General features: G+C 73.3%; 222 protein-coding genes, 1 tRNA gene, 1 pseudogene and 1 riboswitch. Of the genes and pseudogenes, 100 read left to right on the top strand and 124 right to left on the bottom strand.

Annotated features, from left to right (window positions below; genetic code table 11):
* Positions 1-118: 118 nt before the first annotated feature.
* The gene (locus IF06_RS0118405; RefSeq protein ID WP_013286173.1) at positions 119-682 is read left to right on the top strand and encodes a sigma-70 family RNA polymerase sigma factor; all 564 of its coding nucleotides are present in this window, start codon (positions 119-121) and stop codon (positions 680-682) included.
* Positions 683-807: 125 nt separating this feature from the next.
* Here IF06_RS0118405 and IF06_RS0118400 read toward each other — a convergent pair whose 3' ends face one another.
* Entirely contained in the window at positions 808-1,542 is a 735-nt protein-coding gene (locus IF06_RS0118400; RefSeq protein ID WP_013286174.1) for a zf-HC2 domain-containing protein, read from the bottom strand.
* A gap of 137 nt (positions 1,543-1,679) precedes the next feature.
* Here IF06_RS0118400 and IF06_RS0118395 point away from each other — a divergent pair, with 137 nt between their 5' ends.
* From IF06_RS0118395 to IF06_RS0118385, 3 genes are read left to right on the top strand one after another with little or no spacing between them, the layout of a single operon-like run.
* The gene (locus IF06_RS0118395; RefSeq protein WP_030272456.1) at positions 1,680-2,882 is read left to right on the top strand and encodes a D-arabinono-1,4-lactone oxidase; all 1,203 of its coding nucleotides are present in this window, start codon (positions 1,680-1,682) and stop codon (positions 2,880-2,882) included.
* A complete protein-coding gene (locus IF06_RS0118390) occupies positions 2,879-3,256 on the top strand; it encodes a sensory rhodopsin transducer (RefSeq protein WP_013286176.1) in 378 nt (125 codons plus the stop codon). Before IF06_RS0118395 ends, IF06_RS0118390 begins: the two co-directional genes overlap by 4 nt.
* A 33-nt stretch (positions 3,257-3,289) precedes the next feature.
* Entirely contained in the window at positions 3,290-4,390 is a 1,101-nt protein-coding gene (locus IF06_RS0118385; protein WP_030272454.1) for an FUSC family protein, read from the top strand.
* Between the two features lie 9 nt (positions 4,391-4,399).
* Here the strand turns inward: IF06_RS0118385 and IF06_RS33150 are convergent.
* A pseudogene (locus tag IF06_RS33150) lies at positions 4,400-4,645 on the bottom strand (AMP-binding enzyme); the annotation flags it as partial.
* A gap of 52 nt (positions 4,646-4,697) precedes the next feature.
* On the opposite strand from IF06_RS33150, the gene IF06_RS0118375 reads away from it, so the two are divergent.
* Positions 4,698-5,825: a CaiB/BaiF CoA transferase family protein gene (locus IF06_RS0118375; protein ID WP_030272452.1), complete on the top strand. Its 1,128-nt coding sequence runs from the start codon at positions 4,698-4,700 to the stop codon at positions 5,823-5,825.
* Positions 5,826-5,840: 15 nt separating this feature from the next.
* Here IF06_RS0118375 and IF06_RS0118370 read toward each other — a convergent pair whose 3' ends face one another.
* Both IF06_RS0118370 and IF06_RS0118365 read right to left on the bottom strand, forming a co-directional pair.
* Entirely contained in the window at positions 5,841-6,257 is a 417-nt protein-coding gene (locus IF06_RS0118370) for an ASCH domain-containing protein (protein ID WP_030272450.1), read from the bottom strand.
* 17 nt (positions 6,258-6,274) lie between these two features.
* A complete protein-coding gene (locus IF06_RS0118365) occupies positions 6,275-7,294 on the bottom strand; it encodes an aldo/keto reductase (protein ID WP_030272448.1) in 1,020 nt (339 codons plus the stop codon).
* Positions 7,295-7,442: 148 nt separating this feature from the next.
* Here IF06_RS0118365 and IF06_RS0118360 point away from each other — a divergent pair, with 148 nt between their 5' ends.
* A complete protein-coding gene (locus IF06_RS0118360; RefSeq protein ID WP_013286181.1) occupies positions 7,443-8,018 on the top strand; it encodes a TetR/AcrR family transcriptional regulator in 576 nt (191 codons plus the stop codon).
* Between the two features lie 8 nt (positions 8,019-8,026).
* Here the strand turns inward: IF06_RS0118360 and IF06_RS0118355 are convergent, their stop codons facing one another.
* Complete coding sequence (locus IF06_RS0118355) at positions 8,027-8,905, bottom strand: alpha/beta hydrolase family protein (RefSeq protein WP_030272446.1); 879 nt, start codon at positions 8,903-8,905, stop codon at positions 8,027-8,029.
* A gap of 108 nt (positions 8,906-9,013) precedes the next feature.
* Here IF06_RS0118355 and IF06_RS0118350 point away from each other — a divergent pair, with 108 nt between their 5' ends.
* Positions 9,014-9,550 (top strand): GNAT family N-acetyltransferase, encoded by a 537-nt coding sequence (locus IF06_RS0118350; protein ID WP_013286183.1) that lies wholly within the window; start codon positions 9,014-9,016, stop codon positions 9,548-9,550.
* A 1-nt stretch (position 9,551) separates the two neighbouring features.
* On the opposite strand, the gene IF06_RS0118345 is transcribed toward IF06_RS0118350, so the two are convergent.
* Complete coding sequence (locus IF06_RS0118345; RefSeq protein WP_030272444.1) at positions 9,552-9,962, bottom strand: MmcQ/YjbR family DNA-binding protein; 411 nt, start codon at positions 9,960-9,962, stop codon at positions 9,552-9,554.
* Between the two features lie 166 nt (positions 9,963-10,128).
* Between IF06_RS0118345 and IF06_RS0118340 the strand changes: the two genes are divergently transcribed.
* The 4 genes from IF06_RS0118340 (at position 10,129) to IF06_RS0118325 (ending at position 14,085) form a co-directional block, all read left to right on the top strand.
* On the top strand, positions 10,129-11,244 hold the full coding sequence (locus tag IF06_RS0118340) for a WD40/YVTN/BNR-like repeat-containing protein (RefSeq protein ID WP_013286185.1): 1,116 nt from the start codon (positions 10,129-10,131) through the stop codon (positions 11,242-11,244).
* Positions 11,241-11,537: a MoaD/ThiS family protein gene (locus IF06_RS0118335; RefSeq protein WP_013286186.1), complete on the top strand. Its 297-nt coding sequence runs from the start codon at positions 11,241-11,243 to the stop codon at positions 11,535-11,537. Before IF06_RS0118340 ends, IF06_RS0118335 begins: the two co-directional genes overlap by 4 nt.
* Positions 11,538-11,639: 102 nt before the next feature.
* A complete protein-coding gene (locus IF06_RS0118330; protein ID WP_036311061.1) occupies positions 11,640-13,553 on the top strand; it encodes a beta-propeller domain-containing protein in 1,914 nt (637 codons plus the stop codon).
* Between the two features lie 106 nt (positions 13,554-13,659).
* On the top strand, positions 13,660-14,085 hold the full coding sequence (locus IF06_RS0118325) for a hypothetical protein (RefSeq protein WP_030272441.1): 426 nt from the start codon (positions 13,660-13,662) through the stop codon (positions 14,083-14,085).
* Positions 14,086-14,130: 45 nt separating this feature from the next.
* Here the strand turns inward: IF06_RS0118325 and IF06_RS0118320 are convergent, their stop codons facing one another.
* From IF06_RS0118320 to IF06_RS0118280, 9 genes are all read right to left on the bottom strand, one after another.
* Complete coding sequence (locus IF06_RS0118320; RefSeq protein WP_030272439.1) at positions 14,131-14,745, bottom strand: hypothetical protein; 615 nt, start codon at positions 14,743-14,745, stop codon at positions 14,131-14,133.
* Positions 14,742-16,091, bottom strand: coding sequence for a hypothetical protein (locus tag IF06_RS0118315; RefSeq protein ID WP_030272437.1), 1,350 nt, complete (start codon positions 16,089-16,091; stop codon positions 14,742-14,744). The genes IF06_RS0118320 and IF06_RS0118315 overlap by 4 nt, the downstream gene beginning before the upstream one ends.
* Positions 16,091-16,885, bottom strand: a complete 795-nt coding sequence (locus IF06_RS0118310) for an ATP-binding cassette domain-containing protein (RefSeq protein ID WP_030272435.1) — start codon at positions 16,883-16,885, stop codon at positions 16,091-16,093. The genes IF06_RS0118315 and IF06_RS0118310 overlap by 1 nt, the downstream gene beginning before the upstream one ends.
* A gap of 75 nt (positions 16,886-16,960) precedes the next feature.
* Positions 16,961-17,779, bottom strand: coding sequence for a hypothetical protein (locus IF06_RS0118305; RefSeq protein ID WP_030272434.1), 819 nt, complete (start codon positions 17,777-17,779; stop codon positions 16,961-16,963).
* Positions 17,776-18,360, bottom strand: coding sequence for an RNA polymerase sigma factor (locus IF06_RS0118300; RefSeq protein WP_157551504.1), 585 nt, complete (start codon positions 18,358-18,360; stop codon positions 17,776-17,778). Before IF06_RS0118300 ends, IF06_RS0118305 begins: the two co-directional genes overlap by 4 nt.
* A 64-nt stretch (positions 18,361-18,424) precedes the next feature.
* Entirely contained in the window at positions 18,425-19,591 is a 1,167-nt protein-coding gene (locus IF06_RS0118295) for an SGNH/GDSL hydrolase family protein (protein WP_013286194.1), read from the bottom strand.
* 74 nt (positions 19,592-19,665) lie between these two features.
* Entirely contained in the window at positions 19,666-20,505 is an 840-nt protein-coding gene (locus tag IF06_RS0118290; RefSeq protein ID WP_013286195.1) for a sugar phosphate isomerase/epimerase family protein, read from the bottom strand.
* On the bottom strand, positions 20,502-21,665 hold the full coding sequence (locus IF06_RS0118285; protein WP_013286196.1) for a dihydrodipicolinate synthase family protein: 1,164 nt from the start codon (positions 21,663-21,665) through the stop codon (positions 20,502-20,504). Before IF06_RS0118285 ends, IF06_RS0118290 begins: the two co-directional genes overlap by 4 nt.
* On the bottom strand, positions 21,662-22,813 hold the full coding sequence (locus IF06_RS0118280) for a Gfo/Idh/MocA family protein (RefSeq protein WP_013286197.1): 1,152 nt from the start codon (positions 22,811-22,813) through the stop codon (positions 21,662-21,664). The genes IF06_RS0118285 and IF06_RS0118280 overlap by 4 nt, the downstream gene beginning before the upstream one ends.
* A 102-nt stretch (positions 22,814-22,915) precedes the next feature.
* Between IF06_RS0118280 and IF06_RS0118275 the strand changes: the two genes are divergently transcribed.
* Together IF06_RS0118275 and IF06_RS0118270 are read left to right on the top strand one after the other, a co-directional pair.
* Positions 22,916-23,935 (top strand): LacI family DNA-binding transcriptional regulator, encoded by a 1,020-nt coding sequence (locus IF06_RS0118275; RefSeq protein WP_013286198.1) that lies wholly within the window; start codon positions 22,916-22,918, stop codon positions 23,933-23,935.
* A gap of 39 nt (positions 23,936-23,974) precedes the next feature.
* Positions 23,975-24,484, top strand: a complete 510-nt coding sequence (locus tag IF06_RS0118270; RefSeq protein ID WP_030272429.1) for a pyridoxamine 5'-phosphate oxidase family protein — start codon at positions 23,975-23,977, stop codon at positions 24,482-24,484.
* A 20-nt stretch (positions 24,485-24,504) separates the two neighbouring features.
* Here IF06_RS0118270 and IF06_RS0118265 read toward each other — a convergent pair whose 3' ends face one another.
* A complete protein-coding gene (locus tag IF06_RS0118265) occupies positions 24,505-25,125 on the bottom strand; it encodes a class I SAM-dependent methyltransferase (protein WP_030272428.1) in 621 nt (206 codons plus the stop codon).
* Positions 25,126-25,199: 74 nt separating this feature from the next.
* On the bottom strand, positions 25,200-25,982 hold the full coding sequence (locus IF06_RS0118260) for a sugar phosphate isomerase/epimerase family protein (RefSeq protein ID WP_420063443.1): 783 nt from the start codon (positions 25,980-25,982) through the stop codon (positions 25,200-25,202).
* 306 nt (positions 25,983-26,288) lie between these two features.
* On the opposite strand from IF06_RS0118260, the gene IF06_RS0118255 reads away from it, so the two are divergent.
* Positions 26,289-26,702 carry an NUDIX hydrolase gene (locus IF06_RS0118255; protein ID WP_030272423.1) on the top strand — a complete coding sequence of 138 codons (414 nt, stop codon included), beginning with the start codon at positions 26,289-26,291 and terminating at the stop codon, positions 26,700-26,702.
* On the opposite strand, the gene IF06_RS0118250 is transcribed toward IF06_RS0118255, so the two are convergent.
* Positions 26,699-27,589, bottom strand: a complete 891-nt coding sequence (locus tag IF06_RS0118250; protein ID WP_030272421.1) for an arginase family protein — start codon at positions 27,587-27,589, stop codon at positions 26,699-26,701. The genes IF06_RS0118255 and IF06_RS0118250 overlap by 4 nt on opposite strands.
* 37 nt (positions 27,590-27,626) lie before the next feature.
* The gene (locus IF06_RS0118245; RefSeq protein ID WP_030272419.1) at positions 27,627-28,346 is read right to left on the bottom strand and encodes a class I SAM-dependent methyltransferase; all 720 of its coding nucleotides are present in this window, start codon (positions 28,344-28,346) and stop codon (positions 27,627-27,629) included.
* A gap of 83 nt (positions 28,347-28,429) precedes the next feature.
* On the opposite strand from IF06_RS0118245, the gene IF06_RS0118240 reads away from it, so the two are divergent.
* Positions 28,430-28,897, top strand: coding sequence for a hypothetical protein (locus tag IF06_RS0118240; protein WP_084588826.1), 468 nt, complete (start codon positions 28,430-28,432; stop codon positions 28,895-28,897).
* Between the two features lie 35 nt (positions 28,898-28,932).
* Here the strand turns inward: IF06_RS0118240 and IF06_RS0118235 are convergent, their stop codons facing one another.
* Entirely contained in the window at positions 28,933-30,831 is a 1,899-nt protein-coding gene (locus tag IF06_RS0118235) for a DUF2075 domain-containing protein (protein WP_013286206.1), read from the bottom strand.
* Positions 30,832-30,959: 128 nt separating this feature from the next.
* Positions 30,960-31,295: a nucleotide pyrophosphohydrolase gene (locus tag IF06_RS0118230; protein ID WP_013286207.1), complete on the bottom strand. Its 336-nt coding sequence runs from the start codon at positions 31,293-31,295 to the stop codon at positions 30,960-30,962.
* 518 nt (positions 31,296-31,813) lie between these two features.
* On the opposite strand from IF06_RS0118230, the gene IF06_RS0118225 reads away from it, so the two are divergent.
* The 4 genes from IF06_RS0118225 (at position 31,814) to IF06_RS0118210 (ending at position 36,336) form a co-directional block, all read left to right on the top strand.
* Positions 31,814-34,351: a GmrSD restriction endonuclease domain-containing protein gene (locus IF06_RS0118225; RefSeq protein WP_030272415.1), complete on the top strand. Its 2,538-nt coding sequence runs from the start codon at positions 31,814-31,816 to the stop codon at positions 34,349-34,351.
* Positions 34,352-34,380: 29 nt separating this feature from the next.
* Positions 34,381-35,070 (top strand): DUF6308 family protein, encoded by a 690-nt coding sequence (locus IF06_RS0118220; RefSeq protein WP_174361712.1) that lies wholly within the window; start codon positions 34,381-34,383, stop codon positions 35,068-35,070.
* Between the two features lies 1 nt (position 35,071).
* A complete protein-coding gene (locus IF06_RS0118215) occupies positions 35,072-35,338 on the top strand; it encodes a hypothetical protein (RefSeq protein ID WP_013286210.1) in 267 nt (88 codons plus the stop codon).
* Positions 35,339-36,087: 749 nt separating this feature from the next.
* A complete protein-coding gene (locus IF06_RS0118210; RefSeq protein WP_013286211.1) occupies positions 36,088-36,336 on the top strand; it encodes a hypothetical protein in 249 nt (82 codons plus the stop codon).
* 69 nt (positions 36,337-36,405) lie between these two features.
* Here the strand turns inward: IF06_RS0118210 and IF06_RS0118205 are convergent, their stop codons facing one another.
* The 3 genes from IF06_RS0118205 to IF06_RS0118195 are packed head-to-tail and all read right to left on the bottom strand — an operon-like array spanning position 36,406 to position 39,052.
* Complete coding sequence (locus tag IF06_RS0118205) at positions 36,406-37,065, bottom strand: response regulator (protein ID WP_030272409.1); 660 nt, start codon at positions 37,063-37,065, stop codon at positions 36,406-36,408.
* Positions 37,062-38,216 (bottom strand): sensor histidine kinase, encoded by a 1,155-nt coding sequence (locus IF06_RS0118200; protein ID WP_030272407.1) that lies wholly within the window; start codon positions 38,214-38,216, stop codon positions 37,062-37,064. Before IF06_RS0118200 ends, IF06_RS0118205 begins: the two co-directional genes overlap by 4 nt.
* Positions 38,216-39,052 carry a CPBP family intramembrane glutamic endopeptidase gene (locus tag IF06_RS0118195; protein ID WP_030272405.1) on the bottom strand — a complete coding sequence of 279 codons (837 nt, stop codon included), beginning with the start codon at positions 39,050-39,052 and terminating at the stop codon, positions 38,216-38,218. Before IF06_RS0118195 ends, IF06_RS0118200 begins: the two co-directional genes overlap by 1 nt.
* A 189-nt stretch (positions 39,053-39,241) precedes the next feature.
* On the opposite strand from IF06_RS0118195, the gene IF06_RS0118190 reads away from it, so the two are divergent.
* Positions 39,242-40,030 (top strand): class I SAM-dependent methyltransferase, encoded by a 789-nt coding sequence (locus tag IF06_RS0118190; protein ID WP_030272403.1) that lies wholly within the window; start codon positions 39,242-39,244, stop codon positions 40,028-40,030.
* A 6-nt stretch (positions 40,031-40,036) separates the two neighbouring features.
* Here the strand turns inward: IF06_RS0118190 and IF06_RS0118185 are convergent, their stop codons facing one another.
* The 8 genes from IF06_RS0118185 to IF06_RS0118150 all read right to left on the bottom strand — a co-directional run bounded on the left by IF06_RS0118185 (position 40,037) and on the right by IF06_RS0118150 (position 46,884).
* Positions 40,037-40,267, bottom strand: coding sequence for a hypothetical protein (locus IF06_RS0118185; protein ID WP_013286216.1), 231 nt, complete (start codon positions 40,265-40,267; stop codon positions 40,037-40,039).
* A 285-nt stretch (positions 40,268-40,552) separates the two neighbouring features.
* Positions 40,553-40,873 (bottom strand): hypothetical protein, encoded by a 321-nt coding sequence (locus IF06_RS0118180; protein ID WP_013286217.1) that lies wholly within the window; start codon positions 40,871-40,873, stop codon positions 40,553-40,555.
* Complete coding sequence (locus IF06_RS0118175; RefSeq protein ID WP_030272400.1) at positions 40,873-42,069, bottom strand: WXG100 family type VII secretion target; 1,197 nt, start codon at positions 42,067-42,069, stop codon at positions 40,873-40,875. The genes IF06_RS0118180 and IF06_RS0118175 overlap by 1 nt, the downstream gene beginning before the upstream one ends.
* Positions 42,066-42,386, bottom strand: a complete 321-nt coding sequence (locus tag IF06_RS0118170) for a type VII secretion target (protein WP_030272399.1) — start codon at positions 42,384-42,386, stop codon at positions 42,066-42,068. Before IF06_RS0118170 ends, IF06_RS0118175 begins: the two co-directional genes overlap by 4 nt.
* Positions 42,373-42,774: a YbaB/EbfC family nucleoid-associated protein gene (locus tag IF06_RS0118165; protein WP_030272397.1), complete on the bottom strand. Its 402-nt coding sequence runs from the start codon at positions 42,772-42,774 to the stop codon at positions 42,373-42,375. Before IF06_RS0118165 ends, IF06_RS0118170 begins: the two co-directional genes overlap by 14 nt.
* A gap of 68 nt (positions 42,775-42,842) precedes the next feature.
* Positions 42,843-43,478 (bottom strand): hypothetical protein, encoded by a 636-nt coding sequence (locus IF06_RS0118160; RefSeq protein ID WP_232236706.1) that lies wholly within the window; start codon positions 43,476-43,478, stop codon positions 42,843-42,845.
* A gap of 5 nt (positions 43,479-43,483) precedes the next feature.
* Complete coding sequence (locus IF06_RS0118155; RefSeq protein WP_030272393.1) at positions 43,484-44,875, bottom strand: pyridoxal phosphate-dependent decarboxylase family protein; 1,392 nt, start codon at positions 44,873-44,875, stop codon at positions 43,484-43,486.
* A 41-nt stretch (positions 44,876-44,916) separates the two neighbouring features.
* Entirely contained in the window at positions 44,917-46,884 is a 1,968-nt protein-coding gene (locus tag IF06_RS0118150) for a BTAD domain-containing putative transcriptional regulator (protein WP_030272391.1), read from the bottom strand.
* 98 nt (positions 46,885-46,982) lie between these two features.
* Here IF06_RS0118150 and IF06_RS0118145 point away from each other — a divergent pair, with 98 nt between their 5' ends.
* Complete coding sequence (locus IF06_RS0118145; protein ID WP_030272390.1) at positions 46,983-47,861, top strand: alpha/beta fold hydrolase; 879 nt, start codon at positions 46,983-46,985, stop codon at positions 47,859-47,861.
* Positions 47,862-47,911: 50 nt separating this feature from the next.
* On the opposite strand, the gene IF06_RS0118140 is transcribed toward IF06_RS0118145, so the two are convergent.
* Together IF06_RS0118140 and IF06_RS0118135 are read right to left on the bottom strand one after the other, a co-directional pair.
* On the bottom strand, positions 47,912-48,883 hold the full coding sequence (locus IF06_RS0118140) for an ABC transporter permease subunit (protein ID WP_030272389.1): 972 nt from the start codon (positions 48,881-48,883) through the stop codon (positions 47,912-47,914).
* A complete protein-coding gene (locus IF06_RS0118135) occupies positions 48,880-49,713 on the bottom strand; it encodes an ABC transporter ATP-binding protein (RefSeq protein WP_030272388.1) in 834 nt (277 codons plus the stop codon). Before IF06_RS0118135 ends, IF06_RS0118140 begins: the two co-directional genes overlap by 4 nt.
* Positions 49,714-49,831: 118 nt before the next feature.
* Between IF06_RS0118135 and IF06_RS0118130 the strand changes: the two genes are divergently transcribed.
* From IF06_RS0118130 to IF06_RS0118115, 4 genes are all read left to right on the top strand, one after another.
* The gene (locus IF06_RS0118130) at positions 49,832-50,959 is read left to right on the top strand and encodes a sensor histidine kinase (RefSeq protein WP_030272386.1); all 1,128 of its coding nucleotides are present in this window, start codon (positions 49,832-49,834) and stop codon (positions 50,957-50,959) included.
* Positions 50,959-51,606 (top strand): response regulator, encoded by a 648-nt coding sequence (locus tag IF06_RS0118125; RefSeq protein WP_030272384.1) that lies wholly within the window; start codon positions 50,959-50,961, stop codon positions 51,604-51,606. Before IF06_RS0118130 ends, IF06_RS0118125 begins: the two co-directional genes overlap by 1 nt.
* A 66-nt stretch (positions 51,607-51,672) precedes the next feature.
* Positions 51,673-52,641, top strand: a complete 969-nt coding sequence (locus IF06_RS0118120; RefSeq protein ID WP_030272383.1) for a daunorubicin resistance protein DrrA family ABC transporter ATP-binding protein — start codon at positions 51,673-51,675, stop codon at positions 52,639-52,641.
* Complete coding sequence (locus tag IF06_RS0118115; protein ID WP_030272381.1) at positions 52,638-53,447, top strand: ABC transporter permease; 810 nt, start codon at positions 52,638-52,640, stop codon at positions 53,445-53,447. Before IF06_RS0118120 ends, IF06_RS0118115 begins: the two co-directional genes overlap by 4 nt.
* A gap of 41 nt (positions 53,448-53,488) precedes the next feature.
* Here the strand turns inward: IF06_RS0118115 and helR are convergent, their stop codons facing one another.
* Positions 53,489-55,660 carry an RNA polymerase recycling motor ATPase HelR gene (gene helR / locus IF06_RS0118110; RefSeq protein ID WP_084588825.1) on the bottom strand — a complete coding sequence of 724 codons (2,172 nt, stop codon included), beginning with the start codon at positions 55,658-55,660 and terminating at the stop codon, positions 53,489-53,491.
* A 224-nt stretch (positions 55,661-55,884) separates the two neighbouring features.
* Between helR and IF06_RS0118105 the strand changes: the two genes are divergently transcribed.
* The 3 genes from IF06_RS0118105 (at position 55,885) to IF06_RS32190 (ending at position 57,473) form a co-directional block, all read left to right on the top strand.
* Positions 55,885-56,676, top strand: coding sequence for a TetR/AcrR family transcriptional regulator (locus tag IF06_RS0118105; RefSeq protein ID WP_013286232.1), 792 nt, complete (start codon positions 55,885-55,887; stop codon positions 56,674-56,676).
* 68 nt (positions 56,677-56,744) lie between these two features.
* Entirely contained in the window at positions 56,745-57,278 is a 534-nt protein-coding gene (locus tag IF06_RS0118100; protein WP_013286233.1) for a flavin reductase family protein, read from the top strand.
* A gap of 21 nt (positions 57,279-57,299) precedes the next feature.
* Positions 57,300-57,473, top strand: a complete 174-nt coding sequence (locus IF06_RS32190) for an NIPSNAP family protein (RefSeq protein WP_222434143.1) — start codon at positions 57,300-57,302, stop codon at positions 57,471-57,473.
* A gap of 17 nt (positions 57,474-57,490) precedes the next feature.
* Here IF06_RS32190 and IF06_RS0118090 read toward each other — a convergent pair whose 3' ends face one another.
* Entirely contained in the window at positions 57,491-58,495 is a 1,005-nt protein-coding gene (locus IF06_RS0118090; RefSeq protein WP_030272377.1) for a helix-turn-helix transcriptional regulator, read from the bottom strand.
* 85 nt (positions 58,496-58,580) lie between these two features.
* Here IF06_RS0118090 and IF06_RS0118085 point away from each other — a divergent pair, with 85 nt between their 5' ends.
* Both IF06_RS0118085 and IF06_RS0118080 read left to right on the top strand, forming a co-directional pair.
* Positions 58,581-59,159 (top strand): DinB family protein, encoded by a 579-nt coding sequence (locus tag IF06_RS0118085; RefSeq protein ID WP_036311075.1) that lies wholly within the window; start codon positions 58,581-58,583, stop codon positions 59,157-59,159.
* 20 nt (positions 59,160-59,179) lie between these two features.
* On the top strand, positions 59,180-60,271 hold the full coding sequence (locus IF06_RS0118080; protein ID WP_030272374.1) for a winged helix DNA-binding domain-containing protein: 1,092 nt from the start codon (positions 59,180-59,182) through the stop codon (positions 60,269-60,271).
* A gap of 36 nt (positions 60,272-60,307) precedes the next feature.
* On the opposite strand, the gene IF06_RS0118075 is transcribed toward IF06_RS0118080, so the two are convergent.
* Positions 60,308-61,516, bottom strand: a complete 1,209-nt coding sequence (locus IF06_RS0118075) for a MalY/PatB family protein (protein ID WP_030272372.1) — start codon at positions 61,514-61,516, stop codon at positions 60,308-60,310.
* 34 nt (positions 61,517-61,550) lie between these two features.
* On the opposite strand from IF06_RS0118075, the gene IF06_RS0118070 reads away from it, so the two are divergent.
* Positions 61,551-62,120, top strand: coding sequence for a GNAT family N-acetyltransferase (locus IF06_RS0118070; RefSeq protein ID WP_030272370.1), 570 nt, complete (start codon positions 61,551-61,553; stop codon positions 62,118-62,120).
* A gap of 53 nt (positions 62,121-62,173) precedes the next feature.
* Here IF06_RS0118070 and IF06_RS0118065 read toward each other — a convergent pair whose 3' ends face one another.
* Positions 62,174-62,995, bottom strand: a complete 822-nt coding sequence (locus IF06_RS0118065; protein ID WP_030272368.1) for an MOSC domain-containing protein — start codon at positions 62,993-62,995, stop codon at positions 62,174-62,176.
* Between the two features lie 10 nt (positions 62,996-63,005).
* Positions 63,006-64,634 (bottom strand): acyl-CoA dehydrogenase family protein, encoded by a 1,629-nt coding sequence (locus IF06_RS0118060; RefSeq protein WP_030272367.1) that lies wholly within the window; start codon positions 64,632-64,634, stop codon positions 63,006-63,008.
* A 178-nt stretch (positions 64,635-64,812) separates the two neighbouring features.
* Between IF06_RS0118060 and IF06_RS0118055 the strand changes: the two genes are divergently transcribed.
* From IF06_RS0118055 to IF06_RS0118025, 7 genes are read left to right on the top strand one after another with little or no spacing between them, the layout of a single operon-like run.
* Positions 64,813-66,351 (top strand): ABC transporter substrate-binding protein, encoded by a 1,539-nt coding sequence (locus IF06_RS0118055; protein WP_030272365.1) that lies wholly within the window; start codon positions 64,813-64,815, stop codon positions 66,349-66,351.
* Positions 66,351-67,295 (top strand): ABC transporter permease, encoded by a 945-nt coding sequence (locus tag IF06_RS0118050; RefSeq protein ID WP_030272363.1) that lies wholly within the window; start codon positions 66,351-66,353, stop codon positions 67,293-67,295. The genes IF06_RS0118055 and IF06_RS0118050 overlap by 1 nt, the downstream gene beginning before the upstream one ends.
* Positions 67,292-68,173: an ABC transporter permease gene (locus IF06_RS0118045; RefSeq protein ID WP_013476858.1), complete on the top strand. Its 882-nt coding sequence runs from the start codon at positions 67,292-67,294 to the stop codon at positions 68,171-68,173. Before IF06_RS0118050 ends, IF06_RS0118045 begins: the two co-directional genes overlap by 4 nt.
* Positions 68,174-68,217: 44 nt before the next feature.
* The gene (locus IF06_RS0118040) at positions 68,218-69,195 is read left to right on the top strand and encodes an ABC transporter ATP-binding protein (protein WP_030272361.1); all 978 of its coding nucleotides are present in this window, start codon (positions 68,218-68,220) and stop codon (positions 69,193-69,195) included.
* Positions 69,192-70,226, top strand: a complete 1,035-nt coding sequence (locus IF06_RS0118035; RefSeq protein ID WP_030272360.1) for an ABC transporter ATP-binding protein — start codon at positions 69,192-69,194, stop codon at positions 70,224-70,226. The genes IF06_RS0118040 and IF06_RS0118035 overlap by 4 nt, the downstream gene beginning before the upstream one ends.
* 10 nt (positions 70,227-70,236) lie before the next feature.
* Positions 70,237-72,024 (top strand): gamma-glutamyltransferase family protein, encoded by a 1,788-nt coding sequence (locus tag IF06_RS0118030; protein WP_030272358.1) that lies wholly within the window; start codon positions 70,237-70,239, stop codon positions 72,022-72,024.
* A gap of 48 nt (positions 72,025-72,072) precedes the next feature.
* Positions 72,073-72,669 carry a DUF6368 family protein gene (locus IF06_RS0118025; RefSeq protein WP_030272356.1) on the top strand — a complete coding sequence of 199 codons (597 nt, stop codon included), beginning with the start codon at positions 72,073-72,075 and terminating at the stop codon, positions 72,667-72,669.
* Between the two features lie 46 nt (positions 72,670-72,715).
* Here the strand turns inward: IF06_RS0118025 and sthA are convergent, their stop codons facing one another.
* On the bottom strand, positions 72,716-74,119 hold the full coding sequence (gene sthA, locus IF06_RS0118020) for a Si-specific NAD(P)(+) transhydrogenase (RefSeq protein WP_013286248.1): 1,404 nt from the start codon (positions 74,117-74,119) through the stop codon (positions 72,716-72,718).
* Between the two features lie 82 nt (positions 74,120-74,201).
* Between sthA and IF06_RS0118015 the strand changes: the two genes are divergently transcribed.
* A complete protein-coding gene (locus IF06_RS0118015) occupies positions 74,202-75,680 on the top strand; it encodes a M1 family metallopeptidase (RefSeq protein ID WP_030272355.1) in 1,479 nt (492 codons plus the stop codon).
* 45 nt (positions 75,681-75,725) lie between these two features.
* Here the strand turns inward: IF06_RS0118015 and IF06_RS0118010 are convergent, their stop codons facing one another.
* The gene (locus IF06_RS0118010; RefSeq protein WP_030272353.1) at positions 75,726-77,105 is read right to left on the bottom strand and encodes a carbohydrate-binding protein; all 1,380 of its coding nucleotides are present in this window, start codon (positions 77,103-77,105) and stop codon (positions 75,726-75,728) included.
* 142 nt (positions 77,106-77,247) lie between these two features.
* On the opposite strand from IF06_RS0118010, the gene IF06_RS0118005 reads away from it, so the two are divergent.
* Positions 77,248-78,492, top strand: a complete 1,245-nt coding sequence (locus IF06_RS0118005) for an ROK family transcriptional regulator (protein WP_013476852.1) — start codon at positions 77,248-77,250, stop codon at positions 78,490-78,492.
* Between the two features lie 26 nt (positions 78,493-78,518).
* Here the strand turns inward: IF06_RS0118005 and IF06_RS0118000 are convergent, their stop codons facing one another.
* The 14 genes from IF06_RS0118000 to IF06_RS0117935 all read right to left on the bottom strand — a co-directional run bounded on the left by IF06_RS0118000 (position 78,519) and on the right by IF06_RS0117935 (position 96,134).
* On the bottom strand, positions 78,519-79,931 hold the full coding sequence (locus tag IF06_RS0118000; RefSeq protein ID WP_030272351.1) for a GH1 family beta-glucosidase: 1,413 nt from the start codon (positions 79,929-79,931) through the stop codon (positions 78,519-78,521).
* A 36-nt stretch (positions 79,932-79,967) separates the two neighbouring features.
* Entirely contained in the window at positions 79,968-80,975 is a 1,008-nt protein-coding gene (locus IF06_RS0117995) for an ABC transporter ATP-binding protein (RefSeq protein ID WP_030272350.1), read from the bottom strand.
* Complete coding sequence (locus IF06_RS0117990; RefSeq protein WP_030272348.1) at positions 80,972-82,054, bottom strand: ABC transporter permease; 1,083 nt, start codon at positions 82,052-82,054, stop codon at positions 80,972-80,974. The genes IF06_RS0117995 and IF06_RS0117990 overlap by 4 nt, the downstream gene beginning before the upstream one ends.
* A 3-nt stretch (positions 82,055-82,057) precedes the next feature.
* A complete protein-coding gene (locus tag IF06_RS0117985; protein ID WP_013286255.1) occupies positions 82,058-83,035 on the bottom strand; it encodes an ABC transporter permease in 978 nt (325 codons plus the stop codon).
* Entirely contained in the window at positions 83,032-84,156 is a 1,125-nt protein-coding gene (locus tag IF06_RS0117980) for an ABC transporter ATP-binding protein (RefSeq protein WP_030272347.1), read from the bottom strand. The genes IF06_RS0117985 and IF06_RS0117980 overlap by 4 nt, the downstream gene beginning before the upstream one ends.
* Before the next feature lie 87 nt (positions 84,157-84,243).
* Positions 84,244-85,920: an ABC transporter substrate-binding protein gene (locus tag IF06_RS0117975; RefSeq protein WP_030272345.1), complete on the bottom strand. Its 1,677-nt coding sequence runs from the start codon at positions 85,918-85,920 to the stop codon at positions 84,244-84,246.
* Between the two features lie 115 nt (positions 85,921-86,035).
* On the bottom strand, positions 86,036-87,094 hold the full coding sequence (locus IF06_RS0117970; RefSeq protein WP_030272344.1) for a LacI family DNA-binding transcriptional regulator: 1,059 nt from the start codon (positions 87,092-87,094) through the stop codon (positions 86,036-86,038).
* 227 nt (positions 87,095-87,321) lie between these two features.
* Positions 87,322-88,044, bottom strand: coding sequence for an FkbM family methyltransferase (locus IF06_RS0117965; RefSeq protein WP_052166191.1), 723 nt, complete (start codon positions 88,042-88,044; stop codon positions 87,322-87,324).
* Between the two features lie 539 nt (positions 88,045-88,583).
* Positions 88,584-88,964 (bottom strand): YccF domain-containing protein, encoded by a 381-nt coding sequence (locus IF06_RS0117960; RefSeq protein ID WP_030272340.1) that lies wholly within the window; start codon positions 88,962-88,964, stop codon positions 88,584-88,586.
* Positions 88,965-89,005: 41 nt separating this feature from the next.
* Positions 89,006-91,822, bottom strand: coding sequence for a DUF5682 family protein (locus IF06_RS0117955; protein WP_030272338.1), 2,817 nt, complete (start codon positions 91,820-91,822; stop codon positions 89,006-89,008).
* Complete coding sequence (locus IF06_RS0117950; RefSeq protein WP_013286262.1) at positions 91,819-92,931, bottom strand: ATP-binding protein; 1,113 nt, start codon at positions 92,929-92,931, stop codon at positions 91,819-91,821. The genes IF06_RS0117955 and IF06_RS0117950 overlap by 4 nt, the downstream gene beginning before the upstream one ends.
* A 13-nt stretch (positions 92,932-92,944) precedes the next feature.
* On the bottom strand, positions 92,945-94,270 hold the full coding sequence (locus IF06_RS0117945; protein ID WP_030272336.1) for a vWA domain-containing protein: 1,326 nt from the start codon (positions 94,268-94,270) through the stop codon (positions 92,945-92,947).
* On the bottom strand, positions 94,267-95,664 hold the full coding sequence (locus IF06_RS0117940) for a hypothetical protein (protein WP_036311052.1): 1,398 nt from the start codon (positions 95,662-95,664) through the stop codon (positions 94,267-94,269). Before IF06_RS0117940 ends, IF06_RS0117945 begins: the two co-directional genes overlap by 4 nt.
* A complete protein-coding gene (locus tag IF06_RS0117935; protein ID WP_198039669.1) occupies positions 95,664-96,134 on the bottom strand; it encodes a hypothetical protein in 471 nt (156 codons plus the stop codon). The genes IF06_RS0117940 and IF06_RS0117935 overlap by 1 nt, the downstream gene beginning before the upstream one ends.
* Before the next feature lie 258 nt (positions 96,135-96,392).
* Between IF06_RS0117935 and IF06_RS0117930 the strand changes: the two genes are divergently transcribed.
* The 5 genes from IF06_RS0117930 to IF06_RS0117910 are packed head-to-tail and all read left to right on the top strand — an operon-like array spanning position 96,393 to position 100,566.
* The gene (locus tag IF06_RS0117930) at positions 96,393-97,520 is read left to right on the top strand and encodes an FUSC family protein (protein ID WP_176921674.1); all 1,128 of its coding nucleotides are present in this window, start codon (positions 96,393-96,395) and stop codon (positions 97,518-97,520) included.
* A 9-nt stretch (positions 97,521-97,529) separates the two neighbouring features.
* Positions 97,530-98,639, top strand: coding sequence for a M24 family metallopeptidase (locus IF06_RS0117925; protein WP_030272330.1), 1,110 nt, complete (start codon positions 97,530-97,532; stop codon positions 98,637-98,639).
* Positions 98,636-99,778: an acyl-CoA dehydrogenase family protein gene (locus IF06_RS0117920; protein ID WP_013286268.1), complete on the top strand. Its 1,143-nt coding sequence runs from the start codon at positions 98,636-98,638 to the stop codon at positions 99,776-99,778. The genes IF06_RS0117925 and IF06_RS0117920 overlap by 4 nt, the downstream gene beginning before the upstream one ends.
* A 9-nt stretch (positions 99,779-99,787) precedes the next feature.
* The gene (locus IF06_RS0117915) at positions 99,788-100,003 is read left to right on the top strand and encodes a DUF433 domain-containing protein (protein ID WP_013286269.1); all 216 of its coding nucleotides are present in this window, start codon (positions 99,788-99,790) and stop codon (positions 100,001-100,003) included.
* A 59-nt stretch (positions 100,004-100,062) separates the two neighbouring features.
* Positions 100,063-100,566, top strand: coding sequence for an Lrp/AsnC family transcriptional regulator (locus IF06_RS0117910; RefSeq protein WP_013286270.1), 504 nt, complete (start codon positions 100,063-100,065; stop codon positions 100,564-100,566).
* Here the strand turns inward: IF06_RS0117910 and IF06_RS0117905 are convergent.
* Positions 100,499-101,110: a histidine phosphatase family protein gene (locus IF06_RS0117905; RefSeq protein ID WP_013286271.1), complete on the bottom strand. Its 612-nt coding sequence runs from the start codon at positions 101,108-101,110 to the stop codon at positions 100,499-100,501. The two genes, IF06_RS0117910 and IF06_RS0117905, sit on opposite strands and share 68 nt — an antisense overlap.
* A 55-nt stretch (positions 101,111-101,165) precedes the next feature.
* Positions 101,166-102,134, bottom strand: coding sequence for a DMT family transporter (locus IF06_RS0117900; RefSeq protein ID WP_084588824.1), 969 nt, complete (start codon positions 102,132-102,134; stop codon positions 101,166-101,168).
* A 73-nt stretch (positions 102,135-102,207) separates the two neighbouring features.
* Here IF06_RS0117900 and IF06_RS0117895 point away from each other — a divergent pair, with 73 nt between their 5' ends.
* On the top strand, positions 102,208-103,125 hold the full coding sequence (locus tag IF06_RS0117895) for a LysR substrate-binding domain-containing protein (RefSeq protein WP_013286273.1): 918 nt from the start codon (positions 102,208-102,210) through the stop codon (positions 103,123-103,125).
* Between the two features lie 285 nt (positions 103,126-103,410).
* Here IF06_RS0117895 and IF06_RS0117890 read toward each other — a convergent pair whose 3' ends face one another.
* Positions 103,411-104,817: a KamA family radical SAM protein gene (locus tag IF06_RS0117890; protein ID WP_013286275.1), complete on the bottom strand. Its 1,407-nt coding sequence runs from the start codon at positions 104,815-104,817 to the stop codon at positions 103,411-103,413.
* A 143-nt stretch (positions 104,818-104,960) separates the two neighbouring features.
* On the opposite strand from IF06_RS0117890, the gene IF06_RS0117885 reads away from it, so the two are divergent.
* Genes IF06_RS0117885 through IF06_RS0117860 form a run of 6 tightly spaced genes read left to right on the top strand, consistent with a single transcriptional unit; the run spans position 104,961 to position 111,697 of the window.
* Positions 104,961-106,022, top strand: a complete 1,062-nt coding sequence (locus IF06_RS0117885; protein WP_036311047.1) for a hypothetical protein — start codon at positions 104,961-104,963, stop codon at positions 106,020-106,022.
* A 4-nt stretch (positions 106,023-106,026) separates the two neighbouring features.
* On the top strand, positions 106,027-107,598 hold the full coding sequence (locus tag IF06_RS0117880; RefSeq protein ID WP_030272324.1) for an amidohydrolase: 1,572 nt from the start codon (positions 106,027-106,029) through the stop codon (positions 107,596-107,598).
* Positions 107,595-109,154 (top strand): lysine 5,6-aminomutase subunit alpha, encoded by a 1,560-nt coding sequence (locus IF06_RS0117875; protein ID WP_030272322.1) that lies wholly within the window; start codon positions 107,595-107,597, stop codon positions 109,152-109,154. Before IF06_RS0117880 ends, IF06_RS0117875 begins: the two co-directional genes overlap by 4 nt.
* The gene (locus tag IF06_RS0117870) at positions 109,151-109,903 is read left to right on the top strand and encodes an OAM dimerization domain-containing protein (RefSeq protein WP_013286279.1); all 753 of its coding nucleotides are present in this window, start codon (positions 109,151-109,153) and stop codon (positions 109,901-109,903) included. Before IF06_RS0117875 ends, IF06_RS0117870 begins: the two co-directional genes overlap by 4 nt.
* Positions 109,903-110,295, top strand: coding sequence for a hotdog domain-containing protein (locus IF06_RS0117865; protein WP_013286280.1), 393 nt, complete (start codon positions 109,903-109,905; stop codon positions 110,293-110,295). Before IF06_RS0117870 ends, IF06_RS0117865 begins: the two co-directional genes overlap by 1 nt.
* A 58-nt stretch (positions 110,296-110,353) precedes the next feature.
* The gene (locus IF06_RS0117860; RefSeq protein ID WP_030272320.1) at positions 110,354-111,697 is read left to right on the top strand and encodes a glutamate mutase L; all 1,344 of its coding nucleotides are present in this window, start codon (positions 110,354-110,356) and stop codon (positions 111,695-111,697) included.
* 444 nt (positions 111,698-112,141) lie between these two features.
* On the opposite strand, the gene IF06_RS0117855 is transcribed toward IF06_RS0117860, so the two are convergent.
* The 4 genes from IF06_RS0117855 to IF06_RS0117840 all read right to left on the bottom strand — a co-directional run bounded on the left by IF06_RS0117855 (position 112,142) and on the right by IF06_RS0117840 (position 118,430).
* Positions 112,142-112,924 carry an ABC transporter permease gene (locus tag IF06_RS0117855; protein ID WP_013286282.1) on the bottom strand — a complete coding sequence of 261 codons (783 nt, stop codon included), beginning with the start codon at positions 112,922-112,924 and terminating at the stop codon, positions 112,142-112,144.
* The gene (locus IF06_RS0117850) at positions 112,921-113,895 is read right to left on the bottom strand and encodes a daunorubicin resistance protein DrrA family ABC transporter ATP-binding protein (RefSeq protein WP_030272318.1); all 975 of its coding nucleotides are present in this window, start codon (positions 113,893-113,895) and stop codon (positions 112,921-112,923) included. The genes IF06_RS0117855 and IF06_RS0117850 overlap by 4 nt, the downstream gene beginning before the upstream one ends.
* 68 nt (positions 113,896-113,963) lie before the next feature.
* A complete protein-coding gene (locus IF06_RS0117845; protein ID WP_030272315.1) occupies positions 113,964-117,074 on the bottom strand; it encodes an ATP-binding protein in 3,111 nt (1,036 codons plus the stop codon).
* A 51-nt stretch (positions 117,075-117,125) separates the two neighbouring features.
* Complete coding sequence (locus IF06_RS0117840) at positions 117,126-118,430, bottom strand: low temperature requirement protein A (protein WP_030272313.1); 1,305 nt, start codon at positions 118,428-118,430, stop codon at positions 117,126-117,128.
* A 133-nt stretch (positions 118,431-118,563) separates the two neighbouring features.
* Here IF06_RS0117840 and lnt point away from each other — a divergent pair, with 133 nt between their 5' ends.
* Genes lnt through IF06_RS0117825 form a run of 3 tightly spaced genes read left to right on the top strand, consistent with a single transcriptional unit; the run spans position 118,564 to position 121,566 of the window.
* Complete coding sequence (gene lnt, locus IF06_RS0117835) at positions 118,564-120,159, top strand: apolipoprotein N-acyltransferase (protein WP_420063442.1); 1,596 nt, start codon at positions 118,564-118,566, stop codon at positions 120,157-120,159.
* Between the two features lie 22 nt (positions 120,160-120,181).
* Complete coding sequence (locus tag IF06_RS0117830; protein WP_013286287.1) at positions 120,182-120,973, top strand: polyprenol monophosphomannose synthase; 792 nt, start codon at positions 120,182-120,184, stop codon at positions 120,971-120,973.
* A 53-nt stretch (positions 120,974-121,026) separates the two neighbouring features.
* Complete coding sequence (locus tag IF06_RS0117825) at positions 121,027-121,566, top strand: FxsA family protein (protein WP_013286288.1); 540 nt, start codon at positions 121,027-121,029, stop codon at positions 121,564-121,566.
* Between the two features lie 316 nt (positions 121,567-121,882).
* Here the strand turns inward: IF06_RS0117825 and IF06_RS0117820 are convergent, their stop codons facing one another.
* Positions 121,883-122,224 (bottom strand): RNA polymerase-binding protein RbpA, encoded by a 342-nt coding sequence (locus IF06_RS0117820; RefSeq protein WP_007070998.1) that lies wholly within the window; start codon positions 122,222-122,224, stop codon positions 121,883-121,885.
* Positions 122,225-122,449: 225 nt separating this feature from the next.
* Between IF06_RS0117820 and IF06_RS0117815 the strand changes: the two genes are divergently transcribed.
* Positions 122,450-123,931: a peptide MFS transporter gene (locus IF06_RS0117815; RefSeq protein ID WP_013286289.1), complete on the top strand. Its 1,482-nt coding sequence runs from the start codon at positions 122,450-122,452 to the stop codon at positions 123,929-123,931.
* A 6-nt stretch (positions 123,932-123,937) separates the two neighbouring features.
* On the opposite strand, the gene IF06_RS0117810 is transcribed toward IF06_RS0117815, so the two are convergent.
* Genes IF06_RS0117810 through IF06_RS0117800 form a run of 3 tightly spaced genes read right to left on the bottom strand, consistent with a single transcriptional unit; the run spans position 123,938 to position 127,147 of the window.
* Positions 123,938-124,528 carry a pyridoxamine 5'-phosphate oxidase family protein gene (locus tag IF06_RS0117810; RefSeq protein WP_030272309.1) on the bottom strand — a complete coding sequence of 197 codons (591 nt, stop codon included), beginning with the start codon at positions 124,526-124,528 and terminating at the stop codon, positions 123,938-123,940.
* A gap of 60 nt (positions 124,529-124,588) precedes the next feature.
* Positions 124,589-125,782, bottom strand: coding sequence for a hypothetical protein (locus IF06_RS0117805; protein ID WP_030272307.1), 1,194 nt, complete (start codon positions 125,780-125,782; stop codon positions 124,589-124,591).
* Positions 125,783-125,794: 12 nt separating this feature from the next.
* Positions 125,795-127,147 (bottom strand): MFS transporter, encoded by a 1,353-nt coding sequence (locus IF06_RS0117800; RefSeq protein WP_013476824.1) that lies wholly within the window; start codon positions 127,145-127,147, stop codon positions 125,795-125,797.
* A 73-nt stretch (positions 127,148-127,220) separates the two neighbouring features.
* Between IF06_RS0117800 and IF06_RS0117795 the strand changes: the two genes are divergently transcribed.
* Genes IF06_RS0117795 through IF06_RS0117780 form a run of 4 tightly spaced genes read left to right on the top strand, consistent with a single transcriptional unit; the run spans position 127,221 to position 130,634 of the window.
* A complete protein-coding gene (locus tag IF06_RS0117795; RefSeq protein WP_232236705.1) occupies positions 127,221-127,883 on the top strand; it encodes a TetR/AcrR family transcriptional regulator in 663 nt (220 codons plus the stop codon).
* A 54-nt stretch (positions 127,884-127,937) separates the two neighbouring features.
* Positions 127,938-129,245, top strand: a complete 1,308-nt coding sequence (locus IF06_RS0117790) for a flavin-containing monooxygenase (RefSeq protein ID WP_030272304.1) — start codon at positions 127,938-127,940, stop codon at positions 129,243-129,245.
* Complete coding sequence (locus IF06_RS0117785; protein ID WP_036311039.1) at positions 129,242-130,114, top strand: SDR family NAD(P)-dependent oxidoreductase; 873 nt, start codon at positions 129,242-129,244, stop codon at positions 130,112-130,114. The genes IF06_RS0117790 and IF06_RS0117785 overlap by 4 nt, the downstream gene beginning before the upstream one ends.
* 10 nt (positions 130,115-130,124) lie before the next feature.
* Positions 130,125-130,634 (top strand): NUDIX hydrolase, encoded by a 510-nt coding sequence (locus tag IF06_RS0117780; RefSeq protein WP_030272300.1) that lies wholly within the window; start codon positions 130,125-130,127, stop codon positions 130,632-130,634.
* Here the strand turns inward: IF06_RS0117780 and IF06_RS0117775 are convergent.
* The 5 genes from IF06_RS0117775 to IF06_RS0117755 all read right to left on the bottom strand — a co-directional run bounded on the left by IF06_RS0117775 (position 130,631) and on the right by IF06_RS0117755 (position 140,082).
* A complete protein-coding gene (locus IF06_RS0117775) occupies positions 130,631-132,808 on the bottom strand; it encodes a glycosyl hydrolase family 95 catalytic domain-containing protein (protein WP_030272298.1) in 2,178 nt (725 codons plus the stop codon). The two genes, IF06_RS0117780 and IF06_RS0117775, sit on opposite strands and share 4 nt — an antisense overlap.
* The gene (locus IF06_RS0117770; protein WP_030272296.1) at positions 132,805-133,824 is read right to left on the bottom strand and encodes a LacI family DNA-binding transcriptional regulator; all 1,020 of its coding nucleotides are present in this window, start codon (positions 133,822-133,824) and stop codon (positions 132,805-132,807) included. Before IF06_RS0117770 ends, IF06_RS0117775 begins: the two co-directional genes overlap by 4 nt.
* The gene (locus tag IF06_RS0117765; protein WP_030272294.1) at positions 133,821-136,226 is read right to left on the bottom strand and encodes a beta-glucosidase family protein; all 2,406 of its coding nucleotides are present in this window, start codon (positions 136,224-136,226) and stop codon (positions 133,821-133,823) included. Before IF06_RS0117765 ends, IF06_RS0117770 begins: the two co-directional genes overlap by 4 nt.
* A 239-nt stretch (positions 136,227-136,465) precedes the next feature.
* Positions 136,466-137,662, bottom strand: coding sequence for an ROK family transcriptional regulator (locus IF06_RS0117760; protein WP_030272292.1), 1,197 nt, complete (start codon positions 137,660-137,662; stop codon positions 136,466-136,468).
* Between the two features lie 47 nt (positions 137,663-137,709).
* Positions 137,710-140,082: a TIM-barrel domain-containing protein gene (locus IF06_RS0117755; RefSeq protein WP_030272290.1), complete on the bottom strand. Its 2,373-nt coding sequence runs from the start codon at positions 140,080-140,082 to the stop codon at positions 137,710-137,712.
* A 115-nt stretch (positions 140,083-140,197) separates the two neighbouring features.
* Between IF06_RS0117755 and IF06_RS0117750 the strand changes: the two genes are divergently transcribed.
* Positions 140,198-142,198, top strand: a complete 2,001-nt coding sequence (locus IF06_RS0117750) for a beta-galactosidase (RefSeq protein WP_030272288.1) — start codon at positions 140,198-140,200, stop codon at positions 142,196-142,198.
* A gap of 49 nt (positions 142,199-142,247) precedes the next feature.
* Here the strand turns inward: IF06_RS0117750 and IF06_RS0117745 are convergent, their stop codons facing one another.
* Positions 142,248-142,898 (bottom strand): LysE family translocator, encoded by a 651-nt coding sequence (locus IF06_RS0117745; RefSeq protein WP_013286303.1) that lies wholly within the window; start codon positions 142,896-142,898, stop codon positions 142,248-142,250.
* A gap of 128 nt (positions 142,899-143,026) precedes the next feature.
* On the opposite strand from IF06_RS0117745, the gene IF06_RS0117740 reads away from it, so the two are divergent.
* On the top strand, positions 143,027-143,563 hold the full coding sequence (locus tag IF06_RS0117740) for a GNAT family N-acetyltransferase (RefSeq protein ID WP_013286304.1): 537 nt from the start codon (positions 143,027-143,029) through the stop codon (positions 143,561-143,563).
* A 19-nt stretch (positions 143,564-143,582) separates the two neighbouring features.
* Here the strand turns inward: IF06_RS0117740 and IF06_RS0117735 are convergent, their stop codons facing one another.
* Entirely contained in the window at positions 143,583-143,969 is a 387-nt protein-coding gene (locus IF06_RS0117735) for a YkvA family protein (protein WP_013286305.1), read from the bottom strand.
* Between the two features lie 129 nt (positions 143,970-144,098).
* On the opposite strand from IF06_RS0117735, the gene IF06_RS0117730 reads away from it, so the two are divergent.
* Complete coding sequence (locus IF06_RS0117730) at positions 144,099-144,569, top strand: DUF1992 domain-containing protein (RefSeq protein ID WP_013286306.1); 471 nt, start codon at positions 144,099-144,101, stop codon at positions 144,567-144,569.
* Between the two features lie 6 nt (positions 144,570-144,575).
* On the opposite strand, the gene IF06_RS0117725 is transcribed toward IF06_RS0117730, so the two are convergent.
* A complete protein-coding gene (locus IF06_RS0117725) occupies positions 144,576-145,142 on the bottom strand; it encodes a maleylpyruvate isomerase N-terminal domain-containing protein (RefSeq protein ID WP_030272285.1) in 567 nt (188 codons plus the stop codon).
* Entirely contained in the window at positions 145,139-145,915 is a 777-nt protein-coding gene (locus IF06_RS0117720) for a class I SAM-dependent methyltransferase (protein ID WP_030272283.1), read from the bottom strand. The genes IF06_RS0117725 and IF06_RS0117720 overlap by 4 nt, the downstream gene beginning before the upstream one ends.
* Positions 145,916-146,149: 234 nt before the next feature.
* On the opposite strand from IF06_RS0117720, the gene IF06_RS0117715 reads away from it, so the two are divergent.
* Both IF06_RS0117715 and IF06_RS0117710 read left to right on the top strand, forming a co-directional pair.
* Positions 146,150-147,109, top strand: a complete 960-nt coding sequence (locus IF06_RS0117715) for a TerC family protein (RefSeq protein WP_030272281.1) — start codon at positions 146,150-146,152, stop codon at positions 147,107-147,109.
* A gap of 55 nt (positions 147,110-147,164) precedes the next feature.
* Positions 147,165-148,022, top strand: a complete 858-nt coding sequence (locus tag IF06_RS0117710) for an MBL fold metallo-hydrolase (RefSeq protein WP_030272279.1) — start codon at positions 147,165-147,167, stop codon at positions 148,020-148,022.
* A gap of 32 nt (positions 148,023-148,054) precedes the next feature.
* Here IF06_RS0117710 and IF06_RS0117705 read toward each other — a convergent pair whose 3' ends face one another.
* A complete protein-coding gene (locus IF06_RS0117705) occupies positions 148,055-148,777 on the bottom strand; it encodes a hypothetical protein (RefSeq protein WP_232236704.1) in 723 nt (240 codons plus the stop codon).
* 231 nt (positions 148,778-149,008) lie between these two features.
* Here IF06_RS0117705 and IF06_RS0117700 point away from each other — a divergent pair, with 231 nt between their 5' ends.
* Positions 149,009-149,755, top strand: coding sequence for an SDR family oxidoreductase (locus IF06_RS0117700; RefSeq protein ID WP_030272276.1), 747 nt, complete (start codon positions 149,009-149,011; stop codon positions 149,753-149,755).
* Here the strand turns inward: IF06_RS0117700 and IF06_RS0117695 are convergent.
* Positions 149,735-150,328 (bottom strand): TetR/AcrR family transcriptional regulator, encoded by a 594-nt coding sequence (locus IF06_RS0117695; RefSeq protein WP_030272274.1) that lies wholly within the window; start codon positions 150,326-150,328, stop codon positions 149,735-149,737. The two genes, IF06_RS0117700 and IF06_RS0117695, sit on opposite strands and share 21 nt — an antisense overlap.
* A 128-nt stretch (positions 150,329-150,456) precedes the next feature.
* On the opposite strand from IF06_RS0117695, the gene IF06_RS0117690 reads away from it, so the two are divergent.
* A complete protein-coding gene (locus IF06_RS0117690; RefSeq protein WP_420063441.1) occupies positions 150,457-151,629 on the top strand; it encodes a macrolide family glycosyltransferase in 1,173 nt (390 codons plus the stop codon).
* Between the two features lie 43 nt (positions 151,630-151,672).
* Here IF06_RS0117690 and IF06_RS0117685 read toward each other — a convergent pair whose 3' ends face one another.
* Positions 151,673-152,230, bottom strand: a complete 558-nt coding sequence (locus IF06_RS0117685) for a DUF1062 domain-containing protein (RefSeq protein ID WP_013476803.1) — start codon at positions 152,228-152,230, stop codon at positions 151,673-151,675.
* A 312-nt stretch (positions 152,231-152,542) separates the two neighbouring features.
* Here IF06_RS0117685 and IF06_RS0117680 point away from each other — a divergent pair, with 312 nt between their 5' ends.
* Together IF06_RS0117680 and IF06_RS0117675 are read left to right on the top strand one after the other, a co-directional pair.
* Entirely contained in the window at positions 152,543-153,160 is a 618-nt protein-coding gene (locus tag IF06_RS0117680; protein WP_030272272.1) for a TetR family transcriptional regulator, read from the top strand.
* A 62-nt stretch (positions 153,161-153,222) separates the two neighbouring features.
* Positions 153,223-154,794 carry an MDR family MFS transporter gene (locus IF06_RS0117675; RefSeq protein WP_030272270.1) on the top strand — a complete coding sequence of 524 codons (1,572 nt, stop codon included), beginning with the start codon at positions 153,223-153,225 and terminating at the stop codon, positions 154,792-154,794.
* Positions 154,795-154,860: 66 nt separating this feature from the next.
* On the opposite strand, the gene IF06_RS0117670 is transcribed toward IF06_RS0117675, so the two are convergent.
* The 3 genes from IF06_RS0117670 to IF06_RS0117660 all read right to left on the bottom strand — a co-directional run bounded on the left by IF06_RS0117670 (position 154,861) and on the right by IF06_RS0117660 (position 157,686).
* A complete protein-coding gene (locus IF06_RS0117670; RefSeq protein ID WP_013286318.1) occupies positions 154,861-155,169 on the bottom strand; it encodes a hypothetical protein in 309 nt (102 codons plus the stop codon).
* 143 nt (positions 155,170-155,312) lie between these two features.
* A complete protein-coding gene (locus IF06_RS0117665) occupies positions 155,313-156,131 on the bottom strand; it encodes a TIGR04222 domain-containing membrane protein (RefSeq protein WP_030272268.1) in 819 nt (272 codons plus the stop codon).
* A gap of 13 nt (positions 156,132-156,144) precedes the next feature.
* A complete protein-coding gene (locus IF06_RS0117660; RefSeq protein ID WP_030272266.1) occupies positions 156,145-157,686 on the bottom strand; it encodes an ArnT family glycosyltransferase in 1,542 nt (513 codons plus the stop codon).
* A 108-nt stretch (positions 157,687-157,794) separates the two neighbouring features.
* Here IF06_RS0117660 and IF06_RS0117655 point away from each other — a divergent pair, with 108 nt between their 5' ends.
* From IF06_RS0117655 to IF06_RS0117630, 6 genes are all read left to right on the top strand, one after another.
* Positions 157,795-158,283 carry a GNAT family N-acetyltransferase gene (locus IF06_RS0117655; RefSeq protein ID WP_030272264.1) on the top strand — a complete coding sequence of 163 codons (489 nt, stop codon included), beginning with the start codon at positions 157,795-157,797 and terminating at the stop codon, positions 158,281-158,283.
* Positions 158,284-158,350: 67 nt separating this feature from the next.
* Positions 158,351-158,905, top strand: coding sequence for an isochorismatase family protein (locus tag IF06_RS0117650; protein ID WP_013286322.1), 555 nt, complete (start codon positions 158,351-158,353; stop codon positions 158,903-158,905).
* 132 nt (positions 158,906-159,037) lie between these two features.
* Complete coding sequence (locus tag IF06_RS0117645) at positions 159,038-159,565, top strand: DUF2087 domain-containing protein (RefSeq protein WP_013286323.1); 528 nt, start codon at positions 159,038-159,040, stop codon at positions 159,563-159,565.
* Positions 159,562-160,071 carry a GNAT family N-acetyltransferase gene (locus IF06_RS0117640; RefSeq protein WP_232236703.1) on the top strand — a complete coding sequence of 170 codons (510 nt, stop codon included), beginning with the start codon at positions 159,562-159,564 and terminating at the stop codon, positions 160,069-160,071. The genes IF06_RS0117645 and IF06_RS0117640 overlap by 4 nt, the downstream gene beginning before the upstream one ends.
* A gap of 74 nt (positions 160,072-160,145) precedes the next feature.
* Positions 160,146-160,580, top strand: a complete 435-nt coding sequence (locus tag IF06_RS0117635; RefSeq protein ID WP_013286325.1) for an Hsp20/alpha crystallin family protein — start codon at positions 160,146-160,148, stop codon at positions 160,578-160,580.
* Between the two features lie 112 nt (positions 160,581-160,692).
* On the top strand, positions 160,693-161,682 hold the full coding sequence (locus IF06_RS0117630) for a tyrosine-type recombinase/integrase (protein ID WP_013286326.1): 990 nt from the start codon (positions 160,693-160,695) through the stop codon (positions 161,680-161,682).
* A gap of 57 nt (positions 161,683-161,739) precedes the next feature.
* Here IF06_RS0117630 and IF06_RS0117625 read toward each other — a convergent pair whose 3' ends face one another.
* Positions 161,740-162,111: a VOC family protein gene (locus tag IF06_RS0117625; RefSeq protein WP_013286327.1), complete on the bottom strand. Its 372-nt coding sequence runs from the start codon at positions 162,109-162,111 to the stop codon at positions 161,740-161,742.
* Positions 162,112-162,210: 99 nt separating this feature from the next.
* Here IF06_RS0117625 and IF06_RS0117620 point away from each other — a divergent pair, with 99 nt between their 5' ends.
* The gene (locus tag IF06_RS0117620; RefSeq protein WP_013286328.1) at positions 162,211-162,669 is read left to right on the top strand and encodes a hypothetical protein; all 459 of its coding nucleotides are present in this window, start codon (positions 162,211-162,213) and stop codon (positions 162,667-162,669) included.
* Between the two features lie 3 nt (positions 162,670-162,672).
* Here IF06_RS0117620 and IF06_RS0117615 read toward each other — a convergent pair whose 3' ends face one another.
* The 3 genes from IF06_RS0117615 to IF06_RS0117605 form a co-directional block, all read right to left on the bottom strand.
* Entirely contained in the window at positions 162,673-163,359 is a 687-nt protein-coding gene (locus IF06_RS0117615; RefSeq protein ID WP_369752317.1) for a thymidine kinase, read from the bottom strand.
* Between the two features lie 94 nt (positions 163,360-163,453).
* On the bottom strand, positions 163,454-164,851 hold the full coding sequence (locus IF06_RS0117610; RefSeq protein WP_030272259.1) for an MFS transporter: 1,398 nt from the start codon (positions 164,849-164,851) through the stop codon (positions 163,454-163,456).
* A gap of 20 nt (positions 164,852-164,871) precedes the next feature.
* Positions 164,872-165,639 (bottom strand): glycerophosphodiester phosphodiesterase family protein, encoded by a 768-nt coding sequence (locus IF06_RS0117605; protein ID WP_030272257.1) that lies wholly within the window; start codon positions 165,637-165,639, stop codon positions 164,872-164,874.
* A gap of 88 nt (positions 165,640-165,727) precedes the next feature.
* Between IF06_RS0117605 and IF06_RS0117600 the strand changes: the two genes are divergently transcribed.
* Both IF06_RS0117600 and IF06_RS0117595 read left to right on the top strand, forming a co-directional pair.
* Entirely contained in the window at positions 165,728-166,177 is a 450-nt protein-coding gene (locus IF06_RS0117600; protein ID WP_013286332.1) for a helix-turn-helix domain-containing protein, read from the top strand.
* Positions 166,170-166,538 (top strand): DUF4180 domain-containing protein, encoded by a 369-nt coding sequence (locus IF06_RS0117595; protein ID WP_013286333.1) that lies wholly within the window; start codon positions 166,170-166,172, stop codon positions 166,536-166,538. The genes IF06_RS0117600 and IF06_RS0117595 overlap by 8 nt, the downstream gene beginning before the upstream one ends.
* Positions 166,539-166,692: 154 nt before the next feature.
* On the opposite strand, the gene IF06_RS0117590 is transcribed toward IF06_RS0117595, so the two are convergent.
* Complete coding sequence (locus IF06_RS0117590; protein WP_013286334.1) at positions 166,693-167,343, bottom strand: flavodoxin family protein; 651 nt, start codon at positions 167,341-167,343, stop codon at positions 166,693-166,695.
* A gap of 64 nt (positions 167,344-167,407) precedes the next feature.
* On the bottom strand, positions 167,408-168,178 hold the full coding sequence (locus IF06_RS0117585) for a lysophospholipid acyltransferase family protein (protein ID WP_013286335.1): 771 nt from the start codon (positions 168,176-168,178) through the stop codon (positions 167,408-167,410).
* Between the two features lie 175 nt (positions 168,179-168,353).
* Between IF06_RS0117585 and IF06_RS0117580 the strand changes: the two genes are divergently transcribed.
* Positions 168,354-169,766, top strand: coding sequence for a cytochrome ubiquinol oxidase subunit I (locus IF06_RS0117580; RefSeq protein ID WP_186461635.1), 1,413 nt, complete (start codon positions 168,354-168,356; stop codon positions 169,764-169,766).
* A 17-nt stretch (positions 169,767-169,783) separates the two neighbouring features.
* Entirely contained in the window at positions 169,784-170,782 is a 999-nt protein-coding gene (gene cydB / locus IF06_RS0117575; RefSeq protein ID WP_030272253.1) for a cytochrome d ubiquinol oxidase subunit II, read from the top strand.
* A 70-nt stretch (positions 170,783-170,852) separates the two neighbouring features.
* Here the strand turns inward: cydB and IF06_RS0117570 are convergent, their stop codons facing one another.
* The gene (locus tag IF06_RS0117570) at positions 170,853-171,539 is read right to left on the bottom strand and encodes a hypothetical protein (RefSeq protein ID WP_013476783.1); all 687 of its coding nucleotides are present in this window, start codon (positions 171,537-171,539) and stop codon (positions 170,853-170,855) included.
* Between the two features lie 65 nt (positions 171,540-171,604).
* Positions 171,605-172,069 (bottom strand): peroxiredoxin, encoded by a 465-nt coding sequence (locus IF06_RS0117565; protein ID WP_221488069.1) that lies wholly within the window; start codon positions 172,067-172,069, stop codon positions 171,605-171,607.
* Positions 172,070-172,159: 90 nt separating this feature from the next.
* Between IF06_RS0117565 and IF06_RS0117560 the strand changes: the two genes are divergently transcribed.
* Both IF06_RS0117560 and IF06_RS0117555 read left to right on the top strand, forming a co-directional pair.
* Complete coding sequence (locus tag IF06_RS0117560; protein WP_030272251.1) at positions 172,160-172,552, top strand: YciI family protein; 393 nt, start codon at positions 172,160-172,162, stop codon at positions 172,550-172,552.
* A gap of 19 nt (positions 172,553-172,571) precedes the next feature.
* Positions 172,572-173,792, top strand: coding sequence for an RNA polymerase sigma factor (locus tag IF06_RS0117555; RefSeq protein ID WP_084588823.1), 1,221 nt, complete (start codon positions 172,572-172,574; stop codon positions 173,790-173,792).
* A 40-nt stretch (positions 173,793-173,832) separates the two neighbouring features.
* Here IF06_RS0117555 and IF06_RS0117550 read toward each other — a convergent pair whose 3' ends face one another.
* Positions 173,833-174,666 carry a patatin-like phospholipase family protein gene (locus IF06_RS0117550; protein WP_030272247.1) on the bottom strand — a complete coding sequence of 278 codons (834 nt, stop codon included), beginning with the start codon at positions 174,664-174,666 and terminating at the stop codon, positions 173,833-173,835.
* A gap of 75 nt (positions 174,667-174,741) precedes the next feature.
* On the opposite strand from IF06_RS0117550, the gene IF06_RS0117545 reads away from it, so the two are divergent.
* Positions 174,742-175,470, top strand: coding sequence for an SDR family NAD(P)-dependent oxidoreductase (locus tag IF06_RS0117545; protein ID WP_013286344.1), 729 nt, complete (start codon positions 174,742-174,744; stop codon positions 175,468-175,470).
* A 50-nt stretch (positions 175,471-175,520) separates the two neighbouring features.
* On the opposite strand, the gene IF06_RS34755 is transcribed toward IF06_RS0117545, so the two are convergent.
* Entirely contained in the window at positions 175,521-175,646 is a 126-nt protein-coding gene (locus tag IF06_RS34755; RefSeq protein ID WP_013286345.1) for an MFS transporter small subunit, read from the bottom strand.
* Entirely contained in the window at positions 175,643-177,061 is a 1,419-nt protein-coding gene (locus tag IF06_RS0117535; RefSeq protein WP_030272246.1) for an OFA family MFS transporter, read from the bottom strand. The genes IF06_RS34755 and IF06_RS0117535 overlap by 4 nt, the downstream gene beginning before the upstream one ends.
* Positions 177,062-177,240: 179 nt before the next feature.
* On the opposite strand from IF06_RS0117535, the gene pdxY reads away from it, so the two are divergent.
* From pdxY to IF06_RS0117510, 5 genes are all read left to right on the top strand, one after another.
* Complete coding sequence (pdxY, locus tag IF06_RS0117530; RefSeq protein WP_013286347.1) at positions 177,241-178,092, top strand: pyridoxal kinase PdxY; 852 nt, start codon at positions 177,241-177,243, stop codon at positions 178,090-178,092.
* A gap of 99 nt (positions 178,093-178,191) precedes the next feature.
* Complete coding sequence (locus IF06_RS0117525; protein ID WP_013286348.1) at positions 178,192-178,656, top strand: helix-turn-helix transcriptional regulator; 465 nt, start codon at positions 178,192-178,194, stop codon at positions 178,654-178,656.
* Positions 178,657-178,661: 5 nt separating this feature from the next.
* Positions 178,662-179,072: a VOC family protein gene (locus IF06_RS0117520; RefSeq protein WP_030272243.1), complete on the top strand. Its 411-nt coding sequence runs from the start codon at positions 178,662-178,664 to the stop codon at positions 179,070-179,072.
* A gap of 8 nt (positions 179,073-179,080) precedes the next feature.
* Positions 179,081-179,530 carry a pyridoxamine 5'-phosphate oxidase family protein gene (locus tag IF06_RS0117515; RefSeq protein ID WP_030272241.1) on the top strand — a complete coding sequence of 150 codons (450 nt, stop codon included), beginning with the start codon at positions 179,081-179,083 and terminating at the stop codon, positions 179,528-179,530.
* 26 nt (positions 179,531-179,556) lie between these two features.
* On the top strand, positions 179,557-181,932 hold the full coding sequence (locus IF06_RS0117510) for an ATP-binding cassette domain-containing protein (protein ID WP_030272240.1): 2,376 nt from the start codon (positions 179,557-179,559) through the stop codon (positions 181,930-181,932).
* Positions 181,933-182,002: 70 nt separating this feature from the next.
* On the opposite strand, the gene IF06_RS0117505 is transcribed toward IF06_RS0117510, so the two are convergent.
* Positions 182,003-184,786: a hypothetical protein gene (locus tag IF06_RS0117505; protein ID WP_143025311.1), complete on the bottom strand. Its 2,784-nt coding sequence runs from the start codon at positions 184,784-184,786 to the stop codon at positions 182,003-182,005.
* A 676-nt stretch (positions 184,787-185,462) separates the two neighbouring features.
* Here IF06_RS0117505 and IF06_RS0117495 point away from each other — a divergent pair.
* On the top strand, positions 185,463-186,449 hold the full coding sequence (locus IF06_RS0117495) for a tyrosine-type recombinase/integrase (protein WP_030272238.1): 987 nt from the start codon (positions 185,463-185,465) through the stop codon (positions 186,447-186,449).
* On the opposite strand, the gene IF06_RS0117490 is transcribed toward IF06_RS0117495, so the two are convergent.
* Positions 186,439-187,467 carry a beta family protein gene (locus tag IF06_RS0117490; RefSeq protein ID WP_232236708.1) on the bottom strand — a complete coding sequence of 343 codons (1,029 nt, stop codon included), beginning with the start codon at positions 187,465-187,467 and terminating at the stop codon, positions 186,439-186,441. The genes IF06_RS0117495 and IF06_RS0117490 overlap by 11 nt on opposite strands.
* Positions 187,468-187,570: 103 nt before the next feature.
* Between IF06_RS0117490 and IF06_RS0117485 the strand changes: the two genes are divergently transcribed.
* Together IF06_RS0117485 and IF06_RS0117480 are read left to right on the top strand one after the other, a co-directional pair.
* The gene (locus IF06_RS0117485) at positions 187,571-188,590 is read left to right on the top strand and encodes a hypothetical protein (RefSeq protein WP_030272234.1); all 1,020 of its coding nucleotides are present in this window, start codon (positions 187,571-187,573) and stop codon (positions 188,588-188,590) included.
* A gap of 93 nt (positions 188,591-188,683) precedes the next feature.
* Positions 188,684-189,550 (top strand): bifunctional 5,10-methylenetetrahydrofolate dehydrogenase/5,10-methenyltetrahydrofolate cyclohydrolase, encoded by an 867-nt coding sequence (locus IF06_RS0117480; RefSeq protein WP_030272232.1) that lies wholly within the window; start codon positions 188,684-188,686, stop codon positions 189,548-189,550.
* 4 nt (positions 189,551-189,554) lie between these two features.
* On the opposite strand, the gene IF06_RS0117475 is transcribed toward IF06_RS0117480, so the two are convergent.
* A complete protein-coding gene (locus IF06_RS0117475; protein ID WP_013476774.1) occupies positions 189,555-190,334 on the bottom strand; it encodes an endonuclease/exonuclease/phosphatase family protein in 780 nt (259 codons plus the stop codon).
* 174 nt (positions 190,335-190,508) lie between these two features.
* Here IF06_RS0117475 and IF06_RS0117470 point away from each other — a divergent pair, with 174 nt between their 5' ends.
* Together IF06_RS0117470 and IF06_RS0117465 are read left to right on the top strand one after the other, a co-directional pair.
* Positions 190,509-191,282 carry a sulfite exporter TauE/SafE family protein gene (locus tag IF06_RS0117470; protein WP_176739673.1) on the top strand — a complete coding sequence of 258 codons (774 nt, stop codon included), beginning with the start codon at positions 190,509-190,511 and terminating at the stop codon, positions 191,280-191,282.
* The gene (locus IF06_RS0117465) at positions 191,267-192,070 is read left to right on the top strand and encodes a GNAT family N-acetyltransferase (protein WP_030272228.1); all 804 of its coding nucleotides are present in this window, start codon (positions 191,267-191,269) and stop codon (positions 192,068-192,070) included. The genes IF06_RS0117470 and IF06_RS0117465 overlap by 16 nt, the downstream gene beginning before the upstream one ends.
* On the opposite strand, the gene def is transcribed toward IF06_RS0117465, so the two are convergent.
* A complete protein-coding gene (gene def, locus IF06_RS0117460; RefSeq protein ID WP_030272226.1) occupies positions 192,050-192,559 on the bottom strand; it encodes a peptide deformylase in 510 nt (169 codons plus the stop codon). The two genes, IF06_RS0117465 and def, sit on opposite strands and share 21 nt — an antisense overlap.
* 99 nt (positions 192,560-192,658) lie before the next feature.
* Here def and pip point away from each other — a divergent pair, with 99 nt between their 5' ends.
* Entirely contained in the window at positions 192,659-193,609 is a 951-nt protein-coding gene (gene pip, locus IF06_RS0117455) for a prolyl aminopeptidase (protein ID WP_030272224.1), read from the top strand.
* Positions 193,610-193,644: 35 nt separating this feature from the next.
* On the opposite strand, the gene IF06_RS0117450 is transcribed toward pip, so the two are convergent.
* Positions 193,645-194,838 carry a chorismate-binding protein gene (locus IF06_RS0117450; RefSeq protein ID WP_013286362.1) on the bottom strand — a complete coding sequence of 398 codons (1,194 nt, stop codon included), beginning with the start codon at positions 194,836-194,838 and terminating at the stop codon, positions 193,645-193,647.
* A gap of 123 nt (positions 194,839-194,961) precedes the next feature.
* Here IF06_RS0117450 and IF06_RS0117445 point away from each other — a divergent pair, with 123 nt between their 5' ends.
* Positions 194,962-195,162, top strand: a complete 201-nt coding sequence (locus IF06_RS0117445; protein WP_013286363.1) for a DUF5999 family protein — start codon at positions 194,962-194,964, stop codon at positions 195,160-195,162.
* Between the two features lie 94 nt (positions 195,163-195,256).
* On the opposite strand, the gene gcvP is transcribed toward IF06_RS0117445, so the two are convergent.
* Both gcvP and IF06_RS0117435 read right to left on the bottom strand, forming a co-directional pair.
* The gene (gcvP, locus tag IF06_RS0117440) at positions 195,257-198,079 is read right to left on the bottom strand and encodes an aminomethyl-transferring glycine dehydrogenase (RefSeq protein WP_030272223.1); all 2,823 of its coding nucleotides are present in this window, start codon (positions 198,077-198,079) and stop codon (positions 195,257-195,259) included.
* A 73-nt stretch (positions 198,080-198,152) separates the two neighbouring features.
* Positions 198,153-198,243, bottom strand: a riboswitch (glycine riboswitch).
* A gap of 57 nt (positions 198,244-198,300) precedes the next feature.
* Positions 198,301-199,143, bottom strand: a complete 843-nt coding sequence (locus IF06_RS0117435) for an NAD-dependent protein deacetylase (protein WP_030272221.1) — start codon at positions 199,141-199,143, stop codon at positions 198,301-198,303.
* Between the two features lie 88 nt (positions 199,144-199,231).
* Here IF06_RS0117435 and IF06_RS0117430 point away from each other — a divergent pair, with 88 nt between their 5' ends.
* A complete protein-coding gene (locus tag IF06_RS0117430; protein ID WP_013286366.1) occupies positions 199,232-199,888 on the top strand; it encodes an NAD(P)H-binding protein in 657 nt (218 codons plus the stop codon).
* A gap of 49 nt (positions 199,889-199,937) precedes the next feature.
* Here IF06_RS0117430 and IF06_RS0117425 read toward each other — a convergent pair whose 3' ends face one another.
* From IF06_RS0117425 to IF06_RS0117355, 15 genes are all read right to left on the bottom strand, one after another.
* Positions 199,938-200,618, bottom strand: coding sequence for a DivIVA domain-containing protein (locus IF06_RS0117425; RefSeq protein ID WP_013476766.1), 681 nt, complete (start codon positions 200,616-200,618; stop codon positions 199,938-199,940).
* Complete coding sequence (locus tag IF06_RS0117420; protein ID WP_013286368.1) at positions 200,615-201,781, bottom strand: globin domain-containing protein; 1,167 nt, start codon at positions 201,779-201,781, stop codon at positions 200,615-200,617. Before IF06_RS0117420 ends, IF06_RS0117425 begins: the two co-directional genes overlap by 4 nt.
* Before the next feature lie 2 nt (positions 201,782-201,783).
* Positions 201,784-202,173: a group I truncated hemoglobin gene (locus tag IF06_RS0117415; RefSeq protein ID WP_013286369.1), complete on the bottom strand. Its 390-nt coding sequence runs from the start codon at positions 202,171-202,173 to the stop codon at positions 201,784-201,786.
* Positions 202,174-202,609: 436 nt separating this feature from the next.
* Positions 202,610-203,203, bottom strand: coding sequence for a MerR family transcriptional regulator (locus IF06_RS0117410; protein ID WP_013286370.1), 594 nt, complete (start codon positions 203,201-203,203; stop codon positions 202,610-202,612).
* Positions 203,204-203,419: 216 nt separating this feature from the next.
* Entirely contained in the window at positions 203,420-203,884 is a 465-nt protein-coding gene (locus IF06_RS0117405) for a bifunctional nuclease family protein (protein WP_036311069.1), read from the bottom strand.
* 211 nt (positions 203,885-204,095) lie between these two features.
* Positions 204,096-204,797 (bottom strand): MerR family transcriptional regulator, encoded by a 702-nt coding sequence (locus IF06_RS0117400; protein ID WP_174361714.1) that lies wholly within the window; start codon positions 204,795-204,797, stop codon positions 204,096-204,098.
* A 50-nt stretch (positions 204,798-204,847) separates the two neighbouring features.
* Entirely contained in the window at positions 204,848-205,300 is a 453-nt protein-coding gene (locus IF06_RS0117395; protein ID WP_007071101.1) for an FHA domain-containing protein, read from the bottom strand.
* Between the two features lie 216 nt (positions 205,301-205,516).
* Entirely contained in the window at positions 205,517-205,897 is a 381-nt protein-coding gene (gene gcvH / locus IF06_RS0117390; RefSeq protein WP_013286373.1) for a glycine cleavage system protein GcvH, read from the bottom strand.
* 54 nt (positions 205,898-205,951) lie between these two features.
* Positions 205,952-206,890, bottom strand: a complete 939-nt coding sequence (locus tag IF06_RS0117385; protein ID WP_013286374.1) for a DUF881 domain-containing protein — start codon at positions 206,888-206,890, stop codon at positions 205,952-205,954.
* Positions 206,891-206,900: 10 nt separating this feature from the next.
* Entirely contained in the window at positions 206,901-207,233 is a 333-nt protein-coding gene (locus IF06_RS0117380) for a small basic family protein (RefSeq protein WP_007071104.1), read from the bottom strand.
* Positions 207,230-208,195: a DUF881 domain-containing protein gene (locus IF06_RS0117375; RefSeq protein WP_030272215.1), complete on the bottom strand. Its 966-nt coding sequence runs from the start codon at positions 208,193-208,195 to the stop codon at positions 207,230-207,232. The genes IF06_RS0117380 and IF06_RS0117375 overlap by 4 nt, the downstream gene beginning before the upstream one ends.
* The gene (locus IF06_RS0117370; protein ID WP_013286376.1) at positions 208,192-208,830 is read right to left on the bottom strand and encodes a CDP-alcohol phosphatidyltransferase family protein; all 639 of its coding nucleotides are present in this window, start codon (positions 208,828-208,830) and stop codon (positions 208,192-208,194) included. The genes IF06_RS0117375 and IF06_RS0117370 overlap by 4 nt, the downstream gene beginning before the upstream one ends.
* A gap of 307 nt (positions 208,831-209,137) precedes the next feature.
* A complete protein-coding gene (locus tag IF06_RS0117365; protein WP_013286377.1) occupies positions 209,138-209,608 on the bottom strand; it encodes a MarR family transcriptional regulator in 471 nt (156 codons plus the stop codon).
* A gap of 48 nt (positions 209,609-209,656) precedes the next feature.
* Positions 209,657-210,844 carry a PP2C family protein-serine/threonine phosphatase gene (locus IF06_RS0117360; protein ID WP_030272213.1) on the bottom strand — a complete coding sequence of 396 codons (1,188 nt, stop codon included), beginning with the start codon at positions 210,842-210,844 and terminating at the stop codon, positions 209,657-209,659.
* 98 nt (positions 210,845-210,942) lie between these two features.
* Complete coding sequence (locus tag IF06_RS0117355; protein ID WP_013286379.1) at positions 210,943-211,689, bottom strand: SAM-dependent methyltransferase; 747 nt, start codon at positions 211,687-211,689, stop codon at positions 210,943-210,945.
* 128 nt (positions 211,690-211,817) lie between these two features.
* On the opposite strand from IF06_RS0117355, the gene IF06_RS0117350 reads away from it, so the two are divergent.
* The 3 genes from IF06_RS0117350 (at position 211,818) to IF06_RS0117340 (ending at position 213,491) form a co-directional block, all read left to right on the top strand.
* Positions 211,818-212,663, top strand: coding sequence for a universal stress protein (locus IF06_RS0117350; protein WP_030272211.1), 846 nt, complete (start codon positions 211,818-211,820; stop codon positions 212,661-212,663).
* A 148-nt stretch (positions 212,664-212,811) separates the two neighbouring features.
* Positions 212,812-213,021, top strand: a complete 210-nt coding sequence (locus IF06_RS0117345) for a hypothetical protein (RefSeq protein WP_013286381.1) — start codon at positions 212,812-212,814, stop codon at positions 213,019-213,021.
* Positions 213,018-213,491, top strand: coding sequence for a hypothetical protein (locus IF06_RS0117340; RefSeq protein ID WP_013286382.1), 474 nt, complete (start codon positions 213,018-213,020; stop codon positions 213,489-213,491). Before IF06_RS0117345 ends, IF06_RS0117340 begins: the two co-directional genes overlap by 4 nt.
* Here the strand turns inward: IF06_RS0117340 and IF06_RS0117335 are convergent.
* Positions 213,488-213,688, bottom strand: a complete 201-nt coding sequence (locus tag IF06_RS0117335; protein ID WP_013286383.1) for a hypothetical protein — start codon at positions 213,686-213,688, stop codon at positions 213,488-213,490. The genes IF06_RS0117340 and IF06_RS0117335 overlap by 4 nt on opposite strands.
* 127 nt (positions 213,689-213,815) lie before the next feature.
* On the opposite strand from IF06_RS0117335, the gene IF06_RS0117330 reads away from it, so the two are divergent.
* A complete protein-coding gene (locus IF06_RS0117330; protein WP_013286384.1) occupies positions 213,816-214,472 on the top strand; it encodes a hypothetical protein in 657 nt (218 codons plus the stop codon).
* A gap of 6 nt (positions 214,473-214,478) precedes the next feature.
* Here IF06_RS0117330 and IF06_RS32185 read toward each other — a convergent pair whose 3' ends face one another.
* The 9 genes from IF06_RS32185 to fdh all read right to left on the bottom strand — a co-directional run bounded on the left by IF06_RS32185 (position 214,479) and on the right by fdh (position 225,009).
* A complete protein-coding gene (locus tag IF06_RS32185; RefSeq protein ID WP_013286385.1) occupies positions 214,479-214,661 on the bottom strand; it encodes a hypothetical protein in 183 nt (60 codons plus the stop codon).
* A gap of 66 nt (positions 214,662-214,727) precedes the next feature.
* Positions 214,728-216,005 (bottom strand): hemolysin family protein, encoded by a 1,278-nt coding sequence (locus tag IF06_RS0117320; protein ID WP_030272210.1) that lies wholly within the window; start codon positions 216,003-216,005, stop codon positions 214,728-214,730.
* A complete protein-coding gene (locus IF06_RS0117315) occupies positions 216,005-216,202 on the bottom strand; it encodes a hypothetical protein (RefSeq protein WP_013286387.1) in 198 nt (65 codons plus the stop codon). Before IF06_RS0117315 ends, IF06_RS0117320 begins: the two co-directional genes overlap by 1 nt.
* Before the next feature lie 45 nt (positions 216,203-216,247).
* The gene (selB, locus tag IF06_RS0117310) at positions 216,248-218,011 is read right to left on the bottom strand and encodes a selenocysteine-specific translation elongation factor (RefSeq protein WP_030272209.1); all 1,764 of its coding nucleotides are present in this window, start codon (positions 218,009-218,011) and stop codon (positions 216,248-216,250) included.
* Between the two features lie 5 nt (positions 218,012-218,016).
* Positions 218,017-219,309 (bottom strand): L-seryl-tRNA(Sec) selenium transferase, encoded by a 1,293-nt coding sequence (gene selA / locus IF06_RS0117305; RefSeq protein ID WP_013286389.1) that lies wholly within the window; start codon positions 219,307-219,309, stop codon positions 218,017-218,019.
* 22 nt (positions 219,310-219,331) lie between these two features.
* Positions 219,332-219,427 (bottom strand) — tRNA-Sec (locus IF06_RS33635).
* A gap of 44 nt (positions 219,428-219,471) precedes the next feature.
* Positions 219,472-220,653 (bottom strand): NrfD/PsrC family molybdoenzyme membrane anchor subunit, encoded by a 1,182-nt coding sequence (gene nrfD / locus IF06_RS0117300; RefSeq protein ID WP_013286390.1) that lies wholly within the window; start codon positions 220,651-220,653, stop codon positions 219,472-219,474.
* Positions 220,650-221,693 (bottom strand): 4Fe-4S dicluster domain-containing protein, encoded by a 1,044-nt coding sequence (locus tag IF06_RS0117295; RefSeq protein ID WP_013286391.1) that lies wholly within the window; start codon positions 221,691-221,693, stop codon positions 220,650-220,652. The genes nrfD and IF06_RS0117295 overlap by 4 nt, the downstream gene beginning before the upstream one ends.
* Positions 221,686-225,009 carry a formate dehydrogenase gene (fdh, locus tag IF06_RS0117290; RefSeq protein ID WP_013286392.1) on the bottom strand — a complete coding sequence of 1,108 codons (3,324 nt, stop codon included), beginning with the start codon at positions 225,007-225,009 and terminating at the stop codon, positions 221,686-221,688. Before fdh ends, IF06_RS0117295 begins: the two co-directional genes overlap by 8 nt.
* Positions 225,010-225,481: the final 472 nt, after the last annotated feature.

Raw genomic sequence — 225,481 nt, 5'->3', positions numbered from 1 at the left:
GACCAACCGGGGGTGACCGGACTCCGGCGCCGGCAGGAGGGACGCCACTGATGAACCGAGCGGGGCGCGCATCCGTACCGTCCGGCATGAGCATGCCGGACCGGCGGGCCGGCCGCGGATGAGCCCGGACGACGACGAGCAGGTGACCGGGTGGGCACGACGCGCCGCCCGGGGTGACCAGCTGGCCGCTGCCGCGTTCGTCAGGGCCCTCCAGGCGCCGGTGTGGCGTTTCCTCGCCCACCTGGCCGGGCCCGCCGAGGCCGACGACCTGGCCCAGGAGACCTTCCTGCGCGCGCTGCGCAGCCTGCCCGGCTTCGCGGGCCGGTCGTCGGCGCGTACCTGGATCTTCACGATCGCCCGCCGGGTCGCGGTGGACCACGTGCGGGCGGCGACCGCCCGGCCCCGGGTCGCGGCGCTGCCGGACTGGCAGGCCGCCGCTGAGGCGGCCGGCGCGGTGACCGGCGGCGGGGAGGACGGGGTGGTGCTGCGCGGTCTCATCGCCACGCTGGCGCCGGACCGGCGGGAGGCGTTCGTGGCCACCCAGGTGCTCGGCCTGTCCTACGCGGAGGCGGCCGAGGTGTGCGGATGCCCGGTGGGCACCATCCGCTCCCGCGTGGCCCGCGCCCGGGAGGACCTGGTCGCCGCCTGGTCCGGCGATGCCCGCGACCGCCGGGCGCGCTGACACCACGACCGCCGAGAGCGCTGAGACACGACCGCCGAGGCCTGCGGGGACCGCGACCGGCCGGGGCCCGACCGCGACCGAGGGCCGCAGGGACGCCGCGAGCCGGAGATTCGCGCCGCGGGCCGTCAGGCGGCGCGCCGGTCGCGGGCCTGTGCGGGGTACGGGCCGGGCGGCACCAGCCGCAGCGCCGGCGCGGCCGGTTCCTCGGTCGGCAGCGCCCACCGGGATCCGTCCGGCCGGCGCTGACCGGGCGGGGTGTCGCCGGGGCGCCGGCCGAGGCGGGACAGCACCAGCATCACGGCCCAGCCGACCAGCAGGAAACCGTGGCTGACCAGCCGGGTCATCGCCACCTGCCCGGTGATCAGGTCGTTCACCGACAGCAGCACGAGCGTGGCGACGAACGCGCTGAGCATCGGCAGCAGGCCGGACGGGGCGGACCGGCGCGCGGCCACGTAGAGGAACCCGGCGCCGACCGCGACGTTCCACGCCGCCGACTCGTGCCACAGGTGCTGGCCGGAGGTGTGCGCGTGGGTGACGACCGCCTCCCGGCCGATCTGGGCCAGGCCGAGTACGAGCTGCACCGCGCCGAGCAGCCCGAGCGCCCCGCGCAGCCCGAGCGTGATCCGGTGGCGGCGGCTGGGCCGGGGCGGGGGAGCGGCGGCCAGGACCGCGTCGACCAGGTCGGGCACCCGCGGGGCGAGCTGCGTACGGGCCCGCCGGGTCACCGACGCGGCCGAGTCGAACCAGCCGCGGCAGCCGGCGCAGCCGGTCAGGTGCGCCTCGGCCGCCTCGATCTCCGACTCGGACGCCTCACCGTCCAGCTGTGCCGACAGGATCTCCCGCCACTGCTCACACACCATGTAGGGATAGTCGTCGGGAGCGCCGCGCTGGTTCCCGGCGGGGTGCGGGTCACGCCGGGCCGCCCGGCGGCGGCGGTCACGGCGCGGCGGCGACTACCCCGGGCGGGCACGGGTAAGCCGGCCGGGGAGGGGCCGCTGTGACACGCGAATTCGTGAACTGGTCCGGCAGTCTCCGCTTCACGCCGGGGGACCGGGCCGAGCCGGCCGACGAGGCCGAGGTGTGCGACCTGGTGCGCCGTGCCCGGGCCACCGGCGCCACCATCCGTCCGGTCGGTTCGGGGCACTCGTCCAGCCCGCTGGTGCGTACCGACGGGATCCTGCTCGGCCTGGACCGGCTGTCCGGCGTGATCTCCGACGACGGGCGGCTCGCGACCGCGTGGGCCGGCACCAAGCTCCGGGCGCTCGGCGAGGGGCTCTACGACGCCGGGCTGGCCATGGACAACCTGGGTGACGTCGACTACCAGTCGATCGCCGGGGCGACCGCCACCGGCACCCACGGCACCGGCATCGGCTTCGGGAACCTGAGCACCCAGGTCACCGGCGTACGCCTGGTCACCGGCACCGGCGACGTGCTGGACGTGGACGCGCGCCGCAACCCGGACCTGCTGCCCGCCGTCCGTCTCTCCCTCGGCGCGCTGGGCGTGATCACCCGGATCACGCTCGACGTGCAGCCGACCTATCAGCTGCACCGCCGTTCCTGGTGCACGCACCTCGACTGGACCCTGGACCACCTCGCCGAGCTCCAGCACACCAACCGCAACATGGACTTCTACTGGTACCCGCGCAGCGACCGGACGCAGATCCGGGTGATCAACCGCATCGACACGGACGCCGCGCCGGACCGGGCGGACGTCCGGTTGCCGGACGGCGAGCCCCGGCAGAGCCAGGTCGGGCCGACCCACCGCACCATTCCCCGGGACCGGGAGCTGCGCTTCGAGGAGATCGAGTACATGCTGCCGTCGGAGGCGTTCCCGGCGTGCTTCGCCGAGGTACGCCGCCGGGTGCGCGACCGGCACCGCCGGGTGGCCGCCTGGCGGGTGCTGGTGCGCACCATCGCCGCGGACGACATCTGGCTCAGCAACGCCTACGGCCGGCCCACCACCACGATCGCCTGCCTGCAGAACACCTCACTGCCGTACGAGGAGTACTTCCGGGACGTGGAGGCGGTGTTCCGGCACTACGGCGGGCGCCCGCACTGGGGCAAGAAGCACTGGCTCGGCGCGGGGGAACTGCGTCCCCTCTTTCCCCGCTGGGACGACTTCCAGGCGGTGCGCCGCCGGCTCGACCCGGACGGGGTGTTCCTCACGCCGGACCTGGCCCGGCTGCTGGAGGAGCAGTGAGCGCGCCCGTCGGCGCCCGGGTCTGGGTGGTGCCCGGCGGGCACGTGCCGTTCCCCGCGCACGGCCCGGAACCGGCGTTCACCGCCTTCGACCAGCTCTGCGTGCTCAACGCAGGTGACCGGGACGCCGCTGTGGAACTGGACTTCTACTACCAGGACACCGAGCCGGTGGGGCCGTACCGGCTGCTGGTCGGCGCCCGCCGCATCCGGCACGTACGGGTCAACGACCTGATCGATCCGGAGGCCGTGCGGCTGGACCGCCCGTACGGCTGCGTGCTGCGCTCCCCGGTTCCCGTGGTGGTGCAGTTCCTGCGCCAGGACACCCGGCTGCCCGGTGTGGTGGCGCTGACCGGCACGATGGCGTACCCCGGATGAGATTCGAGCGGTCGGCCGCGGGTACCCCGGTACATGCGGGCTGTCGTCGACCGGGTGCGTGATGCGGGCCGGACCGGTCACCGGAGGCTGCGGACGTACTTCCTCGTGGCGGTCCAGGCCGGCCTGGCCGCCGCGCTGGCCTGGACGGTCGCCCGGGAGGTGCTCGGTAACCCGGACCCGACGTTCGCGCCGGCCGCGGCGGTGAGCGTCATCGCCGCCTCGCTCGGCAACCGCACCCGGCGGACCGTGGAGCTGGTGGCCGGTGTCGTGCTCGGCATCGTCCTCGGTGACCTGCTGGTGGGTCTCCTGGGCACCGGGCCGTGGCAGACCGGCGTGATCGTGTTCCTGGCGGTCACCGCGGCGGTGCTCGTCCGCGGCACCGGCGCGCTCGTCACCCAGGCCGGCGGCACGGCGGTCCTGGTCGCCACGCTGACCCCGGTGTCGCCCGACCTGGAGCTGCCCCGGACCGTCAACGCGCTCGTCGGCGGTGTGGTCGGCCTGCTCGTGGTGCTGGTGATCGCGCCGTTGAACCCGCTGCGCGCGGTCCGCCGCGTCGCCGACCCGGCGCTCGACAGGTTCGCGTGCCAGATGACCGCGTCGGCGGAGGCGCTGGCGCGGGCCGACGTGCGCGCGGCCGACGAGGTGCTGGCCCGGATGCGCGCCGCCGAGGCGGAGCTGGACCAGATCGACGAGATGGTCACCGCCGCCGACGAGGTGGTGCGGTTCTCCCCGGTGCGCTGGCGGCGACGGCGGGCCCTGGCCGCGTACCGGCACGGCGCCGAGCACCTGGACCGGGCGTTCCGCAACAGCCGCGGCATGGTCCGCCGGATCGGCACCACGTTGCGGGACCGGGAGCCGGTGCCGCCGCAGCTACCAGCCGCGCTCGAGCACTTCAGCGAGGCGATCCGGCTGCTGCACCGGGAGTTCCTGGCCGCCGAGGAGCCGGTCGCCGCCCGGGAGCGGGTGCTGCGCGCGGTGCGCGACGCGGGCGAGGCGTGCCGGCAGGACATCGGCTTCTCCGGCACCATCGTGGTCTCGCAGTTGCGGACCGTCGCCAACGACCTGCTGCGCGCCACGGGCGTGCCGCCGGACGAAGCCCGCCGGCTCGTCCGCCGGGCGGCCGCGGCCCGCTGAGGCGGCCGGTCACACCTCGGTCAGCCGGGACTTCTGCACCTTGCCCATCGCGTTGCGGGGCAGCGCGCCGACCAGCCGTACCTGCCGGGGGCGTTTGTGCGCGGACAGGTGCCGCGCCACGAAGTCGATCAGCTCCGTCTCGGCCACTCCGTCGCCCACCACGTACGCGGTCACCTGCTGGCCAGGTCGGGGTGGGGCGTGCCGACCACCGCGGCCACCCGGGTGGGCCAGGAGGGCGTCCTCGGCCACCCCTGCCGGGCGTGCCGTCGGGTATGTGTCATCGTGGTCGGCGGCGAGGGAGGGTGGCATGTCGGGTCCGTTGCGCGGGGTGCTGGTCGCCGACTTCTCCCGGATCCTCGCCGGGCCGTACGCGACCATGCTCCTGGCCGACCTCGGCGCCGACGTGGTCAAGGTGGAGGCGCCCGGCGGGGACGACACCCGCGGCTGGCTGCCCCCGGTGCGCGACGACGTGGCCACCTACTACCTGGCGGTCAACCGCAACAAGCGATCGCTGGTGCTCGACCTGACCGATCCCGGCGACCTGACGCTGGCCCACCGGTTGGCCGACCGGGCCGACGTGCTGATCCAGAACTTCCGCCCGGGCGCGCTGCGCCGCTTCGGCCTCGACCACGGCACGGTCACCGCCCGCAACGCCCGCCTGGTGTACGCCTCGATCAGCGGCTTCGGCGACGCCGGGGGCGCCGACCTGCCGGGGTACGACCTCATGGTGCAGGCCGCCGCCGGGCTGATGAGCCTCACCGGGGACGCGGACGGCCCGCCCTACAAGGCCGGGGTGGCGGTGTTCGACGTGATCGCCGGACTGCACGCGGCGGTCGGGATCCTGGCCGCGCTGCGGCACCGGGAGGAGACCGGTCGTGGGCAGCACGTCACCGTGGACCTGCTCTCCTCGGCGTTGTCCGGGCTGGTCAACCACACCAGCGCGTACGTCGCGGGTGCGGCGGCGCCGCACCGGATGGGCAACGCACACCCGAGCATCGTGCCGTACGAGCCGCTGCCCACCGCCGACGGCGAGCTGGTGGTGATCGCCGGGAACGACGGCCAGTTCCGTACCCTCTGCGGGGTGCTCGGCGTGCCGGAGCTGGCCGGCGACGCGCGGTTCCGCGGCAACGCCGACCGGGTCGCGCACCGCGACGAGCTGCGGCCGCTGCTGGTGGCGGCGCTGTCCCGGCGCGGCAGCGCGGACTGGTTCGCCGAGCTGCGCGCCGCGGGCGTGCCGTGCAGCCCGATCAACTCGGTGGCCGAGGGGGTGGCGCTGGCTCAAGGGCTCGGCCTGGATCCGGTGGTGACGACCGGCGGGGTACCGGGGATCCGGAATCCGATCGGCCTGTCCGGGGCGCCACCCCGCTACGACCTGCCGCCGCCGGAGCTGGACGAGCACGGCGCCGAACTGCGCGCCTGGCTCGCCGCGGAGTGACCAGCCCGGCCGCCGTCAGAGCGTCTCGACCAGCCGGAAGCGTTCCAGCACGGCCGGGGTGTCGTCGTCCACTGTGAACCCGGGGTCGCCGAGCCAGCCACGGTAGTCGTCGCCGTGCCAGAACCGTTCGTGGCCGGCGCGCCAGGCGGCGACCGTCTCGAACCCCTCGCCCTCGTCCCGGGCGTGGTCGAGGTCGACGTCGCCGAGGCGGGCGACGCGGACCTCGACCAGCTCGATCACCACCACCGGCCGGCCGTCGGAGTCGATCACCGCCGAGCGGGTGCCGACGGCCGGTAGCGGCTCACCGTCGATCTCGTAGTCCTGGAGCAGGCCGGTGGTGGTGGTCTTGCTCCCGTCGAGCACCGTGGCGACGAGCTGGTCGCGCAGCGGGCCGGGGAAGGCGAACTCGAAGGTGGGCAGCTCGGCGTCCATGCGCGGCAGCGTAGCGGTCAGCGGCGACGCAGCGCCGGGTCGAGCAGGGCGGGCGGGGTGTCGTGCTTCTCCTGCGGGGCCAGGTCGACGCCGGGGGCGACGATCGCGTCGATCGCGTCCAGGACGTCGGCGTCCAGGACGGTGCCCGCGGCGGCGAGCTGGCTGTGCAGGTGTTCCGGCGTGCGCGGACCGATGATCGCGCTGGTCACGGCGGGGTGCGCGGTGACGAAGCCGAGTGCGAGCTGGATCAGCGTGAGTCCTGCTTCGTCGGCGACACCGGCCAGCCGTTCCACCGCGTCGAGCCGGGCCTGGTTGGCCGGGACCGTGGGGTCGAAGCGCTGCGGCATGAACGTGGACCGGTGGGTGGTGATCTCGCGGCCGGCCCGGATCGCCCCGGAGAGCCAGCCCGAGGCGAGCGGGCTCCAGACCAGGACGCCGAGCCCGTAGTGCTGTGTGACCGGCAGGACGTGTGCCTCGATGCCGCGTTGCAGGATCGAGTAGCTGGGCTGCTCGGTGACGTACCGGCCGAGGTGGTGCTCGCGGGCCGCCCACTGCGCCTCGACCAGGCGGTGGGCCGGGTAGGTGGAGGTGCCGAAGTACCGGATCTTGCCGGCCTGCCGCAGGTCGGTCAGCGCCGACAGCGTCTCCTCGTCGCTGGTGGCCGGATCCCAGCGGTGGATCTGGTAGAGGTCCACGTGGTCGACGCCGAGCCGGCGCAGGCTGTCCTCCAGGGCGGTGACCAGCCAGCGCCGGGAGCCGCCCGGGCGGTTGCGCTCCTCGCCCATGGGCAGGGCGGCCTTCGTCGCCAGCACCACGTCGTCGCGGCGGCCGGCGATCGCCCGGCCGACCATCTCCTCGGAGATCCCGTTGCCGTAGGCGTCGGCGGTGTCGATCAGGTTGATCCCGGCGTCGAGTGCGGCCCCGACGAGCGCGGTGGCCTCGTCCTGGGTGGTGCGCCCGATCGGGCCGAGGTTCATGGCGCCCAGCGCGAGCGTGCTGACCTGTACGCCGGTGCGGCCCAGGGTGCGGTACTGCATGGGTGTCCCTCCGGTGGCCGCGACGGGCGCGGCCTGACTCGGTGATCTCTCGTCCCGCCTGGCATGATGGCCATGCGGAACATTGCTCCGGTAACGATACGGAACGCTGTTCCGTTTGACAACCGCAGTCCAGGAGAGGACGCCGAACGTGACCGACACCACCGGGCCGGGCCGACGCCGGGCCGACGCGCGGCGCAACCAGCGCTCGCTGCTCGACGCCGCCGCCGCGGTGTTCGTCGCCTCCGGCGTCGAGGCCCCGGTACGCGACATCGCCGCCGCCGCAGGCGTCGGCGTGGGTACGGTCTACCGGCACTTCCCGACCCGCGCCGACCTCGTGGTCGCGGTGTACCGGCACCAGGTCGAGGCGTGCGCCGAAGCCGGCCCGGTCTGCCTGGCGCAGGCACCCACCCCGTACGCCGCGCTGACCCGATGGATCGACCAGTTCGTCGACCTGCTGGTCACCAAGCACGGGCTCGCCGCGGCGCTGCGCGCGGACAGCGGGCAGTTCGACGCGCTGCACGGCTACTTCGTCGACCGGCTGGTGCCGGTCTGCGCCGCTCTGCTGGACGCCGCGGCCGAGGCCGGCGAGATCCGCCGGGACGTCGACGCGTACCAACTGCTTCGCGGCGTCGGGAACCTCTGCATCGGCGCGGACAGCGATCCCCGCTACGACGCGCGCCGGCTGGTCGGCCTGCTGCTCGCCGGGCTGCGGTACCGGGACTGACCGCCTGCTCAGCCGGCGGGCGGCAGCCGCCGGTCGAGCCAGTCCAGCAGGACCCGTTCGTACTGCGGGCTGACGCTGTCCAGATCCTCGCCCTCGCCGAGCGTGGGGGCATGGTCGCAGCCGGCCAGCCGCGCCACCGTCAGCTCGGCGTCGCGCGCCGCCCGCCGCCACACCGCGAGGCTGTCCTCGATCGGGATCCACGCGTCGGTCTCGCCGTAGCAGAGCAGCACCGGGCAGGTCAGCCGCGCCAGCACCGGCGCCGGGTCGTAGTCCATGTCGGTCCAGGTGCCGGGCGTCGCGGGCAGTTCGTTCGGCAGGAACGCCAGCGGGAACCACCGGCGGCGGGCCGCCGCGTCGATCGCCGCCTGTGCCTCCGCGCGCGGCACGTCGCCGCGCTGGAATCCCTCGGCGACGCGGCGCAGCTCGGCCAGCTCGGCGAGGTCGGCCGGGCCGTAGCCGTTGCGGCGGAGCTGCTCGGCGGTGCCGTGGCGCATCTGGACCGCGGGGCTCACCGCGCTGCACCCCACCAGCACCAGGAAGTCGACCGGGTGCCGGACGGCGGTCAGGGCCGCCGCCCACGCGCCCTGGCTGAAACCCCACAGCCCGACCGGCGCCGACCCGACGTGCCGGCGCAGCTCCGCCACGGCCGCCGACGCGTCCTCGGCCTGGTCGGCCAGCGGCACGTCGTGCCCGTCGATCCGAGGGCGGCGGTCGTAGCGCAGCACCGCGATCCCGGCCGGAGGCAGCAGCCGGGCCAGATGGGCGTAGAGGAAGTAGGAGTGCTGCTCGGCATGCGAGCCGTGCAGCACCACCAGGCCGCCGCGTACCAGCCCGGCCGGCAGGTCGAGGACCGCCGGCAGGCCCGCCGTGCCGACTGTCGTCTCCATGCCGGGCAGTGAACCACGAACCGTCCCGCCCGGTGGTCCCGGCCGCCGTCCGGGACACCCGCGTGCGTACGCTGACCAGGTACGCCGCCGCGACCGTGGAGAACCGCCATGACCAGCCCCGCACCCCGTACCGTCCGGGTCGCCCGCCCCGAGGACGTCGCAGCCCTCGTCGACCTGATCGAGTCGGCGTACCGGGGTGAGCGCAGCCGGCAGGGCTGGACCCACGAGGCGGACCTGCTGGCCGGGCAGCGCACCGACCCGGCGATGGTGACCGCCGCGGTCACCGGCCCGGACGGCGTGGTGCTGGTCGCCGAGCAGGACGGCGACCTGGTGGCCTGCTGCCAGCTGGAGCGCCGCGACGACCACGTCTACTTCGGGATGTTCGCTGTCGCGCCCGGCCGGCAGGGCGGCGGCGTGGGCCGGGATCTGCTGGCCGAGGCCGAGCGCTACGCGGCCGAGCAGTGGCACGCCGGTGAGATGCGGATGACCGTGATCGTCCAGCGCGACGACCTGATCGGCTGGTACGAGCGGCGCGGTTACGTCCGCACCGGCGAGCTGAGCCCGTTCCCGTACGGCGACGAGCGGTTCGGCGTGCCGCTGCGGGCGGACCTGGCGTTCGAGACGCTGCGCAAGAAGCTCGGCTGACTCAGCCCGGCCGGTCGACGAGCGCGACCAGTTTCTTCGGGGCCAGCACGCAGTAGCTCTCGGTGAGCAGTTCGGCGACCTCGGTCCAGTCCGTGTCCGCGTCCAGCCGCAGGCCGACCACGTCGGCGGCCCAGTCCGGCTTGAAGAAGTGCGGCCCGGCCGCGAGCAGCCCGGCGATCTCGTCGCCGGGGGAGCGGAACGTCATCACGCAGACCGGCTCGTCGGTCGCCGCGGCCCGTGCGTACGCCGCCTGGTGGCCCGGGTCGACGGTGAGCACGTGGGCGAACGTGCGGCCGCGGACGCGCCACCGGACGCCCACCCAGGCCGCCTCCTCGTAGGTCTCCGGCAGGCCGAGGCAGACCGGCCGCAGGCGGTCGAGGTGCTCGGGCGGGACGTCTCCGGGGCCGGTCATGCGCGCAGGCTAGCCGCACCCCCCGACATTCCGGCCGCACCGGCGTGGCGGCGCCGACGCTGCCCGCCCGACCGGGAAATGTCGTAGCCGGGGAGTACGACAGCGATGAGTTTCGGTGAGCCGCACGGTCATTGCGGGGAGAACCCCTCGGACGAGAGGACGAGACATGAGCGGCGTACGAGTACTGGTCGGCACGCGCAAGGGCGCGTTCATCCTGACCTCGGACGGCAAGCGCGACGACTGGACCGTCGACGGGCCGCACTTCGGCGGCTGGGAGATCTACCACCTGACAGGTTCGCCTGTCGAACCGGACCGGCTGTACGCGTCCCAGTCCGGCGGCTGGTTCGGGCAGCTGATCCAGCGCTCGGACGACGGCGGCCGGACCTGGACGACGGTCGGCAACGACTTCGCCTACAGCGGCGAGGTGGGGCAGCACCTCTGGTACGACGGCACTCCGCGGCCGTGGGAGTTCAAGCGGATCTGGCACCTGGAGCCCTCCCGCCACGACCCCGACACCGTGTACGCGGGCGGCGAGGACGCCGCCCTCTACCTGTCCACCGACGGCGGCCAGAAGTGGTCCGAGCTGACCGCCCTGCGACAGCACCCGACCGGCCCGTCCTGGCAGCCCGGCGCGGGCGGGATGTGCCTGCACACGATCCTGCTCGACCCGGCCGACCGGGACCGGATCTACGTCGCGATCTCGGCGGCGGGCGCGTTCCGCAGCGACGACGCCGGCGCGAGCTGGCTGCCGATCAACAAGGGGTTGCGCTCGGGCGAGATCCCGGACACCGACTCCGAGGTGGGGCACTGCGTGCACCGGCTCGCCCAGCATCCGTCCCGGCCGGACACGCTGTTCATGCAGAAGCACTGGGACGTCATGCGCACCGACGACGCCGGCGCGAACTGGCGGGAGGTCAGCGGCGACCTGCCGACGGACTTCGGCTTCCCGATCGCGGTGCACGCGCACGAGCCGGAGACGGTCTACGTGGTGCCGATCACCAGCGACTCGCTGCACTACCCGCCGGAGGGCAAACTGCGCGTCTACCGCAGCCGTACCGGCGGTGAGCACTGGGAACCGCTGACCGAAGGGCTGCCGCAGTCGCACTGCTACGTCAACGTGCTGCGCGACGCGATGGCCGTCGACACGCTCGACCCGTGCGGCGTCTACTTCGGCACCACGGGCGGTCAGGTCTACCACTCGGCCGACGGCGGCGACACGTGGGCGCCGATCGTGCGGGACCTGCCGGGCGTGCTCTCGGTCGAGGTCCAGGTGCTGCCGTGATCCGGGTGGTGCTGCCGGCGCACCTGAAGAACCTGGCGCACGTCACCGGCGAGGTCCGCGTCGAGGTGGCCGGGCCGCCCACCCAGCGGGAGGTGCTCGACGCGCTGGAGACCGCGTACCCGATGCTGCTCGGCACGATCCGCGACCGGCACAGCGGGAAACGCCGGCCGTTCGTCCGCTTCTACGCCTGCGAGCTGGACCTCTCCAACGAGTCCCCGGACGACCCGTTGCCGGAGGAGGTGGTCGCCGGCAAGGAGCCGTTCATCGTGCTCGGCGCGATGGCGGGCGGTTGAGCGGCACGGCCGGTGGTCGAACGGCACGGCCGGGAACCGTGCTCGTCACCGCCACGTCTGACCGGCATGACCCGTCACGGATCCCGGACGTTTGGATGGACGATGGCCGCCGCGCTGGCTCTCGCCGGCTGCACCGCGTCACCGCCGGCCGCCGACCCGCCGCCCACCGGGCGGGTCGTACCGGCCGGCGGGCTGCGGCTGGTGGCTTTCGACGGCTGCGACGAGGCGCTGCGGCAGCTCCGCACGGCCGCGAAGGCGGCGGTCGGCCCGTGGGGTTTCGGCCCGGACGTACGCATGCAGTTCAGCGCGGAACGGGCGGCGGTCGGCGGCGCCGCCAAGGACGCGGCGTCGGCGTCCACGCCCGACTTCTCCGGCACCAACGTGCACGAGGCCGGCGTGGACGAACCGGACCTGGTCAAGACCGACGGGCGGCGGATCGTCACGGTCAGCCGGGGCGTGCTGTCGGTGGTCGATCCGGCGAGCCGCCGCGTGACCGGCCGGCTGGCGCTCGACCGCGATGCCGAGCGGTTCTCCGGCGACGAGGGGAGCCTGCTGCTGCACGGTGACCGGGCCCTCGTGCTGCTGCACGCCGGACGGACCGTCAAGGGCCCCGTACCGGACGGGCAGACGCGCCCGGGCGCGACCCCGCAGGCCCGGCTCGTCCTGGTGGACCTCGCCGGACCGCCCCGGGTGGTGGGGGAGTACCGGATGGACGGTCTCCTGGTCGACGCCCGGCAGTCCGGCGGGACCGCCCGTGTGGTGATCCGGTCCGCGCCCCGGCTCGACTTCCCGTACCCGTCCGGTCGCCGGACCGACGCCCAGCGGATCGCCGCCAACCGGGCGGTCATCGACAAGGCCACGCTCGACGACTGGCTGCCCCGCTACGAGATCCGCGACAGCGTCCGGACCGTCGGCACGGGGCGGGTCGGCTGCGACCGGGTCAACCGTCCGGCCGGATTCTCCGGCGCGTCGATGGTGACGGTGCTCAGCTTCGACCTGGGCGCGGCTGCGCTCGGTGCCGGTGACCCGGTCACCGTGGTCGCCGACGGCGACACCGTCTACAGCAACGGCGCACGCCTCTACGTCGCCAACGACCACCGCTGGCGGATGTGGCGTGGCGGACCGTCCGGGGCACGTGACACCAGCACCGAGATCTACCAGTTCGACACCGCGGCGGGCACGCCACGCTTCGTCGCCGCCGGGTCCGTGCCCGGCTGGCTGATCAACCAGTACGCGCTGTCCGAGTGGGACGGTCACCTCCGGGTGGCGACCACGACGGGTGACACCTGGGGGCGCGGCACGTCATCGCAGTCCGGCGTCTACGTGCTGCGCGCCGACGGTGCCACGCTGAAGCGGGTCGGCGCGGTGACCGGCCTGGGCAAGGGCGAGCGGATCTTCGCGGTGCGGTTCGTCGGCGGCACCGGCTACGTGGTCACGTTCCGGCAGACCGACCCGCTGTACGGCGTGGACCTGCGCGACCCGGCCGCGCCCCGGGTCACCGGCGAGTTGAAGATCAACGGGTACTCGGCGTACCTGCACCCGGCCGGCGACGGCCGCCTGATCGGGGTCGGGCAGGACGCGACGGACCGGGGACGGGTGACGGGCACCCAGGTGTCGCTGTTCGACGTGGCCGACCCGGCCCGTCCGGCGCGCATCGCCCAGCACCACGTCCCGGGCGGCTGGTCCGAGGCGGAGCACGACCCGCACGCGTTCCTGTACTGGGAGCCCGAGCGCCTGGTGGTGCTCCCGGTGCGGCAGCCGGGCGTGGTCACCGACCGCGCCGACGGCACCAGGCGCCCGCCGTCCGGCGGTGTGCTGGCGCTGCGCATCGGCGACAAGGGCTTCACAGTGGCCGGTGCCGTCGACCACCCGGGCGTCCTGGCCGACGGCGGCGAGTGGGCACCGATCCGCCGCTCGCTGATGATCGACGGTGTGCTCTGGACGGTCTCCGACGCCGGTCTCAAGGCGACCACCCTGTCCGGCATGACCACCCTGGACTGGGTGCCGCTGACCTGACAACGACGGAGGAGGAAACCCGCCGCCGGCGGACGGAACCGCCGGCCTGACGTCGACCCGGGGAAAACCCGTCGCGACGGCGGGCGCCGTCCCGGATGATCGGGCCGTGCGCATCCGGCTGCGGCGACTGTGGATCGACGGGCGCGCCTTCACCTGGCGGGCGGAGATCCGCGAGGTACGGGGCGACACGGACTGCCACCGCTGCATCCGGCTCCGGATCTGGGGCGGCGGGAAGACGGGCCAGGCGCTCCAGGCAGATCTGCTGTCGACCACCTGGGGGACGCGCTGGTCGCCCTGTGCCGTCGACGACGCCTACCCGACCTCGGCCGACGTACGCGCCGTCATCGAGTACGCCCTGCGGCACGGATGGCAGCCCGATCGGCGCGGCGGCACGTACCGGCTCGTCGAGCGGGAGCACGCGGCCCGGTTCCGGTTGCCCGGATTCCTGCTCACCGACCGGCTGCGTGGACCGGAGGGCGGTGACCCGACGCGGCGCGTCGTGTCGGCGTGGGCCGCCGCGGACGGCGACTGACCGGACCTCGCCGCGCGCTGTGGGCGCGCGACGAGGTCCGGCACGTCACTGTTCCAGCGCCGCCTCGGCGGCCGCGACCTGCGGTCCCACCCGCAGCGCGTACGCGACGACGCCGCCGAGGAGGAACGTCGTGGCGGTGACCGCGGCGATCCGGTTGCCCGGCTCCTGCGCCATCCACAGCGCGACCTGCCGCCACTCCGGTCCGCCCGGTGCGGCCAGGAAAGCCCCCAGCGCAGCCCAGGCGGTCGGCACCTGCCAGGCGGCCCGCGCGCCGGCGAGCGCGGCCCCGAGTCCGACCAGCCCGGTCAGCCCGGCCGTGTTGCGGGCCAGCACGGACAGCGGCCCGAAGTCGGCGCCGAGCATGCGGGCGGCGGCCAGCAGCCCGACCACCGCCGCCCCGTACGCGAGCAGGTGCCCGGCCCGGCGCGGCGCCCACTGCCACGCGGCGGTCTTCTCCAGCGCCGGGTCGGTGCCGGCGAGCGTCGGCCCGAGCGGTGCCACCGCCATCGCGGTGGTGAGCACGGCGAGGCCGGCGGGCACCTCGGGACGGTCGCTGAAGGCGGACCAGGAGGCGGTCATCACCGCGACGGCGACTGCCGATCCGGCCAGGGCGGCGGGTAGCCGGCGGGACCGCACGTACAGCGGCAGCCAGCGGGTCACGGCGCGGCCCGGCCGGTGAGCGCCGGCATCAGGTCCGGCTCGCACCGCGCGGCCGCGTCCCGCAGCGCGGTGACCCGCCGCAACTGCTCCGGCTCGGGCAGCGCGCGCAGTTGCCGCACCCCGGCCCGGATCTCCTCCTGCTGCTCGTCGGCGTACCGGTATCCGGTCCAGGAGTCCCACAGCCGCACGGTGTCGGTGTCCAGCAGCCAGGCCGCGACGATCGCCGGGGCGATGTCGTCGCCGCTGCGCCCGCAGCCGGACCACCGGGTGCCGCCGCCCATGGCGATGCGCTCGGCCACGTCCGCGGCCCGGCCGGTGTCCGGATCGACCTCCAGGTGGAACTGCACGGTGCCGGGTGTGGGCTTGGGCCGGTGCCACTGCTCGCTGTCGTTGCTGCCGATGGTGTCCAGCCGAAGCTCCACCGCGCGGGTCGGCGCGTTCGGCAGCTTCGCCAGCGCGTGCAGCCCTCGCCGGGCCTCGGTGGTGACCTCGGGCAGCAGGTGCGCGTTGACGGCGGTGACGCACACCTGCGGCGTGCCGTCGGCGCAGACGTAGCGGCGCGCTTCCGCATCGAGCTGCCAGATGCCGGCGGGGCCCGGTACGCCGATCAGCAGGAGACCCACCACACCACCGGCGAGGCTCGCCGCCGCGCCGGCCCTGGTCAGCCAGGATCTGCCTGCCGCCAGCAGCAGGCCGGCCAGGACCAGCCCGGCGCCCAGCACGAGGCGGCTCAGCAGCAGCCGGTCGGACAGCGTCTCCCACGGGGTGTCCGGCGGCCAGGAGATCATGAGGGACGCGTTCGTCAGCCGGCTGCCCGTACCGCCGAGCATGGCCGTGCCCTCCTGCGCGACCAGACCGGCGGCGGCCAGCAGCGGCGGCAGCAGCGGTGAGGACCACAGCCGGCCGACCGCCACGCCGACCCAGGCCGCGCCCACCAGCACCAGCACGTCGATCAGGGGCCCGGCGAGTCCGCGTACGCCGAGGTGGGCGCCGCCGGAGGCGACCACCGCCGCGCTGGCGGCGAGCACGAGCAGGTGCGCGGCCGCGACGGCGACGCCGAGCGCTGCCATCGCTGGTAGCGCGCGCTGCCAGCGGGGCCGGCCGGTGCTGTTCATCAGTTCCTCGGCGCGGGTACGCCGGTCCCGGCGGCCCAGCACCGCGCCACCGGCGAGCGCGAGCGGCATCAGGAAGAACACGTCGGAGGCGTGCACGTAGCCCAGCCGCAGCCACTGGCCCTGCCAGAAGCTGTACATGCTGGCGGTGCCGAGGGCGCCGACGGCCAGCAGCAGCACCGCCACGGCCGGCGCGTTGGAGCGGCGCAGTTCGATGCGTACCTGTCTGATCATCAGGCGCTCCGGTGCTGCTTGAGGAGGTGCGAGTAGCCGCGCTCGGCGGCGCTGTCGCCGACGCCGCCGGTCTCGCCGTGGCGGATCAGGTCGGCGGGCAGGCCCTGGAACACGCGGGTGCCGTGGTCCATCAGGATGACGTCGGAGCAGGCCGCCACCACGTCCTCCACCAGGTGGGTGGAGACCAGCACGCAGGCGTCCGTGCCGAGTTCCCGGATCAGCTCGCGGAACTCGACCCGCTGTTCCGGGTCCAGGCCGACTGTCGGTTCGTCGAGCAGCAGCAGGTCCGGTTCGTTCACGATGGCCTGGGCGATGCCGGCCCGGCGCAGCATGCCGCCGGACAGCGACTTGAGCTTGGCGTCGGCCCGGTCGGTGAGGCGTACCCGGTCGATGGCCTGCTGGGCCGCGCCCGGCACCGCCGAGGCGGGCATCTCCCGCAGCCAGGCCACGTACTCGACGTACTCCCGGACGGTGAACCGGGGGTAGTAGCCGAACTGCTGCGGCAGGTAGCCGAGCCGGCGGCGCACCGGCCGCAGCTCACGGGACGCGGTGGCGTCCGCGCCGAGCAGCCGCAGCACGCCGGCGTGCGGCTTGACCACTGTGGCGAGCGCACGCATCAGGGTGCTCTTGCCGGCGCCGTTCGGGCCGAGCAGCCCGTGCACGCCGGCGCCGAGCGTCAGGCCCAGGTTGTCGACTGCGAGGTGCCGCCCGGCCTTCACCGACAGCCCCACCGCCTCGATCCGCCAGGCGTGCCGGGTCGGCGCCACCTCGTCGGCGCTCACTGCGCGTACCAATGTCGTCTCCTTCTTCGGGCAGGGTCGGTCGCGGCGCCGGACGGGCGCCGTGTCGTGGTGGTGCGGTTTTCGGGGTCAGCGCCAGGCGGCGGGCCGCCGCAGGTGTTCGGCGCGCAGCGTGGTCAGGAGGGTGAGCACGGCGGCGGCCGCCGCCCAGGCGGGCATGGTGGCGGGCCGGAGCAGGGCCTCGGTCGCGGCGGCGGCGCGGGCCGCGTCGGCGTCGCCGGTGAACGACACGGCCGCGACCACGGTGAGCCAGCCACCGCCGAGGACGGCGGCGGCCAGCGGCACGCCGACGCGGCTGCCGAGCAGCAGCGTCGCGGCGGTGAACGTCAGGCAGGGCAGCAGCCACAGCGCGGGGTTGCGGCCGACCGCCAGCCCGGCCACCGCGAGCACCGGCGCGACCAGGAGCAGAACCGCGAGGGTACGGCGAAGCAGCAGTTCCAGCCCCGCGCGGGCGGTGCCGGCGACCACCTCCCAGTTCGGGTTGGCGCGGCGGGACCAGGCCACCGCGAGCCCGGCCAGCGGCGCCACAGGTGCCAGCAGCAGCACCGCCGAGGGCTGCTCCGGGTAGTTGCGGTCCAGCAGCACCGCGGCGAGGATCGCCGTGCACGTCATGGCCGCCCACGCCAGCAGCGACCAGTCGGTCCAGCGCAGCCACCACCGTCGCAGCGGGCGCCGGCGCACCGGTCGTGGCCCGGTGCGGGCCTGCTCCAGGATCGTCTCCCGGGCGTCGCCGAGCAGGGCGCGAAGCGGCGGGGCGGCCAGCTCGCCGAGCCGGTCGCGGCACTCGGCGCAACCCTCCAGGTGCACCTCGATCGTCCAGGTGGCGGCGTCGTCGGGGCTGCCCGCGGCGTACGCGGCCAATGCCGGCGGGGGAACGTGAGCGGTCATGTCAGTGCCTCCCGTAGCGCGTTGCGGGCACGCCGCGCCCGGCTCTTCACGGTGCCCTCGGGCACCCCCAGCAGGACGGAGGTCTCCCGGACGGTCAGCCCGTCCAGGACCATCGCGGCGAGCACCGCCCGCAGTTCCGGCGCCAGCGCGTCCAGCGCGGCGCCCACCTCCGAGCCGAACGACCCGGCGAGCGCCTCGTCCTCGGCGGCCGGCGCGCTGCGGACCGGCAGCACGTCGGTCGGCACCTCCTGCACCCGGGCGCGCCGGCGCAGCGCGTCGACCAGGCGCCGGGCCGCGATCGTCCAGATCCATCCGGCGGCCGAGCCACCCGGCGCGTCCGCGCCGCCGGAGGGCCGGATCCCGCTGAACGAGCCGGCGGCCCGCCACACAGTCAGGTACGTGTCCTGGAGGACCTCGGCGACGATGCCGTCGTCCGCGCACCGCCGCCGCAGCCGGATCGCGAGCCACGGCGACGTACGCCGGTACAGCTCGTCGAACGCGTCCAGGTCGGCGCGCGCGACCCGCCGCAGCAGCCGCTCCTCGTCCTGTCGACTTCCTCCCACGCTCAGTTGGTCGTTCACGGCAACTCCGACGGATCACGGCGCGGCGTGACCTGGGTCACACCGCGCCGTGAGGGGCCGTCAGTCATTCCGCTGCGGCGAACGGTCCCTTCGGGCCGAACGCCAGCGCGGCGAACCGCTCGCCGATGCGGCGGTCGGCGGCCGGGTCGGGGTGCAGCTCGTCGGGCAGCGGCAGGGCGGCGTAGTCGGCCTCGCCGTACAGCTCCAACCCGTCGAGGTAGTGCAGGTTCGGGTCGGCGCCGGACCGGGACGCCACGATCCGGGCCAGCTCGGCGCGGATGACGCGCAGCGTGAGCCGGCCGGTGGCCACCTCGGCCGGGTCGCCGGTGGCCCGGAACCGGACCTTCCCGTCGACGAACTCGACCGCGCCCGGGCCGGGCGTGTCCTCCTGGATCGGGCACAGGACCGACGACACGACCAGCAGCGGCGTGTGCGGATGTCCCTCCCGGATCGTGTCCAGGAAGCCGTGCACGGCGGGGCCGAACGCGCGCAGCCGCATCAGGTCGCTGTTCACCACGTTGATGCCGATCTTGACGCTGATCACGTCGGCCGGGGTGTCGCGCATCGCGCGGGCGGTGAACGGGTCGAGCAGCGCGCTGCCGCTGAACCCCAGGTTGACCAGCTCCACGCCGGCGAGCGTGGCGGCCACGGCCGGCCAGGTGCCGGTGGGGCTCTCCGCGTCCGAGCCGTGGCTGATCGAGCTGCCGTGGTGCAGCCACACCCGGCGGCCACCCGTGTCGGCCGGCTCGACCGGCGCGTCCGTGCGCAGCGCCACCAGCTCGGTGATCTCCCGGTGCGGCAGCCAGATCACCACCTCCTTGTCGGCGGCGGGCAGGTCGGTGAAGCGCACCGTGCCGACCGGACCCGGCTCGACGCCGGACGTGCCGGCGGCCAGGTCGATGGTGAGCACCTTGCCGCCGTCGGCGGTGGCCTGACCGGCGAGACGGCCGTCGACGACCAGGTCGTAGCGGCCGTCTGGACGCGGGCCGGTGCCCCGGTAGACCATCCTCGTGGGCAGCACGTCCAGCTCCACGACTGTGGCGCGGGTACGGAACACCAGCCGTACGCCCGACGGCATCGCTTCGGCCATCGTCAGCTGCGGGTCGGTGTTCTGTGCCCGGGCCCACGCGGGCAGCCGGTGCGGCAGCACCCCGTCCGCTGTCTGTTCCAGGTCGAGCGCGCCGCGCAGCAGGTCGGTGGTGATCGGGGTGGTGATGTGCGGGGATGGCATGATCCCGATCCTGCCCCCGGATCCCGGGGGGTGGCCACCTGATTAGTCCGACAGACCGGACTCGTCACGCTGGGTCAGTCGGTGAGCACCCGCTCCACGTAGCGGGCGATCATGGTGGCGAGGACCCGGTCCGGGTCGGTGGCCCACACCTCGGCGTTGAAGATCTCCACCTCGACGTCACCGGTGTACCCGGCGGCCTCCACCGCGTGGCGCAGCGGCGGGAAGTCGATGTGCCCGTCGCCCATCATGCCGCGGCCCAGCAGCACGTCGGCCGGCAGCGGGGTGAGGAAGTCGCAGACCTGGAAGCTCGCGATCCGTGCCCCGGCGCGGGCGATCTGCCGCCACACGTCCGGATCCCACCAGACGTGGAACGTGTCCACCACGACGCCGACCTGCTCGGCCGGGAACGCCTCGGCCAGGTCGAGCGCCTGCCCGAGCGTGGACAGCACCGCCCGGTCGGCGCAGTACATCGGGTGCAGCGGCTCCAGCGCGAGGCGTACCCCCCGCTCGCGGGCGTACGGCGCAAGCTCGGCCAGCGCGTCGGCGACCCGCTGCCGGGCACCCGCCAGGTCGCGGGAGCCGGGTGGCAGGCCGCCGACGACCAGCACCAGGCAGGCGGCGTCCAGCGCGGCGGCCTCGTCGATCGCGCGCCGGTTGTCGGCGAGCGCCTCGACCCGGCCGGCGTCGTCGGCGGCGGTGAGGAACCCGCCCCGGCACAGCGACGACACCCGGAGCCCGGCATTCGCGACGAGCCGCGCGGCGGCCGGTACGCCGATCTCGGCCACCGGCTCGCGCCACAGCCCGATCGCCGGGATGCCGGCGCGTACGCAGCCGTCGACCGCCTCGGCCACCGACCAGCGCTGCGTGGTGCGCTGGTTGAGCGACAGCCGCGCCAGCCGGGCATCGGCGGTCATCCGGGCACGCCCGCGACGTCCAGGTACGCGCGCATCCGCCGCGCCGCCAGGTCCGGGTCGCGCAGCAGCCCGGCGGCGTCGGCCAGCCGGAACGCCTCGACCAGGTGCGGGACGCCGCGCCCGCCGTGCAGGCCGCCGACCATGGTGAAGCCCGGTTGCCGTCCGTTCAGCCAGGACAGGAACGCGATGCCCGTCTTGTAGTACGGCGTGGGCGGGGCGAACAGGTGCCGGGACAGCGGCACCGTCGGGTCGAGAATCGCCCGGAACCCGGCCGGATCGTCCGCGTCGAGCCGTCCCAGCGCGGCCGACGCGGCCGGGGCGATGGCCGCGAACGCTCCGAGCAGCGCGTGGCTGAACCGCTTACCGTCGCCCTCGATCAGCTCCGGGTAGTGGTAGTCGTCGCCGGTGTAGACCTTCACCGCGGGCGGTAGCAGCTCCCGCAGCCGTACCTCCCGGCCGGCGTCCAGCAGCGACACCTTCACCCCGTCGACCAGGTCGGCGTGGGCGTGCACCAGCGCGGCGAACGTGGCGGTGGCCTCGTCCAGGTCGGTCGAGCCCCAGTAGCCGGACAGTGCCGGGTCGAACATGTCGCCGAGCCAGTGCAGCACCACCGGCGTGCCGGCCTCCCGCAGCACCCGTTCGTAGACGCGCAGGTAGTCCTCCGGGCCGGTGGCGAGCGCGGCGAGGTGCCGGCTGGCCATCAGCACCGGCGTGGCGCCGTACTCCTGGACGACGGCGACCTGCTCGGCGTACGCGGCGACGACCTCGTCGAGCGTGCCGGGCACGCCGATGAGCTGGTCGGTGCCCGCCCCGGCGACGATCCGCCCGCCGCACGCGGCGGCCTCGGCGGCGCTGCGCCGGATCAACTCGCGGGTGGCCGCCCAGTCCAGCCCCATCCCGCGCTGCGCGGTGTCCATCGCCTCGGCCACCCCGAGGCCCCACGACCACAGGTCACGCCGCACCGCGAGCGTCGCGTCCCAGTCCAGCCCCGCCGGGCGGCCGGGGGAGTTGTCGGCGTACGGGTCGGCGACGACGTGCGCGGCCGCGTACGCGATCCGGGTTGCCGGTGGCCCGGACGGCCGTCGCCACGCGGGGGGTTCCCGCAACGTCAGCCGCTCGGTGCCGCCGCCCGGTGCGGGAAGCGTGATGTGCGTGCTCACCGGGGGATCTCCTCGATCGTCACCCGCCGCCCCTCGCGGGCCGAGCGCAGCCCGGCCTCGGCCAGTTGCACGCCCCGGGCGCCGGCGAGGAAGTCCCACGGGAACGGCTCGTCGTCGACGACGTGGCGCAGGAAGGCCTCCCACTGCACCTTGAACGCGTTGTCGTGCTCGCCGTTGTCCGGCACTGTCTGCCACTGCGCGCGGAACGCCTCGGTGACCGGCAGGTCGGGGTTCCATACCGGCATCGGGGTGGCGCCCCGGTGCTGGATACGGCAGTCGCGCAGCCCGGCCACGGCGCTGCCGTGCGTGCCGTCGACCTGGAACTCGACCAGTTCGTCCCGGTGTACGCGGACCGCCCAGGAGGAGTTGACCTGCGCGACGATGCCGCCGGCCAGCTCGAAGATCCCGTACGCGGCGTCGTCGGCGGTGGCCCGGTAGCGGGTGCCGGTCTCGTCGACGCGCTCGGGGATGTGCGTGGCGGTGACAGCGGTGACGGCGGTGACCGGGGCGATGATCTGCTCCAGCACGTAGTGCCAGTGCGGGAACATGTCCAGCGTGATGCCGCCGCCGTCCTCGGCGCGGTAGTTCCAGCTCGGGCGCTGCGCGGCCTGCCAGTCGCCCTCGAAGACCCAGTAGCCGAACTCGCCGCGCACGGACAGGATCCGGCCGAAGAAGCCGCCGTCCACGAGTCGCTTGAGTTTGCGCAGGCCGGGCAGGAACAGCTTGTCCTGCACGACGCCGTTGCGGACGCCCTTGGCGGCGGCGAGCCGGGCCAGCTCCAGCGAGGCGAGGAACCCCTCGGCGAGCGGCTTCTCGGTGTAGACGTGCTTGCCGGCCTCGATCGCCGCCCGGATCGCCTTCTCCCGCTGGGTGGTCACCTGCGCGTCGAAGTAGATCTGGTGGGCGTCGTCGGCGAGGGCCGCGTCCAGGTCGGTCGTGTACGCCGACAGCCCGTGCCGCCCGGCGATCTCGGCGAGCCGGTTCTCGTCGCGGCCCACGAGTGTCAGCTCGGGCCAGATCCGGCTGCCGTCGCGGGCCGGTACGCCGCCCTGTTCGCGGATGGCGAGCAGGGACCGGACGAGGTGCTGCCGGTAGCCCATCCGGCCGGTGACGCCGTTGAGGATGATGCCGACGGACGTGCGTTCCACTGTGCCTCCCGGCGGTGAATGCGCTTTCAGTAAGCGCTTTCAGGGTGCTACCGTAGCCACGCCGGAACACCGGGTCAAGACGTTCCGCAGGGAGACGCATCGATGTCGCACGTGACGCTGGAAGACGTGGCCAGGGCGGCCGACGTCTCACTGGCAACCGCCTCCCGGGCCCTCAACGGCAGGCGCGTCACCCCGCACCTGCACGACCGCGTCCTGGCCGCCGCCGCACGGCTCGCGTACACCCCGAACGCCCACGCCCGCGCGCTCGCCGGCGCGTCCCGGCGCAGCGTCGGCGTGGTCTGCCACGACGTCACCGACCCCTACTTCGCCGCCGTCGCCGGCGGCGTCATGCGCGTCGCCGCCGACAACGACCTGCTGGTCATGCTGGCCAGCACGTTCCGCGACCCGGAACGGGAGATCGCGTACGTGTCGATGCTGCGCGCCGAACGCGCCCCGGCGATCCTGCTCATCGGCTCCGGCTTCGAGGACCCCCGCTGGGAGCGGGCCATGGCCGCCGAGCTGGCGCCCTACCTCGACGGCGGCGGCCGGGTCGCGGTGGTCAGCCGGCACCGCACCCTGAAGGTCGACAGTGTCCTGCCGGAGAACCGGGCCGGCGCCGCCGAGCTCGCCCGCGCGCTGCTCGGCCTGGGGCACCGCCGCTTCGCGGTGCTCTCCGGCCCGCCCGAGCTGACCACAGTCGCCGACCGGCTCGGCGGGTTCCGCGACGAGCTGGCCGCCGCCGGTGTCACGCTCGACCCGGGCGCGGTGGCCGAGGCGGCGTTCACCCGCGACGGCGGCTACCGGGCGATGACCGAGCTGCTCGACCGCGGGCTCGACGCCACCTGCGTCTTCGCGTGCACCGACGTGATGGCCGTCGGCGCGTACGCGGCGTTGCGCGACCGCGGGCTGTCGGTGCCCGGCGACGTCTCGGTCGCCGGTTTCGACGACATCCCTGTCGTGCGTGACCTCACCCCGCCGCTGACCACAGTGGCGCTGCCGCTGCACCGGCTCGGCGAGGAGGCGATGAAGCTGGCCCTGACCGAGAACGCCGGTCGCCGCCGCCGGATCGTGCGCCTGCCCGGCGAGGTCGTGATGCGGGCCAGCACGGCGCCGGTCGCCTGATCCCGGCCGGTAGGGTGCCGTCATGATCGAGGACGCACCGTGCCGCTGACGAACCCCTGGCTGACCGGTCCGACGCCGACGAGGAAGCTGGACCGGGACCGCCTGGAGGAGCGCATCCTCAACCTGCTGTCGTCGCAGAACATGTGCGTGCTCGCCACGGCGGGGCCGGACGGGCCGCTTGCCACGCCGGTGCGCTACTACCCGCTCGACTTCACGCTGATGTTCACCGCCGCGCCACGCTCGCCGAAGATGCGCAACATCGCCGCCGATCCACGGGTGTCCGTGGGCGTCTTCGCGCCGCTGGTCGGCCTGGCCAGCAGCCGCGGCGCGCAGGTGTTCGGCACCGCCCGGGTGCTCGGCCCCGACCACCCCGACCGGGCCCGCCACTGGGCCGCGTTCCGCTGGGAGAACGAGCACGCCGAGCGGGGCCGGTCGCTGTCCGAGCCGCCCGAGGACCCGCTCGTGGTGATCGAGGCCGACCGGATCGTCTACACCGAACACTGGCTGCGCCGCGAGGGCTACGCCCCACGTCAGCACTGGCGTCGCTGACGCCGTTCCACCCAGGCGCGCTACGGGCCGGTGGGGGAGCGGGTGGCGCGCAGCAGGTTGCCGGCCAGGCGCAGGTCCGCGCCGCCGACCCTCGCGAGCACGTCGATCCGCTCGGCCGTCACCTGCGTCCAGAGCGGGTCGGGGAAGGCCGCGCGCAGCGTGTCCGCGTCCAGGCCCCAGCCCTCGCCCGCCTCCGGCGACACCGCCAGGACGAACACCGCACCACCGGGCGCGGTCAGGCGCGGCAGCAGCGCCAGGTAGTCGCGTACGGCAGCGCCCCGCCGGTCCAACGAGTGCAGCAGGCCGGAGTCGAACACCGAGTCGTACGGCACCGGCGGCACCGGGATCGCCGTCGCGTCGCACACCTCGAAGCGCGCCGGCAGGCCCGCCGCGGCGGCCTTGGCCCGGGCCTGGTCGATCGCCACCGGTGAGATGTCGACGCCTGTCACGTCGTGGCCGCGGCGGGCCAGCGCGAGCGCCAGCTCACCGGTGCCGCAGCCGACGTCGAGCACGCGCGGGCCGCGTACCCCGGTGTCGAGGACCGCGGCGAGCGCCGGCTGCGGGCCGCCGATCTCCCAGGGCGGGCGCTCGGCGTCGCGATAGAGGCGGTCGTAGTGGACGTCGTCCGGCTCGTCGGTCATCGCGTACCCCCTCGGTCGGCGCGGCCACCCCCGAGCGTGTCACGTCCGGCGGTGGTCCGTGCCCCCGCCGCGGGTCAGAACCGCAGGCGGCGCAGGTAGCGGTAGCCGACGGCGGCGGTCTGCTGCGGCGTCACATCAGGGGTGTCGTTCTCCACGATGTACTCCATCACCTGGTGCCCCCGGAAGATCCGCGCGAAGTCGATCATCCCGGTGCCCAGGTCGGCCATGTCGCCGGTGGCCGGGTCACGGTCCTTGACGTGGTACTGCAACACCCGCTGCGGCGCCGAGCGGATCACGTCGAGCGTGAAGCCCTCCGGGTCGTCGACGCCCTCGCCGGAGTTGATGCCGCCGGTGACCGCCCAGTAGATGTCGATCTCCAGGTGCACCAGGCGCGGGTCGAGTTCCTCGGTCAGCACGTCCCATGGCCGCCTGCCGTTGCCGAAGTCGATGGTGAACTCGTGCGCGTGGTTGTGGTAGCCGTACCGCAGGCCCGCCTTGCGCGCGGCGGCGGCCTCGACGTTCATCTGCCCTGCCCAGCGCTTCCAGTCGTCCTCGCGGTCGGAGTTCAGGTACGGCACCACCATGAACCGCTGGCCCAGCGTCCGGGCGTTCGCGATCTTCTCCTCCAGCGCGGCGGCGTCGGCGGCGATGCCGTCGTGGCTGGAGCTGGCCTTGATGCCGATGCCGTCCAGGAAGCGGCGCAGCTCCCGGGCGGTACGGCCGAAGTAGCCGAGCGCCAGCTCGACCCGCGGGTAGCCGATGCGGGCCAGGTGCGCCAGCGTCGCGTCGTAGCCGGGTGAGCCGTTGAGCGCGTCGCGGACCGTCCAGAGCTGGAGGCTGATCAGTTCCTTCGGCACCGGGCGCCGGCCGTGATGGTGCCCGCCGGCCTGGGCCGCGGTCGCGCCGAGCCCGGTGGCGAGGCCGATTCCGGCGAGCGCCGCCAGGGAGCCGCGCAGCAGGTCGCGCCGGTCCAGCGACTGCCGTAGCGCCGTCTGTCCGTCGAATCCGTAGCACATGGTCGTACTCCTTATCGCCTGTGCGCCGACGCTACAAAAGCCATGTCGATATGTCTATGGCTTTCGGTGCTTCGAGTCTGACTTTCGATCGGCGTGGCGGAAAGTCGGGGACTGTGCGTCGCCGGCGCCGCGTGGCAGGCTCGGGGCGTGGCCGCATACGACGTCGCTCTCGTCCTGCTCGTCGACCCGACCGGCGCGATCCTCATGCAGCACCGCGACGGCAACGCGCCGGTGTCTCCGTACCAGTGGAGCCTGCCCGGCGGCAGCATCGAACCCGGCGAGACACCGGAGCAGGCCGCCCGCCGCGAGCTACGCGAGGAGACCGGGCTGACCGCCGGTGAGCTGCACCTGCTGTGGAGCGGCCCCCGCCCGCACGAGGACAACTTCCCGCACACCGTCACCGTGTACGTCTTCCGCGGCGCCACCGACGCCCGGCAGGAGGACGTGGTGCTCGGCGAGGGACAGGCGATGGTCTTCGTGCCCCGCGATGAGGTGCTCGACCGCGACCTGGCGGTGAGCGCCGCGAAGGTGCTGCCGCTGCACCTCGCGGAAACCGCCTAGCGCCCGGTCAGCGCCCCCGCCAGCACGCCGGCGAACCGGGGGAGCAGCTCGTCGTCGGGCAGATGATCCGGGTTGATCTCGGTGACCGACAACCCGGCGAACCGCGGGCTCGCCACCAGCTCCGTCAGCGTCGCCGCCGCCTCGCCGAGGCTGAGCCCGAACGGCTCCGGCACGTCCGCCAGCGGCGCGTCCACGAAACTCAGCACGTCCACGTCGAAGTGCACCACGAACCGGTCGGCCGCACCCTCGGCCACCGACCGGGCCCGGCGCGCCGCCGCCCGCGGGTCGGCGTGCACCTCGTCGGCCGGCACGTACGCCAGCCCCAGCTCCGCCACCAGCTCCCGCTCGTGGTCACCACGGGGCAGCGAGTCCCCGTACACCACCACCCGCTCCGGCGACAGCAGCGGCACCGCCGGACCGACACCCGCCACCTCGGGCAGCGTCCCCGGCAGGCCGAGCATGTGCGCCAGCCCCATCGCGTCCAGGTTGCCGTTGGCGCGGGTCTCCGGCGTGTAGAGATCCGGCCCGCCGTCCACGTACACCAGCGCGGGCGACAGCCCGGCCCGCGCGCAACCGGCGACCAGGCCGACAGTCACCGTGCAGTCGCCGCCGAGCACCAGCGGCGCGCGCCCCCGGCCCAGCGCCGCCGCGACCCGGTCGGCCACCGCCGAGGCGACGGCGGCCACCGCGCCCGCGTTCTGACCCCTGGGGTACGCCGGATCCGGCCGCCACCGGAAGCCCGGCACGTCACCGGCGTCCTCGACGTCGGCGCCCAGCAGATCGAGCAGACCCGCGGCGCGCAGGGCGACGGGTGCGCGTTCGATGCCGGGGGTGTGGGCACCGGCGCTCGACGGCGCTCCGACAACCGTCCACTGACGAGGGTCCATCGCCCCACCCTAACCTTGCTTGGGCCTGACGCCGGGATCAGCGCAGCACCAGCAGGTCCAGTGCGTCGATCACTGGGCCGCTGTCCGCCTGTGCTGCTTCGTGCAACCGCTGGACGCCTGCGGCGTACTCCGCATCGGTGATGAGCTGAAGCGGCGTGTGCGCCTCCCGGCGCAGGCCGGCCGCCGCCTCCCGCAGCGACGGCGCGGTGACCTGCGGAACCTGCTCGACCGCCGCGGTGGCGAAGCCGGCGGCCTCGACGTCGGCGATGCCCGGGTACGTGTCCAGCACGCGGATCGCCTCGGGAAAGTAGTCGAACAGCGTGATCGCCTCGTGCCGTCCCGCGAATGCGGACCGGATCAGCACCGGTGCGCCCGGCCGCAGTACCCGGCGCAGCTCGCGCGCCGCGGCGGCCAGGTCGGGCACGTGGTGGATGACCGTGGACAGCCACGCGGCGTCGACGCTCCCGTCGGCCAGCGGGATGTGTCCGGCGTTGCCTGCTACGAGTGGCGCGAACGCGCAGCGGGCGCGCATCGCCGCCGACGGTTCGACGGCGACCACCTCGACGCCGGGGAACCAGCCGGTGAAGGCGCGGGCCCAGCTGCCCGTGCCGGCGCCCAGGTCGAGCAGTCGCATCCCCGGGCGCGGTACGAGGTGCCGGGCGACGGCGGTCCGCCAGGCCGTGAGACCGTCGTCGGTGAGGTGCCGGGTAGCGGCGAACGCCTCGGCGTCGGCGTCGTGGTACGCGATGCGGGCCATACCCGACAGCCAACTCCCCGGCAGGTCGCAGAGGCAAGCACTGTGACGCGTTACCTGCTGGACCTCGGAGAGGGGGAGAGAGAGTGCGGTATCGGATCCACTTCGACGCCGATCTGCCGGCGGACGCCCTCCGACGGTTCCTGCTGACGGAGTACGGCATCGCGCCGGAGACCGTGCACGCCGGGCGGATCGAGGACCGGGCCGTCGACGACCCACGGCCGATGGCGATGCTCACGCCGCCCGACGGGGACGAGGGTTTCGGCTGGATCCTCACCGGCGACACCGAACTGGCCGACGCCACCGGTCTGCGTGAACACGACCTCGCGGTTGCGCTCGCCCGCGCGTTCGGCGTACGGGCGCTCGTCGACGACGGCGGCATCCATCCTGACCGGTGGGTGCTGGTCAGCGCCGACGGCAGCAGCGGCCGGGTGCTGACCGACCCCGACGCCGCCGCCGACGGGGACCTGCGGATCGTGCACGCGCTCGAACCGATCAGCGGGGAGCCGCAGCTCGCCGTCGTACCGCCGCCGGACTGGGCCCGCGACTGCTGACCCGGCCGTGCCCCGAACCGGCAATTCCTTGGGAACTATGAACCACCGCTCGGCTCGTAGATCGTCTCGAGACCACGTTCCACGCGGATCAGCGAGTTGAGCCATGCCCGGGTCTCGGCGTCCGTCGAGTACAGGATCGTGCCGCGCATGCCTCGCGTCATCAGCACCTTGTAGGTGTTACGGATCAGGCGGTCGGCCTCCGCGTCACTGAGCGACTTGCGGCTGCGGAATGCGGGGTCCTTCGACTCCGCCCGCTGGGTCACCAGCCGGCCGTCGCGGGCGACCAGGTCGGGTCCGAGGATGACACCGGACCACTCGTACTCGAAGCCCTGTGCGGTGTAAACGCAACCGACCTGGCCGAATCCGTGCGGATCGGTGGCCCAGAACGCGCTGCCCGGCGCGTCGCCGACGCTGCGGTCGCTCTTCACGTTCCAGGGACGCGCCCAACCACCGATCCGTACGTCGGCGACCAGGGACTCGTCCGGCAGCGGGTCGCTCCACGGCCAGCAGTACCCGGCCGACATCCGCGCCGTCTCCCCGGCCGCCTGCTTCGCGGCCAGGAACGCCTCCATCTCCTCCGGCGAACTCGCCAGCCGCAGGTCGAAGCGTCCGTCTCCGGCCCACACCGACGGCTTGCCGCCGTCGAGGCCGAGCAGGTCGACGACCCACTCCTCGTACGCCTCACTGCCGCCGCACCGGAACTGGTCGTGCAGCGACACGACCTCGACATCCAGATTGAGCTGTTTCGCGTACGTGGAGATGACCTCGACGTTCCCCAACTCGCCCGGCTTGACCACCTGGTGCTCGTCGAGCAGGAAGACCGGTACCCGGGCCGCGGCGAGGAGCTCGTCGATCTGCGGCCGGGCACGGTCCCGCTTCGCCTTCGGCGTGAACCGGTTGACCGAGGTCTCCCTGATCCGGTGCGCCTCGTCGCAGATCAGCACGTCGAGCCCGTTCCGCTCGGCGGTCATGAAGCTGTTGAAGTAACCGAACAGGTTCTTCAACCGGGTGGAGCCCTTGCCCGCGTAACGCCGCAGCGTCTGGGTGAACGATCGCGAACCCGTGGCGTGCATGACCGAGCGCTGCTGCCGGGCCAGTTCACCGAGCACCGAGAGTGCGATGACGCTCTTGCCGCTGCCCGGCCCGCCGGCCACCACCACTACCGACTTGCGGTCGGCGCTGCGCGCACGCTCCACGGCGTGCAACACCAGCTCGTACGCCAGGCGCTGCTCGTCGAGCAGGGTGAAGTGGGACCGGTCCTTCAGCTCGGCGGCGGCGTAGGACAGCAGGTGCTTGCTGGGGCGTACCGAACTGGTGAGGAAGCGGTCCGCGGCGGCTGCGCCGGAGCCGGGGGCCAGGTGGTTTCGCAGGTAGTCGAGGAACCGGCCGCGGCGCTGCTTGGTGAAGATCCGGCTCTGCTCCGTCGCCCGCCGGGCGAAGAGGTCGTCGACGTCGCGGTCGACGGCGTTGTGCAGGTAGGCGGCCCCGACGATCGGGTTGCGCGAATGGGCGAGCACCCCGAGGAAGTCCGCGAGGTATTCGCAGTAGTCCTCGACCTGCACGCCCGGATGCAGCCGAGGGGTGGCGGCGTGCTCGACCAGGACCAGGCTCTCTGATCCCTCGTACGACTCGACCCGGGACCACTGCTTCAACTCCACGACGACGTAGGAGTCCTCGGCCGTCTTCGGATGTGTTCCGGCGAGGACGACGTCGATCCGCTTGCTGGTGAGCGGGAGTTGGTACTCCACCAGCATCTCGACCTGCCCGAGACCCGCGTCGGCGAGATCCTGGGCGAGCACCGGCAGGCTCCGCTCCCAGGACCGCCGTTCGGAGGCGCTCACGTTGTGCCCGATGTGCTCCGCGATCCGGTCGGCGAGGGCGCCACCTGCCGCGTAGCGCAGCAGTCCGTCGGCGGAGGTGCGAAATGCTGACACGACTTGCCCCCGGGCAGCACGAAATGATCGTGCGCATGGGGGGCGTGTCCGGCGACGACCGGAAGCCCGTCGTTACGCGCTTTTACCGGGTGGACTGTAGCGGAGAGATCATTCTCCGGCACGCCCCGCTATCGCTTGGCCGCAGAACCTCTGACTTCTCCAGCCGGATAGCGGACGGACACCTCGGCCAACTTGGCGACTGCGGCCTCCGTCAGGTCGATGCCGAGGACGTCCGCCAGTCTCGTCAGGTAGATCATGACGTCGCCGATTTCCGCCCGCACACGTGCGCCCGCCTCGGGATCCGACATCACCGCACCGGCCTGCTCCGGGGTCAGCCACTGGAACTCGGCGACCAGTTCTCCGACCTCGCCGGCGAGTGCCATGGCGAGGTTCTTCGGCGTGTGGAACTGCTGCCAGTCACGTTCCTCCGCGAACGCCCGTACGTGGGCCGTCAATTCGTCCATACCCGCAGTCTGACACCGCGAGCAGGCGCGACACGTGAGTCCTGACTGGCCGGCATCGGGGATGTTCTCTCATCACGAGAGGAGCCGGGGGTGGAGGGTGTGCGGTGTCAGATCCACCTTGAGGGCGAGCTGCCGGCGGATGAATCTGTCGCTGTCGAATGGGCCGTCGCGGTCCGGCTGTGTCGAATACCTGCAGCGGCTCAAGCGGTGGCCGGGTCAGGCGTTCCAGGGTCGCTGGGGGCCGGCCAGGCGGAGTGCCTTGCCGGCGACATGCGGACTGGCGGTTGGCGTCAGTCCACATGTCCATATGGAGCCGCTGACCGTTGGGTCGTCCCGGCTGTACGGGGGAGGAGGCCCTGCACGTCCGCCATTGATGTTCCGTCAATTCGCTCGTGTCGCAAGAACGACAGACCTTTGTGAATGAGTTCTGTCGAATCGCGCCTATCGTGGGCTGCTCCGCGTAGGGGACGGTTCGTCCTGCTACCGCGAGACTTCCCGACGAGGCAAGGAGTCAGTGCATGGTCGCGGCACACGAGACGACACTGCGGGAGCTACTGGAGGGCGCGAAGCAGTATCGAGTACCGCTCTACCAGCGGACGTACTCGTGGTCTGAGTCTCAGCTCGGGAGGCTGTGGGAGGACATCATCAAACTGGCCGAAGATCGTGCCGAAAGCCCGAGTCTGACGCACTTCATCGGCTCGCTCGTGCTCGCTCCCAGCCCTACGCATGGGCCCTCGGTCTCCGAGTTCCTGGTGGTCGACGGTCAGCAGCGGCTGACCACCCTCTCGATCCTTCTCTGCGCTATCCGCGACCATCGGGCCGCTCACGAGGATCCCGACCATCGAAACCGGATCGACCAGGAATACCTGATCAACAAGTACAAGCCGGCGCATCGGATGAAACTCGTTCCCACCCAGGCCGATCGCGCCGCGTACGAGGCTTGCTTGGAAGCAACACCGCAGGCTGGTGGAAGTGACCGGGTGGGTGCTGCGTACCGGTTCTTCGCGGCGCAACTGGTCGCCGTGGACGACCCGGAAGACCCGCTGGACATCGAGCGCATCGAGGACGCTGTCATCTCGGGGATGGCGTTGGTCTCGGTCGTGGCCCAGGCCGGCGACAACGTCTATCGAATCTTCGAGTCGCTGAACAACACCGGCCTGAAGCTCACCCAGGCCGATCTACTCCGCAACTACCTGTTCATGCGGCTGCCGACACGGGGCGAAGCGGTTTATGACTCGTTGTGGTTCCCTTTACAGAAGCAGCTGAACTCCGGCGAGCTGGAGCAGTTGTTCTGGCTCGACCTGGTGCACCAAAACCCCGAGGTGAAGCAGACCGACACCTACGTAGGTCAGCAGGGCCGGCTCAACAGACTCCACACCGAGGTCGAGATCGAGGCCGAGGTACGTCGATTCTGCCGTCTCGGCGCCCTCCTGCGGATCATCCTGCATCCCGAGGAGGAAGGCGACCCGGAGGTACGACGGCGTCTGGCTCGGCTCAACGCGTGGGACACGACGACTGTCTTGCCGTTGCTGCTGCATCTGTTGGATCGCCGTAAGGAGGGAACGGCAACCTCCGGCCAGATCGCCTCCGCGATGTTGTATGTGGAGAGCTACTTCGTGCGGCGCCTCCTGATCGGCCGCGCTACCGCGAGCATCAACCGGGTCCTGCTACGCATCGTCACCGACATGCGAAAGGACCTACCGGTCGACGAGGCAGTGCGGGCATACCTGTCGGTTGGCCGGAAGTACTACGCCACCGATAGCCACCTGCGGGAGTCGGTGCGCTCGGTCCCGTTCTACCTGAACGGACGCGCGACGCAGCGCAAGCTGGTGCTTCAGTGGCTGGAGGAGTCATTCGGCAGCAAGGAGCCGGTGGCCCCGACGTCACTCACCATCGAGCATGTCATGCCGCAGAGCCCGACTGCGGAGTGGCGGCAGATGCTGGGCGAGGACCTGCAGGGCGAGGAGAGCTTCGCCGAGGTGCATGACGCTCTGGTACACACATTGGGCAACCTCACCCTGACCGGCTACAACGCGGAGCTGAGCAACAGTTCCTTTCTCGTCAAGCGCGCACAGCTCGGCAAGAGCGGGATTGCGCTGAACCGGGAGATCGCCGAGAAGAAGCGCTGGGGGCGGCCCGAGATCCACGCTCGCGCGGATGCGCTCGCGGAGCGCATCATCGCCACCTGGCCCGGCCCCACAGAGGAAGCGGGTAACAAGTCCGAGGTGCCTTGGGACGTCATGAACGCCGCGCTCGCCGCGTTGCCTGCCGGCTCCTGGACCTCGTACGGAGATCTCGCCGCGCTGATCGGCAGCCACCCCGTCTCGGTCGGTGCCCGGCTAGCGAACCATCCCGCGCCTCACGCGCACCGTGTGCTCCAGGCCGAGGGAGTGGTGGCACCGAACTTCCGCTGGCTCGACCCGTCCCGCACTGATGATCCACACGACTTACTCCGTGACGAGGGTGTCGAGTTCGACAAGTACGGTCGGGCCAGTCAGGCCCAACGCATAGGTGTGCTGGAACTGGCCCAGCTCGCCGGCATGCCGCAACAGGACGGGTCGGATCAACTCCTTCGGCCACGATCCCGCCACAATAGCTCCCTGGACGATCGCTTCCTTGAGCAGTTGCGCGACTTGCAGGACACACACGTCGCGCTTGGCACGGTCGCGGTGCTGGAAGCCTGGGCCGGCATGGGCGGCACCCTCCTCTACGGATCTGGAGGTGAGACGTCGTGCTTTCTCATGGCACGCGGTAAGGACCATCAGCTCGGCAACATCTGGCCTGCGACGATCTATCCGAGCGGGAAGTTCGAGATCGTGTTCCAACATCTCAGCACAAGGATCCCGTTCGATGACATCACGCTGCGTGAGCAGTTTCGCCAGCGCTTGAACGAACTGGCCGGCGTGAAGATCGCGGTCGCCAAGCTCGCACTGCGTCCCGGCTTTCCCCTCGACGTCCTGGCTGACGTGAAGACTCGGGAGGCGTTGATCGGGCACCTCCGTTGGTTTTACGACCAGGCCATCACCAACGAAGAGGCCGGGGTATCCCGGCATTGATGGCTAGGAATTCCATCGGGAAGGAAGGCATGCGCCAACCCCTCACCCTCGCGGAGATTCTGGCCGTGCTGGATGCACCCGAGTCGGTCACGGACCTCCGCCGCTACTTCCACGGGAGTGGAGATGCCGCGTTCACCGGAGGGCAATTCGACGCGCTGGGTGGCGGCGGATCTCGTCCCGAGGTAGCGCATACCATCACCGCCGAGGACATCATCGCGGTCGAGCTGCTCAGTGTGACCATCGGCCCATGGCAGCGGCTGGACCTCCTTCAGGGCCAACTTGGTCATGACGTGTCGGCGGCGTTGGCCAGCATCCCGGTCCGCGTCGAGTTGGGCGAGGACGCCGCGCTTGAGCACATCGTCGGCGGCGGTTCCGCAGATGCCGCATGGCGCCTGCTACGTGCTGCGACCGGCATCGAGAGGGTCATCGCGGGTAAGCTGCTCGCCCGGAAACGTCCGAGGCTCGTTCCGGTCTACGACCGCGTCGTCTCCTGCGCCTACCGTACCCGCAGCGGATTCTGGAGATGGCTGCATTGCAAGCTACGCGAAGATAGCGGGATATTGATGCAGCGGCTCGACGTATTGCACAAGGAAGCCGGGCTGCCCCCCTCGGTCAGCCGACTTCGGGTGCTTGATGTCGTGTTCTGGATGGGGCACCGCAACGACCACCTTCCCAATGGCTGTCTCGGCCTCACCGTGCCGAACTCGGGGGCCCGATAAGATGCGTAAGGTCACGGTTCACATTGACTGTGACAACGATGAGCGGTACGCGGACATCGCCAATGCCATCTGGGCCCAGATGAACGCCACCGGCTACAACTTCAGTATTTTGCTCGACTCCACGGCTGACGCTGCTGCAGTCGACAGGCGGTGGGACGAATACAGCGAAGTGTCCTGGGCGGCTGGCGGTCGGCGTGGCACCCCGCAGGCGGTCGCCGTCCAAGCGGCTCGCAACGTCGGCCGCCGCTCTGCCGGGACGAAAAAGTGACGGATCGCAAACCCAAGACCCGCCTGCCCGCCATCGTAGTCTGCGTCAACTGCGGCGACGAAGTCCACGGTCGGGCGGGCTCACGCGGGCGCGGCCCAGACATCGCGTGGTATGCCCACTGTGGACGATGTGCTGCCTTGGTGATAGAGCGGACAGAGCGCCTCCATCTACTGCCGGAGCGCACCGGGGTGGACCTCTACCGCTGCCGAAACTGTGGCTCTCACCGGATCGGTCGCACCAGTTGGCGCACCCGGTGCCATATCTGTCTGGACGAGCGGTCGGCAGGCCACGCTCTCGCGTCCGGTGAGCGCCTATTGGCCCGCCCCCTACACGAGCCCGACCTCGCGGATCAGGTTCGTCGATTTGCCGGTCTCACGTCCATGGACGTCATTCCCGCGTGCGCCGCCGCCGAGTTCCAAGCCGCGTTCGCTCTTGGCATGGAGCTTGACCGGTATCGCCGTGATGGCTGGAGCGACGTCACGGGAGACGTGCACGGATTGCCGTGGTGCGGCGGACGGACTGGTCCCTGGTCCCATGGCACCTGGGGCGTTCACGACCGATGTGGATCCTGGCAGCGGCTCCGTGACCGGTCCTGTCCGCGGTGTCCCGCAGAACCTGGCGACCGCTCGTTCGCCGCCTTGCAGGACAGCACATACCTGCTTTACCTGGTCCGGCATCGAGGCTTGCTGAAGTTCGGGGTCGGCGGCGTGCGCCGGGTACGGCAGCATCTCTCGGCAGGTGCGGAACTGATGGAGGTCATTGAGGGGCGGCACGCCGACGTCATCGCCGCCGAGGCGACTCTCAAGCGGCAGAAGAAGGAAGCAGCAGTGCCCCTGCGAAAGTGGCGGACCTGGCGGATGCCGGCGTCGTTCGGCCGAGGAACCGAGGTGGTACGGGCCGACGTTGAGATCAAATTGGCCGACGTGATGACCAACGGCCGTGACGTCACCGTCCGCTTCGCCACCCGAGAGCGGCGGGCTGACGCCGAGTCCGGGTGATCGGGCTGTCCTCCGAGAGTGGGAACCTGCTTCGGAACGCTGATCCGCGTCGAGTCCTCACGCCCCCGGTCAGGTGACCAGGCCGGTGCGGTACGCGTACGCCACAGCCTGCACCCGATCGCGCAGGTCCAGCTTCGTCAGGATCCGCGACACGTACGTCTTCACCGTCTCCTGACTGATCACCAACCTTGCCGCGATCTCGCTGTTCGCCAGCCCGTCGGCGATCAGCCGCAGCACCTCCAGCTCCCGCGGCGTCAACCCCACGTCCGCCGGCGTGCCCTCGGCGGGGCGGATGCGCGCGGCGTACCGGCCGACGAGCTGCCGCGTCACCTCCGGCGCCAGCAGCGCGGCGCCGGAGGCGACGGTGCGGATGCCGTGCAGCAGCTGCGCCGGTGGGGCGTCCTTGAGCAGGAACCCGCTCGCGCCGGCGCGCAGCGCCTCGTAGACGTACTCGTCGAGGTTGAACGTCGTCACCACCAGCACCTTGACCGGGTGGGCGACGCCCGCGCCAGCCAGCAGGCGGGTGGCCTTGATGCCGTCGAGCACCGGCATGCGTACGTCCATCACCACCACGTCGGGCCGCAGGCGGCCGGCGAGGTCGACAGCGGCGCGGCCGTCGCCGCACTCACCCACCGCGGCCATGTCCGGCTGCGCGTCGATGATGGTGGTGAATCCGGTACGGATCAGCGCCTGGTCGTCGCAGACCAGCACCCGGATCGGGGCGGTCACGACGCGCTCCCGGTGGGGATGCGCGCGCGGACCACGAAGCCGTCGCCCGCCCGGCGCCCCGCGTCGAATTCGCCGCCGAGCAGCGTGACGCGCTCGCGCAGCCCGGCGAGGCCGCGTCCGCTTCCGCCCGGACCCGCGGTGCGCGTGCCGGGGCCCTCCGTGCTGATCTCCACAGTGATCTCCCTGTCGCCATGGTGTACGTGCACGGCGGTGGGGCGGCCGTGTGCGTGTTTGAGGGCGTTCGTCAGCGCCTCCTGCACCACCCGGTACGCGGCCACCTCCGCGCCGCCGGTCACCTCCGCCGGGCTGCCCTCCTGCGTGAACTCCACCGGCTGCCCGGCCTGCCGGGTCTGCTCCACCAGGGCGTGCAGTTCGCCGGCCGAGGGTGTACGCGGCTCCGTACCGTGGTCGGGGTTGAGCACGTCGAGCAGCACCCGCAGGTCGCCGATGGCGCGGCGGCCGGTGTCGGTGATGGCGGTCAGTGTGGTGTCGAGCCGGTCGGGTGCGGCGGTCAGGTAGCGGGCCGCCTCGGCCTGCACCACCATCGCCGTCACGTGGTGGGTCACCACGTCGTGCAGCTCCCCGGCGATGCGCGAGCGTTCGGCGGCGCGGGCGGTCTCGGCGACGTGCCGGCGACGTTCGGCCTCGGCGGCGCGGTTCTGCCGCAGCCACGACCCGGTGCCCCAGGCGAGCGCCAGCAGCAGGTAGAACGTGGTGAAGCCGACCACCCCTTCGGTCGACCCCTGCCGGTCGAGGGCGACGGCCAGTCCGACGTACGCGAGGGAGCCCACGAGCACAGTCGTACGGCGGCCTCGGTCCAGGTGGGCGCCAGCGCTCAGCAGTGCGATGGCGAGCGCGGTGCCCGCGAAGGTGTGGTAGGCGCGTACCTGGTCGAGCGCGAAGCCGAGCGACACCAGGGCGAGGGACAGCGCCGGACGGCTGCGGCGCAGCGCCAGCGGAAGGCACTCCAGGGCGGTCACCACGACTGTGAGCGCGTCGAACGGCCGGGCGGGCAGATCGCCGAGCTGCGTACCGATGCCGCGCAGCGGTGGGGTCACTGATGCGAGCGCGACCACCAGCGCGAGCGGGAGATCCCGGACCGTGACGGGCCAGTGCCGCCACGAGTCCGGGAGCATCCGTCGGGTGATCATCAGGAGACCGTAACGTTCTCCGCCGGGGCCTCGGCCGCGCGGCGGCGCCGCGTCACGATGTGGCCGCGGCGGTGGGCCAGCCAGAGGAAGACCACTGTCAGCACCGCCCCGGCCGCCACCGTGTAGAGGCTGCCCTCCGGCCCGAAGTCGCCGCCGCTGAGCAGCGTCGAACCCGACGTGCTGGCGTCCAGCAGACCCGCCGAGTCGCCGTTGCCGGAGACGACGACGCTGAAGACGCCGCCGGCGGCGAAGTTCCAGCCGAAGTGCAGGCCGATCGGCACCCACAGGTTGCGGGTCGCGGCGTAGCAGGCCGCCAGCATGAACCCCGCCTCGATGGCGATGGCGGTCGCGCCCCACAGGCTGGCGTCCGGGTTCAGCAGGTGCATCAGGCCGAACAGTACGCCGGTCAGCAGCAGCGAGAGCCACGTACCGAGCCGCTCCTCGACCAGGCGGAACAGCAGACCGCGGAACATCAGCTCCTCGGTCACCGCCGCGGCGGCCATGAACCCGAAGATGCCCACCGCGCCGGACACCGAGCCGAGACCGTGCACGTGGTAACCGCCCATGAGGGCGATGTTGACGATGACCGCCGCGAACATGGCGAACCCGATCAGCACCCCGCGGTTGAGCCTTGCGGCCGCGCCGTCCCGGGCCAGCTCGGTCACCTCGCGGCGTTCCGTGCGGCGCACCACCCACCCGTACACCATGATCGCGGCCGCGGCGGTCGCGACGCCGAGGATCAGGCTGAGCCAGGCGTTGTCCTGTGCCGCGACGACCGCCCGGCTGCCGACGAGACTGACCGCGACGACGGCCAGGAACTGCTTCACCACACGCATGACGATTCCTTCGAGAGGTCCGCGGCCGGAGCGCCGCGGTTCACCTGGAACGCTATGGATTCGCAGGCCGGGAATCGTCACCGTGCGGTGGACACTTGCGGGTAGCTCGCACGGGGGACAAGCGCTTCGAGGGCCTGCCCTCAGCAGAAATGCTGGCTCGGAGACGACCGCGGCGGACAGGCTGCCGGCATGGCGACGGGCTTCGGCGGTGAGGTGGCGACCTACTATGCGCAGCATCGGCGCGGCTATCCGCCCGAGGTGCTCGACGCCCTGGCGGCAGCCTTCCAGCTCGGTGCCGACGACACGGTGGTCGACCTCGGCTGCGGCACCGGTCAGTTGAGCCTCCCGCTCGCCGATCGGGTGGCCGCCGTCATCGGCGTGGATCCGGAACCGGACATGCTGGCGATCGCCCGGCGTACCGCAGTGGACCGGGGGACCGCAAACGCCACCTGGGTGCTCGGCAGCGATGGTGACGTGCCCGCGTTGGCCCGGCTTCTGGGCGGGCGGACGGTCGGTGCGCTGACCGTCGCCGTCGCCATTCACTTCGTGGACCGCGACGCCCTGTTCGAGGCGGCCCGGCCGTTGTTGCGCCCCGGCGGTGGCATCGCCGTCGTCACCAACGGTGAACCGCTGTGGATGCAGGACACCGAATGGTCGGCCGCACTGCGCGGCTGCCTGGAACGGATGCTCGGCCACCCGGTGACCGGACGATGCCAGACCGACGAGGCCGGGCGTCGGCGCAACCGGGAGGCGCTCGTGGGTGCCGGTTACCGGTACGAGGAGACGTCGGTGCGGTACGACGCGCCGCTCACTGTCGACGACATGGTGGGCGGCGTCTTCTCCGCCATGTCGGCCGAACGGTTGCCGTCCTCGCGGCAGCGGGCGACGTTCGCCGCCGACGTGCGCGACGCCCTCGGCGGGAGGACCGAGGTGATCGAGAACGTGCGGGTCTGGATGCAGTGCGGCGTGCTCGACTAGGGCTCGCTAACTCGCGAAGAGCATCCGTTGCGGAAAGTCGCCCCGGTCGCGCCAGGCGTTGACGATCTTCGCGGTGATCGCGCTCGCGGCGGCGTTGAAGTCGCCGTCCTCAACTCGCGCCTGCAAGGTCTGCGGATCGATGACGAGAATCCGGTCGAACCTGTCCTCGAACCCGAACTCGTAACGCACCTCGTCCGCCGGGGCCTCGATCCGGCGGGCCGCCACCATCATGCCCATGTCGCTCTATCCGAACCTCACGCAACTCGTAGTCGCAACCGTTCTTGAGGTCGAGGGCGCGCAGCGTCCGTCGTCGCCCCTTTTGCCCGATCCGGCGGGCAAAGGGCGACCTCGAGGGCTGAGTCCTCCGGTCATATCAGAGAGTCCGACTTCGGCGGCGCCGATCCGCTCGACCTCGTCCGGCGTGAAGGCCGCGCGACTGAGGGATTCGCCGTCCTGATTGGTGACCTTCACCTCGTAGGCGAGTTCGGGCCGGTGGTACACGTGCACGACGGCCAACCGTCCTTACTCCACCGGCAGTCTGTAGGTAGCGGCGACGAGTTCTCGAAGATGTGCCACCACGTCGGGCTTCTGGTTCGTCTCCGGCAGGTGCTCTTCGCCCGCCGCCACCAGGCCAGTGCGCCAGTGGGCGACGACCTCGCGCTGGGCCTCCGGCGACAGGTCCTGCAGCCAGAATGAGCCGAGGTTGTTCTCGATGATCTCCTGCAGATGCTCAGCGGCACGTCTGTCCGACAGCCGGGACACCAGGAACTCCAGTGTCCAGTCGAACAGGCCCCCGGTCGCTGTCCAGTCGATCCCGGGCCGGAGGACGATGAGGCCGGCCATTACTTCCCCACGATGAAGATACGCGGGCCGAACCCGCGATCGGCTATGAACTGCTCGACCATTGCTGTCTGCTGTGCCGAGAACCTGGAGACGTCGACCGGAACGAGATCGGCCTTCTCCAGGTGCCTTTCGATCTGGTACTGAAGTTGTGGCCACTGCCGGTCGAAATACTGGCCGGGGAAGTTGCCCACCGCATCATAGGTGCGTCCCGCCTCGTCCACCCAGTCCGCCGAGGAGTCCGACGGCGCCCGTCTAAGCCGCACTCCGAGGTGCTCTTCGACCCGGACCGCCGTCTCGGCCTCGGCCGGCCGAAATCTCCCGGTCGCAGGATCCATGCCCAGATCGCGAATCCGCTGCGCCTCGTCTACTTTCGAGGGCCGGGAAAGGTCCGCGTCTCCGCCGGGCTTCGACGGGCCGGCCGTCGGCTCCGGTGAACGGTGGGTCAGTCGGCTCAGCACCTCCCTGAGCTTGCCGATCAGCTCACCCAGCCGGCGCATCTCCGGCATCAGCCGCCGCAGACTCGCCAGCAACCCCCGCAGCAACCGCCCGATCCGCGCCGCCCACGACGCCACGGTCGTCGTCACCTGCTCGACCACCAGCGGCGTCGCCAGCCCTGCCGTGGCGACCAGTTCGGCCGCGTACACGATCAGCCGGGACACGCAGGCGGCGATGGCGTCGCGGACCAGCAGCCGCACGGCCGCGACCAGGCCGGCGGCGCCCTCGGTGATCGCTGCCATCACCTCGGCGCCCTGCGCCAGCCCGGTGACGGCCTGCTGCTGCTCGGCTGCCCAGCGGCGGTAGCCGGTGGCGGCGGCGCCGGTCCAGCCGGTGACCTCGGTGCGTACGGCGTGGGCCAGCTCGGCGGCGTCGTCGCGCAGCGACGCGGCGACGTTGCGCCAGGTCTGCGCGTGCGCGGTGATCTCGGCGGGGTCGCCGGCGAGCCAGTCGAGGGCCTCGCTGAGCGGCTTGACGTGCTCGATGAGCCAGGCGATGCCGTACTGGAGGAGAACCCCGGCGGGGTCGGACACGAGGGCGAGCGCGTCGAGGCCGGCGCTGACGACGCCGAGGCTGCCGTCGATCCAGCTGCCGGTGCGGACGCCCTGGGCGATGAGTTCGATGTCCTCGCAGATCCACACGCCGGCCCAGGGACTCGGTCCGGAGTCCGCCGCGGCGGCGACCAGCGGGTTCGTGGTCACCGCCGCTGCCGTACCCGGTCGAGCAGGTCGGCGGCGTGCGTGTCGGAGGCGCGGTAGCGCTCGGCACTGACGCGCATCTTCTCGGCGGTGTCACGGACGGAGGTGGCGGCGGTGCCGATGCCGTCGGTGAGCGTCCGTTGGAGGCCGTCGAGCAGGACCGGCATGATCGCGCAGAGCTGCCCGTACGCGTCGGCGCTCAGCCGAACGTGCTGGCCGGCCTGCCGGGCGGTGTCGATGCCGTCGGCGCAGCGGACGAGGTGGGCGGCGTGCGCGGTCAGGTCGTCCGGGTCGACCTGGAGACCGTCACCGGGCGGCATCCGGCGTGCCCGGGTCGGGGGCGAGCCGCCGCTGGTGGGACTCGATAATCGCCCGCGCGGCCGGGTCCTCCGCGCCGAGTGTCTCGGTGGTGGCCTCGGTGAGCCGTCGCAGCAGGTCGGCGCGGGCGTCCCCTGTGACGGCGAGAATCTGCCGGGCGGTGTGTGCGGCGGAGTGCTGCCGGACGCGCTCGTCGAGTCGCAGGCCGGTGAGCAGCCCGGACGCGTCGACGGTGACCTCGACCAGCCCGTCGGCGCTGCGGGCTGTGCCGGTCAGCGCCTGTGTGCGGGCGGACAGGTCGCGGGCCCGCGTCGCACGGTCGGCCAGCGACGACTCCCACTCGTCGAGCCGTCGTGCCGCCGCGTCCAGCGCGGCCTCGTCCGCCCACATAGCGACCCTCCCCAGGGACAGTGGTGAGCGTCACGCTACCAACCGATCGCGCTGCGTGTATGCCCGGTTCAGCCCTGCAACCGCTGCGCCCAGTACACCTGCCCGTCCGGTCCCATGTAGACGAGCGCCAGCAGCAGGTCCGGCAACGTCACGGGCGCGGTGGCGACCGGGTGTACCCGCTCGTGTCTCTCCAGGTGGGGAAACCGGACGACGAACGTCAGGGGTGAGGCGGCGGCGTCGACGATCCCCAGGCGGCTGCCGACGCTGAGCCACTCGTGCTCGCTGACCCGGATGTCGCCCGCGCCGCGCAACCACGGGTAGCGGTCGGGGATCCTGTTCTCCACACCGGCGCTGCCCATGCCGACGCTCTCCTGCGGCGCGGCCACCGCGAACACCGACGGCTTGAGATCCGTGCGCTTGTCGATGAGGAACAGCGCGAAGTACCCGCCCTCAAGCGGTGTCGGCGGCTTCTGCCACGACACGCGGCCCAGCACCAGCTGGTCACCGTCGGACGTCACCGGCGCCTGGTACGCCGGCCCGAGAGCGGCCTGCGCCTCCTCGTAGCCGACGAACTCCAGGGACGAGCGGAGGTGCAGCGCTTCCGGCCCGTACGGCGGGTGCTGGTGCCACCAACGCCACCCGCCGACGGCCGCCACGGCCAGGACCAGCACCGCCACCATCGAAGCCGCCCGCCGCCACGTCACGGTGCTCAGTGAACCAGCTCGCCGCCGATCCCGTGAGCCAGCCGGGCGATCGCCGCCACCGACCGGTCGACGTCCGCCGCCGTGGTGGTCGCGTTCGACACCGAGATCCGCATCAGCCGGCGTCCCCGCCAGGTCGTCCCGCCTGCCCAGCACGTCCCGTCGGTCTGCACCGCGGCCACCACCCGGTCGGTGCGCGCGTCGTCGCCGAACCCGACCAGCACCTGGTTGAGCACCACGTCGTTCACCACCTCGAACCCGGCCGCGCTCAGCCCGTCGGTGAACCGCCGGGCCAGCGCACAACACCGCTCGACCAGCGCGGCGACGCCGTCGCGGCCCAGCTCCCGCAGGCCCGCCCAGACCGCGAACCCACGGGCGCGGCGCGAGGACTCCGCGGTCAGGTCCGCGCCCGCGGGCGCACCGCCGGAACCCACGAGGTACGCGGCCGCGTACGACATGGCCGCCGCGTGCACGTCGGGCCGGGCGCAGAACGCGAACGCCGTGTCGTACGGCAGGTTCAGCCACTTGTGGCCGTCGCAGGCCCACGAGTCGGCCGTCTCCAGCCCGTCCACCAGGTGCCGGGTGGCGGGGCTGGCGGCCGCCCACAGCCCGAACGCGCCGTCCACGTGCGCCCACCCGCCGTGCCGGTGGACCAGGTCGCAGGCGCGGCGCAGGTCGTCGCACGCACCGGTGTTCACGTTGCCAGCCTGAAGGCAGACGATCGTCGGTCCGGGACCGGCGTCGCGCAGCGCCGCGGCCAGCGCGTCCGGGTCGATCGCGCCCTGAGGGCCGGTGGACACCGGGTGCAGCGCGTCGGTGCCGAGGCCGAGCAGGCGCAGCGACCTGTCGATGGTGGCGTGCCGTTCGGCGCCGGCGAACACGCGGACCGCCGGCGCGCCGGGCAGGCCGCGTCGTTCCACGTCCCAGCCGGCGTCGGCGAGCACCTGGTGGCGGGCGGCGGCGAGCCCTGCGGTGTTGGCGGCCTGGCCGCCGGTGACGAAACCGGCCGACGCGGTCGCCGGGATGCCGAGCAGCTCCTTGAGCCAGGTGCCGGCGGCCGTCTCGGCGGCCACCGCGGCGGGGGAGGTGATCGCGTTGAACGCGATCTGGTCCCATCCGGCGGCCAGCATGTCGGCGGCGGTGGCGGCCGGGGAGGCGCCGCCGACGACGAAGCCGAAGTAGCGCGGCCCGGCGGTGGCCACGAGTCCCGGTTCGGCGGCGGTCACCAGCTCCGCTAGGACTCGCTCGGGCGGGGTGGGCGCGTCCGGCAGCGGGCCGGCGAACGCCTCGTTCAGCGCGGCCTGGTCCACGGGTACGCCGACCGGCCGCTCCGGCAGCGACAGCCGGTAGTCGGCCGCGTGGTCGGCGGCGCGCCGGAACAGGTGCCTCAGCTCGTCCATCGCCGCACCCTAGCCGAGGGCGCGTTCCATCCGAGCCGCCGTCATGAACGGTCCTGACCGCCGGTCATCCCGAGTGCGGCGTCGAGCCGGTCCAGGTGCACGGCGACCGGTCCCACGGTGAGCAGACCACTGCCTGCCCCTGCCAGCTCGCCTGCCGCTGGGGCGAGCGCGGACCGTGCCCGGAGCATCGCGTCCCGGTCGCCCAGCGCTACGGCGGCCCGCGCGGTCAGGCACCACAGCGCCTCCATGAGCAGGTCACGCGGTGGCGCCGGGGTGCGCCGCAATGCCTTGGCGGCCTCCTCGCGCCGGCCGTCGGCGAGCAGGAGCAGCGGGCGGGCCCAGGGCGCGTACGGGCCCCAGTCCGTGTCCGCCGGGAAGACGGCCGGCAGGTCGTGCCACACCCGCAGGCAGAGCAGCGCCAGCGGCGCCAGCCCGCGTTCCACGCCGGGCATGCCGCAGCCGGCCAGTCCGGTCGCCCACGACCGGTACGCCGCCTCCGCGTCCGGGTACGCGGCTCCGGTGGCGGCTGTCCGCATGGCCCGGTAGCCGCCGGTGAACACGCCGACGAGCGGACTCTCGTGCCGGGCGGCGAGCCGGTCCGCCGCCTCGGCGTGCGCGTCGGCGGTGGTGAAGTCGGCGAGCGCGCTCCGCGCCTGCACCCGGATCAGATGTCCGAGGATCTCCACTGTCGCCAGGCCGTGCCGCGCCGCGAGCGCGACCAGTTCGGTGCCGATCCCGTCCCGCTCGGCGGCCAGCCCCGCGCGGTGGAACGTCTGCATGTACACGCCGTTGAGGGCCTGGGCCAGCAGCGCCGGGTCGGCCACCCGCCGGGCGATCGCCTCCGCCTCCCGCGCGGCCTCGGCGGGGCGCGGCGACGCCGTACCGCGGGACTCGATGGCGACGGTGGCCAGCAGCCGGGCGCGGGTCGCCTCCGGCGCGTCCGGGCCCAGCCCGGCGAGGGCCCGCTCCGCCGCCGCGACGACCCGGGCCGCCTGCGCCGGGTCGTCCGAGCGGGTCCAGATCGCGGGTACGTCGTACCCGCCGATGACCCGCGCGGTGAACTCCGGGTCGCCCAGCTGCTCGGCCGCGGTGATGGCCGCCTCGCGCTGGTCCCGGGCGGCCTCCAGTCCGCCCGGCCCGGTCACCGCGAGGCTGCGCAGCAGCCCGACCGTCGACTCCAGCCGGGCCCGCGCGCCGGGGACCACACTGCGCTCGTACGCCGCCGCGGTCTCCGCCCAGACCCGCGCCGGGCCGGTCGGTTCGGGTTCGGCCTGGCGCAGCAGGTCGGTCTCCAGCCGCCGCAGCCGCGGTCCCGGGTCCAGGCCGAGTTGGTCGCGCAGCAGTTCCCGGGCGCGGCGCAGCACGGCGAGCGCGTCGGCCTGCCGCCCGGCCCGGTAGAGCGCCGACGCCAGCAGCGCCCACCCGTCCTCCCGCCACGGGTGCGCGGCGACGTGGGCGTCGAGATCGGGTACGGCGTCGGCGGCCCGGTCCAGCGCCAGCAGCGCCTCGGCCCGCCGCTCGACGGCTGTCAGCCGGATCTGGTCCAGCCGGGACCGCTCGGCGTGCGCCCACGGCTGGTCGAAGTCGGCGTACGCGGGTCCGCGCCACCAGCCCAGCGCCTCGTCGAGCCGGTCCAGCGCGGCCCGGGGCAGCGCGTCGGCCGCTGCGGTGACCGTGTCCTCGAACCGCCAGGCGTCGACGGTGTCCGGGTCGGCGCGCAGCGCGTACCCCGGTCCGTCGGTGACCAGCAGCCGGGCCGGCTCGCGTGGCGGACGGTGCGGTTCGAGGCGGCGGCGCAGCGCCGCGACGAACGTGCGGACCGCGCCCACCCCGCCGGGCGGCGGGTCGTCCCACAGGTCGTCGACGATCTGCCCGACCGGCACGGTCCGGCCCCGGGCGGCGACCAGCCGCGCCAGCACGGCCCGGTGCCGGGGCCCTTTCAGGTCGACCGGCGCACCCGCGTCGTCCCAGGCCGTGACCGGACCCAGCACACCGAAACCGACAGGCACCGACCCCTCCTCGACCCGGGTCACCGTATCGCGCTCATCGGTTGCTCATCCGGCGCCGCCACGCTGGACCGGTACGACGAGACGAAAGAGGGATCGAGATGAGCACCACCATCGCGGGATTCGACTACCAGCGCGTTCCGGTCGCCGGGGACGTGGCGCTGAACGTGGCGGTGGGGGGCTCCGGCAGCCCGGTCGTGCTGCTGCACGGCTTCCCGCAGACCCACCTGATGTGGCGGCACGTCGCCGCCGACCTGGCAGGCGAGCACACGGTGATCTGCCCGGACCTGCGCGGCTACGGCGCCAGCGACAAGCCGGCCGCGCACACCGAGGACACGTACAGCAAGCGGACCATGGCCGCCGACGTGGTCGCGGTGGCCCGCGCGCTCGGGCACGAGCGGTTCGCGCTCGCCGGGCACGACCGGGGCGCCCTGGTCGCGGTCCGGGCCGGCCTGGACCACCCGGACGCGGTCACCCACCTGGCGTCGCTTGATGTGCTGCCCACCCTCGACATGTGGGACGTGCTGCACGGCGCCTCCGCCTCGGTGGCGTTCCACCTCTACCTGATGGCCCAGCCGCCCGGCCTGCCCGAGACGATGATCGCGGGCAGCGCCGACGCGTTCTTCGGGCACTTCCTGGACGCCTGGGCCGGTGACCCGGCGGCCATGCCCACCGACGTGCGCGCCGAGTACCTGCGCGCCTCCCGGGAGGCGGTCGACTCGATCGTCGCCGACTACCGGGCGTCGGCCGGGATCGACGTGGCGCACGACCGGGCGGACCGGGACGCCGGGCGGCAGCTGACCATGCCGGTCACCGTCATCCAGCAGGACTGGGGCGCCGCGCTCGGCTACGACGCGGCGGCGGTGTGGCGGGCCTGGGCCCCGGACCTGGAGCACCGCACCACCACGGCCGGGCACTTCATGGCCGAGGAGGCGCCGGGCGAGATCACCGAGGCGCTGCGCGCGCTGCTCAAGCGGTAGGTACGGCGGTCCGGGCGCGCGCGGCGCCCGGACCGTCCGCCCCCGTCCGCTCAGCCGGCCCGTCTCCGGACGTGCCACAGGCCGAGCGCCGCCAGCAGAGCCGCCGCGCCGAGGTGGAGCGCCAGCTCGATCCACTGGAACGCCCAGAACCGGCGGTTCGGCTGGTACGCCAGGTCCACGTGCAGGTCGAGCGCGCCGAGACAGACCGCCGTGTCGCCGAACGTGCCGGTGGCGCCGGTACGCGGCGGATCGCGGAAACAGGTGCCGAACGCCTCGTCGGAGAGCTGCCGCCCGTCGGCGGTCCGCAGCGGGCTGATGTCGGTGACCCAGGCGCCCGGCACGTCCAGCCCGCCGACCACAGGGGAGCCGGTGATGCTGCCCAGGTTGCGGGCCCGGTTGACGGTGTCGGCGGTCATCGGCACGGTGATGCGCTCCGGCGGCAGGTAGTGCGGGCGCAGCAGGTTCGGCACCGCGAGCTGCACCACGACCACGGCCAGGAACACCACTGCCATCGCCGGCAGGGTGCGGCGCAGCAGCAGCCCGGCGACCACGCCGAGGACGAGGCCGAACACCGCGTACCCGACCGGTGCGACGCCGCGCGCGCCGAACAGCACGGTGCTGAACCGGTCGCCGGCGACCCGGTCGACGGGCGAGGCCGCCCAGGTCAGCAGCGCACCGAGCACACCGGCGACGAGCGCGGCGGCGGCCGAGAGCACCGCCAGCTTGACCGCCAGCCAGCGGCGGCGGGGCACGCTCTGGTTCCACACCAGCCGGTGCGTGCCCTGCTCCAGTTCCCGGGCGACGAGCGGCGCGCCCCAGAAGGCCCCGATCAGCGCGGGCACCAGCGCGAAGCCGCCGGCGAGGAACAGCATCGTCTGCGCGTACCGGTCGGGCAGCCGGGCCGGATCCGGTACGGCGCGGATGTCCGCGCCGAGGCGCAGCAGGTAGGCGCCGGCCAGCACCAGCAGGGCGGCGCCGACGAGCGCCGGGAGGCGGAACTGCCGCACCGTCATCCGGATCATCGGGTCACCGCCGGGCGGGTGGCGGCCCGGGACAGGTACGCCAGGACCAGTTCCTCCAGAGTGACCGGCGCGCCGTCGCGTACCGCCGGGCCCCGGACCACGACGCGGCCGGGCTCGGCCCAGACCACGTCGGCCCCGGCGGGCGCCGCGGCTGTCCGGTGGTGCGTGGCGAGCAGGTCCGGGACCGGACCGGCCACCTGCACCCGGGCGGCGCAGAGCACGACCAGGTGGTCGCAGACCTGCGCCACATCGCCGAGCAGGTGCGAGGAGAGCACCGCGCCCGCGCCGAGTTCCCGCACGAAACCGGCCAGCCCGTGCATGAACTCGCGGCGCGCAAGCGGGTCCAGCGCGGCGGCCGGCTCGTCGAGGATCAGCAGCTCGGGACGTTTCGCGGCGGCCAGCGCGAGGGCCAGTTGCGCGCGCTGGCCGCCGGAGAGCCGGCCCGCCTTCTGCGCCGGGTCCAGGCCGACCTCGTCGACGCGCCGCCGGGCCAGCGTCGAGTCCCAGGACGGGTTCAGCCAGGCGCCCATCCGCAGGTGCTCGGCGACGGTGAGGGAGGCGTAGACCGGCGTGGCCTGGGCGACGAAACCGACCCGGGCCAGGTGCGCGGCGTCGGCGGCCGGTGGCGAGCCGAGCACCGTCAACGTGCCCGAGGTCGGCGCGATCAGCCCGCAGGCCAGTTGCAGCAGCGTGGACTTTCCGGCGCCGTTGGGGCCGACCAGGCCGACCACGTGCCCGCGCGGAACGCTCAGGTCGCAGTCGGCAAGCGCGGTGCGGCGGCCGTACCGTTTGGTCAGCCGCTCGGCGTGCAGGGCGAGTGGTGGATGCATGCGGCTCATCCTGGGCATGCCCGGACCGACGGGCATCGGTCCGGAGCAGGGTCCGGCGCGCGGCGGACCCTACTTTCGGCCGGTTCGGCCCGGCCCGCGATCTCCTAGCGTGCTGGGCATGGCTACCGAACGGCTCACCCGGGTTGCGGCGACGGCGGGGCTCGCCGTGGTGCTGCTCGCCGCGATCGGCGTCCAGGCGGTGGCGGTCGCCGCGAGCTGGGGTCTGCGGTACTGGCTCCCCGGCGGCGCGGCCGCCGTCGTGGTCGGCGTGCTGGCTCTGGTACGCCATCGGCAGCGCGTCGTCACGGCCACTGCCGGACTCGCCGTCGCCGGGTCGGCAGTCGCCGCGGCCCGGCTGTTCGACCTGCCCACCGAGCCGGGGCCGGCGCTGGCGCTGGCGTCGGCCGTCCTGGTCGGATCGGCGGTACGCGCGCTGCCGCCGCTGCCCGCCGGCCTGATCGCCGCAGGTGGTCTCGTGGTGGCGGCCGGGGCGTGGGCGGCGGCCCGGCCGGGGGCGGGCGGGTCCGGGGTGGTGGCGCTCAACGGGCTGTGCTGGCTCGGCGGGGTCGTCGCGGGGCTCACGCTGCGGCTGCTCGACGAGCGGGCCCGGGCCGCGGCCGAGCGGGTACGCCGCGACGAGCGGCTGGAGCTGGCCCGGGAACTGCACGACGTGGTGGCGCACCACGTCACCGGCATGGTGGTGCAGGCGCAGGCCGCCCACCTGGTCGGGCAGCGGGATCCGGCGCGCGCCACCGAGTCGCTGGCCGGCATCGAGGCGGCCGGCGGCGAGGCGCTGCGGGCCATGCGCCGCCTGGTCGGGGTGCTGCGCGACACCGCCGACGCGCCGCCGGCCTCGGCCGGTACCGAGCAGATCGAGGAACTGGTCGAGCGGTTCCGACGGCAGGGCCCGCCGGTGCGGCTGCGGCTGCCGGGGGAGACGGCCTGGCCGCCGGAGGTCACCAGCACCGTGCACCGGATCGTCCGGGAGGCGCTGACGAACGTGGCCCGCCACGCCCCGCACGCCGGCCAGGTCACCGTGGACGTGTCGCAGGAGCCGGACGCGGTGGTGGTCGAGGTGACCGACGACGCGTCCGGCGTTTCCGGCGTTTCCGTCGAGCAGCGGGGCGGATACGGCCTGATCGGCCTGCGCGAGCGGGTCGAGGCCCTCGGCGGCACGCTGCGCGCCGGTCCCCGCTCCGGCGCCGGGTGGTCGGTGCGGGCGGTAGTGCCGCACGGGAGGGCGTGATGACGATCCGGGTGCTGCTCGCCGACGACCAGGCGATGGTCCGCGGCGGGCTGCGGCTGATCCTGGAGGACCAGCCCGACATCAGGGTGGTCGCCGAGGCGGCCGACGGCGTCGACGCGGTGGCCCAGGCCCGCCGGCTGCGCCCGGACGTCTGCCTGGTGGACATCCGGATGCCGCGGCTCGACGGGCTCCAGGTGACGCGGGCGCTCGCCGGGCCCGAGGTGGCCGACCCGCTGCGGGTCGTCGTGGTCACCACGTTCGACCTGGACGAGTACGTCTACGGCGCGCTGCGTGGGGGAGCGGCCGGGTTCCTGCTCAAGGACGCCGGACCGGCGCTGCTGGTGGAGGCGGTCCGGGCGGCGTACCAGGGTGACGCGCTCGTGTCCCCGTCGGTGACGGTCCGGCTGCTGCGGCACCTGACCCCGCCCGCGCCGCCCCGCGACGAGCGCCGCCCGGCGCTGTCCGAGCGGGAGATCGAGGTGGTACGGGAGATCGCCCGGGGCCGGACGAACCTGGAGATCGGCGCGGAGCTGTTCATCTCGCTGAGCACCGTGAAGAGCCACGTGTCGGCGGTGCAGACGAAGCTCGGCCTGCGGAACCGTACCGAGATCGCGGTCTGGGCCTGGGAGCACCGCGTGGTCGACTGAAACGTTGGCGGACGCGCTACCGTACGTTGTACGTTAGCGGCCGTCGTCAACGGAGGGGGCACAGTCGTGGAACATGCGATCCTGGCGGAGGGCCTGCGCAAGCGATACGGGGACACCGCCGCGCTCGACGGATTCGACCTGCGGGTGCGACCGGGCACCGTGTGCGGGCTGCTCGGCCCGAACGGGGCGGGCAAGACCACAGCCGTCCGCATCCTGGCCACGCTGCTGCGCTTCGACGCCGGGCGGGCCGAGGTCGCCGGCTTCGACGTGGCGGGACAGGCCGACCGGGTGCGCCACCGCATCGGTCTGGTCGGGCAGCACCCCGCTGTGGACGAGGCACTGAGCGGGCGGGAGAACCTGGTGATCTTCGGCCGCCTGTTCCACCTGGACCGGGCCGGGGCGAGGCGGCGCGCCACCGAACTGCTCGACCGGTTCGGGCTCGCCGACGCCGGCGGGCGGCCGGTACGCACGTACTCCGGTGGCATGCGCCGCCGCCTCGACCTGGCCGCCGGGATGATCCTCGCGCCGTCGGTGCTGTTCCTCGACGAGCCGACCACGGCGCTGGACCCGCGCGGGCGCAACGAGGTGTGGGAGGCGGTACGCGACCTGGTACGCGGCGGCACCACGGTGCTGCTGACCACGCAGTACCTGGACGAGGCCGACCAGCTCGCCGACCGCGTCTGCGTGCTCGACGCCGGCCGGGTGATCGCCGAGGGCACACCTGACGCGCTCAAGTCCCGCCTCGGCGGCGACCGGATCGAACTGGTCGTCCGCGACGCCGCCGACCTGGCCACAGCCGTCGGGCGGTTGCGCGCCGTCGCCCTTGCCGAACCGGCAGTCGATCCGGACCGCCGGGCGGCCAGCGCCCAGGTCGGCGACCGGGCGGGCGCGCTGACCGAGGTGCTGCGCGCGCTGGACGCCGACGGCGTGGACGTGGCCGACGTGGCGTTGCGGCGGCCCACACTGGACGAGGTGTTCCTCCAGCTCACCGGCGCGCCGTCCGCCGCTCGGACCGGTGTGGAGGTGACCGCGTGACAGCGACCGTGACCCCGGCCCGGCGCGCGTCGCTGGCCGGTGACGGCCTGACGCTGACCGGGCGTGCGCTGGCGCACTGGCGGCGCGAGCCCGGCCCGCTGGTCGGCTCGCTGGGCTTCGACATCCTGATGGTGCTGATGTTCGCGTACCTGTTCGGCGGCGCGCTCCAGGTGCCCGGCGGCGGCAGCTACCGCGAGTTCCTGATGCCCGGCATGTTCGCCATGACGATGGTCTTCGGCATCAGCATGACCACCATGGCGGTCTCGACGGACCTGGAGCGCGGCGTCACCGACCGGCTGCGGTCCATGCCGGTGTCCCGGCTGGCCCCGCTGCTCGGCCGCGCGGTCGCCGACCTGATGTTCGCGGTGGTGACGCTCGCCGTCATGCTGCTCGTCGGCCTGGCCGTCGGGTGGCGGGCGCGCGGCGACCTCGGTGACACGCTCGCCGCGTTCGGGCTGATCCTGCTGCTGCGGTTCGCGCTGGTCTGGGTGGGCGTCTTCCTCGGCCTGACCGTGAAGGGGCAGAGTGCGGTCACGGCCGTGCAGACGCTGGAGTTCCCGCTGGGCTTCCTGTCCAGCGCGTTCGTGGCGCCGTCCACGATGCCCGCGTGGCTGGGTGCGGTCGCCGAGTGGAACCCGCTGTCCGCGACCGTCGGGGCCACCCGGGAGCTGTTCGGCAACCCCGGGTGGGGCGGCGACTCGTGGGTGGCAGCGCATTACCCGCTGCTGGCGGTGCTCTGGCCGCTGGCGCTGGTCGCGGTGTTCCTGCCGCTGTCGCTGCGCCGCTACCGGGCGCTGAGCCGCTGAACCGGGCCCGGGGGCGGCCGTGCGCCGCCCCCGGGACGCGGTCACGGCCCGGTGAGGACGACCAGTTCGCCGGTCGCGCGGGTCATCGCGACGTACCGGTCCACCGTGCCGGAGATCCCGTCGCCGAACGACTCCGGGTCGACCAGCACCACCAGGTCGAACTCCAGTCCCTTGGCCAGCTCCGGGGTCAGCGACCGGACCCGCTCCGAGGCCGGGAACGCCGGATCGCCGATGACGCACGCGACGCCCTCGGGATGGTCGGCGAGCCAGCCGTCCACCACCGCGCCCAGCTCCGCGCGGGCGCCGTACCGCACCGGGGCGCCGTCGCGGATGGACGTGGGTACGTTGGCATCAGGGAGCACGGCCCGGATCACCGGTTCGGCCGCCGCCATCACCTGCGCCGGAGTGCGGTAGTTGACGGTGAGCGTGGCCACCTCGACCCGGTCGAAGCCGGCCCGCGTCAGCCGCTGCGGCCACGACTCGGTGAACCCGTGCCGCGCCTGCGCCCGGTCACCGACCACTGTGAAGCTGCGCGACGGGCAGCGCGCCAGCAGCATCTGCCACTGCGCGTCGGTCAGCTCCTGCGCCTCGTCCACCACGACGTGCGCGAACGGCCCGGCCAGCAGGTCCGGATCGGTCACGCTCAATGCGCTGGAGTCGACCAGGCTGGTTCGCATGTCCTCGCCGTACAGCATGGTCATCAGACCCTCGCCGTCGTCGTAGGCGTGCGACGCGATCAGCGCGTCGACCACCGTGTCCATCTCGGCGCGCTGCGCGGCCAGCACCGCCTCGTCGCGGCGCCGCCGCAGCGACGCCTCCGGGTCGCCGACGCGGCGCCGGGCCGCGTCCAGCCACGGCAGGTCGGCGACAGTCCAGGCCCGGGCGTCGGGCCGCCGCAGCGTACGGATCTCCTCGACGCTCAGCCAGGGCGCGCACCGGCGCAGGTAGGCCGGCACCGACCACAGGTCGGCCACCACGTCGAGCGGGTCCAGCAGCGGCCACGCCCGGCCGAACGCGGTGACCAGCTCCCGGTCGCGCGCCAGCGCCCGGCGCACCGCCTCCTCCGGCTCGTCGCCGCGGTACTTCTCCACCAGGATCGTGAGCAGTTCCTCCCACACGTCGTCGCGGGCCTCGTTGTGCGGGACGCCCGGTCCGGCCGCCTCGAACGCCGTCGTCCAGTCGTCGGCGGTCAGCCGCAGCTCGCCGTCCCCGACGCCGACTGTCATCCCGGTCGCGGGCGGCTCCTCGTAGAACCGGACCGCGGCGTCGACCGCCCGCACCGTGTCCGCGGACGCCTTCAGCCGGGCCACCTCCGGGTCGGTCTCCGGCGCCGCCGTCGCGCCCTCGGGCACCAGGTCGGCGAGCGTGCAGATCTGCACGTCCTCCTCACCCAGGCTGGGCAGCACGTCCGACACGTAGTTCAGGTACGGCTGGTGCGGCCCCACCACCAGCACCCCGCCCCGGCGCTCGCCCAGCCGCGGGTCGGCGTGCAGCAGGTACGCGGTCCGGTGCAGCGCCACCACCGTCTTGCCGGTGCCGGGGCCGCCGTCGACCACCAGCGCGCCCCGCGACCCGGCCCGGATGATCGCGGCCTGGTCGGCCTGGATGGTGCCGAGCACGTCGCGCATCCGCGCCGACCGGGTCGCGCCCAGGCTGGCGATGAACGCCGACTGGTCGTCGAGCGCGGCGTGCCCGGCCAGGCCGTCGGCGGTGAACACCTCGTCCCAGTAGTCGGTGATCCGCCCTCGGCTCCACCGGTACCGGCGGCGGCTGACCAGGCCCATCGGGTCGGCGTGGGTGGCGCCGAAGAACGGCTCGGCGGCGGGGGAGCGCCAGTCCAGCAGCAGCCGGCCGCCCGCGCCGTCGGTCAGGCCGAGCCGGCCCACGTACACCGGTTCGCCGCCGTCCGCGCCGACCATCCGGCCCAGGCACAGGTCCAGGCCGTAACGGCGCAGCGTACGCAGGCGCGCGCTCAGCCGCCGGACCTCCTGGTCCCGGTCGACCGCCTGCCGGCCCCGGCCGCCCGCGGCCCGGCGCGTCGCGTCGAGCCGGTCGGTCAACTCGGCGATCGAACGGTGCAGGTTGTCCGCGATGGCGGCGAAGTGCCGCTCGTCGGCGGCGATCAGGTCCGGGCCGGCCTTCGCCGACAGACGCTCGGGAAGATCGAAAACGCTCGTGGCAGGCAGATTCAACTCGTCTCCGATCACGGGCACGGCCGAGCCTCCGCTCTTCGCGGCTTTTCGAATGCCTCGGCAATGGGTTACGGCCGGCAATTGTGCGCCCTCACCCGGGTCTTGCGGCAAGACCGGGGGTGCGCTATATGTTGGTAGTGGCGGGAGAACCCGCCATTCTTTTTGCGCGAACAATTCTCGGGCTCCCCTTTTCCGGCGTCCCGCCGACCGCCGGTGACCGGCGTGGCCGGTAGGATGACGGCACCATGTCGAAGGAGCGCCGGCGCAAGGCCGATCCCGCCCGCAGCCTGGCCCTTCTCTGGCGCACCCAGGAGCCGGCCAGCCGCGGCGCCGGTCCCGCCCTGAGCGTCGACCGGATCGTGCGCACCGCGATCGAGATCGCCGACGCCGACGGCATCGACGCGCTCACCATGCGCCGGGTCAGCGAGGCGCTCGGCGTGGGCACCATGTCCGTCTACACGTACGTGCCGGGTAAGGCGGAACTGCTCGACGTCATGGTGGACGCCGTCCTCGGTGACCTGCCGCGCCCGTCCGACGTGCCGGGTGGCTGGCGGGGGCGGCTGGAACGCGTCGCGCGGGACAACCTCGCCCTCTACCGGGCCCACCCGTGGCTGCTGCGCGCCGAGACCACCCGGCCGGTGCTCGGCCCGAACGTGCTCGCCAAGTACGACTACGAACTGCACGCCGTCGCGGACATCGGGCTGGACGACGTGGAGATGGACGCGGTGCTCACGCTCGTGCTGGGGCACGCCAAGAACGCGGCCCGGGTCGCGCTGGACGTGGCCGAGCTGGAACGTGAGACCGGGATGACCGACGACCAGTGGTGGCAGACGCACGGGCCCTGGCTGGAGAAGTTCATGACCGCCGGCAGCTTCCCGCTCGCCGCGCGGGTCGGCACCGCGGCCGGCATGGCGCACGGCGCGGCGTACGGGCCGGACCACGCCTTCGAGTTCGGTCTTCAGCGTGTGCTCGACGGCATCTCGGTGGTGGTGGCCGACCGTGCCGCTGGTGGGCCGGAGCCCGGGAAGACCTTGTAATCCTACTGGATGGGTAGGAAACTCTCCCTGGGGTCGACGATCCCCGTCGTACACCTTGGAGGAACACCGTGACCGAGCCTGCCGACACCCCGGTCGACGCCGACGCCGACGCGCTGCGGACGCTGCTGCGGCACCAGGCCAGCACCGTCACAGTGGTCACCGCCGCCGGTCCGCCCGCGGCCGGGTTCACCGCCACCTCGTTCACCGCGGTGTCGCTGCGGCCGCCGATCGTCTCGTTCTGCCTGGACCGGGGCTCGTCGAGCTGGCCGGTGGTGTCCCGGGCCCGGCACGTCGGCGTGCACCTGCTCGGGCACGGCCAGCACGAGATGGCCCGGACGTTCGCCACCAGCGGGATCGACCGGTTCGCCGAGCCGACCCGCTGGCGGCCCGGCCCGGAAGGGGTGCCGGTCCTCGACGACACGCTGGCCTGGCTGCTCTGCCGGGTGGTGGACCGGGTTGTCGTCGGGGACCACGCCGTCGTGCTGGCCGAACCGGAGCTGCTGCGGCACGCCGACGTCGGCTCGCCGTTGCTCTACCACAGGGGGCGGTACGCCGGCCTGGCCGACACGACCGACCCCGGTGGCCGCCGCTCCGCCGCCTGACCGGCCGCCGCTATCGTGGCCGTGATCACCTGCGTCGTGCACTACACGATCGACAGCCTGACGGCGTACGAGCAGTACCGGGCCCGGCTCGGTGTGGACCCCGAGTTCGTCGCCGCCGACCGGATCCGCGAGGAGTCGGGCTGTGTCCTGCGGTACGAGCGCACGTTCATGCGCCCGCTCCTGCCCACCGACTGACGCCCCGGCCGGCCCGGCTACCGAGGCGGGTTCGGGCCCTCTGCCGCTGCGGCGTAACGGCGGGCCAGGCGCGCGAACGCCTCGCGCAGCTCCGGCGGCCCGACCACCTCGATGTCGGCGTCGTACCGGCCGAGCACGGCGGCCAGCCCGGCCCACGACCAGGCGCCCAACACGAGCCGACAGCGGTCCGGGCCCAGTTCCTCGACGATCCCGTCGCGCGTCCACCCGGACACCACGCGGGCGGGCAGGTCGAGGATCACCTCGCCCCGGCAGGGCCAGTCGCCCGGCCCGGTGGCGCCCTTGAACCGGCCGGCGACGTACGCGGCCACGTCCCCGCCGGGCAGCTCGCGGGGCGTGAACCGGGGGCCGGTGGGCGTACGCGGGCTGATCCGGTCGACCCGGAACGTGCGCCAGTCGACGCGGTCGAGATCCCAGGCGACGAGGTACCAGCGCCCACCCCAGGTGACCAGGTGATGCGGCTGCACCCGGCGCGGCGGCCGGCCCGCGACCGGCGGCGTCGTCGACACCGACTCGTAGTCGAAGCGCAGCTCCTCGCGGGCGTGCACGGCGGCGCTCAACGTCATCAGCAGCGCCGGTTCCACCCGGTGCCGGGAGGGCGTATCGGCGCGTTGCACGTCGACCACCCGCAGCGCGTCCACCCGGTGCCGCAGCCGCGCCGGCATCACCTGCCGCACAGTGGTCAGCGCCCGCGCCGCCGCCTCCTCGATGCCGGTCACCCCGCCGGCGGCGGTCTGCAACGCCACTGTGAGCGCGACCGCCTGCTCGTCGTCGAAGAGCAGCGGCGGGAGCGCCGAGCCGGCGCCCAGCCGGTAGCCGCCGTCCGGCCCCTTGGCGCTCTCGATCGGATAGCCCAGCTCGCGCAGCCGGTCGACGTCGCGGCGCACGGTTCGCGGGCTGACCCGCAGCCGTTCGGCGAGCAGCGACCCGGGCCAGTCGCGTCGCGCCTGCAACAGGGACAGCAGGGAGAGCAGCCGGGCGGAAGTCTTCGGCACGCCACGCATTCTGCCGCGAGAAGAGGACACTTCCTGACCGCTATGCCTGCGAGGGTGGACCCGTACCCGATCAGGACCGGAAGGAACGATGACGATGACCGGCACCACCACGACCCCCACCACCCTGGACGCCGAGCGGACCGACCTGCTGGCCGAGCTCGCCGAGGCCCGGAACATGCTGATCAACACGGTGCGCGGCCTCACCGACGAGCAGGCCGCGCAGAAGCCGACTGTCAGCGCGCTCTGCCTGGGCGGCCTGATCAAGCACGTCGCATCCACCGAGGAGGCGTGGCTGCGGTTCGTGGTCGAGGGCCCTTCGGCGATGTCATTCGCCATGCCCGAGGGCGTCACCTGGGAGGACTTCATGTCCGGGCAGGCCCGCGAGCTGCCGCAGTGGGCGATCGAGCGGGGACGGGACTTCCAGATGCTGCCCGAGGACACGCTGCCGGCCATCCTGGACCGGTACGCCCGCATCGCCGCCCGTACCGAGGAGATCGTGGCCGGCGTCGAGGACCTGTCGGCGACCTGGCCGGTGCCGGACGCGCCGTGGAACGAGCCCGGTTCGGTCCGCAGCATCCGGCGGGTGCTGATCCACGTCATCGCCGAGACCACCCAGCACGCCGGGCACGCCGACATCCTGCGCGAGAGCATCGACGGGCAGACCACCACCTGAGCGGGCCGGAGACCGCAGCGATGACAGTGCTCGACCAGTTGATGCTCAACCGGGCCACGCTCGCCCGGCAACTGCTGCTGGAGCGCGCCGACCTGCCGGTGGCGGACGCCGTGACGCACCTGTGCGGGTTGCAGGCCCAGGAGCCGCAGGAGCCGTATGTCGGGCTCTGGTCGCGGCTGCGGGCCTTCGACCCGGCGGTCCTGTCGGACCTGCTGGTGCGCCGCCGCCTGGTGCGTACCCACCTCATGCGCCGCACCGTGCACCTGCTCGCCGCGGACGACGTGCTGACCTGGCGGTCCCGGCACGACGCGATGCTGCGGCAGCGGGTGCTGGGCGTCTACCGCGGCGAGTTCGACGGGGTCGACCTCGACGAACTCGCCGCGGCGGCCCGGGAGGTCCTGGCCGACGGCGAGCCGCGCACCACCGCCGAGATCGTGGGGGCGCTCACCGCGCGCTGGCCGGAGACCGACCGGCGGGCGCTCGGCGAGATCGTGCTCGCTCTCGTGCCGGCCGTGCAGGCCCCGCCGCGCGGACTGTGGCGGACCACCGCCGGCGTCCGTACCGTCGCTCTGGCCCGGTGGCTGGGCCGCGACGCCGACCCGCCCGGTCCGGACGGCGACGACCTGGCCGGGCGGGCGCTGGTGCGGCGCTACCTGGCCGCGTTCGGTCCGGCCGCGTCGGCGGACCTGCGCGCCTGGTGCGGCCTCGCCGGGCTGCCCGCGGCGGTGGCGGCGGTCCGCGACGAGCTGGTGGCCTTCCGGGACGCGCGCGGCCGCACGCTGCTGGACCTGCCCGGCGCGCCCCGGCCCGACGCGGACACCCCCGCGCCGGTACGGTTCCTGCCCGCCTTCGACAACGCCGTGCTCGGCTACCACGACCGCAGCCGGATCATCGACGACGCCCACCGCAACCTCTCCGTCGCGGGTGCCCGGTTCGTGCTCGTCGACGGCCGGGTCGCCGCCACCTGGACGGTCGACGCGGGCGTCGTGGTGGTCACGCCGCTGCGCGCGTTGACCCGCGCCGAGCGCACGGCCGTCACCGCCGAGGGCGGCGCCGTGGCGTCGTTCCTGTCCGAGGGCGACAACCAGGGGGTACGCGTCGTCGCCCGTTGAGCCGCTGGTAAGGCGCGCGAGCGCGCTGGCCGCCGGTCAGGCGCGCGTCGCGCGGCCCATCCGGGTGACCGCCTCGGTAAGCACGGCGGGGGAGGTGGCGAAGTTGAGCCGCACGAACCCGGTGCCGCCGGAGCCGAAGACGTGCCCGGAGCTGAGCGCCACCCGGGCCCGGTCGAGGAACATCCGCGCCGGACCGGCCAGGTCGCTCGCCACGCCCGGTCCGTCGCCCGCCTCGGTGGGTACGCCGAGGCGCCGGCAGTCCAGCCAGGCCAGGTACGTGCCCTCGGGCGGCTGCCACGACACGGCCGGAAGGTGCTCGGCCAGCAGTGATCCGAGCAGCGCCCGGTTCGCGTCGAGGCCGTCGAGCAGCCGGTTGAGCCACGGCCCGCCGGCGCGGAACGCGGCGGTGTGCGCGAGCACCCCGAGGTGACTGGGACCGTGGCTGACCTCCTCCGGCATCCGCGCCAGGTCGTCCGCCGCGTCCGGCCCGGCGACCGCCAGCGCCGCCTTGAGCCCGGCCAGGTTCCACGCCTTCGACGCCGACAGCAGCGCGAACGCGTTCTCCGCGCCCGGCACCGTCAGGTACGGCGTGAACCGCGCGCCGGGCAGCGCCAACGGCGCGTGGATCTCGTCGGCCACCACCCGTACGTCGTGTCGCGCGGCCAGCTCGGCGACGGTGGCCAGCTCGTCGGGCCGGTGCACCACACCCGTCGGGTTGTGCGGGTTGCAGAGCAGGAACGCCGGCCGCTCGCCGATCGCGCGGGCTCGGCGGAACGCCTCCTCCAGCGCAGCCGGGTCGAGCCGCAGGTCCGCGCCGAGCGGCGCCTCGAGGACCTGCCGGCCGGCGTTGGCGACGAACGCGTAGAACGGCGGGTAGACCGGGGGAGTGACCACCACCGCGTCGCCCGGGCCGGTGACCAGGCGCAGTACCTCGACCGTACCCATCATCACGTCCGGCACCAGCGTGGTCCGGCCGACCGGGAAGTCGGCCCAGCCCCACCGCTGCGCGGCGAAACCGCCGACCGCCTCGGCGTACCCGGTGCCGAACGCGTAGCCGGTGTCGCCCAGCTCGACCGCCCGGCGCAGCGCCTCGGCCACCGGCGGCGCGAGCGGCACGTCCTGCTCGGCCACCCACAGCGGCAGCACGTCCGGCGGGTGCAGCCGCCACTTCACACTGGTGCGCTGCCGGAGCTGGTCGAGCGTGAGCTGGGTGAGCGGATTGCCCTCGTCGGCGGAAACGACCATGCGGCCCACACTAGGTTCCTCCTACCATCGCCCGATGACCCACCCGGCGTACCCGCTGCGCACGCCCCGGCTGCTGCTGCGCCCGGTCACGCTCGGCGACCTGGACGACGTGCACGCCTGGCAGCGCCGCCCGGACGTGGTCCGCTGGATGGCCGGTGCCGCGCCGCGTACCCGGGCGGAGTCCCTGTCGTCGGTGACCGCGATGGCCGACGAGGACGCGCTGCGCGCGGAGGGCGACTGCCTGACGCTCGCCGTGGTGCGCGAAGCGCGGGTGATCGGCGCGGTCGAGCTGGTGTGGCGCAGCGCGGCGGACCGCACCGCCGAGCTGGGGTACGTGTTCCACCCCGGCCACGGCGGCCGGGGGCTGGCCACGGAGGCGGCCGGCGCGCTGCTGGACTGGGGTTTCGGCGGGTTCGGTCTGCACCGGGTGGTGGCCCGCTGCCACGCGGACAACGAGCCGTCGGCCCGCCTGATGGCCCGGCTCGGCATGCGGCGGGAGGCACGGCACGTGCGCAGCTACCGGTTCCGGGACGGCTGGGCCGACCAACTCGTCTACGCGATCCTGGCGGACGAGTGGCGGTCCCGGCCGGTCAGGTCGGGCTGACCGCGCTCAGTCCACCCGCCCCGGCGAGCAGCACGGTGTCGAACGGCGGGCGGTCATGTCGCCTCGCATTCGTCGCCGGCCCGGATCTCGCCGGTGCTCAGCGGGACCAGGCGGACGCCGAACCACGTCTTGCCGTCGTAGCGCCGGTGCCGGGCCAGCGTGCGGATCGGCTCCTTCCCGGTCGCGAGCGTCTCCGGGTCGATGAGCGTCACCGAGCAGCGGTCGCAGCGTTCGGACACCCGGAAGTCGACGGCGCCGATGCGTACCCTGCTCCAGCCGTCCTCGGCGAACGGTTCGAACGGCCCGTCCAGCACCACAGTCGGGCGGAACCGGGCCATCGCCGGCGGCTCCGGCGCGGGCTCGCCGCGTTCCAGCGCGCCCTCGACGATCCAGTCCCGCAGCCGCCGCAGCGACGGCGCCGTGGCGACCAGCAGCGGCCCGGCGTCGGACAGGTTCAGCGGATCGCCGGGCCCACCGCCGTGCTCGGCCGACATCGGCCGGCGGCGCGGATCGTCCAGCCAGGCCAGCCGTACGGGCCGGCCCAGCCGCGCGGACAGCCAGTCGTGTGCCTCGTCGGCGGCGAGCCGGACCGTGTCCAGCCGGGACACGTCCGTGGCGACCGGCGGCCCGTCCACCGGCTCGGCGACTGTCAGCGACGACCCGTCGCGGGCGGTGAGCGTGATCGACCCGGAGCCGGGCGCGGCGGTCAGGCCGAGCAGTGCCGGCAGGGCGGTCGAGCCCAGTTTGCGGCCGTCGGGGCGCAGCACCAGCCAGCGGCGGTCGTGACGCAACCCCCACGGCTGGACATCGGCCCGGTCGACGTCGACGCCGCCGAGGGACTTGACCGGATACAGGTGTACCGAGGCGAGTCGCATCACCACACCCTCAGCCGATCTTGGGAGTGGCGCGGTCGATGATCGCGGCGAGGTCCAGTCCGCCCGGCAGCGTCCCGTACGCCTGCCCGTGGTCGCCGTCGAGCCGGGACGCGCAGAACGCGTCGGCGACCGCCGGGTGGCCGTGGCGCACCAGCAGCGAGCCCTGGAGCACCAGCGCCAGCCGCTCGACCACCCGCCGGGCGCGCAGCTCCAGGTCGGTGTGGTCGGCCAGTTCGTCGCGCACCCGGCGCACCGCGGCGTCCAGCCGGGCGTCCGCGCCGGCCGCGGCGGCCACCTCCGCCTCGTACGCGGCGAGCACCTGCGGTTCCCGGGTGAGCGCGCGCAGCACGTCGAGCGCGGCGACGTTGCCGGAGCCCTCCCAGATCGAGTTCAGTGGCGACTCGCGGAACAGCCGCGGCATGCCGGACTCCTCCACGTAGCCGTTGCCGCCCAGGCACTCCAGCGCCTCGGCGGCGTGTCCCGGCCAGCGCTTGCACACCCAGTACTTGCCGACGGCGAGGGCGAGGCGCTTGAACGCCGTCTCGCCGTCGTCGCCGCGCGCGGACCGGTCGGTCGCGCCGGCCAGCCGGACCATCAGGACGGTGGCCGCCTCGGACTCCACCGCCAGGTCGGCCAGCACGTTGCGCATCAGCGGCTGGTCGGCCAGGTAGTCGCCGAACGCCCGCCGGTGGGTGGCGTGGTGCACGGCTGTGGTCACGCCGTGGCGCATCCCGGCCGCCGCGCCGATCACGCAGTCGAGCCGGGTCAGGTTGACCATGTCGATGATGGTGCGCACGCCCCGGCCCTCGTCGCCGACGCGCCACGCCACCGCGTGCTCGTACTCGACCTCGGCGGAGGCGTTGGAGCGGTTGCCGAGCTTGTCCTTGAGCCGCATCAGCCGCATCGGGTTGCGGGTGCCGTCGGGCAGCACCCGGGGGACCAGGAAGCAGGTGAGGCCGCCGGGCGCCTGGGCGAGGGTGAGGAACAGGTCGCACATGGGCGCCGAGGTGAACCACTTGTGCCCGACGAGCCGGTAGCTGCCGTCCGGCTCGGGCCGGGCCGTGGTGGTGTTGGCGCGGACGTCCGAGCCGCCCTGCTTCTCGGTCATCGACATGCCGGCGAGCAGGCCGCGCTTGGTCTGCGGCGAGCGCAGCCCGAAGTCGTACTCGCGGGTGGTGAGCAGCGGCTCGTACCGGGCGGCCAGGTCCGGGCTGTGCCGCAGCGCGGGCACCGCCGCGTAGGTCATCGAGATCGGGCAGCCGTGCCCGGCGTCGGGCCGCCACAGGTAGAAGCCGGCGGCCCGGGCCACGTGCGCGCCCGGCCGGTCGTCGGCCCACGGCGCGGCGTGCAGGCCGTGACCGACGGCGGTACGCATCAGCTCGTGCCAGGACGGGTGGAACTCCACCTCGTCGATGCGGTGGCCGTACCGGTCGTGGGTGCGCAGCACCGGCGGGTGCTCGTTGGCGAGCCGACCGTGCTCGGCTGCCTCCTCGCCACCGGCGAGCCGGCCCAGCTCGTGCAGCCCGGGCAGCGCCCAGCCGGCGCCCTCGCGGGCCACGCCGTCGCGCAGCGCCGGGTCGTCGGCGGTGTCGTGGCCGACCATCGGCGGGACCTGGTTGACGACCTCGTGTGTGGTCACGGCGGCAACTCCCAGCGCTGGTGGCGGATCGGGTCGGGGCCCGGATTGAACCACCGTTCACTCCGCACCGGCAAGCGGCGGTCGACCAGTCACTTTGGCGGTATTCGTTGACATCATCCCGCTCGGGGAGAAGACTCGCCGAAACTTTCTTTTGTCCGGGAAGTGGCTAGGGGGGCCTGTGTCCAGGAAAAAGCTCGGTGTGCTCGGTGCCGCACTCACACTGACAGTCGGCGTCCTGTCCGGATGCACCGGCGGCGAGGCGGTCGACGTCGGTGGCGGGGGGAACGCCGGCGGCGCCGGTGGTGTCCTCAACGCCGCGATCGGCGGCGAGCCGGACCAGCTCGACCCGCACAAGACCTCGGCGTACTACAGCTTCCAGGTGCTGGAGAACGTCTACGACACGCTCGTCGAGCCGGACGCCGACCTCAAGATGGTGCCGTCGCTGGCGACGAAGTGGACCACCAGCGACGACCAGCTCACCTGGACGTTCACGCTGCGCGAGGGCGTCACGTTCTCCGACGGGTCGCCGCTGACCTCCGAGGACGTCGTCTACTCGTACGAGCGGATCATCAAGGAGAAGCTGAACAACGCGTACAAGTTCGCCACCGTCAAGTCGGTCACCGGGCCCGACCCGGCCACAGTGGTGGTGACGCTGAGCGCGCCCACGCCGAACCTGCTGGCGAACCTCGGCGGTTTCAAGGGCGTGGCGATCGTGGAGAAGTCCAACGTCGAGTCCGGCAAGGTGAAGACCGCGCCGGTCGGCAGCGGCCCGTTCAAGGTGGCCGGCTACACCTCCGGCGACAGCGTCAAGCTGGTCCGCAACGACTCGTACTGGGGGGAGAAGCCGAAGCTGGACGGCGTCACGTTCACCTTCGTCAAGGACCCCACGGTGGCGTTGCAGAACCTGCGCAGCGGCCAGGTCCAGTGGACCGACAACCTGCCGCCCCAGCAGGTGAAGTCGTTGCAGGACGGCGACGACCCGGTGGTGAAGTCGGCGGCCTCCACCGACTACTGGTACGTGGCGCTCAACGAGGCCCGCAAGCCGTTCGACAACCCCGAGGTGCGGCGCGCCATCGGCTACGCGCTGGACCGCGAGGCGATCACCAAGGCGGCCAAGTTCGGGCTCGCCACCGTCAACCAGACCGCCATCCCGAAGGCCAGCGCGTTCTACTACGACTACGCGCCCTACAGCCACGACCCGGGCAAGGCGAAGCAGATGCTCGGCCAGGCCGGCGTGAGCAACCTGACCATGGACCTGATGGTCACCAGCGAGTACCCGGAGACGGTCACCGCCGCGCAGGTCATCGCCGCGCAGCTCAAGGACGTCGGCATCACCGTCAAGATCCGTACGCTGGACTTCGCCCAGTGGCTCGACGAGCAGGCCAAGGGCAACTTCGACGGGTTCATGCTGGGCTGGCTCGGCAACATCGACCCGGACGAGTTCTACTACGCCCAGCACCACAGCGGCGGCACCTTCAACTTCCACAAGTACAAGAACCCGGCGGTCGACAAGCTGCTCGACGACGCCCGTACCCAGACCGACCAGGGCGCCCGCAAGCAGGCGTACGAGCAGGCGGCGAAGCAGATCGTCGACGACGCCAGCTACCTCTACCTCTACAACCCGGACGTGGTGCAGGGCTGGTCGAAGAAGGTCTCCGGCTACGAGGTGCGCACCGACCGGGCGATCCGGTTCCGGTCGGTCGCCCTGGCGAAGTGATGGCCCGCTTCGTCCTGCGGCGGGTCCTCCAGTCGGCGGTCGTGCTGGTCGGCGTCACGCTCGTGGTGTTCCTGCTGCTGCAACTGGTGCCGGGCGACCCGGTCCGGGTGGCGCTCGGCACCCGGTTCGACCCGCAGACGTACGACGCGCTGCGCGAACGCGCCGGCCTCGACCAGCCGCTTCCGGTGCAGTACGCCAGCTACCTCGGGCACGCGCTCACCGGCGACCTGGGGGTCAGCTTCCGCACCGGCCAGCCGGTGAGCCAGATCGTGCTGGAACGGCTGCCCGCCACGCTGTCGCTGGCCGTCACCGCCGTGGTGTTCGCGCTACTGGTGGCGTTCCCGCTGGGCATCGTCGCGGCGGTACGCAGCGGCTCCGCGGTCGACCACGCCGCCCGCGTGTTCAGCCAGTTCGGCGTCTCCGTGCCGGACTTCTGGATGGGCATCATGGGCATCCTGCTGTTCGCCGGGGTGCTCGGCTGGCTGCCACCCTCGGGCTACGTGGCGCTGACCGACGACCCCGGCAGGTGGGCCACCCACGTGGCGCTGCCGGCGGTCACCGTCGGCCTGGTCACCGCGTCGATCCTCACCCGGTTCATCCGCTCCTCCGTGCTGGAGGTGCTCTCCGCCGACTACGTGCGGACCGCCGAGGCGAAAGGGCTGCGCAACCGGGTGGTGATCGTGCGGCACGTGCTGCGCAACGCGCTCATCCCGGTGGTCACTGTGGTCGCGGTGCAGCTCGCCAGCCTGCTCGGCGGCGTCATCGTGATCGAGGTGCTGTTCGCCTGGCCCGGCATCGGCCGGCTCACCTTCGACGCCGTGCAGGCCCGCGACTATCCCGTCCTGCAGGGCGCGGTGCTGCTCGTCGCAGCCCTGTTTCTGCTGGTCAACCTGCTGGTGGACATCCTCTACGCCCGCCTCGACCCGAGGATCACGGTCAAGTGAGCGCCACGACCGAGAGCACCGGACGCCGCGTCCTGGACGCGCTGCGCCGCGACCCGCTCGCCGTCGGCGGCACGATCGTGCTCGTACTGCTCGTGGTGGTCGGTGTGGCCGGCCCGTGGCTCGCGCCGGCCGGCGTCAACGACGTCGACGTGGACCAGATGCTGCGCCCACCCAGCGGCGCGCACCCGTTCGGCACCGACGAACTGGGCCGCGACGTGCTCAGCCGGGTGCTCGTCGCCGCCCGCGTGTCACTGCAGGTCGGCGCCGTCAGCGTCGGCATCGCGCTGGTCGCCGGCGTGACGCTCGGACTGTTCGCCGGCTACTACCGGGGCTGGCTGGACAGCGTGCTCATGCGCTGCATGGACGTGCTGTTCGCGTTCCCGGTGCTGCTGCTGGCGGTCGCCATCGTGGCGGTGCTCGGCCCCGGCCTGCTCACCGCCATGGTCGCCATCGGCGTGGTCTACACGCCCATCTTCGCCCGGATCACCCGCGCCGGCGTGCTCTCCGTACGCGAGCAGGTGTTCGTCCGGGCCGCCGTCTCCATCGGCGCGTCCGACCTGCGCATCATGCGCCGGCACGTGCTGCCGAACATCGCCGCGCCGCTGATCGTGCAGACGTCGCTGTCGCTGGCGTTCGCGATCCTCTCCGAGGCCGCGCTGTCCTTCCTCGGCCTCGGCATCCAGCCGCCCGCGCCGGCCTGGGGCCGGATGCTGTTCGACGGGCGCGGCTTCGTCACCGACGCGTGGTGGCTGGGCGTGTTCCCGGGCGCGGCGATCTTCCTCACCGTACTGGCGTTCAACCTGGTCGGCGACGCGCTGCGCGACGTGCTCGACCCGCGCCAGCTCACCCTGGGCGAGGCCCGCAGGAGCACCCCATGAGCGAGCGCACCGAGCCCATGCCGAGCCAGCGCCGGCACCCCACCATGACCGACTCGACGGTGCTGTCAGTGGACGACCTCACCGTCACAGTCGGCACCCGCCGCGGCCCGGTCCGTGCCGTCGCCGGGGTGTCCTGGCAGGTGCGGCAGGGGGAGACGTTCGCGCTGGTCGGCGAGTCCGGCAGCGGCAAGAGCATGACCCTGCTCGCCGCCACCGGCCTCGCCCCGCGCGCCGCCACAGTCACCGGCCGGGTCCGGCTGCTCGACACGGAACTGACCGCGCTGCCCGACGACCGCCGCCGCAAGGTACGCGGCCGGCACGTCGGGTTCGTCTTCCAGGACCCGATGACCTCGCTCAACCCGGTGCTGCCGGTGGGCCGGCAGGTCACCGAGGCGGCCGAGGAGCACCTGGGGCTGACCCGCCGCGCCGCCCGCGACCGGGCGGTGGAGCTGCTGGAACTGGTGGGCATCCCGTCGGCCGCGCGGCGCGTCGACGCGTACCCGCACCAGTTCTCCGGCGGCATGCGCCAGCGCGTCGCCATCGCCATGGCGCTCGCCTGCGAGCCGGACCTGCTGATCGCCGACGAGCCGACCACCGCGCTCGACGTCACCACGCAGGCGCAGATCATCGAACTGGTCGCCGACCTCCAGGCCCGGCTGGGCACCGCCGTCGTCTGGGTCACCCACGACCTGGGCGTGGTGGCAGGCATCGCGGACACCGTGGCGGTCATGTACGGCGGGCGGATCGTCGAGCAGGGCCCCGTCGACGCGGTGTTCGACACGCCCACCCATCCGTACACCCGGGCGCTGCTGGCGGCCCGGCCGGACCCGTCACGCCGCGGCGAGGACCTGGTCGCCATCCCCGGTTCGCCGCCGAGCCCGCTGGACCTGCCGCCCGGCTGCGCGTTCTGGCCGCGCTGCCCGGTACGCGCCGACCCCCGCTGCGAGCACGAGCTGCCCCCGCTGACGCCGGTCGGCGACGGGCACGCGGTCCGCACCTTCTACCGTGGAGAGGCCGGATGAGCGCCGACACCCCGGACGTGGTCGCCGAGCTGGACGACCTGAAGGTGCACTTCCCGACCCCGGCCGGAACCGTCCGCGCGGTGGACGGCGTCAGCGTCGCCGTACGCCGGGGCGAGACGCTCGGGCTGGTCGGCGAGTCGGGCAGCGGCAAGTCCACAGCCGGCCTGGCGCTGCTGCGGCTGGTCGACCCGACCGCCGGACGGGTCCGGGTGGCCGGCGCGGACGTGACCCGCTGGTCGCGCCGCCGCCTGCGCGCGACGCGCCGCCACGTGGCGATGGTCTTCCAGGATCCGCAGGCGTCGCTCGACCCACGCCGTACGGTCGGCGACAGCATCGCCGAGCCGCTGATCGTGCACCGGCTCGCCAGGTCCGCCGCCGCCCGGCGGGACCGGGTCGCGGAGCTGCTGGACCTGGTCGGCCTGCGCGCCGACACCGCCGGCCGCTATCCGCACGAGCTGTCCGGCGGCCAGCGCCAGCGCGTCGGCGTGGCCCGGGCGCTGGCCGGCGAGCCGGACCTGATCGTCCTGGACGAGCCGATCGCCTCGCTGGACCTGAGCGTGCAGGCGCAGATCATGAACCTGCTCCGGCACCTGCAACGCGACCTGGGGCTGACCTACCTGTTCATCGCGCACGACCTGGCCGCCGTCGAGCACATGAGCGACCGGATCGCGGTGATGTACCTGGGCCGCATCGTCGAGACCGGCCCACCCGAGCGGATCTACCGGCACCCGGCGCACCCCTACACGGCGGCTTTGCTGTCGGCGGTGCCGGTGGCCGACCCCCGCGTGGAGCGGGAGCGCCGCCGGATCGTGCTGACCGGCGACATCCCGAGCCCGGTGGACCCGCCGAGCGGTTGCCGCTTCCGTACCCGATGCCCCCAGGCCCGCCCCGCGTGCGCCGAGACCGATCCGGCGCTCGCCGAGGTCGGCACGGACCACCACGCCGCGTGCCTGTTCCCGCTCGACGGCGACCGGGACGGCGGCGTGGGGGAGGCCGCGACGACGCACGCCGACGCCGCCGGCACGCCGTAGGCTCGCGCCCATGGCGTTCACCACCCGGCCGACGTTGCGCGGCACGTTCGGCATGGTCTCGTCCACGCACTGGCTGGCCAGCCAGTCCGCGATGGGCGTGCTGGAACGCGGCGGCAACGCCTTCGACGCCGCGGTGGCCGCCGGGTTCGTGCTGCACGTCGTGGAGCCGCACCTCAACGGCCCGGCCGGCGAGGCGCCCGCGGTCCTCGCCACCGCGACCGACCCCACCCCGCGGGTGCTGTGCGGTCAGGGCCCGGCCCCTGCGGCCGCGACGGTCGCCCACTTCCGGTCGCTCGGCCTGGACCTCGTGCCGGGCGCCGGTCCGCTCGCCGCCGTCGTGCCGGGCGCTGTCGACGCCTGGCTGTTGCTGCTGCGCGACCACGGCACCCGAACGCTCGCCGAGGTGCTGGAACCGGCGATCGGCTACGCCGCCGCAGGCCATCCGCTGGTCGGCCCGGCCGGGCAGACCGTCGCGCGGGTCCGTTCGCTGTTCACCGACCACTGGCCGACCTCCGCGCGCCTCTGGCTCCGCGACGGCCGTCCGCCCGCGCCGGGGGAGATGGTCACCAACCCGGCGTACGCGGACACGCTGCGCCGCCTCGTCGACGCGGGACGGGCCGCCGGTGCGGACCGAGAGGCGCAGATCGAGGCGGCCCGGCGCGCCTGGCGGGAGGGTTTCGTCGCCGAGGCGATCGACGCGTTCAGCCGGCTGCCGTTCCGCGACTCCAGCGGGCGTGCGCACGCCGGGCTGGTCACCGGCGACGACCTGGCCGGATGGTCGGCCACCTGGGAGGAACCGGTCACGCTGGACTGGCACGGGCACACGATCGCCAAGACCGGCTTCTGGGGCCAGGGCCCGGTGCTGCTCCAGACGCTCGCGATCCTGGACGCGCTCGACGACCCGGCGGTCTACGATCCGTCCGGTCTGGACGGCGTCCACGCGCAGGCCGAGGCGCTGAAGCTCGCCTTCGCCGACCGGGAGGCCTGGTACGGCGACACCGACGTCCCGGGCTCCGCGCTGCTGTCGGCCGGCTACGCCCGTGCGCGGGCCGCGCTGGTCGGCGACCGTGCCGACACGACGCTGCGTCCCGGCAGCCCGGCGGGCGAGCCGCCCCGGCTCCCGTCCCACCTGCACACCGACGTGGGTCGCGGGGCCGTCCCGCAGGATCCGAGCACCGGCGAACCCACGGTACGGGCGGACGGCGTGACCCGCGGCGACACCTGCCACGTCGACGTGGTGGACCGGTGGGGCAACATCATCTCCGCCACGCCCAGCGGTGGCTGGCTGCAGAGTTCACCTGTCATCCCGGAGCTGGGCTTCCCGCTCGGCAGCCGGTTGCAGATGTGCTGGCTGGAGGAGGGGCTCGCCTCCACGCTGCGGCCGGGGCGGCGTCCGCGTACCACGCTCAGCCCGACGCTCGTGCTCCGCGACGGCGAGCCGGTGATGGCCTGCGGCACGCCCGGTGGCGACCAGCAGGACCAGTGGCAGCTGCTGTTCCTGCTGCGGCACCTGGCCGGCGGGCAGGAGTTGCAGGAGGCGATCGACGCGCCGACGTGGCACACGACGAGCTTCCCCGCGTCGTTCTATCCACGCGAGGTCGAGCCGGGCGTGCTGGTGCTGGAGGACCGGATCGACGGCGACGTGCTGGCGGGCCTGCGCGCAAGGGGCCACACCGTCCGCCTGTCCGACCCGTGGAGCCTGGGCCGCATGTGCGCGGTGACGCGCGACCCGCGCACCGGGGTCCTCTCCGCGGCGGCGAACCCCCGAGGCGCCCAGGGCTACGCCACAGGCCGCTGACCCACCCTCCCCTGAGCGCGGCCGTGGGCGTACGGGCATGATGGGGCCGTGGCCGGGCCCTGTGTCGCAGTCCTGCTGCCCGATCCGTGGACCGCTTCGCATGTCGAACTGTTCCGGGTCTGGCTGGCGGAGGCGCTCACCAACCAGACCGGCGACTGGTGGCTGCTCCGAGAGCCGTCCCGCTTGGGCTGGCAGGCTGAGTCACCGGTTACCGGGCCGATGCTGGTCGAGCCGGATGACTGGGACGTGGAGGATCCGGACGAGGCAACATTTCTGGCGCGCGCCGCCGGGTTCCGGCCCGCGACAGAGGTCGTTCTGGCCTCGGCGGCGAACGGCGTGGACGACCACCGGTTCCTGGCGCATCTCGCGGTAGCGATAGCGCACCGGTACGGCGGCCTGATCGATCTCACCGGTCCACTACCGGTCCCACCTCCGGCGAGAGTCCGCGTCCTCGATGCCGTCGAGGCCGGTACCGGGATCGAGGAGTGGTGGGCCGGATCCCGGGAGACCCTCAGGATGCTCGGCGGGGCATGGCACGAGATCCCCTACGTGGCCGCCGGTGGCACCCGGCACATCTACCACGTCGTCGAGCCCGATCTCCTGACAGTTTGGTTGACGCATCCACAATTTCGCATGGTGAAGTAGCGCGACGAGTCTGGCGACGTCGAGCCGGCCCAGGGAGAGGGCAGGGTCAGGTGTCGATCCGGGTGATGTTGCGGATCTTGTTGGCGGCGTCGAGGGCGGCCACCTTGTACGCCTCCGCCAGCGTCGGGTAGTTGAAGACGGCGTCCAGCAGGTAGTCGACTGTGCCGCCGCAGCCCATCACGGCCTGCCCGATGTGGACGATCTCGGTGGCGCCGGTGCCGAACACGTGCACCCCGAGCAGCCGCCCGTCCTCGGGTGAGACCAGCAGTTTCAGCATGCCGTACGAGTCGCCGACGATCTGCCCCCGGGCCAGCTCCCGGTAGCGGGCGATGCCCACCTCGAACGGGACGGACGCATCCGTCAGCTCCTCCTCGGTCTTCCCGACGAAGCTGATCTCCGGAATGGTGTAGATGCCGATCGGTTGCAGGTCCGACATGCCGCGCGCCGGTTCGCCGCAGGCGTGCTGGGCGGCCAGCCGGCCCTGTTCCATCGAGGTGGACGCCAGCGCGGGGAAGCCGATCACGTCGCCGACGGCGTAGATGTTCTCGACGGTGGTGCGGTAGTCGGCGTCGACGGTGATCCGGCCCCGGTGGTCAGCGGTGAGCCCGGCCGCCTCCAGCGCGAGGTCGTCGGTCTGCCCCTGCCGCCCGGCCGAGTACATCACCGTGTCGGCAGCGATCTTCTTGCCGCTGCGCAGGACGCAGAGCGCGGCGCTGCGGTGCTTCTCCACGGCGGCCACCTCCTCGCCGAAGCGGAAGGTCACCGACAGGTCCCGCAGGTGGTACTTCAGGGATTCGACGATCTCCTCGTCGCAGAAGTCGAGCATCCGCGGGCGGCGCTCGACCACTGTCACCTTGGTGCCGAGCGCGGCGAACAGGGACGCGTACTCCATGCCGATCACGCCGGCGCCGACGACGACCATGCTGCGCGGTACGGCCTGGAGGTTGATGACGCCGTCGGAGTCGACGATCGTCCGGTCGTCGAAGTCGACGCTGTCCGGGCGGGCGGGGCGGGTGCCGGCGGCGATGACCGCCTTGTCGAAGCTGACCCGGGTCTCCCGGCCGGAGCCGGCGTCGACCCAGACGGAGTGGGCGTCGGCGAACCGGCCGGTGCCGGTGATCAGCGAGACCTTGTTGCGGGCCAGCTGGTTGCGGATGACGTCGGTCTGCCGGGTGATCACGTGCTGGGTACGGGCGGCCAGGTCGGCGACGGTGATGTCCTCCTTGACCCGGTAGCTGCTGCCGTAGAGGTCGCGCTGACTCAGCCCGGTCAGGTAGAGGACCGCCTCGCGCAGCGTCTTGGAGGGCACGGTGCCGGTGTTGATGCACACCCCGCCGAGCATGTCGCGGCGGTCCACGATCGCGACGCGGCGGCCCAGCTTCGCCGCGGCGATCGCCGCCTTCTGTCCACTCGGTCCGGAGCCCAGCACCAGCAGGTCGTAGTCATACACGAGCGCCAGCCTCGCAGGGTCTCGCAACCCGCGCCAGCCGAGACGCCCCCACGAAGATCGATCACTGCCGTAGGGTGCGCTGATGCGCCGCCCCGTAACCCTGATCATGCTCCTCGTACCGTTGCTCGTCGCCGGGTGCACCACCGCTCCCGCCACCCCGGCCGCGACCCCCTCCGCCTCCACTCCGCCGAGCCCGACCGCGCCCGCCGTCGACTACGCCGCCTGGCAGGCGGGGCGGTCGACGCCGGTGGCCGACCCGGTCTATCCGGCCCGGGGCACCGACGCGCTGGACGTCCTGCACTACGACCTCGCGCTGGAGTGGGCGCCGTCGACCACCACCCTCACCGGCACCGCCACGCTGCGGATCCGGCCGGTGAAGGACGCGCCGAGCCTGGTTCTCGACTTCATGCCCTACCAGCTCGACAGCGTCACGCTGGACGGCGCTACGGTTCCCGGCGCGGTGGCGAAGGAGAAGCTGACCGTGTCCGCCCCGGTGGTGGCGGACGAGCCGGTGACCCTGGTGGTCACCTACCACGGCCGGCCGAAGACGACCCCGATGCCGTCGCACCGCAAGGACACCGAGGCCCTGGGTCTCACCGTCACCAAGGAGGGCGGCCTCTGGACCATGCAGGAGCCGTTCGGGGCGTTCACCTGGTACCCGGCGAACGACCAGCCGTCGGACGAGGCCCTCTACGACATCCGGGTGACAGTGCCGGCCGGCTGGTCCGCGATCGCCGGCGGCACGCCCGCCGGTCAGTCCGGCACCACGTTCAGCTACCGGAGCACCGACCCGGTCGCGACCTACCTGACCACGCTCGCGGTGGGGAAGTACCAGAAGCTGACCGCGGCGGGGCCGCGCGGCGTGCCGCTGACCTACTGGTACCGCAAGGGCGCGGACGACAAGCTGCTGCCGTACCTGAAGAAGTCCCCGCAGTACCTGGCCTGGCTGGAGAAGAAGTTCGGTCCGTACCCGTTCCCCTCCGGCGGCGTCGTGGTGGTGGACTCGGCGTCGGGCATGGAGACCCAGCAGATGATCACGATGGGCCGGAAGATCGAGAACACCACGGCCCGCCGGGACCGCTGGGGCAGCGACCTGCTGCACGAGTACGCCCACCAGTGGTTCGGCAACTCGGTCACGCCCACCACCTGGACGGACCTGTGGCTGAACGAGGGCTGGGCGAAGTACATCCAGGACCTGTACACCAAGGAGACGCTGAAGCTCAGCGAGGTCAGCCTGGACCGTTACCTGCGCGAGGGTGACGCCGTGCTGCGCAAGAAGCTGGGTCCGCCCGGCCGGCCCGACCCGAAGCGGTTCGCCGAGGGGAACGTCTACCTGTGCCCGGCGGCGATGCTGCGCGAGATCCACCGGACGGTCGGCGACGCGGCGTTCTTCGCGCTGGCCCGCGCCTGGGTCCAGGAGCAGCGCAACACGCCGCAGGACCGGGCCTCGTTCATCGCCTTCGTCAACAAGCAGACGGGCCGCGACTTCACCGCGCTGATCAACGCCTGGCTGGACTCCCCGACCACGCCGAAGAAGATCACCCCGAAGAAGATCGGCTGACCCGGCGCGGGGCCCCGCCCGTCCGGCGGGTCCCCGCGTCGCGTCTCAGCGGCCCTGGAGCGAGCGGACGTTGTCGGCGAACGTCCAGCCCTTCGAGCCGTCCCAGTTGACCGACCAGGTCATCAGGCCCTTGAGCCGGCCCTGGTAGGTGTTCCACGCCTGGGCCACCAGCGCCGGGCTCATGTAGCCGCCGCCGGCGCCGACCTGCGCGGGCAGCCCGGGGACCTGCCGGTCGAGCGGTACGCGGATGGTGGTGCCCTGCACGACCAGGCCGGCGTCGAGGCAGTTGGTCTGCGCGACGAAACCGGCCACGGTGCCGGCCGGGTACGAGTCACCGGCGCAGCCGTACATCGAGCCGTTGTAGTACTGCATGTTCAGCCACCACAGCCGCCCGTTGTCGGCGTACTTCTTGACGATCGGCAGGTACGCGCCCCAGATCGAGCCGTAGGTGACGCTGCCGCCGGTGACGTACGCGGTCTCCGGCGCCATGGTGAGCCCGAAGCCGGCCGGCATCTGGGCCAGCACCCCGTCGATGATCCGGATCAGGTTGGCCTGCGAGGGGGAGAGCTGGTTGATGTTCCCGCTGCCGGTCAGGCCGGTCTCGATGTCGATGTCGATGCCGTCGAAGTTGTGCCGCTTGAGGATCGGCACGACGGTGGCGACGAACCGGTCGGCCACCGCGCTGGAGCTGAGGTCGATGCCGGCGGTGGCGCCGCCGATGGACAGCAGCACTGTGAGCCCGGCGGCCTTGGCCTGGCACACCTGCGCCGGGGTGGGCACCTTGACGCCGGCGTCCATGCCGTCCTCCCAGAGCGCGGTGCCGTCGGCGCGGATGACCGGGAACGCTGCGGTCACCACGTTGTAGCCGTGCCCGGTGATCCGGGAGTCGGTGATCGGGATCCAGCCGAGGCCGGGGTGTACGCCGTTCGCGGCGCCGTCCCAGTTCTCCCAGTAGCCCTGGAGCACCTTGCCGGACGGCCGGGACCGCAGCGCGCAGGTGTCTCCGCCCGGCGTGGTCGGGCTGGACGACACAGTGGGCGTGGGCGTCGGCGTCCGCGTGGGGGAGGCGGTCGGGGAAGGGGAGGCGGTGGGGGAGGGCGACGGCGGCCGGGTGGTGGGGCTCGGCGACGGCGTGCCGCCGGTGCAGGCGCCGAGGTCGGTCCAGAGCGCCGGTACGGCGGCCGGGTTCCAGCCCGCGCCGGCGGGCGGGGTGTGCGTGACGAGCGCCTGGTAGAGCCGGCCGTTATAGGTCACCCGGCTGCCGGCGGTCCAGGTGACGCCCTCGGCCCAGGCCGGCGCGTCACAGGCGACGAGCGCGCCGACGGCGCGGGCCGGTGTGGCGGCGGTGGCGGGCAGGGCGGCAGCGGTGGCGGCGAGCAGCGCGACGCCACCGAGCAGAGCGGTCATCCCACGTCCGAGTCGCATGACATACCTCCTCATCGATGCGCCGGAGGTTATCAGTTAACTTTGTTAAGTGTAAATGCGGCGTACCCTGTCACCACCCCGTTCAGGGCGTGAAGCAGGAACGAAAGCCGCCCGCGGGCGGCCGGGAAGGACGGCGGCGGACGTGGACGCCAGACGCACCACGGTGCGCGACATGCGCCGGGCCAACCGGTCGGTCCTGCTGACCCGGATCTGGCTGGACGGCCCGCTCAGCCGGCACGAGCTGGGCCAGTCCACGGCGCTCAGCCTGGCCAGCGTCAGCAACCTGGTCGGTGAGATGATCAACGAGGGCCTGGTCGAGGAGGCCGGCTCGGTCGAGTCCGACGGCGGCCGCCCCCGCGTGCTGCTGCGCGTCGCGCCCGGCTACGGCTACCTGGTCGGCGCCGACGTCGGCGAGACCCGGGTCCAGGTGGAGTTGTTCGACCTGAGCATGACCGCGCTGGCGAAGGCGGAGTACCCGATCGCCGCGGCCGACCCCGACCCCGAGCAGGTCGCCGCGCACCTGCGTCACGGCCTCGCCGCTGTCACCGAGCAGGCGGGCGTCGACCCGGCCGCGGTCCTCGGCTTCGGCGTCGCCGTCGCCGGCACCGTCGAGCGCACCGCCGACGCCGTGGTGCACGCCCAGACGCTCGGCTGGGACGGCGTGCCGCTCGGCGCGATGCTGCGCGCCGGCACCGACGTACCTGTGCACGTGGACAACGGCGCGAAGACGCTCGGCCAGGCCGAGATGTGGTTCGGCGCCGGCCGCGGCGTCCGGCACGCGGTGGTCGCCCTGGTCGGCTCCGGCGTCGGTGCGAGCGTGGTCGCCGACGGCGTCGGCTACCGCGGCGCGCACAGCAGCGCCGGGGAGTGGGGCCACACCACAATCGTGTACGGGGGCCGCCGCTGCCGCTGCGGCAACCTCGGCTGCCTGGAGGCGTACGTCGGGGCGGAGGCGGTGCTGGACCGGTTCCGCCAGGCCAACCGGGGCCGCCCGGCACCCGGCGCGGACGAGGAGACCGCCTTCGGTGAGCTGCTGCGCTCCACCGGCAGCACCGCCGCGAAGGTGATCGACGAGACGGTCGGCTACCTGGGCGCCGGGGTGGCGAACCTGGTCAACCTGTTCAACCCGGAGCGGGTGGTGCTCGGCGGCTGGGCCGGGCTGGCCCTGGGCGAACGGCACCTGCCCGCGATCCGCGAGGCCACCGCGCGGCACGCGCTGCGGCAGCCGTACGCGCAGACCTCGATCGAGCTGTGCCGGCTCGGACCGGACGCGGTCGCGATGGGCGCGGCCACCCTGCCGATGACCCGGCTGCTGCGCGACGGCGGCGTGGCCCGCGACCCGGCCGCCCGCCCGGTTCCGGCGTGGGGGCAAGGCCGGCGTCACTGACCGGCCCGGCCCCCCACGCCGCGGCGTCAGCGCTGCCCGCGGACCCGCCGCACGGTGTCCCGGTACCACAGCGCGCTGCGCTTGGGGGTGCGGCGCTGCGTGTCGTAGTCGACCCGGACGATGCCGAACCGCTTGTCGTAGCCGTACGCCCACTCGAAGTTGTCCAGCAGCGACCAGGCGAAGTAGCCGCGCACGTCGGCGCCGGCCGTCCGCGCCCGGGCCACCGCCCGCAGGTGCTCGGTGAGGTAGCCGACCCGGTCGTCGTCGGCGACGAACCCGTCGGCGTCCGGCGTGTCGTCGAACGCGGCGCCGTTCTCGGTGATCACCATGGGCGTGCCCGGGTAGTCGCGGTGCAGGCGCACCAGCAGGTCGGTGAAGGACTCCGGCACGATCTCCCAGTCCATCGCGGTACGCGGCAGGTCGCGGCGGACCACCCGGCGTACCGGCTTGCCCTCGTCGTCGCGGTCCCGGCCCTGCTCGTCCACGCCGGAGTGCAGCTGCCCGAAGTAGTAGTTGACCCCGAGTACGTCGATCGGGGTGGCGATGACGTCCAGGTCGCCGTCCTCGACCGGGATACGTACCCCCTCGGCGGCCAGGTCCGCGATCACGTCCTGCGGGTACGCCCCGCGCAGCACCGGGTCGAGGTAGAGCCGGTTGGCCAGCCCGTCGGCGGCCCGCGCGGCGTCCCGGTCCGCCGCGCTGTCGGTGGCCGGGTCGGCGGTGGACAGGTTCAGCGTCAGGCCCAGCTCGATCGGGGAGCGGGCCGCCTCGCGCAGCCGCCGCGTCGCCAGCCCGTGCCCGAGCAGCAGGTGGTGGGCCGCGGCGATGCCGTCGCCCAGGTTCCGCCGCCCCGGGGCGTGGTCGCCGTAGGCGTACCCGAGCATCGCCGAGCACCACGGCTCGTTGAGCGTGGTCCAGGTGCGGACCCGGTCGCCGAGCGCGGCGAAGACCAGCTCCGCGTAGTCGGCGAACCGGTACGCGGTGTCCCGGTTCGGCCAGCCGCCCGCGTCCTCCAGCTCCTGCGGCAGGTCCCAGTGGTACAGCGTCACCCACGGCTCGACGCCCCGGCCGAGCAGCTCGTCCACCAGCCGGTCGTAGAAGGCCAGCCCGGCCACGTTCGCCGGGCCGCGCCCGCCGGGCTGCACCCGGGGCCAGGCCACCGAGAACCGGTACGTGTCCAGTCCCAGGTCGGCGATGAGCGCGACGTCCTGCGGCATCCGGTGGTAGTGGTCGCACGCCACGTCGCCGTTGTCGCCGTTCGCCACAGCGCCCGGCACCCGGCAGAACGTGTCCCAGATGGACGGGGTGCGGCCGTCGGAGGCCACCGCGCCCTCGATCTGGTACGACGACGTCGCCACCCCCCACCGGAAGGTCGGCGGCAGCGTGTCGATCGGGTCCGCGCCGGCGACTGACGACGGGCGGGTGAGGTCGGTGTCCATGGTTCTCCTCGCAGGTAGCGGGTGGTGTCGGGCGGGTCAGCGGGACAGGGGCGCGACGGCCGGGTGCAGCCGGCACGCGACGGCCCGCGCCGGGTCGTCGACGCGCGGGGCGCCGAGCACCGGCACCTGCTCGTCGCACCCGTCGAACGCCTTCGGGCAGCGGGGGTGGAACGCGCAGCCGGACGGCATGGCGCGCAGGTCCGGCGGGGAGCCGGGGATGCCGGTCAGCTCGCGGCGCGGCCCGTGCAGCGCCGGGAACGAGTGCAGCAACCCCTCGGTGTACGGGTGCAGCGGTTCCCGGTACAGCCGGGTGGCGGGCGCCTCCTCGACGATCCGCCCGCCGTACATGATCGCGATCCGGTCGGAGAACTCGACCAGCAGCGACAGGTCGTGGGTGATGAACAGCACCGCGAAGCCGAGGCGTTCGCGCAGCTCGGCGAGCTGGCCGAGGATCTGCCGCTGCATCACCACGTCCAGCGCGGTGGTCGGCTCGTCCATGATGACCACCTGCGGTTCCAGCGCCAGCGCCATCGCGATCATGACCCGTTGCCGCATGCCGCCGGAGAGCTGGTGCGGGTAGCTGTCCAGCCGGTCGGCGGAGATGCCGACCAGGCGCAGCAGCTCCTTGGCCCGGGCCGACCGGCTCGCCGACGTGCTCCTGCGCTCGTGTGCCCGGATCACGTCGAGCAGCTGCGTGGAGACCTTGTGCACCGGGTTGAGCGAGTTCATCGCGCCCTGGAACACGATCGACGTCTCCGCCCAGCGGAACTCGCGCAGCTTCGCCGGGCTGAGCGTGAGCACGTCGACCGGCGGGCCGTCGCCCGGGTGGTAGATGACCTGGCCGCCGCTGACCACGCCGGGCGGGGGCAGCAGCCGGGTCAGCCCGTACGCGAGCGTGGACTTGCCGCTGCCGCTCTCCCCGGCCAGGCCGAGCACCTCGCCGCGGTGCAGCGTCAGGTCGACGTCGCGGACCGCGCGGACCGCGTCCGCGCCGACGCCGTAGTCGACGCACAGGCCGCGGATCTCCAGCACCTGGTCGCTCATGCGCGCTTCCCTCTCTCGTCGGCGGGCGGCCTGACGGCGTCGGCGGGCGGCCGGCCGTCGGCGTCGCGCGCCTGCATCGGCACCGACGCGGTGACCGGCGCGAGCACCGGGGTGAACCCGACGCGCATCGCGACGACGCGACCGTCGGCGGTACGGATGCGGGTCCGGCCGCCGGTGCGCAGCCGCGGGCTCACGAACTCGTCGATGCCGAAGTTGATCAGCGCCAGCGCGGTGCCGAGCAGCGCGATGGCCAGCCCGGCCGGGACGAACCACCACCAGGCGCCCTGCGCCAGGGCCTGCTGTCCCTGCGCCCAGAACAGGATCGTGCCCCAGTTCCACGACGTCATCGACGAGATGCCGATGAACGCCAGGGTGATCTCCGACATCACCGCGAAGATGACGGTGCCGACGAAGCCGGAGGCGATGATCGCGGTCAGGTTCGGCAGGATCTCGAAGCCGATGATCCGCCAGGTCCGCTCGCCGGTGGCGCGGGCGGCCTCGACGTAGTCGCGGCGGCGCAACGACAGCGTCTGCGCGCGCAGCACCCGGGCGCCCCACGCCCACGAGGTGAGGCCGATGATGAGCGCCACGAGCATGTCGCCGGCCTGGTCGACCAGGGACGTGACGATGATGATCAGCGGCAGCGCCGGGATCACCAGGAACACGTTCGACACCGCCGACAGGCCCTCGTCGGCCGCGCCGCCCAGATAGCCGGAGGTCACGCCGATGAGGATGGACAGGATCGTGGCGAGCACGCCGGCGATCAGGCCCACCACCATGACGCTGCGCGCGCCGACCAGGATCTGGCTGAAGATGTCCTGCCCGAGGTGGGTGGTGCCGAACCAGTGCCGGGCCGAGGGCGCCTGGAGCACGTCGGCGCTGCGCGCGTCCGGGTCGTACGGCGCGATCCACGGCCCGATCACCGCCAGGAGCACGTACACCCCGAGGACTGCCAGGCCGGTCGCGGCCTTGGCGTTGGCGACGAAGCGGAACCGGCGGCGGCGTGCCCGGGCCGACGGCTGCGCCATCGCCCCCTGGCCGGGGATGACCTGCTCGATGCTGGACGGGGAGAGTGTCATCGCTCAGCTCTTTCGGGTCCGCGGGTCGAGGAGCAGGTACGCCACGTCGGCGAGCAGGTTCGCCACCAGCACCGAGATCGTGATGATCAGGAAGATGCCCTGCATCAGCGGATAGTCCTTCGCGCCGACGGCCTGGAAGAGCTGGAACCCCAGACCCGGGTACGAGAAGACGATCTCCACGAGCAGCGTGCCGCCGACGATGAAGCCGAGCGACAACGCGAACCCGGACACGTTCGGCAGCAGCGCGTTGCGGGCGGCGTAGCTGAGCGCCACCCGGCGCTCGGACAGCCCCTTGGCGTGCGCCACGGTGATGTAGTCCTCGCTGGCGACAGTCACCATCATGTTGCGCATGCTGAGGATCCAGCCGCTCATCGACGACACCAGGATGGTCGCCGCGGGCAGGATGCTGTGCTGGATCGCGCTCGGCACGAAGTACGCGTCGAAGGCCGGCACCAGCCCCGGCTCGTAGCCGCCGGAGGAGGGGAAGAAGCTGCCCGGCCCGGCGAACAGCGCGATCGCGACCAGACCGAGCCAGAAGTACGGGATCGAGGACAGGAACGTGGTGGCCGGCAGCAGCCCGTCGATCCACGAGCCGCGCCGCCAGCCGGCGCCGACGCCGAGCGCGGTGCCGAGCAGGAAGCTGACGATCGTGGTGACGCCGACCAGGCCGACGGTCCACGGCAGGCTGTCGCCGATCACCTGCGACACCGGGGCGGGGAAGAACGTGAACGACAGCCCCAGGTCGCCGTGCAGGAGCTGCCCCCAGTAGGCGACGTACTGCTCCCACAGCGAGCGGTCGGAGTCCAGCCCGAACAGCACCCGCAGCGACGCGATCGCGTCGGCGCTGATCCGGCCCTGGTTGCGGGAGATCAGCGACTGTACGGGGTCGCCGGGCACCATCCGCGGGATGAAGAAGTTGAGCGTGATCGCCGCCCAGGCGGTGAACAGGTAGAAGGCCACCCGTTGCAGCAGGAATCTCACCGGGCCGCCTCCGTTCCGGCCTGCTCCGCGTTCTCCGGCTTCTCCGCGTTCGCAGGCTTCTCCGTGGCGACGGTGTCCGCGTCGTACAGCCAGCACGCCGCCCAGTGGCCCGGCGCGTCGTCGACCGGGATCGGCGGCGGCAGGTCAGTGGCGCAGCGCGGCATGGCCGCCGGGCAGCGCGGGTGGAACCGGCATCCGGCCGGCGGGCGGATCAGGCTGGGCGGCTCGCCGTGACCCCGCTCGCCCGCCGCCGCGCCGTCGCCGCCCGCGCCGGTGATCCGCTCCGGGTCCGGCGCCGATTCGATGAGCAACCGGGTGTACGGGTGGGCCGGGCGCTGGGTGACCGTCTCGCTGTCGCCGCCCTCGACCATCCGCCCGGCGTACATGACGATCGTCTCGTCGGCGAAGTAGCGGGCCGAGGCGATGTCGTGGGTGATGTAGAGGATGGCCAGGTCGAGCCGGTCCTTGAGGTCCTGGAGCAGGTTGAGCACGCCGAGGCGGATCGACACGTCGAGCATGGACACCGGCTCGTCGGCGAGCAGCACCTCGGGGTCGGCGCCGAGCGCCCGCGCGATCGCCACCCGCTGGCGCTGCCCGCCGGACAGCTCGTGCGGGAACGCGTCGAGGTAGCGCTCCGGCGGGGTGAGCGCGACCCGGGTCAGCAGGCCGGCGAGCGCCTTCTCCAGCCCGTCCGGTCCGGTCCCGGCGTTGCCGTGGATGCGCAGCGACCGGGTCAGGTGGTAGCGGACCGTGTGCACGGGGTTCAGCGAGGCGAACGGGTCCTGGAGGATCAGCTGCACCCGGCGCACGTACGCCCGGAACCGGTGCCCGCCGCGTACCCGGGTCGAGCGGCCGTGCAGCCGGATGTCGCCGGCGGTACGCGGGTAGAGCTGGGCCAGCAGCCGGGCGACTGTGGACTTGCCGGAGCCGGACTCGCCGACGAGTGCCGTCACCCGGCCACGGCGCAGCGCGATCGATACGTCGTCGACGGCGTGCACCACCGCCGGGGTGCGGGAGAGGAGGTCACGCAGCCGCCGGCGGACGGGGAAGTGCTTGGTCAGGCCGACGGCCTCCAGCACCACCTCGTCGGCCGGCGCCGGTGCGCTCTCGGTCAACGTCATGCCGCATTCCTGTCTCAGGGTTGCCGAAGAGAGGGGCGGGCGCCGCCGGCCCGGCCGGGCGATCGTGGCCGGGCCGGCGGCGCCGGGTCAGCCGGCGACCGGCTTGAGGTGCAGCACCACGTCCACCGCGTTGGGCTGGGTGGGCTGGAGCGCGCCGTACGGGTTCGAGTCGTCCGGCCAGCCGGTCCAGTTCTTCGTGCTGTACGCGCCGCCGATGTTGTCCGCGCCGACCGGGATCATCGGCATCTGCTCGACGAAGATCTTCTGCAGGGTGGCCATCGCCGTGGTGCGGGTGGCGTCGTCGGTGGCGTTGGCGTACGACACCAGCGCGTCGGTGGCCTCCTTGCTCTGGAACCGGCCGAAGTTGCCCGCCGGGGAGGCGGTGCCGATCGGCTTGAGCACGCGGCCGTCCATGATGGTCCGGTAGATGTCGTACGGCGTGGCGCCGGACTCGGTCCACCGGAACGTGGCCTCGAAGTTGCCCTGCTCGACGTTGCGGAACCAGGCGTCCTGGTTGGCCTTGTCGATGGTCGCCGCGATGCCGATCTTCGCCAGGTTGCCCTTCACGATCTCCAGGCTGGTCTGGTAGTCGGACCAGCCGGCCGGGTCGGTGAGCCGGATCGTGACCGGCTTGCCGCTCTTGTCCTTGAGCGTGGTGCCGTCGAGCTTGTAGCCCGCGCCGGTGAGCAGCGCCTTGGCGCCCTCGACGTCGACCTTGTGCTCCTGGCCCTTGTACTCGGGCGCGATGAACGAGTCACCGGCTGGGCTGGGCAGGCCGGTCACGCTCTTGACCTCCGGGTGGAAGTAGCCGGCCTCGGCGGTGGTGAAGATGTCCGCCCGGTCGATCACCATGTTCATCGCCTTGCGCAGCGTCGGGTCGTCGAACGGCTTCTTCGTGGTGTTCACGTAGAGGCCGTGGATGCCCAGCACCGGCGGCGCCCACATCTTGTGGTTCTTCTGGTCCTTCGCCACGAACACGGTCTGGTAGTTCGGGATGAAGACGAAGCTCCACTCCGACTCGCCGTTCGCCAGCGCGGTGGTCTGCGCGCTGTTGTCCGTGTAGGACGTGTACCGCAGCTCCTTGACCTTCGGCGGGTCCTGCCAGTAGCCGCTGTCGCGCATGGAGAGCGTCGTGGTCGCCGGGGTGAACGACTTCAGCGTGTACGGGCCGCTGCCGACCGGCTGCTTCACCGGGTCGGTGGCCGGGTCGGCGATCTTCTCCCACAGGTGCTTCGGCACGATCGGCACCCGCCACAGCACCTTCTGCTGGTTGACGAACTGCGGGCTGGCCATCGAGATGGTGACCTCGTTGCCGCTGGCCACGGCGTCCGTGTACGGCACGCCCTGGTCGTTGAGGGCCGGGAACTTCTTCACCAGGTTGTAGGTGAACGCGACGTCCTCGGCGGTGACCTTCTGCCCGTCGGACCAGGTGGCGTTCTCCCGGATGGTCACCTTGACCGTCTTGTAGTCCGACGACCACTCGGCCTTGGTGGCGAGCCACGGCTTGAACGGCTCGGCCGGCTTGACCGGGTTCCACATCATCAGCGGCTCGTAGATCTGCCACCGGTAGCCGAGCGACGCGGCGGCCGAGGTGGTGAGGAACGGGTTGTTGTTCTCCGCCTGCGGGCCGTTGGGCATGCCGACGTTCAACACGGTCGCGGCCTGGCCGCTCTTCTTGTTCGCGTTCGGGCTGTCGCCGCAGGCGGCGGCGCCGGTGACCATCGCGCCGGCCAGCGCGAGGGCGAGGAGTTGCCGTCTTCTCATGGAGGTCTCCCTCGGTGGTCCCGCAGTCCTCGGGCGGGATGTGGTGGATGGAGGTGTGCGGTGGTGCCACCGGCGGGCGGGCCCGCCGGCGTGGTCGCCGGTACGGCGGGGTGGGTCAGGTGACGCGGACACCCGCCGGCTCCCGCGCGCCTGTCGAGTCCGGTGCGGTCGGGTCGCTCGTGGTCGTCGAGTCGCGGGCGGTGAAGCCGGTCGGGATGACGGTCGGGGTGTCCGGCAGCGGGGTGCCGGCGAGGTGGCCGATGAGCAGGCGGGCGGCGGCCGTACCCATCTCCCGCAGGGGTTGGCGCACCGAGCTCAGCGGCGGGTGGGTGTGCCCGGCCAGCGGGAGGTCGTCGAAGCCGACCACCGCCACGTCCTGCGGGACGCGCCGCCCGGCGTCGCGCAGCGCCTGCAACGCCCCGGCGGCCGACAGGTCGTTGTGGGCGAAGACGGCGTCGAACGGTACGCCGTCGGCGAGTAGCCGCCGTACCGCCGCGCGCCCGCACTCGAAGGTGAAGTCGCCCTCCACCACCCGGTCCGGCTCGATCGGTACGCCCGCGTCGGCGTAGGCGCCGGCGAACCCGGCGAGCCGTTCCCGGGTGCAGCCGAACCGGCGCAGGCCGGTGACGACGAGCGGCCGCCGCCGGCCGAGCGCCAGCAGGTGCGTGGCGGCGGCCCGCGCGCCTTCCTCGTTCGTGGTCCGCACCGACGGGAAGCCGGGCTGGTGGCCCCGGTCGTCGATGAGGATGACCGGCAGGCCGCGCCGGTGCAGCTCGGTGATGTAGTCGAGCGTCCCCTCCGGTTCGACCACGAGCAGGCCGTCGAACGACTTGGCCGAGACCTGGGAGGCGAACCGGCGCATCGACTCGTCGCCGTGGGTGCAGGTGAACAGCAGCATGCCGTAGCCGGCGGCCTCGACCACGTCGGCCGCGCCCTGGAGCACCTCGCCCATCCAGGGCCAGGTCAGCGCCGGGACCAGCATCCCGACCACCCGGGTACGCCCCCGGGCGAGGCCGACCGCGCGGGCGCTCGGCACGTACCCGAGGTCGCTGATCACGGCACGGACCCGGTCGGCGGTACGGACGTGCACCTCGCCCTTGCCGTTGAGCACCCGGGAGACCGTCGTCTTGCTCACCCCGGCGCGGGTGGCGACGTCGGCGATGGTGATCGGCACGTGACGCTCCCGGGTCGCAGGGATGAGCGGGGTGTTCGGAACCGGTTGCGGAAGCGGTTCCGTGGCAGTCAACCCAAGTGGCGCGGGTCACGTCAATCACAGACGGATAACGATGCACTGCTAAGTTCGAGGCCTGAAAAAAGTGTCCGGGCTGCGGCTCCGCCGATCACGGCGATGAGCAGGGTCGATGCCTCGTTCCTTCGTGCAGGGCGGTCCGAAGTGGACGCTCAGGGGCGGGCGTACACGTCGCCGGAGTTGGCCTCGTCCGGCAGCGTGCGCAGGTACGCGGCCACCTCGGCGGCCTGACGCCAGCCGGGCAGCGCGAACTCCATCTCGTCACCGATCGCCACGGTGAACCGGGTGAAGCCGAGCGCGGCGAGCCGGTCCAGGCAGCGCGCCGCCGCCACCCGGGCGATGGTGGTGAACTCGAACGACAACGCCGGAACCGGCCGGCTCAGCCCGGCCAGCACGGCGTCCTCGAAGCCCTCCACGTCGATCTTCACGAACGCCGGTACGCCGTACGCGGCCACGAGCGCGTCCAGCGTGGTGCCCGGCACCTCGATCTGGGCGTCCCAGATCTCGCCCGTCCAGCCGGGCGCGCCGTCGGCGGCACGGACGAACCCGGGGGAGGCGGTGGAGACGGTCGGGTTGGCCGAGTTCACGTGCAGTCGCACCGGCCCGGCGGTACGCCCGCACGCCGCCTCCACCACCGTCACGCCGTCGTCGTCCGTGTGCATCTCGCGCAGCACCCGGGCGCACAGCGGCTGCGGCTCGACCGCCACCACGCGCGCACCGAGACGGCGGAAGCTGCCGAGCCGGTCGCCCACGTGCGCGCCGACGTCGAAGACCAGGTCACCGGCGCGGACCAGCGGGGCGTAGAACGCGTCCAGGGCGGCGTCGCGCGCCGGGTCGCCGTGGTAGAAGTCCAGCGACCGGCGCAGACCGGACATCGCCGGGTCCGCCTTGAGCGTCTCGATCACCCCGTCCCGCACCCCTCCGACGCTAGCCAGCCGGGCGCGTCCCCGAGCGCCATTCGCGTCCCTTGAGCAATCACCCCATCCTCCTAGGACGCCGTAGAGATGGTGCGCTGCCCCGCGTCCGCTTCGCATCTCCGCGCGAGCAGTCAACGACGACCCAGCAGATCTTGGTACGAAACGGCCCCCATGAGGGCCGTTTCGTACCAAGATCGCCCGCAACCCCGGTGACCGGAACGCGGATCCCGCTCATCAGGACTCGCACTCGTTGCCCGAGGAGTGCTAACCACGGGTGGAACGTCATGGGTGTCAAACGAGGGCGGAGACACCCATGACGTTCCACCCGCTCGCGGGTCGCAGCGGACGCTAGGGGAGGGGCTGGGCGCGGCGAGGGCCGGCGGACAGGCAGGACGTCGATAGGGCAGCAGCTGTCCCGGCGTTCGCTCAGCTCCTACCGGCCACCAGGCTCGCCCGGCCCCGGCCCCGGCGCCCGCGCCGTCGGGGCCGGCATGTGGTTACGGGTTGTCGACGACCTCCTGGCCGAGCGGCCACAGCGCCGCCGGGACCAGCTTGAAGTTCGCCACCCCGAACGGGATGCCGATGATCGTCACGCAGAGCGCGATGCCGGCGAGGATGTGCGACAGCGCCAGCCACCAGCCGGCCAGCACCACCCAGAGCACGTTCGCCAGGCCGGAGGGCAGACCAGCACCCGGCTTGCGCACGATCGTGCGGCCGAACGGCCACAGCGAGTACGACGCCAGCCGCAGCGAGGCGACACCGAACGGGATGGTGACGACGAGGACGAAGCAGATCAGGGCGGCCACGCCGTAGCCCAGGGCCAGGACGAAGCCGCCGCCGAAGACGAGCCACAGCAGGTTCAGCAGAAAGCGGATCACCACTCCATGGTCGCCTGCCCTCGCAAACCCGCCGACGTCGATCAGTCCGCCAGCAGCGTCGCCACCGCATGAGCCGTCGCCGGATGTGCGGCGAGCAGCACCGACGCCCCGTCACCCGGCGGCGTGCCGCCCTCGGCGAGCGGCTGCCAGCCGCCGGAGCAGCCGAGCAGCGCCGCCACCGCGTCGACCGCCTCCGGGTGGGCGACCAGCAGACCGTGCACCGGACCGGTTCCCGGTGACGGCGCGGGCGCGGTGGACGGGGTGGGCGTGGCCGCCCACGGCGGTGTCCAGGCGTCCAGCGCGGGCAGCGTGGCGGGGAACGTGCGTTCCGCCTCGCGGACCAGCAGCGGCACCAGCTCCGGGCCGTGCTCGCGCAGTGTGGTGATCAGCGTCGGCAGCCAGGGCAGCAGCACCGGGTCGGGCAGCCCGGCGAAGGCGGACGACATGGTCTCCACCACGAACGGCGCGAGCCCCGGCACCGGTTCGAGCGCGTGCACGAAGCCGGACAGGTACTGCGGGAACGCGGGCACCACGAGCGGATTGGCGAGCAGCTCGGCGCACTGTTCGCGGAGTCGTGCCAGCGGCAGCAGGCCGAGCTGGTGGCGGGCGGCCCAGAGCAGCGCGAGCTTGGCCGGGGCCTCCGGGTGGGCCTGCGCGACGGCCAGTTCGAGCTGGGAGCGGTCGCACCCGAGCGACAACGCGAGGCTCTCCATGCTGAACAGGAAGCCGAGCATCGCGCCGACCTGCCGTACGCCGGTGGACTCGTCCACGAACGCGGTGGGCAGCAGCGTGCAGTAGTGGGCGTATCCGGTGGTGACGAACGTCCGGCACCACGCGGGCAGCGCCGGTGTGGTGGTGCGGTGGTGGGCGAGCAGCCGCCGGATGCGGCGCAGCACCTCCGGCGCGTCGTCCACCGTGCGTTCGGCGGCGAGCAGCTCCACCGCCCGCGCGCCGAGTTCGTCGACCAGGCGAGGGCTGTCCAGCAGCCGGATGGCGTCCTCGACGGCGGCGAGCGCGCGGGCGGCTGTCGCGTCGGGGCCGCGTACCGCCCGGCGCAGCCGCTGCTCCAGCACCTGTTCGACGGTGACGCCCTCGTAGCCCAGCTCGATCAGGGCGCGCTGGTTGCGGCCGAGCGCGAGGTCCCAGCTCTCCTGTTCGGAGCGGTGGCCGAGGCGGCGCTCGCCCATGATCGGGCGGACCGCGTCGGCGGGCAGCAGGTGCCGCAGCATCCACAGCAGGTCGGAGCAGGGTGCCAGCGCCGGGTCGGCGCGCAGGTCGAGCAGCGCCCGCTGCACGGTGCGCCGTTCCAGGTCGAGGCCGAGGGGGCGCAGCCGGTCCAGGACGTCGCGGGCCAGCGGCGGCAGGGAGTCGTACCCGACCTGGCCGACACGGTCGCCGCCGAGGAGGATCTCGCAGAGCCGGCGGACGTCGCGGCGGCCGGGCACCACGTCCTTCTCGATGCAGGTCACGGCGGCGTCGGCGAAGTCGTACGGCGTGGGCCGCGCGCGGTTGCGCATGGTGGCGAGCAGGATCGACGTCTCGAACACGGCGATCGCGTCGGCGGTGCTGGCGAGGTAGCCGTTGCGGCGGGCGAGCCGGACGATGTCGACGCACCAGCCGCGCAGTTCGGCCTCGTCCAGCTCGTCGAGGACGGGCGGGGCGGCGAGGAATCCGCTGAGCCGGTCCGTGGCCGGGCCGGTTGTGGCCGGCGCGGCGGCGCGGGCCCGGCGGCCCTTCTTCCCGGTACGCTGCCCGGCCAGCCGGTACGGCGTGAGCCGGGTGCGGGCGACAGCGGCCGTCCAGTTCGCGGCGGCGATGGACACGGTGCCCGGGGCCAGCCCGAACTGCGCCTCGATGGCCGAGTGGCTGGACGGGATGAGGCCGTAACGCCAGCGGGTGCCGGTGCGCGGGCTGATCGGGAAGTCCGGTGCGGTCGAGTCGAGGCCGAACTGTTCGACCCGGCTGGCGGCGTGGAAGGCGCCGCAGACGTAGAGGCAGTCGGCCGGGTCGGCGCCGCTTTCGGCGAGGTGCTGTCGCATCCGGGTCCACATGTGGCGTTCGCGGTCCTCGTCGCGGTCGTCGCGGGCGGACCGGGACGGGCGCAGCCGCCGGAACAGGCTGCCGATCAGCACCATGACCTGGCGGTACGTGTCGTGGTCGGCGTCGGCGAGCGGCCGTTCGACGTACTGGTCCCACCATTCCGACCAGTGCCGCACCTTGCCGTGGTGCAGCAGGTGGGCCTCCAGTTCGGCGAACCGGGGGCGCAGGTCGCCGATCTCCACGCCGACCGCGTCGCCGTGCAGTGCCGTGTCGTCGTCGGCGGACGCGGAGGCGGAGGCGGAGTCCGGCCCCGGCGCGGGCCCGGTGTCGTCGCGGGGGGTCCACTGGAAGACGTGGTCGGTGGACCGGTCCACGAGCACCAGCTCCACGCCGGGAGTGTCCAGCGCGTACGCGACGGCCTGGTATTCGGCGGACGCCTCGGTGATCGGGGCGACCACGCTCAGCGGGCTCCACTCGGCGGGGAAGCCGTCTAGTTCGGTGGCGAACGCCTGCACCGCCACCGGCAGTCGGCAGTTGCGCAGCTCGTCGAGCAGGGGGCGCAGGTCCTCGCAGAGCTCCAGGTAGATCACCTTGGGCGGGCGGGCACGCAGGCGGCGTGCCATGGCCAGCGCCGAGGCGGGGGAGTGGTGGCAGACCGGGAAGATCTCCAGCCGTTCGCGCAGCGCCCTGTCGACGTCGTCGACCATGCCGGTGAGGATGCCGGCGAGCGCGTCCGGGGAGCCGGCGAACGCGGCGGCGGCGTCGGTGAGCTGGTCGCGCAGCGGACCGAACAGGCCGGTCGGTGCGGGCGCGGTCATGACAGCGACGCGATCGCCTGGCGGCCGCCGTCGAGGAAGCCCTCCCAGTCGCCGCCGTCGGCCTTGGCGCGGGGCTCGACCACGCCGTGCAGGTACTTGTTGAGGATGGCCAGGTCCTCCGGGGCGCGGCGGGCCAGCGAGCCCATCAGTGAGCCGGCGAGCGTCTGCGCGCGCAGGGTGCGGTCGCCGAAGAACTGGCTGTGCAGGATCGCGTCCTCCAGCACGCCGATCTGCTCGGCGGTGGACAGCGCCGACTCCAGCTTCTCGTCGTCGCTGGTGGCGGCGGACGCGGCGGCGCGCAGGTCGGCGAAGCTCTGCAGCAGGATGTCGAGCAGGGTGGGCGGGACGTCCAGTTCGATGCGGTGCCGGCGCAGCAGCTCCTCGGTGCGGAAGCGGACGATCTCGGCCTCGCTGCGCTTGTTGGTGACCACCGGGATGCGGATGAAGTTGAACCGCCGCTTGAGTGCGGAGGACAGGTCGTTGACGCCCCGGTCGCGGCTGTTGGCGGTGGCGATGACGGAGAAGCCGGGCTTGGCGAAGACGATGTTGTCGTGGTCCAGTTCCGGGATCGAGACGTACTTCTCGGACAGGATCGAGATCAGCGCGTCCTGGACGTCGCTGGTGGAGCGGGTCAGCTCCTCGAACCGGCCGATCACGCCCTGCTCCATGGCGGTCATGATCGGCGAGGGGATCATCGACTCGCGCGACTGGCCCCGGGCGATGACCATGGAGACGTTCCACGAGTACTTGATGTGGTCCTCGGTGGTGCCGGCGGTGCCCTGCACGACGAGCGTGGAGTTGCGGCAGACAGCGGCGGCGAGCAGCTCGGCGAGCCAGCTCTTGCCGGTGCCCGGGTCGCCGATGAGCAGCAGGCCGCGGTCGGAGGCGAGCGTGACGATGCTGCGTTCGACGAAGCTGCGGTCGCCGAACCACTTCTGCGGGATCGCCCGGTCGAGGCCGTCGGCGCGTTCGGAGCCGAGCACGAACAGCCGGACCATGCGGGGGCTCAGCCGCCAGGAGAACGGCTTCGGCCCGGTGTCGACGGATTCGAGGTAGGCCAGCTCGTCGGCGTACTTGACCTCGGCGGGGGCGCGGAGCATGTCGGACATCAGGGATGCTCTCCTAGGTGAGGAAGTTCTTCAGCTCGGCGACGAGCTTGCGGATGTGGCCGGAGATGACGGGGGTGCCGAGGTCCTTGAGGCGCTGCCGGAACCAGGGGTTGACGCTCTGGTTGCCGGAGCTGTTGACCGAGCCGACCGGGATGAACTTCACGCCGGATCGGTGCACGGCCTCGATGCCGTCGAACAGCGGCTGGGACCTGTCGAACTCGTAGAAGTCGGAGATCCAGACCATGACCGTGTTCCGCGGCTCGACGATCTTGGGGCGGGCCAGGGCCATGGCGACCGGGCCGTCGTTGCCGCCGCCGAGCTTGGTGCGCAGCAGCACCTCGAACGGGTCGTGCACCCACGGGGTGAGGTCCAGCGCCCGGGTGTCGTACGCGATCAGGTGCACGTCGACCTTGGGCAGGCCGGCGAAGATCGAGGCGAGGATGGTGCAGTTGACCATCGAGTCGACCATCGAGCCGGACTGGTCGACCACCACGATCAGCCGCGACGGGGTGGTCCGCCGGGCGGTCTGCCGGTAGTAGAGCCGGTCGACGTAGAGGCGCTCGTCGTCCGGGCTCCAGTTGGTCAGGTTCTGCCAGATGGTGCGGTCCAGGTCGAGGTTGCGGAAGACCCGCTTGGGCGGCACGGACCGGTCGACGGCCCCGACGGTGGCCTGCGCGACCTGGGTACGCAGCACCTCGGCGACCTGGTCGACGTAGCGGCGGATCAGTGACTTGGCGTTCGCGAGCGCCACCCCGGACAGGTTGGACTTGTCCCGCAGGAGCTGCTCGATCAGGGACATGCTCGGGGTCAGCCGGGCGGCGAGCGCCGGGTCGGCGAGCACTTCGCGCAGCCGCATCCGGGCCACCAGGTCACCCTCCAGCCCGGCGAGCGTGGCACCCAGGCCGGTGCCCTCGCGGCGCAGCTCACCGGGCTGCGCGCCGCACGCCTGCTCGAACCAGCCTGCGTCGGCCTGCCAGCGGGCGAGCTGCCCGGCGCTGACCTCGCCGCCGCCGGTGGCGAACACGTTGAGCAGCAGCTTGGACGCCAGCGCGGCGCGGCGTACCTCGGTCTCGGCCGGCTGGAACGGCCCGGCGGCGGCTGTGGTGTCGTCGCCGGGGGTGAGCAGGCCGCGCAGCTCGCCGGCGAGGGCGGGGAAGCGCTGCACGACGGTGTCGACGGAGACGGCCGGGTCCAGCAGGGCGGCCGGCAGGCCGAGGTCGTCGACGACGGCGACGCTCGCCGACTCCAGGCCGGGCTGCTCGTCGGGGTGGAACAGGCGGGCGAGCAGCCGCCAGTAGAGCACCTGGCGGCGGTTGGCGTGGGTGCGGTCCTCGTTCATCGGCGCAGCAACCGTCCCGCGCGTTCGCGCAGCACCGCCACGGCGTCGCCCGCCTTGGCCTCGGCCTTGGCCGTCTTCGGGTCGGTGACGCCGCACGCCCAGTCGCCGTTGTGCGCCTCGACCGTCTGCCGCTTGACGGTGGCTCGGACGGCGAGGGGTTGCAGCAGCCAGCGGTCGTCGTCCCAGCGGAGCAGGCCGAGGCAGGCGGTGGAGGCGGCGACGAGCGCGGGGGTGAGCGGACCGGCGGCGGGCAGCCGGTCGGTGGCCAGGTGCAGGGACCGGCCGTCGAGGTCGAGCGCCGGGACGCCGTCGTCGTCGCGGACGGTGTAGCCCTCGACCAGTACCGGTTCGGCGATCGCGGCGGGGTGGCGCAGCAGCGGTGGGGTCGCCGCCGCCGTGGCGCCGGCCAGCAGCACCCGGGCCGTGGCGAACGGGTCGGCCGGCTCGCCGAGGGCGGCCCGCTCCTCGGCCCAGCGCAGGTCCGCGCCGTGGGCGGTCAGATCGGTGACGGTGATCGCCCGCCGCTGGGCCAGGGCGTTGAGCAGGACCGGGTACGCCTCCAGCAGCCGCCAGCCGGCCGGGCCGACGATGGTGGCGACCTTCGCCGCGACCACTGTGACCCGGACGAGCCGGGGCGCGCCGCCCCCGGCCGGTTCGAGCAGTGCGTGCACCTGCGCCTGGAACGCGGTGTCGTGCTCGTGCAGGTCGACGCCGAGGGGCAGCAGCCGGCCGGACACCGGCTCGCCGGGCGCGGTCTCGCCGTGCGCGCCGAGGGTGAGCAGGACGGCGCGGGTCCACAGGTCGGCCCACCGGCGGGCGGGCACCTGTGGCAGCGACGCCACCGGCAGGGCGGCGCGCAGTTCGGCGGCGAGGCCGTCGAGGAGCACCGCGATGCGGCGTGACGCCGGGTCGGCGAGTGCGGCCTCGACCGGCGCGGCGGCGGCGGAGAGCAGTTCGTGGTCGGTGCCGCGCCAGCCGGCGAGCGCCAGTTCGTGCAGCCAGGCCCGCGCGCCGGCCAGGGTGGGCGGGGAGACGGCGGTGCCGTCCGGTGCGGCGGTCCACGCCTCGCGGGGCCGGCCGAGCGCGGTGTCGAGGCGGTCGAGCAGGGCGTCGTGTGCCGCGCCGAGCAGCGCGGCACGGGCCCCGGCGAGGGCGGCCAGGTGGTCCTCGGCGAGCGCGCCGGTGCGCACCGCGCCGGCCGCCGCGTCCGCCCGTTCGGCCAGCGGCGTGCCGCCGACCGCGGCGGCCAGCGCGGCCCAGGCGGCGGCGCCGGGCTCGTCGGCGCGGGCCAGCCCGGCGGTGAGCGTGTCGTCGGCGCGGTCAATGACGGCGAGCGTCTCGGCCAGCCCGGGGATCGTCCCGTCGTGGAGCCGGGTCAGGTGCGCGGCGAGCATCAGCGCACCCCCGCCGTGGCCGGGAACCAGTGCAGCTCCGGCACCGCCGTGGTGGCGGCCGGGACCTCGAGGTAGGCCAGGTGGCGCAGGAAGCGGCTGAACACCACGGCGGCCGGGCCCGGCTCGTGCCGCGCGTCGGTGCGGGCCAGCAGGGCGGTGCCGCTGTCGACGCCGTCGCCCACATCCACCCGCAGGTAGCGGGCGACCTGTGTGACGCCGTACTGCAGCACCGCCTCGTCGGCCAGCGCGTGCAGGTGCTTGCAGAGCATGGTGCCGCGCAGCCCGCCGCAGGGCCGGTTGTTGTTGGTGCTGCAGTTGACCGCGTGCGTGCCGGCGGTCACCGAGGAGACGTAGACGCGTTCCACGTCGGAGCCGCTGGACACCACCCCCTGCAACCGCCCGTCGGCCAGTTCCACGAAGGGCACCTTGGCGAGCTTGCGGGCCCGCGCGGGCGGCGCCACCCGCAGCACGCTGCGCCGTCGCCACGAGGCGTCGTTCGCCTCCGTCATCTTCCCGACCTCCCCGCCGGCCGGCCGCCGCCGGGCACGCCGGGACGCCGTCGCCGGCCGTGATCCGTGCCGCTGTGACGACAAGGATCATGGACCACGGGTACGACAGGAGCGCCGTCGCGGGCGGCGCCGGGAATACCGTGCGGCCCGGCGGGTAGAGGAGGGCGTGATCGAGCCCGAGCCGTCGTGCCCGCGATGCCCGGGCGGGCGGCCGGTGCCGTGACCCCCGTGGCTCCGGCGGCGCGCCGGGAGGTCCGGGAGGCGTACGAGCGGCTGCGCCGGTACTTCATCGTGGCCCTCCAGGCCGGTCTGGCCGCCGGTCTGGCCTGGTACGTGGCCAGCACGCTGCTCAAGAATCCGCAGCCGCTGTTCGCGCCGGCGGCGGCGGTGGGCACCATCGCGGCGGCGATCGGCAACCGGATCCGGCGGACGGCCGAACTGCTCGGCGGCGTGATCCTCGGAGTGCTGGTCGGCGACCTGCTCATCAAGCTGATCGGGGCCGGTCCGGTGCAGACCGGCCTGGTGGTAGCGCTCGCCATCTCGCTGGCGGTGGTGATCCGGGGCAGCGGCGCCGTGATGGTGCAGGCCGGCAGCACCGCGGTCCTGCTGGGCACCGTGGAGCCCAACGCGCCCGACCTGGCGGTGCCGCGTACGGCGAACGCGCTGGTGGGCGGCGGGGTGGCGGTGGTGGTGGCGCTGCTGTTGTTGCCGCTGAATCCGGTCCGGGTGGTGCACCGCGCCGCGGGGCCCACGCTGGACCTGTTCGCCAACGAGCTGACGGCGGCGGCGAAGGCGCTCGCCGCCCGGGACGCCGGGGCGGCGGAGGCGTCGCTGGGCCGGCTGGAGGCGGCCGAGGTCGAGCGGAAGCAGACCACCGAGATCGTCGCGGCGGCCCGGGAGGTGACGTCGCTGTCGCCGTGGCGGTGGCGGCGCCGGGCCCAGTTGCGCCGCTACGAGAACGCCGCCGTCCACCTGGAGCTGGCGTACACGAACAGCCGCAACATGGTCCGCCGGGTGGTCGCGTTGCTGGAGGCCCGGGAGCCGGTTCCACCGGCCCTGCCGGCCGGGGTCGAGGCGTTCGGGCAGTCGCTGCGGCTGCTGCACCGTGACTTCCTGGCCGGGCGGCCGCCGGACATCGCCCGGGCGCGGGCACGGGAGGCCGCGCAGGATGCCGGCCGGGCGCGGGCGGCGGGGCTGGGCTTCTCCGGCACGATCGTGGCCTCGCAGCTGCTCATCGTGGTCGGCGAGTTGCTCCAGGCGTCCGGCATGACCAAGATCGAGGCGGACCGGACGGCCGGTGTCTGCGAGCATCGCCCGGACTCCCGCCCGGACCCAAACGACCGTTAAGCTTCGGGGGTGGGAATCGAGGAACTGTACCCCGCCGGGCGTCTCGTCGCGGCCCAGCGCGCCGCCGCCGCTGCGGGCCTGGACGCGCTGCTGCTCACCCCGGGTTCCGACCTGCGCTACCTGACCGGCTACGACGCCCGGGAGGGGGAGCGGCTGACCTGCCTGGTGCTGCCCGCCGAGGGTGAGCCGACGCTGATCGTGCCGGTGCTGGAGCGGCCGGACGCCGAGGCCGCGCCCGGCACCGGGTACCGGATCGTCGACCACGCCGACGGCACCGACCCGTGGCCGCTGGTTCGCGCGGCGCTGCCCGGCCCGGTCCGCGCCGTCGGGCTGGCCGACCGGATGTGGGCGCAGCAGGTCCTCGCGCTGCGCGACGCGCTGCCCGGCGCGGCCCAGCGACTCGCGTCCGACGTGCTGCGGGAGATGCGGATCCGCAAGTCGCCGGCCGAGGTGGCGGCGCTGGCCGAGGCGGGCGCCGCGATCGACGCGGTGCACCTGCGGATGGGGGAGTGGCTGCGCCCCGGCCGCACCGAGCGGGAGGTCGCCGCCGACCTCGCCGCCGCGATCCGGGCGGCCGGGCACGCCGCCGTCGACTTCGTCATCGTGGCCGCCGGCCCGAACGGCGCGAGCCCGCACCACGGCACCTCGGACCGCCCGATCGGCGTGGGCGAGCCGGTCGTGGTCGACATCGGCGGCACCATGCCGTCGGGCTACCGCTCCGACTGCACCCGCACGTACGTCGCCGGCGGCCCCGCCCCGGCCGAGTTCGTGGACTACTACACGGTGCTGCGGGAGGCGCAGCGTGCCGCCGTGGCCGCCGTCGCGCCGGGCGTGACCGCCGAGGCCCTCGACGCGGTCGCCCGCGACGTCATCACCGCCGCCGGTTTCGGCGGCGCCTTCCTGCACCGCACCGGTCACGGCATCGGCCTCGACGGCCACGAGGAGCCGTACGTGGTGACCGGCAACCCCCGGCCCCTTCAGGCCGGCATGGCTTTCTCGGTCGAACCCGGGATCTACCTCGCCGGGCGGCACGGAGCCCGGATCGAGGACATCGTCGTCTGCACGACGGACGGCGGGCAACGGCTCAACACCACCCCCACGGAGCTCATCGCGCTATGAACGTCGACCGGATCCTGCCCACCGACGAGGCCCACGACCTGCTGGACCTCGCCACCGAACTCGCCGACCGGGAGCTGGCCCCGGCCGCCGCCGGTTTCGAGGCCCGCGCCGAGTTCCCCCGGGAGGTGCTGCGCACCCTGGGCCGGGCCGGCCTGCTCGGCCTGCCGTACGCCGAGGAGCACGGCGGCGCCGCCCAGCCGTACGAGGTGTACCTCCAGGTGCTGGAGATCCTCGCCAGCAGGTGGCTGGCAGTGGCCGAGGCGGTCAGCGTGCACACGCTGTCCTGCTACCCGCTGGCCCAGTTCGGCACCGACGAGCAGCGCAAACTGCTGCCGGACATGATCGGCGGGGAGCTGCTCGGCGCGTACTGCCTCTCCGAGCCGCAGGGTGGTTCGGACGCGGCGGCGCTGACCACGCGGGCGGTGCGCGACGGCGACGCGTACGTGGTGACCGGCACCAAGGCGTGGATCACGCACGCCCGGGTGGCCGACTTCTACAACATCTTCTGCCGCACCGGCGGTCCGGGCCCGAAGGGCATCTCCTGCCTGCTCGCGGACCGGTCCACGGCGGGCATCCACCCGCAGGCCGCCGAGCGCACGATGGGTCTGCACGCCTCGCCGATCGCGCAGATCGCCTTCGACGACGCGCGGGTGCCGGCGGAGCGGCTGATCGGCGGCGAGGGCGCCGGGTTCACCATCGCGATGTCCGCGCTGGACTCCGGTCGCCTGGGCATCGCCGCATGCGCGGTGGGCCTGGCCCAGGGCGCGCTGGACTATGCGGTCGGCTACGCCCGGGAACGCCGCCAGTTCGGCCGCGCGATCATCGACTTCCAGGGGCTCGGGTTCAACCTGGCCGACGCCGCCACCCAGATCTCCGCCGCGCGGGCGCTCACGCTCGCCGCCGCGCGGCTGCGCGACGCCGGCCGCCCGTACTCGATCGAGGCGGCCAAGGCGAAGCTGTTCGCCACGGACGTGGCGATGCGGGTGACCACCGACGCGGTCCAGGTGCTCGGCGGCGCCGGTTACGTCGCCGACCACCCGGTCGAGCGGTACATGCGGGAGGCCAAGGTGCTCCAGATCGTCGAGGGCACCAACCAGATCCAGCGGCTGGTCATCTCCCGCGCGCTGGCGAAGGGCTAGCCTGTCGCGGTGACCTTCCCCCGGATCACCGTGGACCCCGACGTCATGGGGGGTGCGCCCTGCGTACGGCAGTCGCGCATCCCCGTGGCCACCCTGCTGGCCATGATGGCCGAGGGCATGTCCGTCACGGACATCCTCACCGACCTGCCGTTCCTGGACGAGGAGGACATGGCGGAGGTGCTGAACTACGCGGCGGACGCGGTGCGCGACCGGACGGCGCGCTGAGCGTCACCGCGGCGGGCCGGGTGCGGCGTGGGAGCGCTTTTCCGGCTAGGGTGCAGCGCGTGGAGGAGATCGACCGTGCCATCGTCGCCGCGCTGACCGGGGACGGTCGGCTGTCGTACACGGATCTGGCCGAGCGGGTGGGCCTGTCGGTGTCGGCCGTGCACCAGCGGGTCCGCCGGCTGGAGCAGCGTGGGGTGATCAAGGGGTACGCCGCCCGGGTGTCGTTCGAGGCGCTGGACCTGCCGCTGACCGCGTTCGTGGCGATCCGGCCGTTCGACCCGTCGCAGCCGGACGACGCGCCGGAGCGGCTGGCGCACCTGCCCGAGATCGACTCGTGTTACTCGGTGGCGGGGGAGGACTTCTATCTCCTGCTGGTGCGGGTGGCCGGTCCGGCCGACCTGGAACGGGTGCTACAGGAGATCCGTACCGCCGCGAACGTCACCACCCGCACGACAGTGGTGCTGTCCACGCCGTACGAGAACCGGCCGCCGAAGATCAATGGCGAGCTGACCGGTCGGGGACGTCCCCGACCGTCGGCGGAGCCGGCAGGTTCCACCGCCTGATCACCCGCCGGCCGTGCTCGTGACCGAGCACGCTGAGCGTGGCGGTGTCCAGCCGCAGCAGCGCACCGGCCGAGGGCGGCAGCCCGATCCAGCGCGCCCCCAGCACCCGCAGGCTGTGCCCGTGCCCGACGAGCGCGACGTCACCCTCCTCCAGCAGCGGCGCGGCCCGGTCCAGCACGCGGTCGAGGCGGGCGCCCACCTGCTCCGGTGACTCGCCGCCGGGGCCGCCGTCGGTCCAGATCGACCAGCCGGGCCGTTCCCGCTGGATGTCCGCGGTGGTGCGGCCCTCGTACTCGCCGTAGTTCCACTCGGCCAGGTCCGGCTCGATCGCGTCCACTGTGAGCCCGGCCAGGGCGGCCGTGCGGGTGGCGCGCTGCCGAGGGCTGGACAGCACCCGGGCGAGGTGCCGGCCGGCCAGCAGAGGAGCCAGCGCGCGTGCCTGCCGCTCGCCGTCGGGCGTCAGGTCCAGGTCGGTGTACGAGGTGTGCCGGTGGGCGGCGCTCCAGGTGGTCTCGCCGTGCCGGATCAGCAGGATCTCGTTCACCGGCCCAGTCAACCATGACGAGGCGGGTCGGGCCCGCCGACGGTTTGCGCCGGCGCTACCGGGCCGCCGGCGCGGGTTCGGTGTCGCGCGCCGGTCCCGCCCGGCCGGCCGCCTGTTCCCGGGGCCGTACGCGGCCGGGTCGCAGTTGCAGGACCGCGACGGAGGACAGCACCAGCGCGCCGCCGGCGAGCTGCGCGAGCGTCAGGGCCTCGCCGAGCGCGAGCGTGGCCAGCGCGGCGGTGACCACGGGTTCGAAGGTGGACAGGATGGCCGCGGTCGACGGCCCGGTCCGTCTCAGGCCGGCGAAGAAGGCCAGCATCGCCACGACCGTGGAGACCACGGCGATGGCGGCCAGCCAGAACCATCCCCGCCACCCGAAGCTCAGGTCGACGCCGCCGGTGACCAGGGCGCGAGCGCCGAGGGTGCCGGCGGCACCGGTCATCACCATTGCCGACAGCGTTACGGGTGCCAGCCGGTGCACGACGGTGTCGGAGACCAGGATGTAGACCGTGTAGGTGACGGCGGCGGCGAAGGCCAGCAGCGCCCCGAGCGGGTGGAAGCCCGCGCCACCGGCGCCGAGCAGGACCAGCAGCGTTCCGCCCGAGGCGGCCACCAGGGCCGCGCCGCGTCCCAGGGTGAGCCGGTCCCGGCCGAGCAGGACCGCGGCCGCTGTCACCATGACCGGGTACGTGTAGAGGATCAGCGCCAGCAGTGACGCGTCCATCAGCTCGAGCGCGGAGAAGAACAGGCTCGCCTGCGTGGCGTACCCGATCGCGCCCAGCCCCAGGGCGACGGCCACCACCCGCCCACGCCTCGTCGCCGGCCGCCCACCGCCGGCGTCGCCCGGCGCCGCGCGGCGCAGGCCCGGCCGGGTGAGCAGGACGAGCCAGAGCAGTGCGGCGGCCAGCCCGAAACGCACCAGCAGCAGAGACGTCGGGGGGACACCGGCGTCGTACGCGAGCTTGCCGAAGACGGCCATCGCGCCGAAACAGGCGGCTGACAGGAGACACAGTGCGGCACCCACGCGCCAAGGATCACCGGCACCGACTGCCCAGGTCCAGCGATGAATTCCGCAGGTGAATCATTAGGATTTCCGCATGATCGAGCTGGACCTGCGGCGGTTGCGCTTCCTGCGGGAGTTCGAGGAACGCGGCACGATGGCCGCTGTCGCCGCGGCTCTGGGCTACAGCCCGTCGACTGTCTCGCAGCAGCTGGCCCTGCTGGAGAAGGAGGCAGGTGTCCGGCTGCTAAGCAGGGCCGGCCGCGGCGTACGGCTCACCGAGGCCGGGCACGTGCTCGCTCGGCACGCCCGGGTGCTGCTGTCGGCGGCCGAGGCGGCGGAGGCCGACCTGGCCGCCCTCGACTGTGACGTCCGGGGGAGCGTCCGGGCGGGCGGCCTGCAGTCGGCGGCGCGCCGCCTGCTCGTGCCGGCCGTGGCCCGGATGAGAGCCGAGCACCCTCGGGTCCGGGTGGAGATCTTCGAGCTGGAACTCGAACAGTCCCTGCCGGGCCTGCGCCTGGGCACCGTCGACCTGGTCATCGGCGACGAGTACGACAGCCAGCCCCGCCCCCGCCCGGCGGGGCTCCGTTTCACGCTCCTGCTCGAGGAGCCCTTGCGTCTCGTGCTTCCCGCCGCGCACCCGCTCGCCGGGCCCGGGGGACACGTCGCGGTCACCGACCTGCGGTCCGAGGTGTGGACCGCCTCCGCCGAGGGCACCGGGCACCACGCCATGGTGGTGGGGACGTGCCGTCGTCTCGGCGGCTACGAACCGGACCTGCGGCACCGTTCCAGCGACGCGGACGTCCAGCTGGAACTGGTCCGGGCCGGGGCGGCGGTCGCTCTGATGCCGGCCCTGACCCTGCCCGACGCCGACCCGGCGCTGGCGGTCCGGGGTATCGCCGAGACCGTCCTCCGGCGCCGCCTGGTCGCAGTCACCCGGGACACGCCGCCCGGGCCCGCCCTCACCGCGTTCCTGGCCGCCGTCACGGAGCGGGTCCGCGACCTCGGCCGGTAGGCGCACACCTTCAACCTATTATCCTAGGACGCCTTACGCGATGTACGCCGGTCAACAGCGTTTGCAGCGACACTCACCGGGGACGCGACAAGGGCAAGGCGTAGCCGGACGAGGGAGGGCGACATGAGCTTCACCGACAAGGCCCTTCAACAAGTGAGTACGCGAACGGCGGGGCGCCCCCCCCCCGAGGGGGGCCGCCCGCCGACGCCCCCGCGGGCCGGGGGGCGGGGGCGCCCCCCTTGGGGGTGGGGGGCCCCCGCCGTCGTACGCCCTGAGGGCCGGGGGTCAGTCGTCGCGGTGCGCGAGCCACCAGGCCTGGCCGGCCTCGGGCAGCGTGTCGATCGGGTCGTAGTAGGCGTAGCGCTTGTTCAGCGCCTCCAGGTCGGCCGACTCGATCGAGGTGCGGTAGTTCTTGGTCCAGTACGAGATGCCGCGCTCACGGTCGTAGTCGGTGAGCATGTGCACCCAGCGCTTGCCGACGAACGGCACGTCGCAGACGATCCGCGGGGTGGCGTAGCCGGGCAGGTAGCCCATGATGTCGTGCTGGAGCTGCTGGGCGTGCCAGACCGGGACGCGCCAGTGCTCGGCGTTGGGGATCATGTCGCACATGTAGAAGTAGTACGGCAGGATGCCCGCCTCGCCCTGGAGCGCGAAGCAGAGGTCGAGCAGGTCGGCGCTGGTGGCGTTGACGCCGCGCATGAGCACGCCCTGGTTGCGCACGTCGCGTACGCCGACGTCGAGCGCGGTCTGTGCGGCCTTGGCGACCAGCGGCGTCAGCGACTGGGCGTGGTTGACGTGGGTGTGGATGGCCAGGTTGACGCCGCGGCGGGCGGCGGTGCGGGCCACTCGTTCGAGGCCCTCGACCACGTCCGGCTGGAGCCAGTGCTGGGGCAGGCCCATGAGCGCCTTGGTGGCGAGCCGGATGTCGCGGATCGTCTCGATCTCCAGCAGGCGCATCAGGTACGACTCGAGGTTGCGCCACGGCACGTTGGCGACGTCACCGCCGGAGACGACCACGTCGCGTACGCCCGGGTGGGCCTTGAGGTAGGTGATGTGGGCGTCGTAGCGGTCGACCGGCTTGAGGGTGAGCTTGAGCTTGTCGACGGCGGGGGTGGAGTTGCCGACGAGGTCCATGCGGGTGCAGTGGCCGCAGTACTGCGGGCAGGTGGAGAGCAGCTCGGCGAGGACCTTGGTGGGGTAGCGGTGGGTGAGGCCCTCGGCGACCCACATGTCGTGTTCGTGGAGGCTGTCGCGGCTGGCGTACGGGTGGGACGGCCAGTCGGTGCGCCGGTCGGAGGCGACCGGGATCATGTAGCGGCGGATCGGGTCGGCGAGCAGCGCCTCGGTGCTCATCGGTTGATGCGGCACCATGGTGTTGAGCATCTGCGGCGGCACCAGCATGGACATGGTGGCCAGCGCCTTCTGGTCGGCCTCCAGGTCGGCGTAGAAGGTCTCGTCGACGGTGTCGCCGAGGACGGCGCGCAGCTGCTTGATGTTCTTGACGCAGTTGACCCGTTGCCACTGGGCGCTCTCCCACTGGTCGCGGGTGATGTGGCGCCAGCCGGGGAAGCGGGTCCAGTCGGGTTCGACGAGGGGCGCGCGGCGGTATTCGTAGGGCTGTCCGGCGGTCGGAACGGCGACCGGCGCGGGGCGGGGCGTCGGGATGGTCTCCACCGGTTGGGTCTGGGTCACGGCCCCTCCTCGTCAGTGTGCGGGTTGATCAACGAATGCGTAGGCTACTGGAAAATCTGCGGTGAAGAAATTAGTCTGCCGGAAGTTTTCCCGCGACGCGAGCCCTGACCGGGGGTTCGGGCGGCTGGACATAGGGGGTCGGCGTGACGTCACCGGTGGGTCTGCACCGAGTCGTGGAACCGGCGGGGGTGCTTCCGCAGGCGGCCTGGCGGCTGGACCCCGACCCGCGGATCGCGGCGAACGAGGTGCGGATCCGGGTCGAGCGGCTGAACCTGGACGCGGCGAGTTTCCGGCAGCTGGCGGAGAAGCACGGCGGCGACGGGGAGAAGGTCCGCGCCGAGGTGCTGGAGATCGTGTCGGCCCGGGGGAAGATGCAGAACCCGGTGACCGGTTCCGGCGGCATGCTGATCGGCACGGTCGAGGAGGCGGGCCGCCGCTCGCCGCTGGGGCTGAAGCCGGGTGACCGGGTGGCGACGCTCGTGTCGCTGACGCTGACGCCGCTGACGATCACCGACGGGCTGGCCCGCTGGGACGGGCGCAGCGAGCAGGTGCCGTGCGACGGGTACGCGATTCTGTTCGCCCGGTCGATCGCGGCGGTGCTGCCGCCGGACCTGCACCCCGAGCTGTCGCTGGCGGTGCTGGACGTGTGCGGGGCGCCGGCGTTGACGGCGCGGGTGGTGGCCGAGCAGGTGGCGCGGCGGTCCCGTGAGGGTGATCCGCGTCCGGTGTCGGTGGCGGTGATCGGCGGGGCCGGTAAGAGCGGGTCGTTGTCGCTCGCGGCGGCGCGGCGGGCGGGTGCCGCCCGTACCGTCGGGGTGGTTCCGGTGGTCGCGGAGCGGGATGCGCTGACGGCGGCCGGGCTGGCCGACGTGGTGGCGCTGGCCGACGCGCGGGATCCGGTGGGGTTGTCGACGGCGGTGACGACGGCGCTGGGTGTGCCGGCGGACGTGACTGTGGTGTGCGTGGACGTGCCGGGGTGTGAGCACGGTGCGGTGCTGGCCACGGCGGACGGCGGTACGGTGATCTTCTTCTCGATGGCGACGAGCTTCGCGGCGGCGGCGCTGGGTGCGGAGGGCCTGGCGGCGGACGTGACGATGCTGGTGGGCAACGGGTACGTGCCTGGGCACGCGGCGCTGGCGCTGGATCTGTTGCGTGCCGAGCCGGGGGTGCGCGGTCTGTTCGAGGCTCGTCTGGCGGCAGACTGAGACCATGACGAACCCCTCGACGCTGTATCGCGGTGGAGTGCTGCACTGTCCGGCGGACCCGAGCGCGACGGCGCTGCTGGTGCGGGACGGGCGGATCGCCTGGTTGGGTACTGATGCGGAGGCGCCGCGGGCGGACCGGGTGGTGGAGCTGGGCGGTGCGCTGGTGACGCCGGCGTTCGTGGACGCGCACGTGCACGCGACCGATACCGGGTTGGCGTTGTCGGGGCTGGATCTGTCGGCGGTGCGGTCGGCGGGTGAGCTGCTGGAGGCGGTGTCGGCGTTCGCGGCGGGTCTGCCGGGTGACGCGGTGGTGCTGGGGCACGGCTGGGACGAGTCGGCCTGGGCGGATCGGGCGTTGCCTGATGCGGCGGCGCTGGGCCGGGCGGCCGGTGGGCGGCGGGTGTATCTGTCGCAGGCGTCGATCCATTCGGCGCTGGTGTCGGCGGCGTTGCTGGCGGCGTGCCCGGAGGTGGTGTCGGCGGCCGGCTACGACGCGTCGGGGTGGCTGCGGCGCGATGCGCATCACGTGGTGCGGGCGGCGGCGTTCGCGTCGGTGACGCGGGCGCAGCGGGTGGCGGCGCAGCGGCGGGCGCTGGAACACGCGGCGTCGCTGGGTGTGGCGGCGGTGCACGAGTGCGGTGGTCCGGACATCTCCGACGAGGAGGACTTCACCGGGCTGCTGGCGATCTCGGGGGCCGGGGTGCCGGAGGTGTACGGGTACTGGGGTGAGCTGCTGGGTGCGGCGAAGGCCCGGGAGCTGGGTGCGGTGGGCGCGGGTGGTGACCTGTTCGCCGACGGGGCGCTTGGGTCGCGGACGGCGCACGTGTCGGCGGCGTACCTGGACGGTGAGGCGGGGGCGTGCGGGCACGGGTACGTGTCGGCGGAGCAGGTGCGTGATCATCTGCTGGACTGCGCGGCGCACGGGTTGCAGGGCGGGTTCCACGCGATCGGGGACGCGGCGATCGGAACGGTGCTTGAGGGGTTCGGGCTGGCGGCGCGGTCGCTGGGTGTGGACCGGTTGCGGGCGGCCCGGCACCGGGTGGAGCACGCGGAGATCATGAGCAAGGCGTTGATCGCCGGGTTCGTGGAGTACGGGATCGTGGCGTCGATGCAGCCGGCGTTCGACAGGTTGTGGGGCGGCGCGGGCCGGATGTACGAGTCGCGGCTGGGGTTGGCCCGGTCGCTGGAGTCGAATCCGATGGGTGCGATGCACGGGGTCGGTGTGGCGTTGGCGTTCGGGTCGGATTCGCCGGTGACGCCGGTCGATCCGTGGGGGTCGGTGCGGGCGGCGGCGGCGCATCACAACCCGGCGCAGCGGATGAGTGTGCGGGCGGCGTTCGCGGCGCACACGCGCGGCGGGTGGCGGGCGGTGCACCTGGACAACGAGGGTGTGCTGGCGTTGGGGGCGCCGGCGACGTTCGCGGTCTGGGACACCCCGGCGGGCGTGGAGCGGGGGCTGCCTGTGGTGCTGGCGGAGGATCCGGAGTTGCGGGGTGCGGACGATCCGACGCCGCTGCCGGTGTGCCGGGCCACCGTGTTGCGCGGTGACGTGATCTATCAGGAAGGGTCTTCGTGACAGGGAAGCTTGGGCTGGATCCGGCGCTGGTGGCGCGGGCACGGGAGTTGGCGCGCCGGGCCGGGCAGCCGGTGGTGGATCTGGCGCGCAGCCACACCACTGTGTCGGTGGAGCGGGCGGTGCTGCGGCTGGCCGGGGTGACCGGCGCGGACCCGGACGGCATTCCGTGGGTGAACCGGCTCGTGGACGCGGTGGTCGCGGACGTGGGGCTGGGGCACGGGGTGGCGGCGCCGGTGTTCGACGCGCTGGCTCGTGAGGGCATCGCGGATGTGACGTTGCTGGCGCAGAAGGCGGCGGCCGGTTCGGTGCGGTTCGCGCAGCCGTCGGGGAAGGCGGCGACTGCGGCGCGGCGGGCGTCGCGTAAGGCGGTGGCGGCGGGAATCCGCAGCATCGACCGGCGGCGGGCGGAGCGGGACCGGCTGGTGAAGCGGTTCGGGGATCCGGAGCAGCGGCCGTGGATCTACCTGATCGTGGCGACCGGTGACATCTACGAGGACATCCCGCAGGCGCAGGCGGCGGCGCGGGCCGGTGCTGACGTGATCGCGGTGATCCGGTCGACGGGGCAGTCGCTGCTGGACTACGTGCCGGAGGGGGCGACCCGGGAGGGGTTCGCGGGCACGTACGCGACGCAGGAGAACTTCCGGCTGATGCGGGCGGCGCTGGACGAGTCGTCGCGGGAGCTGGGCCGGTACGTGCGGTTGACGAACTACGCGTCGGGTCTGTGCATGCCGGAGATGGCGACGCTGGCCGGGTTGGAGCGTCTGGACATGATGCTCAACGACTCGATGTACGGGATCCTGTTCCGTGACATCAACCCGATCCGCACGTTCGTGGACCAGCGGTTCTCGCGGCAGGTGCACGCGCGGGCGGGGATCATCATCAACACCGGTGAGGACAACTACCTGACCACCGCGGACGCGGTGGACGAGGCGCACACGGTGACGGTGTCGCAGCTGCTGAACGAGTTCTTCGCGCACGAGGCGGGGCTGGCGGACTGGCAGCTGGGGCTGGGGCACGCGTTCGAGATCAACCCGGATGTGCCGGAGTCGTTCCGGCTGGAGCTGGCGCACGCGTTGCTGGCGCGGGAGTTGTTCCCGGACGCGCCGTTGAAGTGGATGCCGCCGACGAAGCACATGACCGGTGACGTGTTCCGGGGCAACCTGCTGGACGGGTTCTTCAACCTGGTGGGCACGATGACCGGGCAGGGCATCCTGCTGGTGGGGATGATGACCGAGGCGGTGGTGACGCCGTGGCTGTCGGACCGGGACATCGCGCTGCAGAACGTGCGGTACGTGCTGGGCGCGGCGGGCGGGTTGCACGAGGACTTCGTGCCGGCGCCGGGCGGGTTCATCCAGGAGCGGGCGCACCGGGTGCTCGGTGAGGCGGTGGACCTGCTGGAGCGCATCGGGGACCAGTCGTTGCTGACGGCGATCGCCGAGGGCACGTTCGGGATCATGAAGCGGCCGGCGGACCGGGGCAAGGGCCTGGACGGGGTAGCGCGGCACGAGGCGGACTACTACAACCCGGCCACGGAGATCCTGGAGCAACCCTCATGAGTGAGAAGACGGTCGTGCGGCCGTACGGGGACACCACCGGTGACGGCATGGTGCAGGTGTCGTTCACGTTGCCGGTGCCGCACGACAAGCGGGCCGAGGGCGCGGCGGTGCAGCTCGCAAACAAGATGGGCATGGACCCGGCGATGCTGGTGCACGCCAAGCCGATCGGTGACGGGTTCACGTTCTTCGTGGTGTACGGGCGGGTGAACCACCTGGTGGACCTGTCGAAGGTGCAGGTGGTGGAGCGTGACTATCCGCTGCTGTCGGCCAAGGAGGTCAACGCGGTGGTGAAGCGGCGGCTGCGCCGCAAGCTGTCGGTGGTGGGCGCCTGCATCGGCACGGACGCGCACACCGTGGGCATCGACGCGATCCTCAACGTCAAGGGCATCGCCGGCGAGAAGGGCCTGGAGTACTACCGGGAGCTGAAGGTCACGAACCTGGGCGCGCAGGTGAGCGTGCCGGAGCTGGTCGAGGCGGCCCGGCGGGAACGCGCCGACGCGGTGCTGGTGTCGCAGGTGGTGACGCAGCGTGATGCGCACCTGCACAACACGCGGGAGATGTCGGCGGCGTTCCGGGAGGCGATGCCGGCCGGGAAGCGGCCGCTGCTGATCGTCGGCGGGCCGCGGTTCGACGAGACGATGACCGGCGAGCTGGGCGTGGACCGGATCTTCGGCCGTGGCACCACCCCGGGCGAGGTCGCCAGTTACCTCGTCCACGCTTTGATCACCTCCAGGAAGGCGAACACCTGATGAGCGATCCCCGTGTCGGTCTGACAGTCACCCACCGCCGGTACGTGCCGTACTCCCACGCCCACTACGCGGGCAACCTGGTCGACGGGGCGTACGCGCTGGGCTTGTTCGGGGATGTGGCCACCGAGGTGTGCATCCGCACCGACGGCGACGAGGGGTTGTTCGCCTCGTACTCCGACGTGCAGTTCCGGGCGCCGATGAAGGCCGGTGACGTGCTGGAGGTGACGGCGACGGTGACCCGGGTGGGCACCCGCAGCCGCACCGTCGACTTCGCCGCGACAGTGGTGTGCCGGGGCCGCCCGGACAAGGGCGAGTCGGCCGCCGAGGTGCTCGACGAGCCGATCGTGGCGGTCACCGCGACCGGCACGGTGGTCGTGCCGCCAGCACCGTGAGCGCGAGGAGCGAGCCGGTGTTGCGAGCCCCGCAGTCGCGAACGAAGGACAGCCCGGCGTGAGCGCGAGGCCGGTCGTCGTCTGCGCCGACGTCGGGTCGACGTACACGAAGGCCGCGGTGGTGGACCTCGACGGCGGCCGTCTGGTCGCGGCGGCGTCGGCGCCCACCACGGTGGGCACGGATGTGCTGCACGGCCTGGACGCCGCGGTCGGTGCGGCCACCGCGTCGGCCGGGGTCGCTGAGGTGCCCTGGTACGTGTGTTCGTCGGCGGGGGGTGGGCTGCGCCTGGCGGTGGTGGGTTACGAGCCGCTGGTGACCGCTCAGGCGGGCTGGCGGGTCGGTCTGTCGGCGGGCGCGAACGTGGTGCACGTCGCGGCCGGGCGGCTCGGTGGGGTGGACGTGGCGGCGTTGCGGGCGGCCCGCCCGGACGTGGTGCTGCTGGTGGGCGGCACCGACGGCGGGGACGCCGAGACGGTGACGCACAACGCGACGCGGCTGGCGAAGGCCCGCTTCCGGGTGCCGGTGGTCCTGGCGGGCAACGCCGACGTGCGTGCCGACCTGCACGCGCTGCTGGCGGGCGCGGGTGTGCCGGTGACGGTGGCCGACAACGTGCTGCCGCGCATCGGGGTGCTGGAGCCGGCGTCGGCGCGGGCGGCGATCCGGGAGGTGTTCCTGCGGCACGTCATCGGCGGCAAGAAGCTGTCCCGGGGTACGCGGTTCGCGCGGCTGGTCCGCGCGGCCACCCCCGACGCGGTGCTCACCGGCGTGGAGGTCCTCGCCGGGACGCTCGGCGGTGACCTCGCAGTGGTGGACGTGGGCGGCGCGACCACCGACGTGTACTCGGTGCTCACCCCCGACGAGCGGGACAGCGGCCCCAGTCAGGAGGTCGCCGGGACGCTGTGGCGGGCCCGCACCGTCGAGGGCGACCTGGGCATGCGGTGGAGCGCGCCGGGCGTGGTGCGCGCCGCGGTGGAGGAGCGGCTGCTCGACGCGGCCGAGGAGGCGGAGCTGACGGTCGCGGCGGCGGTACGGGCCGCCGACCCGGGGTTCCTGCCCGCCGGTGACGGCGAGCGGGCCGTGGACCGGCGTATCGCCTCGTTGGCGGCGACTGTGGCGTTGCGGCGGCACGCGCGGGGTGCGGCGACGGGGGAGCGGGCCGGGCGGGACCTGCGGGAGGTGAAGCTGCTCGTCGGCTCCGGTGGGGTGCTGCGGCACGCCGAGCCGGGCGACGCGGCGGCGGTGCTCGACGCGGTCCTGACCGACCACGCCGGCGGGTGGGCGTTGCCGCGGGCGGCCCGGCCGGTCGTCGACGCGGACTACGTGCTGGCCGCCGCCGGGCTGCTCGCCGAGGAGCATCCGGGTGCGGCGGCGGCGATGCTGCGGCACCATCTCGGCGCCTGACGCACGCCGCGAACAGGGCGGAAATCGAGACGCGCCGACGCGACACGCCGTGTCGCAACACACGACAGGCCCGGGTGGGTTGACAGCGGCGGGGGTCTACGCCGTACCGTCTTTGAGTCCTACCACGGGAAGCGGCTGTTGTTCGCTTCGTCCCTTCGTCCGCTGGCCGAGCGACCGGAAGGTTGCGGCGGCCAGGTCCAGCGGGCGGGGGTCGGCGGGGCGGCGCGAACCGGCCGCGGTTACCGGTGTACGGGCAGGGTGAGAGGCACGGCCAGTAGACAACGGCCAGGCGGGGGCAGCCAGTCCACGTCGGGTCGGTCCGAAGGTCGGCGCCGATCGTCTTCGCCCCACCGGCCGGGAAGGGCCTGGGAGCATCGGGGCGCGGCTTAGGCCGCGCCCCGATTTCATCCCCCCGATGTTCCCCGTGTCAGCGGCCGGCCCTCGTCAGCGGCCCAGCCGCCGGTAGCGGCGCACCGCCGCCGGGGCAGCCACCGCGATGAGCGCCAGCGGCCAGGCGACCGCCAGTTCCAGCGCGTGCCGGGCCGGCCACGAGTCCCCGCCCAGGCCCGGGTTGCCGAACAGGTCCCGGGCCGCCGCCACTGTGGCCGACAGCGGATTCCAGGCGGCGATCGCGCCCAGCCAGTCCGGCATCAGCTCCGGCGCCACGAACACGTTGGACAGCGCGGTCAGCGGGAACGCCAGCGGGAACACCACCACCGCGACCGTGTCCGGGTTCGGCACGAGCAGCCCGAACAGGATGCCCACCCAGGTCATCGCGACGCGCAGCAGCAGGATCAGCGCCACCGCCGCCAGCGCCGGGCCGACGCCCTCGCGCCACTGCCAGCCCACCAGCAGCCCGCACACCACCAGCGTGGTCATCTCCAGGCACGCGCGTACCAGGTCGGCGCTCGCGCGGCCGGACAGCAGCGCCGAGCGGGCCATCGGCAGCGACCGGAACCGGTCCACCACGCCCCGGCCGGCGTCCACAGCGATGGCCGACGCGGTCGCCCCGAGGCCGTAGAGCATCGTCATGACGAACACGCCCGGCAGCAGGAACTCCCGGTAGCTGCCGTCGCCCGGCACGGACATGCCGCTGCCGAACACGTAGCCGAACACCAGCACGAACATGATCGGCAGGCTGAAGTAGAGGATGATCTCCTCCGGGGCACGCACCACGTGCCGCATGTTCCGCCCGGCCATCAGCCACCCGTCGGCAAGCGCCCTCACGACGCCACCCCCACCCGCTGCGCGTCGGCGTGACCGCCGGTGAGCCGCAGGAACGCCTCGTCCAGCGTCGGGCGGCGGACCAGGACGTCGTCCACCGCGATCCCGGCGTCGTCGAGGGCCCGCAGCACGGCGGTGAGCACGGCGATCCGGTCGGCCACCGGCGCGTCGACGCGCCGCAGCTCGCCGTCCACAGTCGCGGTCGCGCCGGTGGCGCGTTCCACCACCGCCGCCGCGGCGGGCAGGTCCGCCGCGTCGCGGACCACCAGTTCCAGCCGGTCGGCGCCGATGCGGGCCTTCAGCCGCTCCGGGGTGCCCTCGGCCACGACCCGGCCGGCGTCGATGACGCACACCCGGTCGGCGAGGTGGTCGGCCTCCTGCAGATATTGGGTCGTGAGCAGCACAGTGGTGCCGTCGGCGACCAGTTCCCGCACCGCCGTCCACAGGCCGTTGCGGCTGCGCGGGTCCAGGCCGGTGGTCGGCTCGTCGAGGAACAACACCCGCGGCGGCACCACCAGGCTGGCCGCCAGGTCCAGGCGGCGGCGCATCCCACCGGAGTAGCCGCCCGCCGACCGGTCCGCGGCCTCGGTCAGACCGAACCGGTCCAGCAGCTCCTCGGCGCGGCGGCGGGCCCGGCGCGCGGACAGCCGCCGCAGCCGCCCGAACAGCACCAGGTTCTGCCGTCCGCTGAGCACCTCGTCGACCGCCGCGTACTGGCCGGTCAGGCTGATCGCGGCACGCACCCGGTCCGGGTCGGAGGCGACGTCGTACCCGGCCACCCTGGCCCGGCCGGCGTCGAAACGCAGCAGCGTGGTGAGGATCCGCACCGCTGTGGTCTTGCCCGCCCCGTTCGGGCCGAGCACCCCGTACACGGTGCCGGCCGGAACGGCCAGGTCGAAGCCGTCCAGGGCGGTGGTGCGTCCGTACGTTTTTCGTATCCCGTCGGCCAGTACGGCCGTCGCGTCGTCGGTCATGGGAGTCAGCGTCACCGGCGGCGCTGACCGGGCGCGTACCGCGCGCGCACCGGACGGCGCCGCGCCGGTCAGCGCCCGTCGACCAGCGCCAGCGCCCGCTGCCGGGGCAGGTCCGCGCCCCGGGCGTACGCGGTGGCGAACGCCGCCTCACCCAGGTGTTCCCGCAGCGTGACGGCGGTGGGTGTGCCGGCCGGGGCGTCTGCCGCGCCGGTGCCTGCGAGCAGCGCCGCCGCCGCGCCCAGCAGCCGGGCCGCCGACTCGTGGTCGCCGTCGCGCAGCAGCGGCCCGGCCAGCCCGTCCGCGGCGGCGGCCACCACCGGCACGTCCCACACGCCGACGCCGGCGGTGAGGACCTGCCGGTAGTGGGCGCGGGCCGCAGCCGGGTCGCCGGTGGCGTCGGCGAGCTGCCCGAGCGTCACCAGCGCCGCGAGCCGCACCACATCGGCGCCGAACCAGCCCGACGGGCATTCCGCGACCGCCCGTTCGCACAGCGTCCGCGCCCGCTGCGGGTCGCCGTCGCGGCGGGCGATCTCGCCGAGCCCCAGGTACGCGGCGGCGACCAGCTCCGGCGCGCCGGCCGGCCCGGCGATGCGCCGCACCCGCCGGAAGTCCTCGGCCGCGCCGGTCAGGTCACCGGCTGCCAGCCGCCCGTCGGCGCGGGTCCGCAGCAGTTCCGCCAGGTCCAACGTGGAGCCGAGCTGCTCGGCCAGCTCCAGCGCCTCCGCCATCGGCGCGGCCGCCGACGCGACGTCACCGGTGCGGTAGGCGGCCTCGGCGTGGGTGGACAGCGTCACGATCATGCCCCAGCGGTCGTCGAGGGCCCGGAAACCGGCCAGCGCGGCGTCCAGGTCGGCGCGGGCCTGGGCGTGACGGCCGTGCAGCAGACTGACCATCGCGGTGCCCAGCAGGCCCAGTGCCCGGCTCCACGGGTCGGTGCCGAGCAGCCGGTCCCGGACGGCCTGCTCGTGCAGCGCCGCCGCGTCCTGCGGCGACGGGGGACCGCTGGCCATGCCGGACAGGTACAGCAGGAACGGATGCCGGGGCGGCCGGGCCAGGGTCCACAGGATCCGCGACGCGGCGTCGACCTCGCTGCGCTCGCCGCCACCGGCGAGCGCAGCGATCAGCAGGCCCAGCGCGTACTCCTCGGCCACGCCGTCGGGCGGGCCGTCGAGCCGGTCGACCAGCCGCCGGGCCAGCGCGGCGCCCTCCCCGCGCAGGCCCCGCAGCCACCAGTAGAACGCCAGAGCCGCGACCAGCCGCAACCCGGTGGTGGTTTCGGCGTGCCGCAGCGCCGCGTGCAGGTCGTCGCGGGCGGCGTCGAGGCGGCGCAGCCACCGTTCCTGGCCGCCGCCGCGCAGGGCCACGTCGCCGGCCTGTGCCAGGTCCAGAAAGTACGCGGCGTGCGCGTCGCGCACCCGGCCGGTCTCGCCGTGCTCGGCCAGCCGGGCCGCCGCGAACTCGCGGATCGTCTCCAGCATCCGGTAGCGCCCACCGGTGGCCTCCACCAGCGACTTGTCCACCAGGCCGGTGAGCACGTCGAGGACGTCACCGGCGTCCGGCGCGCACACCGCCTGCACCGCGGCCAGGTCGGCGGCGCCGGCGAACACGCTCATCCGGGCGGCCAGCCGCCGCTCCGGCTCGTCGAGCAGGTCCCAGCTCCACCCGACGACCGCCTCCAGCGTGCGGTGGCGGGGCGCCGCGGTGCGGTCACCGCGGCGCAGCAGCCGGAACCGGTCGTCCAGCCGGGCCGCGACCTGCGTCACCGGCAGGGCCCGCAGCCGCGCCGCGGCCAGCTCCAGGGCCAGCGGCAGCCCGTCGAGGGTACGGCAGATCCGCAGCACCGCCGGGGTGGTGGCGTCGTCGAGGGTGAACCCGGGCGACACGTCGGCGGCCCGGTCGGTGAACAGCCGCACCGCCGGGTACGCGGCGGCCGCCGGCGGTGCGGCCGGCCCGTCCGGGGCGGGCAGCCCGCCGACCGGGCACAACGCCTCGCCGGTGAGGCCCAGCGGTTCCCGGCTGGTGGCGAGCACCCGCAGCCCGGGCGCGGCGGCGAGCAGCCGGCCGGTCAGCCGGGCCGCGTCGTCGATCACGTGCTCGCAGTTGTCCAGCACCAGCAGCAGCCGCCGGTCGGCCAGCGCCGCCACCAGCCGGCCGGTCAGGTCGGCGGGGCCGCCGGGGGTGCGCAGGCCGGCGTCGCGCAGGTCCAGCGCGGCCAGCACCGCGGGCGCGACCGGCGCGCCGGGTGCCACAGCGGCCAGCTCCACCAGGCACACCGGCCCGTCGTGGCCGGACGCGACGGTGGTGGCCAGCCGGGTCTTGCCGGCGCCGCCCGGGCCGTGCAGGGTGACCAGCCGCGCCGCGCCCAGCAGCTCGTGGACCCGCCGCAGTTCCGGTTCCCGGCCGACGAAACTGGTGAGCGGGCTGGGGAGCCGGGCGGGCGGTGCGGCGTCGTCGCGCAGCAGCGCCGTGTGCAGTGCGACCAGCTCCGCCGACGGGTCGGTGCCCAGTTCCTCGGCGAGCACCCGGCGGGCGTCGGCGTAGACGGCGAGGGCCTCGGCGCGGCGGCCGGCGCCGTGCAGGGCCCGCATCAGCTGCCCGTGCAGCCGTTCCCGCAGCGGATGCGCCGCCACCAGGTCCCGCAGCTCGGCGATCAGCGGCGCCCCGGCCGGCGCCAGCGCCAGCTCCGCCTCGACGCGGTCCTCGACCGCGGCCAGGCGTGCCTGGCGCAACCGGGCGGCCTCGGCGTCGGCGAACGGCGCGTCCGTCACGTCCGCGAGGGGTTCGCCGCGCCACAGGCCGAGCGCGTCGCGCAGCAGCGCCGCCGCGCCGGCCGGGTCACCGGCGGCGAGCGCGGCCCGCCCGGCCGCGGCCAGCCCGGTGAACCGGTGCACGTCCACCCGCTGCGGATCCACCGCCAGCCGGTAGCCGGCCGGGCCGAACTCGATGTGCGCGCCCGGCAGCAGTCGCCGCAGCCGCGACACCTGGGACTGCAGCGCGTTCGTGGCCTGCTCGGGCGGCCGGTCACCGTACACGCCGTCGACGAGGCGCTGCGGCGCAACGGTGCGGTCGGCGTCGAGGAGAAGCAGCACCAGCAGCGCGCGCAGCCGCCCGCCGGCGACGGGCAGCACGCTGCCGTCGGCCGCGTACGCCTGGGTCGCGCCCAGCACACCGAACCGCATGCGCCCGATTGTCGCCTGTCGCCGGTGACGCCCACACTCCCCACCCGCCGGTCACAGGTGGTGCCGCCGCCATTCGGACTGCTCCTGCTCGGCGGCGACCTGCTCGTCCAACGCGGTCCGGCGCACCCGGCTGCGCCACGGGTCACTCGAACGCAGGCCCAGCAGGACCACCGAGACGCTGGCCACCGCCAGGATCGCCAGCGCGGCCACCGCAGGCAGCCGGCCTGCCCACGGCAGTCCCACAGCCATCGCGACCACCACGGCGGTGGGTACCGCCGAGATCCGGTGCGTCGCGCGCACCCCTAGCGCCAGCAGCCCCGACACGTAGATGACCAACCCGGCGAACAGCACCCGGTTGTCCAGAGCGGCGGCGTGTTCCCGCCAGGGATCACCGCGCGGGTGGGAGATGACGGCGAGGTAACGCTTGAGGCCGAGGGCGAACAGGATGATCCTGGTGATCAGCGGCAGGTGCAGGTAGGCGTAGGCGTCGCGGGCGAGCGCCGCCCGTGCGCGGACGTCGCGGGTGCGGTGCAGCCGCTGCTCCAGCGCGGGCGCCAGGCTGTCGAAGTACAGCCACCACAGCGCCGCGATGATGGTGACGCCGAGCACCGACGCCACGATCACCGGCCACGTGGCCGGCAGGCCGGCGCTCAGCTTCGGCCCCAGCCCGAGCGAAATGATCGACTCGCCGAGCGCGATGAGCAGGATCAGGGCGTACCGCTCCGCCCAGTGGGCGGCGGACACGACTGTCAGCCCGGCGCTGGGGGCGAGGCCCCCCGAGGTGTACTCGATGCAGAGCGCGGCCAGCCACAACGCCAGCGGCAGCCACGTCGCCCAGGTCTGCCGGGGCGACTCGGGCAGGGCCGCGGTGGCGAGAATCAACGCCACGCTGATCAGCGGCGGCAGACCGAGGCGCACGGCGGTCCGTCCGCGGTGGCTGCTGCGGCTGAGGAACACCAGCACCTGGGCCGCCCGGATGACGAGATAGCAGCAGGCGAACAGGACCGCGGCGGGTGGCCCGGACTGCCGCTGCGCCGGCCCGTCGGCGAACGCCGCCGGCATGGCCAGGGTCAGGACGAACAGGGCCGCCACCGTCACCGCGCCGACGAGCGGCATCACCCCCTGGTCGGTACGGACGACGTTGCCCAGGGCGGCGAAGGAGACCCAGCACCACCACAGCAGCAACAGCAACACCAGCCCGGCCAGCAACGACCTGCCGCTCAGGGTTTCGGAGAGCACGTTGGTGACGTTCAGGAACGCGAACACGAAGACGAGGTCGTAGAACAACTCGACCCGGGTGACGCGGAAGCCGGGCGCGGTCGGCAGGATGCGACCTCGTCCCCGCTCAGCGCTCATGCTGCCGAGCATGGCAGCGGGCTCCGCCCGCCGGGGCGCTGTTGTCCGATCGGCGGCGCAGGGGCGCGGGCCGACGACCGGTATGGGCGGGTAGCCTTCGGCCCGTGATCGTGGGGAGAAGCCGGTGACGACGCTGGACCGGGAACAGCCGCGTGCCACCGACGGGGCACACGGTGACGGCGGCGCGCGTCCCCTGCCGCTGACGCTCGCCGTGCCGGCCGCCGTGCTGGCCGGGGTGGCGCTGCTGCTGGCGTTCCCGCCGTACGGGTGGTGGCCGCTCGCGCCGGTCGGTGTGGCGTTGCTGGCCGCCGCGGTGCACCGGCGGCGGCTGCGCGCCGGCGCCGGGCTGGGCTTCCTGACCGGGGTGGCGTTGTTCGCGCCGCTGCTGGAGTGGACGAACCTGCACACCGGCTACCTGCCGTGGGCGCTGCTGTCGCTGCTGCAGGCCGCCTATCTGGCGCTGCTGGGCGCCGCCACCGCCTGGGTGTCGCCGCTCGCCGACCGGCACCGGGCGGCGTGGCCGCTGCTCACCGGTGTGCTGTGGGTGGGGCAGGAGGCGCTGCGTGACCGCACCCCGTTCGGCGGGTTCCCGTGGGGGCGGCTGGCGTTCAGCCAGGACACCTCGCCCCTGCTGAAGCTCGCGGCGCTCGGCGGCGCCCCGCTGGTCACGTTCGCCGTCGCGGTCGCCGGTGGGCTGCTGGTCACCGCCGCGTGGCGGGACTGGCGGCGTGCGCCCGGGCAGTGGCGGCCCGTCGCCGGGCTCACCGCCGCGCTGGTGGCGCTGCTCGCCGCCGGTACGGCCGTGCCGACCGGGGTACGCGGCGCGGGCGACACCGTCACCGTCGCGATCGTGCAGGGCAACGTGCCGCGTCTCGGGCTGGACTTCAACGCGCAGCGGCAGGCGGTGCTGAACAACCACGTCGACGCGACGCTGGAGCTGGCGCGTCGGGTCGCCGAGGGCGGGCAGGACCGTCCGGACGTGGTGGTGTGGCCGGAGAACTCCAGCGACATCGACCCGCTGCGCAACCCGGGCGCGGGGGAGCGGATCTCCCAGGCGGCCGACGCGATCGGCGCGCCGATCCTGGTCGGTGCGGTGCTGGTCGGGCCCGGCCGGGGTGAGGTGCGCAACGCGGGGCTGCTGTGGCGGCCGGGCACCGGCCCGGATCTGGACCAGGTGTACACGAAACGGCATCCGGTGCCGTTCGCCGAGTACGTGCCGCTGCGCTCCATCGCCCGCAAGGTCAGCTCCCAGGTCGACCGGGTCCGGTCCGATTTCGTAGCCGGTGACCGTCCCGGCGTGCTGAACACCGGCCCGGCGGTCCTCGGCGACGTGATCTGCTTCGAGGTCGCCTACGACGGCATCGTCCGGGACACCGTCACCGGCGGCGCGCAGCTGCTGGTGGTGCAGACGAACAACGCCACGTTCGACGTGGCCGAGGCCCGCCAGCAGCTGGCCATGGTGCGGCTGCGGGCCGTGGAGCACGGCCGGGCCGCGTTGATGGCCTCCACGGTCGGTGTGTCCGGGTTCGTTTCCCCGGACGGGCGGGTAGACGGTGCGACCGGGTTCAACACCGCCGCGGTGGTGGTGCGGCAGATGGAACTCGGTAACGGGCGTACCCCGGCGACCACTGCCGGGGTGTGGCCGGAGGTGGCGCTGACGGCGCTGGCGGTCGCGGCCCTGGCCGGTGCGGCCGTGCTGCGCCGCCGCCGGGAGGTCGCTCCCGGCTGAGCCGACGAGAGGCGGTGCGACGGTGGGCGTGGCAGCCGACAGGCGGACGGTCGGCCATCCCGGGGTGGGGCGGGTCCTGGTGGTCATCCCCACCTACAACGAGGCCGACAACGTCGGGCGCATCGTCGCCCGGGTACGCGAGGCGGCGCCGGCGGTGGACGTCCTCGTCGCCGACGACAACAGCCCCGACGGCACCGGCGCGATCGCCGACACGATCGCCGACGGCGACCCGGGGGTGCACGTGCTGCACCGGGCCGGCAAGGAAGGACTCGGCGCGGCCTACCTGGCCGGGTTCGCCTGGGCGCGCACGCGCGGCTACGACGCGGTGGTGGAGATGGACGCCGACGGCTCGCACGCCCCGGAGGACCTGCCGGCGCTGCTGCACGCCGCCCGCGACGCCGACGTGGTGATCGGTTCCCGGTGGACCCGCGGCGCGCGGGTGCTGAACTGGCCATGGCGGCGGCTGCTGCTGTCCCGGGTGGGCAACCTGTACGCGCGGCTGGCGCTGGGCATGCCGGTCAGCGACGCCACCGGCGGCTACCGGGTGTACCGGGCCAGCGCGCTGGACGCGATCGACCTGGGTTCGGTGCGGTCCCAGGGGTACGCGTTCCAGGTGGAGCTGTCGCGGCTGGCGCACCGCGCCGGGGTGCGGATCGTGGAGGTGCCGATCACGTTCGCCGAGCGGGAACACGGCGACAGCAAGATGAGCCCGCTGATCGTGGCGGAGGCGCTGTGGCGGGTCACCCGCTGGGGGGTGCGGGACCGCCTGGCGACCGCGCCGTCACGCCCGGACGCGCTCGCGCGCTGGCCTTGAGCGAGGGCGTGTCATGCTTGAGGGGCGTGATGACCCCGGGCTGATGAGGTGAGATGCGCCGAGGACTGAAGTACGTACCACCGGCCCTGCTGCTGCTCGCGCTGCTGGAGCTGACCGTTTTCGTGCTGGTCGGCCGGGCCGTCGGGTTCGGCGTGGCGGTGCTGCTGGTGTTCGGGGCGTCCCTGCTGGGTCTGGTGCTGCTGCGCCGCGAGGGCATGCGGGCGTGGCGCGGCTTCCGCGCGGCGGCGCAGGCCGGCCGGCCGCCGGGCCCGGAGGTGACCGATGGGCTTGTCGGTCTGCTGGGCGCGCTGCTGCTGGCGCTGCCGGGCCTGGTCAGTGGCGTGGTGGGCCTGCTGTTGCTGGTGCCGCCGCTGCGCCGGCTGGCCGGTGGCGGGGTGCGCCGGGCCACCGAGCGCCGGGTGTCGTCGATGGTCGCCGGTGACCTGTTCGGGCCGCGCCGGGTGCGCGTGTACCGGGGTGCGCCGCAGCCGACCCCGGAGCCCGCGCCTGCCCCGTCGCCTGGTCCCGCGCCGTCGCCGCAGCCGGTCACCGACCCGGGCAAGGCCATCGAGGGCGAGATCGTCGACCGCTGACGCGCCCCCCGCTGCGCCGTCAGCTTGATCGACTCCACTTCGCCGAGGTGGTGGCATCAGACCGCGCCCGACCCCGCCACCTCCCCGGGCTGGCGGCCCGTTCACCGGCCCGGCACCGGGATCGGCCCACGCGCGGCGGATCAGCCGCCCACAACCAACCCGCCCTCCCATGATCGGCACAAGTTCGGGGAGATGGCGCCATCAAGGCACGCTTGATACCGCCACCTCCCCGAAGTGGCGGGGCCGTGCCTGCCCTGGCACCGAAAAACGCCCCCGGGTGATCCCCGGGGGCGTTTTCGGTCATTGCGGGAGATGCTCAGGCACGACCGCGGCGGGTGCGGACCTCCTGGAGCCGCTCGGCGAGGATGTCCTCCAGCTCGGCGATCGAGCGCCGCTCCAGCAGCATGTCCCAGTGGGTACGCGGCGGCTTGGCCTTCTTCTGCTCCGGCTCGGTGCCGTCGACCAGACGGGCCACGCTGCCGTCGAACTTGCACTCCCAGGTCGTCGGGACCTCGGCGTCGACGGCGAACGGCACCTCGAACTGGTGGCCCTTGGCGCAGAGGTACTCGCGGGTCTGACGCGGCGCGAGCTCCGTGTTGCGGTCGGACTCGTAGCTGACCGCTCCCAGCCGGCTACCGCGCAGCATGCGCTCGCCCATGATCGACTTCCCCTCGTTCGTGGTGCTGGTCTTCAGGTGTAACGACCGGTCACCGCTCGCCCATTCCCCGGCCCGCGGCGGCAGGGCCGTACGCGGGTCGGGAGTGTCAAGGGTAACCGGCCATGACAGCTGCCCGGCGGGGTCGTCCCCGGCCGGGCCGAATCGGTGGAGTGTTTCGCCTGTCAACGGGGATGTTACCCACCTGTTTGCGTGCCGGAGGTGACGATGAGCAGTGACGCGCCGGTCGGGGCCCGACCACCAGCCGGGAAGACCTTCTTCGGTCACCCCCGCGCGCTGTCCACGCTCTTCCTCACCGAGATGTGGGAGCGGTTCAGCTTCTACGGCATGCGGGCGATCCTCGTGCTGTACCTGACCGCCGCGGTCGCCGACGGCGGACTGAACCTCGGCGAGTCCAGCGCCAACGCCGTGTACGGCACCTACAACGCCATGGTCTACCTGATGGCGCTGCCCGGCGGCTGGGTCGCCGACCGGCTGATCGGCGCGCGGCGCAGCGTGCTGTGGGGCGGCGTGGTGATCGCCGCCGGTCACTACGTGATGGCGATCCCCACCGGGTGGAGCGTGTTCGCCGGCATGGCGCTGATCGTGCTCGGCACCGGCCTGCTCAAACCGAACATCTCCACCATGGTCGGTGACCTGTACGAGCGGGACTCGCCGCGCCGCGACGCCGGGTTCTCCATCTTCTACATGGGCATCAACCTGGGTGCGTTCATCGCGCCGCTGATCACCGGCTTCCTCGGCGAGAAGATCAACTGGCATCTGGGGTTCGGCGCCGCCGCGGTCGGCATGACCTTCGGCGTGCTCCAGTACGTGCTGGGCCGCCGCAACCTCGGCGAAGCCGGTGCCCGCCCGGCGGACCCGCTGCTCGGCGCCGACCGGCGGCGCGCGCTGACCCGCGTCGGCGTGGCGAGCGTCGTGGTGCTCGCCGTCCTGCTGGTGCTGCTGGTGGCCGGCTGGTTCACCGTCGACACGGTGGTCAACCTGCTCACAGTGGTGACGGTGCTGGTGACAGTCGGCTACTTCGCGCGGATCCTCACCGACCGGGAGATCAGCGGCACCGAACGCAGCCGGATGAAGGCGTACGTGTGGCTGTTCCTGTTCGCCGCCTCGTTCTGGCTCATCTACGACCAGGCCGGGTCGGTGCTGAACATCTTCGCCGCCGACCAGACCGACCGGTCGGTGGGCGGGTTCACGTTCCCGGCGTCCTGGTTGCAGTCGGTGAACCCGATCCTCATCATCATCGGCGCGCCGCTGGCCGCCGCGCTGTGGCTCAAACTCGGCCACCGGGTGTCCACGCCCACGAAGTTCGCCGTCGGCCTGGTGCTCAACGGCCTGTCGTTCGTGCTGATGGCCGCCGCCGCGCAGGCCGCCGTCGGCGGCGACCTGGTCTCACCGCTGTGGCTCGTCGCGGTGTACGCGATCCAGGTCGCCGGTGAGCTGTCCCTGAGCCCGGTCGGCCTGTCCGCCACCACGAAACTCGCCCCGGTCAAGTACGCGAGCCAGATGCTGGGCCTGTGGTTCCTCGCCACCGCCGTCGGCGACGCCATCGGCGGTCAGGTGGCCCGGCTGGCCGGCACCTGGTCCCAGCCGGTCTACTTCCTGACCTTCGGGCTGGCCTCGGTGGTGCTGGGCCTGGCCGCGGTGATGTTCACCCGCCAGATCCGGCACCTGATGGCCGGCATCCACTGACAGCGCTCACCCCGCCGGGGTCGGCGGCAGCGGCAACGGCAGGCCGGGCAGACCGTCGATGCTGGTGGCGACGTGGTCCTTGCCGGCGAAGTACGCGCTCAGCGACGCGTCATCCTCCCGGGCGAACCGCCGTTCGTGCAGGTCACGGTCGGCGTCGTAGGTCATGAACGGCACCGCGTAGCCGCAGGTGTCGCGGACCAGCTCGGCGCGGACCACGATGATCGCCCGCAGCCCGTGCGGACCCGGGTCGATGTCGGGGAAGTGGGCCAGCAGGCCGGGCCAGCGCGGGTCGTCGCGGAACACCGGCTCACCGCGCCCGTGCACCCGCACGATGTTCGGCGGGCCGGCGAACGCGCACCACATCAGCGTGATCCGGCCGTTCTCCCGCAGGTGGGCGATGGTCTCGGCGTTGCTGCCGGCGAAGTCCAGGTACGCCACGGTGTGCTCGTCGAGCACCGCGAAGCAGCCGCGCAGCCCTTTCGGGGAGAGGTTGACGGTGCCGTCACCTGACAGCGGGGCGGTGGCCACGAAGAACATCGGCTGCGCCTCGATGAAGTCCCGCAGCCGCCCGTCGATGCGCTCGTACGTCTTTCCCATGCCCCGATCCTCGCCGCCCGACCGGGTGCGGCGCTGCCCCGTTCCCAGCCCGTGGCCGCCTCAGCCGGTACGCGTGCCGAGCCGCGCCAGCGCCGTCGCCAGATCGCTCACCTGGTCGGCGAGCTGCCCGGCCCGGCGCTGCGCGGCGTCCCGGTCGGCCTCGATCACCGCCGTCCGCGCGGCCAGGTCGGCCGCCCGGGCCTCGGCGGCGCTCGCGGCCCGCCGCGCGTCGGCCAGCTCCGCGGCGACCGCGTCCCGCTCGGCGGTACGGGCCGTAGCCTGCTCCACCGCGGCGGCCATGTCGGCACGGGCGCGCTCGACGGAAGCGGCAGCCTCGGCACGGGCTCGTTCCAGCGCCGCCTCCGCGTCGGCGCGTGCCGCGTCGGCGCGGTCCCGCTCGGCGAGGGCCTGCCGCGCGGCGGCGGCCTCGGCGTCGGCACGTTCGGCGGCGGTCCGGGCCGTGCGCTCCGCCTCGGCGGCCCGCCCCTGGGCGGCCTGCGCGTCGGCGCGCGCCCGGTCGGCCTCGGCGCGGGACTGTTCGGCCCGGTCCAGGGCCTCGGTGGCGGATCGGGTGACCCGCTCGGCGTCGGCCCGGGCGGCGTCCCGCTCGGCGGTCAACTCGGCCGCGCGGCGGCGTTCGGCGTCACGTTCGGTGCGTACGGTGCGCAGTTCGTGCCGGGCCGCGTCGCGGTCACGTTCGGCCTGCACCCGCAGCGCCTGCGCGGCGCCCGCCTCGGCGCGCGCGGCGTCGCGGGCGTCCTCGGCCGCGGCGACCCGCTCGGCGGCGGCGGACGCGGTGGCCTCCGCCCGTTCGGCGCGGTCGGCGGCGGTGTCGCGGTCGGCGTACGCGGCGCGGGCCTGCTGCCGGTCGCGGGCCGCCGCGGCGGTCGCGTCCTCGGCCTCGCGGCGGGCCTCGTCGCGTTCGGCGTGCGCGGCGGCGACCTGCGCCGACGTCTCCGCGCGCAGCTCGGCGAGCTGCCGCTCCACACCGGCCGGTGACAGTTCGGCGTGCAGCGCCTCGGTGAGCGTCTCCACGATCTGGTCGAGCCGGTCCACCGCCTCCCAGGTGCGCGCCACCTGCCCGGGCAGGCCGGGGGAGTTGCGGTGACGCATCCGCGAGTTGCGGGCGGCCCGCTGGCAGGCGCCGTCGTTGTCCCGGCAGTAGCGGAACGGGCGGCCCGCGCCGACGCGCTGCGGCACGTCGCGTCCGCAGTGGGCGCAGGGTCGGGTGTCGGTGGCGGGCTCGGCGTCCATCGGGGGCGAAGTCTATCCGGCGGCGTCCGCCCGGGCCGCGCCGTCGAGGGTGTAGCGGCGTTGCAGCAGCACGGCGACCACCATCACGGCGGCGGGCAGCAGCCCGAAGCCGTAGCGCAGCGCGTCCAGCGCGGCCGGGGACTGGGTCACGGTCTGCCCGGCGGTCGAGGCCACGAACCCGCCGGCGGCCAGGCACAGCGCGTACGCGTAGGGGCCGAGCGCGGCGCCGGTGGCCTCGGTGGCGGTCCACACCCCGGTGTACGTGCCGGCCCGCTCGGTGCCGCCTGCCGCGCGGATCACGTCGGGCAGCATCGAGAACGGCAGCAGTTGCATGCCGGCGAACGCCACCCCGAGCACCGCCACGGCGGCCACCAGGACCGGCAGTCCGGCGGGGCGGCCGATCGCCAGCACCAGCGACCCGGCGGCGAACGCGGCCTGCCCGGCGAGCAGGGCACGTTGCTTGCCGATCCGCCGCGCCACCGCCAGCCAGCCCGGGGTGACCAGCAGCGCGGGTGCGACGAACGCGGCCACCAGCACGGTGGTGAGTCCGGGGCGGCCCAGTTCGTACTCGGCGTAGTAGGGCACCCCGGCGAGCACCAGGTGGGTGGTGGTGGACATGGCCAGGTACGCGCCGACCAGCCAGCGGAACTGCCGGTCCCGCAGGCTCGCCGCCAGCGCCCGCCACCCGCCCGGACCGTGCGGCGGGGCCGTGTCGGCGGCGGTGCGGCGCAGCCGGCCGATCCCGGCGACGCCGACCAGCATCGCGGCGAGCATCCCGGCCGCCAGCACCACGCCCATCCGCAGGTAGCCGTCGCGTGTGGCGTCGTCGCCGCCGGCCAGCAGCGGCGCGAGCAGTCCGGAGACCAGGATGCCGAGCGTCAGCACCACCATCCGGAACGCCATCAGCCGGGTCCGCTCGTGGTAGCCGATCCGCAGGTCCGCCGGGGTCGCCAGGTAGGGCACCTGGTACGCGGCGAACAGCAGGTTGCCGGCGACGAAGAAGACCGCCACCCAGCCGGCCGCGGCGGCGCCGGTGAGGCCGCCGGGCACCGCGAACAGGGCGGCGAACGCCAGCGGCAGCGCGCATCCGGCCAGCAGCAACCGGCGGCGGTGGCCCCGGCGGGCCTGCTCCACGTCGCAGCGGTGCCCGATCCACGGGTGCAGCAGCACGTCGGCGATCTTCGGCAGCAGCAGCGTGAGCCCGGCGAGCCACGGCGCGACCGCCAGCACGTCGGTCAAAAAGTAGAGAAGCAGCAGCCCGGGCACGGTGACCCAGACGCCCATGCCGAGTGAGCCGGTGGCGAACCCGACGAGCGGGCCGCGCGGCAGGGTGACCGCGTCGGAGCGCTGATCCAGCCCGGTCATGGCGGTCTCCTGTCCTCGGGGCGCGCCGCCCCCAATCCAACGGTTGCTGGATTGTAGGGGTAACAATGGCCGGATGACCATGCCTCGCCGCCGTCCGGGCCGGCCCCGCCGCGACGACCAGCGGCCGACCCGTGACCTGGTGCTCGCCGCCGCCACCGCCTTGTTCGCCGAGCGGGGCTTCGACGCGGTGAGCGTCCGCGACGTCGCCGCCGCGGCGGGGGTGGACGCGGCCACCGTCGTGCACCACACCGGCACCAAGGCGCAGCTCTACGACGCCTGCTTCGCCCGGGTGTTCAGCGCCGAGCGGGAGGTGATCGAGGCAGCAGGGGAACGCGCCCGGGCGGCCCTGGCAGCGGGCCCGCAGGACGCGCTGCGGGCGCTGCACGACCTGGTGGACGTGTTCGTCGACTTCCTGGAGGACCGGCCGGAGACGACAGCGCTGTGGCTGCGCCGCTGGCTGGAGCCGCAACGGCACGGCGAGCTGGACCGCCGCTACGCCGCCCCGCTGTACGGGCTGGTCGAGGAGCTGCTGGTGGCGGCGTCCGGGGCCGGCGCGCTGACCGAGCCGACCCCGCACGTGACTGTGCGTTCCCTGGTCTGGGCGGTGCACGGGCACGTGGTGGCGCTCGCCGCCGGGGCCGGCTCGGGGGCGCGGGAGCGCCGGGAGTTCCGGGCGTTCGTGCACCGGTTCCTCGACGCCCTTTACGCCGGCGGCCCGGGAGACACCCGCCCTTGACGCCGGCCCGCGCTCCAGGGATTATCCATCAGTCGTTGGATTAAGGAGGCGGGTATGGCCACACCCAGGGTCGCTGTCGTCGGCGCCGGAGCCGCCGGGCTGGCCACGCTCAAGGCGCTCGCCGACGCCGGTGTCCCGGCGGTGGCGTTCGAGGCGGCGGACACGCTCGGCGGCCTCTGGGTGTACGGCGCCCCCGGCTCGCCCGCGTACCGGACGCTGCACCTGAACACCAGCAAGGGGCGCACCGAGTTCGCCGACCATCCGATGCCCGCCGACTGGCCCGACTACCCCGACCACGCCCGCGTCGCCGGCTACCTCGGCGACTACGCCGACCGGTTCGGGCTGCGCGAGGCGGTACGGCTGCGGCACACCGTCGAGCGGGTCACCCGCACCGGCGACGGCTGGCGGGTGCGGGCCACCGGCCCGGACGGCCCGGTCGAGGTCGACGTCGAGGCGGTGGTGGTCGCCAACGGGCACAACCGGGTGCCGAAGCGACCCGAGCCGTACCCGGGCGAGTGCACCGCCGAGCAGATGCACAGCCATGACTACCGCGGCCCGGAACAGCTCGCCGGGCGACGGGTCCTCGTGGTCGGCGGCGGCAACTCGGCCATGGACATCGCCGTCGACGCGTCGTACGCCGCCGAACGCACGCTGCTGTCGCTGCGCCGCGGCGTGTGGGTGGTACCCAAGTACCTGCTCGGCCGCCCATCGGACACGCTCAACGGCGCGCTGGCCCGCCGGCTGCCGTGGCGGCTGCGGCAGCGGATCAGCCAGACCATGATCACCACTGCGGTCGGCCCGCCCACCCGGTACGGGCTGCCCGCACCGGCGCACGGCTTCCTCCAGGACCACCCGACGCTGTCCGACGCGCTGCTGTCCCGGCTCACCCACGGCGACATCCAGGCCCGGCCCGGCATCGCCCGCTTCGACGGCGACCGGGTCGAGTTCACCGACGGCCGCCACGACGAGATCGACCTGATCGTCTGGTGCACCGGCTACCGGGTGGAGGTGCCGTTCCTCGACCCGGCGCTGCTCGGCGACGGGGCCGACCGGCTGCCGCTGTACCGGCACGTGTTCCACCTGGACGCCCCCGGGCTGGCGTTCGTCGGGCTCATGCAGTCCACCGGCGCGGCGTTCCCCCTGGTCGAGGCGCAGGCCCGGCTGGTGGCCGCGCGCCTGGCCGGCACCTGGACGCCACCGGATCCGGCCCGGCAGGCCGCCGCCTGCCGCGACGAGCTGCGCGCCGCCACCGCCCGGTGGGGGCAGCGCCGCCCGCACATGCGCGTCGACTTCGACGTCTACCTGGCCGAACTGGGCCGCGAACTGGCCGCCGGCCGGCGCCGCGCCGGAGCGGCCCGATGAGCGCGGCAGGCCGTGAGCGGACCGGAGTGAACGCGCCGGGCCGTGGCAGCGGGCTGGCCGGACGGCGGGTGCTCGTCACCGGCGCCCGGGGCACGTTCGGGCAGCACCTGGGCGCGGCGCTCACCGCCGCCGGCGCTCACGTGGTCGGGCTGGACCTGCACGCCGACCTCGACGTCACACCGCCGGTGCTCGGCGTCGACCTGACCGACCCGGCCGCGACGCCACCGGCGGTGGCCGCCGCGATCGACCGGCTCGGCGGGCTGGACCTGCTCGTCAACAACGCCGGTGTCGGCGGGCCCGCGCCCGCCGAGCTGCCGCCCGACGAGGTGGTACGCCGCCAGATCGAGGTGAACCTGCTCGCCGCCTGGCGGACCACCGCCGCCGCGATGCCGGCCCTGGAGGCGGCCCGCGGCCGGGTGATCTTCGTGGCCAGCCGGATGGCGGTGCTGCCGCTGCCGCTGGCCGCCGCGTACGGGGTCAGCAAGCGGGCGCTCGTCGCGTACGCCGACGCGCTGCGCCACGAAGTCGGCACCCACGTGGGCGTCAGCGTCGTCTATCCGAGCATGGTCGCCTCCCCGATCCACGACAGCACCGTGGCGGCCGGGCTGTCGCTGAGCGGGGTGTCCCGCCCGGAGCCGGTCGAGGGGGTGGTGGCGGCGATCCTGCGCGCCGCGACCGCCCGGCGCGCGCCACGGGACGTCGCCACCACCCGGCGCGGCCGGATCGAACTGGCGCTGGCCCGGCACGCTCCGGCGCTGGCCGACCGGATGGTGCGCCGTACCGTCGCCACAAGGCTGGCCGCCGGTGACCTGGACGGCGCGGCGCTGGCCGAGGGCATGGTCCGGCGGCACCGGCAGGACCGCCGGTAGCCTGCTCGCCATGGCCGTCTCGCCCTACATCGCCCGGCTGCGCCGTCACGTCGGCCACGACCTGCTCATGCTGTACGGCGTCAGCGGCGTGGTCACCGACGACGCGGGACGGGTGCTGCTGGCCCGCCGGGGCGACAACGGCCGCTGGTCGGTCCCGGCGGGCACCGTCGATCCGGGCGAGCAGCCCGCCGACGCGCTGGTGCGGGAGGTCCACGAGGAGACGGGCGTGAAGGTGGCGATCGACCGGCTCGCCGGTGTCGCCACCCACCCGGTGGTCTACCCCAACGGCGACGCCTGCGAGTACCTGAACATCTGGTTCCGCTGCCGGGCGGTCGGCGGGGCACCGGCGGCCGACGGCGACGAGTCGCTGGCGGTGGCCTGGTTCGCGCCGGACGCGCTGCCCGACCTGGACGACTGGGCGCGGCTGCGGATCGGCACCGCGCTCACCGACGACGCCCCGCCCTGGTACGCCGCGCCGGGCGAGAGTCACCCGGCGCTGCACCAGCCCGACAATCTCTAGCCGAACACCATCTCGTACGGCCGGTCCGGGGCCAGCGCCACCGCACGGTGGCCGCCGGGCGCGTGCACGACTACGCGCTGCGCCACCGGCGACACCAGCCGCGCCCGGACCCGGCCCGGTGCCCATGTCAGCTCCTCGACCGTGACCCGGCCCCGGCAGGTGATGCCGCGCAGCCTGCCCGAAGGCAGGCCCGGTAGCGGCGCGGGGAGCAGCCGCAGCGTTCCCGGGCGCGACTGCACCAGCGACTCGATCAGCACCGCCGGGAGCGCGTGCGCGGCGTCGGCGTTGTACGTGGTCCGGCCCGGGTTGTGCGCGCTCATCAGCGACCGGAAGAACATGTCCGCGCCGAGGATCTTGCGCAGGTTCGCCGCGACCAGGTCGCCGTCGCGCAGCCGGGCCGCCGCCAGCGCCCGGTGCAGGCTGCCGTGCGCGGACCGGTTCTCGTCGGCGCGCAGCGTCAGCGCCCGGTGCGCGGCGGCGGCCAGTTCCGGGGTGTCGTCCGGGTCGATCTCGTGCAGCGGCCACACCGGATACAGGTGGCTGACGTGCCTGTGGTCCTCGTCGCCGGTGCTGCCCGGCCACGCCCACTCGGCCAGCGCGCCGCGCCCGTCCACCAGGTAGCCGGGCGGCCGCACCCCGGCCCACCGGTCCGTGCCGGTCACCTCGGCGGCCAGCCGCAGCGCGTGCCGGGCGGCGGCGACGTCCATCGTGGCGTTGACCGCGACCGGCGCGACCCGGCCGGTGTCGTCGTACGGGCCGGTCTCCGGCGAGTACGACGGCACCAGCGCCGGCCGCCCGTCCACGACGGTCAGCACGTCGGCGAAGAAGTCCGCCACCTCGCCCAGCCAGCCGGCCACCTCGCCCAGCGGCTCACCGGTGACCAGGTGGTGTTCGTGCAGCGGGTGCAGCAGCCAGTCCGCGCCGGCCAGCCACGCGGTGAACGGCCAGTCGGGGTGGACGTGGAAAAGGTGCCCGTGCTCGCCGTCGGTGCGGCTGGGTGCCAGCAGCCCGCGCGCCCCGTACACCGCGTGGGCGTTGGCGCGCCAGTGGTCCACCTGCGCGGCGACCAGCCGGGCGTGCGCGGCTGTCACCTCCGGCAGCGCGCCCACGTTCGCGCCCGCCAGTTGCAGGTTCAGGTTCGCGTCGGTGGTGAAGTCACCGGCCCACGCGGCGTCCCAGGAGCCCAGCCACAGCCCGGTCAGCCGGGGCGGCAGCACCCCGCTGGCGCTGAACAGCAGGTACCGGCCGGCGTGGAACAGCCGTTCCAGCAGCGCCGGGTCCAGCCGGTCCGGTGCGGCGGCCTGCCGGGCCAGCAGCTCACCGACTGGTAGCGCCCGGTCGGCGGCGGGCACGCCGAGGTCCAGGCCGACCCGGGTGTACGGGCCGCGATGGCGCGGCACGTGCCGCGCCAGCAGCGTGTCGTAGTCCCCGGTCAGCGCGGCGAGCCGCCCCTCCGAGGCCCGGGTACGCCACGGCGGCGCGCCGGGCCGGTCCACGAGCGTGGTGAGCAGCGCCGGTCCGCGTACCCGCACCCGGTCGCCGTCGACGGTCACGTCGCCGCGCAGCAACGTCAGCCCTTCGAATCCGTACGCGCCGCCGGCGTCCGGATAGCGGGCGCGGACCCGCAGGAACACCAGCCCGCCGCGGCGGTACGCGGCGTGCTCGTACACCACGTCGGCCGGCTTGCCGGGCAGCTCACCCGTCGCCCCGACCACGCAGTCGCCCTGGTCGAGGTGCAGCACCGCGACACCGTCGGCGCGGGAGGCGAAGCAGCGCCGCCGCCCGCCCGACCACTCGACGGTCACCTCCCCGGTGGTGAAGTCGGTGTCGCGCCGGTAGTCGCGTACCGGTCCGGGCGCGGCGTCGACTGTGAGCGCGTACCCGGGGTGGAACGACTGGGTCCACTCCAGTTCCCGGCCGCCGGTGAGTAACCGGGCGGCCTCGGCCCGACGTCCGGCGAGCACCAGCGCGCGGATGTGCGGCATCCGGCCGGCCAGCTCGGGCGCGCGGGCGTCCCGGGTGCCGTTCGGCAGGACGAGCCGGTGGTGGTTCACCACGATCCGTTCCGCGTGCGGCCGCCCGTGGACCATGAGTCCCAGCTCGCCGTTGCCGGTGAGGAACGCGTCCGTCCAGTCGTCGGCCGGTGCGGTGTCGTGGATGCGGTGCGCCGTCACCGGCCGGCGCTGGTGTCCCGCACGGTGAGGTGCGGTTCCAGCAGCGTCACCTCCGGCACCGGCTCGCCGTTCAGGCGCCGCATCAGCAACGCCACCGCCTGCCGTCCGACCTCCTCGGCGGGCACCGGCACGCAGGTGAGCCCTGACTGCTCGGCCAGCTCGTCCGGGCAGATCGCGACCACCGACACGTCGCGGGGCACCCGGCGTCCCAGCAGCGGCAGCGTGGCGAGCACCGGCCCGACCGCCGACTCGTTCTGCACGACCAGCCCGGTGACGTCCGGGTGGTCGGCGAGCAGCGCCTCCAGGTCCCGGCGTACCGCGGACGGTCCTTCCTCGCAGGGCCGGGTCACCGCGTCGACGCCGAGCCGCTCGGCCGCGGCGCGTACCCCGGCGCGGGTGCGGTGGGCGAACCCGGTGCCCCGGTCGTAGACCGCGGCGGGGGCGCCGAGCAGCGCGATCCGCCGGTGCCCGGCGGCGGCCAGGTGTTCCACGCACAGCTCACCGGCGCGCCGGAAGTCGAGGTCCACGCAGGCCAGTCCGGTGCTGTCGGCAGGGTGCCCGATCAGGACGCCGGGTAGCGCCAGCTCGCGCAGCAGCGGCACCCGGGAGTCCTCCAGCTCCACGTCCATCAGCAGCACGCCGTCGACGAGCGCGCTGCCGGCGATGCGGTGCAGCCCGGCCGGTCCCTCGTCGGCGGTGACCAGCAGCACGTCGTGGTCGTAGCGGCGGGCGGTGGTGACCACGGCGGTGGCGAACCGCATCACCACTGGCACCTGCATGCCGGTACGCAGCGGCAGCACCAGCGCGATCACGTTGGCCTTGCGGCTGGCCAGCGCGCGGGCCCCGGCGTGCGGGTGGTAGCCGAGCGCGCGGACGCTGGCGAGCACCCGTCCCCGGGTGGTGGCCGAGATGGTGCGCTTGCCGCTGAGCACGTACGACACGGTGCTGGCGGCCACTCCGGCGTGCCGGGCCACGTCGGCGATGGTGACCTGCTCACCCGGGGTCCGGCCGCTCACCGGACCGCCCCGATGCGGGAGCCCGCCGGCTCGGCGGTGGCGTCGCCGCCGGTCACTGTCAGCGCGCCGGCGAGCCGGATGTCCCGCGCGGACCGGCCGACCAGCACGGAGTGGACGGCGTCCTCCACCACCATCGCGGCGCGGGTCTCGTCCCACCAGGCCAGATCGGCGGTACGCAGCCGCAGCGTCACCCGGGCGGCGCAGCCCGGGTCGAGCGTGACGCGGGCGAAGTCGCGCAACTGCCGCAGCGGCTGCTTGACCCGGGAGCGCCGCTGCCGGGTGTAGAGCTGCACGACCTCGGTGCCCGGGCGGCGGCCCGTGTTGGTGACCTCGACGCTCACCTCCACCTCCTCGCCGGCGCGCGCCGTGGTGGTGCTCAACCGGAGGTCAGCGTAGTCGAACGTGGCGTAGCTGAGCCCGTGCCCGAACGGGTACAGCGGCTCACCCCGGTGGTACAGGTACGTGGCGTCGGCGCCGATGACGTCGTAGTCGAGCAGGTCGGGCAGTTCGGCGGCGTCGGCGTACCAGGTCTGGGTGAGCCGCCCGCCCGGGTCGGCGGCGCCGAGCAGCACATCGGCCAGCCCGTTGCCGTGCTCCTGTCCACCGTGGGCGCTCCACAGCACCGCCGGCACGTGCTCCTGTGCCCAGCCCACCGCGTACGGGTAGCTGCTCGTCAGCGCCAGCACGGTACGCGGGTTCGCGGCGTGCACGGCCCGCAGCAACTCGGCCTGGCCGGTGGGCAGCTCCAGGTCGGCCCGGTCCTCGGTCTCCCGGCCGTTGACCATCGGGTGGTTGCCGAGCACCACCACCGCCACGTCGGCTTCGGCGGCGAGCGCGGCGGCAGCGGCGGCCCCGTCGACGAGCAGCGTCACGGTGAACACGGCCGGGTCGCCGGTGGCGACGCTCAGCCGTCCGTCCGGTGCGACGCCGACGTGCCGGCCGGTGGCCAGGTGGTGCAGCAGCGCGGTGCCGTCGGGCCGGTGGTGCAGGCGGAACGTCTCGCGTACCACCCAGCCGCCCGGTCCGTCGCGGTCGGCGACGAGGGCGCCGGTGTCGTCGGCGCCGACGTACCGGCCGGTGTCCACGGCGCGCAGCGCCACCACGTCCTGCCCCCAGTCGACCACGTCGAACTCGGCCGCTGTGTCGCCGAGCGCCAGCGGGCCGTCGTCGTGGCGTACCGCGCGGTCGCCGACGTGCAGGGTGATCCGGTCGGTGCCGGGGTGGGTGGTCACCTCGGGCAGCCGTCCGAGCAGCCCGGCGTACGGGCTGATCGTGTACGGCGGGGTGCCGCTGTACCAGTCGGTGAGCACGGTGTCGGCGAGCGGGCCGAGCACCGCGACCCGGGTGCCGGGGCGCAGCGGCAGCAGGCCGTCGTTGCGCAGCAGCACCACCGACTGGCGGGCGGCCTCGCGGGCGAGTTCCCGGTGGGCGAGGCTGTCGAGCGTGTCCGGCGGCACGTCGTCGTGGGGGTCCGGGGCCAGGTCGCCCAGCCGCGACCGCACGGACAGGATCCGCCGTACCGCACGGTCCACGTGGGAGACGTCGATCAGCCCGCGCGCCAGCGCCTCGGTGAGGCGCTCCACTGTGGGGGCGGTGTCCTCGTCGTCCTCGGTGAAGCTGTCGATGCCGGCACGCAGCGCGGCGGCGAAGCCTGCCACGTGGTCGGGCAGGTACTCCTGCACGCCGGCGATGTTGCCGACCGCCCCGGCGTCACCGACCACCATGATCTCGTCGTCGGCGTAGCCGCGCAGCTCACCCTCGATGAGCGGGCTCAGGTGCGCCGGCACGCCGTCGACCAGGTTGTACGACGCCATCACCGCCACTGCCGCGCCTGCGGCCAGGGGAGCGCGGAAGGCGGGCAGCTCGTACTCGTGCAGCACCCGGGGCGGCAGGTCGCTGGAGGTGGTGGCCCGGTCGGTCTCGTTGTTGTAGCCGAGGAAGTGCTTGAGCGTCGGCGCGGTCCGCAGCCGGATCGGGTGGTCGCCGCGCAGCCCCAGCGCGTACGCGGTGGCGAGCCGGCCGGTCAGCCACGGGTCCTCGGACCAGCCCTCCTCGTTGCGCCCCCACCGGGGGTCGCGCAGCGGGTTGACCACCGGCGCCCACACGTTGAGACCGACGCGGTCCGGGTCGGCCCGGTGCTTGACCCGCACCTCGTCGCCGACGGCGGCCCCGACCGCCCGGATCAGGTCCGGGTTCCAGGTCGCGGCCAGGCCGATCGCCTGCGGGAAGACGGTGGCGGTGCCGAGCCACGCGACGCCGTGCAGCGCCTCGGTGCCGGTGCGGAACGCGCGCAGGCCGAGCCGGGGCACCGGCGCCTGCCACTGGTGCAGCAGGCCGAGCTTCTCCGGCAGCGTGAGCCGGGCCAGCAGGTCGTCGAGACGGTGGGGGACGGGGTCGGTCATGGTGGGCGCCTCCGGTCGGCGTACGTGCTGCCGCTCGTTCGTCGAAGCGCTTCGACTAACGAGCCGGTGATGCGGCGGCGCGTACGCGAAAAGGGGTGGTGGTGGGGGTCGGCGGTGTCGGCCCGGAGCGGTGGTGAAGCGCTTCGACAACCGCCGAAAAACACGCCGCTTCGGGGTTGCCCGGTCCCGGAACGCGGCGCTACCGAGGTTGACACCTTCCGGCGGGTGCGGTCAAGGGGTCATCCGGCGGGCAGGCGTCCCGCCTCCACTGTGGCCATTGCGGCGGTGGCCCCGCCCAGCGCGCCGGCTGCGGACCCGAGCGTGCTGGCCTCCAGCCGCACGCCGGGTGGGACCGGTGTGCGGGCGGCGAGTTCGGCGTGGGCGGCCGGCAGCAGCCACGGCGCGAGCGCCGCCAGGTGACCGCCGACCACCACCGCCTCCGGGTCGAGTAGCCCGGACAGCACCGACACGGCCTGCCCGAGCAGCCGGCCCATCTCGGTGAGCCCGGTCCGTACCGGCTCGTCCCCGGCGCGGGCCAGGGCCTGGATCCGTTCGATCTCCGGCAGGTGGTCGGTGACCGGCCCGGCGTCTGGTAGCAGCCGGCGGATCACCGCGTCCACGCCGAGCAGCGCGGTGAGGCAGCCGCGCCGCCCGCAGTCGCAGGCCGGGCCGTCAGCGGCCAGCGGCAGGTGCCCGACGTCCCCGGCGAAGCCCCGGCCGCCGCGCAGCAGCCGGCCGCCGCTGATCAGGCCCGCGCCGATCGCCGGGCCGCCGGTGAGGTGCACCAGATCGGTGGTGGCGGCGTACGGGCCGTGCCGCCGCTCGGCCAGCACGGCGAGGTTGGCCTCGGTGTCGACGGCGACGGGGAAACCCGGGTCGCGTAGCGCGCGGCGCACCGACGCCGCAAGCGGCACGCCGCGCCAGCCCAGCGCCGGGGCGGCCGGCACGTCGCCGTCGGGATCCACCAGCCCTGGTACGGCAACGGTCAGGCCGAGCACGGTGCGGTCGGCGCCGATCCGGGTGACGGCGCGCCGGACCAGCGCGGCGAGCGCCTTCACCGTCTCCTCGGGACCGGCGGTGGCGGCGGGGAACGCCCGTCGCCAGGTGAGCACCGGGTCGCCGCCCGGTCCGGCGGCGACCGCCACCAGTTCGTCCGCGCCGACGCGCAGGCCGAGCCCGACGTAGCGGGAGCCGTCGAGCACGAGCATGGTGGCCGGGCGGCCCACCCGGTTCTCGGTCAGCCCGGTCTCCCGCAGCAGGCCGTGCTCGATCAGCTCGGCGACCAGGCTGGAGACGGTGGCCTTGTTCAGCCCGGTGTGCGCGGCCACGTCGGCCCGGGAGCAGGGGGCATGCCGGCGGACGTGCCGGAGCACGGCGGCCCGGTTGGTCACCCGCACGTCGCCGAGGTCGGCCGTCGGCCGGTCGATGCTGATCACGTACTGCCCGCCTCCTGCGCCCGGCCCGAGTTCGGCTACAGCTTAAACTAAATGGGCGAGATTCCGGCCGGCCGGTCTCCGCCGCCGAACCACGGCGCGAACGGCGTCACCGGGACCGGCTCGCCGTCGAGCACCACCCGGCGCGGCGGATCCTCACCGACCACGCTGACCCGCCGTACGTCCAGCGGCCCGTCCACGCGTACACGCAGCGTGTCCCCGTCGCGCACGGCGGTGATCGTGGTGTCGCCGTCGGGGTCGTGCACCACGCTCACGCCGTCCACGCCGTCCACGCCGCCCCAGGCCACCAGCGCGACGTCCCGGAACGCGCCGGTCCCGACCGTCGCCGCGGGCGCCACCGTGGGGATCAGCGCGCCGTGCCGCACGTACAGCGGCAGCCGATCGAGCGGCACGCTCACCCGCAGGTGCCGGCCGCCGGGGTGCCGCTGCCCCGTGTACGCGTCGAGCCAGTCGTCGCCCGCCGGCAGGTAGACGGCACGCTCGCCCGACGGGTCGAGCACCGGCGCCACCAGCAGGTCGGGGCCGAGGCGGTACTGGAGGTCGGCGGTCCAGGCGGCCGGGTCGTCCGGGGTGTCGACGAGCAGCGCCCGCAGCATCGGGCCGCCGGTGCGGGCGCTCGCCACCGCCGCCGACCAGAGGTACGGCAGCAGCCGGTAGCGCAGCCGCAGCGCGTCCACCGCGTGCCGTTCCGCCTCGGGCGGGAACTCCCACGGCAGGCGGCTGGTGGTGCCGTGCAGCCGTACCAGCGGGGAGAGCGCGCCGAACTGGGTCCAGCGCACGTACAGGTCCGGTTCGGGGGTGCCGTGGAAACCGCCGGTGTCGTGGCTCCAGAACGGCACGCCCGACAGCCCGTGGGACAGGCCGCCACGCAGCGTGCTGGCCATGCCGGGCCAGGTGGCGTTGACGTCGCCGCTCCACTGGGCGCTGTGCCGCTGCCCGCCCAGGTACGACGAACGCGCCCACACCGTGCGGTGCCCTGCGACCTCCTCGGTGACGTCGGCGACGGCGTCGTTGAACAGCAGCGCGTACACGTTGTGCAGTTCCACGCCGGTCATGCCGTTGTGCGCCACCGCGTCGGCCGGTACGCCCTCGGCGAAGTCGGTCTTGAACGCCGCGACGCCCTGCGCCAGCAGCGGCCGCAGCAGGCCCTGGAACCAGCGCACCGCCGCGGGGTTCGTGAGGTCCACGATGGCGCACTCCGGGTAGCTGCCGTGCCAGGTGTCGGCGACGTACGTGCCGCCGTCGGGGCGGCGCAGGAAGTACCCGGCGGCCTCGGCCTCGGCGTAGAGCGGGCTGCCGGTCATCAGGTACGGGTTCATCCACAGGCACACCCGGAAGCCCTGCTCGGTGAGGTCCTTGAGCATGCCGTCCGGGTCGGGGAAGGCGTCGGCGTCCCAGCGCAGGTCCGACCAGTGCCCGGCGACCTGCCAGTAGCAGTCGAGGTGCAGCACGTCGCAGGGGATGTCCCGCTCGCGGATGCGCCGGGCCCGTTCCAGCACGCGCTGCTGGCTGTCCGGGAAGAAGCCCGACGAGATCCAGGCGCCGAACGCCCATCTCGGCGGCAGGTACGGCCGCCCGGTCAGCGTGTCGAGCCGGTCGAGCACCCGCTCCGGGGTGGGCCCGGCCAGCACGTAGTAGTCGAGCAGGTCGTCCGGGACGAGGATCTGCACGCTGCTGTGGGTGCTCGCGCACACGTCGAACTGCACCGGCAGTCCGCTGTCGACGAGGACGCCGTAGCCGCGGTCGGACAGGTAGAACGGCACGTTCTTGTGCGAGCGGTCGGACTCGCCGCCGAACGCGTCGAAGTTCCACATCAGCGGTCGCTGGCCGCGCTTGTCCAGCGGCGTGAACTTCTCGCCGAAGCCGACGAACCGTTCGTCGCCGGGTGCGACGAAGCTCTCGTGCCAGGCCACCGGCTCACCGTCGACTGTGGAGCGGCCGAGCGGCAGCGTGCGGCGGCGACCGCTGATGTCCCGGGTGCCGCCGTCGGCGGCTAGCAGCAGCCGACCGTCGGGGGTGAGGAAGCGCAACCCCCACGGGTCCAGGCGCACCTCGGCGACCACGCCACCGGCACCCACCCGGACGCGCCCGTCGGTGACAGTCACCGTGGCCGGGTGCGGCTGCGGGTGGACCAGCGTCAGTGCCCGTGCGGACCGGCTGCGGACCGAGAGGTCGTCGGCGAGGCGTACCCGGATGATCCCGTCCCCGGCGGCCTCGACGCGCGCGGCGAGCGTGCGGCCGGACGCGCAGGTCGCGGTGAGCGTGACCCCGTGCGCGTCGGTCGCGGCGACCTCGGCCCGCAGCACGTCGTCGGCGCCCTCCTCGCCGGGGGCGCGGACCGGCAGGTCGGGCGGGTCGGCCACGAACGTCTCGTACGGGACCAGCGGCGGGCGGTACGGCATGGGCGTCTCCTCGCGGCGTCCACGGGCGGTCCCGCCAGTTTCTTTGGAAGCCCAACTAACTGTCAATGATCGACGGCATTGACTTTCCGTCTCACCTGTTCCTATTTTGGCCGGGATGCCAACTAAAGCGCTGTGGGACGACGGCCGGCTCTGCTACGGCGGCGACTGGAACCCGGAGCAGTGGCCGCCCGACGTGTGGCGCGAGGACGTCGCCCTGATGCGCGCCGCCGGGGTCAACCTCGTCACCGTCGGCGTGTTCGCCTGGTCCCGGCTGGAACCCGAACCCGGCCGCTACACACTCGACTGGCTCGACGACGTGCTGGACCTGCTGCACTCGGCCGGCATCCGGGCCGCCCTGGCCACCCCCACCGCGTCGCCGCCACCCTGGTTCTCGCTGCGCCACCCGGACGCCCTGCCGCTCACCGCCGACGGCGTTCGCCTGCACCACGGCAGCCGGGACACCTACTGCGCCGCCGCGCCCGCGTACCGGGACGCCGCCCGCGGCATCGCCGAGGTGCTCGCCGCCCGCTACGCACACCACCCGGCGCTCGCGCTATGGCACGTGCACAACGAGTACGGCACCACCTGCCACTGCCCGCAGGCCGAGACGGCGTTCCGCCACTGGCTCACCACCCGGTACGGCGACCTCGACGCGCTGAACGACGCCTGGGTCACCAGCTTCTGGAGCCAGCACTACTCCGACTGGGCGCAGGTCGGCACGCCCCGCGCCACCCAGTACCTCGCCAACCCCGGTCAGCTGCTCGACTTCCGCCGTTTCTGGTCCGACACGTTGCTGTCCGCGTACACCGAGCAACGGGACCTGCTGCGCGCGGCGAACCCGGCGGTGCCTGTCACCACCAACTACGTGCTCGGCGACTGGGTGCCGGTCGACCACGCCCGCTGGGCGCGCGAGGTCGACCTGGTCGCGATCGACCACTACCCGTCCGCCACCGACCTGGGCGCGGAGGAGCAGACCGCGTTCGCCGCCGACCTGGCCCGCGGCTGGGCCCGCCACGGCGCCGGACGGCCGGTGCCGTGGCTGCTGATGGAGAGCGCACCCAACCAGATCCACACCGCCGGGCGCATGCACACCAAGGAACCCGGCCGGATGATCCGGCACAGCCTCGCCCACATCGCGCGCGGCTCCGCCGGGGTGATGTTCTTCCAGTGGCGCGCACCGGCCGGCGGCGCGGAACGCTTCCACTCCGCCGTCGTCTCGCACGCCGGGCCGGACACCCGCGTGTTCCGCGAGGCCGCCGACCTGGGCGCCGCGCTGGGCCGGCTCGCCGGGGCCGCGCCGGGCCGCGTCCAGGCGGCGGTGGCCATCGCGTACGACGCGGCGAGCGGCTGGGCGCTGCGGCACCCGGGAATGCCCCGCGACGGACTCGACCACCCCGGCGAGGCGGCCGCCGTGCACCGGGCGCTGTGGCACGCGGGCGTCACCGCCGACGTGGTGCCGCCCGGCGCCCCGCTCGACGGCGCCCGGCTGCTCGTGCTCCCCGCCCTCTATCTGGCCTCGGACGCCACAGTCGACTGGGTACGCCGGCACGTCCACGACGGCGGGCACCTGCTGGTGACCTGGCTCAGCGGCGTCGCCGACGAGCACGCCCGGGTACGCCTCGGCGGCTACCCGGGCGCGTACCGGGATCTGCTCGGCGTGCGGGTGGAGGAGTTCCACCCCCTCGCCGACGACGAACACGTGCCGCTGACCGGCGGCGGGACCGGCCGGATCTGGTCGGAGACGGTGCACCCGGCCGGCGCGGAGACGGTCAGCGCGTACGCCGGGGGAGTGCCGGCGGGCCGTCCCGCGATCACCCGGAACCGGGTCGGCGACGCGTACGCCTGGTACGTCTCCACCCGCCCCGACGACGACACGTACCGCGGTCTGCTCGCGGAGGCGGCCCGGCTCGCCGGTGTGGCCCCGGCCTGCCCCGGCGCGCCCGCGGGTGTGGAGGCGGTACGCCGCCACGACGGCCTGCTCTACCTGCTCAACCACACCGACCGGCCGCAGCGGGTGCCGGCTGCCGGGTTCGAACTGCTCACCGGCGCGGCTGTCGACGGCGAGTTGACGGTGGCGCCGGGCGGCGTGGCGGTGGTGCGCGAGAAGACCCCGTGACGCGGCTCTGGCGGCGGGACGTCCTCGGGCGCTGAGGTGCGTACCCGGGTCAGGGGGTGGCGACGGCGGCGCGGGAGCGGTCGGCGGCGATCCGCACCGCGAGCGCCGCCAGCACCGTGCCCATCACCCACCGCTGCACGCGCGCCCAGCCCGGCCGTCGGGTCAGGAACGCCGACACCGAACCGGCGCTCAGCACGATGAGCGCGTTCACGGTCAGCGCCACGACGATCTGGGTCAGGCCGAGCAGCAGACTCTGCACCGCCACGTGCCCGCGCGCCGGGTCGACGAACTGCGGCAGCAGCGACACGTACAGGATGGCGATCTTCGGGTTGAGCAGGTTGGTGACCAGGCCCATGGTGAACAGGCGCCGGGGCCGGTCCGGCGGCAGCGGCGCCGGGGTGAACGCCGACGCGCCACCGGGGCGCAGCGTCCGCCAGGCCAGCCACAGCAGGTACGCCGCGCCGGCCAGCTTCACCGCCGTGTACAGCGGCGGGACCAGCACGAACACGGTGGCGATACCGGCCACTGCGGCGGCCAGGTAGACCAGGAAGCCGACGGCCACGCCGAGCAGCGACACCAGCCCGGCCCGCCGCCCCTGGGTCACCGACCGGGACACCAGGTAGACCATGTTCGGCCCGGGCGTGAGCACCAGACCGAGCGCCACAAGGGCGATTCCCAGCACCGCGCCGACAGTGACCACGTCGCCTCCCCGTTGCCGACCGTGAACCGGACCCTACGCCGGTTGCCGCCGTCCGCGGGTGCCCGTGGGGCGCTGGTGGGGTGTTGCGCGGGTCACGTGATCGGGTCGAGGGCGGTGATACTTGCCGCATGTCGATCGTGCTGTCCGCGCCGGCCACCCCGACCGCACCCGCCCTGCTGCTGCGCCCGTGGCGCGACGGCGACGCCGGCGCGCTGATCGAGGCGTACCGGGATCCGGTGCTGCGCGCCTGGACCAGGCATCCGGTGACCGGTCCGGCGCAGGCGCAGGTGTTCCTGCGTCGCAGCCACCAGGGCTGGGCCGCAGGGCACCGGTTCATGTTCGCGGTGCTGGAGGAGGACCGGGTGGCGGCCTGCGTGGTGCTCAAGGATGTCCGCCCGGGACGCCCGTCCGCCGAGATCGGCTACTGGACGGCGGCGCCGGCACGCGGGCGGGGCGTCGCGCCACGGGCGGTGGAGGCGGTCACCGCGTGGGCGTTCGCCCGGTTCGCCGCCACCGGCCTGACCCGCCTGGAGCTGCTGCACCAGGTCGACAACCCGGCCTCCTGCCGGGTGGCGGAGAAGAGCGGGTACGTCTTCGCCGAGGTGCTGCCGGCCCGCCCGCCGTTCCCCCGGGACGGCCACCGGCACGTCCGCCACCTGCCCTGACACCGGCCCGCCGCTGCTCTCACGGGCCGAGCAGGCGCAGCAGCAGCCGCGGCTCGCCCGGCCACGCGTCGAGCAGCACCTGCCGGGGCACCTGCCGGGCGGCGTAGCGCAACGCGAGCGCCACCACCACGATGTCGTCCAGCGGGCCGATCACCGGCAGGAACTCCGGGATCAGGTCGATCGGGCTGGCCACCCAGATTCCGGCGACCACGATCGCGACGCGGGCACGGCGGGGCACCCGCGGATCGCGGCGAAGCCGTCGTACCGCTGTCACGCAGTCGGGCACGAACGCGGCCAGATCGCGCAGGATCCCCGGCGGCAGGCGCCGGGCCAGCAGTACCAGGACCGCCCAGCTCACAATCAGGCAGGCCGCCGCCACCGCGAGCCCGATGAGCCAGTCGCGCACGCCGTCACCCCTTTCCCCGGGGGCACGCTACGCCGCAGTCCTGCCCGGCGCCCGGGAACAGCCCGGCCCCGCGCGACGCTGACCCTTGTCGGACGGCGGCGGATACCGTGGGTACGGGAGGTGACGGCGGTGACGACAGACTGGGAGGCCGCGGTCGAGGCGCAGATCCGCTCGGCCCAGGAGCGCGGCGAGTTCGACAACCTGCCGGGCGCCGGCAAGCCCATCCCGGGGCGCGACATGCCCTACGACGAGGGCTGGTGGATCCGCAGCTTCATGGAGCGCGAGCAGATCCCGTCCGACCTGCTGCTGCCCACCCCGCTCCAGTTGCGCCGCCGCATCGAACAGCTCCCGGCCGAGCTGCGCGACCTGCCCACCGAGGAGGCCGTCCGGTCGTACGTGGCGGCGCTCAACACCGAGGTGGTGGCCTGGCTGCGTACCCCGACCGGGCCACGCGTGGTGGTCCGCCCGGTGAACGTCGACGAGGCGGTGCGCCGCTGGCGCGCCGATCGGGAACGCGCCGCGCCGGGCGTCACGGCACCGGAGCCGCAGCGTGCCGCCTCGGCCCGCCCGCGCCGTCGCTGGCGCTGGTGGCGTCGCTGAGAGCGCTCAGGGAAGCGCCGCCTGCCAGGTCCACGCGGTACGCCGCGGCCGGTCGCCGAGCGGCGCGCGGCCGGTCAGCCACAGCAGCACCGGCGCCGGGTCGCCGTCCGGCGTGTCGGGGAACAGCCGGCGCACCACGCGGGCACACGATTCGGCAGGTGGCGACCAGTCCAGGCCGAGCCCTCGGGTCAGGTCGCGCGTGTGCAGCAGGATCTCGGCCACGCCCATCGCGGCGAACCCGCCCGGATCGCAGGGGCCGAAGTGCCACGCCCGGTCGTCCGGGCTCGCCGCGTCGATGGTGGCGGCGAGCATCCCGGCCGCGGCCGCCACGACAGTGAGCACCTCGGCGGGCGCGGCGTCGGCGCGTACCCGCAGGTCGAACGGGAGGTAGCCCCCGTCGGGCCGGCCGGACACCTGACCGGCGTACGCGGCCAGGTCATGCGCGACGTGCGCGGCGGTGGTCCAGCAGGACCAGTCCAGGTCCCCGGCGCGGACCGTCCAGTCGCGGTCGGCGGCGGGCCGTAGCACGGCGGTCATCGCGGCGGCGGCGGACCGGACATCCGCGCCGTTCACCTGCGCCGCACCCGCAGTACGCAGGTGAGCATCGGGAGCGTGAACTCCCCGTCGGCCGTCTCCGGCCGGCTCGCCAGGTAGGCGCGGATGCGGTCGAGTGCCTCCGTGCGTTCCCGTTCCGGCATGACCAGCATCCCGGCCCGGGTGGCGAGCGTCGCCACGAGCGAGTCGGCGGTACGGCGCTGCCCGTGCGGGAACTCCGCCTGCTCGGGCGAGCCGAACCGGGCCTCGCCCGACTTCGGCAGGTGCATGGTCGCCGTCGCGGCGCGCCAGCTCGCGGGCGTGTCCCGGGGGCCGATGGCCTCGCTTCCGCTGACCGCCGCGAGCCCCGCGACCCAGTCGACCCGGTCGTCCACGACGTTCCACAGTCCGGCCAGGACTCCGCCGGGCGCGAGGACCCGGGCGATCTCCGGCCCGGCCACTGCCATGTCGAACCAGTGCATGGCGTTGCCGGCGACGACGACGTCGACGGAGGAGTCCGGCAGGGGGATCGCCTCGGCACTGCCCGCGAGCGCACGTACGTCCGGCAGCGTGCGGCGGAGTTCGGCGAGCATCGCCGGGTCCGGCTCCACGGCCGTGACGTCGTCGCTCACCTCGGCCAGGGTGGCGGTGAGCTTGCCGGTGCCCGCGCCGAGGTCGAGCACCCGTACGCCGGGTGCGGGTTCGAGGGCCCATCGCAGGGCGGCGTGCGCATAGTCCGGGCGGTGTTCGGCGTACGCGGTGGCCGCCGCGCCGAACGACGACGAGTGCCGGCGTCGTGCGTCTTCGTCCATCCGGTCACCCTATCGACGGCCGGCTCCCCCTTGACGCACGAACTGCGCTTCGTGAATAATCAATCGTAGTTCGAGGGGGAGTACCCGACGATCCACGCACCGCCGTCAGTACGGGCCCGGCCCATCCGGATCCCGGCGGTGCAGCCACCGCTACGGGTGGCCCGGGGAGACCTTCGTCCAGCAGCGCCGGAACACCTCGGGTGTGCCGGCCCCGGGCGAAAGGTCCCCTTCGTCATGTCCGTGTCCTGGTGGATCTGGGCCGTACTCATGCTGGCGATCGCGGCGATGCTCGCCGTCGATCTGTTCCTGCACCGCGACAACCACGTCATCGGCTTCCGTGAGGCAGCGGTCTGGTCCGGCATCTGGATCGCCGCCGGCCTGCTCTTCGGTGTCGTCCTCTGGGCCTGGCAGGGCGGTGACGTGGCCGGCACCTACTACGCCGGCTACCTGATCGAGAAGGCGCTGTCGATCGACAACGTCTTCGTCTTCGCGCTGATCTTCACCTACTTCGCCGTGCCGGCCGCGTTCCAGCACAAGGTGTTGTTCTGGGGTGTCATCGGCGCCCTGGTCTTCCGGCTGGTCTTCATCTTCGTCGGCGCCGAGTTGCTCGAGACGTTCTTCTGGACCGCGTACGTGTTCGGCGCGTTCCTCGTCTACACCGGATACAAGATGGCGTTCCGCCACGACGAGCAGACCCCGCCGGACCGCAACCCGGTCGTCCGGCTGGTCCGCAAGGTCATGCCGACCGACCCGGCCTATCACGGCGACAGGTTCTTCACCCGGGTCGACGGCAAGCGGGTGGCGACTCTGCTGTTCGTGGTCCTGATCGCGGTCGAGGCCACCGATCTGATCTTCGCCGTCGACAGTGTCGCCGCGATCCTGGCCATCACCACCAGCACGTTCATCGTCTGGACCGCCAACGCCTTCGCCATCCTCGGCCTGCGCAGCCTCTACTTCTGCCTCGCGGGGCTGCTGCGCCGCTTCGTGCACCTGCACTACGGCCTGGCCGTCCTGCTCGCCTTCGCGGGCGTCAAGTTGATCCTCTCGGAGACGCCGGTCGGCAAGCTGCCCATCCCGGTCACCCTCGGCGTGATCGTGGTGACGATCGCGGTGTCGATCGGGTGGAGCCTGCGCAGCACCCGGGGCGCCGGGGCGCTCGACGGCGCCGACTCCCCGGCGAGTTCGGCGCGCTGATCCTCCGCCTCCGCGGTACCGCCGCTGGAGCCCATGGGCGCACTACCATCTGCGCATGGGCTCCAGCGGGGCGTCTGTCGAAGCCGTCTTCTTCGGCACCACGACCGTCTACCTGTCCGACGGGACGTCCGGCATCCTGATCGACGGCTTCCTGAGCAGGCCCTCACTGCTCCGCGTCGCACTGGGCCGCGTCGCCCCCGACCTCGGGCGGATCACCCGCGCTCTCTCCCGAGCCGGCGTCACCCTTCTCGACGCCCTCTTCGTCTCCCACTCCCACTACGACCACGCCATGGATGCCCCCGAGGTCGTCAAGCATCTCGGGGGACGGCTGTTCGGCTCCGAGTCGACTCTCAACATGGGACGCGGCGCGGGTCTCGCCGAGGAGTCGATGACGTGCATCGCGGACGGCGACGAGCACAGGATCGGCGCGTTCACCGTGCGCGTGCTCGCCGGCGTCCACAGCCCGGACAACAGGTTTCCGGGCATGATCGAGGAGCCGCTGGTCCCGCCGGTACGGGCGAGCAGTTACCGCGACGGCGGGTGCTTGTCCTTCCTCATCACCCACCCCGGCGGCTCGCTGCTGATCCATCCGAGTGCCAACTTCGTGCCGGGCAAGTTCGACGGACTCGACGTCGACGTCCTCTACCTCGCGATCGGTGCCCTGGGGGTTCAGCCGCAGCGGTTCCAGAGCGACTACTGGCGGCACGTGGTGGAAGCGACGCGGCCCGGCCTCATCGTGCCGATCCACTGGGACAACTTCTTCGTGTCGCTGGACCGCAGGCTGCGCCCGCTGCCGGCGATCTTCGACAGGTTCGCCGTGACGAAGGCGTTCCTCGACCGCAAGAGTGAGGAGACCCGGATCCCCGTGCGGTTCCCCGAGCCCTTCGAGGTGATCAGGCCGTTCGCGAGGTAGGGCGCGCGGCCGTTGAGTTCACCGGCGGGGCGTCAGCGGAACCGGTCGACCGTGACGGGAACCATCCCCTGCCGGCGCACCTGCGTCGTCAGACCGTGCAGCAGCACACCGGCCGCCTCGTCGCGTTCCCCGAGAAGGTCGCAGGTCACGTCCAGTGCCCAGGCGGCACCTGCGGCGACCCGGCGCAGATCCCAGCGGAAGGCGTCGCCGGAGACCTGACGGCGTACCGCGCCCAGGATGCGCGTCTCGGGATCCGCCGGGTCGCCGGTGATCGGCATCTGCCAGGCCTCGCTGAGTGCCGCGAGACCGTCCGGGCTCAACTCGCCGGCGAACAGGATCCGGTAGACGCGCGTCTCGCGGAACCCTGGCCGGGGCCCGGAGTCGTTCAACCGCAAGGGGGACGGCGGCGGAGCCGGAGGGGTGCCGAAGCACTCCCGCAGCGCGCCTTCGTCCGGCAGATCCTCACCGCAGAGGTCCCGATAGAGCGCCGCCGCCGCGGGCCGACCGACGGGCGTCACCCGCTTGCGCAACGCGGCGTCCACGCGTAGGCGCTGGCTGGTGGCCGACGCCTCGTGCCAGCGGCCCTCGGAACGAGTCCAGCCACCGCTCACCAGCCCGGCGGAGGAGTGGTCCGCCGCGAGCAGGAACTCCTCGACCAACAGCCCTTCCGGCACGCCGACACCGTCGTACACCACGTAGTAGTGCAGCGCGGGAGGCAAGCCGGCCATCTGTCGCGCGAGGGAAGTCTTCGTCACACGTGGATTGTCGAGCAGTGCGGGAGCTGCCACCGTCCGGCTCGCCGAGGGCTTCACCGACGCTAATTACCGGATTACCGGTAACACCAATTGCCTAATACGAACGGTCAAATAGGACGAATAGGTGGTGCACCATAATGACAGTTATGTGCGCGCACGCGATGCGGGAGCGCCTCGGCCCGTTTCGCCGACTACGGTGAGGCGGACGCATCCGAGAGGAGGCCGATGGCGATGCGGATCGCGGTTGCGGGAGCGACGGGCCGGATCGGGGCACTGACCGTCGCCGCGTTGGAGCGGCAGGGCCACGACGTCGTGCGCATCAGCCGCTCTCTGGGCGTGGATCTGACGACGGGCACCGGGCTGGACGAGGCGCTCGCCGGCGTGGAGGCGGTCGTCGACACGACGAACGTGGCGGCAGGCGATCGCTCCGAGACGGTGGCGTACCTGGGCGGCCTCACGCGCAACCTGCTGGCGGCCGAGCGGCGCGCCGGCGTACGGCACCACGTGCTGCTGTCGATCGTCGGCATCCACCGGGTCGACGACAACGCCCACTACGCGGGCAAGCGGGAACAGGAGCGACTGGTCGCAGGCGGGCCGGTGCCGTGGACGATCGTCCCGGCCACCCAGTTCCACGACTTCGCCGCCATGGTCACCGGCTGGACCGAACGCGACGGCGTCGCCACCGTCGCACCGCTGCTGGTGCAGCCGATCGCACCCCGGGACGTCGCCGACATCCTCGCCGAGGTCGCCGTCGGCGAACCGCGGGGACACCACGCCGACATCGCCGGACCCGCGACGGAGGATCTCGTCGACATGGCCCGGCGCACCCACGAGGCGCGGGGCCGCCGGATCCGGCTTGTTCCGACGTGGTCGGGCGTGTTCGGCACCTCGATGTCCGGCAACGTGCTGCTGCCGGGCGACGGCGCACGCATCGCGCCGACCAGCTTCGACGACTGGCTAGCCGCGGGTGCTCGTTGACGGGGTGACGGCGGCGACGACCAGGTCGACGATGCCGTCGGCGTAGTCGTCGGTCAGTGGGCCGTTGCGCAGCAGCCAGCGGTGGTAGAGCGGGCCGAACAGCAGCTCCACCACCTGGTCCAGGGGAGCGTCGGGGCGTACCTGGCCGGCCTCGCGGGCGGCCTCCAGGCGTACGCGGACGGCGTTCAGCTGGGGGCGGAGCAGCCGGTCGCGCGCCTGGTCGGCCAGCTCCTCGTCGGCGAGAGTCTCGATGGTGACGGCACGGGTGGTCGCGGACAGCCGCGGATCGGCGAACTCGGCGACAGTGGCCCGGAGCACCTCACGGAGATCGGTCCGCAGGTCACCGGTGTCGGGCAGGGCGATGACCTCCGGCATGTCGTCGGCGAGCGCGTCCAGGATGACCGCGCCCTTGCCGCGCCACCAGCGGTAGATGGTCTGCTTGCCGACTCCGGCGCGGGCGGCGATCGCCTCGACGGTCAGGGCCGGATAGCCGGTCTCGGCCAGCAGCTCCCGCGCGGCGGCGAGGATCGCGCGGCGGGACTGCTCGTTGCGGCGGGTGGGCTGCGGAGTCACAGCGACAGCCTACAGCGAGACGAGACGTACCGTCTTGACGGGCGCGGTCGCCTCGTGCTTTTCTTTGGCACGCGAGACGGGACGTCTCGTCTCAGTGGAGATCAGGAGATCACTTGCCGCACATCGCCATGGTCAGCATTCCGTTCCACGGCCACGTCAACCCGAGCCTGGAGATCATCAGTACCCTCGTGCGGCGCGGCCACCGGGTCACCTACGCCAACGATCCCGCCTTCGCCGAGGTCGTCCGGGCCACCGGCGCGGAGCTGAAGCCGTACGCCTCGACGCTGCCCGCCGACGGCGGCGCCGGCATCGACGACCCGATCGCACAGCTCACGCTCTTCCTCGACGACGCCGTCGCCATGCTGCCGCAGCTACGGACCGCCTACGCCGACGACCGGCCGGACCTGTTCCTCTACGACATCGCCGGCGCGCCGGCGCGGCTGCTCGGCGAGCAGTGGGGGATTCCGGCCGTCCAGCTGTCCTCGACGTTCGTCGCCTGGGACGGCTACGAGCAGGAGATGGCGCCCGCCGTGGAGGCGATGCGGGCAGATCCGCGCGGCGCCGACTACTACCAGCGGTTCACGGCGTGGCTGACCGCTGAGGGTTCGTCGGTCACCGACAGCATGGCGTTCCAGGGGCGGCCGGTGCGCAGCCTCGTCCTGCCGCCGGAGGCGCTCCAGCCGAACGCCGACCGCGTGGACCGGTCGGTCTACAGCTTCGTCGGCCCGGTCCTGGGCGACCGCTCCGACCAGGGCTCCTGGGTACGACCGGAGCGCGCAGACAAGGTGCTGCTCGTCTCGCTCGGCTCCGCCTTCACCCGGCAGCCCGAGTTCTACCGCCGCTGCGTCGCCGCGTTCGGTGACCTGCCCGGCTGGCACACGGTTCTCCAGATCGGCAAGCACGTCGATCCCGCCGAGCTCGGCCCCGTTCCGGACAGCGTCGAGGTGCACCGGTGGGTGCCGCAGCTGGCCGTACTGGAGCAGGCGGATGCCTTCGTCACCCATGCCGGCATGGGCGGCAGCAGCGAAGGTCTCTACTGCGGGACGCCGATGATCGCCGTACCGCAGGCGGCCGACCAGTTCGCGAACGCCGAGCAGCTGGCATCCCTAGGCGTCGCCCGGGTCGTCGACTCGGCCACCGTCACCGCCGCGGAGCTGCGCGAGACGCTGCTCGCCCTCACCGCGGACCCCGCCGTGGTGGCGCGTAGTGCCGAGCTGAAGCGGCAGGCCCGCGCCGCCGGCGGCGCCGACCGGGCCGCCGATCTGATCGAGGCCGAACTCGCCACGGCGAGCGGCGGGTGATGCGTGGTCGCGGCGGCCGGGTGCCGCCGCGACCACGCCCCGGTCAGTCCTCCGCCAGCACGGTGAAGGTGAAGGCGGTGCTCGTCGGACGCTTCAGCGGGATGTCGCACTTGACCCGGCGCAGCACCTCGGACCGGGTGAGGCCGAACCGGCGAGCGATGAGCCGGTCCGGGCGTACCGGCACCGGATCCTCGAAGGTGACGTCCACCTGGACCGGCCACCGGTCCAGCGGCACCGTGGGCGCGTCCAGCGTCCACGCGTCCGTCCAGTCCAGGGTGAAGCGGCAGCGCCGGGCGAACGCCGGATCCAGCAGTGTGGCCGCCACCAGGGCGGGATCGTTGACGTGGTGGCCGTGCAGTTCGGCGGGATCGAACGAGCTGACGGTCGCCCGCTCCCGGACGGTGAGCTTGACGGTGCGGTCGCAGGACACGCACCGGACGAGCAGCCACACGTCCAGCAGCTTGCCGTTGGCGTTGACGCGGAACCGGCCCTTGGCGGCGGTGGCCGACTCCGCCCGGCAGACGGCGCAGCGCAGCGACAGCAGCGGAAGGCGGGTCCGGCGTACGACCCAGGGCAGCACGATATGCGGTTGGGATGACATGGAGACCTGATCTCTGAAGACCTGACGCGAGGCCGATCACGCGCGGCCTCGGACGCTGTGGCCGGGCGCGCGAGGGCAGCCCGGGGAGCCGGCGCGCGACGGCCGGCTACAGGCGTGGGGAACGTGTCAGGTTCTAGAGAGCAGGAGGGGTCACGCGGAGTCGTCCTTCTTCGCTGCGACAGGAGTGCGGGAAACGTACGGGACGTCCGGAACCGCTCTCAACCCGTTTTCCGGCGCCGGTGCGGTGCGGCGCCCGTCACTTCACTCACTAAAAGTTTGCACTGTCTGCAAGATCGCTCGTAGTGTCGTCGCGTGACCCCGGATCAGAGCCGTCCCGGCCTGCGTGACCGCAAGAAGCGCCAGACCCGCGCCGCCCTCAGCGCCGCCGCGCTGCGCCTGGTCGCCGAACGCGGCCTGGACCAGGTGACGGTGGAGGAGATCAGCGAGGCCGCCGACGTGTCGGCCCGCACCTTCTTCAACTACTTCCCCAGCAAGGACGAGGCGCTGCTCGGCGACCAGCCGACCGACCGCGAGGTGCTTGCCGCCCGCATCGTCGCCGCCCCGCCGGAGCTGTCCGCGTTCGACGCGCTGCGGCTGGCCTTCGACGACGTGGTCGAGGCCGTCGAGGCCGACCGCGAGGTGTGGCTGCTGCGCCTGCGGGTGATCGCGGCGAACCCGTCGCTTCTTCCGCGGCTGATCAGCGGCAACGCCGAGACCGAGCAGGTGATCGTCGCGGCGGTGGCCGCCCGGCTGGGCGTCGACCCGTGCCACGGCCACCCGACGCTCGTCACCACTGTTGCCGGCGCGGTCTTCCGCACGGCCCTCATGCAGTGGGTCGAGCGACCCGACACGACGACGCTGCGCGAACTGACCGCCGAGGCGTTCGCCGCCGTCGCCGCCGGCCTGCCCGATCCGTACGCCTCGGCCTGAGCCGTTCCTACCGGCCGCCACCGTCGCGCGGCCGCTCGCCCGTGCACACGACAAGGAGTTCGATGACCACCGCCACTGTTCCGCCCGCCGAGACGGGTACGCGGATGTCACGCCGGGAGGTCCTCCAGGCGTTGTCCGGCCTGATGGTCGGCATGTTCGTGGCGATCCTCGCCTCGACGGTGGTGGCGAACGCGCTGCCCCGGATCATCGCCGACCTCGACGGCAGCCAGACCGTCTACACCTGGATCGTCACCAGCGAGCTTCTCGCGATGACCGCGACGGTGCCGCTGTGGGGCAAGATGGCCGACCTCTACAGCAAGAAGCTGCTCATCCAGCTTTCCCTCGGCCTGTTCGTGGCCGGTTCGCTCGTCGCCGGGTTCACCCCGAACGTCGAGGTGCTGCTGCTCAGCCGGGTCATCCAGGGCATCGGCGCGGGCGGCATGACCGCGCTCGCCACGATCGTCATGGCGGCCATGATCCCGCCGCGGGAGCTGGGCCGGTACGCCGGCATCTTCGGCGCCGTGTTCGGTGTCGGCACTATCGCCGGCCCGCTGATCGGCGGTGTCCTGGTCGACACGTCCTGGCTCGGCTGGCGCTGGTGTTTCCTGATCGGGGTGCCGTTCAGCCTGCTGTCCATCGCGCTGCTGCAGAAGACGCTGCACCTGCCGGTGGTGCGCCGCAAGGTCCGCATCGACTGGCTCGGCGCCCTCCTGATCACCTCGGGCGTGTCCACGCTGCTGATCTGGTCGTCGCTGGCGGGCAACAAGTTCGACTGGGCGTCCGGCTGGACCGCGCTGCTGGTCGGCGGCGGGCTGGCGCTGCTCGCGCTCGCCGTGTTCGTCGAGTCCCGCACCGAGGAGCCGATCATCCCGCTCGGCATCTTCCGTAACCGCACCGTCAGTCTCACCACGATCGCGAGCATCCTCGTGGGCGTGGCGATGTTCGGCGGCACCGTGTTCCTGTCGCAGTACTTCCAGACCTCGCTGGGCAAGTCGCCGACCGCGGCCGGCCTGATGAGCCTGCCGATGGTCCTCGGCCTGCTGGTCTCCTCGACGGTGGCGGGTCAGCTGATCACCAAGTACGGCCGCTGGAAGATGTTCCTGGTCGCCGGCGCCGCGGTGATGACGGTCGGCATGCTGCTGCTGAGCACCATCGACGCGAACACCAGCGTGCCGGTGCTGTCGGTGCACATGGCGGTGCTGGGTGTCGGCGTCGGCATGCTCCTGCAGAACCTGGTGCTGGCCGCGCAGAACGACGTGCCGGCCGCCGAACTCGGCGCGGCCACCTCGGTGCTGACGTTCTTCCGCAGCATGGGCGGCGCGGTCGGCGTCAGCGCGCTCGGCGCGGTCCTGGCGAACCGGGTGACCTCGCTGACCGTGGAGCGGCTGGGGCCGATCGCGGCCGGCGGCGGTTCGGCCGAGGTGCCGGACCTGTCCGCCCTGCCGGAGCCGGTGCTGCGGATCGTGCAGGACGTCTACGGCATCGCCACGTCGGAGATGTTCCTCATCGGCGCGCCGTTCGCGCTGCTCGCCCTGATCGTCGTGCTGTTCATCAAGGAGAAGCCGCTGAACACGCTCAGCGGCGACGAGCGCCGGGCCCGCGAGGAGGCGGCTGCCGCCGCCGGCATGCACTGACCGCGTCCGGTCGAGCGTGAAGGGCCGCCCCCGGGAACACCGGGGGCGGCCCTTCCTCGCGTACGGTCAGCGTTCGGTGCGGTCGTTGATCTCCGTGCCGGACTCGCCGGGCATGGCGCCGATCGACTCCTCGGCGGCCCGGCCGCCGGTGCTCTCGTCGCCCTGCTTCAGCGAGCTGCGGGGCAGCCCGGCCAGGTGGGCCGGGTCCTCGATCGGCTGGGGCGGCCACTGGTCCTGCGTACCGTCGGTCACCCCGGCGCGGCGCAGCGCCTCGACCAGTTGGTCCGGCGACAGGCGGTCGACCTCCTGTATCCCGGCCCCGCGCGCAATCGCCTGCAGTGTCTTCAGGTCTTCGCTCACGAATGTCTCGGCCATGCCCGAGCCTTCCCGGCGCTCAAGACAAGGAAACCCGGCCGGCGCCCCGGCCTGCCTGCCCTCCGTCGATCATGACGTTGTGCCGGGCAAACCGGACACGGAACGCCGTCAACCTCATGATCGACCCGAAATGAGAGGTCTGGTCAGCGGCGGGCGGGTTTGCGGTCGGGGCGCGGGCGGTCCCGTTCCGGGTCGACGCCCACCTGCACGGCGAACGCCGGGTCCACGGCGAGCAGCGGCCGGGGGCCGAACAGGGCCATCCCGGTCAGCAGCGTGTCGGTGTCCCGGCCCTGCCAACCCGGGCGGCGCTCCGGGTCCAGGTCGGCGTGCTCGCGGCGCAGCCGCCGCAGCAACCGGCGGGCGGCGGCGCCGGTCTCCGGCACCTCGGTCAGCCACCAGCCACCCAGCGCGGTGGCCAGGCAGCACAGCAGCAGCCCGGCGACCGAGGCCGGGCCGCCCGCCGAGCGCCCCTCGACCGCGCTGTCCACCAGCCGGGTCAGTCCGACCGCGGCGACCGCGAACAGCGGCACCGTGCCCAGCGCGATCCGCCGCCGCTGCCCGGGGGTGAGCAGCCAGCCGTCGCGGACCAGCCGCCCGACCGTACGGCGCAGCGCCCGGCCCACTGCGGGATCGGCGAGCACCGCCGCCCAGGTCTGCGGGCGGCGCAGCGCGGTGTGCAGGGCGCGCACCAGCGCGGGGGCACCGGCCGGGGGCGGCCCCTGCGCGTGCAGGGTGGCGAGTTCGCCGACGTCGACCCCGCCCGCGCGGCGCAGCGCGGCCACCCCGACCTGGCAGGCCAGCAGCGCCCGGTCGGTCAGGTACGCCAGCTCGACCCGGTCGGGTGTCGCACCGCGGGTACGGCGGCCGGTCAGTTCGCGTACCGCCACGGCGATCACGACTGCCACGGCGACCGCGCCGAGGTAGTCGAGGAGGAAGATCGGCCCGCTGACTCCCCAGAGCATGGCGGCAAGTATCTCAGGAGCCGTGGCGTACCTCGGTGTCCCAGATCTGTGACCACGGACGCCGCAGGCCCCGGGCGAGGAAGATCGGCTCGCCGTTCTCGTCGTTGTCGACGTCGGCCCGCTGGTCGACCCGGCCCACCTCGGTGACCTCGGTGAACCAGGCACGCAGCGGCTCCGGCCGGGACCAGCCGACGACGATCACCACGTCGGCGTCGTCGGGCGGCCGGCCGAACGTGGCCATGCTGTTGTGCCCGGAGTACGCGCGGGGCAGGCCCCGGGCCGGACCGTAGCGGGCCAGCGCCCCGGCCTCGCCGTAGTTACCGGTCAGCACCACGGCCCGGTCGCGCTCGGCCGGCGGCAGCGCGCGGTGCACGGCGGCCACCGAGTCGGCGAACTCGGGCCAGCCGATGGTCTCGCCCGCGTCGTAGTTGACAGCGACCACGAACCCGGGCAGCCGGTCGGCCGGCAGCGTGGGCAGCAGCAGCACCGCGCTGCTCGCCGCCATCAGCACGGCGGCTGTGACCAGCAGCGCCTGCCGGCCCCGGGCCGCGCCCCGCTGCGCCCACGCGACGACCGGCACCACCCCGGCGGCGGTGAGCACCAGCAGCAGCGGCGCGTCGTAGTAGCCCTTGCCACCGGCCACCACCACGATCGCGACCACCACCAGCCACGCCCAGGCCAGCGACCGGTACGCCGCCCAGGACGGTCGGCGCAGCAGCGCCACCAGCCCGGCTACCCACACCGGAACCGCGAACGGGCTGATGATCAGGAACTGGAGCACCACCGCGTCGATCCGGCCGCTGTAGGAGCTGTCGCCGTCGGCGATCGACGCGGCGACGTCGAGCTGCGGGAAGCCGTGCGCGGCCTGCCACACCGCGTACGGCACGGCGAGCAGCGCGGCGATTCCCGCACCGGCGAGCACCCACCGGTCCCGCAGCAGCCGGCGCGGCCCGACGATCAGCAGACCCGCGACCAGGCCCACGCCGAGAAGCGCGGGCAGCGGCTTGTTGAGCAGGCCGACGCCGAGCGCGAGCCCGGCGCCGAGCGCCCACCGGGTGTCGCCGGTGCGCAGCATCCGCACCACGCACAGCGCGGCGGCCAGCCACACCAGCAGGTCGACGCTCGTGGTGCTGAGCAGGTGACCGCCGGCCAGCACGATGCCCGAGGCGGCGGCGAGCACCGCCGCGGCCGTCTGGGCGACGCGGCCGGCACCGAACTGCCGGGCGATCGCGGCGACCAGGACCACCGCCGCGCCGCCGATGAACGCCGACGGGGTACGCAGCACCACCAGGTTGCCCGGCGCGATCGTGTCGGCCAGCCGCGCCAGGGCCGGCACGAGAGGCCCCTGGTCGACGTAGCCCCAGTCGAGCTGCCGGCCGCACAGCAGGAAGTACAGCTCGTCGCGGTGGTAGCCGTAGCGGGCGGCCAGCGACAGCAGCACGACGGTGAGGACCGCGCCCACCACCAGGGGCGCGGCGGTACGCGGACCGGCGGGCGGCGGGCCACCGGATGCGGCGGCCTCGCTCCGATCGATGTCGGCGACTGATTCGGCCACCCGTCCATGATGGCCCCGGGGGGTGGTCCGCCGATGCCCCGCCGCCCTCGGCCGGGTGGACGGAAACCGGTGGCCGGACGGCCGGGGCGGCGGCTAGCGTGCGCGCCGATGCTGATTCGTGACTACACCGACGCCGACTGGGCCCAGGTCCGGCCGATCCTCGCCGAGATCATCACCGCCGCCGACACGTTCCCGTACGACCCGCGGTGGCCGCCGGAGACGGTGCGCGAGGTGTGGGTGGAGCGCCCGCCGGGGCGTACCTCGGTCGCGGTGGACCGCGACGGCGCGGTGCGCGGCACCGCGAAGATGGGCCCGAACCGGCCCGGGCCGGGGTCGCACGTGGCGACGGCGAGTTTCATGGTCGCGGCGGACGCTCGCGGCCGGGGTGTGGGCCGAGCGCTGTGCGAGGAGGCCCTGGACTGGGCCCGGCGGCAGGGTTTCGCCGCGATGCAGTTCAACGCCGTGGTGGAGACCAACACGGCGGCGGTGGAACTGTACCGGCGGCTCGGCTTCACGGTGATCGGCACCGTGCCGGAGGCGTTCGCGCACCCGGAGCGGGGACGGGTCGGGCTGCACGTGATGCACCGGCGGCTGTGAGCGCGGCCCGGGAGTGTCGGTGGCCGGGGCTAGGTTGACCGGGACCGTCACCACCCGAGGAGTCGCCATGACCACGCTCACCGGCCGTCCGCACACCGCGTTGCTCGTCGTCGACGTGCAAAACGGTGTGGTGGGCGGCGCCCACGACCGTGACCGCGTGGTCGCCACCATCGCCGGTCTGGTCGACCGGGCCCGCGACGCCGCCGTCCCGGTGGTGTGGGTGCAGCACCGCAGCGACGACCTGCCGCCCGACAGTGAGCAGTGGCGGATCGTGCCGGAGCTGTCGCGCCGCGACGACGAGCCGCTGGTGCACAAGGCGTACGGCGACTCCTTCGAGGACACCGACCTGGAGCCGGTGCTCGCCGCCGCCGGGGTGGGCCGGCTGGTCGTGACCGGCGCGCAGACCGACGCGTGCATCAGGTCGACGCTGCACGGGGCGTTCACCCGCGGCTACGACGCCACGCTCGTCGCCGACGCGCACACCACCGAGGACCTGTCCGCCTACGGCGCGCCGCCGCCCGCGCAGGTGATCGCCCACACCAACCTCTACTGGAGTTTCCAGACCGCTCCGGGGCGCACCGCCGGCACCGTCGAGGCCGCCGAGGTGGACTTCGCGGCCTGACCTGCCGGGACGCACCGGTCGCGCCGGTCGGTGTCGGGGACCGGCCGGGCCGCCGTCCGCCGTGGCGACCCGGGAAGCGGCGGCCGGAAAACGCCTCGCCGGATCCGGCGGGTTGCTGACAGGCTGCCCGCCATGACCGCTCAAGCCCTCGCCGGGGCGCTCGCCGACGAGCGCCGCCGGACCGTGTTCGCCGCGATCGTGCTGGGCGCCCGGGACGTGCCGGCCGTGGTGGCCCGTACCGGCCTGCCCGCCCGCGACGCCGCAGTGGCCGTCCGCCGTCTCACCGACGCCGGGGTGCTCACCGACGACGGGGACGGGCTGCGGGTCGACGCCGGGCGGCTGCGCGAGTTCGCGCGGGCCGGTGCGGCATCCCCGGCGGCGCCGGCCGCGAATCCGCGCGAGACGATCCTGCGCACGTTCCTGCGCGACGGCGCGCTGACCCGGCTGCCCGCGCAGCGGGGGCGCCGCCGCGTGCTGCTGGAGCACATCACCGAACGCACCTTCGAACCCGGGCGGCGCTACCCGGAACGGGAGGTGGACGACGCGCTGCGCCGCTGGTGCGAGGGCGGCGACGCCGACCACGTGACGCTGCGCCGCTACCTGATCGACGACATGCTGCTCACCCGCGAGCAGGGCGTCTACTGGCGGACCGGCCCGTGACGGGCTGGAGCACGCAGGTCGTGCGCCCGGACGGGCCGGACGCGGCGCTGATGCTGCGCGAGTACATGGCGGAGATGGTGCGCCGCTGGTACGGCCGTCCGGAGCGGCCCGGCGAGGTGGACGCCGCGCTGGCCGAGGACCCGAGCGACGACCTGGCCCCTCCCATCGGGCTGCTGGTGCTCGCCCGCCGCGACGGCCGGCTCGCCGGGTGCGCCGGGCTGAGGTGGCAGCCGGGATGGGCCGAGCTGACCCGGGTGTACGTGCGCCCGGAGCACCGGGGCACCGGGGGCGGGGCGGCGCTGATCGCCGCGATCGAGGCGTACGCGACCGGCGGCGGGGCGACGCGGATCCGGCTGGACACCCGCTCGGACCTGGTCGAGGCGCGTGCCCTGTACGCCCGGCACGGCTACCGGGAGATCCCCGCGTTCACCAGCGGCCCGTACGCCCAGCACTGGTTCGAGAAGGCGCTCGCGGGACGAGTTGACGACGCGGCGCAGGCGCGCTAAAACAGAACCAGGAACGTGAGTCACCCGGACTCAACTTGAGACCTTGGGTCAGGAGAACCGAGGAGGCAAGAGTCATGTTGATGCGTACCGACCCGTTCCGCGAGATCGACCGGATCGCCGAGCAGTTCTTCGGCACCACCGCCCGGCCCGCCGTGATGCACCTCGACGCGTACCGCGACGGTGACCACTTCTACGCGGCGTTCGACCTGCCCGGCGTGGACCCGGACAGCATCGACTGCACCGTCGAGCGCAACGTGCTGACCGTCCGCGCCGAGCGCCGCCGTCCCACCGGCGAGAACGTCGAACTGGTCGCCGCCGAGCGCCCGATGGGCACGTTCACCCGGCAGCTGTTCCTGGGCGACACGCTCGACACCGACCGGCTGGAGGCCGGCTACGACAACGGCGTGCTGACGCTGCGCATCCCGATCGCCGAGCGCGCCAAGCCGCGCCGGATCACTGTGAGCACGCCCGCCGAGAGCAACGGCCACCGTCAGCTCACCACCGCCTGAGCACGTCACGCCCGAAGCGGGGGAGGCCGGAGCGCCGGCCGACCCCCTTCGGCGTACCGGCGGTCAGCGCGCCTCGTCGCCAAACACCCCGCCGGCTGAGAACCTTTCTCACATGCTTCGCCCCGAGGTGCTGCCCCGCGCCCGCCCCGCCGCCCTGCCCGCCGGCCCGGCCGACGTCACCGAGGCGTGGCTGCGCAACCGGCGGCTGTCCGAGCACACCCGCGACGCGTACCGCCGCGACGTCACCGGATGGCTGACCTGGTGCGCCGAACAGGCAGTCGACCCGCTGCGGGCCACCTTCCTCGACGTCAACACCTACGGCCGGGAACTGGAGTCCACACCCCGCGGCCGCGCCGGCCGTCCGCTCACCCCGGCCACCGTCGCGCGGCGGCTGTCCGCGCTGTCGAGCTGGTACGACTTCCTGGTCAAGCTGGGCGCGGTGCCCGCCAACCCGGTGTCGGCGGCGGACCGGCCGCGCGTCGACCGGGACCACTCCGCCACCGTCGGCCTGACCCCCGACGAGGTGGACGCGCTGATCGCCGCCGCCGAGGCCGACACCGGCCCGGCCGCCGCCCGCAACCGGGCCGCCGTCGCGCTGCTGGCCGACCTGGGGCTGCGGGTGGGGGAACTGGTCGCGCTGGACGTGTCCGACCTGGGCACGGAGCGCGGTCACCGCAGCATCCGCTTCGTCGGCAAGGGCGGCAAGGTACGCCGGCGCGCGCTCACCCCGGGCACCGCGTACGCGGTCGACGCCTACCTGGCCGTACGGGCCGCCGCGCAGGGTGTCACCGTGCCGGAGCTGACCGGTCCGCTGCTGGTCACCGCCACCGGCGGCCGGTTGGACCGGCACGCCGTGTTCCGGCTGGTGCGCCGCCTCGCGCAGCGGGCCGGGATCGCCGCGTGGGCGAAGTTGTCGCCGCACTCGCTGCGTCACGCGTTCGCCACCACGGCCCGCTCCGAGGGGGTGCCGCTGGAGGACGTGCAGGACGCGATGGGGCACGCCGATCCGCGTACCACCCGCCGCTACGACCGGGACCGGCACAACCTGGACCGGGATCCGGCGTACGCGATCTGGGCGGCGCGGGCCCGCCGCCGCGGCTGACCGCCACCAGCCGCGCAGCGGGCCGCGGAGCACTGCGGCCGGCTGCGCGCCGACCGGTCAGCCCTGGGGGCGGGGGCAGAGGCAGAACGGCTGCCCGATCGGGTCGAGCAGCACGGTCCACCGCTCGCCGCCGGGCTGGAACTCGGGCCGGGTCGCGCCGGCCGCCACCAGGTCCTTCTCCGCGACCGCCACGTCGTCGACGTAGAGGTCCAGGTGGTAACGCTTGTCGCCGCTCTCGTCCGGCCACGCCGGCGGCGTGTAGCCGGGCACCAGGCCGAACCCGATCGCCGGGCCGTCCTTGACGATCATGGCGTACTCGGCCTCGCTGTGGGTTATCTCCCATCCCAGCGCCTTGGCGTAGAAAGCGGCGTGCGCGGCCGGGTCGGAGCTGTCGATACTGATCATGGCGATGTCGGCATGAGCTGTCATGCGGACAGTCTGCCGCCGATGCCCGCCGTTTGCTGTCCGGTACGAGCGCGCGTCGCAACCGGCTGCGCGTCACCGTCCGGTTGCCTACCGTCGACAGTGATGGGCAGGCAGCGGGAGTGGCACCACACGGCCCGGCGTCGCCGCCCGCTACGCGCGGGCGTGCTGATCGCCGGTCTCGGCGTGGGCACCTGCCTGATCGGGGTGGCCGGGCTCGCGGCGTGGAACGCGCAGGTGGTGTTCCAGGCCGACGGGCCGGTGCGGGAGACCGCCGACGGGTTCTTCCGCGACGTCGCGGCCGGTGACACCGACGCGGCGTACGAGCGGCTGTGCGCCGAGGCCCGGGGCAGGTGGAGCAAGTCGGGCTTCGGCAGTTGGGTGCGGACTCCTCCGCAGGTCAGCGGCTACGAGATCGTCGACGTGTCGGTGGCGACCCGATCGGGCCGGCCGCGCGGCACGGTGCTCGTGCGGATCAACCGGGACGGCGGCGGCAGCGAGGAGCGGGAGCTGCCTGTGGTGCCGGAGGGCGGCGGCTGGCGGGTGTGCGGAGATCCGTTCTGACGCTCAGGCACGCGGGCCGAGGTCCCCGGAGCGGTAGTGGCGCCGGCACAGCACCTGGTAGCGCACGTCGGCGGTGTCCACGGTGTCGCCGATGACGACCTGCGCGCCCTCGCGGACCACCCGGCCGCCGACCACGCGGGCGTTGAGCAGCCCCTCCCGGCCGCACCAGCACAGCACCTCGACCTGGATGCGGGCCACCTCGTCGGCCAGTTCGAACAGCCGCTGCGCCGCGGGGAACAGGCAGGAGCGGAAGTCGGTCGCCAGGCCGAAGGCGTAGACGTCGACGTCGAACCGGTCGACCAGCTCGGCCATCTGCTCGATGTGTTCGAGGTTGTAGAACGAGGCCTCGTCGCAGATCAGGTAGTCCACGCGTACCCCCTCGGCCCACGCGTCGCGGACCAGGACGCGCAGGTCGAGGTCGTCGGTGACCTCGACGGCCTCGTGGGCCAGGCCGATGCGGGTGGTGACCTGCGGGCCCAGCGAGCGGTCGATGCGGGTGGTGACCAGGCCGCGGCGGCCCTGCCGGGCGTGGTTGTGGTTCATCTGCAACGCCATGGTGGACTTGCCGCAGTCCATCGGCCCCCAGAAGAACTTGAGCGCGGCGGCGTGCAGCGGCCGGCCGTCGACGCCGCGGGCGGCGGCGCAGCCGGCGGCCCGGTCGTCGCCGGGCCCCGGCAGGGGGCGGGCCAGGCAGGTGGGGGCGGCGTCGTCGGTCACGTCGGGGCAGCCTAGTCCATCGACGCCGCCTGATCAGGCCCCCGATGATCCACGGGGGCGCGGCGGGTCAGAGCACCCGGGGCGGGGTGTTCCCGGCGGCGATGATGGCCCGGCGCATCGGCACGGCGGCCAGCAGCGCGAAGCCGACCACGAAGAAGATCAGCAGCGACACCAGGCCCACCCGGTACGACGAGGTCAGCTGGAAGACCAGGCCGAACGCCAGCGGGCCGAGCCAGCTGGTGCCCTTGTCGCTGATCTCGTAGAAGCCGTAGTACTCGCCCTCCTTGCCGGCCGGGATGAGCTGGCTGAACAGCGACCGGCTCAGCGCCTGGCTGCCGCCGAGCACCAGGCCGATGCAGCCGCCGAGGATCATGAACGGCACGGGCGCCTCGGCCGGCAGCCGGAACGCGGCGATGATCACACCGGTCCAGAGCACCAGCGACAGCAGCACGGTCTTCCAGGCACCGATGCGTTTGGCGAGCGCGCCGAGGGCGAGCGCGCCGCCGAAGGCGAGGAACTGCACCAGCAGGATCGTCACGATCAGCGTGCTCTGCTCCAGCCGCAGCTCCTCGGTGCCGTACTGGCTGGCGAGGGTGATGACGGTCTGGATGCCGTCGTTGAAGACCAGGAACGCGAGCAGGAAGTACAGCGTCAGCGGGTACGTCTTGATCTCCCGCAGGGTGCGCCCGAGCTGCCGGAACCCGTCGGTGAGCACGTTGACGCCGCGGCCGCCCCGGCGGGCCGCCTCGGTCGGGTGCTCCCGCAGCCAGCGCAGCGGCACCAGGGTGAACGCGGCCCACCACACGCCTGCGGACACGATCGACCAGCGGGCCAGGTCCAGCGTGCGCTGGGCGTTGCCCTCCTCGCTGAGCATGGTGACCGCGACCAGGTTCAGCGCGAGCAGCAGGCCGCCGCCGAGGTAGCCGATGGCCCAGCCGCGGCTGGAGATGCCGTCGCGCTCGTCGGGACCGCCGAGTTGCGGCAGGAACGAGTTGTAGACGACCACGGCGGCGCCGAAGGAGATGTTCGCGATCAGGAACAGCGCGCCGCCGAGCAGGTAGCGCTCGCCGGTGACGAACGCGAACGCGATGGTCGCGCCGGCGCCGGTGAACGCCGCGGCGGCGAGCAGCCGCTTCTTGTGCGCCGACCGGTCGGCGATCGCGCCGATCACCGGCAGCACGAACACGGTGAGGAAGACCGACAGCGAGATCAGGTACGGGTAGAACGAGCCGGCGGCGACCTTGATGCCCAGCGGGTACACCGCGCCGTCGCAGCTGTCCGCGCCCAGCTCGCAACCGGCGGCGAGTTCGGTGACCGTGGTGAGGAACGGCCCGAGGAAGACCGTGATGACTGTGGTCTGGAACGCGGAGTTCGCCCAGTCGTAGAAGTACCAGCCGGTGCGCTCGCGGCGGGTGCTGCCCGGTCCGGCGGGGTCGGCGACGGCGGGGGTGACCGTATCGGCCATCGGGGGTCGTCCTCGGGGGCTCAGGCGGCCCAGTGGCCGCGACTGCGATAGACGTCACGGAGCACGCTGACGTGATCGGTCATGATGCCATCCACACCAAGATCAAGTAAGTGGTGCATCTGGGCGGGATCGTCGATCGTCCAGACGTGCACCTGCAACCCGATCCGGTGGCAGTACGCGAGGAACCGCCGATCGGCCACCGGCACCCGCCCGAAGGCGACGGGCACCTGCGCGGCCACCACCGACGGGGGCAGCCGTAGCAGCCGTCCGTGCAGCGAGGCCAGCCGCAGCCGGGCCACGCCGCGCATGCCGAGGCTGGTGGCGACCTTCGGTCCCGCCAGCGCCCGCAGCCGGGCCAGCCGGGCGTCGCTGAACGAGGCGAGCAGCACCCGCCCGCCCGCGCGGACCCGGGTGACCGTGGCGACGGTGGGCGCCACGCCGCCGTCGGACTTCACGTCGATGTTGAACCGCACCTGCGGCCAGGCGCCGAGCACCTCGTCCAGGCGGGGCACCAGGGCGGCGCCGCCGACGCGTACCGAGGCCAGGTCGGCCCAGCGCAGATCCGCGATGCGACCCGGCTCGCCGGTGACCCGGCGCAGCGTCGGGTCGTGGAAGACCACCGGTACGCCGTCGGCGGTGGCGTGCACGTCGGTCTCCACGTACCGGTAACCCAGGGCGACGGCACGGGCGAACGCGGCGGCGGTGTTCTCGTCGCCGTCGGCCGCGCCGCCGCGGTGGGCGAACGCCAGCGGCGCGGGCGCGTCGAGGTAGCCGTGACGGGGCTGCACGCGGGCAGTATGCCCGGCCCGGGTGGCGCAGACATGGCCGGGCGGTGAAATTACCTATCGTTCCCCATCATCGCTAAGATAGGGTGCGATGAGTAACGACATGTACTCGGTGGAGCAGGTCGCTGACCTGCTCGGCCTGCACGTGCGCACCGTGCGCGGCTACATCCGCTCCGGGCGGCTGCGGGCCACGCGGATCGGCAAGCAGTACCGGATCACCCGCGCGGACCTGGACGCGCTGACCGGCCGGCCGGCGCCGCCCTCGGTGCCGGCGGCGGAGGTGTCGAGCGTCGTGCGGCTCGACGGCGTCGACCGGGCCGCCGTCGACCGGCTCGCCACGCTGGTGCTGGCCGGTGTGAACACCCACCACGACCCGGACCGTCCGCTGCGCGTGCAGACGGTCCACGACGAGGAGCGGCACCGCATGACCATCATGATCCTGGGCGATCTCACCGCCACCGCCGACCTGCTGCGCCTGCTCGACGGGGTGCTCGACGGCGGCAACGGCCTGCTCGGCGGCGGGGAGCACAGCCGTGGCTGACCTGATGCAGGAGCGCGCCGGCGAGCAGGTGCTGGTCTGCGACCCGGACGGCCCGCCGATCGCCACCGAGCGCGACGCGCTGGACCTGATCGGCGCGGCGTTCCTCGGCGCGACTGTGGTCGCGGTGCCGGCCGAGCGGCTCGACCCCGACTTCTTCACGCTCGGCACCCGCTTCGCCGGCGACGTGATGCAGAAGTTCGTCAACTACCGGCTGCGCCTGGCGATCGTCGGTGACATCTCCGCCCACCTGGAGCGCAGCGACGCGTTGCGCGCGCTGGTGGCCGAGTCGAACCGGCACGACCAGGTGTGGTTCGTCCCGGACCTGGCCGCACTCGACGACCGGCTGCGCACCACCCCCTGACCCACCCTGCCCGCCCCGCCCTCGCCTCGCTGATCTTGCACTTGCGGCCCCTCGTCGGGGGCGTTTGGCCGGGTTTGCCGGGGCACCAATTGCAAGATCGACGGCGGAGTAGCGGGCCGCGGGGTCGGGTCGGGTGCGGGCAGGGGGCGCCGGGTCAGCCGGACTGGCTGCTGGGTTCGGTGCCTGCGCCGCGGGTTCCGGGTGGCGGGTAGGGCCGGTCCGCGAGCAGCCGGGCCAGGTGGGCGCTGTTGAGCGCCAGCGCGGCGGTGGTGCGGCCGGTCGTGTCGGGTTTGGGGCGGGCGTCGACGTAGTCGGTCTTGTGCAGCGCCTCCCCGACCCAGTAGGTGGCCCCGGCGGCCGGGCAGGTGAACCCCACCTCGTTGAGGGCCTGCTGCACCTCGGCGATGGTGTGGTGCGCGCCGTCCTCGTTGCCGACCACGGCCACCCCGCCGACCTTGCCGTAGGTGCGCAGGCGGCCCTGGTCGTCGGTCTCGGACAGCTCGGCGTCCAACCGTTCGAGGACCATCTTGGTCACCGACGAGGGCTGACCGAGCCAGATCGGCGTGGCGATGATCAGGATCTGGGCGGCGAGCAGCTTGGCGCGGATGCCGGGCCAGCCGTCGCCGTCGCCCTCGTCGACGGAGACCCCGAAGCGCACGTCGTGGTCGACCACCCGGACGATCTCGCCGTCGACACCCTGCTCGGCCAGCGCGTCGAGCACCTCCTGACCGAGCACCTGTGAACTGGACGTCGCCGGGGAGCGCTTCAGGGTGCAGTTGAGAACGAGTGCTCGGACAGCGGTCATGACCAGGTCCTCTCCACCTGAAGGGGCGCGAGGACTTGATACCCGCCACCGGCGCCGGGATGCGTCAGCCGGCGCGGTGGCGACGGTGGGCGCGGGCGGTGTCGACCGGCCGGCCCGGGTCGACGTGGCGCGGCCGGTCCGGCTCGTCGGGGCGCAGCGGCACCAGGTCGTCGGTGATCGCGTCGATGATCCGGTCGGTGGCCTGCCGGGCCGCGCCGGGGGAGCCCGACCGCAGGTCGTCCAGCGGCACCGGGGCGCCGAAGTGCACCCGGATGGCGGGCCGGCGGACGATCGCCCGGGCTGTCGCGCGCAGCATGCCCTTGGGCGCCCGGTAGGGGAGCACCTCGTGCGAGCCCCACTGGGCGACCGGGACCACGGCGGCGCCGCTGGCGAAGGCGAGCCGGGCGGCGCCGGTCTTGCCCCGCTCGGGCCACATGCCCGGGTCGAGCCCGATGCGTCCCTCCGGGTAGACCACCACCACCGAGCCGCCGGCCACGGCCTCGGCGGCGACCTCCAGTGACCGGTGCACCGCGGAGGTGCCCCGGTCGACGCGGATGTGCCCGGCGCGGCGCATCAGCGACCCGATCACCGGGGCGCGGAACAGACCGCCGGTGGCCATGATCCGGGGCGCGACGCGCCGGACCCGGCAGGCGGCGGCGAGCACCACCGGGTCGAACGGGCTGATGTGGTTGGCGGCCAGGACCAGCGGGCCGTGGCGCAGCGCGTCGGGCACGTCGCCGGTGACCTCCAGCCGGCCGACCAGCCCGACGACGGCGCGGGCGAGCGTCTGCGCGCTCCGCCACAGCAGCGGCGCGCGCCAGGGGGTGCTGTTCATCAGTGCTGGATGTTCCCACGCGCGGGCACGGGTCGGGGAGCCGGTGGGGGTCCTCCGGCAAGGTGATCAGGGTCATTGGTCCCGGGCCGGGTGGGGCCCTGCGGCCCTGCTGCTTTCGCTACGACGCCGAGTAGTATCTACTACGTCTCGTAGTATGCGCAGCTGGGGGTTTCAGGTGGACGCGTTGGACGTCGCCCGCTGGCAGTTCGGTGTCACCACCGTCTACCACTTCTTGTTCGTGCCGTTGACCATCGGCCTGTCCGTGCTGGTGGCGATCCTCCAGACCATGTGGCACCGCACCGGCAACGAGCGGTACCTCAAACTCACCAAGTTCTACGGCAAGCTCTTTCTGATCAACTTCGCGATGGGTGTGGTCACCGGCATCGTGCAGGAGTTCCAGTTCGGCATGAACTGGAGTGACTACTCCCGCTTCGTCGGTGACATCTTCGGCGCGCCGCTGGCCATCGAGGCCCTGGTGGCGTTCTTCCTCGAATCCACGTTCATCGGCCTGTGGATCTTCGGCTGGGACCGGCTGCCCAAGCGCCTGCACCTGGCCGCGATCTGGGCCGCCGCGATCGGCACCAACCTGTCGGCGTACTTCATCCTCGCCGCCAACTCGTTCATGCAGAACCCGGTCGGGTTCCGGATCAACCCGGAGAGTGGCCGTGCCGAGCTGACGGACTTCGTCGCCGTGCTCACCAACAAGGTCGCCCTGGTGACCTTCCCGCACACCCTGGCCGGCGCGTTCCTGGTCGCCGGGTCGCTGATGGTCACCGTCGGCCTGTGGCACGTGATGCGCAACCGCGACAGCGCCGACACCGGCGCGTACCGCTTCGCCACCAAGCTCGGCTCCTGGGTCGTCCTGATCTCCTCGGCGCTGGTCATCCTCACCGGCGACATCCAGGGCAAGATCATGACCGAGGTGCAGCCGATGAAGATGGCCGCCGCCGAGGGCCTCTACACCACCGAGAGCCCCGCCTCGTTCTCCGTGTTCACCGTCGGCAGCCTCGACGGCAGCCGCGAGCTGTTCGCCGTCAAGATCCCGTACCTGCTGTCGTTCCTCGGCACCGGCGACCCCAACGGCACCGTGCAGGGCATCAACGACCTGCAGGCCCAGTACGCCAGCCAGTACGGCCCCGGCAACTACGCCCCGATCATCCCGGTCACCTACTGGAGCTTCCGCTTCATGATCGGCTTCGGGCTGGCCGCCGCCGCGATCGCGCTGCTGGTGCTGTGGAGCCAGCGCAAGGGCCGCACCCCGACCAGCAAGTGGCTGCTGCGGGCCGGCCTGGTCATGCCCGTGCTGCCGCTGCTCGCAAACTCCTTCGGCTGGATCTTCACCGAGATGGGCCGCCAGCCGTGGATCGTCTTCGGCGAGATGCTCACCCGCGACGGCGTGTCCCGCAGCGTCTCCCTGACCGAGGTGCTCACCTCGTTCACCGCGTTCACCCTCATCTACGCCGTCCTCGCGGTGGTCGAGTTCAAACTGCTGGTCCGCTACGCCCGCGCCGGCGTACCGGACGTCACCCCCCAGTCCGACGACGACGACACCGACGACGCCGAGCGCCCGCTGGCGTTCGCCTACTGACACCCCGGAGCCCAACCGTGGAACTGACGACCGTCTGGTTTCTCCTCGTAGCAGTGCTCTTCACCGGCTACTTCATCCTCGAAGGCTTCGACTTCGGCGTCGGGATGCTGCTGCCGGTGCTCGGCCGCGACGACAGGCAGCGCCGCGTCCTGATCAACACCATCGGCCCGGTCTGGGACGGCAACGAGGTGTGGCTGATCACCGCCGGCGGCGCCATGTTCGCCGCCTTCCCCGAGTGGTACGCCACCCTGTTCTCCGGCTTCTACCTGCCGCTGCTGCTCATCCTGCTGGCCCTGATCGCCCGCGGCGTCGCCTTCGAGTACCGCCACAAGCGGCCCGAGGCGTCCTGGAAGCGCCGCTGGGACCAGGCCATCTTCTGGGGCTCGGCGATCCCGGCCGTGCTGTGGGGCGTGGCGTTCGCCAACATCTTCCGCGGCGTGCCGCTGGACGCCGACCACGAGTACGTCGGCGGCCTGCTCGACCTGCTCAACCCGTACGCGCTGCTCGGCGGCCTGACCACGCTGGGGCTGTTCCTCACCCACGGCGCGGTGTTCCTGGCGCTCAAGACCACCGGTGACATCCGGGAGCGCGCCGGCGCCCTCGCCGTGAAGCTCGGCGTCGGCACCGCCGTGGCCGCCGTGGCGTTCCTGAGCTGGTCGCTGAGCATCCGCTCCAGCGCCGCCGCCGTCGTGCTCGCCGTCGGCGCCGCCCTCGCCCTGCTCGGCGGTCTGGCCGCGGCCAAGGTACGCCGGGAGGGCTGGGCGTTCACCGGCACCGCCGTGGCGATCGCGCTGGCCGTGGCGACGCTGTTCGCCGCGCTGTTCCCGAACGTGATGCCGTCCACCCTCGACGCGGCCGGCACGCTCACCGCCACCAACGCCGCGTCCACCCCGTACACCTTGAAGATCATGACCTGGGTGGCGGTGATCTTCACGCCGATCGTGCTGGCCTACCAGGGTTGGACGTACTGGGTGTTCCGCCGCCGGATCGGGGTACAGAACATTCCGCAACACTGATCGACCTGTGGGCGCAGGGGCGCGGGGCCGGTGCGAGGGGGTCGCACCGGCCCCGCGGGGCGTTCCGGGGTCAGCGCGCCTCGCGCAGTTCCGCCAGCCGCGCCTCGATCTCGGCCAGCTCGGCGCGCAGCTTCTCCGCCTGCTGCTCGGCCTCGGCCCGCTCGGCGGCCAGGATCTGCTCCACCGCCTCCTGCACCCCTGGCACGTCCACCAGCGCCACCATCCGCAGCGCCTCGGCCGGCTTCACCACGTACGGCCGGGCCAGCGCCTTCGTGCCCTGCTGCGCGGCCACCGTCCACTCGCCCTCGGCGTAGGCCAGCGTCACGGTCAGCCCCGGCGGGGTCTTCGGCTTCGCGGCCTTCACGACCCGCTTCGCCGGCTTCGGCTCCGCCTGCGGCTGCTCGGCCTTCGGCTCCTCCCGCCGCGGCGCCGGCACCCGCGGCGTGTCCAGCACGAACTCCGGCTCCGGCGCGGCCGGCGGCTGCTCCGGTTCCGGCTTCGCCTCGGCGGCCGGCCGCCGCCCGGCACCCTTCGGGGCGATCGCCACGTCGGCGGGGGAGAACGGCAGCTCGTCGCGGCCGAACCGCACCACCACGAACTCCTCCGACGCCGCCGGGTCGGTCAGCTCCACCACCTGCCCGAGCTGCCCGGCCATCTGCCCGGCCGCCTCGGTGAACACCACCCGGGGCTTGCGGCCCGCGGCCAGCGCCTCCCGGATCCCCTGAACCTCGTCAGTGGACAAACCCTGACCCGCCATCACGCCCTCTTCCGTACACCTGTTTGACGCAGCCTTGATACCAGCCGGCTGCGACACCGCGATGATCAGCCCCCGAGGGCCCGCAGCGCCGCGTCGGCGTGCTCGTTCATGCTCAGCTCGCTGTGCACCACTGCGAGCACCCGCCGGTCCGTGCCGATCACGAACGTCATCCGCCGGGTGCTCAGCGCGCCCAGCGGCAGCCGCCGCCGCACCCCGAACGCCCGCGCCACCTCGCCGTCGACGTCGGACAGCAGCGGATAGTCGAACCCGTGCCGGCGGGAGAACTCCGCCTGCCGCTGCACCGGATCCCGGCTGATCCCCACCCGAGACGCGCCCACCGCCGCGAACTCCGCCGCCAGATCCCGGAAGTGGCAGCTCTCCGCCGTGCAGCCCCGCGTCATCGCCGCCGGGTAGAAGAACAGCACCACCGGACCGGCGGCCAGGAACTCCGACAGCCGCCGCGGCGTGCCCGTCTCGTCCGGCAGCGTGAAATCCTCGACCAGGTCACCGACACCCACCGCGTCACTCATGACGCGAGGATATGTAGACATCGGCGATCCCGCTCCGTCGTACCCGGCGAGCGGCGGGGAGGCACCGCCGCACGACGCGAAGGACCGACAGTGAAGTACGTGATCATGATCCACTCCAACCCGGAGCCGTGGGGCCACCCCACCTCCGAATACCTCGCCGCCCACCAGGAGCTGCCCGCCGAGGTACGCGACCGGCTCAACGCCGACTTCGAGCAGGTGATGACCGAGCTGCACGCCAACGGGGAACTGGTCGTCGGCGAGGCGCTCGGCGACCCCCGCACCGCCCGGCTCTACCGGTGGCGCGACGGCGCGCCGCTGGCGACCGACGGCCCGTACTCCGAGGCCAAGGAACACCTCGCCGGTTTCTTCCTCATCGACGTCGAGGACCAGGCCCGCGCCGACGCCGTCGCCGCGAAGTTCGCCGGCCCGGGGGAGACCGTCGAGCTGCGGCCCCTGATGTGGCCGGGCGGGTCCGATCAGTAACGCCCCGCCCCTCGCGGACGTGTGGCGCCGGGAGGCGCCGCACGTCCGCGCCGCGCTGCTGCGCCGCTACGGGCAACCCGACGCCTGCGAGGACGCCCTGCAGGACGCGGCGGAGGCGGCCGCCGCCCGGTGGCCGCTCACCGGCGTGCCCGACGAACCGCGGGCCTGGCTCATCCGGGTCGCCGCGCGGCGGCTGATCGACCGGATGCGCGCCGAGGAGGCCCGCAGCCGCCGCGAGCGGCTCGACGCGGTCCGGCAACCCGGCGCCGGCGTCGAACCGCCCGTCGACGACACGCCCGTGACCGGCGCCGACGACACGCTGCGGCTGCTGTTCCTGTGCTGCCACCCGGCGCTGAGCCGCCCCTCCCAGGTCGCGCTGACCCTGCGCGCGGTCGCGGGACTGCGCGTGGAGCAGATCGCCGCCGCCTACCTGGTGCCGGCCCGGACCATGACCCAGCGGCTTAGCCGGGCCCGCGCGACGCTGCGCGAGGCGGGCGCCCGGTTCACCATGCCGCCGCCGGACGCGCTGCCCGGCCGGGTGGCCGCCGTGCTGGACGTGTGCCACCTGGTGTTCAGCGAGGGCTACACCCGCACCTCCGGCGACCAGCTCCTCGACGTCGAACTCGCCGAGGAGGCGATCCGGCTCACCCGCCAGGTCCACGCCGCGCTGCCCGGCCACCACGAGGTCACCGGCGCGCTGGCGCTGATGCTGCTCACCCACGCCCGGTCGCCCGCCCGCACCGACGCCGCCGGTGACCTCGTGCCGCTGGCCGACCAGGACCGCTCCCGCTGGCGCGGCGACCTCATCGACGAGGGCGTCACGCTGCTCGGCCGGGCCCTGCCCCACGGCCCGGTGGGCCGCTACCAGCTCCAGGCGGCCATCGCCGCCGTGCACGCCGAGGCACCGGCCTTCCCGGACACCGACTGGCTGCAGATCAGCGTCCTCTACGACATGCTGAGCCGGGTCGCCCCCAGCCCGTTCGTCACGCTCAACCAGGCCGTCGCGGTGGCCATGGCGCACGGCCCCGCCGTCGGGCTGGCGCTGCTCGACCCGCTGCTGGCCGACCCGGCGATGCGCGGCCACCACCGGCTGCACGCCGTCCGCGCGCACCTGCTGGAACTCCACGGCGACCCACAGGCCGCCGCCGAGCACTACCGGCTGGCCGCACGGCTGACCGGAAGCCTGCCCGAACAGCGCTACCTCAACCGGCGCCTGAGCCGCCTGACCGGCGTCTCCTGAGCTGCGGCACCGGTCAGGCCGCCCCGTGCTGCACGCCCGGTCAGCGCCACACCGCGGCCACCTCGTCGGCCACCGCGTCGGCCTGGGCGAACCCGGCCCGCGCCGACGCCGCCCGCCGCGCCGGGTCCAGCACGTTGCGGCCGATCGCCGTCCGCGCCGCCCGGTCCGGCGACACCACTGCCACCCGTGCCCCCGCCTCCCGTAGCGCCGCCACCTGCGCCGACAGCCGCGGCATCGGCCCCACCGCCGCGCGCGTCGGCGCCAGGACCACCACCTGCCCGCACCCGGCCGCCAGGTCCGCGTTCACCGGCGAGCGGACCCCGCCGTCGACGTAGCGCCGGCCGCCGACTGTGACCGGCGGCCACACCCCCGGCACCGCGCAACTCGCGCCGACCGCGTCCACAAGCGGCACCCCGCTGTCCGCGTCGAACACCACGAACTCGCCGGAGGCCGCGTCCACGGCGGTGACCAGCAGCCGGGCCGCCGGCCAGTCCGGCGACGGCAGCCGCGCCGCGATCACCGCCCGCCGTGACTGCTCCGACGGGGTACGCGCCGACAACGCCATCGCGCCGATACGTGCCCGGGCCCGCGCCGCGTCCCGGCCCCGCCCACCGGCCCACGCCCAGCGCAACAGCACGCCCGTCCCGAGCCGGGCCGGCACCTCGTCGCGGGGCGGCCGCAGCTGCGCCTCGTACAACCGCGCCGGCGGCGTACCCGAACGCACCTGCGCCCCCACCACCGACCCGGCCGACGTACCCACCACCAGGTCCGCCTCGTCCAACCGCAGGCCGTGCCCGGCCAGCCCGGCCAGCAGACCCAGCTCCCACGCCACCCCGGTCACCCCGCCGCCACCCAGCACCAACGCGCGCCCCATGTGACAGTCCTCTCCACCCCGGATGGTCCCGCCCACGGTAACGTCGCCCCCACCGCAAGGCAGGGGAGAAGGGCATTGACCTCCGTCACCATCGTCACCGGGGGAGGACGCGGCATCGGCGCGGCCACCGCCCGCCGGCTCGCCGCCGACGGCCACGACCTGGTCATCGGCTACCGCACCGACCACACCGCCGCCGAATCCGTGGCTGCCGACGTGCGCGCCGCCGGCCGCCGCGCGGTCACCGTCGCCGCCGACACCACCGACCCCGACCAGGTACGCCGCATCTTCGACGCCGCCGACCGGCTCGGCCCGCTCACCGGCCTGGTCAACAACGCCGGCGTCACCAGCCCGATCGGCCCGTTCACCGACCTGCGCGTCGACGACCTGCGCGAGGTCGTCGACGTCAACCTCATCGGGTACGTGCTGTGCGCCCAGCAGGCGGCCCGGCGGCTCACCCGCGGCGGCGCCATCGTCAACGTCTCCTCCGTGGCCGCGACGCTCGGCTCACCCGGCGAGTACGTGCACTACGCCGCCGTCAAGGCCGCCACCGACACCCTCACCGTCGGGCTGGCCAAGGAACTCGCGCCGCACGGTGTCCGCGTCAACGCCGTGGCCCCCGGGATCATCCGCACCACCATCCACGCCCGCTCCGGCGTGCCCGACCGGCCCGACACCGCCGCGGGCCGGATCCCGATGGGCCGCGCAGGGGAACCCGAGGAGGTCGCCGGCGCGATCGCGTACCTGCTCGGCCCGGACGCCTCGTACACAACGGGCGCGGTCCTGCGCGTCGGCGGCGGTCTCTGACCCGGCGGCGGCCCGGGGATCTCCACCCCCGGGCCGCCGCGTCGCGTCTCCTACTGGGTGAACAGCTTCGCCGCCGTGATCAGCGTCTGCACCACGCCGTAGCCCAGCAGCGCCGACACCACCAGCCACGACACCACCAGACGGGCCCGCTGCCCGCCACCGGTCCGCTCGTTCACGATCCGCTCCTCTCCACCGTCACCGGCTGCCCCGGTTCCGTCTCGTCCCGCCCGGACGCGGGCTCGTGGTAACGCTGCGGCACCGGCCGCACCAGCAGGTTCGCCACCAGACCCACCGCCAGCACGCCGACCATCGTGAACAGCGCCGGCCGGTACGCCGCCGCGGTCAACGTGCCCGGCTCGCCCTGCGCGTCGAGGAACGCGTTGACGATCAGCGGCCCGGCCACGCCCGCCGCCGACCACGCGGTCAGCAGCCGTCCGTGGATCGCACCCACCTCGAACGTGCCGAACAGGTCCCGCAGGTACGCCGGCACGGTGGCGAACCCGCCGCCGTAGAACGACAGGATCACGCACGCCAGCAGCACGAACAACGCCGTCGCGGTCTGCCCCACCAGCGCCAGCAGCAGGTACAGCACCATGCCCACACCCAGGTACACCATGTAGATCGGCTTGCGGCCGATCACATCCGAGGTGGACGACCACACGAACCGGCCCGCCATGTTGAACAGCGACAACAGCCCCACGAACCCGCCGGCCGCCGCCACCGACACCGCCGACGTGCCACCCTCGCGGAAGAAGTCCTGGATCATCGGGCTGGCCTGCTCCAGGATGCCGATACCCGCCGTCACGTTGCAGAACAGCACCACCCACAGCAGCCAGAACGACCGCGTCCTGACCGCGTTGGCCGCCGACACGTTCGCCGTCGTCACCAGCGGCTTGTCCGCCACCCGAGCCGGGTCGAACCCGGCCGGCCGCCAGTCCGGCGCCGGCACCCGCACGTTGAACACCCCGAACATCATGATCACGAAGTAGCCGACGCCGAGCGTCACGAACAACCACACCAACGCCGGCCCCGACGCCGTGGAACCGCTGTTCGCCGGGTCGTAGCCCGGGTCGTAGAACGACAGCAGCTGCCGGGACAGGGGAGAGGCCACCATCGCCCCACCACCGAACCCCATGATCGCCAAGCCGGTCGCCAGACCCGGCCGGTCCGGGAACCACTTGATCAACGTGGAGACGGGGGAGATGTACCCGATCCCCAGACCGATCCCGCCCAGCACCCCGTACCCCAGATACAGCAGCCACAGCTGCCCGGTCGCGATACCCAGCGCCCCCACCAGGAACCCCGCCGCCCAGAAACACGCCGAGACGAACATCGCCTTACGCGGCCCGTTCGCCTCCACCCACGTACCGGCCACCGCCGCCGACAACCCCAGCATCACGATCGCGATACTGAAGATCACCCCGATCGCCGTCTGACCGGTGTCGAAATGCGCGATCAGGGAGTTCTTGTACACGCTCGTGGCGTAGACCTGCCCGATGCACAGATGAATCGCCAGCGCCGCCGGAGGAATCAGCCAACGGCTGTACCCCGGCGGCGCGACGGTGTGCCGACGATCGAGTGCGGAAAGCATCAGTGCTTCCTCCGTCCGGATGGCGAGAACACCCCGGTTCATGCCCCTGCCGCACGCTGCACCCAAACCCGCCCCGCGCCGGACGGCCGAAACGCTGCGCCGAACGGTCACCGCCGTCCCGGCCCGTCATCACCCCACCACCGGCAGTCATCCCCGGCCCGGGATGCGACGATGACCGGGTGAAGATCCTGTCCATCCAGTCGTCGGTCGCCTACGGCCACGTCGGCAACTCCGCCGCCGTGTTCCCGCTGCAACGCCTCCGCCACGAGGTCTGGCCGGTCCTGACCGTGCACTTCTCCAACCACACCGGCTACGGCGCCTGGCGCGGCCCCCTGCTCGCCCCCACCGACGTCGCCGACGTCATCGCCGGCATCGAGGACCGCGGCGTGCTCGGCACCGCCGACGCCGTCCTCTCCGGCTACCAGGGCGACCCCGCCGTCGGCGCCGTCATCCTCGACGCCGTCGCCCGCGTCAAGGCCGCCAACCCGGCCGCCCTCTACTGCTGCGACCCGGTCATGGGCGACGTCGGCCGCGGCATGTTCGTCCGCCCCGGCATCCCCGAATACCTCCGCGACACAGTCGTCCCGCGCGCCGACATCGTCACCCCCAACCAGTTCGAGCTGGAATTCCTCGCCGGCCGCACCACCGACACCGTCGACGACCTGCTCGCCGCCGTCGACACCGTCCGCGCCACCGGCCCCCGGCACGTCCTGGTCACCAGCGTCCTGCACGGCGACCTGCCCGCCGGCCACCTGGAAGTCGTCGCCGTCTCCGACGACGGCGCCTGGGCCGTCACCACCCCGCTGCTGCCGATCGCCCCCAACGGCGGCGGCGACGTCACCGCCGCTCTCTACCTCGCCCACCTCGCCACCACCGGCTCACCGAAGACCGCACTGGAACGCACCACCAACTCGATCTACGCGGTACTCGAGGCGACCCTCGAAGCCGGCACCCGCGAACTGCAACTCGTCGCCGCCCAGGACGCCATCGCCGACCCACCCACCCGCTTCACCGCCCGCCGGCTGCGCTGACCGACAGCGCGGGTGCACCTGCCGCGCGGGTGCACCCGCGCGGCGACTCGCCGCTCGAACAGGTGGACGACCCCACCGCCCACCAGGCAGGATGCGGACGTGCCACCGCACCCGGCAACCGACGACCCCGCGTTCGCCCAACGGCTGCGCGACCTCACCCGGCTGCGCCGCGTCCGCGACCGCATCGACCGCGAATACGCCAAACCCCTCGACGTCGAAGCCCTCGCCCGCGGCGAACACATGTCCGCCGGCCACCTCAGCCGGCAGTTCCGCCAGACCTACGGCGAATCCCCGTACGCGTACCTCATGACTCGCCGCATCGAACGCGCCATGGCCCTGCTGCGCCGCGGCGACCTCAGCGTCACCGACGTCTGCTTCGCCGTCGGCTGCCAGTCCCTGGGCACCTTCAGCACCCGCTTCACCGAACTCGTCGGCGAACCACCCAGCGCCTACCGCGCCCGCCACGCACCCGACACCGCCGAACCACCCCCGTGCCTGACCAAACAGGCGACCCGACCGATCAGGAATCGAGAAGCCCGCACCGGCCGACCACCACTAGCGTGACCACCATGACGATCACCATTCACTACGCCTTCCTGCCCCACACCGACGCCGACGCCGCCCTCGCCTTCTACCGCGACACCCTCGGCTTCGAACTGCGCAACGACGTCGGCTACAACAACATGCGCTGGCTCACCGTCGGCCCACCCAACCAGCCCAAGACCGGCATCGTCCTGCACCCGCCGGCCGCCGACCCCGGCATCACCGACGACGAACGCCGCACCATCCTCGAACTCATCGCCAAGGGCAGCTACGGCGCGCTCACCCTCGCCACCGACGACCTCGACGGCCTGTTCGACCGCCTCCAGGCCTCCGGCGCCGACGTCGTCCAGGAACCCACCGAACAGCCCTACGGCGTCCGCGACTGCGCCTTCCGCGACCCCACCGGCAACCTCATCCGCATCAACGAGCGGCGCTGACCCACCCCATGACCGACGCACCCCGCACCCGCGCCCGCCGCCGCAAGGACACCACCCACCGCCTCGAAAACGACGTCGACTGCTGGGTCGCCACCGCCGAACCCGACGGCACCCCGTACCTCGTGCCCCTGTCCTTCGACTGGGACGGCCACACACTGCTCGTCGCCACCCCGGCCGACAGCCCCACCGGCCGCAACCTCGCCGGCGGCCGCGCCCGCGTCGGCCTCGGCCCCACCCGCGACGTCACCATGATCGACGGCGATGTCGAAACCCTCGCCCTCGACGCCCTGCCCACCGGCCGAGGCGACCGCTTCGCCACCCGAACCGGCTTCGACCCCCGTACCCTGACCACGCCCTACCGCTGGTACCGCATCACGCCACACCGCATACAGGCCTGGCGCGAAGCCGACGAGCTACCCGGCCGCACCCTGATGCGCGACGGCCGCTGGCTCGACTGACACCCGCACCACCGGACGGAGAGACCATGAGCAAGGCCACCACCGGCCTGCACCACGCCGACAGCCACGACATCATCCGCGTCCACGGCGCCCGCGAGAACAACCTGCGCAACGTCGACGTCGAGATACCCAAACGCCGCCTCACCGTGTTCACCGGCGTCTCCGGCTCCGGCAAGAGCTCACTGGTCTTCGGCACCATCGCCGCCGAGTCCCAGCGCCTCATCAACGAGACCTACAGCGCCTTCGTCCAGGGCTTCATGCCCACCCTGTCCCGCCCCGAGGTCGACATCCTCGAAGGCCTCACCACCGCCATCATCGTCGACCAGGAACGCATGGGCGCCGACCCCCGCTCCACGGTCGGCACCGCCACCGACGTCAACGCCATGCTGCGCATCCTGTTCAGCCGCCTCGGCGACCCCCACATCGGCCCACCCAACGCCTACTCCTTCAACGTCCCCTCCGTACGCGCCGCCGGCGCCATCACCGTCGACCGCGGCCCCGGCAAGACCCAGACCAAGAAGGGCACCTTCAACCGCCTCGGCGGCATGTGCCCCCGCTGCGAGGGCCGCGGCGCCGTCACCGACTTCGACCTCACCGTCCTCTACGACGAGAAGCTCTCCCTCAACGAGGGCGCCATCACCATCCCCGGCTACAGCATGGACGGCTGGTACAGCCGCACCTTCCGCTCCAGCGGCCTGTTCGACCCCGACAAGCCCATCCGCGACTACACCAGACGCGAACTCGACGACCTGCTCCACAAGGAGCCCACGAAGATCAAGGTCGACGGCATCAACGTCACCTACACCGGCCTCATCCCCGCCATCAGCAAGTCGATGCTCGCCAAGGACGTCGACGCCATGCAGCCCCACATCCGCGCCTTCGTCGAACGCGCCGTCACGTTCACCACCTGCCCCGACTGCGACGGCACCCGGCTCGCCCCCGAAGCCCGCTCCTCGAAGATCAACGGCATCAACATCGCCGACGCCTGCGCCATGCAGATCAGCGACCTCGCCACCTGGGTACGCGACCTGCACCAACCCTCCGTGGGCCCGCTGCTCAAGGCACTGGGGGACACCCTCGACTCCTTCGTCGAGATCGGCCTCGGCTACCTCAGCCTCGACCGCCCCGCCGGCACCCTCTCCGGCGGCGAGGCCCAGCGCACCAAGATGATCCGCCACCTCGGCTCGTCCCTCACCGACGTCACCTACGTCTTCGACGAACCCACAATCGGCCTGCACCCGCACGACATCGCCCGCATGAACAACCTCCTGCTCCAACTCCGCGACAAGGGCAACACCGTCCTCGTCGTCGAACACAAACCCGAGACCATCGCCATCGCCGACCACGTCGTCGACCTCGGCCCCGGCGCCGGCACCGCCGGCGGCACCATCTGCTACGAAGGCACAGTCGCCGGCCTGCGCGCCAGCGACACCACCACCGGCCGCCACCTCGACGACCGCGCCACCCTCAAGGACAAGCTGCGTACGCCCACCGGCACCCTGCCGATCCGCGGCGCCCGCACCCACAACCTGCGCGACGTCGACGTCGACATCCCCCTGGGCGTCCTGGTTGTCGTCACCGGCGTCGCCGGCTCCGGCAAGAGCAGCCTCATCCACGGCTCACTGGCCAAACGCGAGGACGTCGTCAGCGTCGACCAGACCGCCATCCGCGGCTCCCGCCGCAGCAACCCCGCCACCTACACCGGCCTGCTCGACCCCATCCGCAAGGCCTTCGCCAAGGCCAACGGCGTCAAACCCGCCCTGTTCAGCGCCAACTCCGAAGGCGCCTGCCCGACCTGCAACGGCGCCGGCGTCATCTACACCGACCTCGGCATGATGGCCGGCGTCGCCAGCACCTGCGAGGACTGCGAAGGCAAGCGCTTCCAGCCCGCCGTCCTCGACTACCACCTCGGCGGACGCGACATCAGCGAGGTCCTCGCCATGTCCGTCGACGAAGCCGAGACGTTCTTCAGCGACGGCGAGGCCCGCACCCCGGCCGCCCACACCATCCTCGACCGGCTCGCCGACGTCGGCCTCGGCTACCTCACGCTCGGTCAGCCCCTCACCACGCTGTCCGGCGGCGAACGGCAGCGGCTCAAGCTCGCCACCCGGATGGGGGACAAGGGCGGCGTGTACGTCCTCGACGAACCCACCACCGGCCTGCACCTGGCCGACGTCGCCCAACTGCTCGGCCTGCTCGACCGGCTCGTCGACACGGGGAAGTCCGTCATCGTGATCGAGCACCACCAGGCCGTCATGGCGCACGCCGACTGGATCATCGACCTCGGTCCGGGCGCCGGACACGACGGCGGCCGGATCGTGTACGAGGGCACCCCGGCGGATCTCGTGGCGGCCCGGTCGACGCTCACGGGCGAACACCTGGCCGACTACGTCGGCGCCTGACCGCCGGACGGCAGCACAGGGGAGAGGCCCGGCGGAGGGCCCCACGACAAGGATGCGCGGGCACGTCCCTTCAGGGCTCAAGTTGAATGTTCACCGGGTCGACGAATTCGACCCGCAGCCGATCATCAGACAGGATGTCGACTACCCGCTGCCAGTGCGCGGCACGCCGGCCGCAGACCGCGCGCAGGCGCTCGACGCCCGGCCTCTCTCCTTCCGCGTCGACCCGCCTCAAGGTCGCCAGGCCGACCTCAGCGGTGGCAGCGCTCAGCGTCGCGGTCACCCGGCCGACCTGCTGGACGACCTCGTCCACGTGCCGGGTCAGCTCAGCCACCCGGGCTTCGACGGATTGGTCGCGTCGAGACAGCGACTCCAGGCCGTCCGGCTTCTCGATGACCAACTCGTCGAACACCGGCACAGGTGGCGGGAAGCGGAGATCCGCGAGGTGCACGAGCTCCACCGCCTCGGTGACGAGCCGGCAGAACTGCGCCCGGTGCAGCCAGTACCAAGCGCGGTCCTCCGCCATCCTCGCCAGCAGCCGCCATGTCCGATCATCCAGCTCGAGCCACTTGATCAGGTCGTGGACATCCGCCCGCCACGGCGGCTCACAACGCTGGTGCCAGTTTCGCTCCAGCAGCGCCGCCCCGTCGTGAAGCAGCTTCTTGACATACGCGGCGATCCGAATACGGGTGACGTTCTCGGGGCGCCGCAGGACCGATCGCATCGGCTGGTCCAGGTCCAGTTGAAGGAACCGAAAGTCGTCACTGCCGCGGAGGCGACCGAAGTCCGGGTCACTGCTGGCGATCCAACTGCGCAGCCGTGAGGCCACACCGGTCTGCGTGGTGGCCTGGAGCGAGACCTGCCCGGCGACCTTGCTGCCAGCGCTGGCCAGCACGGCCTGGAGTTCGATCACCGCGTACTCGGTCAGCAAGCGCTGGCGCTGGTCGTCACCGAGTTCGCCGGGAGGAGCGGGAGCGACACCTGCCGCCGGACTCGGTGGGGGAACGGGGAGATAGCCGTACAGCCCGTAGGCGTATGCAGCCGCCGCCTGGTAGTAGTCCAGGTAGCCCAGACGCCCCGGGCCGAGCCGATGACGACGCTGTGCGCGGATGACGGCGTCGCGAAGCGACTCCGGCTGGACAGGCCAGCTCCGCACCATCGTCTCGACTCGCCGGTACAGCCGTCGCGGCCACCAGCGTCGCAGGTTCCGCATCGCCATCAGCTTCTGCTCGGCAAACCAGCCGACCTCGACGCCGGCAACCGTCAGCTGGTCCTGGGCCAAGTCGTGTACGGCGCGGGCGAGCCGGAGCGGCGCCCACACGTCTCGCGCGAAGCGAAGCAGGCCTCTGGTCACCTCGGAGCGGGTTCCGCGGACCAACCACGCCAGGGCTGCGTCCTCGTGCAACCGGTGAAACTCCTGGAGCGCGGCCAGGTTGAGCAGCACCCGAGCGGTGGCCGGGGCACCGAGCATCTCCTTGACCTGCTGTTGCGCCTCGGCACGGTCCGCCGCATCGCGAAAGGAAGACAACAACGGCCAGTACCGCCCCACGAAGACCGCGATCAACCGATCCTTGATCTGGTCGCGGAGAACCTTCCGCTCTCCGACGGCATCGACGGCGAACCAGTCCTCCGCTGTGCGTTCCGAATACGCCAGAGTCTTCGCGTACTGGTAGCGCAGGCGGATGAGCTCCCGGCGACGGCGGATGGCCCACAGCATCGAGACGGGGTAGCGGAAGGGGTGCCTCCACCGGTCCCGTCTGCGGGTCCAGAGCGAGGCGGTGTAGCGGCTCTCCAACTCACCGAGGCAGAGCGCCCCGTGGTACGTGTCCAGGGCGGCGAGGAACAGACCCAGGTCTTCCTGAACGCTGGCCACCATCATGCGGATGTCGGAGTTGAAGGGGTCCAGGCGAAGAGCTTCCCGATACCACCAGAGCGCGTCGTCGAGACGCCGCTCGTCGTGCCGCTTCTTGGCCTCGTTGTACGCCTCGAACAGCCCGGTCGGCAGGTCGCGGAGTCGCCACGTCCGCCACGGTGCCTCATCAGCCAGGCGAGTCACCGGCAGAATCTTGGCCATCGTCCAGTAGGCCGCCTTACACGTGGCGTCTTCCCAGGTCATGCCCCACTCCGTAGTCGTCGCGCTGCCTGTGGCACCAGCGAACGACGTGACCGTGACCGAGACGCCGTAACAGGGCTCCTGCTTCCGCTCCTGGAGAGTCGCCCTGATCATGTAACCCGTCCGGGGCCAGAGCCGTGCCATGAACTTCGGCAGGACCGCCAACGGGTTCGTGAACGTTCCCGGCTCCTCGCCGAGGACATCGAGGAAGTTCTGCGCCGGGAGGGTCGTCGGGCCCGCGTACGGCGGATAGATGCTGGTGGTGGCGAGTTGACGGCAGAACCGGCTCTTCAGGTACGCCGCCCGGCCGGTGTCGTTCGCGTCCGCGGCGTTCTCGAAGTCACGCACGTCGACCGCCCCTGGACGGTGTGCGAGCCACTCACGGCGGAAGTTGCGCCACGCGACGAAGGCCGCCAGGAACAGGAACAGTATCCCGATCCGTCGCCACAGCTCAGTGGACCGGTCGAAGGCACGAGCTACACCGATCAGGAGGAGACGGAATGGCTCCAGCAACTCCCAGTCGCTCTGACCGGTCGGGACGGCGCCGGACCGAGCTAGGCGGTCGAGTGCCAGGAGCAGCGCCACCGTGCTGACGATTCCGAGGACCAGCCAGGGCGCTGGTTTCGGGATCGGCAGGGGCGAGGGCGCGGTGCGGGCCTTGCTGAAGATCCGATGGGGGGACCGGACCTTCCAGGACTCGGGGCGTGGGTTCCTCTGCTCGGCGTGATCGTGCCGGTTGTCCATCGAGAACGCTCCTGACGACCGCCCGGAACTGCGGTTCCAGGCTAAGTGGCCAGGTAGCGGGGAACTGGAAAACGGCGGATCGGTTGTCATGCCCGGAAGGCAGGCCATACTCTAGCGACCCTTGCTTTCCGCCCGTGGGTTCGCCGCGGCCCACCCGGTTCGATAATGTACATTATGTCAAGTAACGCTGAGGCGGGAGCTCCCCGAGCGCCCGCGCGAGGCAGGTGACCGCTTTTGCGGGCCTTCGGGGTGCCGGAGGGTCAAGCAGTCACCCCCTGTCGTGCTGCGGGACCGCGTGCTCGACCTGGCGAGCGCTGGCAGCGGCAGCAAGCTCGCCGCGAGCCGGCTCGCACCTCCGGACACGATGCCGCCGCCGTTGGCCCAGGCGCCAATCATCGGGCCGGCCCACCCACGAGGCGACCCGCGCATCCCCCGCCGAATCCCACCTCGCTCCACCCACCGTCCGCCGATCATGAAGTTGGCGGCGACAAATTGGACGGCACTCCCCGGCCAACCTCATGATCGCCGGAGCCGCCGCCGGTTCGCCGATGTGGCTGCATCGGAGCACTGGGATTACCGCCATCTCGGCGAGATGGAGTTGATCATGGCTTTGATCGCCCGCGCTCCCCTGATGTGCCTCCTGACGGGAACGCGAGAATCATGCATAATATCCCTTATGCATGACAAACCGGACGAAACGGTGGGCGCTCTTATTGAGGAGTTCCTGACCGCCCGGGCCACCCGTAAGCCCTCCCCCCACACCCTGGCCGCATACCGGAGGGACCTGACCACTGTGGCCGAGCTGGTGGCGGCGGACGGTGACGCCTCTCCCCTGCGCCTAACGGTCAGCACCCTCTCCCCCAAGGTGATGCGCGCGGCGTTCGCGCGGTTCGCCGCTCCCCGCGCCGCCGCGTCGGTCCATCGTGCCTGGTCGACGTGGAACAGCTTCTTCACGTTCCTGGTCGCCGAGGGTGTCGTACCGGGGAATCCGATGCCGGCGGTGGGGCGGCCCCGCACGCCGCTCCCCCGGCCCAAGCCGCTGCGGGGCGAGGACACCCCGGAGGAGTTGCTGGCGGCGGTGGCCCGGGCGGAGGGCCGGCAGCGTGATCCGTGGCCGGAGCGCGACCTGGCGGTGCTGGCGCTGGCGTTGTGCGCGGGGTTGCGGCTGTCGGAGCTGCTGGCGCTGCGGGTGTCGTCGGTGGCCGGGCGCGACGGTGAGCGGCGGGTGGACGTGGCGGGTAAGGGCGGGCGGCCGCGCACGGTGCCGATCGAGGACGCCGTGGACCGGGTGCTGGCGGGTTACCTGGACAGCCGGCGGTTCCGGTTCGGGTCGCGCAGTGTGCGGCCGGATTCGCCGTTCCTGGTGGATCGTCAGGGTGAGGCGTTGCGTCGGGGTGGGCTGCAGTACCTGGTGGAGTCGTGTTACCGGCGGGCGGGCATCGGTGACCGGGTGCCGCGGGGTGCGCGGTTGCACGCGTTGCGGCACACGTTCGCGACGCGGTTGGCGGAGGTCGGGGCGAGCGCGGCGGAGATCATGCGGTTGCTGGGGCACGCGTCGTTGGCGTCGTCGCAGACGTACATCGAGGTGACGGCGGGTCAGCAGCGGGCGGCGGTGGCGGCGAACCGTACCAACCGGGCGTTGTCGGGGTTGGTCAAGCGATAGCTGTCAGGCCGAGCTGGTCGGCGACGTACGACAGGTGGTGCGACGTTGCCCAGGCGATCCATTGGGTGGCGGTGCCGGGGCCGGCGTGGCGGGAGGCGCGCAGGGCGATCTGCTCGTCGCCCCAGGAGAAGTGACGCCCGGTGCGCGGCCAGTGGTCGGCGGCTACAAGGGCCTGGCAGATGTCGTAGATGCCGGTGTTGCCGCTGCCCTTGCCGTCGCGCGGCGCACGGTAGGTCCACCAGGCGTCCTGGTGGGTGTAGCGGATGTTGGGTGCTGGCCCTCGGGGTCCGAAGCCGGCGCCGGGGTAAGTGACGCCGTAGTCGGCGAACTGGATGTCGTGGTCCTTGAGCCGCTGCCAGAGGTCGAAGTCCCGCCTGCGGAGCGGGATGGCGGTGTGGGCTGGTACGTGGGAGATCGTGGCGGGCATCGCTCCGGCGGCGACGACGACCGCCTTCCAGGGGTGGCGTCCGGCCCACACGAGGTGTTTGCGGACGAGGGGTTCGGCTGTCGTGAGGTGCCGGTCGGATGCCACCTCGGCGACGTCGATGACGAGGGTGCAGTTCTCGGGTTGCAGTTCGGTGGCGGATAGGACGTGGCTCAGTCGTGCGTCGGTTTCGGTGTCGTCCGGTTCGGTGTGGTCGGCGGTGAGCCGGAGAACGCCACCGTAGGGCGCGGCGGAGTAACGGACGTCGGCCAGTTGTGCGGGGGTGTCGTTCAGGTGGGCGACGGGCAGCGCGGGGATCCCCCACGGATGCAGGTCGTCCGCGATGTCCCGGAGTGGTCGGCGGGTGCCGGTGGTGGGCTCGGGGAGGTGGCGCACGTCGACGGCGATGACCATGTCACGCGGGATGCTGTCCTGTGCGCGTTGACTGAAGGTGCACGCGTCAGTGATCGGACCGTGCTTGGAGGGTGGCAGGTCGAAAATCGGGAGGATGTGTGGTGCGAGTTCGTCGGGGACGTGGCTGACGGCCTGGAGTTCGGCTTGGCGCCCCTTGAGGATCGGGTGGTATCCCGTCATTCGCATCGCCCCACACGATTTCGACGACAGTCACTTACGTCGATGGTCCACGTTCTGTGTCCGATCGACAACCATGCGTGTTCATATTGATTGGGGGCGGCGGATGCGGGTGGGTGCGGCGCGGGCGGTGGCTGTCGGGTGGGTGCGGGAGCGGATGCGCGTCGACCCGTCGATCGAGGGGGCGTTGTTCAGCGGGTCGACTGTGGGGTTGCCGGACGACGCGGTGCTGCCGGTGTGGTCGGACGTGGACGTGCTGCTGGTACGCCGGGAGCCCGGTGTGAAGGTGGGCAAGTTCGTGCACCGGGGGGTGCTGCTGGAGGTCAGCACCGTCACGTGGGAGGAGTTGGGTGGCCCGGAGGACGTGCTGGGGTCGTGGGTGTTCGCGCCGATGTTCCGTACCGATGGGGTGATCGCGGATCCGTCGGGGCGGCTGGCCGCGGTGCGGGAGCGGGTGGCGGCGGGGTTCGCGGATCCGGTGTGGGTGCGGGAGCGGTGCGCGGGGGTGCGGCGGCGCATCGAGGCCGGGTTGCGGGCGGTGGGCGGTTCGGCGCCGGTGGCGGAGCAGGTGCTGGCGTGGGTGTTTCCGACGTCGTTGCTGGCGGTGTGGCCGGCGGTGGCGGGTCTGGCGGATCCGACGGTGCGGCGGCGGTACGTGCGGGCGGAGCGGGTGCTGTCGCGGTTCGGGTTCGCGGATCGGTACGCGGGCCTGCTGGACACGCTCGACGGCGGCGGGGTGGGTGTGGACGCGGCGCGGGTGCGGGAGCATCTGGCCGGGTTGGCGGTGGTGTTCGACGAGGTGTCGCGGTTGCCGCGGGAGGGGTTCGCGTTCGGGGCGGATCTGGGCGCTGCGGGGCGTCCGGTGGTGTTCGACGGTGCGGCTGAGCTGATCGAGGCGGGCCGGCATCGGGAGGCGATGTTCTGGGTGCTGGTGACGTGGGCGCGGTGTCATGTGGTGTCGGGCGTGGTGGCGCCGGAGTGGGAGCGGGCGTTCGGGGCGGTGCTGGCTGATCTGGGGGTGGCGTCGGCGGCGGATCGGCGGCGGCGGGCGGACGGTTTGCTGGCGGCGTTGCCGGGGTGGCAGGCGGTGGTGGATGCGGTGGCGGTGGAGGCTGTGGCAGGCTGAGGGGGAACGCGACTGGCGGCACGGGGATGGGTGAACCATCGGGGAGCTCGTCGCGGGGGTCGACCGCCTGGGCCTCCGCGGGCGAGGTGTCGTATGTCTTCTGCGCGGTTGTTGCCGGGTGCCCCGGTGGCGGAGCAGGTGTTGTCGGAGGTCGCCGCGTCGGTGGCGGAGCTGCGTGCGGCGGGGGTGACGCCGGCGCTGGCGACGGTGCTGGTGGGTGACGACGACGCGAGCGCGGGCTACATCCGGATCAAGCAGCGTCAGGCGGCGGAGCTGGGGTTCGTGTCGCCGCACGTGCATCTGCCGGCGTCGGCGTCGCAGGCGGATCTGCATGCGGTGCTGGCGGATTTCAACGCGGACAAGACGGTGCACGGCGTGCTGGTGCAGTATCCGATCCCGGGTCACCTGGACTACGACCGGGCGTTGGCGGAGCTGGATCCGGACAAGGACGTGGACGGGATGCATCCGGTGAACATGGGCCGGCTGGCGTTGGGGCTGCCGGGTCCGTTGCCGTGTACGCCGGCGGGGATCGAGGCGTTGCTGGCGTTCCACGGTGTGCCGGTGGCGGGCCGGGAGGTGGTGATCCTGGGCCGGGGTGCGACGTTGGGTCGGCCGTTGGCGATGTTGCTGGCGCAGAAGCGGCCGACGGCGAACGCGGCGGTGACTGTGGTGCACACGGGGGTGGCGGACTGGCCGCGGTATACGCGGCGGGCGGAGATCCTGATCGCGGCGGCGGGGGTGCCGGGGATCGTGCGGCCGGAGCATGTGCGTCCGGGTGCGGTGGTGGTCGGTGGTGGGGTGCGGTACGAGGGGCGGCGGTTGCTGCCGGACGTGGACGAGTCGTGTGCCGAGGTGGCGGGGGCGATCACGCCGCGTGTGGGCGGGGTGGGTCCGACGACGGTGGCGATGTTGTTCCGTAACGCGGTGGAGGCGGCGCGGCGGCAGAGCGGTCTGGGCTGAGCGGTCAGCCGAGGTCGACGACGAGGGGCCGGTGGTCGGAGATGGTCGCCAGCGGGGTGTGGACGGCGGTGACGGCCGGCAGCCGGTCGAGCCCGTGGCGGTCGGCGAGGATGTGGTCGAGCTGGACGCGGGGTTGCCCGGCCGGGTAGGTGGGGCGCCGCGCGAGGGGCTGCCAGCGGGTGAGCGCGGCGGCGGGTCCGGCGGGCAGGTTGAGGTCGCCGAGCAGGATCCGGGGTGCGGGCAGGGTGCGCAGGACGCGCACGACGCGGCGTAGTTGCCAGATGTTCCAGCCGGGCACGAAGGACAGGTGGGTGGCGGCGACGGTGAGGGGGCCGTGGGGGGTGTCGAGGACGGCGGCGAGCACGACGCGGGGTTCGTCGCGGAGCAGGACGAGTCCGCCGCCGGGGCCGGGTGCGTAGATGGGTGAGCGGACGGGGGCGGCGCGCAGCCGGGTGACCTGCCAGGAGCGGACGGGGTGGCGGCTGATGAGGCCGATGCCGTAGAGGGGTTCGCCGTGGCCGTCGTCGTCGTGGGTGAGGGGGCGGAACTGTTCGCCGGGGGTGCCGACGACGGCGGCGGCGAAGCGGTGGTGGTCGGCGTGCAGGGCGCGGGCGGCCACGGCGGTGAGGTCGAGTTTGCCGCTGCGGGTCTGGTCGCGGTCGACTTCCTGGAGGGCGAGGACGTCGGCGTCGAGGTCGGTGACGGCGGCGGTGAGCCGGTCGGGGTCGACGAGCCCGTCGGTGAGGGATCGGCCGTGCAGCAGGTTGAAGGTGGCCAGGCGCACCTGGACACCCTACGTCGTCGTGGGAGTCTTGCCGGGTGCTGAAACTGCTGTGCTGTTCGATGCTGGTGTTCGTGGCGGTGGGGTCGGTCGGGGTGTGGTTGCGGCGTCGCCGGGGGCGGTGAGGCTGGCCACAGGTGGTCTCGTCGCTGGTGGCGGCGTGGGCAGAATGCGTCGGTGGATGCCCTGTCGTTGACGACGTTGCTGACCGCTGCCCTTCTGGCGGGGTGGGTGGACGCGGTGGTGGGTGGCGGCGGTCTGTTGTTGTTGCCGGCGTTGCTGGTGGCGGCGCCGGGTGTGCCGGTGGCGACGGCGTTGGGCACGAACAAGCTGGCGGCGATCTTCGGTACGTCGACGGCGGCGGTGACGTACGCGCGGCGCACGAAGCTGGACTGGGCGGTGGCGGGTCCGGCGGCCGGGTTGGCGGTGTTGACGGCGGGGTTGGGTGCGGCGTTGGCGGGTGCGGTGCCGGGTAGCGCGTACCGGCCGGTGGTGCTCGTGGTGCTGGTGGCGGTGGCGGTGTTCGTGCTGGCGCGGCCGTCGCTTGGTGTGGTGGCGTCGCCGCAGCGGCGGACCCCGGCGCGGGTGGTGGTGGCGGTGGCGGTGGCCGGTCTGGGTATCGCTCTGTACGACGGGTTGATCGGGCCGGGTACCGGCACGTTCCTGGTGCTGGCGTTCACCGCGATTCTGGGTTCGGATTTCGTGCATGCCTCGGCGATGGCGAAGGTCGTGAACGCGGGCACGAACCTGGGCGCGCTTGTGGTGTTCGGGTTGACCGGGCACGTGTGGTGGGCGTTGGGCGCGGCGATGGCGGTGTGCAACGTGGTGGGGGCGGCTGTGGGCGCGCGGATGGCGTTGCGGCGGGGCGCCGGGTTCGTGCGGGTGGTGCTGCTGGTGGTGGTGCTGGCGCTGGTGGCCCGGTTGGGTTACGACCAGTGGACGGCGGGCTGATCGCGGTGGCGGTGCGGGCGGAGCACGACCGGGCGGTGCTGGCGGGTCTGCTGGGCCGGGATCCGGTGTTGCACGCGTACCAGTTGGGTGATCTGGACGATTTCTTCTGGCCGTACACGTCGTGGTTCCGGCGTGGCGACCAGGTGGTGTTGCTGTATCACGGGGTGGAGTTGCCGACGTTGCTGGCGTTCGCGGCGCCGGAGCGGGTGGCGGAGCTGGCCGGGTTGCTGACGGAGGCGGCGCCGGTGTTGCCGGCGCGGATGTGGGCGCACCTGTCCCCCGGTCTGGAGGCGACGCTGGGCCGCTGGTTCGTGGTGTCGGAGGCGGCGGCGCATCACCGGATGGCGTTGACGGATCCGGGGCGGCTGGCGGCGGTGCCGGCGGTGGGTGAGCCGTTGGGGCCGGCGGACGCGGCGGAGCTGGCCGCGTTGTACGCGGTGGCGTATCCGGGGAACTGGTTCGATGCGCGGATGCTGGAGACGGGCCAGTACGTGGGGGTGCGGGAGCACGGCCGGCTGGTGGCGGTGGCGGGGGTGCACGTGTTCTCGCCGCGCTGGCGGGTGGCGGCGCTGGGGAACGTGACGACGCATCCGGATGTGCGGGGTCGTGGTCTGGGTGCGGGTGTGGTGGCGGCGTTGTGTGCCCGGCTGCGCGCGTCTGTGGATCATGTGACGTTGAACGTGCGGGCGGACAACGCGGCGGCGGTGCGGTTGTACGAGCGGCTGGGGTTCTCCCGGGTGGCCGGGTTCACCGAGTGCGCGTTGACGTCAGCGGCCGCGGCTGGGTGAGTCGAACCGGCCGGCGCGGATCTCGCGCAGGGCCCGGCGTCGGGTGTCGCCGCGCAGGGTGTCGACGTAGAGGCGTCCGCGCAGGTGGTCGGTCTCGTGTTGCAGGGCGCGGGCGAGGAAGCCGCTGCCGGTGACGGTGAGCGGCTCGCCGTGCTGGTCGTAGCCGTGGGCGGTGGCGTGCAGCGCGCGCGGGGTCGGGAAGTACAGGCCGGGGATGGACAGGCAGCCCTCCTCGTCGTCCTGGAGTTCGTCGGACACCTCCAGCGTGGGGTTGATCATGTGGCCGCGGTGGCCGTCGGCGTCGTAGACGAACACCTGGGCGTTGACGCCGATCTGGGGTGCGGCGACGCCGGCGCGGCCGGGTGCGCCGAGCAGCGTGTCCATCAGGTCGGTGACGAGGGCGCGCAGTTCGGCGTCGAAGCTGGTGACGGGTTCGCTGGGGGTGCGCAGCACGGGGTCGCCGATGATCCGGATGGGGCGCATAGTCATGTCCGGAAGGCTATCCGTTGCTTACCGCTGCGCGGGGGGCACCCGCCGGGGCGGTGGGGCTCGTAGGGTGTGCGGACACTGTCGCAGGGAGGCCGCCGCATGTATCCGCCGATCGAGCCGTACGCGCACGGGATGCTGGATGTCGGGGACGGGCAGCGCGTGTACTGGGAGACGTGCGGCAATCCGGACGGGCGGCCGGCGCTGGTGGTGCACGGTGGGCCCGGTTCGGGGGCGGGCGCGTCGTGGCGGCGGCTGTTCGATCCGGCCGCGTACCGGATCGTGTTGTTCGACCAGCGTGGTTGTGAGCGCAGCACTCCCCCGGCGTCGGATCCGTCCACTGACCTGTCGGTGAACACCACCGGGCATCTGCTGGCCGACATGGAGCTGCTGCGCGCGCATCTGGGGATCGGCAGGTGGCTGCTGTGCGGCGCGTCGTGGGGGTCGTCGCTGGCGCTGGCGTACGCGCAGCGGCACCCGGGGCGGGTCAGCGCGCTGGTGCTGTTCAGCGTGGTCGCCAACACGAACCGGGAGATCGAGTGGGTGACCCGGGACATGGGCCGGGTGTTCCCGCAGGAGTGGGCGCGGTTCCGTGGCGGGGTGCCCGAGGCCGACCGTGACGGTGACCTGTCGGCGGCGTACGCGCGGCTGGTCAACGACGCGGACCCGGCGGTGCGGGAGCAGGCGGCGCGGGACTGGTGCGACTGGGAGGACGTGCACGTGTCGCTCGCCGGTGGGTTCGCGCCGGATCCCCGGTTCGACGATCCGGTGTTCCGGTACGGGTTCGCCCGGCTGGTGACGCACTACTTCGCGAATCGGGGTTTCCAGCCGGACGGGCAGGTGCTGCGCGACGCGGGCCGCCTGGCGGGCATTCCGGGGGTGCTGGTGCAGGGCCGGCTGGACGTCAGTGGGCCGCCGGACATCGCGTGGCTGCTGACCCAGGGCTGGCCGGACGCGCGGCTGGAGATCGTGGAGTCCGGCGGTCACGGCGGCGGGCACGGCATCGGCGAGCGGGTCGTCGCCGCCCTCGACGAGTTCGCCACCGCCGGCTGAGCCTCCGCGAGAAGGCCGGGCCGCCGGGCGACCCGTCAGCCGGCGAGCAGGGCGCGGATCGGGGCGGCCTTGGCGGCGGCCTCGGCGACCTCGGCGGCGGGGTCGCTGTCCCAGGTGATGCCTCCCCCGGCCCACAGGTGCAGCAGGTTCCCGTCGGCGGCGGCGGTGCGGATGGTCAGGCCCAGGTCGAGGCGGTCGGGTCCGACCCAGCCGAGCGCCCCCATGCTCGCGCCGCGGCCGACCGGCTCCAGCGCGGCGATGTGGGCCAGGGCGGCGTGTTTGGGCGCGCCGGTGACCGACCCGCCGGGGCAGACCGCGCGCAGCAGGTCGGCCAGGCCGAGGCCGTCGGCGGGCGCCGCCGACACCGTCGACTCGGCCTGCCACAGGTCACACCAGCGGCGTACGGCGAACAGCTCGTCGACGCGTACCGAGCCGGTGCGGGCGACGCGGGCCAGGTCGTTGCGTTCCAGGTCGACGATCATGACGTGTTCGGCGCGTTCCTTGGCCGAGGTGAGCAGGTCGCGGCGTCCGGCGGGCGTGGCCGGGCGGGTGCCCTTGATGGGGCGGGTGACCAGCCGGCCGTGTTCGACGGCGATGAGGGTTTCCGGGGAGGCGCAGCCGAGGGCCCAGCCGGGGCCGTGCAGGGTGCCGCCGTAGCGGGCGCCGGGTAGCGCGGCGAGGCGGGCCAGCGCGGGCAGCGGGTCGCCGGTGTAGCCGGCGGCGGCGTGGCCGACGATGTTGACCTGGTAGACGTCGCCGCGGGCGATGGCGTCGCGGACCGCGGCGACGGCGGCGGCGTGCGCGGCCGGGGTCCAGCTGTCCTGCCAGGGTCCGAGCCGCCACGGGGCCGGGGCCGGCGGCGGGGGCGCCGTGGGGCGGTCGGTGTGGTGGTAGACGACCACGACCAGGTCGGGCAGCGCCGGTGCGGGGCTGGGCGCGCCGGGCGACACGCCGAGGGTGTACGCGCCGGCGGCGGCTGACAGGTACAGCGCGGCGCCGCACACTCCGGCGTCGGAGTCGTGGCGGCCGGGCCGGGTGAGGTCGCCGCGGTCGATGCCGTGTGCGGCGAGGAAGCGTTGTGCCAGGTCGGCGGGGTCGCCGCCGTCGCCGACGGACCAGTGCAGCCGGGCGGTCTCGACGAGCCGGCGGCGGCATCCGGGCGGGGCGCCGGGAGCATCGACCTCCACCTGTGGGAGCGCTTCCACGACGTCCGGGCCGTTACGGGTCATCCGTTCAGCCCATTCTGGGTGAACAAGACGCATCCTTGCTCGTTGCCGCTCAGTTTTCCTTGGTACTGTGCGTCACTGGTCATGTGAACCATGACACAGTGCCCCCACAGTCCGGAGAACCCGATGTGTCAGCACCAGCCCACCTGCCCCTCCGCCGACGCGACCGACCGCGAGGCCGCCCGCGTACTCGCCTGCTTCCCTGAGCAGGGCTGGAGCCTGCTCTGCAACGGTGTCATCGTCTTCGAGGACACCGGTGAGCTGCTCCCCGACGGGCGCACCATCGCCCCGCACCGGGGTCCGGCCCGCCACGCCCTCGTCGCCTGAGCGATCACGCAGCGTCAGTGAGCGTACGCGCCGGTCATGACCGTCCGGCGCACCGGCCGGGGCGGCGAGAGCCCACCGCCCCGGCGTCAGCCGCTCAGTCCTCGAACGCCTCCGGCGCGGGGCACGAGCAGACCAGGTTCCGGTCGCCGTACGCGCCGTCGATGCGCCGCACCGGAGGCCAGTACCGGCCCGCCCGGTCCACACCCGCCGGGTAGGCGCCCACCGACCGCGGGTACGGGTGCGGCCACTCGTCGGCCGACACCATCGCCGCGGTGTGCGGCGCGTTGGACAGCGGATTGTCCCCCGCCGGCCACTCCCCCGAGCCGACCTTGTCGATCTCCGCCCGAATCGCGATCATCGCGTCGCAGAAGCGGTCCAGCTCGGCCAGGTCCTCGCTCTCGGTCGGCTCCACCATCAGCGTCCCGGCCACCGGGAACGACATCGTCGGCGCGTGGAAGCCGTAGTCGATCAGCCGCTTCGCCACGTCGTCCACGGTCACGCCGGTGGCCTTGGTCAACGGACGCAGGTCCAGGATGCACTCGTGCGCGACCAGGCCCTTGTTGCCGGCGTACAGCACCGGGAAATGCGACCGCAGCCGCGCCGCGACGTAGTTCGCCGCCAGGACCGCCACGCCGGTCGCGCGGGCCAGCCCGTCGGCGCCCATCATCCGCAGGTACGCCCACGGGATCGGCAGGATCCCCGCCGACCCGTGGTTCGCCGCCGAGATCGCCGGCCGCCCGTCGGCGCGCGCGCCGAGCGGGTCGCCGGGCAGGAACGGCGCCAGGTGCGAGCGCACCGCCACCGGGCCCACACCCGGGCCGCCGCCGCCGTGCGGGATGCAGAACGTCTTGTGCAGGTTCAGGTGCGACACGTCCGCCCCGAACCGGCCCGGCTTGGCGAACCCGACCAGCGCGTTGAGGTTCGCGCCGTCGACGTACACCTGACCGCCGGCGTCGTGGACCTTCGCGCACAGCTGGGCGATGCCGGTCTCGTACACGCCGTGCGTCGACGGGTACGTCACCATGATCGCGGCGAGCGCGTCCCGGTGCTTGTCGATCTTCGCGTCGAGGTCGACCAGGTCGACGTTGCCGTCGGCGTCGCAGCCGACCACCACGACCCGCATGCCGGCCATCACGGCGGACGCGGCGTTCGTGCCGTGCGCCGACGACGGGATCAGGCACACGTCGCGGTGGCCCTCGCCGCGCTCCCGGTGGTAGCCGCGGATCGCCAGCAGCCCGGCCAGCTCACCCTGCGACCCGGCGTTCGGTTGCACGCTGACCGCGTCGTAGCCGGTCACCTCGGCCAGCCAGCCCTCCAGCTGCGCGATCAGCTCCCGGTACCCGGCGGTCTGCTCGTCCGGCGCGAACGGGTGCAGGTGCGCGAACTCCGGCCAGGTGATCGGTTCCATCTCGGTGGTGGCGTTGAGCTTCATCGTGCACGACCCCAGCGGGATCATGCCGCGGTCCAGCGCGTAGTCGAAGTCGGCCAGGCGGCGCAGGTAGCGCAGCATCGCCGTCTCCGAGTGGTGGCTGTGGAACACCGGGTGGGTGAGGAAGTCCGACGTGCGGGCCAGCCCGTCCGGCAGGGCCGCGTCGGTGTCGCCGTCGAACCCGTCGACGCCGAACGCCCCCCACACCGCCTGCAGGTGCGCGGGCGTGGTGGTCTCGTCGCAGGAGACGCCGACCCGGTCGGCGTCGACCAGCCGCAGGTTCACGTTGCGCGCCGCGGCGGCTGCGACCACCTCGGCGGCCCGGCCCGGCACGGTCGCGGTGACGGTGTCGAAGAACGCGACCTCCGCGACCTGCACGCCCCCGGCGCGCAGCCCGGCCGCGAGCCGCGCCGCCGCCTCGTGGGTACGCCGGGCGATGGCGCGCAGCCCGTCCGGGCCGTGATAGACGGCGTACATGCCGGCCATCACCGCGAGGAGCACCTGGGCGGTGCAGATGTTGCTGGTCGCCTTCTCCCGGCGGATGTGCTGCTCACGGGTCTGCAACGCCAGCCGGTACGCCGGGTTGCCGTCGGCGTCGCGGGACACCCCGACGAGGCGGCCGGGCAGCATCCGCTCCAGGCCTGAGCGCACCGCCAGGTAACCGGCGTGCGGCCCACCGAAGCCCATCGGTACGCCGAACCGCTGGGTGGTGCCGGCGGCGATGTCGGCGCCGATCTCGCCCGGCGGGCGCAGCAGCGTCAACGCCAGCAGATCCGCGGCGACCGTCACCAGCGCGCCCACGCCGTGCGCCGCGTCGACAAGCGCCCGGTGGTCGCGGACCGCGCCGGAGGCGCCCGGGTACTGCAGGTGCAGGCCGAAGAACTCCGCCGGCAGCTCGTCACGCTCGACGTCGACCACGCGCACCTCGATGCCGAGCGGCTCGGCGCGGCTGGCGATCACCGCGACGGTCTGCGGCAACGCGTCGGCGTCGACCACGTACACCGGGCTCTTGCTCTTGGACGCGCGGCGCGCGAGCGTCATCGCCTCGGCCGCGGCGGTGCCCTCGTCGAGCATCGAGGCGTTCGCGGTGGCCAGGGCGGTCAGGTCGGTGACCATGGTCTGGAAGTTCAGCAGCGCCTCCAGCCGGCCCTGGCTGATCTCCGGCTGGTACGGCGTGTACGCGGTGTACCAGGCGGGGTTCTCCAGCACGTTGCGGCGGATCACCGCCGGGGTGTGCGTGCCGTGGTAACCCAGGCCGATCATGGACACGGCGACGGTGTTGCGCGACGCGAGGGCGCGCAGCTCGGCGACAGCCTCCCGCTCACTGGCCGGGGCGGGCAGGTCCAGGGTGCCGTGCCAGCGGATCACCTCGGGGATCGCGGCGTCCATCAGCTCGTCGACGGAGCCGTAACCGACGGTGTCCAGCATCCGGCGTTCGTCGTCGCGGCCGGGGCCGATGTGCCGGTCGGCGAACTGCTCTGCGATCATGCGCTGCGCTCCTTGGTGGGGCGAGGTCGACGGGTCGGCCTCCCCCTGAGTCGCGCTGACGCGCTCCACAGCGCCTGCCCACGTGGTCCTTTTGCCTGAGAGGTTCCGGGGAGAATCTGCCCCTTCGGCGCCGTCGGATCGACGGTCTCTCCCACGTGGGTGGTACCGGCACTTCCCACGCTACCAGCGGGCGTGTTTCCGGCTCATGTCCCGGGGGTTGATCACACCGGCGCCGGCGCCGCCGCCACCCGGTCGGCCAGCGCGCACAGCGTCGCGCCCAGCGGCGCGTCCAGGCGCAGTGCCGCGTACCCGTCGCCGCGGGTGACGCCCTGGTTGACGATCGCCACCGGGATGCCGTGGCGGGCCGCCCGCAGCACGAACCGCCGCCCCGACATCACCGTCAACGACGACCCGAGCACCAGCAGCGCCCGGGCCCGCTCGACGAGCGCGAAACAGTCCGCGACGCGGGGCGCGGGAACCGTCTCGCCGAAGAACACCACGTCCGGTTTCAGCATGCCGGTGCCGCAGACCCCGCAGTCGACGGCGCGGAACCCGGTCACCGCCTCGTCGGGCAGGTCCACGTCGCCGTCGGGGTTGACGCGCGCCACCCGCGCGTCGAAGCCCGGGTTCGCCTCGGACAGCCGCCGGTGCAGCTCGTCGCGGCCGGTGGCGTTACCGCAGTCCAGGCACGTCACCTCGTCGAGGCGGCCGTGCAGCTCGATCACGCCGGTGGCGCCGGCGGCGGTGTGCAGCCCGTCGACGTTCTGGGTGATGATCCCGCCGAGCAGCCCGGCGTCCTGCAGCCGGGCCACCGCCCGGTGCCCGTCGTTGGGCGCCGCCCGGGCGATGGTCTGCCAGCCCAGGTGGCTGCGCGCCCAGTACCGCCGCCGGGCCAGCGGATCCCGGGTGAACTCCTGGTACGTCATCGGGGTGTGCCGGCGCGCCGCGCCACTGGGCCCCCGGTAGTCCGGAATGCCCGACTCGGTGGACAGGCCCGCGCCGCTGAGCACCACCACGTCACCGGCGGCCACCAGCCGCGTCAACTCCTCGAACGCCTCACTCACCCGTCCATGCTCCCTCGCCGGACCCCGCACCTCCCACCCGTACGGCGGTCGCGCGGCGGGGTGCGGCCAGGCGGGCTAGGTTGAGCCCATGCGCGTCGTCATCGCCGGAGGGCACGGAAAGATCGCCAAACTGCTGGAGCGGGAACTGGCCGGACGCGGAGACACCGCGCTCGGACTGATCCGCAACCCCGACCACGCCGCCGCGCTGCGCGCCGCCGGCGCCGAACCCGTCGTGTGTGACCTGGAACACACCGACGTCGACACCCTCGCCGCCCACCTGGCCGGCGCCGACGCTGTCGTGTTCGCCGCCGGCGCCGGACCCGGCAGCGGCGCCGCCCGCAAGGACACCGTCGACCGCGGCGCCGCCGTGCTGCTCGCCGACGCCGCCGTACGAGCCGGGGTACGCCGCTACCTGCTGGTCTCCTCCATGGGCGTGGACACCGCCCCCGCCGAGGGCACCGACGACGTGTGGGCGGCGTACCTGCGGGCCAAGAAGGCCGCCGAGGACGACGTCGCCGCGCGGGACCTCGACGTGACGGTGCTGCGGCCCGGCCGCCTCACCGACGACGAACCCGCAGGCCGCATCACCCTGGCCCGGCACGTCGAAGCCGGCGCGATCAGCCGCGCCGACGTGGCCCGGGTGCTGCTCGCCCTGCTGTACGCCCCGGCCACCGCCGGGCACACCCTGGAACTCGTCGGCGGAGACACCCCCATCGCCGACGCGATCGCAGCCGTCGCCGCCTGACACCCGCCGGCGCGTCCCGGCCCGCCGTGCACACGGGCCGGGACGCCGCTCAACGCTGGTGCCGCGACAACGCCGGCTGCGGCGTGCCCCCGCCGCCCTGCGGCAACTCCCGCGCGATCCGCTCCATCGTGCGCGACAACTGCTCACTGCCGTCGTCGAGGTGCCGGGCCGCCGCCTGCATGTGCGAGATCATCATCTCGCCGAAGATCCGCAGCGCCTCACGCGTCGCCACCGAGTCGTCGAAGCCGCTCCCGGCGGTACTGCGGTACTCCGTCACCGCCCGCTCGGCCTCCCGCTTCGCCTCCTCCGCCGCCGCCCGCATGTAACTCTCGTACTGGGTACGGGCGTACTCGGCGACCCGGCGGGCATAGTCGTGGGCCTGCGCGATGATCTGCTCGGCCTCCCGCTGCGCCGCCGACAACAGGTTGACCTCCTTCGCCGCCGGCGCCACCGCCGCCTCCGTGCTCGGGATCACCCCGTGCCGGTGCAGCTCCAGATGGTCGTTGAGCCGCTCGTTCTCCGCCCGCAGGTTCGCCACCTGCGCCGCCAGCAGATCCAGCTCGTCGGCCACCTGCAACCGGAACCGGTCCACATCGGTCTGGTCGTAGCCGCGCCGCGTGAACGCCGCCGACCCGAACTCCCACCGCCGGACCCGGTCCGAGGTCAACCGCACCTGCACCGGACCGGACACCTGCTGCGCGTCGTAACTGCTGATCGGACCCGCGCTCACCGGCTCACCTCCGACTCGTCAGCCCCCGTCATCGTCCGCCACGCCGGGCCGTACCAGTGCTTGCCGTAACCCTCGTGGTGCACCTGGCCCGGCTGGAACCCGGCACCGGTCAACGCCGCCACCGAATGACCCACCATCTCGTCCGAGCCGCACACGTACACGTGCCGCGACCGCCAGTCCCCGTCGGCCAGCACCCGGTCGGCGATGCGCACCGACTCGCCCGGCCGGGCCGGATCCGCACCGGCCACGTACGACACCCGCAGCCACGGATGCGTCGCCGCCAGCTTGTCGATCGCCTCGCTGTCGTAGAACTCTGTCCGCGAACGGGCACCCACGTACAGGTCCACCCGCCGGCCCGAACCCTCCGCCGCGACCTGCTCCACCAGCGCCTTCACCGGCGCCCAGCCGGTCCCACCGGCCAGCAGCAGCAGATCCGACGACCCGGCCTGCCACAACGTCAACCGGTCGCCCACCGGCGACGCCAGGTGGATCTGGTCACCGGCCGCGCACCCGTACACCAGACGCGACGACACCACACCACCCGGCGCGGCCCGCACGTGCAGCTCCACCGTGCCATCCGGACGCGGCGCGTTCGCCGGCGAGTAGTACCGCCACGACCGCACCGCAGGATGCGACACCCCGATCGACTGGCCGGGCGTGAACGGCAACAGATACTGCGGGCGTACGGTCAGCACCGCCACGTCGAACGTGCGCTGCTCGTGGGTCAGCACCTCCGCCACCCACCACGGCGGCGACTTCGACTCCGCGGCCTGCGCGCCCTCGGTCATCACCTGCGCGACGAGCCCGTACGCGGCGGTCCAGTCGGCCGCCAGCTCCTCGGTCCACGCCTCACCGCAGAAGTGCCGCAACGTCGCCAGCAGCGCCTCACCGACCGCCGGGTAGTGCTCGGCGCGCACCGCGAACTTCCGGTGATCCGCGCCGAGGTCCCGCAGGAACCCGACCAGCCGGTCCACCTGGTCCACGTGGGACACCACATGCCCCAGCGCGGCCACCAGACGGTCCCGCTGCCCGGCCATGTTCGTGGGGAACATCTGCCGGGTCTCCGGATGCGCCAGGAACAGCGTCGAATAGAAGTAGAGCGGCACCTGGTCGCCGTGCGCGGCAACCAGGGACCAGCTCTGCTTGAGCCGTGCGACGTCCACGCTCAGGCGTCCCCCGCCGACACGACCTGCTCCCGCACCTGCCCGAGCACGACCTGCACATCGGCGATCACGTCCGCGGGCACGCCCAGCTCCACCAGCGTCGCGGTCAGATGCTCACCGACCTTCGCGTAGTGCTCACCGGTGATGTTCAGCGGCTGGTGCGCCTCCTCCAGGCCACGGCCCGCGTACTCGTTGGGACCGCCGAGCACGACCGCCAGCATCAGCGCCAGGTGCCGCCGCTGCTCCACCATGTCCACGTCGGCGAAGTAGCCGGCCAGATCCGGATCGGCCAGCACCTTGTCGTAGAACAGCTCCACCGCGGCCTTCACCGCGGCCGCGCCGCCGATGCGCTCGTAGTGGGAGATCGGGGTGGTCTCGCTCGTCACCGTCATGCTCGGTCCTTCCACAAGGGGTCCGCGGGCAGCGCCGCGGCAGGGGCTCGCCGTCCGGCGCGGCGTCACACAGCGTTCCGCCGTGACGTCGACACGCCGACGACCGGAACGGACCATAGCGCGCCCGCAACGACACTTCACGCCGACCCTGTCCTGATCCCGAGAACTGTCAATCACGGACAGTCAGCAACGCGGCCCGAGTCGATGGACGCACCGCAGCCGGTCACACACAGACTGTCAACACGCACGACGTACCGTCCTTTTCGGACATCACGCGCACACGTGCCGTGACCTGCACCGACTCTCACCCGGCCCGGTCCACACCGTCCGATCGCCTCAGCCCACAGGCGAGGACCACACCCCGTCACCAAAACACGAACCGCGCCGCACCCTTTTTCGGGCGCGGCGCGATCCCGTCAACGAGACGCGACGCAGGTCACCCGGCCCGGCGCCGCGCCCGGCGCGCCGCCAGCTCGTCACCCACCGACTCCGAGTCCGACTCCGGCTCCACCACCGGCACGGCCGGCTCCTGCCCACCCACCGGCTCCGCCGGCAGATGCGACAACGAACCCTGGATCTCCTTGAACGCGCCACCGATCGCGATGCCGAACACCCCCTGGCCGCCCTGCAACAGGTCGACCACCTCCTCCGGCGACCGGCACTCGTACACGGTCGTCCCGTCGGAGATCAACGTGATGCCCGCCAGATCGTCCACCCCACGCGACCGCAACGCCTCGATCGCCTTGCGGATGTTCTGCAACGACACCCCGGCGTCCAGCAGCCGCTTCACGACCTTCAACACCACCAGGTCGCGGAACGAGTACAACCGCGACGTCCCCGAACCCGACGCGTCGCGCACACTCGGCACCACCAGCGCCGTACGCGCCCAGTAGTCCAACTGCCGGTAACTGATCCCCACCGCCGAACACGCGGTCACACCCCGGTAGCCGACCTCGCCGTCACCGGCCGGATCGGCCCCCACACCCGCCTGCTGTTCCGCACCCGGACCAGGATCCCGTGGCTCGTGCATCCGGACCAACCTCCCCGCGCCCGTGGCGGTGCCGCGCCGACTCCCCGTACGCGCACCCCTCGACACGGCAACCCTAACGCCGCCCCCCGGACTTCACCCGCAGAAGACACCGCGACACGCCGCGCCACCACCCGGCAACAAAAACACACGGCGGCCGGCCGCCACCTGCCGTGACAACCACCGCCGCGCCGACCCCGGCCACCCGGCCGGGACACCTCAACCCGCGAAGTCCTCCGGACGCACCTGCTCCAGGAACTCCCGGAACTTCTCCACCTCGTCCTCCTGCTCGTCCGGGATCACGATCCCCGCCTCACTGAGGACCTGCTCCGCACAACGAATCGGAGCACCCACCCGCAACGCCAACGCGATGGAGTCACTCGGCCGCGCCGACACCCGCACACCGTCACCGAGGAGCAGATCCGCGTAGAACACGTTCTCCTTCAACTCGGTGATCTCCACCGCCCGCAACGGCGCCTGCAACGCCGTCAGCACATCCCGCAGAAGATCGTGCGTCAACGGCCGGGCCGGCTTGACCCCCTGCTGCTCATAAGCGATCGCCGTCGCCTCGACCGCGCCGATCCAGATCGGCAGATAGCGGTCCCCCTCGACCTCCCGCAGCAGGACGATCGGCTGGTTGCTCGGCAACTCCACCCGAACTCCGACCACGCTCAGCTCGCGCACCGCCGCCTCCGTGTCGTCGTCACCATGCACCGCGCCCTTCCCTGCACGGTACACGGACCAGGACACGGGAGTCCCACGCGCTACGTGCACCACGCCTCGCCGGACGGGCATACCCCGGCAAGCCTACGACACGCTCCGCCGACCAGATCTTTCCGCGCCCACCCACGACGAAGGGCCGGGCGCACACCGCACCCGGCCCCTCGCACCGACCTCACCGGCCCAACGTCGACCGCAGCCCCACCCGCACCAACGCCGCGTGCAACCGCTGCGACAACGCCAGCAACTCCCGCGCCGTCTCCGCCGCCCGGGCCCGCGCCGCCGGATCGCTCTGCCGCGCCAACGGCGCCACCAACTGCGCGAACAACCCGACCTCACGATCCGCCGCCGACCGGTACGCCCGCAGATGCCGAGGCTCCAGCCCGTACGCCGCCAGACCCGCCACCGCACTCGCGATGATCAACGCGTCCGCGTCGTACCACCCCGGCGGATCCGACACCAGCACACCCAGCCGCTCCAACTCCGCGAGCGTCGACTCGTCCACACCACTACGAGCGATCAGACCCGCCCGGTCCAGCCGCACCTCCGACGACTCGACCGACTCCACCGGCTCCCGGCCCGGAACCTCACCACCCGGACCCACAGCCACCAGATTCGGCCGCCCCCGCCCCGGCGACGGACCAGACCCGTCCCACTGGGCCAACTGCTCCCGGATCACCCGCAACGGCAGGTACTGATCCCGCTGCGCGGTCAACACGAACCGCAACCGCGCCACATCGTCCCAGCCGTACTTCCGATAACCCGCCGGCGTCCGCTGCGGCTCCACCAGGCCCTCGGCCTCCAGGAACCGCAACTTCGAGATCGTGACGTCCGGAAACTCCGGCCGCAACTGCGCCAGCACCTCGCCGATACTCATCAGCGCAGGCGCCCGCGCCGCCCCGGACGGCGTCGAAGCCGCAGGCTCGTTCACCCCCGGCCGGCCTCCTCCTCCGGGCGCGGACCGGCGATGAACACCACCCGGAACTTGCCGATCTGCACCTCGTCACCGTTGCTCAGCGTCGCCGCCTCGACCCGCTCACGATTCACATACGTGCCGTTCAGGCTGCCCACATCCCGCACCGTGAACGTCCCACCGTCACGGTGGAACTCCGCGTGCCGACGCGACACCGTCACGTCGTCCAGGAAGATGTCACTGTCCGGGTGCCGCCCACTCGTCGTCACATCGTGGTCCAACAGGAACCGGGCACCCGCATTCGGACCCCGGCGAACCACCAGCAACGCCATACCCGGCGGCAACGAGCCGGACATCCGGCTCGGCACCACATCGGTGTCCGGGCCCTCCAGCACTTCGTCGAGCGAGCCGAGATTGAGCGTCGAAGTGACGTCGAGCGGGGGGAACTCGTCGTCTGGGCGCGTCATGGGACCACCTCACGGATCTGTTCGGTCGGCGTCAGGGAATGGCGGGTCTGGCCGCCGGGCAACACCACACCCGGCGGCTGGCTCCCCGTGCCCGGGAAGGCGCATTCCGCAACGCTCAAACTATTGGTTCTCGGTCGACTGGGCGAGCCTAGCCAGCGCCGAAATGCAGGGCAACCGGACGCGCGGAACCTCGCCGCCGCCCGGAACAGCACGAACTCAGCTCTCGGTGAGCTCGCGGTACGCATCGGCGGTCAGCAGACCCTCGACCGCCGCCGGATCGTCCGGAGTGATCTCCACCAACCACCCCGCACCGTACGGATCCGTGTTGATCACCTCAGGGGTGTCGGCCAACGCCTCGTTGCGCGCCGCCACCGTGCCGCTCAACGGCGCGTAGATCTCCGACACGCTCTTCGTCGACTCGATCTCGCCCAGCGACTCACCCGCCGCCACCACCGCACCCGGCTCCGGCAGCTGAACGAACACGATGTCACCCAGGGCGTCCTGCGCGAAGTGCGTGATACCGACGCGGACGACACCACCGTCACCACCGACCACCCACTCGTGCTCGGCGGTGTACCGCAGATCCTCAGGAATCACCAACTGCGTCCTTCGTCATCGGTGCACCGGAGAAACCGGCGCGGCCGCGACCGGTCACGAGACCGGCCGGGCGTGGTCCAGCTTGATCGGCGCGTGCAGCTGCGAAACCTCCACAACCTCACGATCCTCGGAGGTCACGTTACCGCCGCCGTCCCGCACCGATGCGACCACCCCGCCGGGAATGTTCAACGCCGTACGCATCGTCGCCGGATCACCGATCACCATGATCGTGAACGGACCCGTCAACCGCCGCCCGTCCACCACCAGCGCACCGTCGGGCCCGTCCACGAAATACGTCGACGCGATGATCCGCGCCGCCGTACCGTCCGTGCCCTGGATCTGCATCGCCTCCGCGCCCGCACCCCGCAACTCCTGCACCGCGTCCAGGATCCGCGTCGACGACACCGCCTTCGCCGGCCCCGAGAACCGCACCTCAAGACCCGGACCCACCGCCGGCAACGTACCCGCCAGGATGCCCAGCTCGTCCGCCCGCCGCGTCGCCTCCTCCAGCGCCGCCTGCCGGCCCTGCTCACCCGACCGCAGCTGCCGCTGGCTCTCCTCCAGCAACTCGATCTCCTGGCGCAGCCGCCGCTCCCGCGAATCCAGATCCGACGAGATCCGCACCAGGTCCTCCTCCCGCGTCGCCGCGAGCGTCGGATCCGTCGACGTCGTCTTGAACTGCACCACCAGCGTGAAACCCAGCAACGCCAGCAACACCGCGATCATCGCGCCCGCCGACGAGAACCGCCGCGCCGCCGACGGCGCACCGGCACCGGCCGCCGCACCCGGCTCCGGCTCGGACTCCGGCACCGCCTCCCGCTCCGCGGGCTCCGCCGCCTCGTCCGGCACCGGCTCCACCGGCGCCAACGGGCTCAACTCGTCCGGATCGGGCGCGTCCGGGCGCGGATCCGGCTCACCCGCCGGACCCGACGGCCGCGCCGGCTCCCCCGGCCGCGGCCACCCGGTACCCGTCTCCCTGTGTTCCTCGCTCATCGCCACAAACCTACGCCCGGAACAGGTGCCGGCGGATCGCCGCCACATTTCCGAAGATGCGCACCCCGAGCACGACCACCACACCGGTGGACAACTGACCGCCCACGCCCAACTGGTCACCCAGGTACACGATCAGACCCGCCACCAGCACGTTCGAGATGAACGACACCACGAACTGCTTGTCGTCGAAGATCCGGTCCAGCTTCGCCCGCACCCCACCGAACACCGCGTCCAACGCGGCCACCACAGCGATCGGCAGATACGGCTGCAACGCCGCCGGCACCGTGGGGTCCAGATACACCCCGAGCACCACACCGGCGAGCAACGCCAGCACCGCGATCATCGGCCACCTCCCGAGGGGCTGGAAGAACCACCCGGGCCGGACGACCCGGGACTCGACGAACCGGCGCCACCCGAACCCGACGGGCGCGCGCTCGCGCTCGGACCCGGGCTCGCCGGAGGCTCGGCGTAGCGTAGCCGCGGCTGCGGCGCCGCCGGCAAGGTGAGGTCGTCGACCCGCTTCACCCCGAACGACAGACCCGTCGTCCGCGCCACCTCACGCATCAACGCCGCCGCCCGGCTCTCGTCGAACCGGTCCCGCATCGACCTCGGCCCGATCGCCTGCACCTCGTACGGGCCCGTCACCGGCCGGTAGTCCACCAGGATCGCCTCACCCGCCGAACGGATCGTCGACGTCGCCGTCAACCGCTGCCCGTTCACCGCCACCGCCTCGGCGCCCGCCGCCCACAACGCGTTCGCGACCTTCTGCAGATCCGAATACAGCACCCGGGACGGGCCCGCGTCCCCGCCGGTCACCCCGTCCTGGTCCGCCGCCGCGTCGGCCAGCCGCACCACCACGCCGTCCCCCCGCACCCGGGCCAGGCCGGTGCCCGCCTCCAGCGTGCGCAACCGGGACGCCTGCGAACCGCTCAACGCCGCGTCCCGCTGCCGGCCGACCTCCTCACGCAACTGCTCGGCGCGCTCGGTCAACCGGTCGGTCTCCGCCTCCCGCCCCTTGATCTCGGCGACCAGACCCGCCCGCGCCGTCGCGCGGCTCGGCTCCTCCGCCACCGTCTCCCGGTACGCCACCGCGAACAGGAAACCGATCAGCGCCAGCACCACCAGGCTCACCGGCCGGCCCAGCACCTCCCGCAGCCGCGACATGGAGCCCGTCGCCCGGCGCGCCGCCGCGTCCCCGTACCCCGGGTCCAGCGGATTGCGGAACAGCTCGGTCAGGAAGTCCGGGGCGTACACCCGGGTCGACGGGTCGCGTTCCTTGTCCCCGTCCCGTGACGGCGTCGTCATGCCGCCGCCTCCGTACGCCGCGCCCGCATGGCCCGCACGAGGCGGCTCGCCTGGACCACGTACATCGCGCCGGCGACCCAGTAGAGGACCAGGCCCCACCAGGCCAGGCCCCAGCCGATCGCGCCTGCGGCGGTGCCGGCGTCCGGCACCGCGTCGGCCAGCAGCAGGATGGGGAACGCCGCCAGGAGCAGGAACGTCGCGGTCTTGCCCACGTAGTGCACCGGCGGCGGGCCGTAGCCGTACCGGCGCAGCACCCCGAGGGACACCAGCAGGAGCAGCTCCCGGGCCAGCAGCGCGCCGGTGAACTGCCAGGGCACCACCTCGCGGGCGGTGAACGCGAGCAGCGTGGCGAGGATGTAGAGGCGGTCGGCCAGCGGGTCGAGCAGCTCCCCGAGCCGGCTCACCTGGCCCAGGCGGCGGGCGATCCAGCCGTCCACCCAGTCGCTGGTGCCGCCCACGGCGAGCACCGCGATGGCGGCGACGTCGGCCCGCACCACGAGGAACAGGTAGAGGAAGATCGGTACGCCGACGAGCCGGACGAAACTGATCAGGTTGGGCAGCGTGAGGACGCGGTCTCCCACGACCGTGGCGGTCCCGGAATCCGGTTGCTCCGCTGGAGCCGGCCGACGCGACACCGAACCCTCCCTTCGCAGCACGGTCCGGCAGCCGGATGAACGGCCGCTGGAGGGACGTGCGCGTTGCCGGCCGGTCAGACGCCGGCGCCCTCTGTGATCCCGGGCTGGGACCTCCCCGACGCGGCCCGCCCTCGTGGTGATCACGGGCCGCCCAGTTGCGCTGCCACTATATCGGGCTCGCCGCTCTCGCCCGGTGGCCCGCTGCGTCGTTGCTCAGTGGTGTCACGGTGGTGACCGTCACAACCGCTAAAGCGTCCTAGGACACTAGTTGAGCGGTGGGACGCAGGGCGGACATCGGTACGAGGGATCAGGCGGTACGGGCGGTCGAGTCCGAGCCGGCCTGCGGGGCGGTGGCCGCCGCGGCCTGGCTGAACGCCACCAGCGCCAGCAGCAGCTCGTGCTGCACCCGGTTGGGCATCCGGTCGAGCACGGCCTGCACCGCCCGGTGCCGTCTCTCCTGGAGGTCGCGCAGCAGCGTGTCGGCGGCAGCGGTCGGGATCAGCCGCACCTCCCGCCGGTCGCGCGGGTCCGCCACCCGGCGCAGCAGGCCGACCGCCTCCAGACGGTCGCACAACCGGCTCGCCGACGAGGGGACCACGTCCAGCAGCTCGGCCAGCCGGTTCACGTTGGTGTCCGGATGCGACACGATCAGCGACAGCACCCGCAGCTGGGTGGGCGAGACGCCGACGGTGTGCCGGGACGTCGCCGAGTCGAGCACACCGATGAGCGCCTCCGCAGCCGATTCGATGGCCGCGGCAAGATTCGGAGGTCGCTCCACTCGCCGTCCCCTGCGATCGTCCCGCTCGTGTTCGCTCCGCAGCCCCGGTCACTGCCCCGTCACGTCGTCGGACCGGCTGGGGCCGCGCCAGTCCAGGCAGACGACGACCGCGTCGTCGCGGAGATCCGCGTCGGCATGGTACGCGTGCAGTTCGCGCATCACCGTACCAACTGCCTCGGTCGCCGGCTGCAGCCGAGTCGACCGCATCGCACGCGCCATCGCCCGGACGCCGTACGGCTCCTGCTCGTCGGGCTCCGCCGCGTACACCCCGTCGCTGACGACGAAGAGGCGATCGCCCGGCTCCAGAGTGAACTCCTGCACGTCGTAGCGCGTCTCGGCGAACATGCCCAGCGGCAGCTGCTGCTCCAGCGCGATCGGCGTGACGCGGCCCCCACGCAGCCGCAGCAGTTGCGGTGAGCCGGCGTCGACCACGCGCATCACGCCCCGGCGGCTGTCCAGCTCCAGCAGGAGCGTGGCCACGTGCCGGTCGCCCCGGTGCTGGTAGTAGATGGTGTCCGAGGCCAGCTCCGCCTGCTCCACCAGACTGCCGCCCGAACGCCTGGCGTTGCGCATGGCGTTCACCGTCATCGCCGTGAGCATCGACGCGGCCAGCCCGCTGCCGGTGCCGTTGAGCACGGTGAGGGTGAGCCGGTCGCCGTCCACCGACCAGTCGAAGTGGTCACCGCCCACGGTGTACGCCGGTTCGAGCTGCCCGGCGAGCAGCGCGTCACCGAGCCGTACGCTGCGCCCCGGCAGCAGGTCCCACTGCATCTCGGCAGCCATGCTCAGCCGCTCCCGCCGCCGGGCGCGCCGGTAGCGGTCGGTCTCCCGGTCGGCCGCCCGGATCGCCACTGCCAGTTCCCCGGCGGCGTCGCGCGCGGCCTCCACAGTGGCCGCGTCCGGGTCGCCGGGCAGCTCCACCATCAGCACGCCGAGCCGCTCCCCCCACACCGACAGCGGCAGGTAGGCGCGGCAGCGGCCGTCCTCGACGATGTCCAGCACCGGCTCCTGGCTGCTGAAGCAGCGCTGCGCGACGCTGTGGGCCAGCAGCGGGCCGCCGTCGGGCACGTCCGGGTCGAGCACCGGCCAGAGTCCGCTGGCGCGGTAGTCGGCGACGAACACCTCCGCCCGCGCGGCCCCGAGCGTCTGGCGCAGCACCGCGTCCGCGGTCTCCGCCAGTTGGTCGGGTGGCGCCGTGCGCAGGGCACGTGACACCGATCCGGACGCCTCCGGCATGCTCATCCTCCGATGACGACTATTGCTACAGGGCAAACATCATACGAAGGCCGCCAGACGGCGAACGCCCCGCCTCGGCCGGGCGTGACGGGACCGGCTCAGCCGGCCGTGCGGAACGCCAGCGCGCCGTGGAACGCATCCGGCACCGGCTCGGGCTCACCGGCCGGCCGCCACCGCGCCACCGGCACGATGCCGTCGCCGGTCGGCTGCCAGCGGCCCAGCAGCGGCGCGAACCGCTCGGGCGCCCGCATCCGGAACGCCGGGCCCATCATGGCCAGCGCCTCGGGGTGCCCGGCCAGCTCCTCGGTGTCGAAGTCGATCGCCAGCCGGCTGCCCGGCGCCACCGCCTGGTACAGCTCGTCGAGCGTACGGGCGAGCGTGTCGTCGTCCAGGAACGCCGCCAGCCCGAGGAAGACCACACCCACCGGCCGTCTCCCCCAGCCCGGCACGAACCGGTGCAGCTGCGCCCGGTCGACGGTCCCGATGTCGGTGGCGTCGCCGTAGCCGTACCCGGCCCGGTCGCTGCCGGCGAGCAGGCTCCGGCCCAGGCGGACCGTCTCCGGGTCCACGTCGGTGTAGAGCACTGTCGCCTCCGGTGCGACCTCGTGCACGTTGCCGCAGGTGGGCACACCCGCGCCGAAGACCAGGAAGCCGTCGATCCCGTCGGCGGCCATCGCCTGCACAGTGCGGCCGAGGAAACCACGCAGCGACCGGAAGATCGCCGCGCAGGGCCCGTACGCCGCCTCGAAAGCGGCGGCCGCGGCGACGTCCACCGGACGGTGGTGCCGGCCGCCGAGCCAGTAGTCGATCATGCGGGCGGTGCTCGGTCCGTCCGGCTGATCCATCGACGGGGCTCCCTCCCCTGGGTGCTGCACGCCAGCGTACCCACCGGGCGACCCCGGCGGTATCGCCCCGGGCCGCCCACCCGGGCCGCGATACTGGCCGCGGGGGCGCCGGCCACGAGGAGGTACGGGTGAACTCGGCGAACGGGGCCGCGGTGGTGGTCGGGGTGGACGGCTCCGAACCCGCGACACGGGCGGTGCGTCTGGCGGCCCGGGAGGCGCGGCGGCGCAACCGCCCGCTGCGGGTGGTGCACGGTTTCATCTGGCCGCTGCTGCGCGTGCCGGTCTCCGCGCCGGCCGGGTCACCACCCGGTGCCGGGTTGCGCAACCAGGCCGAGCAACTGGTCTCCGACGCGGTCGCGGCGGCCGAGGCGGAGTCGCCCGGCCTGCGCATCACCGGCGAGATCATCGACGGGGAGGCCGCCGCGGTGCTGCTCGGCGAGTCCCCCACCGCCGCCCTGATCGTCCTCGGCGACCGGGGACTGGGCGGATTCGCCGCGCTCGTGGTCGGGTCGGTCGCGGTGCAGGTCGCCTCGTACGCCGACTGCCCGGTGCTGATCGCGCGCGGCACCGCCCGCGCGGACGGCCCGGTCGTGGTCGGCGTGGACGGCTCCACGCCGTCGCGCGCCGCCGTCGAGTTCGCCGCCGAGACCGCGTCCGCGTGGGGCGCGCCGCTGCACGTGGTGCACGCCCGTCCCGCCCCGCCCGGGCGCAAGGGCGGGGCCGAGGAGGACGAGCGGGTGCTCACCGAGGCGGTCGCCGGGATCGGCGAACGGTGGCCGGACCTGCCGGTGCACGCCGAGACGGTACGCGCCAAACCGGTCGCGGCACTGACCACGGCGTCAGCCGGGGCTCAACTGGTCGTGGTGGGCCGGCAGGGCCGGGGCGAGCTGGGCGGGCTGCTGCTCGGCTCGGTCAGCCAGGGGATCCTGCACCGCGCCGCCTGCCCGGTCGCGGTGGTCCGCGCCTCCGACTGAACGGCGTCCGGCGCGCCCGGCTGAGCGGTGGTCCACACCCCCGCTTGAGCGGCGCCCCGGCCGGGCGGGGATGCGCCCGCAACGGTTGGTCCCGGCCCGGGCGGGTAGACGCCTACGGTCAGCCGACAGCGATCCGGAGGAGGCAGAGATGCCAGGACCACGGCCGGGCAGCAACGCGTACGACAAGCAGCGAGCACGCCTTCGCGACCTCGTCGAACAGTCCGGACGGGCGTCGGACAAGGAGGCGAACCAGGTCGCCAACCGGATCCTCCAGGACGACCGGGGGCAACGCGGTGTGGTCCGGGGCGAACGGACCTACGGCCCCAAGGGCAACCGGGAACCGGGTGACCCGAAGTGAGGACGGCAGCGGTTGTCGACGGCGCCATCGCGGGCGCCGTCGGCAGCGCCGTCCTCAACGCGGTCTCGTACCTCGACATGGCGTTGCGGGCCCGGCCGGCCAGCAGCACCCCGGAATCGGTCGCCGGACGGCTCGCCGACGTCACACACGTCGACCTGGGCCCCGGCGACGAGGCGGAGAACCGCCGCTCCGGTCTGGGGCCGTTGCTCGGGTACGCCACCGGCATCGCCGCGGGGGCCGCGTTCGGTCTGCTCGCCGCGCGCCGGCGAATCCCGTTGCCGCTGGCCACGGTGGTGCTCGGCGGCGGGGTGATGGCCACCTCCGATGGCTCGATGACGGTGCTCGGCGTGACCGACCCGCGTACCTGGCGGCGCAGCGACTGGGTCTCCGACCTGATCCCGCACCTCGCGTACGGGCTGTCGGCCGCAGCCACCTGGCGGCGGCTGCGGCCGACGTCGGCTCGCGGCTAGCTCTCGTCGTCGGCGACCGGCTCACCGGCCGGGCCGTACGGCGACACCTGTCCCTTGGGGACCGGGCGTCCCGCGTCGCCGTTCGACGTGCCCCGGCCTCGCGAACGGCTGCCCGCCTGGGTGGCCGTCTTACGGCTGTCCTGGCTGGTGGCGCCGAGGTCGTTCCGGCGCAGTTCCTCCTGCTGCGGCTTGACCACGGGTCTCTCCTTCCCGGTGGAGCACACGGCCGTCGACCGCGCACCCGACCCGCGTACCCGCCGCCGCCCGGCGCATTCCGGATCGGCCCGGGGGTCTGGCCGGGCCCGGGGCGGGTAAGCCGGACGGATGCCAGACGATCGCAACGTCGCGCGCGCCCTGCTGGAACGGCAGAACCGCACATACGCGGAGGAGGCCGGCATCGCCCTCGCGGACCGGCCCGGCCCGCTGTACCAGTTGCTGGTGCTCACCACGCTGCTGAGCACCCGGATCCGGGCCTCGGTGGCGGTGGCCGCCGCCCGGGAGCTGTTCGCCGCCGGCTACCGCACCCCGCAGGCGATGGAGGCGGCGAGCTGGCAGGACCGGGTCGACGCGCTGGGCCGGGGCCACTACCGGCGCTACGACGAGCGGACCGCCACCATGCTCGGCACCGGCGCCCGGCTCTGCCTGGACCGCTGGCACGGCGACCTGCGCCGGCTGCACAAGGAGGCCGGCGCCGACCGGGCCGTGCTGCGCCGGCTGCTCACCGAGTTCCCCGGCATCGGCCCCACCGGTGCGGACATCTTCCTGCGGGAGGCGCAGTCGGTGTGGCCGGACGTGCGCCCGTACGCCGACCGGCGCACGCTCGCCGGGGCGCGGCGGCTGGGCCTGCCGGCGAGCCCCGGTGACCTGGTCGGGCTGGTCGGCGAGGCCGACTTCGGCCGGCTGGCGTCGGCGCTGGTGCGGGTGGCCCTGGGCGAGGAGTCGGCGGGCGAGGTGAGTCGCAGCGCCGCCACGGCCCACTGAGGGTCGCTACTTGGCCGGGCCGGGCTTGGTCAGGTTCCAGGCCAGCAGCGAGGCGAGCAGCGCGAGCAGCACCACGCCACCGGAGACGCCACCCTCCTCGCCGCTGCCACGACTTCCGGAGAAGCCGAAGTAGATCACGGCCAGTCCGGCCAGCACGGTGACGAACGTACGCAGTCCTCGGTCCTTCACGCCCGGACCGTACGACCGGCGACGCGGCCCGGGACGGGTATCGGGCGGTTGTCCCCCGTCCGGGTGTCAGTCCGGCGTGCGGCCGACAGCGGGGCCGCGCAGCCGGACCCGGCGGATCGCCCGCCCCGCCACCTCGACCACCTCCACGGTGAGGCCGGGCAGCCGCACCCGCTCCCCCGGCCCCTCGGGGAGCCGGCCCAGGCCGGCCAGCACCAGCCCGGCCACCGTGGTGTACTCCCGGGACAACGGGAACGTCACGCGGACGCCCACGTCGGGCAGGTCGTGCAGCGGGAAGTCGCCCGGCAGCAGCAGCGCGCCGTCCGGCTCCCGCACGGCGCGGCGCACGTCCCGGTCGGTCTCGTCGTACAGCTCGCCGACCACCTCCTCGAGCAGGTCCTCCATGGTGACCAGGCCGTCCACGCCGCCGTACTCGTCGACCACCAGGGCGAGCTGCTCGTGCCGCTGGCGCAGTTGCCGCATCGCGTCGGCCACCGGCAGCGTGCCTGGTAGCAGCACCGGCGGGCGGGCCCGGTCGCCGACGAGCGCGCCGTCGGCGTCCACCAGGTCGCGGATGTGCACGGTGCCGCGTACGTCGTCGAGCCCGCCCGGTCCGATCACCGGCGCACGGGACCGGCCGCCGGCCGCCAGCCGGCGCATCGCCTCCGCCGCGGGCAGGTCGGCGGGCAGAGTGGTCACATCGCGGCGCGCGACGAGGATCTCCCGCAGCGTACGGCCGGCGATGTCGAACGCCCCGGCGAGGATCTCCCGCTGCTGGGCGGACAGGCCGCGCTGGCTGACCAGCATCTCCCGCAGTTCCTCCTCGGTCACCTCCTCCCGGCTGGCGCGCGGGTCGCCGCCGGCGAGCCGGACCAGCAGGTCGGTGGAGCGGCCGAGCAGCCACACCGCCGGCCGGGACAGCCGGGCGAGCAGGTCCAGCGGCGCGGCGCTGACCAGCGCCCACCGCTCCGCCATCTGCATGGCCAGCCGCTTGGGTGCCAGCTCCCCCACCACGAGCGTGAGGAACGTCAGCAGCAGTGTCACCAGGAACACCGCGACCGGGCGGGCGGCCGCGCCCAGGAAACCCAGCGGGCCGACCAGCGGCTCGGCCAGCGTCACCGCGGCGGCGGCCGAGGCGAGGAACCCGGCGAGCGTGATGCCGAGCTGGATGGTGGCCAGGTAGCGGTTCGGTTCGCGGGTGAGGCGGCTCAGCCGCGCCCCGGCCCGCCCGGACCGCGACAGCCGGCGCAACTGCCCCTCCCGCAGGCTCACCAGCGCCATCTCGCTGCCGGACAGGGCGGCGTTGATCAGGATCAGCACCAGCACCAGCGCGACCTGCACGCCCATCAGTCGGTCTCCAGGTCGTCCAGCGAGATCGCGTGGGTCATCAGCCAGCGGGCCAGCGCGGCCATCCCGAACAGCCACAGCGGCGCCGACTCGGTGGGGCCGTTCGTGGCGAAGATCGCGAAGCGCAGGTCCGGGGCCCGGTACGCCTCGATCCGCCACTTGTGGTTCTTGTCCCGCCAGACCGCGGAAGGGTCCATGGCGTCACGGTAGGTGACCGGCGTGGGCCGGTGGCACCGGTTGGCTCAGCCCGGCGGGCGGACCACCTCGCGGGCGTCGTCAGGGAGCCGCCGGGTGGCGCCGCGCCGGTCCAGCAGTTCCAGCAGCGGCACCGCCACCCGGCGGGTGGTGCCGAGCGCCTGCCGGGCGGCGCTGAGCGTGAACGGCTGCGGCAGCCCGGCGAGCACGCGTACCGCGTCGTCCGGGGCGCCCGGCAGCAGCACCACGTTCTCGGCCAGCTTCAGCAACGCGCCGGCGCGTACCGCGGCGCCGATCTCGCGGGGCCCGAGCCCGAGGTCGGCCAGGTGGTGCGCCTCGGGGGCCTGGAACGGCCGGTCGCCGTACTCGGCCCGGACCCGGTCCACCGCCCGGGCCACCGGGTCCGGCAGAGTCCCCTGCGGGGCGGCGGTGACCAGACCGTCGCGCAGTCGCAGCGGCGGGCGCAGCAGCGCCGTGACCAGAGCACGCTCGGGCAGGTCGAGCCGGTGCCGCAGCACGTCGACCGGTATGCCCGCGGCGAGCGGATGCTCGGCGGTGTACCGGGCCACCTCCTCGGTGAGGCGACGACCCAGGTCCCGCCAGTGCTCCGGGTCGGCCAGCCACTGCCCGGCCACCGGCGTCGCGGTCGGCGGCACGCCCATCCGGGTCAGGTCACCGGCACGGACCAGCCGTCGCCGGCGCAGTTCCCCGGCCAGGTCCGGCCGCCCGTCCAGGCCGGCCAGCACCGCCGTGCGGGCGGCCGCCGCGCCCCGGCGGCGCAACGGCGGCGGGTCCACGTCCAGCACCGTCACGCCGCCCGCGACGTGGTGCCGGCCGGGGTCGCGCAGCAGCGCCCGGTCCCCGATCAGCAGCGGCAGCGGGCGGGCCAGGCGCAGCCGTACCGTGTCCGGGCCCAGCGGCCGGACCCGGGCGGGCACCGCCGCCGAGCCCACGTGCAGCGTGAGCGTGGCCGGCAGGTCGGCGGCGGGGTCGCCGGACAGCCGCACGTCGAGCAGGTCGGTACGCCCGAACCGGCCGGGCGTGAGCAGCGCGTCGCCGCGCCCGACCCGGTCCCGGGGCAGGCCGCGCAGGTTCACCGCGGCCCGGGCCACCGCCTCGAGGTCGGTGCGCGCGACGCCGAGCGAGTGCAGTCCGCGTACGCGCACCGCCTCGCCGGTGGCGGCCAGCTCCAACTCGTCGCCGGCACGCAGTCGGCCACCGCCGAGCGTGCCGGTGACCACCGTGCCGCTGCCGCGTACGGTGAACGCGCGGTCCACCCAGAGCCGTACCGGGGCGTCCCGGGCCGGGTCGGGCAGCCGGGCGGTCAGGCGGTCCAGCGCGGCGCGCAGCTCGGGGAGACCGGCGCCGGTGACCGCGGAGACCGGCACCGCCTCCACAGCGCCCAGCGACGTGGCGGCGATCTCTGCGAGGGCCCGCGCCGCCGCCGGCCCGGGGTCGGCCAGGTCCGCGCGGGTGACCGCGAGCAGCCCGTACGACACACCCAGTGCGTGCAGCGCGGCCAGGTGCTCGGCGGACTGCGGCATCCAGCCCTCGTCGGCGGCCACGACGATCAGCGCGGCCGGGACCGGGCCGATGCCGGCGAGCATGTTCGGCACGAACCGCTCGTGCCCCGGTACGTCGACGAAGGCGAGGGTGCCGCCCGACGGCAGTGTGGTCCAGGCGAAGCCGAGGTCGATGGTCATGCCCCGGCGGCGTTCCTCCGCCCACCGGTCCGGTTCCATCCCGGTCAGCGCGCGCACCAGCGTGGACTTGCCGTGGTCGACGTGCCCGGCGGTCGCCACCACCCACATGCCGGTCAGTCCCCCACGCTCAGCACGGCCGCGCGGACCCGGTCGTCGGCGCTCTCCGGCACGGCGCGCAGGTCCAGCAGGAGCCGGCCGTGCAGCACCCGGCCGAGGATCGCCGGGTCGCCGGTGCGCAGCGGCTCGGCGTACCGCTCGGGCAGGCTCAGCGCCCACGAGTCCAGCTCCACGCCGGGCGCCCCGCCGCCGCCGACCACAGCGACGCCGGGCACCACCTCGGCCTTGCAGCCGTCCTCGCCGAGCCGGTCACGCAGCCGCTCCAGCCGCTGCCGCAGCCGAGCCGGGTCGGCGTGCAAGGCGTCCCGGGTGGGCGTGGACGGCGCGTACAGGGTGGCGGCGAGCGCGGCGAGGGTGAGCTTGTCCACTCGCAGCGCCCGCGCCAGCGGGTGGCGGCGCAGCCGGTGCACGAGGTCGGCGTCGCCGAGCAGCAGACCGGCCTGCGGGCCGCCGAGCAGCTTGTCGCCGCTGGCGGTGACCAGGTGCGCGCCCGCGCGCAGCGTGGTGGCCGCGTCCGGCTCGGCCGGCAGCAGCGGGTCCGGCGCGAGCAGCCCCGACCCGATGTCGGCCACCACGGGTACGCCCAGCGTGGCCAGCTCGGCCACCGGCACCGCCGAGGTGAACCCGGTGACCACGAAGTTCGACGGGTGCACCTTGAGCACGAACCCGGTGTGCTCGCCGATCGCGGCCTCGTAGTCGGCGCGCGTGGTGCGGTTCGTGGTGCCCACCTCGCGCAGCCGCGCGCCGGTGCTGGCCAGCAGGTCCGGCAGGCGGAACCCGTCGCCGATCTCGACCAGCTCGCCGCGGCTCACCACGATCTCCCGGCCGGCGGCCAGCGCGGTGGCGGCGAGCGCCAGGGCGGCGGCGCCGTTGTTCACCACGTGCACCGCCCCGGCGTCGGGCACCGCCGCGGCGAGCGCGTCGAGCGCCTCCCGGCCGCGCCGGGCCCGCCGCCCGGTCCGCAGGTCCAGTTCCACGTCGGTGTGCCCGGCGGCGGCGACCAGGGCGTCCACGGCGGACGGGGCGAGCGGCGCGCGGCCCAGGTTGGTGTGCAGCACGACGCCGGTGGCGTTGAGCACCGCGCGCGGCGTACGGCCGGGCAGGTCCGCCAGCGCCGCGTCGCGTACCCCCTCGGGGGTCAGCTCACCGCGGCGGGCGCGGTCCTGCGCGCGGACGATCGCGGCCTTGACCCGGTCGCGGCCGAGCGTGCCGGCGGCGGCGGCCAGCGCGGGATCGGCGAGCAGCGCGTCGGTGCGCGGCACCCGCCGTCGCGGGTCGACCTCACGCATCGGCGCACTCCCGGGAACGGTTTGGCGGAGACGGACGGGAATCGAACCCGCCTGGCCCGGATCCCGGACCACACCGGTTTTGAAGACCGGGAGGGGCACCAGCCGCCTGAACGCCTCCACGCAGAAGTCAACCACAGCGGACGGAGGGCCGCCCGGGGAGGTTCAGTCCTGCTCGGCGGCCCGCCGGTCGGCGCGTTCGCGCTGCGGCACCACCGTGTACCGCGGATCGCGCGCCGAGGCGACCCCGCCGTGGAAGATGCCGAACCGGGTGCACACCGAAGCGGCGATCAGCGCACCGCCGGACAGCGCGGACAGCACCCGGCTGCGGCGGCCGAGCAGCGCGCCCACGACACCGGCGGCGGTCAGCGCACGGCCCGCGCGCAGCAGCTTCCCGGGTGTGCCCTGCGTGTAGGGCTCGCTGAGCAGGCCGAGCCGGTTCTCCACCCGGTGCGAGCCCCACAGCTCCATCGCCGCGCCCGCGACCGCGAGGCGCCGCGCCGGACCGGCCTGCGCGCCGGGCGCGGCCACCAGCCCGACACCCGCGCCGCTGGCCAGCGCGCTGCCCGCGAAGATGGCCGGCAGTTCCGGGTACGCCTCGTGCCACGACGGCACCGCCGTGTCCGCCAGCAGCACCCCGGTGTACGTGGCCAGCGCCGGCGCGGTGACGGCGGCGACCAGGCCGGCGGCGTGCCCGGCCGGGGGCAGCAGCCGGCGGCCGAGCCCCAGCACGCCGCGCTCGGGCAGCAGCGGGGCCGCCTCGGCGATCGCCGCGACCCCAGCGGCCGGGCCGAACACGCTGAGGATCCACGTGCCCACCGACATCGGCGAGGTCACCTTCGCCACCCGCAGCATGTGGTGGAAGCGCGACGGCCGCCCCAGATCGTTCACCAGGAAGTACGTGCTGGCGCCGACCGCCGCGAGCGCGCTGACCCGGCCGGCGCGGCGCAGCGCCGGGCGGCCGGTGAGCTGCCCGCCCGCCGCGAGCAGCGACGAGCCGGCGGCGAGACCGCCGGTGAACAGGTACGCGGCGATGTCCCACCGCCACACCGGCGGCTTGAGGATGGGCCGGCCGTAGTAGGAGGTGAACTCGGCCGGCGGGACGTTGAGCTGCTCCCCACCGCCCTTGCCGCCCCTGCCCCGGCGTCGGCGCGGTGCCGCGTCGCGGGGCGGATGCGGCGCGAGGCCGGCGTCGCGGGAGCCCGCGTCGGTGCGGCCCACGCCGGGACCGGCCGCGGTGGCCCGGCTGCCGTTCTCCCGCTCGGCGGCGCCGCCGTCCTCCTGTTCGGCGGACAGGCGTTCGCGGAAGCGGCGGAACAGGTCACCGACCGGGCGGTCCGGGCTCACGACGATCCTCCGACGAACGCGGCGACGGTAGCCGCCGCCATGGCCAGGGCGGCGAACCCGGCCCGCTTCCACATCTTCGGCAGGTCCCGGGTGGTGACCACCGGGTCCGGCGGCAGCCCGTACACCTCCGGCTCGTCCAGCAGCAGGAAGAACGCGCCGTCGCCGCCGACACCGTCGGTCGGGTCGTGGCCGTACAGGCGCGCCTCCGGCACACCCCGCTCGTGCAACGCGGTGACCCGCTTGGCGGCCCGTTCCCGCAGCTCGTCGAGCGGCCCGTACTGGATCGACTCGGTCGGGCAGGCCTGCGCGCAGGCGGGCGTCATGCCCGCGCCGATCCGGTCGTAGCACAGCGTGCACTTCCACGCCCGGCCGTCGCCCTTGCGCTGGTCGATCACGCCGTACGGGCAGGCGGAGATGCAGTAGCCGCAGCCGTTGCAGATGTCCTCCTGCACCACCACCGTGCCGAACTCGGTGCGGAACAGCGAACCGGTCGGGCACACGTCCAGGCAGGCCGCGTGCGTGCAGTGCTTGCACACGTCGGACATCATCAGCCAGCGGAAGTCGGTGCGGCTCTCCGGGCCGGTGGCCCGCCCGGGCGGCTGGGCGCCGGGCATGCCGAGGAACTCCGGACCGGCGGCCATCCGCGCCGCCGCCTCCGGCTGCCCCGGCGGCAGGCCGGGATTCGTACCGGTGTCGGGAGCGGTGAGCGCGCCGGCCGCCGCTGACGCCGGGCTGGTCGCCGGGCCGGTCGGGTCACCGGCGAACGGCGGCGTGCGGTGCCCGGCCGGGCGGGGCTGCTCGATGAACGCGACGTGCCGCCACGAGTTCGCGGTCAGCGCGCCGGTGTTGTCGTACGACATGCCGAGCAGGTCGAAACCCGAGTCGGGGACGCCGTTCCACTCCTTGCAGGCCACCTCGCACGCCTTGCAGCCGATGCAGACGCTGGTGTCGGTGAAGAAGCCCATCCGCGGCGGCGCGTCGACCCAGCCCGCGTCCGGGGCCGGGTCGAGCGGGCCGTACAGGCTGTTGGCGTCAGGCATCCCGATCCCCGTCCTGGTGCGCGGCGGCCGACTGCTCGTCGGTGCTGCCGGCGGCGTCGTCCCCGCCGGCCGCGTCGGTGGTCACCACCGGCACCTTGCGGTCCGGTGTCATCCCGGCCCGCCGCTGGTAGTCGCCGACCAGGTCGAGCAGCGGCGGGCCGGTGGGCCGCCGCCCGGGCCGGACGTCGCAGGTGCCGACCTTGCTCTCCTGGATGAGGACGTTCGGGTCCAGCGTGATGCCGAACAGGTCGTTCGCCGAGTCGCCGGTGACGAGCCCTTCGGTGCCGAAGTGGTACGGCAGCCAGACCTGGTGGATGATCCGGCCGTCCACCCGCAGCGGGGTGAGCCGGTCGGTGACCAGCACCCGCGCCTCGATCACCGCGCGTCCGCTGATCAGGTGCGCCCAGCCCAGGTGGGCCAGCCCGATCTCGCCGGCCAGCTCCGGGGACACCTCGACGAACATCTCCGGCTGCAGCTCGGCCAGGCGCGGCACGGTACGGCTCATCCCACCGGCCGTGTGGTGCTCGGTGAGACGGCTGACCGTGAACACGTACGGGAAGACCTGGCTGTGCGGCTCCGGCGGACTCGGGTTCATCCGGTTGATCGGATGCTCGTAGATCTTGCGGGTCGGGTTGGCCTGCTGACCGTAGAGCGGGTTGCGCATCGGCGACTCGGCCGGCTCGTAGTGCGTCGGCAGCGGACCGTCGAGGACGCCGCTCGGCGCGTACAGCCACGCCTTGCCGTCGCCCTGCATGACGAACGCGTCGTCACCGGCGAGCGCCGCCGGGCCCGACGCGCCCTCCGGCGGCCGGTACGACGGCGGCTTCGTCTTCTCGAAGTCCGGCACGTCGTACCCGGTCCACTCGCCGGCGTCCGGATCCCACCAGACGTACTTCTTGCGCTCGCTCCACGGCCGGCCCTCGGGGTCGGCGGAGGCGCGGTTGTAGAGCGTGCGCCGGTTCGCCGGCCACGCCCAGCCCCACTCGGCCGCCACCCAGTCCTGCTCGTGGCGGGACCGGCGGCGGGCCGCCTGGTTGACGCCGTCGGCGTACACGCCGGAGTAGATCCAGCAGCCGATCGCGGTGGAGCCGTCGTCGCGGGCCTCGCCGAACGCGTTCAGCAGGCGGCCGGTCGCCACCTCGTACCCGTTGATCTCCTTGAGCACCGCCTCGGCGCTCGGCTCGGCGTGCGGACCGTGCGTCGGATAGTCCCAGGTCAGGTCCAGCAGCGCCCGGTCCCGGCGCTCGGTGGAGGCGGCCAGCTTCTCCCGCAGCACCCGGCCCAGGTGGTAGAAGAACCACAGCTCGGAGCGGGCGTCGCCCGGCGGGTCGACGGCCTTCTCCCGCCACTGCAGCAGCCGCTGCGTCTGGGTGAAGGTGCCCTCCTTCTCCACGTGCGAGGCCGCCGGCAGGAAGAACACCTCGGTGCGGCACTCCTCCGGCACGATCTCGCCGGTGGCGACCTCCGGGCTGTTCTTCCAGAACGTGGCGCTCTCGATCATGAACAGGTCGCGGACGACGAGCCAGTCCAGGTTGGCCATGCCGAGACGCTGAGCGCGGCCGTGCGCCGAGCCGACCGCCGGGTTCTGGCCGAGCAGGAAGTAGCCCTTCACCTTCCCGTCGATCATGTTCAGGACCTGCTGGTACGTGCCGTGGTCGCCGGTCATCCGGGGCATGTAGCCGTAGCAGAAGTCGTTCTCCGGCGTCGCCGCGTCACCCCAGTACGCCTTGAGCAGGCTCGCCGCGAAGGCCCGCGAGTCGCCCCAGAAGCCCTTCTGGCCCGGGTGCCGGATGCTGTCCACCCACTCGTCGAACGTCGGGTGGTCGGCGTGGTGCGGCATCGGCAGGTAGCCGGGCAGCAGGTTGAACAGCGTCGGGATGTCGGTCGAGCCCTGGATGCTGGCGTGCCCGCGCAGCGCCAGGATGCCGCCACCCGGGCGGCCCATGTTGCCCAGCAGCGTCTGGATGATCGAGCCGGTGCGGATGTACTGCACGCCGACGCTGTGCTGCGTCCAGCCGACCGAGTAGACGAGCGCGCCGGTGCGCTCCCGGCCCGAGTTCTCCGTCCAGGCGCGCGCCAGTTCGAGGAACTTCTCCTCCGGGATGCCGCACACGCGGGCCACCATCTCCGGGGTGTAGCGGGAGAAGTGCCGCTTCAGGATCTGGTAGACGCAGCGCGGGTGCTGCAACGTCTCGTCCCGCGGGGCCTGCGCCGGCACCGGCTCGCCGTGCGACTCGTGCTCCAGCCCGGAGGCCGAGTCGCGTTCCTTGCCGGTGCCCCGGACCTTGGCGTTGTCCTCCTGCCCCTCGTACTGCCAGCTCGCGTGGTCGTACGAGCCGGTGTCCGGGTTGTAGCCGGAGAACAGGCCGTCCAGGTCCTCGGTGTCGACGAACTGCTCGCTGACGATGTTGGCCGCGTTCGTGTACGCCAGCACGTACTCCCGGAAGTCCAGCTCGTTCTCCAGGATGTAGCGCACCACGCCGCCGAGCAGTGCGATGTCGGTGCCCGCCCGGATCGGCAGGTACGTGTCGGCGAGCGCGCTGGTACGCGTGAACCGCGGGTCGACGTGGAAGACCTTCGCGCCGCGCTTCTTCGCCTCCATCACCCACTGGAAGCCCACCGGGTGGGCCTCGGCCATGTTCGAGCCCTGGATGACGATGACGTCAGCGTTGGCGAGGTCCTGCTGGAAGTCCGTGGCGCCGCCGCGACCGAAGCTGGTCCCCAGACCGGGGACGGTGGCGGAGTGTCAAATACGGGCCTGGTTCTCGATCTGGAGTGCCCCCATCGCCGTGAACAGCTTCTTGATGAGGTAGTTCTCCTCGTTGTCGAGCGTCGCGCCGCCGAGACTGGAGATGCCCAGCGTCCGGTTCAGCGGGCGGCCCTCGTCGTCGACGTCCTCCCAGGTCTCCGCGCGGGCGGCGAGGATCCGGTCGGCGATAATGTCGAGCGCGACGTCGAGGTCCAGGTCTTCCCACTCGGTCGCGTACGGCCGGCGGTAGCGCACAGTGGTCTGGCGCAGCGGGCTGGTCACCAGGCTCTTGCTGGCCGAGCCCTTTGGGCAGAGCCGGCCGCGCGAGATCGGGCTGTCCGGGTCGCCCTCGATCTGGGTGACCTGGCCGTCGGAGTGGAAGACGCGCTGCCCGCAGCCGACCGCGCAGTACGGGCAGACCGAGCGGGCCATGCCGTCGGCGGTCTCGGTGCGGGCGGTCAGGCCGGCGGAGCGCGCCGACTGGGCGGCGGCGCCGCGACCGAGCGGGTCGGTGCCGGTGAGTTGCCGGTAGACCGGCCACCCCTGGATGAACGTCTTGAAACCCATCCGGGCACCCCCCTCTCCGTCGAGAACGGCTCACCTCTGCCAGTAACCCTAGGCCAGCGGCCCGGGGCGTGCGACTCGAGCCCACAGACAGAGCCGCCCCGGCCGGATGGCCGGGGCGGCTCTGGGCGTCGGTGTGCATGTCGCCTCTCGGCGAGTGGCGCGACGCGGCTCCAGCCGAACGGTATTCCGCGAAGGCAATTTAGGTGAGGCCCGGGGACACTGAACACACCGACGCTCTGCACAACGGTACCGGGGTCACGGTTCTTCCGCTCGTTCGTCGTGACCCCGGTCACCGCCGGGTCAGCTGTTCCAGTGCTGGGCGACGAGGTCGGCGGCCTGCTGCTCCCACTGGGCGTAGTGGTCCGGGTACGCGGACACCTGGACGGTCTGGGCGGCCTTGGTCAGCGGCATGTCCTGCCAGCCGTCGACCTGCTTCAGACCCTTCAGGAACGCCGTCGTGGAGTACTCCGGG

Source organism: Micromonospora globosa (genome assembly GCF_000717585.1).
Classification (GTDB): Bacteria; Actinomycetota; Actinomycetes; order Mycobacteriales; family Micromonosporaceae; genus Micromonospora; species Micromonospora aurantiaca.
This window is presented reverse-complemented; position numbering and strand designations above follow the sequence as displayed.

Coding starts and splice junctions, on each gene's coding strand:
- IF06_RS0118405 (WP_013286173.1), top strand. CDS start 119: ATGAGCCCGGACGACGACGAGCAGGTGACCGGGTGGGCACGACGCGCC.
- IF06_RS0118400 (WP_013286174.1), bottom strand. CDS start 1,542: ATGGTGTGTGAGCAGTGGCGGGAGATCCTGTCGGCACAGCTGGACGGT.
- IF06_RS0118385 (WP_030272454.1), top strand. CDS start 3,290: ATGCGGGCTGTCGTCGACCGGGTGCGTGATGCGGGCCGGACCGGTCAC.
- IF06_RS0118375 (WP_030272452.1), top strand. CDS start 4,698: ATGTCGGGTCCGTTGCGCGGGGTGCTGGTCGCCGACTTCTCCCGGATC.
- IF06_RS0118370 (WP_030272450.1), bottom strand. CDS start 6,257: ATGGACGCCGAGCTGCCCACCTTCGAGTTCGCCTTCCCCGGCCCGCTG.
- IF06_RS0118365 (WP_030272448.1), bottom strand. CDS start 7,294: ATGCAGTACCGCACCCTGGGCCGCACCGGCGTACAGGTCAGCACGCTC.
- IF06_RS0118355 (WP_030272446.1), bottom strand. CDS start 8,905: ATGGAGACGACAGTCGGCACGGCGGGCCTGCCGGCGGTCCTCGACCTG.
- IF06_RS0118350 (WP_013286183.1), top strand. CDS start 9,014: ATGACCAGCCCCGCACCCCGTACCGTCCGGGTCGCCCGCCCCGAGGAC.
- IF06_RS0118345 (WP_030272444.1), bottom strand. CDS start 9,962: ATGACCGGCCCCGGAGACGTCCCGCCCGAGCACCTCGACCGCCTGCGG.
- IF06_RS0118340 (WP_013286185.1), top strand. CDS start 10,129: ATGAGCGGCGTACGAGTACTGGTCGGCACGCGCAAGGGCGCGTTCATC.
- IF06_RS0118330 (WP_036311061.1), top strand. CDS start 11,640: ATGGCCGCCGCGCTGGCTCTCGCCGGCTGCACCGCGTCACCGCCGGCC.
- IF06_RS0118315 (WP_030272437.1), bottom strand. CDS start 16,091: ATGATCAGACAGGTACGCATCGAACTGCGCCGCTCCAACGCGCCGGCC.
- IF06_RS0118305 (WP_030272434.1), bottom strand. CDS start 17,779: ATGACCGCTCACGTTCCCCCGCCGGCATTGGCCGCGTACGCCGCGGGC.
- IF06_RS0118295 (WP_013286194.1), bottom strand. CDS start 19,591: ATGCCATCCCCGCACATCACCACCCCGATCACCACCGACCTGCTGCGC.
- IF06_RS0118290 (WP_013286195.1), bottom strand. CDS start 20,505: ATGACCGCCGATGCCCGGCTGGCGCGGCTGTCGCTCAACCAGCGCACC.
- IF06_RS0118275 (WP_013286198.1), top strand. CDS start 22,916: ATGTCGCACGTGACGCTGGAAGACGTGGCCAGGGCGGCCGACGTCTCA.
- IF06_RS0118265 (WP_030272428.1), bottom strand. CDS start 25,125: ATGACCGACGAGCCGGACGACGTCCACTACGACCGCCTCTATCGCGAC.
- IF06_RS0118250 (WP_030272421.1), bottom strand. CDS start 27,589: ATGGACCCTCGTCAGTGGACGGTTGTCGGAGCGCCGTCGAGCGCCGGT.
- IF06_RS0118245 (WP_030272419.1), bottom strand. CDS start 28,346: ATGGCCCGCATCGCGTACCACGACGCCGACGCCGAGGCGTTCGCCGCT.
- IF06_RS0118230 (WP_013286207.1), bottom strand. CDS start 31,295: ATGGACGAATTGACGGCCCACGTACGGGCGTTCGCGGAGGAACGTGAC.
- IF06_RS0118225 (WP_030272415.1), top strand. CDS start 31,814: ATGGTCGCGGCACACGAGACGACACTGCGGGAGCTACTGGAGGGCGCG.
- IF06_RS0118220 (WP_174361712.1), top strand. CDS start 34,381: ATGCGCCAACCCCTCACCCTCGCGGAGATTCTGGCCGTGCTGGATGCA.
- IF06_RS0118215 (WP_013286210.1), top strand. CDS start 35,072: ATGCGTAAGGTCACGGTTCACATTGACTGTGACAACGATGAGCGGTAC.
- IF06_RS0118210 (WP_013286211.1), top strand. CDS start 36,088: ATGGAGGTCATTGAGGGGCGGCACGCCGACGTCATCGCCGCCGAGGCG.
- IF06_RS0118200 (WP_030272407.1), bottom strand. CDS start 38,216: ATGATCACCCGACGGATGCTCCCGGACTCGTGGCGGCACTGGCCCGTC.
- IF06_RS0118195 (WP_030272405.1), bottom strand. CDS start 39,052: ATGCGTGTGGTGAAGCAGTTCCTGGCCGTCGTCGCGGTCAGTCTCGTC.
- IF06_RS0118190 (WP_030272403.1), top strand. CDS start 39,242: ATGGCGACGGGCTTCGGCGGTGAGGTGGCGACCTACTATGCGCAGCAT.
- IF06_RS0118185 (WP_013286216.1), bottom strand. CDS start 40,267: ATGGGCATGATGGTGGCGGCCCGCCGGATCGAGGCCCCGGCGGACGAG.
- IF06_RS0118180 (WP_013286217.1), bottom strand. CDS start 40,873: ATGGCCGGCCTCATCGTCCTCCGGCCCGGGATCGACTGGACAGCGACC.
- IF06_RS0118170 (WP_030272399.1), bottom strand. CDS start 42,386: ATGCCGCCCGGTGACGGTCTCCAGGTCGACCCGGACGACCTGACCGCG.
- IF06_RS0118165 (WP_030272397.1), bottom strand. CDS start 42,774: ATGTGGGCGGACGAGGCCGCGCTGGACGCGGCGGCACGACGGCTCGAC.
- IF06_RS0118155 (WP_030272393.1), bottom strand. CDS start 44,875: ATGGACGAGCTGAGGCACCTGTTCCGGCGCGCCGCCGACCACGCGGCC.
- IF06_RS0118145 (WP_030272390.1), top strand. CDS start 46,983: ATGAGCACCACCATCGCGGGATTCGACTACCAGCGCGTTCCGGTCGCC.
- IF06_RS0118140 (WP_030272389.1), bottom strand. CDS start 48,883: ATGATCCGGATGACGGTGCGGCAGTTCCGCCTCCCGGCGCTCGTCGGC.
- IF06_RS0118135 (WP_030272388.1), bottom strand. CDS start 49,713: ATGCATCCACCACTCGCCCTGCACGCCGAGCGGCTGACCAAACGGTAC.
- IF06_RS0118130 (WP_030272386.1), top strand. CDS start 49,832: ATGGCTACCGAACGGCTCACCCGGGTTGCGGCGACGGCGGGGCTCGCC.
- IF06_RS0118125 (WP_030272384.1), top strand. CDS start 50,959: ATGACGATCCGGGTGCTGCTCGCCGACGACCAGGCGATGGTCCGCGGC.
- IF06_RS0118105 (WP_013286232.1), top strand. CDS start 55,885: ATGTCGAAGGAGCGCCGGCGCAAGGCCGATCCCGCCCGCAGCCTGGCC.
- IF06_RS0118090 (WP_030272377.1), bottom strand. CDS start 58,495: ATGCGTGGCGTGCCGAAGACTTCCGCCCGGCTGCTCTCCCTGCTGTCC.
- IF06_RS0118085 (WP_036311075.1), top strand. CDS start 58,581: ATGACCGGCACCACCACGACCCCCACCACCCTGGACGCCGAGCGGACC.
- IF06_RS0118080 (WP_030272374.1), top strand. CDS start 59,180: ATGACAGTGCTCGACCAGTTGATGCTCAACCGGGCCACGCTCGCCCGG.
- IF06_RS0118075 (WP_030272372.1), bottom strand. CDS start 61,516: ATGGTCGTTTCCGCCGACGAGGGCAATCCGCTCACCCAGCTCACGCTC.
- IF06_RS0118070 (WP_030272370.1), top strand. CDS start 61,551: ATGACCCACCCGGCGTACCCGCTGCGCACGCCCCGGCTGCTGCTGCGC.
- IF06_RS0118065 (WP_030272368.1), bottom strand. CDS start 62,995: ATGCGACTCGCCTCGGTACACCTGTATCCGGTCAAGTCCCTCGGCGGC.
- IF06_RS0118050 (WP_030272363.1), top strand. CDS start 66,351: ATGGCCCGCTTCGTCCTGCGGCGGGTCCTCCAGTCGGCGGTCGTGCTG.
- IF06_RS0118040 (WP_030272361.1), top strand. CDS start 68,218: ATGACCGACTCGACGGTGCTGTCAGTGGACGACCTCACCGTCACAGTC.
- IF06_RS0118035 (WP_030272360.1), top strand. CDS start 69,192: ATGAGCGCCGACACCCCGGACGTGGTCGCCGAGCTGGACGACCTGAAG.
- IF06_RS0118030 (WP_030272358.1), top strand. CDS start 70,237: ATGGCGTTCACCACCCGGCCGACGTTGCGCGGCACGTTCGGCATGGTC.
- IF06_RS0118015 (WP_030272355.1), top strand. CDS start 74,202: ATGCGCCGCCCCGTAACCCTGATCATGCTCCTCGTACCGTTGCTCGTC.
- IF06_RS0118010 (WP_030272353.1), bottom strand. CDS start 77,105: ATGCGACTCGGACGTGGGATGACCGCTCTGCTCGGTGGCGTCGCGCTG.
- IF06_RS0118000 (WP_030272351.1), bottom strand. CDS start 79,931: ATGGACACCGACCTCACCCGCCCGTCGTCAGTCGCCGGCGCGGACCCG.
- IF06_RS0117995 (WP_030272350.1), bottom strand. CDS start 80,975: ATGAGCGACCAGGTGCTGGAGATCCGCGGCCTGTGCGTCGACTACGGC.
- IF06_RS0117990 (WP_030272348.1), bottom strand. CDS start 82,054: ATGACACTCTCCCCGTCCAGCATCGAGCAGGTCATCCCCGGCCAGGGG.
- IF06_RS0117980 (WP_030272347.1), bottom strand. CDS start 84,156: ATGACGTTGACCGAGAGCGCACCGGCGCCGGCCGACGAGGTGGTGCTG.
- IF06_RS0117975 (WP_030272345.1), bottom strand. CDS start 85,920: ATGAGAAGACGGCAACTCCTCGCCCTCGCGCTGGCCGGCGCGATGGTC.
- IF06_RS0117965 (WP_052166191.1), bottom strand. CDS start 88,044: ATGTCCGGTCTGCGCCGGTCGCTGGACTTCTACCACGGCGACCCGGCG.
- IF06_RS0117955 (WP_030272338.1), bottom strand. CDS start 91,822: ATGACCGCGCCCGCACCGACCGGCCTGTTCGGTCCGCTGCGCGACCAG.
- IF06_RS0117950 (WP_013286262.1), bottom strand. CDS start 92,931: ATGTCCGACATGCTCCGCGCCCCCGCCGAGGTCAAGTACGCCGACGAG.
- IF06_RS0117945 (WP_030272336.1), bottom strand. CDS start 94,270: ATGAACGAGGACCGCACCCACGCCAACCGCCGCCAGGTGCTCTACTGG.
- IF06_RS0117940 (WP_036311052.1), bottom strand. CDS start 95,664: ATGCTCGCCGCGCACCTGACCCGGCTCCACGACGGGACGATCCCCGGG.
- IF06_RS0117920 (WP_013286268.1), top strand. CDS start 98,636: ATGAACGTCGACCGGATCCTGCCCACCGACGAGGCCCACGACCTGCTG.
- IF06_RS0117895 (WP_013286273.1), top strand. CDS start 102,208: ATGATCGAGCTGGACCTGCGGCGGTTGCGCTTCCTGCGGGAGTTCGAG.
- IF06_RS0117880 (WP_030272324.1), top strand. CDS start 106,027: ATGACGAACCCCTCGACGCTGTATCGCGGTGGAGTGCTGCACTGTCCG.
- IF06_RS0117870 (WP_013286279.1), top strand. CDS start 109,151: ATGAGTGAGAAGACGGTCGTGCGGCCGTACGGGGACACCACCGGTGAC.
- IF06_RS0117865 (WP_013286280.1), top strand. CDS start 109,903: ATGAGCGATCCCCGTGTCGGTCTGACAGTCACCCACCGCCGGTACGTG.
- IF06_RS0117850 (WP_030272318.1), bottom strand. CDS start 113,895: ATGACCGACGACGCGACGGCCGTACTGGCCGACGGGATACGAAAAACG.
- IF06_RS0117845 (WP_030272315.1), bottom strand. CDS start 117,074: ATGCGGTTCGGTGTGCTGGGCGCGACCCAGGCGTACGCGGCCGACGGC.
- IF06_RS0117840 (WP_030272313.1), bottom strand. CDS start 118,430: ATGAGCGCTGAGCGGGGACGAGGTCGCATCCTGCCGACCGCGCCCGGC.
- IF06_RS0117825 (WP_013286288.1), top strand. CDS start 121,027: ATGCGCCGAGGACTGAAGTACGTACCACCGGCCCTGCTGCTGCTCGCG.
- IF06_RS0117820 (WP_007070998.1), bottom strand. CDS start 122,224: ATGGGCGAGCGCATGCTGCGCGGTAGCCGGCTGGGAGCGGTCAGCTAC.
- IF06_RS0117815 (WP_013286289.1), top strand. CDS start 122,450: ATGAGCAGTGACGCGCCGGTCGGGGCCCGACCACCAGCCGGGAAGACC.
- IF06_RS0117810 (WP_030272309.1), bottom strand. CDS start 124,528: ATGGGAAAGACGTACGAGCGCATCGACGGGCGGCTGCGGGACTTCATC.
- IF06_RS0117805 (WP_030272307.1), bottom strand. CDS start 125,782: ATGGACGCCGAGCCCGCCACCGACACCCGACCCTGCGCCCACTGCGGA.
- IF06_RS0117800 (WP_013476824.1), bottom strand. CDS start 127,147: ATGACCGGGCTGGATCAGCGCTCCGACGCGGTCACCCTGCCGCGCGGC.
- IF06_RS0117795 (WP_232236705.1), top strand. CDS start 127,221: ATGACCATGCCTCGCCGCCGTCCGGGCCGGCCCCGCCGCGACGACCAG.
- IF06_RS0117790 (WP_030272304.1), top strand. CDS start 127,938: ATGGCCACACCCAGGGTCGCTGTCGTCGGCGCCGGAGCCGCCGGGCTG.
- IF06_RS0117785 (WP_036311039.1), top strand. CDS start 129,242: ATGAGCGCGGCAGGCCGTGAGCGGACCGGAGTGAACGCGCCGGGCCGT.
- IF06_RS0117780 (WP_030272300.1), top strand. CDS start 130,125: ATGGCCGTCTCGCCCTACATCGCCCGGCTGCGCCGTCACGTCGGCCAC.
- IF06_RS0117765 (WP_030272294.1), bottom strand. CDS start 136,226: ATGACCGACCCCGTCCCCCACCGTCTCGACGACCTGCTGGCCCGGCTC.
- IF06_RS0117755 (WP_030272290.1), bottom strand. CDS start 140,082: ATGCCGTACCGCCCGCCGCTGGTCCCGTACGAGACGTTCGTGGCCGAC.
- IF06_RS0117750 (WP_030272288.1), top strand. CDS start 140,198: ATGCCAACTAAAGCGCTGTGGGACGACGGCCGGCTCTGCTACGGCGGC.
- IF06_RS0117740 (WP_013286304.1), top strand. CDS start 143,027: ATGTCGATCGTGCTGTCCGCGCCGGCCACCCCGACCGCACCCGCCCTG.
- IF06_RS0117720 (WP_030272283.1), bottom strand. CDS start 145,915: ATGGACGAAGACGCACGACGCCGGCACTCGTCGTCGTTCGGCGCGGCG.
- IF06_RS0117715 (WP_030272281.1), top strand. CDS start 146,150: ATGTCCGTGTCCTGGTGGATCTGGGCCGTACTCATGCTGGCGATCGCG.
- IF06_RS0117710 (WP_030272279.1), top strand. CDS start 147,165: ATGGGCTCCAGCGGGGCGTCTGTCGAAGCCGTCTTCTTCGGCACCACG.
- IF06_RS0117700 (WP_030272276.1), top strand. CDS start 149,009: ATGCGGATCGCGGTTGCGGGAGCGACGGGCCGGATCGGGGCACTGACC.
- IF06_RS0117690 (WP_420063441.1), top strand. CDS start 150,457: ATGGTCAGCATTCCGTTCCACGGCCACGTCAACCCGAGCCTGGAGATC.
- IF06_RS0117685 (WP_013476803.1), bottom strand. CDS start 152,230: ATGTCATCCCAACCGCATATCGTGCTGCCCTGGGTCGTACGCCGGACC.
- IF06_RS0117675 (WP_030272270.1), top strand. CDS start 153,223: ATGACCACCGCCACTGTTCCGCCCGCCGAGACGGGTACGCGGATGTCA.
- IF06_RS0117670 (WP_013286318.1), bottom strand. CDS start 155,169: ATGGCCGAGACATTCGTGAGCGAAGACCTGAAGACACTGCAGGCGATT.
- IF06_RS0117665 (WP_030272268.1), bottom strand. CDS start 156,131: ATGCTCTGGGGAGTCAGCGGGCCGATCTTCCTCCTCGACTACCTCGGC.
- IF06_RS0117655 (WP_030272264.1), top strand. CDS start 157,795: ATGCTGATTCGTGACTACACCGACGCCGACTGGGCCCAGGTCCGGCCG.
- IF06_RS0117650 (WP_013286322.1), top strand. CDS start 158,351: ATGACCACGCTCACCGGCCGTCCGCACACCGCGTTGCTCGTCGTCGAC.
- IF06_RS0117645 (WP_013286323.1), top strand. CDS start 159,038: ATGACCGCTCAAGCCCTCGCCGGGGCGCTCGCCGACGAGCGCCGCCGG.
- IF06_RS0117635 (WP_013286325.1), top strand. CDS start 160,146: ATGTTGATGCGTACCGACCCGTTCCGCGAGATCGACCGGATCGCCGAG.
- IF06_RS0117630 (WP_013286326.1), top strand. CDS start 160,693: ATGCTTCGCCCCGAGGTGCTGCCCCGCGCCCGCCCCGCCGCCCTGCCC.
- IF06_RS0117625 (WP_013286327.1), bottom strand. CDS start 162,111: ATGACAGCTCATGCCGACATCGCCATGATCAGTATCGACAGCTCCGAC.
- IF06_RS0117620 (WP_013286328.1), top strand. CDS start 162,211: ATGGGCAGGCAGCGGGAGTGGCACCACACGGCCCGGCGTCGCCGCCCG.
- IF06_RS0117610 (WP_030272259.1), bottom strand. CDS start 164,851: ATGGCCGATACGGTCACCCCCGCCGTCGCCGACCCCGCCGGACCGGGC.
- IF06_RS0117600 (WP_013286332.1), top strand. CDS start 165,728: ATGAGTAACGACATGTACTCGGTGGAGCAGGTCGCTGACCTGCTCGGC.
- IF06_RS0117590 (WP_013286334.1), bottom strand. CDS start 167,343: ATGACCGCTGTCCGAGCACTCGTTCTCAACTGCACCCTGAAGCGCTCC.
- IF06_RS0117585 (WP_013286335.1), bottom strand. CDS start 168,178: ATGAACAGCACCCCCTGGCGCGCGCCGCTGCTGTGGCGGAGCGCGCAG.
- IF06_RS0117570 (WP_013476783.1), bottom strand. CDS start 171,539: ATGGCGGGTCAGGGTTTGTCCACTGACGAGGTTCAGGGGATCCGGGAG.
- IF06_RS0117565 (WP_221488069.1), bottom strand. CDS start 172,069: ATGAGTGACGCGGTGGGTGTCGGTGACCTGGTCGAGGATTTCACGCTG.
- IF06_RS0117550 (WP_030272247.1), bottom strand. CDS start 174,666: ATGGGGCGCGCGTTGGTGCTGGGTGGCGGCGGGGTGACCGGGGTGGCG.
- IF06_RS0117535 (WP_030272246.1), bottom strand. CDS start 177,061: ATGCTTTCCGCACTCGATCGTCGGCACACCGTCGCGCCGCCGGGGTAC.
- IF06_RS0117520 (WP_030272243.1), top strand. CDS start 178,662: ATGACGATCACCATTCACTACGCCTTCCTGCCCCACACCGACGCCGAC.
- IF06_RS0117515 (WP_030272241.1), top strand. CDS start 179,081: ATGACCGACGCACCCCGCACCCGCGCCCGCCGCCGCAAGGACACCACC.
- IF06_RS0117510 (WP_030272240.1), top strand. CDS start 179,557: ATGAGCAAGGCCACCACCGGCCTGCACCACGCCGACAGCCACGACATC.
- IF06_RS0117505 (WP_143025311.1), bottom strand. CDS start 184,786: ATGGACAACCGGCACGATCACGCCGAGCAGAGGAACCCACGCCCCGAG.
- IF06_RS0117495 (WP_030272238.1), top strand. CDS start 185,463: ATGCATGACAAACCGGACGAAACGGTGGGCGCTCTTATTGAGGAGTTC.
- IF06_RS0117490 (WP_232236708.1), bottom strand. CDS start 187,467: ATGACGGGATACCACCCGATCCTCAAGGGGCGCCAAGCCGAACTCCAG.
- IF06_RS0117485 (WP_030272234.1), top strand. CDS start 187,571: ATGCGGGTGGGTGCGGCGCGGGCGGTGGCTGTCGGGTGGGTGCGGGAG.
- IF06_RS0117480 (WP_030272232.1), top strand. CDS start 188,684: ATGTCTTCTGCGCGGTTGTTGCCGGGTGCCCCGGTGGCGGAGCAGGTG.
- def (WP_030272226.1), bottom strand. CDS start 192,559: ATGACTATGCGCCCCATCCGGATCATCGGCGACCCCGTGCTGCGCACC.
- pip (WP_030272224.1), top strand. CDS start 192,659: ATGTATCCGCCGATCGAGCCGTACGCGCACGGGATGCTGGATGTCGGG.
- IF06_RS0117450 (WP_013286362.1), bottom strand. CDS start 194,838: ATGACCCGTAACGGCCCGGACGTCGTGGAAGCGCTCCCACAGGTGGAG.
- IF06_RS0117445 (WP_013286363.1), top strand. CDS start 194,962: ATGTGTCAGCACCAGCCCACCTGCCCCTCCGCCGACGCGACCGACCGC.
- gcvP (WP_030272223.1), bottom strand. CDS start 198,079: ATGATCGCAGAGCAGTTCGCCGACCGGCACATCGGCCCCGGCCGCGAC.
- IF06_RS0117430 (WP_013286366.1), top strand. CDS start 199,232: ATGCGCGTCGTCATCGCCGGAGGGCACGGAAAGATCGCCAAACTGCTG.
- IF06_RS0117415 (WP_013286369.1), bottom strand. CDS start 202,173: ATGACGGTGACGAGCGAGACCACCCCGATCTCCCACTACGAGCGCATC.
- IF06_RS0117410 (WP_013286370.1), bottom strand. CDS start 203,203: ATGCACGAGCCACGGGATCCTGGTCCGGGTGCGGAACAGCAGGCGGGT.
- IF06_RS0117400 (WP_174361714.1), bottom strand. CDS start 204,797: ATGAGTATCGGCGAGGTGCTGGCGCAGTTGCGGCCGGAGTTTCCGGAC.
- IF06_RS0117395 (WP_007071101.1), bottom strand. CDS start 205,300: ATGACGCGCCCAGACGACGAGTTCCCCCCGCTCGACGTCACTTCGACG.
- IF06_RS0117385 (WP_013286374.1), bottom strand. CDS start 206,890: ATGAGCGAGGAACACAGGGAGACGGGTACCGGGTGGCCGCGGCCGGGG.
- IF06_RS0117380 (WP_007071104.1), bottom strand. CDS start 207,233: ATGATCGCGGTGCTGGCGTTGCTCGCCGGTGTGGTGCTCGGGGTGTAT.
- IF06_RS0117375 (WP_030272215.1), bottom strand. CDS start 208,195: ATGACGACGCCGTCACGGGACGGGGACAAGGAACGCGACCCGTCGACC.
- IF06_RS0117360 (WP_030272213.1), bottom strand. CDS start 210,844: ATGCCGGAGGCGTCCGGATCGGTGTCACGTGCCCTGCGCACGGCGCCA.
- IF06_RS0117355 (WP_013286379.1), bottom strand. CDS start 211,689: ATGGATCAGCCGGACGGACCGAGCACCGCCCGCATGATCGACTACTGG.
- IF06_RS0117345 (WP_013286381.1), top strand. CDS start 212,812: ATGCCAGGACCACGGCCGGGCAGCAACGCGTACGACAAGCAGCGAGCA.
- IF06_RS0117330 (WP_013286384.1), top strand. CDS start 213,816: ATGCCAGACGATCGCAACGTCGCGCGCGCCCTGCTGGAACGGCAGAAC.
- IF06_RS0117320 (WP_030272210.1), bottom strand. CDS start 216,005: ATGGGCGTGCAGGTCGCGCTGGTGCTGGTGCTGATCCTGATCAACGCC.
- IF06_RS0117315 (WP_013286387.1), bottom strand. CDS start 216,202: ATGGACCCTTCCGCGGTCTGGCGGGACAAGAACCACAAGTGGCGGATC.
- selB (WP_030272209.1), bottom strand. CDS start 218,011: ATGTGGGTGGTGGCGACCGCCGGGCACGTCGACCACGGCAAGTCCACG.
- selA (WP_013286389.1), bottom strand. CDS start 219,309: ATGCGTGAGGTCGACCCGCGACGGCGGGTGCCGCGCACCGACGCGCTG.
- IF06_RS0117295 (WP_013286391.1), bottom strand. CDS start 221,693: ATGCCTGACGCCAACAGCCTGTACGGCCCGCTCGACCCGGCCCCGGAC.